The 193,800-nt window shown below is 36.0% G+C and carries 181 protein-coding genes, 1 pseudogene and 1 riboswitch; of the genes and pseudogenes, 83 read left to right on the top strand and 99 right to left on the bottom strand.

Annotated features, from left to right (window positions below):
* The 3 genes from Q763_RS03560 to Q763_RS03545 form a co-directional block, all read right to left on the bottom strand.
* Nucleotides 1-5,888: fibronectin type III domain-containing protein (locus Q763_RS03560; protein WP_157499298.1), on the bottom strand; the 5,888-nt coding region annotated here is incomplete at its 3' end.
* A 516-nt stretch (nucleotides 5,889-6,404) separates the two neighbouring features.
* The gene (locus Q763_RS03550) at nucleotides 6,405-7,973 is read right to left on the bottom strand and encodes a T9SS type A sorting domain-containing protein (RefSeq protein ID WP_035131258.1); all 1,569 of its coding nucleotides are present in this window, start codon (nucleotides 7,971-7,973) and stop codon (nucleotides 6,405-6,407) included.
* Between the two features lie 163 nt (nucleotides 7,974-8,136).
* Entirely contained in the window at nucleotides 8,137-8,673 is a 537-nt protein-coding gene (locus tag Q763_RS03545) for a hypothetical protein (protein ID WP_035131256.1), read from the bottom strand.
* Between the two features lie 166 nt (nucleotides 8,674-8,839).
* Here Q763_RS03545 and ychF point away from each other — a divergent pair, with 166 nt between their 5' ends.
* A complete protein-coding gene (gene ychF / locus Q763_RS03540; RefSeq protein ID WP_035131253.1) occupies nucleotides 8,840-9,934 on the top strand; it encodes a redox-regulated ATPase YchF in 1,095 nt (364 codons plus the stop codon).
* A gap of 46 nt (nucleotides 9,935-9,980) precedes the next feature.
* Here the strand turns inward: ychF and Q763_RS03535 are convergent, their stop codons facing one another.
* Nucleotides 9,981-10,466, bottom strand: a complete 486-nt coding sequence (locus Q763_RS03535) for an AAA family ATPase (RefSeq protein ID WP_035131250.1) — start codon at nucleotides 10,464-10,466, stop codon at nucleotides 9,981-9,983.
* A 47-nt stretch (nucleotides 10,467-10,513) separates the two neighbouring features.
* Here Q763_RS03535 and Q763_RS03530 point away from each other — a divergent pair, with 47 nt between their 5' ends.
* From Q763_RS03530 to Q763_RS03495, 8 genes are all read left to right on the top strand, one after another.
* A complete protein-coding gene (locus tag Q763_RS03530) occupies nucleotides 10,514-10,939 on the top strand; it encodes a hypothetical protein (RefSeq protein WP_035131248.1) in 426 nt (141 codons plus the stop codon).
* A gap of 13 nt (nucleotides 10,940-10,952) precedes the next feature.
* On the top strand, nucleotides 10,953-11,630 hold the full coding sequence (locus tag Q763_RS03525) for a hypothetical protein (protein WP_035131246.1): 678 nt from the start codon (nucleotides 10,953-10,955) through the stop codon (nucleotides 11,628-11,630).
* A gap of 76 nt (nucleotides 11,631-11,706) precedes the next feature.
* On the top strand, nucleotides 11,707-12,246 hold the full coding sequence (locus Q763_RS03520) for an NADPH-dependent FMN reductase (RefSeq protein WP_035131244.1): 540 nt from the start codon (nucleotides 11,707-11,709) through the stop codon (nucleotides 12,244-12,246).
* The gene (locus tag Q763_RS03515; protein ID WP_035131234.1) at nucleotides 12,230-12,910 is read left to right on the top strand and encodes a TIGR02117 family protein; all 681 of its coding nucleotides are present in this window, start codon (nucleotides 12,230-12,232) and stop codon (nucleotides 12,908-12,910) included. The genes Q763_RS03520 and Q763_RS03515 overlap by 17 nt, the downstream gene beginning before the upstream one ends.
* A gap of 106 nt (nucleotides 12,911-13,016) precedes the next feature.
* Entirely contained in the window at nucleotides 13,017-13,952 is a 936-nt protein-coding gene (locus Q763_RS03510) for a transglutaminase domain-containing protein (protein WP_035131232.1), read from the top strand.
* 28 nt (nucleotides 13,953-13,980) lie between these two features.
* Complete coding sequence (locus Q763_RS03505; RefSeq protein WP_084595997.1) at nucleotides 13,981-14,964, top strand: transglutaminase domain-containing protein; 984 nt, start codon at nucleotides 13,981-13,983, stop codon at nucleotides 14,962-14,964.
* A gap of 116 nt (nucleotides 14,965-15,080) precedes the next feature.
* A complete protein-coding gene (locus Q763_RS03500) occupies nucleotides 15,081-16,934 on the top strand; it encodes a DNA topoisomerase IV subunit B (RefSeq protein WP_035131228.1) in 1,854 nt (617 codons plus the stop codon).
* Between the two features lie 49 nt (nucleotides 16,935-16,983).
* Nucleotides 16,984-19,626, top strand: a complete 2,643-nt coding sequence (locus Q763_RS03495) for a DNA gyrase/topoisomerase IV subunit A (protein ID WP_035131226.1) — start codon at nucleotides 16,984-16,986, stop codon at nucleotides 19,624-19,626.
* Nucleotides 19,627-19,661: 35 nt separating this feature from the next.
* Here the strand turns inward: Q763_RS03495 and Q763_RS03490 are convergent, their stop codons facing one another.
* The 8 genes from Q763_RS03490 to Q763_RS03455 all read right to left on the bottom strand — a co-directional run bounded on the left by Q763_RS03490 (nucleotide 19,662) and on the right by Q763_RS03455 (nucleotide 26,391).
* The gene (locus tag Q763_RS03490; RefSeq protein WP_035131225.1) at nucleotides 19,662-21,980 is read right to left on the bottom strand and encodes a zinc-dependent metalloprotease; all 2,319 of its coding nucleotides are present in this window, start codon (nucleotides 21,978-21,980) and stop codon (nucleotides 19,662-19,664) included.
* Nucleotides 21,981-22,138: 158 nt separating this feature from the next.
* Nucleotides 22,139-22,915, bottom strand: coding sequence for a TerC family protein (locus Q763_RS03485; RefSeq protein WP_035131224.1), 777 nt, complete (start codon nucleotides 22,913-22,915; stop codon nucleotides 22,139-22,141).
* Between the two features lie 10 nt (nucleotides 22,916-22,925).
* Entirely contained in the window at nucleotides 22,926-23,297 is a 372-nt protein-coding gene (locus Q763_RS03480; protein ID WP_035131223.1) for a hypothetical protein, read from the bottom strand.
* Nucleotides 23,294-23,881: a DUF1572 family protein gene (locus tag Q763_RS03475; RefSeq protein WP_035131222.1), complete on the bottom strand. Its 588-nt coding sequence runs from the start codon at nucleotides 23,879-23,881 to the stop codon at nucleotides 23,294-23,296. Before Q763_RS03475 ends, Q763_RS03480 begins: the two co-directional genes overlap by 4 nt.
* Entirely contained in the window at nucleotides 23,868-24,107 is a 240-nt protein-coding gene (locus Q763_RS03470; RefSeq protein WP_035131221.1) for a DUF6095 family protein, read from the bottom strand. Before Q763_RS03470 ends, Q763_RS03475 begins: the two co-directional genes overlap by 14 nt.
* Nucleotides 24,094-24,909 (bottom strand): N-acetylmuramic acid 6-phosphate etherase, encoded by an 816-nt coding sequence (gene murQ, locus Q763_RS03465; protein WP_035131220.1) that lies wholly within the window; start codon nucleotides 24,907-24,909, stop codon nucleotides 24,094-24,096. Before murQ ends, Q763_RS03470 begins: the two co-directional genes overlap by 14 nt.
* Nucleotides 24,910-24,927: 18 nt before the next feature.
* Nucleotides 24,928-25,656, bottom strand: coding sequence for a ZIP family metal transporter (locus Q763_RS03460; protein ID WP_035131219.1), 729 nt, complete (start codon nucleotides 25,654-25,656; stop codon nucleotides 24,928-24,930).
* Between the two features lie 3 nt (nucleotides 25,657-25,659).
* The gene (locus Q763_RS03455; protein ID WP_035131218.1) at nucleotides 25,660-26,391 is read right to left on the bottom strand and encodes an SAM-dependent methyltransferase; all 732 of its coding nucleotides are present in this window, start codon (nucleotides 26,389-26,391) and stop codon (nucleotides 25,660-25,662) included.
* Between the two features lie 58 nt (nucleotides 26,392-26,449).
* Here Q763_RS03455 and Q763_RS03450 point away from each other — a divergent pair, with 58 nt between their 5' ends.
* Both Q763_RS03450 and Q763_RS03445 read left to right on the top strand, forming a co-directional pair.
* Nucleotides 26,450-27,613 carry a THUMP domain-containing class I SAM-dependent RNA methyltransferase gene (locus tag Q763_RS03450; protein ID WP_157499296.1) on the top strand — a complete coding sequence of 388 codons (1,164 nt, stop codon included), beginning with the start codon at nucleotides 26,450-26,452 and terminating at the stop codon, nucleotides 27,611-27,613.
* 63 nt (nucleotides 27,614-27,676) lie between these two features.
* Nucleotides 27,677-27,910 (top strand): hypothetical protein, encoded by a 234-nt coding sequence (locus tag Q763_RS03445; protein WP_035131217.1) that lies wholly within the window; start codon nucleotides 27,677-27,679, stop codon nucleotides 27,908-27,910.
* Here Q763_RS03445 and Q763_RS03440 read toward each other — a convergent pair.
* Nucleotides 27,894-28,862, bottom strand: a complete 969-nt coding sequence (locus tag Q763_RS03440) for a hypothetical protein (RefSeq protein ID WP_035131215.1) — start codon at nucleotides 28,860-28,862, stop codon at nucleotides 27,894-27,896. The genes Q763_RS03445 and Q763_RS03440 overlap by 17 nt on opposite strands.
* A gap of 417 nt (nucleotides 28,863-29,279) precedes the next feature.
* On the opposite strand from Q763_RS03440, the gene Q763_RS03435 reads away from it, so the two are divergent.
* From Q763_RS03435 to Q763_RS03395, 9 genes are all read left to right on the top strand, one after another.
* Nucleotides 29,280-30,524 carry an HD domain-containing protein gene (locus Q763_RS03435; protein ID WP_035131213.1) on the top strand — a complete coding sequence of 415 codons (1,245 nt, stop codon included), beginning with the start codon at nucleotides 29,280-29,282 and terminating at the stop codon, nucleotides 30,522-30,524.
* Nucleotides 30,525-30,547: 23 nt separating this feature from the next.
* A complete protein-coding gene (gene lpxD / locus Q763_RS03430) occupies nucleotides 30,548-31,570 on the top strand; it encodes a UDP-3-O-(3-hydroxymyristoyl)glucosamine N-acyltransferase (protein ID WP_035131211.1) in 1,023 nt (340 codons plus the stop codon).
* Nucleotides 31,571-31,583: 13 nt separating this feature from the next.
* The gene (locus Q763_RS03425; RefSeq protein WP_035131209.1) at nucleotides 31,584-32,972 is read left to right on the top strand and encodes a bifunctional UDP-3-O-[3-hydroxymyristoyl] N-acetylglucosamine deacetylase/3-hydroxyacyl-ACP dehydratase; all 1,389 of its coding nucleotides are present in this window, start codon (nucleotides 31,584-31,586) and stop codon (nucleotides 32,970-32,972) included.
* Between the two features lie 10 nt (nucleotides 32,973-32,982).
* On the top strand, nucleotides 32,983-33,768 hold the full coding sequence (lpxA, locus tag Q763_RS03420; protein ID WP_035131207.1) for an acyl-ACP--UDP-N-acetylglucosamine O-acyltransferase: 786 nt from the start codon (nucleotides 32,983-32,985) through the stop codon (nucleotides 33,766-33,768).
* Nucleotides 33,769-33,837: 69 nt separating this feature from the next.
* Nucleotides 33,838-34,404 (top strand): elongation factor P, encoded by a 567-nt coding sequence (gene efp / locus Q763_RS03415; RefSeq protein ID WP_035131205.1) that lies wholly within the window; start codon nucleotides 33,838-33,840, stop codon nucleotides 34,402-34,404.
* Nucleotides 34,405-34,470: 66 nt separating this feature from the next.
* Entirely contained in the window at nucleotides 34,471-35,403 is a 933-nt protein-coding gene (locus Q763_RS03410; RefSeq protein ID WP_035131203.1) for a UDP-3-O-(3-hydroxymyristoyl)glucosamine N-acyltransferase, read from the top strand.
* A 3-nt stretch (nucleotides 35,404-35,406) separates the two neighbouring features.
* Entirely contained in the window at nucleotides 35,407-35,769 is a 363-nt protein-coding gene (locus Q763_RS03405) for a nuclear transport factor 2 family protein (RefSeq protein ID WP_035131201.1), read from the top strand.
* Between the two features lie 182 nt (nucleotides 35,770-35,951).
* The gene (gene sucD / locus Q763_RS03400) at nucleotides 35,952-36,824 is read left to right on the top strand and encodes a succinate--CoA ligase subunit alpha (protein WP_035131199.1); all 873 of its coding nucleotides are present in this window, start codon (nucleotides 35,952-35,954) and stop codon (nucleotides 36,822-36,824) included.
* Nucleotides 36,825-36,912: 88 nt separating this feature from the next.
* Entirely contained in the window at nucleotides 36,913-37,398 is a 486-nt protein-coding gene (locus Q763_RS03395; protein ID WP_035131305.1) for a DNA-deoxyinosine glycosylase, read from the top strand.
* Between the two features lie 394 nt (nucleotides 37,399-37,792).
* On the opposite strand, the gene Q763_RS03390 is transcribed toward Q763_RS03395, so the two are convergent.
* The 4 genes from Q763_RS03390 to Q763_RS03375 form a co-directional block, all read right to left on the bottom strand.
* Nucleotides 37,793-39,541 (bottom strand): ABC transporter ATP-binding protein, encoded by a 1,749-nt coding sequence (locus tag Q763_RS03390; protein ID WP_035131197.1) that lies wholly within the window; start codon nucleotides 39,539-39,541, stop codon nucleotides 37,793-37,795.
* On the bottom strand, nucleotides 39,538-40,287 hold the full coding sequence (gene truA, locus Q763_RS03385) for a tRNA pseudouridine(38-40) synthase TruA (RefSeq protein WP_035131195.1): 750 nt from the start codon (nucleotides 40,285-40,287) through the stop codon (nucleotides 39,538-39,540). Before truA ends, Q763_RS03390 begins: the two co-directional genes overlap by 4 nt.
* Before the next feature lie 116 nt (nucleotides 40,288-40,403).
* Entirely contained in the window at nucleotides 40,404-40,997 is a 594-nt protein-coding gene (locus Q763_RS03380; protein ID WP_035131193.1) for a hypothetical protein, read from the bottom strand.
* A 15-nt stretch (nucleotides 40,998-41,012) separates the two neighbouring features.
* Entirely contained in the window at nucleotides 41,013-42,548 is a 1,536-nt protein-coding gene (locus Q763_RS03375) for a YifB family Mg chelatase-like AAA ATPase (RefSeq protein WP_035131191.1), read from the bottom strand.
* 245 nt (nucleotides 42,549-42,793) lie between these two features.
* Here Q763_RS03375 and Q763_RS03370 point away from each other — a divergent pair, with 245 nt between their 5' ends.
* Nucleotides 42,794-44,149, top strand: coding sequence for an FAD-dependent oxidoreductase (locus tag Q763_RS03370; protein ID WP_035131189.1), 1,356 nt, complete (start codon nucleotides 42,794-42,796; stop codon nucleotides 44,147-44,149).
* A 33-nt stretch (nucleotides 44,150-44,182) separates the two neighbouring features.
* Here the strand turns inward: Q763_RS03370 and Q763_RS03365 are convergent, their stop codons facing one another.
* The 4 genes from Q763_RS03365 to Q763_RS03350 are packed head-to-tail and all read right to left on the bottom strand — an operon-like array spanning nucleotide 44,183 to nucleotide 49,303.
* Entirely contained in the window at nucleotides 44,183-46,174 is a 1,992-nt protein-coding gene (locus Q763_RS03365) for a protein-disulfide reductase DsbD family protein (protein ID WP_035131185.1), read from the bottom strand.
* A 4-nt stretch (nucleotides 46,175-46,178) separates the two neighbouring features.
* Complete coding sequence (gene tilS, locus Q763_RS03360) at nucleotides 46,179-47,489, bottom strand: tRNA lysidine(34) synthetase TilS (RefSeq protein ID WP_035131183.1); 1,311 nt, start codon at nucleotides 47,487-47,489, stop codon at nucleotides 46,179-46,181.
* A gap of 30 nt (nucleotides 47,490-47,519) precedes the next feature.
* Nucleotides 47,520-48,806 carry an anthranilate synthase component I family protein gene (locus Q763_RS03355; RefSeq protein ID WP_035131181.1) on the bottom strand — a complete coding sequence of 429 codons (1,287 nt, stop codon included), beginning with the start codon at nucleotides 48,804-48,806 and terminating at the stop codon, nucleotides 47,520-47,522.
* The gene (locus Q763_RS03350; protein WP_035131179.1) at nucleotides 48,806-49,303 is read right to left on the bottom strand and encodes a metallophosphoesterase family protein; all 498 of its coding nucleotides are present in this window, start codon (nucleotides 49,301-49,303) and stop codon (nucleotides 48,806-48,808) included. Before Q763_RS03350 ends, Q763_RS03355 begins: the two co-directional genes overlap by 1 nt.
* 139 nt (nucleotides 49,304-49,442) lie before the next feature.
* Between Q763_RS03350 and Q763_RS03345 the strand changes: the two genes are divergently transcribed.
* The gene (locus tag Q763_RS03345; protein WP_035131177.1) at nucleotides 49,443-49,679 is read left to right on the top strand and encodes a hypothetical protein; all 237 of its coding nucleotides are present in this window, start codon (nucleotides 49,443-49,445) and stop codon (nucleotides 49,677-49,679) included.
* On the opposite strand, the gene ypfJ is transcribed toward Q763_RS03345, so the two are convergent.
* From ypfJ to panB, 4 genes are all read right to left on the bottom strand, one after another.
* Nucleotides 49,676-50,536: a KPN_02809 family neutral zinc metallopeptidase gene (ypfJ, locus tag Q763_RS03340; RefSeq protein ID WP_035131174.1), complete on the bottom strand. Its 861-nt coding sequence runs from the start codon at nucleotides 50,534-50,536 to the stop codon at nucleotides 49,676-49,678. The genes Q763_RS03345 and ypfJ overlap by 4 nt on opposite strands.
* Before the next feature lie 131 nt (nucleotides 50,537-50,667).
* A complete protein-coding gene (locus Q763_RS03335; RefSeq protein ID WP_035131172.1) occupies nucleotides 50,668-52,005 on the bottom strand; it encodes a hypothetical protein in 1,338 nt (445 codons plus the stop codon).
* 132 nt (nucleotides 52,006-52,137) lie between these two features.
* Complete coding sequence (locus tag Q763_RS03330) at nucleotides 52,138-52,827, bottom strand: RluA family pseudouridine synthase (RefSeq protein WP_035131171.1); 690 nt, start codon at nucleotides 52,825-52,827, stop codon at nucleotides 52,138-52,140.
* Nucleotides 52,828-52,852: 25 nt separating this feature from the next.
* Nucleotides 52,853-53,671, bottom strand: coding sequence for a 3-methyl-2-oxobutanoate hydroxymethyltransferase (panB, locus tag Q763_RS03325; RefSeq protein ID WP_035131170.1), 819 nt, complete (start codon nucleotides 53,669-53,671; stop codon nucleotides 52,853-52,855).
* A 126-nt stretch (nucleotides 53,672-53,797) separates the two neighbouring features.
* Between panB and Q763_RS03320 the strand changes: the two genes are divergently transcribed.
* A complete protein-coding gene (locus Q763_RS03320) occupies nucleotides 53,798-54,235 on the top strand; it encodes a 3-methyl-2-oxobutanoate hydroxymethyltransferase (protein WP_035131169.1) in 438 nt (145 codons plus the stop codon).
* Between the two features lie 44 nt (nucleotides 54,236-54,279).
* Here the strand turns inward: Q763_RS03320 and Q763_RS03315 are convergent, their stop codons facing one another.
* The 6 genes from Q763_RS03315 to Q763_RS03290 form a co-directional block, all read right to left on the bottom strand.
* On the bottom strand, nucleotides 54,280-55,704 hold the full coding sequence (locus Q763_RS03315; protein WP_035131168.1) for an L-serine ammonia-lyase: 1,425 nt from the start codon (nucleotides 55,702-55,704) through the stop codon (nucleotides 54,280-54,282).
* Between the two features lie 155 nt (nucleotides 55,705-55,859).
* A complete protein-coding gene (locus Q763_RS03310; protein ID WP_198133435.1) occupies nucleotides 55,860-57,113 on the bottom strand; it encodes a GldM family protein in 1,254 nt (417 codons plus the stop codon).
* A 260-nt stretch (nucleotides 57,114-57,373) separates the two neighbouring features.
* Nucleotides 57,374-57,844: an acyl-CoA thioesterase gene (locus Q763_RS03305; RefSeq protein ID WP_035131157.1), complete on the bottom strand. Its 471-nt coding sequence runs from the start codon at nucleotides 57,842-57,844 to the stop codon at nucleotides 57,374-57,376.
* 73 nt (nucleotides 57,845-57,917) lie between these two features.
* On the bottom strand, nucleotides 57,918-58,499 hold the full coding sequence (locus Q763_RS03300; RefSeq protein ID WP_035131156.1) for a Crp/Fnr family transcriptional regulator: 582 nt from the start codon (nucleotides 58,497-58,499) through the stop codon (nucleotides 57,918-57,920).
* A 67-nt stretch (nucleotides 58,500-58,566) separates the two neighbouring features.
* Nucleotides 58,567-59,781, bottom strand: coding sequence for an RsmB/NOP family class I SAM-dependent RNA methyltransferase (locus tag Q763_RS03295; protein ID WP_035131154.1), 1,215 nt, complete (start codon nucleotides 59,779-59,781; stop codon nucleotides 58,567-58,569).
* A 60-nt stretch (nucleotides 59,782-59,841) separates the two neighbouring features.
* A complete protein-coding gene (locus Q763_RS03290; protein ID WP_035131152.1) occupies nucleotides 59,842-60,723 on the bottom strand; it encodes an AraC family transcriptional regulator in 882 nt (293 codons plus the stop codon).
* Nucleotides 60,724-60,817: 94 nt separating this feature from the next.
* On the opposite strand from Q763_RS03290, the gene Q763_RS03285 reads away from it, so the two are divergent.
* A complete protein-coding gene (locus tag Q763_RS03285) occupies nucleotides 60,818-61,186 on the top strand; it encodes a DUF983 domain-containing protein (RefSeq protein ID WP_035131150.1) in 369 nt (122 codons plus the stop codon).
* 14 nt (nucleotides 61,187-61,200) lie between these two features.
* Here Q763_RS03285 and Q763_RS03280 read toward each other — a convergent pair whose 3' ends face one another.
* On the bottom strand, nucleotides 61,201-61,728 hold the full coding sequence (locus Q763_RS03280) for a hypothetical protein (RefSeq protein WP_035131148.1): 528 nt from the start codon (nucleotides 61,726-61,728) through the stop codon (nucleotides 61,201-61,203).
* A gap of 196 nt (nucleotides 61,729-61,924) precedes the next feature.
* Here Q763_RS03280 and Q763_RS03275 point away from each other — a divergent pair, with 196 nt between their 5' ends.
* Nucleotides 61,925-62,971 carry a WD40/YVTN/BNR-like repeat-containing protein gene (locus Q763_RS03275; RefSeq protein ID WP_035131137.1) on the top strand — a complete coding sequence of 349 codons (1,047 nt, stop codon included), beginning with the start codon at nucleotides 61,925-61,927 and terminating at the stop codon, nucleotides 62,969-62,971.
* Between the two features lie 65 nt (nucleotides 62,972-63,036).
* On the opposite strand, the gene Q763_RS03270 is transcribed toward Q763_RS03275, so the two are convergent.
* From Q763_RS03270 to Q763_RS03260, 3 genes are read right to left on the bottom strand one after another with little or no spacing between them, the layout of a single operon-like run.
* Nucleotides 63,037-63,480 (bottom strand): hypothetical protein, encoded by a 444-nt coding sequence (locus tag Q763_RS03270; RefSeq protein ID WP_035131136.1) that lies wholly within the window; start codon nucleotides 63,478-63,480, stop codon nucleotides 63,037-63,039.
* Nucleotides 63,481-63,484: 4 nt separating this feature from the next.
* Complete coding sequence (locus Q763_RS03265) at nucleotides 63,485-63,892, bottom strand: hypothetical protein (RefSeq protein ID WP_035131135.1); 408 nt, start codon at nucleotides 63,890-63,892, stop codon at nucleotides 63,485-63,487.
* Nucleotides 63,893-63,922: 30 nt separating this feature from the next.
* On the bottom strand, nucleotides 63,923-64,465 hold the full coding sequence (locus Q763_RS03260) for an RNA polymerase sigma factor (RefSeq protein WP_035131134.1): 543 nt from the start codon (nucleotides 64,463-64,465) through the stop codon (nucleotides 63,923-63,925).
* 153 nt (nucleotides 64,466-64,618) lie between these two features.
* Between Q763_RS03260 and Q763_RS03255 the strand changes: the two genes are divergently transcribed.
* The 3 genes from Q763_RS03255 to Q763_RS03245 all read left to right on the top strand — a co-directional run bounded on the left by Q763_RS03255 (nucleotide 64,619) and on the right by Q763_RS03245 (nucleotide 66,327).
* Nucleotides 64,619-64,939, top strand: a complete 321-nt coding sequence (locus Q763_RS03255) for a four-helix bundle copper-binding protein (protein WP_035131133.1) — start codon at nucleotides 64,619-64,621, stop codon at nucleotides 64,937-64,939.
* A gap of 75 nt (nucleotides 64,940-65,014) precedes the next feature.
* Nucleotides 65,015-65,671 (top strand): HAD family hydrolase, encoded by a 657-nt coding sequence (locus Q763_RS03250; protein WP_035131132.1) that lies wholly within the window; start codon nucleotides 65,015-65,017, stop codon nucleotides 65,669-65,671.
* Complete coding sequence (locus Q763_RS03245; protein ID WP_035131131.1) at nucleotides 65,671-66,327, top strand: HAD family hydrolase; 657 nt, start codon at nucleotides 65,671-65,673, stop codon at nucleotides 66,325-66,327. Before Q763_RS03250 ends, Q763_RS03245 begins: the two co-directional genes overlap by 1 nt.
* Before the next feature lie 38 nt (nucleotides 66,328-66,365).
* Here the strand turns inward: Q763_RS03245 and recG are convergent, their stop codons facing one another.
* The gene (recG, locus tag Q763_RS03240; protein WP_035131130.1) at nucleotides 66,366-68,468 is read right to left on the bottom strand and encodes an ATP-dependent DNA helicase RecG; all 2,103 of its coding nucleotides are present in this window, start codon (nucleotides 68,466-68,468) and stop codon (nucleotides 66,366-66,368) included.
* A 17-nt stretch (nucleotides 68,469-68,485) separates the two neighbouring features.
* Nucleotides 68,486-69,400, bottom strand: a complete 915-nt coding sequence (locus Q763_RS03235; protein ID WP_035131129.1) for a hypothetical protein — start codon at nucleotides 69,398-69,400, stop codon at nucleotides 68,486-68,488.
* A gap of 104 nt (nucleotides 69,401-69,504) precedes the next feature.
* Between Q763_RS03235 and Q763_RS03230 the strand changes: the two genes are divergently transcribed.
* Nucleotides 69,505-71,577: a M1 family metallopeptidase gene (locus Q763_RS03230; protein WP_035131128.1), complete on the top strand. Its 2,073-nt coding sequence runs from the start codon at nucleotides 69,505-69,507 to the stop codon at nucleotides 71,575-71,577.
* On the opposite strand, the gene Q763_RS03225 is transcribed toward Q763_RS03230, so the two are convergent.
* The 6 genes and pseudogenes from Q763_RS03225 to Q763_RS03200 all read right to left on the bottom strand — a co-directional run bounded on the left by Q763_RS03225 (nucleotide 71,578) and on the right by Q763_RS03200 (nucleotide 75,323).
* Nucleotides 71,578-72,408 (bottom strand): DUF5694 domain-containing protein, encoded by an 831-nt coding sequence (locus Q763_RS03225; RefSeq protein ID WP_035131126.1) that lies wholly within the window; start codon nucleotides 72,406-72,408, stop codon nucleotides 71,578-71,580.
* A 48-nt stretch (nucleotides 72,409-72,456) separates the two neighbouring features.
* Nucleotides 72,457-72,713: pseudogene (locus Q763_RS18115) on the bottom strand (DUF7660 family protein).
* A 7-nt stretch (nucleotides 72,714-72,720) separates the two neighbouring features.
* Nucleotides 72,721-73,311, bottom strand: a complete 591-nt coding sequence (locus Q763_RS03215) for a hypothetical protein (protein ID WP_035131124.1) — start codon at nucleotides 73,309-73,311, stop codon at nucleotides 72,721-72,723.
* 61 nt (nucleotides 73,312-73,372) lie between these two features.
* The gene (locus Q763_RS03210; RefSeq protein WP_035131121.1) at nucleotides 73,373-73,756 is read right to left on the bottom strand and encodes an acyl-CoA thioesterase; all 384 of its coding nucleotides are present in this window, start codon (nucleotides 73,754-73,756) and stop codon (nucleotides 73,373-73,375) included.
* Between the two features lie 15 nt (nucleotides 73,757-73,771).
* Nucleotides 73,772-74,470, bottom strand: a complete 699-nt coding sequence (locus Q763_RS03205; protein WP_035131119.1) for a Dph6-related ATP pyrophosphatase — start codon at nucleotides 74,468-74,470, stop codon at nucleotides 73,772-73,774.
* A 99-nt stretch (nucleotides 74,471-74,569) separates the two neighbouring features.
* Nucleotides 74,570-74,750, bottom strand: a riboswitch (cobalamin riboswitch).
* A 48-nt stretch (nucleotides 74,751-74,798) separates the two neighbouring features.
* A complete protein-coding gene (locus tag Q763_RS03200) occupies nucleotides 74,799-75,323 on the bottom strand; it encodes a DUF7935 family protein (protein ID WP_035131118.1) in 525 nt (174 codons plus the stop codon).
* Nucleotides 75,324-75,521: 198 nt separating this feature from the next.
* On the opposite strand from Q763_RS03200, the gene Q763_RS03195 reads away from it, so the two are divergent.
* Nucleotides 75,522-77,861 (top strand): ATP-dependent helicase, encoded by a 2,340-nt coding sequence (locus Q763_RS03195; protein WP_035131303.1) that lies wholly within the window; start codon nucleotides 75,522-75,524, stop codon nucleotides 77,859-77,861.
* Nucleotides 77,862-77,940: 79 nt separating this feature from the next.
* Nucleotides 77,941-78,561: an L-threonylcarbamoyladenylate synthase gene (locus Q763_RS03190; protein WP_035131116.1), complete on the top strand. Its 621-nt coding sequence runs from the start codon at nucleotides 77,941-77,943 to the stop codon at nucleotides 78,559-78,561.
* Between the two features lie 76 nt (nucleotides 78,562-78,637).
* Here the strand turns inward: Q763_RS03190 and Q763_RS03185 are convergent, their stop codons facing one another.
* From Q763_RS03185 to Q763_RS03175, 4 genes are all read right to left on the bottom strand, one after another.
* Complete coding sequence (locus tag Q763_RS03185; RefSeq protein ID WP_035131114.1) at nucleotides 78,638-78,907, bottom strand: hypothetical protein; 270 nt, start codon at nucleotides 78,905-78,907, stop codon at nucleotides 78,638-78,640.
* A 30-nt stretch (nucleotides 78,908-78,937) separates the two neighbouring features.
* The gene (locus tag Q763_RS03180; RefSeq protein ID WP_035131112.1) at nucleotides 78,938-79,135 is read right to left on the bottom strand and encodes a hypothetical protein; all 198 of its coding nucleotides are present in this window, start codon (nucleotides 79,133-79,135) and stop codon (nucleotides 78,938-78,940) included.
* Between the two features lie 257 nt (nucleotides 79,136-79,392).
* Nucleotides 79,393-79,524: a hypothetical protein gene (locus Q763_RS18055; RefSeq protein ID WP_262493963.1), complete on the bottom strand. Its 132-nt coding sequence runs from the start codon at nucleotides 79,522-79,524 to the stop codon at nucleotides 79,393-79,395.
* Nucleotides 79,525-79,703: 179 nt separating this feature from the next.
* Entirely contained in the window at nucleotides 79,704-80,243 is a 540-nt protein-coding gene (locus Q763_RS03175) for a GNAT family N-acetyltransferase (RefSeq protein ID WP_035131110.1), read from the bottom strand.
* 143 nt (nucleotides 80,244-80,386) lie between these two features.
* On the opposite strand from Q763_RS03175, the gene fabG reads away from it, so the two are divergent.
* The 3 genes from fabG (at nucleotide 80,387) to Q763_RS03160 (ending at nucleotide 83,714) form a co-directional block, all read left to right on the top strand.
* Nucleotides 80,387-81,133, top strand: coding sequence for a 3-oxoacyl-[acyl-carrier-protein] reductase (gene fabG / locus Q763_RS03170; RefSeq protein WP_035131108.1), 747 nt, complete (start codon nucleotides 80,387-80,389; stop codon nucleotides 81,131-81,133).
* A 56-nt stretch (nucleotides 81,134-81,189) separates the two neighbouring features.
* Nucleotides 81,190-83,217, top strand: coding sequence for a vWA domain-containing protein (locus Q763_RS03165; protein ID WP_035131107.1), 2,028 nt, complete (start codon nucleotides 81,190-81,192; stop codon nucleotides 83,215-83,217).
* A 68-nt stretch (nucleotides 83,218-83,285) separates the two neighbouring features.
* Complete coding sequence (locus Q763_RS03160) at nucleotides 83,286-83,714, top strand: META domain-containing protein (protein WP_035131105.1); 429 nt, start codon at nucleotides 83,286-83,288, stop codon at nucleotides 83,712-83,714.
* A gap of 49 nt (nucleotides 83,715-83,763) precedes the next feature.
* Here the strand turns inward: Q763_RS03160 and Q763_RS03155 are convergent, their stop codons facing one another.
* The gene (locus tag Q763_RS03155; RefSeq protein WP_035131103.1) at nucleotides 83,764-84,165 is read right to left on the bottom strand and encodes a hypothetical protein; all 402 of its coding nucleotides are present in this window, start codon (nucleotides 84,163-84,165) and stop codon (nucleotides 83,764-83,766) included.
* A gap of 81 nt (nucleotides 84,166-84,246) precedes the next feature.
* The gene (locus tag Q763_RS03150; protein WP_035131101.1) at nucleotides 84,247-85,512 is read right to left on the bottom strand and encodes an OmpA family protein; all 1,266 of its coding nucleotides are present in this window, start codon (nucleotides 85,510-85,512) and stop codon (nucleotides 84,247-84,249) included.
* A gap of 100 nt (nucleotides 85,513-85,612) precedes the next feature.
* Between Q763_RS03150 and Q763_RS03145 the strand changes: the two genes are divergently transcribed.
* Nucleotides 85,613-86,968, top strand: coding sequence for an NAD-dependent succinate-semialdehyde dehydrogenase (locus Q763_RS03145; protein WP_052123206.1), 1,356 nt, complete (start codon nucleotides 85,613-85,615; stop codon nucleotides 86,966-86,968).
* Between the two features lie 52 nt (nucleotides 86,969-87,020).
* Here Q763_RS03145 and Q763_RS03140 read toward each other — a convergent pair whose 3' ends face one another.
* The 4 genes from Q763_RS03140 to uvrA form a co-directional block, all read right to left on the bottom strand.
* A complete protein-coding gene (locus Q763_RS03140; RefSeq protein ID WP_035131097.1) occupies nucleotides 87,021-89,426 on the bottom strand; it encodes an alpha-ketoacid dehydrogenase subunit alpha/beta in 2,406 nt (801 codons plus the stop codon).
* Nucleotides 89,427-89,621: 195 nt separating this feature from the next.
* A complete protein-coding gene (locus Q763_RS03135; RefSeq protein WP_316931454.1) occupies nucleotides 89,622-92,447 on the bottom strand; it encodes a gluzincin family metallopeptidase in 2,826 nt (941 codons plus the stop codon).
* A 151-nt stretch (nucleotides 92,448-92,598) separates the two neighbouring features.
* A complete protein-coding gene (locus Q763_RS03130) occupies nucleotides 92,599-93,321 on the bottom strand; it encodes an LOG family protein (RefSeq protein ID WP_035131095.1) in 723 nt (240 codons plus the stop codon).
* Nucleotides 93,322-93,349: 28 nt separating this feature from the next.
* Entirely contained in the window at nucleotides 93,350-96,181 is a 2,832-nt protein-coding gene (gene uvrA, locus Q763_RS03125; protein WP_035131093.1) for an excinuclease ABC subunit UvrA, read from the bottom strand.
* Between the two features lie 361 nt (nucleotides 96,182-96,542).
* On the opposite strand from uvrA, the gene Q763_RS17775 reads away from it, so the two are divergent.
* Nucleotides 96,543-96,908, top strand: coding sequence for a hypothetical protein (locus Q763_RS17775; protein ID WP_157499294.1), 366 nt, complete (start codon nucleotides 96,543-96,545; stop codon nucleotides 96,906-96,908).
* A 7-nt stretch (nucleotides 96,909-96,915) separates the two neighbouring features.
* Here the strand turns inward: Q763_RS17775 and Q763_RS03115 are convergent, their stop codons facing one another.
* Nucleotides 96,916-97,473: an acetate uptake transporter gene (locus Q763_RS03115; RefSeq protein WP_035131089.1), complete on the bottom strand. Its 558-nt coding sequence runs from the start codon at nucleotides 97,471-97,473 to the stop codon at nucleotides 96,916-96,918.
* Nucleotides 97,474-97,613: 140 nt separating this feature from the next.
* On the opposite strand from Q763_RS03115, the gene Q763_RS03110 reads away from it, so the two are divergent.
* Nucleotides 97,614-98,087 carry a GyrI-like domain-containing protein gene (locus Q763_RS03110; RefSeq protein WP_035131087.1) on the top strand — a complete coding sequence of 158 codons (474 nt, stop codon included), beginning with the start codon at nucleotides 97,614-97,616 and terminating at the stop codon, nucleotides 98,085-98,087.
* Here the strand turns inward: Q763_RS03110 and Q763_RS03105 are convergent, their stop codons facing one another.
* Nucleotides 98,088-99,494, bottom strand: coding sequence for a TlpA family protein disulfide reductase (locus Q763_RS03105; RefSeq protein ID WP_035131086.1), 1,407 nt, complete (start codon nucleotides 99,492-99,494; stop codon nucleotides 98,088-98,090).
* A gap of 129 nt (nucleotides 99,495-99,623) precedes the next feature.
* On the opposite strand from Q763_RS03105, the gene Q763_RS03100 reads away from it, so the two are divergent.
* Nucleotides 99,624-101,252 (top strand): ABC-F family ATP-binding cassette domain-containing protein, encoded by a 1,629-nt coding sequence (locus tag Q763_RS03100; protein WP_035131085.1) that lies wholly within the window; start codon nucleotides 99,624-99,626, stop codon nucleotides 101,250-101,252.
* Nucleotides 101,253-101,316: 64 nt separating this feature from the next.
* Here the strand turns inward: Q763_RS03100 and Q763_RS17335 are convergent, their stop codons facing one another.
* The 6 genes from Q763_RS17335 to Q763_RS03070 all read right to left on the bottom strand — a co-directional run bounded on the left by Q763_RS17335 (nucleotide 101,317) and on the right by Q763_RS03070 (nucleotide 105,649).
* Nucleotides 101,317-102,018: a hypothetical protein gene (locus Q763_RS17335; protein ID WP_052123205.1), complete on the bottom strand. Its 702-nt coding sequence runs from the start codon at nucleotides 102,016-102,018 to the stop codon at nucleotides 101,317-101,319.
* 103 nt (nucleotides 102,019-102,121) lie between these two features.
* The gene (locus Q763_RS03090; protein WP_035131084.1) at nucleotides 102,122-102,652 is read right to left on the bottom strand and encodes a GNAT family N-acetyltransferase; all 531 of its coding nucleotides are present in this window, start codon (nucleotides 102,650-102,652) and stop codon (nucleotides 102,122-102,124) included.
* Nucleotides 102,653-102,724: 72 nt separating this feature from the next.
* Nucleotides 102,725-102,904, bottom strand: a complete 180-nt coding sequence (locus tag Q763_RS03085) for a hypothetical protein (RefSeq protein WP_035131083.1) — start codon at nucleotides 102,902-102,904, stop codon at nucleotides 102,725-102,727.
* A gap of 63 nt (nucleotides 102,905-102,967) precedes the next feature.
* A complete protein-coding gene (locus Q763_RS03080) occupies nucleotides 102,968-103,834 on the bottom strand; it encodes a bestrophin family protein (protein WP_035131082.1) in 867 nt (288 codons plus the stop codon).
* Between the two features lie 60 nt (nucleotides 103,835-103,894).
* Nucleotides 103,895-105,178 (bottom strand): cryptochrome/photolyase family protein, encoded by a 1,284-nt coding sequence (locus Q763_RS03075; RefSeq protein WP_035131081.1) that lies wholly within the window; start codon nucleotides 105,176-105,178, stop codon nucleotides 103,895-103,897.
* A 6-nt stretch (nucleotides 105,179-105,184) separates the two neighbouring features.
* The gene (locus Q763_RS03070; protein WP_035131079.1) at nucleotides 105,185-105,649 is read right to left on the bottom strand and encodes an SRPBCC family protein; all 465 of its coding nucleotides are present in this window, start codon (nucleotides 105,647-105,649) and stop codon (nucleotides 105,185-105,187) included.
* A gap of 153 nt (nucleotides 105,650-105,802) precedes the next feature.
* Here Q763_RS03070 and Q763_RS03065 point away from each other — a divergent pair, with 153 nt between their 5' ends.
* On the top strand, nucleotides 105,803-106,657 hold the full coding sequence (locus tag Q763_RS03065; RefSeq protein ID WP_035131077.1) for a DUF2911 domain-containing protein: 855 nt from the start codon (nucleotides 105,803-105,805) through the stop codon (nucleotides 106,655-106,657).
* Between the two features lie 55 nt (nucleotides 106,658-106,712).
* On the opposite strand, the gene Q763_RS03060 is transcribed toward Q763_RS03065, so the two are convergent.
* The 7 genes from Q763_RS03060 to Q763_RS03030 all read right to left on the bottom strand — a co-directional run bounded on the left by Q763_RS03060 (nucleotide 106,713) and on the right by Q763_RS03030 (nucleotide 115,900).
* A complete protein-coding gene (locus tag Q763_RS03060; RefSeq protein WP_035131076.1) occupies nucleotides 106,713-108,419 on the bottom strand; it encodes a sodium:solute symporter in 1,707 nt (568 codons plus the stop codon).
* A 170-nt stretch (nucleotides 108,420-108,589) separates the two neighbouring features.
* Complete coding sequence (locus Q763_RS03055; RefSeq protein ID WP_035131074.1) at nucleotides 108,590-111,079, bottom strand: PIG-L family deacetylase; 2,490 nt, start codon at nucleotides 111,077-111,079, stop codon at nucleotides 108,590-108,592.
* 27 nt (nucleotides 111,080-111,106) lie between these two features.
* Nucleotides 111,107-111,694, bottom strand: a complete 588-nt coding sequence (locus Q763_RS03050; protein ID WP_035131072.1) for a Maf-like protein — start codon at nucleotides 111,692-111,694, stop codon at nucleotides 111,107-111,109.
* Nucleotides 111,687-112,595 (bottom strand): geranylgeranylglycerol-phosphate geranylgeranyltransferase, encoded by a 909-nt coding sequence (locus Q763_RS03045; RefSeq protein ID WP_052123204.1) that lies wholly within the window; start codon nucleotides 112,593-112,595, stop codon nucleotides 111,687-111,689. Before Q763_RS03045 ends, Q763_RS03050 begins: the two co-directional genes overlap by 8 nt.
* 40 nt (nucleotides 112,596-112,635) lie before the next feature.
* Nucleotides 112,636-113,163: a KdsC family phosphatase gene (locus Q763_RS03040; RefSeq protein ID WP_035131070.1), complete on the bottom strand. Its 528-nt coding sequence runs from the start codon at nucleotides 113,161-113,163 to the stop codon at nucleotides 112,636-112,638.
* A complete protein-coding gene (locus Q763_RS03035; protein ID WP_035131068.1) occupies nucleotides 113,147-113,905 on the bottom strand; it encodes a Rossmann-like and DUF2520 domain-containing protein in 759 nt (252 codons plus the stop codon). Before Q763_RS03035 ends, Q763_RS03040 begins: the two co-directional genes overlap by 17 nt.
* A gap of 63 nt (nucleotides 113,906-113,968) precedes the next feature.
* Nucleotides 113,969-115,900, bottom strand: a complete 1,932-nt coding sequence (locus Q763_RS03030) for a M1 family metallopeptidase (protein WP_035131066.1) — start codon at nucleotides 115,898-115,900, stop codon at nucleotides 113,969-113,971.
* A gap of 312 nt (nucleotides 115,901-116,212) precedes the next feature.
* Between Q763_RS03030 and ccsA the strand changes: the two genes are divergently transcribed.
* Nucleotides 116,213-119,371, top strand: coding sequence for a cytochrome c biogenesis protein (gene ccsA, locus Q763_RS03025; protein WP_035131064.1), 3,159 nt, complete (start codon nucleotides 116,213-116,215; stop codon nucleotides 119,369-119,371).
* A 36-nt stretch (nucleotides 119,372-119,407) separates the two neighbouring features.
* Here the strand turns inward: ccsA and Q763_RS03020 are convergent, their stop codons facing one another.
* A complete protein-coding gene (locus tag Q763_RS03020; RefSeq protein WP_052123203.1) occupies nucleotides 119,408-119,731 on the bottom strand; it encodes a potassium channel family protein in 324 nt (107 codons plus the stop codon).
* A gap of 87 nt (nucleotides 119,732-119,818) precedes the next feature.
* Here Q763_RS03020 and Q763_RS03015 point away from each other — a divergent pair, with 87 nt between their 5' ends.
* From Q763_RS03015 to ygiD, 4 genes are read left to right on the top strand one after another with little or no spacing between them, the layout of a single operon-like run.
* Nucleotides 119,819-120,424: a glutathione peroxidase gene (locus tag Q763_RS03015; RefSeq protein WP_035131062.1), complete on the top strand. Its 606-nt coding sequence runs from the start codon at nucleotides 119,819-119,821 to the stop codon at nucleotides 120,422-120,424.
* Nucleotides 120,425-120,473: 49 nt separating this feature from the next.
* The gene (gene menD, locus Q763_RS03010) at nucleotides 120,474-122,129 is read left to right on the top strand and encodes a 2-succinyl-5-enolpyruvyl-6-hydroxy-3-cyclohexene-1-carboxylic-acid synthase (protein WP_035131060.1); all 1,656 of its coding nucleotides are present in this window, start codon (nucleotides 120,474-120,476) and stop codon (nucleotides 122,127-122,129) included.
* A 38-nt stretch (nucleotides 122,130-122,167) separates the two neighbouring features.
* Nucleotides 122,168-123,001, top strand: coding sequence for a CvfB family protein (locus tag Q763_RS03005; RefSeq protein WP_035131058.1), 834 nt, complete (start codon nucleotides 122,168-122,170; stop codon nucleotides 122,999-123,001).
* An 11-nt stretch (nucleotides 123,002-123,012) separates the two neighbouring features.
* On the top strand, nucleotides 123,013-123,843 hold the full coding sequence (gene ygiD, locus Q763_RS03000; protein WP_035131056.1) for a 4,5-DOPA-extradiol-dioxygenase: 831 nt from the start codon (nucleotides 123,013-123,015) through the stop codon (nucleotides 123,841-123,843).
* Nucleotides 123,844-123,851: 8 nt separating this feature from the next.
* Here ygiD and Q763_RS02995 read toward each other — a convergent pair whose 3' ends face one another.
* Nucleotides 123,852-125,048, bottom strand: coding sequence for a serine hydrolase domain-containing protein (locus Q763_RS02995; RefSeq protein ID WP_035131054.1), 1,197 nt, complete (start codon nucleotides 125,046-125,048; stop codon nucleotides 123,852-123,854).
* A gap of 248 nt (nucleotides 125,049-125,296) precedes the next feature.
* Between Q763_RS02995 and Q763_RS02990 the strand changes: the two genes are divergently transcribed.
* The 6 genes from Q763_RS02990 to Q763_RS02965 are packed head-to-tail and all read left to right on the top strand — an operon-like array spanning nucleotide 125,297 to nucleotide 130,849.
* On the top strand, nucleotides 125,297-126,139 hold the full coding sequence (locus tag Q763_RS02990) for a 1,4-dihydroxy-2-naphthoyl-CoA synthase (RefSeq protein WP_035131053.1): 843 nt from the start codon (nucleotides 125,297-125,299) through the stop codon (nucleotides 126,137-126,139).
* Nucleotides 126,127-126,669, top strand: a complete 543-nt coding sequence (locus Q763_RS02985) for a PH domain-containing protein (protein WP_035131051.1) — start codon at nucleotides 126,127-126,129, stop codon at nucleotides 126,667-126,669. Before Q763_RS02990 ends, Q763_RS02985 begins: the two co-directional genes overlap by 13 nt.
* A complete protein-coding gene (locus tag Q763_RS02980; protein WP_035131049.1) occupies nucleotides 126,659-128,176 on the top strand; it encodes a PH domain-containing protein in 1,518 nt (505 codons plus the stop codon). Before Q763_RS02985 ends, Q763_RS02980 begins: the two co-directional genes overlap by 11 nt.
* Nucleotides 128,177-128,206: 30 nt before the next feature.
* Complete coding sequence (locus Q763_RS02975; RefSeq protein ID WP_035131047.1) at nucleotides 128,207-129,109, top strand: 1,4-dihydroxy-2-naphthoate polyprenyltransferase; 903 nt, start codon at nucleotides 128,207-128,209, stop codon at nucleotides 129,107-129,109.
* Between the two features lie 28 nt (nucleotides 129,110-129,137).
* Nucleotides 129,138-129,815: a metal-dependent hydrolase gene (locus Q763_RS02970; protein WP_035131045.1), complete on the top strand. Its 678-nt coding sequence runs from the start codon at nucleotides 129,138-129,140 to the stop codon at nucleotides 129,813-129,815.
* A complete protein-coding gene (locus tag Q763_RS02965) occupies nucleotides 129,815-130,849 on the top strand; it encodes an o-succinylbenzoate synthase (protein ID WP_035131043.1) in 1,035 nt (344 codons plus the stop codon). The genes Q763_RS02970 and Q763_RS02965 overlap by 1 nt, the downstream gene beginning before the upstream one ends.
* Nucleotides 130,850-130,872: 23 nt before the next feature.
* Here the strand turns inward: Q763_RS02965 and Q763_RS02960 are convergent, their stop codons facing one another.
* Both Q763_RS02960 and Q763_RS18025 read right to left on the bottom strand, forming a co-directional pair.
* The gene (locus tag Q763_RS02960; RefSeq protein ID WP_262493965.1) at nucleotides 130,873-132,579 is read right to left on the bottom strand and encodes an acyl-CoA dehydrogenase family protein; all 1,707 of its coding nucleotides are present in this window, start codon (nucleotides 132,577-132,579) and stop codon (nucleotides 130,873-130,875) included.
* 108 nt (nucleotides 132,580-132,687) lie between these two features.
* Nucleotides 132,688-133,173, bottom strand: coding sequence for a hypothetical protein (locus Q763_RS18025; RefSeq protein ID WP_232297496.1), 486 nt, complete (start codon nucleotides 133,171-133,173; stop codon nucleotides 132,688-132,690).
* Between the two features lie 291 nt (nucleotides 133,174-133,464).
* On the opposite strand from Q763_RS18025, the gene Q763_RS02955 reads away from it, so the two are divergent.
* The 4 genes from Q763_RS02955 to Q763_RS02940 all read left to right on the top strand — a co-directional run bounded on the left by Q763_RS02955 (nucleotide 133,465) and on the right by Q763_RS02940 (nucleotide 135,770).
* Nucleotides 133,465-133,662 carry a hypothetical protein gene (locus Q763_RS02955; RefSeq protein WP_157481461.1) on the top strand — a complete coding sequence of 66 codons (198 nt, stop codon included), beginning with the start codon at nucleotides 133,465-133,467 and terminating at the stop codon, nucleotides 133,660-133,662.
* Between the two features lie 12 nt (nucleotides 133,663-133,674).
* Nucleotides 133,675-134,019 (top strand): hypothetical protein, encoded by a 345-nt coding sequence (locus tag Q763_RS02950; RefSeq protein WP_035131035.1) that lies wholly within the window; start codon nucleotides 133,675-133,677, stop codon nucleotides 134,017-134,019.
* A gap of 79 nt (nucleotides 134,020-134,098) precedes the next feature.
* Nucleotides 134,099-135,040, top strand: coding sequence for a cation diffusion facilitator family transporter (locus Q763_RS02945; RefSeq protein WP_035131032.1), 942 nt, complete (start codon nucleotides 134,099-134,101; stop codon nucleotides 135,038-135,040).
* Nucleotides 135,041-135,377: 337 nt separating this feature from the next.
* Nucleotides 135,378-135,770 (top strand): acyl-CoA thioesterase, encoded by a 393-nt coding sequence (locus tag Q763_RS02940; RefSeq protein ID WP_035131030.1) that lies wholly within the window; start codon nucleotides 135,378-135,380, stop codon nucleotides 135,768-135,770.
* Here Q763_RS02940 and Q763_RS02935 read toward each other — a convergent pair.
* From Q763_RS02935 to Q763_RS02925, 3 genes are all read right to left on the bottom strand, one after another.
* The gene (locus Q763_RS02935) at nucleotides 135,767-137,029 is read right to left on the bottom strand and encodes a mechanosensitive ion channel family protein (RefSeq protein ID WP_035131020.1); all 1,263 of its coding nucleotides are present in this window, start codon (nucleotides 137,027-137,029) and stop codon (nucleotides 135,767-135,769) included. The genes Q763_RS02940 and Q763_RS02935 overlap by 4 nt on opposite strands.
* A complete protein-coding gene (locus tag Q763_RS02930) occupies nucleotides 137,030-137,317 on the bottom strand; it encodes a DUF3817 domain-containing protein (protein ID WP_035131018.1) in 288 nt (95 codons plus the stop codon).
* Nucleotides 137,318-137,446: 129 nt separating this feature from the next.
* Nucleotides 137,447-137,821, bottom strand: a complete 375-nt coding sequence (locus tag Q763_RS02925) for a hypothetical protein (RefSeq protein ID WP_035131016.1) — start codon at nucleotides 137,819-137,821, stop codon at nucleotides 137,447-137,449.
* 135 nt (nucleotides 137,822-137,956) lie between these two features.
* On the opposite strand from Q763_RS02925, the gene Q763_RS02920 reads away from it, so the two are divergent.
* Nucleotides 137,957-138,469, top strand: a complete 513-nt coding sequence (locus Q763_RS02920; protein ID WP_035131014.1) for a DUF6155 family protein — start codon at nucleotides 137,957-137,959, stop codon at nucleotides 138,467-138,469.
* Here the strand turns inward: Q763_RS02920 and nfi are convergent, their stop codons facing one another.
* Nucleotides 138,470-139,180, bottom strand: a complete 711-nt coding sequence (gene nfi / locus Q763_RS02915; RefSeq protein WP_035131012.1) for a deoxyribonuclease V — start codon at nucleotides 139,178-139,180, stop codon at nucleotides 138,470-138,472.
* 162 nt (nucleotides 139,181-139,342) lie between these two features.
* Here nfi and Q763_RS02910 point away from each other — a divergent pair, with 162 nt between their 5' ends.
* Nucleotides 139,343-140,869, top strand: coding sequence for a DEAD/DEAH box helicase (locus Q763_RS02910; RefSeq protein ID WP_035131010.1), 1,527 nt, complete (start codon nucleotides 139,343-139,345; stop codon nucleotides 140,867-140,869).
* Here the strand turns inward: Q763_RS02910 and Q763_RS02905 are convergent.
* The 10 genes from Q763_RS02905 to Q763_RS02860 all read right to left on the bottom strand — a co-directional run bounded on the left by Q763_RS02905 (nucleotide 140,866) and on the right by Q763_RS02860 (nucleotide 151,637).
* Nucleotides 140,866-142,086: a DUF763 domain-containing protein gene (locus Q763_RS02905; RefSeq protein ID WP_035131008.1), complete on the bottom strand. Its 1,221-nt coding sequence runs from the start codon at nucleotides 142,084-142,086 to the stop codon at nucleotides 140,866-140,868. The two genes, Q763_RS02910 and Q763_RS02905, sit on opposite strands and share 4 nt — an antisense overlap.
* An 85-nt stretch (nucleotides 142,087-142,171) precedes the next feature.
* On the bottom strand, nucleotides 142,172-142,753 hold the full coding sequence (nudK, locus tag Q763_RS02900; RefSeq protein WP_035131006.1) for a GDP-mannose pyrophosphatase NudK: 582 nt from the start codon (nucleotides 142,751-142,753) through the stop codon (nucleotides 142,172-142,174).
* A 64-nt stretch (nucleotides 142,754-142,817) separates the two neighbouring features.
* Entirely contained in the window at nucleotides 142,818-143,573 is a 756-nt protein-coding gene (locus Q763_RS02895) for a maleate cis-trans isomerase family protein (RefSeq protein ID WP_035131004.1), read from the bottom strand.
* A 27-nt stretch (nucleotides 143,574-143,600) separates the two neighbouring features.
* Nucleotides 143,601-144,518 (bottom strand): fumarylacetoacetate hydrolase family protein, encoded by a 918-nt coding sequence (locus tag Q763_RS02890; protein WP_035131002.1) that lies wholly within the window; start codon nucleotides 144,516-144,518, stop codon nucleotides 143,601-143,603.
* Between the two features lie 21 nt (nucleotides 144,519-144,539).
* On the bottom strand, nucleotides 144,540-145,643 hold the full coding sequence (locus Q763_RS02885; RefSeq protein WP_035131000.1) for a cupin domain-containing protein: 1,104 nt from the start codon (nucleotides 145,641-145,643) through the stop codon (nucleotides 144,540-144,542).
* Nucleotides 145,644-145,669: 26 nt separating this feature from the next.
* Nucleotides 145,670-146,641: a carbon-nitrogen hydrolase family protein gene (locus Q763_RS02880; RefSeq protein WP_035130998.1), complete on the bottom strand. Its 972-nt coding sequence runs from the start codon at nucleotides 146,639-146,641 to the stop codon at nucleotides 145,670-145,672.
* A 14-nt stretch (nucleotides 146,642-146,655) separates the two neighbouring features.
* The gene (locus Q763_RS17330) at nucleotides 146,656-147,084 is read right to left on the bottom strand and encodes an acyl-CoA thioesterase (RefSeq protein ID WP_052123202.1); all 429 of its coding nucleotides are present in this window, start codon (nucleotides 147,082-147,084) and stop codon (nucleotides 146,656-146,658) included.
* Nucleotides 147,085-148,701, bottom strand: a complete 1,617-nt coding sequence (locus Q763_RS02870) for an AMP-binding protein (RefSeq protein WP_035130996.1) — start codon at nucleotides 148,699-148,701, stop codon at nucleotides 147,085-147,087. It abuts the gene before it with no gap.
* Between the two features lie 15 nt (nucleotides 148,702-148,716).
* Entirely contained in the window at nucleotides 148,717-151,032 is a 2,316-nt protein-coding gene (locus Q763_RS02865) for an oxidoreductase (RefSeq protein WP_232297495.1), read from the bottom strand.
* Complete coding sequence (locus Q763_RS02860; RefSeq protein ID WP_052123201.1) at nucleotides 151,029-151,637, bottom strand: flavin reductase family protein; 609 nt, start codon at nucleotides 151,635-151,637, stop codon at nucleotides 151,029-151,031. The genes Q763_RS02865 and Q763_RS02860 overlap by 4 nt, the downstream gene beginning before the upstream one ends.
* Before the next feature lie 331 nt (nucleotides 151,638-151,968).
* On the opposite strand from Q763_RS02860, the gene acs reads away from it, so the two are divergent.
* From acs to Q763_RS02835, 5 genes are all read left to right on the top strand, one after another.
* Nucleotides 151,969-153,876 (top strand): acetate--CoA ligase, encoded by a 1,908-nt coding sequence (gene acs, locus Q763_RS02855; protein ID WP_035130993.1) that lies wholly within the window; start codon nucleotides 151,969-151,971, stop codon nucleotides 153,874-153,876.
* 47 nt (nucleotides 153,877-153,923) lie between these two features.
* Nucleotides 153,924-154,580, top strand: coding sequence for a hypothetical protein (locus Q763_RS02850; RefSeq protein WP_157499292.1), 657 nt, complete (start codon nucleotides 153,924-153,926; stop codon nucleotides 154,578-154,580).
* A gap of 78 nt (nucleotides 154,581-154,658) precedes the next feature.
* Entirely contained in the window at nucleotides 154,659-155,978 is a 1,320-nt protein-coding gene (locus Q763_RS02845) for an AAA family ATPase (RefSeq protein WP_232297494.1), read from the top strand.
* Nucleotides 155,975-157,222, top strand: a complete 1,248-nt coding sequence (locus tag Q763_RS02840) for a tetratricopeptide repeat protein (protein WP_035130991.1) — start codon at nucleotides 155,975-155,977, stop codon at nucleotides 157,220-157,222. Before Q763_RS02845 ends, Q763_RS02840 begins: the two co-directional genes overlap by 4 nt.
* Nucleotides 157,223-157,224: 2 nt before the next feature.
* Nucleotides 157,225-157,668 carry a DinB family protein gene (locus Q763_RS02835; RefSeq protein ID WP_035130990.1) on the top strand — a complete coding sequence of 148 codons (444 nt, stop codon included), beginning with the start codon at nucleotides 157,225-157,227 and terminating at the stop codon, nucleotides 157,666-157,668.
* Here the strand turns inward: Q763_RS02835 and Q763_RS02830 are convergent, their stop codons facing one another.
* Nucleotides 157,669-158,274: a 3'-5' exonuclease gene (locus tag Q763_RS02830; RefSeq protein WP_035130989.1), complete on the bottom strand. Its 606-nt coding sequence runs from the start codon at nucleotides 158,272-158,274 to the stop codon at nucleotides 157,669-157,671.
* A 6-nt stretch (nucleotides 158,275-158,280) separates the two neighbouring features.
* Nucleotides 158,281-160,200, bottom strand: coding sequence for a DUF294 nucleotidyltransferase-like domain-containing protein (locus Q763_RS02825; protein WP_035130988.1), 1,920 nt, complete (start codon nucleotides 160,198-160,200; stop codon nucleotides 158,281-158,283).
* A 181-nt stretch (nucleotides 160,201-160,381) separates the two neighbouring features.
* Between Q763_RS02825 and Q763_RS02820 the strand changes: the two genes are divergently transcribed.
* A complete protein-coding gene (locus tag Q763_RS02820; protein ID WP_035130987.1) occupies nucleotides 160,382-160,888 on the top strand; it encodes a DUF2911 domain-containing protein in 507 nt (168 codons plus the stop codon).
* A gap of 310 nt (nucleotides 160,889-161,198) precedes the next feature.
* On the opposite strand, the gene Q763_RS02815 is transcribed toward Q763_RS02820, so the two are convergent.
* Nucleotides 161,199-163,190: an alpha-ketoacid dehydrogenase subunit alpha/beta gene (locus Q763_RS02815; RefSeq protein WP_035130986.1), complete on the bottom strand. Its 1,992-nt coding sequence runs from the start codon at nucleotides 163,188-163,190 to the stop codon at nucleotides 161,199-161,201.
* Nucleotides 163,191-163,531: 341 nt separating this feature from the next.
* Between Q763_RS02815 and Q763_RS02810 the strand changes: the two genes are divergently transcribed.
* Entirely contained in the window at nucleotides 163,532-164,479 is a 948-nt protein-coding gene (locus tag Q763_RS02810) for an isopenicillin N synthase family dioxygenase (protein WP_035130985.1), read from the top strand.
* An 8-nt stretch (nucleotides 164,480-164,487) separates the two neighbouring features.
* Entirely contained in the window at nucleotides 164,488-164,835 is a 348-nt protein-coding gene (locus Q763_RS02805) for a translation initiation factor (protein ID WP_035130984.1), read from the top strand.
* 13 nt (nucleotides 164,836-164,848) lie between these two features.
* Here Q763_RS02805 and Q763_RS02800 read toward each other — a convergent pair whose 3' ends face one another.
* Entirely contained in the window at nucleotides 164,849-165,649 is an 801-nt protein-coding gene (locus tag Q763_RS02800; protein ID WP_035130982.1) for an AraC family transcriptional regulator, read from the bottom strand.
* Nucleotides 165,650-165,805: 156 nt separating this feature from the next.
* Here Q763_RS02800 and Q763_RS02795 point away from each other — a divergent pair, with 156 nt between their 5' ends.
* From Q763_RS02795 to Q763_RS02785, 3 genes are all read left to right on the top strand, one after another.
* The gene (locus tag Q763_RS02795) at nucleotides 165,806-167,320 is read left to right on the top strand and encodes a succinate CoA transferase (protein WP_035130980.1); all 1,515 of its coding nucleotides are present in this window, start codon (nucleotides 165,806-165,808) and stop codon (nucleotides 167,318-167,320) included.
* A gap of 128 nt (nucleotides 167,321-167,448) precedes the next feature.
* Nucleotides 167,449-168,294 carry a substrate-binding domain-containing protein gene (locus Q763_RS02790; RefSeq protein ID WP_035130978.1) on the top strand — a complete coding sequence of 282 codons (846 nt, stop codon included), beginning with the start codon at nucleotides 167,449-167,451 and terminating at the stop codon, nucleotides 168,292-168,294.
* A 26-nt stretch (nucleotides 168,295-168,320) separates the two neighbouring features.
* On the top strand, nucleotides 168,321-169,253 hold the full coding sequence (locus Q763_RS02785; RefSeq protein WP_052123200.1) for a transglutaminase domain-containing protein: 933 nt from the start codon (nucleotides 168,321-168,323) through the stop codon (nucleotides 169,251-169,253).
* Here Q763_RS02785 and Q763_RS02780 read toward each other — a convergent pair whose 3' ends face one another.
* Nucleotides 169,254-169,919, bottom strand: a complete 666-nt coding sequence (locus tag Q763_RS02780; protein WP_035131285.1) for a uracil-DNA glycosylase — start codon at nucleotides 169,917-169,919, stop codon at nucleotides 169,254-169,256.
* 121 nt (nucleotides 169,920-170,040) lie between these two features.
* On the opposite strand from Q763_RS02780, the gene Q763_RS02775 reads away from it, so the two are divergent.
* Complete coding sequence (locus Q763_RS02775; protein ID WP_035130976.1) at nucleotides 170,041-172,212, top strand: endonuclease MutS2; 2,172 nt, start codon at nucleotides 170,041-170,043, stop codon at nucleotides 172,210-172,212.
* A gap of 1 nt (nucleotide 172,213) precedes the next feature.
* Entirely contained in the window at nucleotides 172,214-172,627 is a 414-nt protein-coding gene (locus Q763_RS02770) for a thiol-disulfide oxidoreductase DCC family protein (protein WP_035130975.1), read from the top strand.
* A 92-nt stretch (nucleotides 172,628-172,719) separates the two neighbouring features.
* On the opposite strand, the gene Q763_RS17675 is transcribed toward Q763_RS02770, so the two are convergent.
* The 3 genes from Q763_RS17675 to aroC form a co-directional block, all read right to left on the bottom strand.
* A protein-coding gene (locus tag Q763_RS17675; protein WP_394331005.1) for an IS3 family transposase occupies nucleotides 172,720-173,945 on the bottom strand; the annotation gives its coding sequence in 2 pieces (ribosomal slippage) (nucleotides 172,720-173,606 and nucleotides 173,606-173,945; 1,227 coding nt in all).
* A gap of 106 nt (nucleotides 173,946-174,051) precedes the next feature.
* Nucleotides 174,052-175,587, bottom strand: coding sequence for a T9SS-dependent choice-of-anchor J family protein (locus Q763_RS02755; protein ID WP_035130971.1), 1,536 nt, complete (start codon nucleotides 175,585-175,587; stop codon nucleotides 174,052-174,054).
* Between the two features lie 129 nt (nucleotides 175,588-175,716).
* Entirely contained in the window at nucleotides 175,717-176,778 is a 1,062-nt protein-coding gene (gene aroC / locus Q763_RS02750; protein ID WP_035130969.1) for a chorismate synthase, read from the bottom strand.
* A gap of 140 nt (nucleotides 176,779-176,918) precedes the next feature.
* Here aroC and Q763_RS02745 point away from each other — a divergent pair, with 140 nt between their 5' ends.
* The 4 genes from Q763_RS02745 to Q763_RS02730 all read left to right on the top strand — a co-directional run bounded on the left by Q763_RS02745 (nucleotide 176,919) and on the right by Q763_RS02730 (nucleotide 180,014).
* Nucleotides 176,919-177,749 (top strand): UDP-2,3-diacylglucosamine diphosphatase, encoded by an 831-nt coding sequence (locus Q763_RS02745; protein ID WP_035130967.1) that lies wholly within the window; start codon nucleotides 176,919-176,921, stop codon nucleotides 177,747-177,749.
* Nucleotides 177,750-177,804: 55 nt separating this feature from the next.
* Entirely contained in the window at nucleotides 177,805-178,590 is a 786-nt protein-coding gene (locus Q763_RS02740; protein WP_035130965.1) for a hypothetical protein, read from the top strand.
* A 102-nt stretch (nucleotides 178,591-178,692) separates the two neighbouring features.
* Complete coding sequence (locus tag Q763_RS02735; protein ID WP_035130963.1) at nucleotides 178,693-179,193, top strand: hypothetical protein; 501 nt, start codon at nucleotides 178,693-178,695, stop codon at nucleotides 179,191-179,193.
* A 104-nt stretch (nucleotides 179,194-179,297) separates the two neighbouring features.
* Nucleotides 179,298-180,014, top strand: coding sequence for a hypothetical protein (locus Q763_RS02730; protein ID WP_035130961.1), 717 nt, complete (start codon nucleotides 179,298-179,300; stop codon nucleotides 180,012-180,014).
* Nucleotides 180,015-180,048: 34 nt separating this feature from the next.
* Here the strand turns inward: Q763_RS02730 and ettA are convergent, their stop codons facing one another.
* From ettA to holA, 4 genes are all read right to left on the bottom strand, one after another.
* Entirely contained in the window at nucleotides 180,049-181,740 is a 1,692-nt protein-coding gene (gene ettA / locus Q763_RS02725) for an energy-dependent translational throttle protein EttA (protein ID WP_035130959.1), read from the bottom strand.
* Nucleotides 181,741-181,838: 98 nt separating this feature from the next.
* Nucleotides 181,839-183,914, bottom strand: a complete 2,076-nt coding sequence (locus Q763_RS02720) for an ATP-binding protein (protein ID WP_052123199.1) — start codon at nucleotides 183,912-183,914, stop codon at nucleotides 181,839-181,841.
* 132 nt (nucleotides 183,915-184,046) lie between these two features.
* Nucleotides 184,047-184,226 (bottom strand): CAL67264 family membrane protein, encoded by a 180-nt coding sequence (locus tag Q763_RS02715; protein ID WP_035130957.1) that lies wholly within the window; start codon nucleotides 184,224-184,226, stop codon nucleotides 184,047-184,049.
* Nucleotides 184,227-184,277: 51 nt separating this feature from the next.
* The gene (gene holA / locus Q763_RS02710; RefSeq protein WP_035130956.1) at nucleotides 184,278-185,282 is read right to left on the bottom strand and encodes a DNA polymerase III subunit delta; all 1,005 of its coding nucleotides are present in this window, start codon (nucleotides 185,280-185,282) and stop codon (nucleotides 184,278-184,280) included.
* Nucleotides 185,283-185,332: 50 nt separating this feature from the next.
* On the opposite strand from holA, the gene Q763_RS02705 reads away from it, so the two are divergent.
* The 3 genes from Q763_RS02705 to Q763_RS02695 all read left to right on the top strand — a co-directional run bounded on the left by Q763_RS02705 (nucleotide 185,333) and on the right by Q763_RS02695 (nucleotide 187,673).
* A complete protein-coding gene (locus Q763_RS02705) occupies nucleotides 185,333-185,785 on the top strand; it encodes a type I restriction enzyme HsdR N-terminal domain-containing protein (RefSeq protein WP_035130955.1) in 453 nt (150 codons plus the stop codon).
* A complete protein-coding gene (locus Q763_RS02700) occupies nucleotides 185,782-186,777 on the top strand; it encodes a glycosyltransferase family 2 protein (protein WP_035130953.1) in 996 nt (331 codons plus the stop codon). The genes Q763_RS02705 and Q763_RS02700 overlap by 4 nt, the downstream gene beginning before the upstream one ends.
* A gap of 65 nt (nucleotides 186,778-186,842) precedes the next feature.
* On the top strand, nucleotides 186,843-187,673 hold the full coding sequence (locus tag Q763_RS02695; RefSeq protein ID WP_035130951.1) for an OmpA/MotB family protein: 831 nt from the start codon (nucleotides 186,843-186,845) through the stop codon (nucleotides 187,671-187,673).
* Between the two features lie 72 nt (nucleotides 187,674-187,745).
* Here the strand turns inward: Q763_RS02695 and Q763_RS02690 are convergent, their stop codons facing one another.
* Nucleotides 187,746-187,946, bottom strand: coding sequence for a hypothetical protein (locus tag Q763_RS02690; RefSeq protein ID WP_035130949.1), 201 nt, complete (start codon nucleotides 187,944-187,946; stop codon nucleotides 187,746-187,748).
* 356 nt (nucleotides 187,947-188,302) lie between these two features.
* Between Q763_RS02690 and lpdA the strand changes: the two genes are divergently transcribed.
* The 7 genes from lpdA to Q763_RS02655 all read left to right on the top strand — a co-directional run bounded on the left by lpdA (nucleotide 188,303) and on the right by Q763_RS02655 (nucleotide 193,710).
* Nucleotides 188,303-189,691, top strand: coding sequence for a dihydrolipoyl dehydrogenase (gene lpdA, locus Q763_RS02685; protein ID WP_035130947.1), 1,389 nt, complete (start codon nucleotides 188,303-188,305; stop codon nucleotides 189,689-189,691).
* Between the two features lie 88 nt (nucleotides 189,692-189,779).
* The gene (locus tag Q763_RS02680) at nucleotides 189,780-190,274 is read left to right on the top strand and encodes a TPM domain-containing protein (RefSeq protein ID WP_052123198.1); all 495 of its coding nucleotides are present in this window, start codon (nucleotides 189,780-189,782) and stop codon (nucleotides 190,272-190,274) included.
* A gap of 90 nt (nucleotides 190,275-190,364) precedes the next feature.
* A complete protein-coding gene (locus Q763_RS02675; protein WP_035130945.1) occupies nucleotides 190,365-190,829 on the top strand; it encodes a DUF305 domain-containing protein in 465 nt (154 codons plus the stop codon).
* An 88-nt stretch (nucleotides 190,830-190,917) separates the two neighbouring features.
* The gene (gene nhaC / locus Q763_RS02670) at nucleotides 190,918-192,384 is read left to right on the top strand and encodes a Na+/H+ antiporter NhaC (RefSeq protein ID WP_035130937.1); all 1,467 of its coding nucleotides are present in this window, start codon (nucleotides 190,918-190,920) and stop codon (nucleotides 192,382-192,384) included.
* A 113-nt stretch (nucleotides 192,385-192,497) separates the two neighbouring features.
* On the top strand, nucleotides 192,498-193,136 hold the full coding sequence (locus tag Q763_RS02665) for a peroxiredoxin (RefSeq protein WP_035130936.1): 639 nt from the start codon (nucleotides 192,498-192,500) through the stop codon (nucleotides 193,134-193,136).
* A gap of 18 nt (nucleotides 193,137-193,154) precedes the next feature.
* On the top strand, nucleotides 193,155-193,469 hold the full coding sequence (locus Q763_RS02660; protein WP_035130935.1) for a thioredoxin family protein: 315 nt from the start codon (nucleotides 193,155-193,157) through the stop codon (nucleotides 193,467-193,469).
* Nucleotides 193,450-193,710: a DUF6952 family protein gene (locus Q763_RS02655; RefSeq protein ID WP_035130934.1), complete on the top strand. Its 261-nt coding sequence runs from the start codon at nucleotides 193,450-193,452 to the stop codon at nucleotides 193,708-193,710. The genes Q763_RS02660 and Q763_RS02655 overlap by 20 nt, the downstream gene beginning before the upstream one ends.
* Nucleotides 193,711-193,800 lie beyond the last annotated feature (90 nt).

Below are 193,800 nucleotides of genomic sequence, written 5' to 3'. Positions count from 1 at the left end.
GTAAGTTCAAACGATGAAGAACAGATATCACTTCCAACCGGTGTTACTGTTACGGTATAGACACCAATCTCTGTAGCTGTAGCGGTTAGATCAGTACTTATAGTTGCACCACCCGCATCAGTCCAGTCAATAGTAACAGTATCTTCTGTATAATTTTCATCAAGAACTACTTCAAGCATATAAATTCCGCCTTCACAACCCTGGTTAACACTTATGATAGGAGTAGGAACAATATCTACAACGAAACTTGTTTCATCTGTACAATCAGTATTAGGTATTTGAGCAAAAATGTAAACAGTTTGACTGGCAGATATTTCACTTCCGGCAGCAAGCATATCGCCTGTTCCGCCGGCACCAGTATAATAGTTGTTATTTTCGCTTAGTGCAGGAAGTACAAAAGAATCACATTCTGCAACATCTACCATTACATCTGCAACCGGCATAGGGTATATGGTAACAGTAACAGCTTCGGTAGCATAACAACCACTATTGTCTACAACAACTTCATAAATACCTGACTCTGTAGCAACGATACTTGGAGTAGTATCAGCAAGAGGTCCTCCGTTAAATGTCCAAGTGTAGGTTACATCATCTGTATTAAAGTTAATAGGAGTTACTGTAAGTGTTACAGTTTCGCCTTCACATGCTTCAAGGTCACCATCAATTGTAAATTCAGGAGGGATGTTTGTAATAATTAGGTCAAAAGAGAATACATAGTAACATTCACCTCCGTTTTCCTGGAATCTTACATAAATCGTCTGATTAGTATCGGTCTCATACATTTCAGGAAGGTTGTCGTCACCTCCAAGGTTCGCAGCTTCTTCTGATGTATAGAATGTTACAGTAAAGTTTTCCGGATTTGTAAGTCCGGCAATTATGTCTGCAACACCATCCATTAAATTAAATGTAGCTGGTCCGTCTGTAGAACAAACTGTTAAATCAGTAGTTTCACCATTAAGAATTTCTTCTGCTAAACGAAGAGTAAAGCTTGTTTCTCTAATAAACTCTTCTCCGTTACAAGTAGTGTAAGTAGCACGTGCAGTCATTACAATTGGCTCTTCAGTTACACACACAGTAACTTCAGTGTCATTACTTAAGAAAGCAGTATCCTGTAACCACTCGAAAACTACGTTTGAATCTCCGTTTGGAGTAAATCTCCAAGCTTCTTCAGTAGCTGTCCAAGCACCCGTATTTCTGTCATCCGGTACAAATGCTTCTGTACCTGTTGCATTTTGAAGTCCAAGTACTCCTACACCATTTTGCCAAGATGTACATGGCACCCTGTTGCCAACGTAAACTTCAATTATATTAGAAATTTCGTATAGTACAATTTGAGTTGTTTGTGCACCAATATCGGCATTGTTGCTACATGCACCTCCAAACTGAGCTACCTCAGAGAAGTTTACAACAAGTGCACGACAAGGATAAGTACCCAGTACCTGATAGTTAATATCAGGGTTAGCAAAATCATTATCAACGTTAGGGTTTATATCCTGATAAACACCATAAATAGCGTTAAGGATAGGGAACCCTGCATTTGGTATTGTTTGGTTAAATGCCCACGGACAATATCCTTCAGCATCACTTGTGTCAAATGAGATTACACCATTGGAACCAACAATTACTTCTGAGTAAGTTTCTCCAAAGAAACAGAAATCAAACGGAAGCTCTACTACAGGAGACCAAACGTCATCTGTACCAACCGATACAGGAGTACCTCCTGTGAATGGGAATGGTGGAGCATATTCTATAGATTCTATTTCGTAAGATGAAGTTTCTCCTGTTTGTAAATAGTTTGCAGAAAGTGCTAAACACTCATCATCACCAGGACAAACAATAATTTCACCATCAGGTATTATTATATCTAAGTTAGGATCATATGCTTCAACATTAGCACATCCAGGCGGGTTGAATATTGAGAATACCGCCGGTCCAGACCATAAACTTAAATCATCTTCGCTACAAATAGCTCTTACATAATATTCATAGAAAACGCCTTCTTCAATATCAGTAATATAGTTTGGATCATCAGTAACGATTACAGATGTAGTTGGCTCATCACCAGGGTTACCTGTACCCATTTCCTGAATTACAACTTCCCATTGTGTTTCATCTCCAACAGGAGTCCATGAAAGGTTAATAAACGGAGTTCCCTGCATACCTTCAGCTATAAGATCTATAGGTTGAGGACATGTAAGTATTTGTACAAGTACATTATCTACAGCAGCTGGAGGGTTTGAACCTGCACTACCATCGTTTCTCCATTCGAAAATTACCCTAAGGGTTTGTCCTGCATATACAGAAGCATCAAATATATAAGTTTGATTTGTCCATTCACTACTTTGATTAAAGTTACCACCAAACTGTTGTCCGGTACCATTAGGTATTAAAGTACCAGGGGTAGGGGTATAGGTTACAGGAACTATCCATGCTTTAAGGTAATCACAGCAGCTTTCTCCTAGAGCCATCCAGTCGAAAGAGAAAATTGCACCGCCAACAACATCAGCAGGTATTGCGATGTCTCTATAAGCATGAACTACAGATGTAGAGTTGTTTGTATAAGTATGAGATACACCACTGTCGTTAGAGATATATAACGAATTATCAGGGCTGTTACTTACAGCGCTACCTACAACCCATTGGTTAACGGCAGTACCATTATTTAAAGTCCACTCTACAGTACCACTTTCAAAGTCTTCATCAAAAGTTACATCTGCAGGTATTTGTGTTGTATTGAATACAGCCGGACCTACCCAGAAGCTATAATCATCTGTTCCACAGTTGCTTCTTACCCATACATAGTATGTTGTAGAAGGATTTAAACTTTCAAGATCTGCATTTGTAGGATCTACGTTATCTGTTGGTGTAGCATCTGGAGCTGGGCTTGCATTAGAAGTTGAAAGGTAGTAATCGTAACTATCCGGAGCTGTTGCCGGAGCATCCCAAGATATATCAGCAGAATTTTCTGTAATGTTAGAAACCACTAAGTTATCAGGTGCCGGACAAGTAATAACAGCAATGTTAACGTTATCTACAGCAGCAGGAGGGTTTGTACCCACACTACCGTCATTTCTCCATTCAAATACAACTCTTACAATTTGGTTTGTATAACCGGTAGCATCTATAACATAGTTTTCTGTTGTCCAGTCACCATTCATATTAAGGTTACCTGTAATGTTTACACCATTACTGTTACCTGTAGTAGTTTGAGTTCCTGCAGTAGGAGTATATGTTATAGGAGTAATCCATACTCTTAAATAATCACAGCATGATTCACCTATAGCTTTCCAGTCAAATGAAACGCTTATTTCATCTACTGCTGTTGCAGGCATTTGAATATCTCTATATGCCTGTACTACAGATGTACTGTTGTTTGTAAAGGCATTAGAAACACCACCATCGTTAGTTATGTATAATGATGTATCTGGTGTACTACTAGTTGCGGTACCTACTACCCATTGGTTTGTTTGTGTACCGTTTGTTAAAGTCCAGTTTATTGTACCTTCAAAATCATCATAGAAATTCAAATCAGCAGGGATTTGAGGCGTACTAAATGCTAATGGACCTACCCAGAAACTAGAGTCGCCAGGACCACAATTACTTCTTACCCAGAAGAAATATCCTGTAGAGTCATCAAGAGGATCCAGAGTTACGTTTTCATCTGCAACATTTCCTGTAGGAACAGTTGCATCATCCGGAGCTGTGTTTGAAGTTGATAAGTAATAATCAAACGTAGGTGATACAGATGTTGGTCCTGTCCATGATACAGTAGCCTGATCAATTTGTAAGTCATCTAAAGTAAGAGCAGTAGGAGCAGGACATGTTATTACCGATAGGTTAACATTATCTACAGCAGCAGGAGGGTTTGTACCTACACTGCCGTCGTTTCTCCACTCAAATATTAAGCGTACTACCTGTCCTGCATAAGCAGAAGCGTCTACCACATAGTTAGCAGTAATAAAGTTAGCGTTCATGTTTTGGTTTCCACCAAATTGTTGACCACCACTAGCGCCGGTAGTAACAAGTGTACCGGCTGTAGGGACAAAAGTAGCAGGAACCATCCATACCCTTAAGTAATCACAGCATGATTCACCAACAGCTTTCCAGTCGTATGATAGTAATACCTGATCTACAGCTGCCGGCATTTGTATATCTCTATACGCATGTACTACAGATGTAGAGTTATTTGTAAAGGCATTTGAAACACCACCATCATTTGTTATGTAAAGAGATTGTGTTCCGCCATTACTTGTTGCGTTACCAATTGTCCATTGGTTAGTGGCTGTACCGTTACTTAAGGACCATCCTGAAACTGCTTCAAAGTCATCAGAGAAATCCATAGCAGCAGGTACCTGAGTAGTCATAAACACAAATGGTCCAGACCATGCACTAAAAGTACCGTCACCACAATCGGCTCTTACATAATATTCATATGTAGTTGCCTCAGTAAAGTTTACACCAGCTGTAGTAGCAGTAACATTGTAGTCACTGTTATCAGTTATTGTAGTTCCTGCGCCTGCTGGTATACCTGCGCCTGCGTTTTGTACTACAATTTCCCATGATGTAGCTCCGTTAGCATCCCATGAAAGATCTGCAGAATCATTATCTATGTTAGTAGCAGATAATGTTGTAGGCGGAGGACAGTTAACAATCTGTACAGTTAATGTATATGGTGTAGACTGTGGGTTTGCCCAAGTAGATATTACTATATAATATGTAGTACCAGCTAATACCGGTACAGTAGATAATGATATAGGAGTAGTAGCGTTTCCTGTTGCTCCACCTATACATGCTACACCAATATCAGCACAGTCATCATAAATAAAAAGACCGGCAAAATTACCTAAGCCAGTTGCATCTATACTAATAGCTCCGTCTTCAGTAGCGGTGTATGCATAAACTACGTCATCACCATTAAGATATCCATTTGTTGTACCACAGCCTGAAGCACCCGGTGAACCATTATAGTCATCACCATAGTTAGACGTGTTGTCTGTAGTAGAATATGGTAATGCAGTAATGTCTATAGGAGCACCACACGTTTCTCCTAAAGAAGCAGTACTAAAGTTTAACGGGCCTGCCCATTCACTTGTATTACCCGGTCCACAAACCGTTCTTACATAAAATTTATAGTCAGTACCTTCTAATAGCCCTGATGGCTGATATGGTAATGCCTGATCATAAATAATTCCTGTTCCTGTTGGTGCAGCAGCAGCTTCAACCACTTCAACTTCCCAAGTATCACTACCAGGATCTGGAGTCCAGCTTAAATCGGCAGAGTTAAGAGTAGGGTTTGCAGCTGTTAAGGCTGTAGGTGCTATACACTCTTCTACTACACTAACGTTATCAACTAACCATCTGTCTTTAAAGTCAGCTTCCATTACAAAAGCGATATATACTGATTGACCTGCCAAGCCTGTAAGATCAACAATTTTTTCAGTATACTCCTGTTGTACCGGATTTAAAGCTAATTCAGTCCACTCTATAACTTCGGTATAGGCAGTTAAGTTAGTTGGGTCAGCATCGGTTGAAACCATAATACGGTACAAACCTCCATCATCACCATTTACTGATAAGCGTGAAAAGAAACGAAGCTGAGGGTTGTTTGGTAATGTAAGTAAAGGTGTTATTAACCAATCCTGCGGGACGTCATCTGTGTCCGGCACATTTTCACGATCAATAAAAGCCGCATAATCACCTTCGTAAGGTGGTAAAATGGTATTACCAAATGTGCTTTGTTTCCAGGATTGAACAATACCTGAATCATTATCCTCAATGGTCCAACCTGTAGGAGGCCATGTTTCAAATCCTTCAACCCCATCAGGTAGCTGAGCATAATTGCTGTAGGAAATGAACATTAAGAGAATTAAAAAAGTAATTTTTCTCATAGATTAATATTTAGTTTGTTAAAAGGGCTTTAAATTTATAAAAAATTAAGGTATAATTTGTGTTAATTATCACATTACATAATAATTTGAGATAAATACAACAAAAAGATGTTTTAAAGTTATAATATCTATTTTTGTGTTTTAAATAACAAAAACTGTTAAAATGTTTAAAATTTCATTTTTTTTAATATAAAATGTAAATAATGAATATTTAATATTTATTATTCATTTAAACATGATTAATTTATGAATTTTGTAAAGATTGAAGTCTGGTTAACTTTCTTTGTGTCAGTTTTTAATTATGGAATTAACAAAACATAAAATTTAAATATTATAGTTTTTTTATGTTTTATTTGGTGAAAACGTCTCTTTTGGTATTTAAAAATAGAATGAAGGCCATTAAAAAAATCCTAAAACAGCTTTCAGTGTATAATAATTGGATTTTTCAAAAAAAAATCACCTTTAGATTTTTTTATAAAATACTAAAGGGGAAGGTTTATATAGAGATTAGTAGTTTTAGTTCTTTATAAATTTTACAGGTTTATATCCTTCGAGTTTTATAGTATAGATTCCGTTATTAAGTGATTTAATAGTGATTCCTTTATTAGGAGCTATTGTTATTTTTTTTACTTCCTGCCCCAAAGTGTTGTATATAGTTCCTTTAGCTGTATTTTCTAAATTTTTTATATACAGGTAATCAGACGATGGGTTAGGAGACAGAGTTATTTGAATTAAGCTATTATTTGATATACTTAATTGTGATGCATTTAATTTTGCAAGAAAAGCGTTGTGAGTAGTACCATCATGTGCAAAGTCATCAAAATAATTTTTACCAAGATACAATCCTGTCAAATACAAGTTACCGTTGTCATCTGTTATAATGTTGTCTATACGGCTGTCGCCTTCACCTGTAATGGTTTTTGCCATTAGTAATTCGCCCTGAGGTGAATATTTTAATACAACCGCATCAGGATTATTTCCTATTGGTGAAGTAGTAATTTCACTATTCCAGTTTATTTCCCATTTGGTTTTACCTGTTATATAAACATTTCCCTGTGTGTCTATATTAAGAAAGTTTCTCTTACCTAATATAATCTGGCCTTCTGTTCCCGGAGCTTCACGAACCCATTGAAATGCTCCTTCACTATTAAGTTTTGCTAAATAAAAATCACCAAATGCGTTGCCTCCTTCAGCAACTATGTCATCAAACATGAAACTACCAAAAAGGTATGAACTTAAATAGATATCATTTTCACTGTATACTGTGATTTGAGGTTCCGGACAGGTAATATCTTCTATATATTTTACCCATTGAAAGCTTCCTGTAGAGTCGTATTTTACAGCATAAGTGTTGTAGGTAAGGTTGTTAGGAACGGTTATCCCTGCAAATGTTGCATTAGGGTCGGCACACGATCCTGCTGCGTATATGTTTCCTGTACTGTCTATGCTTAAAGATGTTAATCTTCTAACATCTAGCTGAGTTATGGTAAGTAGTTCTTCACCGTTTGGCGAGAGTTTTGTGATAAAGGAGTTAATAAAGTTGTTGTAACCTAAATATATGTTGTTGTCTGTATCTGTTGCAATGCATCTGAGCTCAGATACAACATCCCATGACACAGTGCCTTCCATAACGGGTTCATACGACCATAAAATTTCTCCCTCGCTATCTAGTTTAATAAGTAATAATTTGGTTTGAGAAGCCATTTCGTTTGTATAAGTAGTACTATTTAATGTTATGCTGTCCTCAAAACCTAATGCAAGAAAAACATTTCCCTGTGTGTCGGTTTTCATATCAAAAATAGCGCCGGTACCTATAAAAGATTTACTAAATATAACTTCTCCGTTACTGTTGTATTTATTGTAAAATAAGTTACCCATAATTTCTACAGAAGACGCTACGGCATTATTCATAAAGCCTGCCATATAGATGTTTCCGGAGTTATCAATAGTATTCGTATAACCAACCATATCAGGATTAAGGTTAAGGTCAATAGGAGGTGTTTTAACCCAGCTAAAGTTATTGTTTTGCGCTTGTGTATTAAAACATGTTAGAATTAAAAATAATAAAGTAACTGTAGTTTTCATTGGTTCTTCTTTTCTTCAAAACTATGTAACATAAAATATTGAAGTTTGAAAAATGGATATAAGTGTATTGTTAATTAGAATTTTACATGTTTTATTGAGAATTTGAGGTTATAAAAAAAGTCCCAACTCAAGTTGGGACTTACATCTGTATATAATAGAATTGTTATTGGGTAATTCTTGAAAATCTTTCGGTTTTTACACTATCGTCATCATTATTATAGCTTTCAATAATAAAGTTCCCGTTATTGTCAAAGTAGCCTAATGATACTTTATGATCTTTGGTTTGATATATATAAGTAGTTTTAGATGTTTTCCTGATTACGCCAAGTTCTTCGTTTTCGGGAGAGTATACTTTAAATCCGCTATTATCTCTTATTAGTATATAGGTTTTACCTTTAAGTTCGTAACGAATGGTTTCTCCTAATTCCTGTGTAGCTATACCATCGCCCGATATGGTTGTTTTTTCGGTGACTTTTACAGGTGTTTCCTTAATATCTTTATTAAGAGTGTTGCGTCCGGTTTGTTTTACTTCCACATTTTGTCTGGCTTCTGTATGTTGTGTTTTTACCAGTTTTTTAGGTTCTCCTGTACCGTCGTCTACCGTTACGGTGGTGGTCTTAGTTTCTTTAGTTACGTTGGTGTTTTGAGCATAGACCGTAACCCCGAAAATAAGTACTAATATCGTGATTAAATTTTTCATAATGTCTTTGGTTTTAAGGTTATTACGTCAAAGTTAACATGATAATGTTAAATATATTTATATATAAACCTAAAGTATTGGTAAAAAACAATGTTTTTAAAACATTGAGCTACTGATTTTTTAATTTCAAAAACTTATATTTGCACCCTTAAAAAATCACTTAATAATGAAAGCAGGTATTGTAGGATTGCCAAACGTTGGTAAATCAACTCTTTTCAATTGTTTATCAAATGCTAAAGCACAAAGTGCTAACTTCCCGTTTTGTACCATTGAGCCTAATGTAGGTGTGGTTAACGTACCAGACCCAAGGCTTTCTAAGCTGGAAGAGCTTGTTAACCCGGAAAGGGTAATTCCTGCAACTGTAGAGATTGTTGATATTGCGGGTCTTGTAAAAGGAGCCAGTAAAGGTGAAGGTTTAGGAAACCAGTTTTTAGGAAACATTAGGGAGTGTAATGCTATTATACACGTACTTAGATGTTTTGATAACGATAACATTGTACACGTTGACGGTAACGTTAACCCTATTAGAGATAAAGAGACTATTGATATTGAGCTTCAGCTTAAAGATCTTGAAACAATAGAGAAACGTCTTGAAAAAGCTAAAAAAGCTGCTAAAACCGGTAATAAGGAAGCTCAGGCAGAAGTTGCCTTAATGGAAAGAATCAGGGAAGCACTTTTACAAGGTAAATCGGCCAGAACAGTACAGCCACAAAATCAGGACGAGGAAGAGCTTATACAATTGTTCCAGCTTATTACTACGAAGCCTGTACTTTATGTTTGTAATGTTGATGAAGGTGCTGCTGCTACAGGTAATGAGTATGTAGAGAAAGTACGCGAACTGGTTAAAGATGAAAATGCAGAAGTTATGTTCCTGGCTGTAGGTACAGAGGCTGATATTACAGAGCTTGATAGCTATGAAGAGCGTCAAATGTTCCTTGAAGATCTTGGTTTGAAAGAGCCGGGTGCAAGCGCATTAATCCGTTCGGCTTATAAGTTATTAAGTCTTCAAACGTATTTTACTGCAGGTGTAAAAGAAGTTCGTGCCTGGACTATTCAAATAGGAGATACCGCGCCACAGGCTGCAGGTGTTATCCATACCGATTTTGAGAAAGGTTTTATTCGTGCAGAGGTTATAGGTTATGATGATTATGTAACTTACGGATCTGAGGCCAAAGTAAAAGAAGCCGGAAAACTAAGAGTAGAAGGTAAAGAATATATTGTTAAAGATGGTGATGTAATGCACTTTAGGTTTAACGTGTAATTCCTTTAAAATAAATAAGAAAGCCCTGCCATACAGCAGGGCTTTCTTATTTAATATTATCTAATATGAATGAAACCCTTTGTCTAGGATTTGTTTTAGGGATTTCAATTACTTCATAGTCGTAATTTAGATAAGTTTCTTTCATTAAAAATGCAATTCTTTTTGCTTCTGTCCAGTTTTGTTTCCTTTCACTGTCTGTTGTATAGATTTCTTTCCACGGAGGTAACCAAAATACTTTTTTGTTATATCTGTAAGCTATTGAAGCTAAGTTTTCTTCAGGGGTAATTTCCTCATTTAAAACTTTAGAATAGCATAGGGTATCAGGTATGCCTCTGTCGAAAAATGTTATTAATTCTTTGTATTTAAATGTGTTTTTCCATGGTAAGGCATTACCATTATTTTTAACCTGTTCCTGTATTATTGATCTTGCAGCTTCATCTATACAATTATATCCATATTGTTTTAATTTTTCTATTAAGGTTGTTTTGCCACAACCGGGTCCTCCGGTTATGATGTAAAAATTATTGTTCATAGTTACAGTGTTTTATTTATGTATATTTAGAGTTATAAAAAATAGAAATGAAAAAAGCTTTTTATATACTGTTATTATTCATATTGTCAGGATGCTTTATGGGTGGAACATGGGAGGACAATGATGACAATTGGGAAAGGATTTTTTATGAGGAAAAGCCTGAAAACATAACTGTAAATAATTCATGGTTTTGGCAATCGTCTCACTGGACTTATGAGTATTGTTTCTTTATAGAGATAAAGAATGATCCACAATTCATTTCAAAGTTAATAGAGGAAAACAACTTAGTTAAAGTTGAAAATAATGAAATAGACAACGATTTGTTATATTTTTTTTCAGATAAACCAGAATGGTTCATACCAAGAGGTATAAAAGCTTATGATGTTTGGAAAGTAAAAGGAGAATATGAAAATAAGAAGCTTTTTTTGGATAGGCAAGATGGTACAATTTTTTTAACAGACTTTTCGGTATAAATAAAATATAGATATGAAGGTAAAAACATTGTTTTTTGGAGCTTTGTTTGTTCTTATAAGCTGTAAAGAATCATCAATGATGGAAGATTATGGCGTTCGTTTTTATTTTAATGAACCGCAACCTGTTAATGATTCTGACCTGAAATCTTTTCCGGCAAAATACAGGGGGATTTATGCTACTACAGATGAAGTTAGGGAGCTACATATAGATGAAAAAGATATTTACTACAAGTATTTTCTTAATGGTGAAATCACAAAATCAGAACTCGAGACATTAACCGATAGTGTTACTTATAATAACGGAAAGCTTACTGTTGTTTCTCCTGATGAGAGTATAGTTTATGATACTGAGGAAAAAGGGGATACCATATTTTTTCATAAACAAATAATGGATACTGTTTTCTCCTTGTCTAAAAGGCAGATAGCTAAACGCTTTAAAGGGCAGCTCGTATTAAGTGAAAAAGACTCGGTCTATTGGTCGGCAAGAATACTGTCAATTCATAACGATACTTTGTTTTGGAAATACTTTAAGGATAAAAGTGATTTTAAAAAGCTTAAAGCCTTAGTTAATGATATACGAACTGATGAGGATACACTTAAAGTTTATCTTAATCCAAGCAGAAAAGAATTCGCTAAAATTCTGTCGTTAGAGCCTTCCGGTTACAATAAATATCTTAAGAAGAAAGACTGATAATAGATTGTTAAACGGCTATACTATTGTAGTATTTTTTTGTAATTTTAGAAATCAACCTAAAATTATAAACTATATGAAAATAGTAGCTTTTGGCGGCAGTAGTAGTAAAAATTCAATAAATAAAAAACTGGCAACTTATGCGGCAAACCTGTTTGAGGGAGATGTCGTAGAAATACTTGACTTAAATGATTATGAATTGCCATTGTATAGTGTAGATAAAGAAAATGAAATTGGTAAACCTGAACTTGCCGGTAAGTTTTTAGAGAAACTTGAAAGCGCTGATGTGTTGGTTATCTCAGTTGCCGAACACAATGCAGGTATGACCGTTGCCTTTAAAAATATATACGATTGGGCTTCAAGGCAAAAGAAAGAAGTGTTTGCCAATAAACCATTGTTGTTAATGTCTACCTCACCCGGTAAATTTGGAGGTAAAAACTCGCTTGAAGCTGCTAAAATAAGTCTTAAATGGTATGGAGGTAATATAAAAGATACTTTCACACTGCCATCTTTCAATGAAAATTTTGATGTGGAAAACGGAACAATTTCCAATAAAGAGTTTGATAATGCGTTAAAGGATATTATACGCAATTTCGACTATGAACTTAATTCTTAAAAGGTCTTTTAAGGTTTTTAAAAAGCTAATTATAGGTCTGTTGTGCTTTATACTGGTGTACGTAATTGCTACACTGGTATTATCGTATATTCCTGTAAATGTCAATGCTGAGAAAGGTGATATTGTTGTGTATGTAAACTCTAATGGTGTACATACAGATATTATAGTGCCTGTAAAAAACGGAGTAAAAGATTGGACAGGGCAAATACTGTATAATGAAACAAAGGCTAACGATACTTTGGCTAAATATGTAGCTTTTGGCTGGGGTGATAAAGGGTTTTACCTTAACACGCCAAAGTGGAGTGATCTTAAAGCCAGTACAGCTTTTAATGCTGCATTCTATATGGGTACTTCGGCAATGCATACAAGGTTTTATAAAACTGTAAGGCAGGATGATAACTGTGTTAAGCTTACCATAACTAAACAGGATTACGAAAAGTTAGTTGATTATATTGAGAAAAGTTTTGAGTATGATGAAAACGGAGAGACAATCTGGATAGCTAACCGAAGTTACGGACAGTATGACGCGTTTTATGAGGGTAATGGTAAATACAGCCTGTTTTATACTTGTAATACATGGACTAATAATGCTCTAAAAGCAGCAAACCAAAAAGCCTGTTTGTGGACAACTTACGATAAAGCCATTTTAAATAAGTACAAATGATATTTGGTATTTCATGAGTTTTTATGTTTAAGTAAATAAAAAATAAAAACTTTAGGATTCTTAGTCTTAAAATAAGAATATATCTTTGAGCCTTTAAAACACACCGATGAAAAAAATAACATTACTCTTTTTACTACTTTCAGCAGCCGTTTATTCACAGGATTTTTCAACTGTAGATGCTACTGTTTCTTCTTATCCTCATTCGTTTACCGACGTAAATCAATTAGCCCAGCTTATAAAAAAGGATTTTACATCTGAAAATGATAAGGCTAGAGCTATTTTTAGCTGGATAGCCCAAAATGTTCAGTTTGATGATGTTCAGTCGGGAAAAGCTGCATTTACTTATAAAACGGAACAGGAAAGGGTTCAGAAAGAGAAAAAATATAAAGCTGAAATTGTAACAAAAGCTTTAAAAGATAATAAGGCAACCAGCCGTGGTTATACAGAACTGTTTGAAAAGCTTTGTAATGAAGTAGGACTTGAATGCGTCTCTATAGTTGGTTTTCTTAAGGCTTCTCCTCAGGATATAGGGAAAAGTCCTGTAACGGTTAATCATTCCTGGAATGCGGTTAAAATAAAGGGAGAGTGGAGGTTTGCCGATGCTACTCTTGGAGCAGGTATTATGGTTGGTCCCGGGCAGTTTAGGGCTAATTTTAATGATGGCTATTTTTTTACAGCACCCAATAAATTCTTCCTTAATCATTACCCTAACGATGAAAAATGGCTGTTGACCAAAAAAACTAAAGAAGAATTTATAAACCTGCCATTATATTACGGCGAATATATAAAAGCAGATTATACAATTACTGAACCTTCTGCAGCTGTGGTTACTATTCCTTCTGATGGAGAAATAATTATCAAGTTTAAGGATGCCAATCCATACATGGCTGTATATTATTTTACAGACGGAGCCAATAAACTGGAGTATCTGGAAATTGATGCAAATACAATGACAGCCAAAGCTAAAGTAAATAAAGAAACTGATCATTATTTGAATATAGTTATTGACCAACAGTTTGTTGTGACCTATATTTTAAAATAACTGGCAGGATTGTTGGTGGGTATGATACATGAAAAAAACGCATTTTAAGTCGGTTATAATCTTATTATTCATCATGTTGTTTAGCGGTAAAATGACCGCACAGGATTTTACGAAGGTAGATGATGTAGTTAAAGGATACCCAAATAAATTTTCATCTTTAGATAAGTTTGCCGAAAAGATAAATACTGATTTTAAACGTGATGATGAAAAGGCACGTGCTATATTTACATGGATTGCGCTTAATGTGGAATATGATATTGGTAAATATGGCGTTAGTGAACGCCCAGTAGGTTTTTCATACCGTACAGAAGCAGAAAAGCTGGCTAAATTGAAAGAAATGGATGAAAAGCTTGCCACAACTACTTTAAAAAATAAAAAGGCAGTGTGTCATGGTTATTCGGCTTTATTTAAAATTATAGCTAATAAACTAGGGCTTGAAGCCGAAATAATACCGGGGACTTCAAAATCACACCCTTCACACGTGGGTGCAGGTCCGAGAGCGAGAGATCATGCCTGGAATGCTGTTAAAGTAGGCGGAGAGTGGAAGCTTCTCGATGTTACGTGGGCTGCGGGTACGGCAACAGGTAATCCGTTACGGTTTGAATTCAGGTTTAATGATGCGTTCTTTTTTACCAGTCCCGATACGTTTTTTCTCAATCATTTTCCTGATGAGAAAAAGTGGTTGCTAACCAATAAAACCGAAAAAGACTTTGCTAATTTACCACTGTATTATGGCAATTATCTTTCAGGAGGGTACGAGCTTATCACTCCGAAATACGGGACTTTTAAAGGGGTAAAAAACGGTGTTTTATCGTTTAAAATTAAAAATATCAGTCCGCAGGATACGGTTGCCTATGTATTTAGCAAGGAGCGTATTTTTAAATTAGTAAAACCCGTTTTTAACGATGATGTGGCCGAGTTTGAAGTGGAGTTCAATAATAGCTCAATTGGTGTTTTAACCTTGTATATTAACAGGAAATCGGTGCTTGCATACCGCATAAACAGGGGATAGGTCATAAAACATTAAAAAACTGATAAAAGTTGTCTGACTTTTAATAAGTTTCCCCTTTCACGCTTTCTTTTTTTCCGCAGATATAATATATTAGCAGAAAATCCATAAATTTTACTATGCTGGAGCAGAATCAGTACACTGAAGATAACATCCGCTCGTTAGACTGGAAGGAACATATCCGTATGCGTCCGGGTATGTACATTGGTAAGCTGGGAGACGGCTCTTCGCCAGACGACGGTATTTACATTCTTTTAAAAGAGGTTATAGATAACTCTATTGATGAGTTTGTAATGGGAACCGGTAAGACCATTGAGGTTACCGTAAAGGATAAAACTGTGAGCGTTCGTGACTACGGGCGTGGTATCCCTTTAGGTAAGGTGGTAGATGTGGTCTCCAAAATGAATACCGGTGGTAAGTACGACTCTAAAGCATTTAAAAAGTCAGTGGGTTTAAATGGTGTGGGTACCAAAGCGGTAAATGCACTTTCAAGTTATTTCAGGGTTGAGTCGGTTAGGGATAACCAAATCAAAGCTGCCGATTTCTCTGCCGGAGAACTTACTGCCGAAGAAGAACTTGCCGAAACTTCCAAAAGGAAAGGTACTAAGGTTACTTTCCTTGCAGATGATACCATTTTTAAAAATTACAAATACCGTAACGAGTATATTGTAAAAATGCTTAAAAATTATTGTTACCTGAATACAGGACTTACAATAATTTTCAACGGTGAAAAATACTATTCTGAAGAAGGACTTAAAGATCTTCTTGGAGAAACAATAAATGAGGAGGACAGGATTTATCCTATAATCCACCTGAAGGATGAAGACATAGAGGTTGCTATTACTCACAGCAAAACACAGTATAGTGAAGAATATTACTCTTTTGTTAACGGACAGAATACCACACAGGGTGGTACCCACTTAGGGGCTTTTCGTGAGGCTATTGTGAGGACTGTAAAAGAGTTTTACAATAAAAACTTTGAGGCTGCCGATATAAGGAAATCTATAGTTAGTGCTATCAGCGTTAAGGTAGAGGAACCTGTATTTGAATCGCAAACGAAGACCAAGCTCGGTTCTACCGATATGGGGCCAAACCAGCCTACAGTGCGTACTTTTGTAAACGACTTTATAAAAACCAAGCTTGATAACTTCCTGCACCGTAACCCGGAAGTGGCTGATGCTCTGCTTAAAAAGATATTGCAGGCAGAGCGTGAACGTAAAGAACTTTCAGGTATACGTAAACTGGCAAGGGACAGGGCTAAGAAAGCAAGTCTTCACAATAAGAAACTGCGAGACTGCAGGGTACACTTAACCGATGCTAAAAATCCGCGAAGTCTGGAAAGTACACTTTTCATTACCGAGGGGGATTCGGCTTCAGGTTCCATTACCAAGTCAAGGGATGTAAACACACAGGCGGTTTTCAGTTTACGGGGTAAGCCATTAAACTCGTATGGCATGAGCAAAAAAATTGTTTATGAGAACGAGGAGTTTAACTTATTACAGGCTGCGCTTGATATTGAGGAGGATATGGAGAACCTGCGTTACAACAATATTGTAATTGCAACGGATGCCGACGTAGACGGTATGCACATACGCTTGCTGTTAATTACCTTCTTTTTACAGTTTTTCCCTGAGCTGATAAAGGAAAATCATTTGTATATATTACAAACGCCTTTATTCCGTGTTAGGAACAAAAAGGAAACCATATACTGCTACTCTGATGAGGAACGCCGTAATGCCATTGATAAACTTAAAGGCAAGCCGGAAATAACCCGATTTAAAGGTCTAGGTGAGATTTCGCCCGATGAGTTCCAGCACTTCATTGGTCAGGATATACGTTTGGATCCAGTATTAATGGATAAAGCGACATCAGTAGAGACTCTGTTGGAGTTTTACATGGGTAAAAATACGCCAGACAGGCAGGAGTTTATTATCAATAACCTTAAGGTTGAACTTGATGTTGTTGAAGAATAATCTCAATTCATACACATATTATTTCAAATTTTAATTTGGAAGTAAATACATGGACGAAGAAAACTTAGAGCCGTTAGAAGGCGAACATTTTTACGAAAAGTCGGATAATCCGGAGTCACAGGATACCATTACCAAGGTAACGGGTATGTATAAAGACTGGTTTCTGGATTATGCTTCCTACGTTATCCTGGAGCGTGCGGTACCTGCCATTGAAGATGGTTTTAAACCGGTACAGCGAAGGATAATGCATTCCCTTAAGGAACTGGACGATGGTCGTTACAACAAGGTGGCTAACGTAGTAGGGCACACTATGCAGTATCACCCGCACGGTGATGCCAGTATTGGTGATGCCATGGTACAGATAGGGCAAAAGGACCTGCTTATCGACACTCAGGGTAACTGGGGTAACATTCTTACAGGTGACGGAGCTGCTGCTCCCCGTTATATTGAGGCGCGACTTTCCAAGTTTGCGCTCGATGTGTTGTATAGCCCTAAAATTACCACATGGCAGTCGTCTTATGACGGACGTAAAAATGAACCGGTGCATCTTCCGGTTAAGTTCCCGTTACTATTGGCTCAGGGTGCCGAGGGTATTGCGGTAGGTTTATCTACTAAAGTGCTTCCGCATAATTTTCTTGAGCTTATAGATGCTTCGGTTAAAATATTAAAGAAGAAACCGTTTACACTTTATCCTGATTTCCCTACAGGTGGTGTGGCCGATATGTCTAACTATAACGACGGTATGAGGGGTGGTCGTGTAAGGGTGCGTGCTAAAATTTCACAACAGGATAAGAGTACGCTGGTTATTACACAAATACCTTTTACTACAAATACTACTTCGTTAATAGACAGTATACTTAAGGCTAACGAAAAAGGGAAAATTAAAATACGCAAAATTGAAGACAACACTGCGGCTGATGTTGAGATATTGATACATCTTCCTAACGGTGTTTCTCCTGATAAAACTATAGATGCTCTTTATGCCTTTACGGCCTGCGAAACATCCATAGCACCGCTTGGCTGTGTTATTCAGGATCAAAAACCGCTGTTTGTAGGGGTAAGTGATATGCTCAGAATATCGACCGACAGAACGGTGGAGCTTTTAAGGAGTGAACTGGAAATTGAACTTACTGAGCTTGAAGAGCAATGGCATTTCCAGTCGTTAGAACGTATTTTTATAGAAAACAGGATTTACCGCCGTATTGAGGAAGAAGAAACTTGGGAAGGTGTTATTAAGGCTATTGATGAAGGTTTGAAACCTTTTACTAAACACCTTAAGCGCGCCGTAACCGAAGAGGATATTGTAAGGCTTACAGAAATACGAATTAAACGTATCTCTAAGTTTGATATTGATAAGGCTCAGGAGAAAATAGAAGCTCTTGAAGGTGATATTGAACAAGTAAAGCATAATTTAGAGCATATAATTGATTTTGCCATTGATTTCTTCCAGAACCTGAAAGAGAAATATGGTAAAGGTAGAGAACGTAAAACGGAGATTAGGAACTTTGATAATATTGAGGCTACTAAGGTTGTTTTGCGTAATACCAAGCTTTACGTTAACCGTGAAGAAGGTTTTGTAGGTACCGGACTTAAAAAAGACGAATATGTAGCCGATTGTTCTGACATTGACGATGTAATTGTGTTTTTAAGAGATGGTAACATGATGGTGACAAAGGTGGATGTGAAAACCTTTGTGGGTAAAGACATTATTTATGTTGCCGTATTTACCAAAAACGATAAGCGTACCATTTACAATATGATTTACCGAGATGGTAAGTCGGGGCCATCATACGTAAAACGATTTAATGTAACCAGTATTACCAGAGATAAATTGTATGATTTGACTCAGGGTAATAAAGGGTCGCAAATAGTATACTTCTCAGGAAATCCAAACGGTGAGGCCGAAGTGGTTACCATACTGCTACGACAGGTAGGAAGTATTAAGAAACTGAAGTTTGATCTTGATTTTGCCACACTAGCCATAAAAGGACGTGCCTCAAAAGGTAACAAAGTGACAAGATATCCTATTAAGCGTATTGAGCTTAAAGAGAAAGGTATATCCACTTTAAAACCGAGAAGGATTTGGTTTGACGATACCGTACAGCGTTTAAATGTTGACGGAAGGGGAGAACTGCTGGGTGAATTCAAATCTAATGACAGGCTACTTATTATTAATCAGTCGGGTAAAGTAAAAACTATTATACCGGATCTTTCTACTCACTTTGAGGAAGGAATGATCGTACTGGAAAAATGGGTGCCTAAAAAGCCTATTTCTGCCATTTATTATGACGGGGAGAAAACCCGTTACTATATAAAACGCTTTTTGGTTGAAAACGAGAACAAGGAAGAAATCTTTATAACAGAGCATCCTAACTCACAACTCGAAATTGTTTCTACTGATTACAGACCTGTTGCCGAGATAATATTCTCTAAGGTAAAAGGAGTACAGAAGGAAAACATGGAAGTAGATCTTGAAGGTTTCATTGCTGTTAAAGGCATAAAGGCACTGGGTAACCAGTTAACTACTGATAAAGTAAGACAAATTAACCTGTTGGAATCATTACCTTATGATGAGCCGGAAGAAGAACCGGAACCGGAAGAAATGGAGGTGAAGGATGAAGTTGATTTGACAGACGGAAATACAACAATAGGTCTTGATGATGACGGACAAATAACATTATCACTTGATTAAAAAAAAAGCAGCTAATTTTTTAGCTGCTTTTTTATTTAGCGTTCAATGAAAATTTTCTTCAATACTTTTTCTGAGGTTTCAGTATCGGTAATTTCAAGAAGGTAAAGCCCCTGTGATAAATTTTGAACATCAAATTTACTTTGATTTAAATTTTCTCTTACAAGCTGTCCCAGTACGTTATAAAGTTTAGCATTAAAATTTACTGGTGAACTAAATTCAATATAAATATAATCTTTACTAGGGTTAGGGTAAATATTTACTAATGATGCCAGTGATGTTTCATTAAGAGATAGTGCTGACTCAACCTTAAAATCTACTGTATTAATGTCAAAATATATACTGTTATTTGCAGCTACTTTTACTCTTGCATTATCGATATCAATATTAGGCAATACTACTATTGCACTACCATTGTTTGGGGTATTGCTCAAAAGTGTAATAGGATAGGTATACCCTCCGTCTGTAGACAATGTTATAGATACATCATGAGTGTTTACCGGCGCAGCATCAGTTCCGTTTACATTCCATGTTATAGTTTGGCTTGAACCCCCGTTATAAACTATACCTTCAGTATTTTGACTTGTTACCTCAAACGGACCTGCATCAGCAACTACAATTCTTATATCATCTGAATTAATTCCGCTGGCATTGATAATCTGTCCGTTATATTCTATCTGATGGTTATCATTAACTGTTACCCTTATATCCATTTTACGCGGATGTGTAGGGAGTTGCTCCTGATTATTAAAATTATTATTTGCAATAACATCAGTCATTTTCGGAAATGTTCTTGAAGGGTTTGAATTTGGAGTTAGCCTCATGAATAATGCACCTTGTGTATCATCGGCTACAGGAATAAATTGAGGAGGCCCCGGACTCATGTTATCCCACACATAAGTTAGATTGTCTTCAGGGTCAGGATCACTAGCAGTTGCAGTTATTGTAAAAGGAGTACTAACAGGGATTACTACGTCCGGACCAACACTTATAACCGGAATGGTATTGCCTGTAGGCACTTGAGTACCAACAGACGGAATAGTCAATAAAAACTGGGCAAGCTGATGATAGGAAGCACCATGAGCGTGACCGTATTGATTTCCTCCCTGTATCGTCCAGTTTCCGTTTTCAGGTTCGTAATTATTAGTTTCATTGTTTATAGTATGTCCCTGAGTAAACTGATGTCCTATTTCGTGTCTGGCTACTGAAATGTCCAGTCCTCCCGATATTGCACGATCAAAACTAGCAGCACAACCTCCGCCTAAATAGGGATAAGTGAGAAGAACATGGCTTATATCATAGTTATCTTCTCCTATTATTCCATCAACAACATTTTTCTGTGCATCTAATATTTCTTCAATACCCGTACAGGCAAAAGAGCCAATAGGTAAGCTTTCCCAAGGATCTGTTTCAGCATTTTCAAAAATTAACTGGTCATTATCAGGTATAAGTTCAAACCTAACGCAGTATTCCCTGCCATAAGTTTCATTGATCGTTTCGAGCCATTCATTAATTAGATTTGAAGTATTATTTATACCTCCGTTTTCCTGTGTAAATTCTCCTATAGTTGAAACGGCAATTCTGAAAACCCTTAAATTTTCACCTCTTGGAATATTATTATTAAAGTAGGGAGAGGGGCAGTAAGAATCTAATGTTTCAGGATAATATACCTGTGCTTGTGAGAAGGATGCTAAACTGTCTGTTATTTCAAAGCCAAATAAATTAGCCACCTGATTCATTGCATATTCTTCTATTGTTTCCGGATAAGCCCATGCGTTACCGGCTAATAAAACTGATCCGCCGTTACTAACAAATTGTTCTAAAGTTTGAAGTTCGTTTACTGAGTAAAGTTCTAAATTGTTCCAATCGTTAGGCAGTATTAATATATCTGTGTTTGTGAGTGCGGAGGTTGTTATGTTTCCGGAAAAAGAATTAAATGTATAGTTATTCTCAGCAAGAGCAGCTTGAAGTATGGTTGTATTTTCCGTATTAACCCATTCTTCTTTGAGCTTAACCCTACTTGTGCCGGGATTAAGCCAGTTCATTACATTTAATAAAAATAAAAAATTATCTTCCTGATTAATGTTTTGATCTATAAACATATACTCATCGCCAATTGCCAGAACTTTACCATTTTCATATTGAGTGGCTACTGAAAAATGAGGAGGATTATCTAAACAAGGTTCAGAAGTAATTAAGGGGGTAACATTTACCTGATTGTTGATGGTATATAGCCCTGAAGGAAATACATATTCCAGTGATTGAATATTATTAAATATTTCTTCTAAATCTTGTGAATTTCCTTTTTGGCAGCCTACTATAAATAGTATAACTGCGATTAATTTTTTTTTAAACATAGTAATGGTTGATTTGACTATTAGTTAATAATTCGTTAAAAATATAAAAATATTTATTAGCTAAAAGTAAATATGTTCCTGAAAGTCAAATAATTATGTTTTATGCAAAAAAAGCTGTCTTTAAGACAGCTTTTCATTATTTAAGGGAATAAAATTTATTATTTTGTATGTTTCCTCATTTTCATATTTAAAAACTCTACGCAAACAGAAAATGCAATGGCAAAATATAAGTAACCTTTTGGAATAGCACCAACATATTGTCCTGCCAGTTGTGCGTTAGATAAGTGCATACTTTCGGTTAATAGCATAAAGCCTATCAGTATTAAAAAGGCAAGTCCTAATATTTGAAGCGACGGGTTGTTGTTTACAAACGTACCTACAGGTACCGCAAACAGCATCATAATGCCTACAGATATGACTACAGCAGTTATCATTATTATGAGTGCGCCCTCAACGCCGTTTGTCATACCTACAGCTGTTAGGATAGAGTCTACAGAGAAGATTATATCAATCATCAGTATTTGTAATATAATCCCTGAAAAAGACTTTTTCCTGCTACTCGTATTAAGCTGTGCTTCCTCTTCACCCTTATGGTCTACCTTTTCATGAATTTCTTTTGTACTCTTGTATATAAGGAATAATCCACCTATCAATAGTACTAAAGCCTGTCCGGTAATGTCGGCGCTAAACCATCCGAAGTCTATGGAAAAAAGAGATTTTTTCATCGCAATAAGCCATGTTACCCCAAATAACAAGGCAATACGCATAAACATTGCAAGAAAAAGACCAATTCTGGTGGCTTTTTTACGTTCTTCTTCAGGGAGTTTACCGGTAACTATAGATATAAAGATAATATTGTCTATACCCAGTACGATTTCTAAAAACGTAAGGGTTAGTAAGGCTACCCAGGTATTAGGATTTAAGAAAATTTCCATAACTGTGAAGTTAATCAATTTTTGTTACAGTTCCCTTCTGTCTATTACTATCTCCCACAAAAGAGTACTCAAAAGTATATGCGTCTCCTTTTGTGGTTAGTATTTTCATGTGTACAGCTTTTTTTTCCTGCATGTTTTTAGGATGGATTTTTTGTACGATATATTCGCAATCATTAATCCAACGGATGGAAGCGGTATCACTTTTACCTTCATAGGTATCTATTTCAAGGTCTTCAGTCCTTTCAAAAATGGTGGTTTGTGTTTTACCGTCTATTTCCTGTTCAAACTTAAACTTCCCTGTTTTAAAGTCAGTACAGTTACGCTCCTGTTGGTAGCATGAAGCTAATAAAAGTATTACAGGTAGTATTAGTAGTTTTTTCATGAGTTATTCTTTTTAATCTTGTTGAGTTCGGTATCTAAAAAACTTCTTTGTCCTTTTTCCTGTTCAAACTTCTGCTTGTTATACTCTCCCGACTTATTTTTAGGAATGGTAAGGCTATCCCATGGAGTGTTTTTAATTTGTTTGGCAAAAAACACTATCTGTCCAATATGGTAAGGGTAGTGGGAAAGCTGTCGGTTTATAGCTTCCATTACAGTATGTCCCTCATTTCTTATATAGATAATATCAGTCAGGTTTTCAGGAGTAAGGCTGTTTATAGTATTAAAGAAGCATGACCACCCTTCTTCCCACAGTTGCATCAGGTTTTCTTTGTTTGTAATAGGCTGTTCAAACTCATCATCACGGTTTCTCCAGTCTTTTTCCCCATCTGTAGTTAGGAAATCAGTCCATCGTGACATCATGTTTCCGTGTAAGTGCTTTACAATTACAGCTATGCTGTTTGAGTCATCGTTAACAGTGTAAAAAAGCTGTTGTGGCTCCAGTTGTTCCATAGCCCTTTCGGCTACGTTTTTGTAGTACTCAAACTGTTTTTTTATACTGTCAAGATATTGTTTACTGATGCTCATTTTTATCTCCTTCAAAAAGACTTTTCATTATAGTTTTTATTCCTAAAAACATAAATACCATAGCGCTGATACAAATTATTATACCTACACCCAGTATAGGTACATAAAACGGGTGTCCCTGATTTTTAAAGGAACTGTGTATTATTACAGGTCCCATAACAAACATAGGTAATGCCCATCCTAAACGTGTAAGGCCTTTTACAAGTATTTTTTTATCTGTTGCCATAACCTTCTATTGCTTTCCTAACGTTTTGATGCTCCTGTAATAGTTTTTCTGCTTCTTCACGGGGGATGTTAAGTTCATCCATAATCATTCGCACACCTCTGTCTACAAGCTTATGGTTGCTTAGCTGCATGTCTACCATTTTATTCCCTTTTACACGACCCAACTGAATCATCACAGCAGTAGAAATCATATTAAGCACCAGTTTTTGTGCCGTACCGGCTTTCATGCGTGAGCTTCCTGTTACAAATTCAGGACCCACAACCACCTCAATAGGGTATTTGGCAGTTTGAGCTAACGGACTGCCCTCGTTACAGGTAATACATCCGGTAAGGATGTTATTCTCATTACATTTTTCAAGTCCGCTAATAACGTAAGGGGTAGTGCCCGAAGCCGCTATGCCTACTACAGTATCATTATCGTTTATGTTGTATTCTGAAAGATCTTTCCATGCCTGTTCCTTATCGTCTTCGGCAAACTCTACGGCTTTACGTATGGCAGTGTCGCCTCCGGCAATAAGACCGATAACCAAATCAAACGGTACACCAAAAGTAGGAGGACATTCGGAAGCATCTACAATTCCAAGTCTGCCACTGGTACCGGCACCTATATAAAATAAGCGTCCGCCATCTTTCATTCTTGGAATAATCTGTTCTATTAAGGCTTCAATTTGCGGTAGCGCCTTTTCAATAGCAAGAGGTACGGTTTTGTCTTCGTTGTTTATATTGTGAAGTAACTGTGAAACCGACATCTTTTCAAGATGCTCGTATTTTGAACTTTCCTCTGTAGTTTTGGTAAACGACATGAATAATTATGTTTTATGTTAAAATTGCAGAAAATAAGCCATAATAACTCCCAGTATAATAGCTAAAAGCTTGGCAAGGTTAAACTTGTGTCCTTCGTTACTTTCAAAAATAATGGTTGATGAAATGTGGAATAAAATACCAATAACAACAGCCGAAATTTCTGTAAAATAGTGTTCTATAAAATGTAATTGTTCTGACAGTAATGTTCCCAGCGGAGTCATAAAGGCAAATACAAGCATAAACAGCATAACGATGGTTTTATTAAGTCCGCTGTTTATAAAGAATGCCGTTAGTATAATGGCAATAGGGAAGTGATGTATGGCGATACCCCAAGCCATACCATGATGATGACTTACAGGCATGCCTTCCAGTAATGCATGTATACATAAACTTATAAAAAGGAGCCATGGCATTTTTGAGTGGTCATGCTCATTGTTGTGTCCACTTCCGTGTACATGTCCGTGCTCGGCACCTTTAGAGAAATATTCCAAAATAATCTGGAATATAATACCAGTCATTATGTATAGCCCTATAGGATTGTTGTGAGAATGGTCGTGGTCATGACCATGATGATCATGCAGACTTGCTTCATAAACTTCGGGCAACAGGTGCATAACGGTTAATGAAAGCAGGAACGCACCACTAAAAGCCAAGAGTAGCTTAAGGTTCTTACGGTTTGTAGGCTTTAATATTAAAGCCATTACATAACCTAAAATTACCGACAGTAAGGGCAATATATATATCATGGGTTATTTAAAAATCATTATTAAACGTTCAGATTCATTTTTGTAAAACTTATGCAGTTTATAGTCGCCAAAAACATCAAGCAGGTAAATACCTGCTTCTTCCATCATGGCTTCAAAATCTTCAAGGGTAAGGGCTTTTACCTTTTCGGTGAAATGGAATTGCTGCCCTTTATCGTTAAAATCAATTTCTTTTATAATATGGTTGTCTTCCACATAACGTTTTATGTGAAATTCGATACCGTCTATCACTTTGGTTTCCTGAGGGACTAAATCTGCAATTACTTTATGAACATTCATAAAATCAATAACTGCAAAACCATATTCGGTTAAGCTGTTGTGAATTGCTTTTAATGTTATAAGATTATCATCGTCGCTTTCAAAATAACCAAAACTGGTAAACAGGTTTAATATGGCATCATACTTTTCATTACATGTATCTCTCATGTCGTGCACTACAAAATGTAGTTTATCGTTAGTGTGTTTTGATGCCTCTTTTATGCTGTTTTCCGAAAGATCGGCTCCGGTTACATCATATCCAAGCTTATTTAAGTATATGGAATGACGACCTTTTCCGCAGGCTAAATCTAATATTTTAGCGTCTTCGGGGAGGTTTAAATAGCCTGTAATATTGTCCATAAAGAGCTGAGCCTCTTCATAGTCGCGGTCTTTATAGAGTATATGGTAATAGGGTGTATCGAACCAGGATGCAAACCAGTTGTTTGTTTCTTTTTGCATATTCATTTAATGTACCCGCAAATTTAGTTTATTTTTGCCAAGAATTTGAGCGTGAATTATGGAAAATAATTATACAATGATAGCCAAAACCTTTTTTGGTTTTGAGGAGATACTGGCAAACGAATTAAGAGCCCTTGGCGCGCAGGATGTTGAGCAGGGGGTAAGAATGGTTAGCTTTAAAGGGGATAAAGGTTTTATGTACAAAGCCAATATAGCCCTGCGTACAGCTTTAAAAATACTTAAACCGGTAAAAAGGTTTAAGGCTTATAACGATAAGAGCCTTTATAACGGAATTCAGTCGGTTGACTGGAGTGAGTACATTAATGTGAACGATACTTTTGTGGTTGATGTTACCCTGAGTTCAGATCATTTTAACCATTCTCAGTTTGTAGCCCTTAAATCTAAAGATGCTATTGTAGACCAGTTTAGGGATAAATTTGGTAAAAGACCAGATATTGATAAAAACTATCCTGATTTAAGGATAAATGTTCATATTCACGATGATCAGTGCTCGGTTGCGCTTGATACTTCGGGAGCATCGTTACACCACCGAGGGTATAGAACGGCTACTAACATAGCCCCAATAAACGAGGTGCTTGCTGCAGGTATGCTGTTACTTTCGGGCTGGAACGGGGATGGCGACTTTTTAGACCCAATGTGTGGTAGTGGTACTATACTGGCAGAAGCAGCTATGATTGCCTGTAACATTCCGGCAAATATTAATCGTAAAGAATTTGCCTTCGAAAAATGGCACGATTGGGATAACGATCTTTTTGATACCATAGTAGAATCGTTACTTAAAAAGACAAGAGAATTTCATTATACTATTAAAGGATATGATAAGGCTCCGTCGGCAGTAATGAAAGCTAAAGACAATATTAGGAATGCTAATCTTGATGAGTATGTAACTATATCGCAGGAAAACTTTTTTGAAACACAGAAACAAAGTAAAGGTCCGCTTCACATGGTGTTTAACCCGCCATACGGAGAACGACTTGATATTCATTTAGAGCGTTTTTACAGGGAGTTGGGTGATACTTTAAAACAGGGATACCCAAATACTAATGCATGGTTCATTACAGCTAATCTTGAGGCACTTAAATATGTAGGGCTAAAACCATCGCGTAAAATAAAACTGTTTAACGGTAAGCTGGAAGCAAGGTTGGTGAAGTATGAAATGTATGAAGGCAGTAAGCGTACCAAATTTCAAAACAGGGACTAAGTTTTAGTCCCTAAAAACTTAATTTTATAATATTCGGTAATACTGAAAAAAAAACAAATAGCTATGAGTAAAAAGAATAAGGCTTTATTATATAACTTTTTAGGATTTACATTTTTTTATTTTATAGTTTATATCCTTATTGTGACTTTTACTCACATGACAGGTTATATGGTTCCTGTAACATCAGCAGTGGTTTCAACAATATTATCTCCTAAATTCCAGGCAGTACGTTTTCAGGGTGGAGAAAAGATATTTATGAAATGGCTTTTTATAAAGGGGGTTAAGGAAGTAAAGTAACAACTAAACTTAATAAGTAAAGTGTTGCTACTGTAAGCCCCAATAAAACCAAACCATATATAAAATCAGAATCTTTATTAAGTCTTTCAATTATAGGTTCTTTACCATATAATGCTATAAATTTTAGCCTTATTGGTTTTTGGTATAAAAGGAATATTACAGGGGAAAGAGAAAGATAGAAAATAATATCTTTATCTTTTTCATCAGTATGGGAGGTTAGTAATAGTATAATACCGTAAATAGCTAGTATTACGGAAAAAACAAGGGCTTTTTTATACGCTTTTGGATGTTGTAGTAATTCATACTCACCGAACAGCAACAATCCATATCCGAAAAATACCAATACGTTATAGAGGGAAAAATTTTTATGTGAAAAAAGAGCAGTAGCTATTAGTATCATAACACAAATGGCAATTATGATGTTGAGCTGAAAGGAAGCCGATGACTCATTATTATCATTTGTTTTGTAGTTTTTCTTCTCTTTAGGTTTTATTATTTTTGAATGTTTGGAATCACTTAGCTTAAAATCAGGTAATGTAAAAATTACATCACTATTATTTATCTGTTTTGATTTTCCTCTAAAATCAAATTTTAAAACCTCATTATCTGTAGTTGTGGCATATACATTATCAGACTCTTTATCATTTTCATTAATAAAAATCATAGCCTCTTTTCCCGTAAAGTGACTTTCTAAAATAGTATAAGCTTTTAAGCTAATGTTATACTCAATTTTTATAGGAAATTTGATGTAATTAACAAGAAAGAAAAACAGCTTATTATCCAGTCTCTTATCTGCGATTATTATGTGTTTGTTATTGCTTACCGGGTTAATTTGGAATATAAAATCAGGATTAAGTACATCGCTATATCGTTCAATCCATTGCTCAAGTGCCTTAATAAGTAGGGCGTAAGTGCCTCCGGTAATATATATAGTGTTTTGTTTTATCTCCATTTTTTATGACTGAATAACGTTCACAAATATAGTTTGTTTGTTGCTAAAAAGTCGTAGTGATCAGTAAGGTCTGTACATGCAATATGATCAAAAAAGGCCTGCAAATTTTCTTTACAGACCTTTTCCTTCAATAACCTAAGTAACAAAAAATAACGTTATTATTGTTTTCAGGCCGGTTGAAGATTTTTTGTTAATAACCTATTCGGCTGAAGTTGGATTGTTTACGCATTTCTTTAATTAAACATCATAAAATTAAGTATTTAGAATATAAAATTTGGCTTTAGCAATAAAATTAACCTAGGTTTAACGTTTGTAGTAAAATAGCGTTAATAGTATGTTTAACAGTGTTAAAAAAACTGTGTTTACGGCTTTTCCCATAGGAGAGATATTGTATATTTGTTGAAAATTACCTAATTAGTGAACAACATCAATAAACTTAAAATATTTAACGATCCTATTTACGGATTTGTTTCTATTACCAATCCGCTTATTTACGACCTTATTCAGCATCCTTATTTTCAGCGTTTAAGGCGTATTTCCCAAATGGGAATGTCTTATCTTGTATATCCGGGAGCACACCACACCCGTTTTCATCATGCGTTAGGATGTATGCATATTATGCAGAAAACCGTTCAGGTACTCCGCTTTAAAGGAGTGGAAATATCTGAGGCGGAAGAAAACGCACTTTACATTGCCATTTTATTACACGATATAGGTCACGGGCCTTTCTCTCACGCTATGGAGCATAGCATAGTGGAAGATGTTAACCATGAATCTATCTCTTTATTATTTATGGATAAGCTAAACCGTGAGTTTAACGGAGAGCTTGATCTTGCTATAAAAATATTTAAAGGAGAGTACCACAGGAAGTTTATGCTTCACCTTATTTCCAGTCAGCTTGATATGGACAGGATGGATTACCTGAAACGTGATAGTTTCTACTCGGGTGTTGCCGAGGGTAATATCAATTCAGAAAGGCTTATCCAGATGCTGGATGTGCAAAACGATATGCTGGTAATAGAGGAGAAGGGTATATACTCTGTAGAGAAATTCCTTGTAGCCCGTAGGCTAATGTACTGGCAGGCTTATTTACATAAAACCAGCCTTGCTGCCGAATTGGTACTGACTAAAATACTTAAAAGGGCAAAAGAGCTAACTCAACACGGCAGGATACTTACAGCCAGTAGTCCGTTACAGTTTTTCCTTCAAAATAAAATATCTCTTGAAGATTTTAATGATAAGGTATTGTACACTTTCTCAATGCTGGACGATTTTGATGTTATTTCTGCTATCAAGGAATGGCGTTTTGAAGACGATTTTGTGCTGAGTCATTTATGCACAATGATAATAGACAGGGATCTTCCTAAAATCAGATTACAGTCTGACAAGGTAAGTAAAGAAGAAGTAAAAAAGCTTAAGGATGAGTTTGTGTTGAAATATAAACTTAGTGAAAAAGAGGCCGACTACTTCGTTTTTAAAGGTAAAATTAAAAACCAGGCATATAATAAAACCGGAGAACCGATACATATATTGAAGAAAGACAGAAGTGTGGAAGATGTTGTTGAGGCTTCAGACCAACTGAACCTTAAAGCATTATCTAAACCTGTTACTAAGTATTACCTGTGCTTTCCAAAAGTGCTTTTGGAAAAAGCAGTCATTTAATTAAATTTTATATTTTTGTCGGGATGAAATTTACAGCAGAACAAATAGCGGGTATTTTAGAAGGAGATGTTGTGGGGAATCCGGAAGCGGAAGTTCATACTCTTGCTAAAATTGAGGAGGGTATTGAAGGTTCTCTTACTTTTTTAGCAAATCCAAAATACTCACCATATATATACACTACAAAAGCAACCATTACTATTGTTAACAGGACTTTTGAGCCTGAATCAGAACTTAGCACTACACTTATAAAGGTAGACGATGCTTACAAATCGTTCTCTAAGTTACTTGAGTACTACAATCAGGTTAAGCTTATGAAATCAGGTATTGAGCAACCTTCTGTATTGTCAGACAATGTTGAGTATGGAGAAGGTTTGTATCTTGGTAGTTTTTGTTACATAGGTAAAAATGTTAAAATAGGTAAAAACGTAAAAATTTATCCTAACAGTTTTGTGGGTGATAATGTTACCATTGGTGACAACTGTATTCTTTTTGCAGGAGTAAGAGTGTATTCTGAAACTGTTATGGGAGATAACTGTACTATCCATTCGGGGGCTATTATTGGTTCTGACGGATTTGGATATGCACCTAATGAAGAAGGAGAATACCATAAAGTACCTCAAATAGGGAACGTTATACTTGAAGATAATGTAGATGTGGGAGCCTGTACTACTATTGACAGAGCAACACTGGGCTCTACAGTTATTAAAAGAGGTGTTAAGCTGGATAACCAAATACAAATTGCACACAATGTTGTAATAGGTGAAAATACGGTCATAGCGTCGCAAACCGGTATTGCGGGATCTACCAAAATAGGTAAGAGCTGTATTATAGGTGGTCAGGTTGGTATAGTAGGTCACATTACCATAGGTAATAATGTACGCATACAGGCACAATCGGGAGTATCTAAAAACCTTGCTGATGGTGAAACTGTACAGGGTACACCTTCATTGGGATATTCTGACTTTAATAAGTCATATGTACACTTTAAAAATCTGCCTAAAATAGTTGCAGATGTAGAGGATATAAAACAACAAATCAAACAATAATAAAAATAGATTTATGGTTAAGCAAACCACAATCAAAAGTGAAATTTCATTAAAAGGAGTAGGACTTCATACAGGTAAAGAAGTAACTATGACTTTTAAGCCTGCACCGGTAAACAACGGATATACTTTTGTAAGGGTAGACCTTGAAGGACATCCTATTGTAGAGGCAGATGCCAACTATGTAGTAAACACGCAAAGAGGTACAAACCTTGAAAAGAATGGAGTTAAAATACAAACTTCAGAGCACGTTCTTGCTGCATTTGTGGGTTGCGATGTTGATAATGTTATTATAGAGCTGGATGCTTCTGAGCCACCTATTATGGACGGTTCTTCCAAATACTTCGTAGAGGCTGTTGAAAAAGCCGGAGTAGAGGAGCAGGATGCTGAAAGAAAAGTATATGTGGTAAAAGAGGTCATCTCTTATACTGATGAAACTACAGGAAGCGAAATTATAGTTATGCCTTCTGACGAGTATCAGGTAACCACAATGGTTGATTTTGGTACTAAAGTTTTAGGTACTCAAAACGCAACTTTAAAAAGCCTAAAAGATTTTAAAGCTGAAATTGCAGATGCAAGGACTTTTAGTTTCCTTCATGAGCTAGAAACGCTTTTAAATAATGGACTTATAAAAGGTGGTGATCTTAACAATGCTATTGTTTATGTGGATAAGGAAATATCTCCTGAAACAATGGAAAACCTTAAGGTTGCTTTTGGTAAAGACTCTATTGCGGTTAAACCAAATGGTATCCTTGATAACCTTACGCTTCATTACCCTAATGAAGCTGCACGTCACAAATTGCTTGATGTGATTGGCGACCTTGCACTTGTAGGTACAAGAATTAAAGGTAAAATCATAGCAAATAAACCAGGACACTTTGTAAACACTCAGTTTGCTAAAAAACTGTCTAAACTGGTAAAAATAGAACAACGTAACCAGGTACCTGTTTTCGATTTGAATCAGGAACCACTTATGGATGTGAACAAAATTATGAGCATGCTGCCTCACCGTCCGCCATTCTTATTGGTAGATAAGATACTTGAGATGAGTGAGAGCCACGTAGTAGGGCTTAAAAACGTTACAATGAACGAGAGCTTCTTTGTAGGTCATTTCCCTGGTGCTCCGGTAATGCCGGGAGTGCTTATTGTAGAGGCTATGGCTCAAACAGGCGGTATATTAATATTAAGTTCTGTACCAGACCCTGAGAACTACCTTACTTATTTTATGAAAATTGACAACGTTAAGTTTAAGCAAAAGGTATTACCTGGAGATACACTTATATTTAAGTGTGACCTTATTTCTCCTATAAGGAGAGGTATTTGCCACATGCAGGCTAATGCCTATGCAAACGGTAAACTTGCAGCAGAAGCAGAACTAATGGCGCAAATTGTCAAAAACAGTTAAACAAGACTTTATGAATCAACCTTTAGCATATGTACATCCGGGGGCTAAAATAGCCAAAAATGTAGTGATAGAGCCTTTTACTACCATTCACAATAATGTAGTAATTGGGGAAGGCACCTGGATAGGATCAAACGTGACCATTATGGAAGGAGCACGTATTGGTAAAAACTGTAACATATTTCCGGGGGCAGTAATCTCTGCACCACCACAGGATTTAAAATATCAGGGAGAAGATACCACTGCCGAAATTGGAGATAACACAACCATCAGGGAGTGTGTAACAATTAACAGAGGTACTATTGACAGAATGAAAACCGTAATTGGTAATAACTGTCTTATCATGGCTTACTCTCACGTTGCTCACGATTGTTTTGTGGGTAACTTTTGTATTTTCTCTAATAATACTAACTTAGCAGGACACATAACAGTGGGCGACTATGTTGTATTAGCAGGTTTAACAGCTGTACACCAGTTTTGTACTATTGGTAACCATGCTTTTGTAACCGGTGGTTCGTTAGTACGTAAGGATGTTCCTCCGTTTGTAAAAGCTGCAAGGGAGCCACTTTCTTACGTTGGAATCAACTCTGTTGGGCTTAGAAGAAGAGGGTTTACTTCAGAAAAGATAAGCGAAATACAAAACATATATCGTATTCTTTACCAAAGAAATTACAATACAACTCAGGCTATCGAAATTATTGAGGCCGAAATGGAAGCTACACCGGAACGTGATGAAATTATCATGGCGGTTAGAAACTCATCAAGAGGTATAATGAAAGGATATACAGGAATGTATTAATACATTTTTGTAAGGGTGAAAATACAGACACAAGCAAACAAAGTAATAAAATTTTAACAGCAAGTAATAATGGCTAGTACATCAGACATTCGCAACGGACTATGTATTAAATACAATAACGATATCTACAAGATTATCGAATTCTTACACGTTAAGCCAGGTAAAGGACCGGCTTTCGTAAGAACAAAACTAAAGAGCTTAACTACAGGTAAAGTACTTGATAATACTTTCTCAGCAGGTCATAAAATTGAAGACGTAAGGGTAGAAACTCACAAATTCCAGTATTTGTATCCTGAAGGAGATCTTTTCCACTTTATGCATGCCGAAACGTATGAGCAAATTTCTCTTCAAAGGGATATTCTAGATGCACCTGATCTTTTAAAAGAAGGAGAAATGGTAATGGTTATCATTAATACTGAAACGGATGCTCCACTATCTGTAGATATGCCGGCTTCTGTTATTCTTGAAGTTACTTATGCTGAACCTGGTGTTAAAGGTAACACTGCAACAAATGCAACTAAGCCAGCTAAGGTTGAAACAGGTGCATCTGTAAACGTTCCTCTGTTTATTAACGAAGGTGATAAAATTAAAATTGATACTGCAACAGGCTCTTATGTTGAGCGTGTTAAAGAATAATTTATACAACAGGCCAGTTTAAAATAATTTAAACTGGCTTTTTTATCTTAATCCATTTTCATTTTTATGAAATTCCCTAAAGTTTATCCTATTAAGGAAATCGCAGCAATAATTGATTGTGATTTTGTAGGTGATGAGAACTTCCCGGTACACGGTATGAATGAAATTCACGTGGTTGAACGGGGAGATATAGTTTTTGTAGATCATCCTAAATATTATGATAAGGCATTACAGTCGGCAGCGACCATTGTACTTATCAATAAAGAAGTAGATTGCCCTGAAGGTAAAGCACTTTTAATTTCAGACGATCCGTTTAGGGATTTCAATAAACTCACCAAACATTTTCAGCCTTTTAAAGCAGCAGGAGCAGCTATAGCTCCTACAGCTAAAATTGGTGAAGGCACTGTTATACAGCCTAACGTTGTTGTTGGTGAAAATGTCACTATTGGTAAAAACTGCCTTATTTATTCTAACGTTGTGATTTATGACAATGCTGTTATAGGTGATAATGTGATTATACATGCAGGTACCATTTTAGGAGCCGATGCTTTTTATTACAAAAAGCGTCCTGAAGGATTTGATCAGTTACTTTCAGGTGGTCGTGTTGTGATTAAAGACAACGTAGGTATTGGTGCATTATGTACCATAGACAGGGGAGTAACAGGCGACACTACCATTGGTGAAGGTTCTAAAATTGACAATCAGGTGCATATAGGTCATGATACTGTAATAGGTAAAAAATGTCTTATTGCTGCACAAACCGGTATAGCAGGTTGTGTTATTATTGAAGATGAAGTTACAATTTGGGGTCAGGTTGGTACTACCAGCGGTATTACTATAGGTAGTAAAGCAGTGTTACTGGCACAGTCGGGCATTAGTAAATCTCTTGAAGGCGGAAAAGTATATTTTGGCTATCCTGCAGAAGAATCGAGAGAAAAGCTAAAACAACTTGCACATATCAAACGTATTCCCGAAATTTTAGAAAAATTAAAAAAATAAGATATGGGAGCTAAAGAACTGGTTTTGGAGTATTATAATTCACATGCTTATGCAAACGCAGAAGCCCTGAAACGTTTTATTCATAACGACATTGTATTGCAATGGAACAGTTCTAAAGGCTATCTAGAGCTTGATAAGGATGATTTACTGGCTTTAGCTGCCGAACTGAATAAATCTTATATTTCATCGCGTGTAAATATATCTCATATTATTGAGGAAGGGAATACTGTTAGCGTACGCTATACCCATTATGTACATGCTTTTGAAAACCCTGATGAAGAAATGGTTTTGGCTAATTTTATGGTTATCTGGGAAATAAAAGACAATCAGTTTTATAAAGGTTTTTTAATGAGTCAGTTAGCTTAATAGTTGATTTCTCTATGAAAGTAAACGACCTGTTGGTTATCATTCTGTCAAAAAAATATAAAGAAAAAAGCGTAGGCTTTTTTTAATGAATTAAGTGTATAAAAATCAAAAAAAGCTTTATATATAATTAGTAAAAAGCTATTTTTGCATTGCGATTTAAAAAATAATTTAAAAAATATATCATGAGTGTTCTGGTTAATAAAGATTCCAAAATAATTGTTCAGGGATTCACAGGAAGCGAAGGTACTTTCCACGCTACCCAAATGATTGAATATGGCACTAACGTAGTAGGTGGTGTAACACCGGGTAAAGGTGGTACTACTCACTTAGATCGTCCTGTATTTAATACTGTAAAAGATGCAGTTGAAGTTGCAGGTGCTGATACATCTATCATATTTGTTCCGCCGGCATTTGCTGCTGATGCAATTATGGAAGCTGCTGAGGCAGGTATCAAAGTAATTATTGCTATTACAGAAGGTATCCCTGTTGCAGACATGATCAAAGCTTATGACTACATACAAGGTAAAGACTGTCGTTTAGTAGGTCCTAACTGTCCTGGTGTTATTACTCCGGGTGAGGCTAAAGTTGGTATCATGCCAGGTTTCGTATTCAAAAAAGGTAATGTAGGTATCGTTTCTAAATCAGGTACTCTTACTTATGAAGCTGCAGACCAGGTTGTAAAACAAGGTTTAGGTATTACTACAGCTATCGGAATTGGTGGTGATCCAATCATTGGTACTACTACTAAAGAGGCTGTTGAGCTTTTAATGAATGACCCTGAAACTGAAGCTATCATCATGATAGGTGAGATTGGTGGTCAACTTGAGGCTGATGCTGCTAAATGGATTAAAGCTGACGGTAACAGAAAACCTGTTATTGGTTTCATTGCCGGAGAAACTGCTCCTAAAGGTAGAACAATGGGTCACGCAGGTGCGATTGTTGGAGGTGCTGACGATACAGCAGAAGCTAAAAAACGTATCATGAGCGAAAACGGTATCCACGTTGTTGATTCTCCAGCTGAGATAGGTAAAAAAGTAAAAGAAGTTTTAGGATAATTTCTTTAGATCATAAAATTAAAGCCTCACATTGTGAGGCTTTTTTTATGGCTAAAACTTATATTGTAGTATGTTTTATAATGATAATATGAAAAAAGCATTTCCGCCCCTGGTACATAGTAAATGTACTATACTGATACTTGGTACTATGCCGGGCGAAAAGTCGCTTGAATTGGGAGAATATTACGGTAATAGAGGAAACCAGTTTTGGAAACTGATGTATAATGTATTGAATGAAGATTTTTCATTAGATTATGAGAACCGAAAATCACTTCTTGGCAAGTATAATATAGCTTTATGGGATGTGCTTGAGTTTTGCGAAAGGCAGGGTAGTCTTGACAGTAATATTAAAAATGAGATACCTAATAATTTTGATGATTTCTACAATAATCATCCTGATATAAAGCATGTGCTTTTCTCCAGTAAAAATGCGGCTGTATATTATGATAAGTATGTTGGACGCAAAGACAATCTCAATTATGATGTATTACCTTCCCCAAGCGGAGCTAATGCAACTAAATCATTTGTTGAGAAACTTGAGATATGGACAAAAAAAATTTTGCCACTGACTTAAAAAAATCAATGGCAAAATATTTTCTTCATGATATCTTTAAATTGCTCACGAAGTAAAATACCTCCTTAACCGTCTTTGGCGGTAGCTTCTAACGCTTACCTCAATAAGGAGCTTTAGCCTGTTTTTTAAGTTAGTCCATTTCATAATACTGTGGGGTTGATTTTGATAGTTGCAAGTTCAGTATTTATAAATTAAATATTTCTAATTTTATATTAAATTTTTATTAAAAGTATTTCTTAATTAAGTGTTTGTTTTTCAAAATATTAACGATAGTATTCTTATAATATTGTGTTTTATTACAATAATACTTACGTAATTATTCGTTAAATGGTTTTATTTTTAAAAGGATGTGTTAAAAAAAGCTACCCTAAGGCAGCTTTTTTTTAGTATTTTGTTAACTCTCAACAGCAAACTGAGAATAGTATAGGTTTTTGTAATACCCTTCATCTTTATTGATGAGCTCGTAGTGTGAACCTGCTTCTACAATCTTACCTTTATCCATTACAATAATCTTATCGGCATTAATAATGGTGGCTAGTCTGTGGGCGATAACAATAGATGTTCTTCCCTGTGTAATGGTGTCGGTAGCATTTTGAATAAGTTCTTCAGAATAAGTATCTATTGAAGATGTTGCTTCATCTAATATCAATATGCTTGGGTTACTCACATAAGCTCTTAGAAAGGCTATAAGCTGTCGCTGACCTGACGAAAGCATTACACCGCGTTCTTTTACATTATAATCATAACCGTTAGGTAATGACATGATAAAATCATGAACACCAATATTTTTTGCAGCCGTTATAACCTGTTCTCTGGTTATATTAGGATCATCCAGTGTAATGTTGTTATAGATAGTATCGGCAAAAAGGAAAACATCCTGTAAAACCACAGCTATCTGTTTTCTAAGGCTTTCCAGGGTAAACTCATTAATATTGGTACCATCTATACAAATTGTACCACTATCTATTTCGTAAAAACGGTTCAAAAGGTTTATAATTGTCGATTTACCTGCACCGGTAGCACCAACTATAGCAATGGTTTCGCCTTCTTTTACATCAAGATTAATTCCTTTAATTACTTCTTCATTCTCAATATAGCTGAAACGTACATCTTTAAAGTTCAGGTTTCCTTTAAAGTGAGTGGCTATAAGAGTACCTGCGTCCTGTATTTTCATTTCTGAGTCAAGTAGCTCTAATACCCTGTCGGAAGCAATTATACCCATTTGAAGCTCGTTAAACTTATCGGCAATTTGCCTTAATGGGTTAAAAAGCATACTTATAAACATAGTGTAGGCAAACAAATCACCAAATGTGGTTATGTTGTCTCCGTTAAGAATATTTAAACCTCCGTACCATATAATAACACCTAATGTGATAGACGAAATAATATCGGCAATAGGAAAGAAGATGGAGTTATATAAAATGTTTTTTAACCAGGCTTTATTATGTTTTCTGTTAATGTCCTTAAACTTTTCATACTCAATTTTCTCACGGTTAAAAAGCTGAACGATTTTCATACCGGTAAGCCTTTCCTGTACAAAGGTGTTAAGGTTTGATATTTGGGCACGAACCTCCTCAAATGCAGCTTTCATTTTGATTTGGAAAATTCGGGTAGCATATAGTAAAACAGGCATTGCCAGTAATACGATAAAGGTAAGCTTCCAGTTCATGTAGAACATAAAGCCCAGTATAACAATCATTTTAAGCAGGTCACTAATAATCATGAACAGCCCCTGACTGAAAATCCTGGCGATAGATTCGATATCAAAAACAGTACGGGTAACCAGTTTACCTACAGGTTCGTTATCAAAAAACTTCATTTTGAAACGTGAAATCTGACTGAAAAGTTTTTCACGAATATCCTTAACGATATCCTGTCCCAACCAGTTTGCCCAGTAAACAAAGTAAAACTGTGAGGCTACCTCAAGCATTAAAACAGCTCCCATTGCAATAATGTAATACAACAGGCCTGTTTCATCTTTTGGGCTAATATATTCGTCTACCGTTCTTTTTAAAAGGTATGGCCTAAGGGCAGCAAAAAGCGATAGCGATATTGCAAAAAAGATAACAGCATTATAGCGGGCCCTGTAAGGTTTGGTAAACTTTAGTACTTTTTTTAGTGATGTGGATTTTATTGCTTTCATATTATTTCTTGATCGATGTATGGATAAGCTACCTTGGTTAGGTACAATCCATGTGCGGGAACCGAGAAGCCAGCTTTATTCCTGTCGCGACTCTCTATAATTTCCCTAAATTCCTGTAAGGTTAATTTGCCTTGTCCTACATTTACCAATGTTCCTACAATGGCCCTTACCATATTTCTTAAAAATCTGTCGGCAGCAACGGTAAATACCAATTTGTTGCCATTTTGTTGCCAGTTAGCTTCCATCATTACGCAGTTAAATGTTTTGACATCAGTATGCGTTTTGGAGAAGCATTTAAAATCTTTATACTCAAAAAGGATTTTGGCAGCCTCGTTCATTTTATCTATATCCAGCTTGTGGAAATAATACCAACTGGCTTCGTTATCAAAGGCATCCTTAAAAGTATGTATATGATATTCGTAGGTACGGCTGGTAGCATCAAAACGGGCATGCGCATCGTCATGTAGTGGTATTATCCTGTAAACCACTATATCTTTTGGTAAAAATGCATTGAGTTTTTTTGTCCAGAAGCTACTGTCCAGTTCTCTATCAAAATCAAAATGGGCATACATTTGTTTTGCATGCACACCTGTATCTGTACGGCCGGCCCCTGTAACATCTATAGGTTGTTTTAGCAGGGTAGAGAGGGCTTTATTTAATACTTCCTGTACCGATATACTGTGTGGCTGATACTGCCACCCGTGATAGTTTTTTCCGTTATAAGCAAATTCAATAAAATACCTCAAAACCTGTAGCTAATTTTTTATGCAAAGATACTATTTTTTGGGTATTGACGGCGCAAAGTTACAGACAGGCAAAGTAACAAATTATATTTTTTAACAGTGTTAAATAGAGGTTAGTTTTATTGTTTATTTTTAGGTTTTTCTCCGTCAATACTTACATCTACAATAATAAGTTCTTCTATGCCTTTAAGTATATTTGTAACAGGTAATGCTTTTTTTCTTAATGTTTTACCCATAAATGTGCCATTTACAAGATAAACTTTCCATTTGTTGTTTTTTCTTATCTCTTTCTCAGTATAAGTTAAAATGGCACTGGTATCTATTATGTTTTTTAAATTGATAAATTCCTTTTTGTTGGCTAACAGTATATCATTAAAGTTATTTTTATTGATTTCTTCAATATCATCAAGCATGTCTTCATGACAATTGAGAACATAAACTGAATCATTTAGTATATTATGTAAAAATACACGGGGTATACCTACAGAATCAAAAGTAGCCTGTATGCCTTCCCAGTTTTTAAAAGCATAGATATTTACTTTCTTATCAGTTGTTTCAAAATACGGTTTGTAATATTCTACTCTTTTGTCATTAGGCACATAGGTTTCAAAATTTTTTATGCCATAAATTATTTTAGCAATAGGAGTGCATGAAGCTAAAAAAACAAAACTTAATACTATTAGTGTCTTTATGTATGTTTTATTCTTTGTCATTAAATAATATAGATTTTACCCCAACCATCCCTCACGATCAAGACTTCGGTACTGTATGGCTTCCGATATATGTTGTGGTTCGACATTCGTTGAGCCTTCTAAATCGGCAATAGTACGGGACACTTTTAAAATCCTGTCGTATGCACGAGCCGAAAGGTTAAGCCTTTCCATAGCTGTTTTTAAAAGCTGTAATGAAGTTTCGTCAAGATCGCAATACTCACGTATCTGTTTGGTATTCATCTGGGCGTTGTAATGTATGTTTTCCAGATGTGCAAAACGATTTGTTTGTATCTCTCTGGCTTCCATAACTCTTTTCCTGATGTCTGTACTGCTTTCAGCTTTTTGTTTGTCTGATAGTTTTTCAAAAGGTACAGGCGTAACTTCAATATGTATATCAATCCTATCTAATAGCGGACCCGATATTTTGCTCATATAACGTTGCATTTCATGTGGTGACGAACTTACCGGAGCATCGGGGTCATTGAAATATCCACCCGGACTAGGGTTCATACTGGCTACCAGCATAAATGATGACGGATAGGTAATTGTAAATCGGGCACGGGAAATGGTAACTTCCCTGTCTTCTAATGGCTGACGCATAACCTCGAGTACGGTTCGTTTAAACTCGGGTAACTCGTCCAAAAACAATACGCCGTTATGTGCCAGCGAAATTTCACCCGGTTGTGGGAAGGTTCCGCCTCCCACGAGTGCAACATCAGAGATTGTATGATGAGGATTTCTGAAGGGACGTTGGTTCATTAGTCCTACATCTTTTATCTTACCGGCAACACTATGGATTTTTGTTGTTTCCAGTGCTTCCTTGAGCGTCATAGGAGGGAGTATACTTGGCAGTCGTTTGGCGAGCATGGTTTTACCTGCTCCCGGCGGACCTATAAGTATAATGTTGTGCCCGCCTGCTGCTGCAATCTCCATACATCGTTTTATACTTTCCTGTCCCTTAACATCGGCAAAATCAAATTCAGGGAAATCAAGTGTTTTATAAAATTCTTCGCGGGTATTGATTACGGTAGGCTGTAATGTAGCTTTCCCGCTAAAAAAGTCAATTATTTCGGTAACATTTTCTATTCCGTATACATCAAGTCCGCTAACAATAGCAGCTTCCTTTACGTTTTGTTTCGGAAGGAAAAAACCTTTAAAACCTTCTTCCTTGGCTTTAATAGCAATAGGGAGTACCCCTTTAATAGGCTGTAAGCTTCCGTCAAGCGAAAGCTCTCCCATTATGATGTATTTATCAACTTCTTCAGACGGGATTTGTCCTGAAGCAGCCAATATGCCTACAGCCAGAGTAAGGTCGTAAGCAGATCCTTCCTTTCTTAAATCGGCCGGAGCCATATTGATGGTAATTTTTTTTCCGGGTAACTGGTAGCCATTGTTTTTTAAGGCCGCAGCAATACGATAACTACTTTCTTTAACTGCATTATCGGGTAATCCTACAAGGTGATATCCTATTCCTTTATCAATATTAACCTCTACGGTTATGGTTGTGGCTTCAACACCAAATACGGCGCTTCCAAATACTTTTATGAGCATATAATTAAATTAAATGGCTTATACTTAATTTTTTATGTAGTGAGATAACAGAGTAGTTATGGGTAATTAGACGCATAGGCCATAAACCCGGATTAAGAAGTAAAAAACAAAAGTTTTTCATGTATAGGTAAGGTTGATTTTAAAGTGCTTAAAAATAGCAAAAAATTATATGTGTAAGTTAATTATGTCCTGTAAAAACTAATTTTCTTACTACCTTTAGTAGATAACCAAGAATAATAACTAAAATGGCAAACAATAAACTGGTAGTAATAGGAGGAGATGCAGCCGGAATGACTGCCGCATCAAAAGTAAGAAGGGAGCAGCCCGAGAGGGAAATAATTGTTTTTGAAAAATCTGACTTTACTTCTTATTCTGCCTGTGGGATACCTTATTTTATTTCGGAAAAAGTAAAAACCTATCAGGAGCTTATAGTTCGTGATCCCGATACTTTCAGGAATAAATATCATATAGATGTACGAACGCAACATTTAGTACTATCGGTAGATACCGATAATAAAAAGATAAAAGTACTGAATAAGAAAACCGATGATGAATTTTGGGAAAGCTATGACCAGTTAATGATTGCTACAGGGGGAAAGGCGTTTTGCCCTGATGTGGCAGGATATGACTCTGAAAACGTATTTGGTGTTACCACGCTTAAAAGCGGAATTAATATAGAACGTTATATTGAAGATAAAAAGCCTCAAAACGCTGTTATAGTAGGCGGGGGGTATATAGGTCTTGAAATGGCGGAATCTCTTTTGGAACGGGGACTTAATGTATCATTAATAAATCGATCAGAACAGGTAATGAATACGCTTGATCCCGATATGGGAGCTTTGGTATCTGAAGCTTTGAGGGGGCTGGGTATCAATTTATTTTTAAGTGAAGTACTCATAGGATTTGATGTTAAAGAAGGTAAGGTAATTGCAGTGATAACTGATAAACAAAGTATACCTACCGATATTGTGATACTCGGTATGGGATCGCGTCCTAATACTGATTTTCTTGAAGGTAGTAAGATTGAACTGGGAGTTCGTGGAGCAATAAAAGTAGATGGACAGTTACGTACTAATATTCCTGATGTTTGGGCAGCGGGTGACTGTACCGAATCGTTACACTTAGTAAGTAAAGAACATGTTTATATAGCATTGGGTACCATAGCTAATAAAACCGGACTGGTAGCGGGTAGTAGTATATCTGGTGAGAAAACGGTTTTCCCTGGTGTTGTAGGTACTGCCGTATGTAAAATATGTAGTTATGAGGTTGCCCGAACAGGACTCCTTGAAAAGCAATTACAAAAGCTTAATATTGATTATGTAAAGGCCACTATTGAAAGCCGTACCAGAGCGCATTATTACCCCAACTCTAAAAAGATTGTAGTTAAATTACTAGCCGAAAAGAACAGCGGAAGATTACTGGGTGGACAGATAATAGGTGAGGAGGGAGCTGCAAAACGTATAGATGTTCTGGCAACTGCTTTGACTCATAATCTTACCCTGCAAAATATTATTGATTTGGATTTATCTTATGCGCCTCCATTTTCTCCGGTTTGGGACCCTGTGCAAACAGCAGCCAGAAAACTTATAAATAGTATATAAAATAAAAAAGCCCTCTTATTGAGGGCTTTTTTATTATTTTTCAAAGTTTGCGATTCCTGATTGTAACCATTCAAGATATTCTTCAACATCTGGAGTGTAACCTACAGGATCGTTTAGGTTTTCTTCTTCCAGGTTTATTAGAACATAGTATGGTTGTGCATTAGCCTTATATCTTGTGATTTCAAAATCACTCCATTTGTTACCAATGGTTTCTATTTTCTTACCAGTAGTTTCAGATATGTACTTTTCACTTTCCGGTAGTTCTTTTTTATAGTCAACGTATAGAGAAATCAATACTATATCATTTTTAAGGATTGACATAATACGCTCATCAGACCATACATAATCTTCCATTTTACGGCAGTTTACACAGGCATAACCGGTAAAATCAATCATAACAGGCTTGTTTACCTCTTTAGCATAAGCCAGACCTTCGGCGTAATCTTCAAAAGCTATAATGTTATGCGCACCAAGTTTAGCTCCTTTAGGAAGTTTTGTGTCTTCTGATGAAGATACTACAGCTCCGCCTCCGCCAAATCCGTGTGGAGATTCGCTGTAGTGCATTGGAGGAGGGAATCCGCTAATTAGTTTTAAAGGTGCACCCCATAGCCCCGGTATAAGGTAAATTGTAAATGTTAATGTAAGTAGCCCCATAAATAATCTTCCTACAGAAATAGATTGTAATGGGCTATCATGAGGTAAAGTAATTTTACCGAAAAGATATAGCGATAATACTCCGAATACAGCAATCCAGATTGCTAGGAAAGTTTCTCTTTCAAGTATATGCATTTGAAGAACAAGATCTGCATTGGAAAGAAATTTGAATGCAAAAGCAAGTTCAAGGAAGCCCAAAAATACTTTTACGGTATTAAGCCACCCACCTGATTTGGGTAAACTGTTTAACCATCCCGGGAACATTGCAAAAAGCATAAATGGTAAAGCTAATGCTAATGAAAAACCGAACATTCCCACAATTGGAGCTATTCCTCCTTTAGATGCCGCTTCCACCAGTAGTGTACCTACAATAGGTCCTGTACACGAGAATGATACAATTGCAAGAGCAAGCGCCATAAAAAGAATCCCGATTATACCACCTCTGTCTGCCTGACGATCTACTTTATTAGCCCATGAGTTAGGCAGCATGATTTCGAAAGCACCAAGGAAAGAAGAGGCAAATACAACAAGCAGTACAAAGAAAGCAATATTGAATATAACATTTGTTGAAAGGGCGTTAAGAGCGTCAGCACCAAATATGGCTGTTACAAGCGAACCTAAAACAACATAAATTACAATAATTGAAATACCATAAATGAAAGCATTTTTTATACCGGCAGCTTTTGTTTTGCTCTGTTTGGTAAAAAAGCTTACGGTCATAGGTATCATCGGGAATACACATGGTGTAAGTAGGGCTGCAAAGCCCGAGAAAAATGCTATGATGAAAATAGTGAACAAACCTCTTTCATCATCTTTTTTTTTGTTGTCATCTCCGGTTGCAGGAGAACTATCCTTAACTTCTGATTTATTAGTTTCAGGTTGAACTATAATCTCCTCAAAAGATTTAACTTCCTGAGAAGTAAGCTCTTTTAAGTTGAAAACAAAAAGATTCTCTCCCTGAATACATGACTCTTTACATACCTGATAGTATAGGCCAACCTGTACAATAGTGTTATCAGGATTACTTACTTTTATGGTTTGTTTAAGTTCGGCTTTGTTAGAGAAGAAAGTTTCTTCTACTTCAAAAATATCATTGTACTCTTTATGGGTTTCACTTTCTTCGGCCTTACCAACGGCTTCAAAGTTATTTTCAGCATTATTGAATTCAACTTCTAACGGAAGTCCGCCACCATCGGCAGAAAACTGTGAATACATGTGCCAGTTCTCTTCAATAGTAGCATTGAAAATAAGAACATACTCGGTATCTGATTTTTTCTCAATCTTTGAGGTCCATTTTACAGGCTCAATAATTTGTGCTTTACCCGCTATAAAAGAGAGTAATAAAAAGAATAATAAAGCAGTTTTTTTCATTGGTTTATAAAACTTCTATTTTTATAATTTGAGTTGTTTTATCGGTTACTTTAAATCGCTCGTCAGCACGTTTATTAATAATCCACACAATTTGATTACCAGAACAAAGTAGCCAGGTTTTCTCTTTTTCACTTAAAGACATCTTTTCATCTTTAAAATATTTAGAAACCTTTTTCTTTTGTCCATTCATGCCGGCAGGGAAAAAATAGTCACCTTCAATCCATTTCCTTGCAAATAACGGGAATTTTAATGTATCGGCATCAACATAAATTGCGTTATTCGCATATTTTTTTAATGTTTTATTAACATTTGTCAATCTCATAGCGAAGGGTTGTGATATTTCGGTAGTTCCTTCGGGTATTTCATAAACATTTGTAACACTTTCTTCAACAGGTTCCAGTATTAGTTGTTCCCTGTCTTTTAAAAGGCGGTAGCCATTAGCCAGTACCTGTTTGCCAGATTGTGCTTCGTTAAGGCTATAAATATCTTCCCAAGCCGTAAAACCAAGCGGGGCAAGCCACTGGTATAAATAGGCTTTATAGTTTGGTAGTCTTTTCAGTTTACTAATATTAATCAGTTTTTGACTGTACTGTTCGCTTACTACCTGTTTGTAAACCAATATAGCGGCATCATCGGCTAACGATTGTGATTGCTTTAAGTGATTTAAAGTATCCTGAAACGATTCCAGAAACGATGGGTTGAGTGATTTTAAAACCGGAACCACATCATGCCTTAGTTTGTTTCTTAAATACTTATCGCTTGCATTGCTGCTATCTTCTCTCCAAGTGATGTTATTCTCCTTTGTATATTGTTCAATTTCATTTCTACTGAAAGGAAGTAGCGGGCGCACAATTTTGTCATTTTGCTGTGGAATACCCGTTAACCCATCAAGACCTGTGCCACGAGTAAGATTAATTAGAAAAGTTTCAATACTATCGTCCAGATGATGTGCCGTAAGCAGGTAATCAAAATCATTTTGCTCTATTAGTTCGTAAAACCAATTGTACCTAAGCCTGCGTGCCGCTATTTGAATGGATAGTTTAAATTCTTCTGCATATTTATTTGTATCAAAGTGAGTTACAAATAATTCTATATTGTTTTTTTGTGCGTAATCTTTAATAAATTTCTCATCACCGTCACTTTCGTTACCTCTTAACCCAAAGTTACAATGCGCCATAGCTATAGTATAGTCAAGCTGATTAAAAAGATCAATCAGCACCATACTGTCTATACCACCACTGGTAGCCAAAAGCAATTTTTTACCGGCTAAGAAGGGTAGGTTTTCTTCGAGATGTTTTTGAAGTATTGAAAGCATTTTCAAAAGTAATGATTTTTTATATCTATGTTACTCCAATACACTACGCATGGCCTTAGCTTTTAACAGGCATTCGTCATATTCTTTCTCGGGTAATGCTTTAGATGTAATCGCACTACCTACAGAGAAAGATACATATTTGTTAGCTTCGTTATAAAGTATACTTCTTATTACTACATTAAAGTCAAAATCTCCTGTAGGAGTAAAATAACCTACGGCACCACTGTAAAGTCCGCGTTTGGTTTCTTCCAGTTTTTCAATAATCTGCATAGCCGATATTTTAGGAGCACCTGTCATACTCCCCATAGGAAAAGAGGTTCTAATAACATCTACCGGAGAATATTCATCATCTAATTCCGATACTACGGTTGAGATAAGGTGGTGTACCTGTTTAAAGGTGTAAGCTCCGCATAGTTCTTCCACATTAACCGATCCTTTTTTTGCAGTACGGGATAAATCGTTACGAACCAGATCGACAATCATTATATTTTCAGAACGTTCTTTTTCATTTTTGGTAAGTTCCAGTTTAATAGCCTCGTCTTCTTGTATACTGTTACTTCTTCTTGCAGTTCCTTTTATGGGTTGTGATATTATTTTACTTTCATCTTTCCTGATATATCTTTCAGGGGATGCCGAAAGTAGGTATTGTTTATAGTTTTTAAAGTAAGTAGCAAAAGGAGGTTCGGATATAGCGTTTAGTGCCTGATACTTTTCATACGGATTGATTATAGCATCTTCGGCATAAAACTCCATACAAAAGTTTGCTTCATAGATGTCTCCCAAATGAATATGTTCCAGCATTTGGGTAACTTTTTCTATATAACCTTCTTTTGTAATGCGCTGCTTAATAGCTAGGGGAGTATGTTCGTCTTCGTTTTCAACTGTTGTTGCAAGTATCTCATTAAAATCGTTTTCCAGTTCATCGTCGCACATATTGAGGTAAGCGATCTCTAACTGATTACCTTTAATAAAAAACAGCTTTTTTGGCTGAAAGAAAAACAGATCAGGAAAATCCAGACCGTCATAATTATTGGACTCCAGTTTCTCAGTATCATTTTTTAAGTCGTAAGACAGATAACCGAAAATCCAGTCACGTGTTGTTTTTTGATAAGCACTAAGATCTTCAAAAGCTTTATAATTGTCGGTTTTTATTAATGTAAGTGCATCGGCAGCCAATACCGTATCAAATGATGAGTACTGCTGATGATAATCGTTACTGTCTAAAAATGTAATTTCCCTGTATTGTTGTGCCCATTTTAAAAGTTGTTTCTTAAAAAATTTAGGCTCCTGTAGGGTGTATATAACTGAAGTTCTCATTAAGCTCTTTTTCCTATTTCTATCACTTCCAGATTCTGGATATTATCTCCGTTTATCTCAAAGCGTAACATGGTGCGTATTTGGTGAAATCCATGTACTCCGGCGGCACCGGGGTTCATGTGTATGAGGTTAAGCTTATTATCGGGCATTACTTTTAGTATGTGCGAATGTCCACAGATAAACAGTTTAGGCGGATTTGTATTTATCTCTTCCCTTATCGTCTGATTGTATTTGCCAGGATAACCACCAATATGCGTAATCCAAACATCTACACCTTCACAAAAAAAACGGTTATTAAGAGGGAATTCAAGTCGGGCTTCGGCATTGTCAATATTTCCGTATACCGCTTTTAGGGGTTTTTCTTTTTTGATGGTATCAGTTACCGATAGGTCTCCAATATCTCCGGCATGCCATACTTCGTCTGCCTGCCTCACATATTTCATTATGGTTTCGTCTATATGGCTATGGGTATCAGAAAGGAGCAGTATTTTTTTCAACGCAATGTTTTTTATAATTTTTAACTGTCAAATTTACAAAGATTGTTTGTGTGTTCAAACTTTCAGGGAGGATAACACAAACATTAAAAAATGTTTTGTTAATGCAGAAATCTAAACTAAAAATTACCAACTTTGTAGTATGGTAAAAACACAACTACAGGAAGTATTCGGGAAACTGTCTCCCTATGTAAAAAACAGGGTAATGCCGGTAATAGATATATTACTGGAAAGGGCAGAGGACCTTGATTCTATGAACAGGAAAGATAATGTAGACTATTATGAAGATGAACTGGAGTCTATCATGAAAGAAGTTAGGAAAATAAAATACATTGAAGACCAGTGGCAGATAATGAATGCCAAGCTGAAAAACAATTAGATTTCCAAATCATTAAAGGTAGTACCAGCATTAAACTGACCGGTGTTTAAACCTTTTTTAAACCAATATACACGCTGTGCCGATGTACCATGTGTAAAAGAATCAGGAACTACATGTCCCTGTGCACGTTTTTGTATAGCATCGTCGCCCACAGCATGGGCAGCACTTAGAGCTTCCTCAATATCACCTTCTTCCAGCATTTGGTTCATTTCTTCATTATAATGTGCCCATAATCCGGCATAAAAATCGGCTTGTAATTCCAGTGCTACCGACAGTTTATTGGCATCTGCCTGATTAAGTTGTTGTTGCATTTGCCTTACTTTAGCTGATGTTCCCATAAGTGTTTGTACATGATGACCAACCTCATGAGCAATTACATAAGCGATGGCAAAATCGCCTCCCTGCGCTCCAAAACGCGATTGTAGTTCGTCAAAGAAAGAAAGATCCATGTAAACTTTTTTATCTAATGGACAGTAAAACGGCCCTGATGCTGATGAAGCTCCGCCACAGGCAGTTTGTACCGAATTGCGGAACAGTACCAGTTTTGGTTCTTCATACACCAATCCGTTTTCCTCAAATATTTTATGCCATACGTCTTCAGTATCAGCAAGGATAACCCTAACCATGCGTCCCATTTCTTCATCCTGAGGACTAAGAGGTACTGTTTCTTCAGTTGTGGTTTGCTGTTGTAACTGATTGTTTATTTCGTTTAGTACAGCCGAATTATCGCCCCCCATGAAAAGGTTAATTAGTATTATAACAATGGCTATAACACCGCCACCTGCAGCAATCTTTCCGCCAGACATACTTCTCCTGTCGTCAACATTGTCGCTTTCTCTTCGTCCTTTCCATTTCATAAGGCTATAGTTTTTGGTTTTTGGTAAAGTGAAATTAATAAAATTAGCAGAACATAAGTGCTATTTTATGATTATTTAATACAAAAAGCCACCGTTAAGGCGGCTTTCATCAATTATATGATTTAATGTTTTTAAAGTCCGAATCTAAAGCCCATATAGGCGTCTGCCTGAGTAGTGTTCCCAATAGCTGCCGATAGTATTGAACCAGAACCTATAAAGAATCCGCCAATCCTGAAACCAACACCTGCCGTAAAGCCTGAAATTTCATTATGTGAGAATGGGGCGTAGGCCTCAAAAAAGCTTGTTGAATAGCGTGGTGTAACCGTAAATACATTTTGCGAACCTATACGATTGTTGTTACTGGCATCACTTAGATTTTGCTGTAAAAAGCCCGTAACATACCATTTATCGTATACTTTAACATCAGCATATAAGGAAAGCATGGTAGGCTGTTTAATTTTGAAATCTTTTTCAGATTCGGTTAATGTAGCATAACCACTATTAACTAATATAGCTTCAACATCATCAATATTATCTACATCTTCAAACTGCCTTAAATCAAGATATTGCCCGTCAGGAATGTCAACAACATAGCTTTTATTTACATTATTATCATCCTTAAAGGTCATAGAACCTATATTTTTTACAGATGCCCCTGCATTAATTTTATAGCCTCCGTTTTCGTCTTTCCATTGATAGTTAACACCTAAATCGGCAGCAAAACCATTAAGTCCTCCGGCAAAGAATTCACTGAAATTACTACTGTCTGTAAAACTGTCACCCAAAGATCCTGAGTAGGCAAGATTTACATTGGCATGTGTATCTGTAAGACCAACAAGCGGACCTACATTCTCAATTGTACCTGTAAATCTATCTGCCGACATATTAGCGTATGTACCAGGGAATATTAGTTTTAGGGTAGCACCTGCTGCTACTTTGTGTGTTTCGTTTTCAAAAACTTCTCTTGCTGCCGAAAAACCTATTTCTCCCCAGGCAGTTGCTGAGGCTCTTTGGTTATAGTCAGTTACTATATTTGCCTGTCCAATAAGTAAATCGTCACTGGCATTAACAATAGCGTTACCCAGGTTTGTATCAATATCAACCAAGTTGGTTTTTATTTTTGCTGCTGTTTGTATACCAAAAGCCCATTTGTTATACTTCATGGCAAATGATGGTCCCAATATCTCTACATCACCTCTTAGGTTTACAGGTTCATCTCCTTCAAAAATAAGGTCGCCTAAATCATTACCTCCAACCAGGTCACCAAAGGTAATTTTGTTGTTGGAAACATTGGCGCTAAAGGTAAACACATTAACCTCCATTTCATTTTTAAGGTTTGCAAGTTCAGCCGGGTTAACCGAAGCGTTGAGTATTCCTGTTCGTCGTGATGTGTTGATACCCGAAAAATGCTCTTGGGCATAAGTGTTTGCACATAAGAGTGTTACGATAAATAGTAGTTTTTTTTTCATAAGATTGATTGTTTTTTGGTTCTTCTAAGTTAATAAAAGACTATGTATTACGGTAAATTTTAATAGAATTTTACCGCAAAATACCAACCATAACAATCAAAAAAAAATACCCAAAACCGGGTATTTTAAATTTTATACTGACTGCCAAATCGTATCGTTTGGCACAGGTGCTGTAATTACCAAATGTTCTTTTGTAACGGGATGTATAAATTCCAGCTTTCTGGCATGTAGGTGTATGCCTCCGTCAGGGTTACTTCTGTCAAAGCCATATTTCAAATCTCCTTTTATTGGCGAACCTATTGCAGAGAGTTGTGACCTGATTTGATGGTGGCGCCCTGTGTGAAGGTTAACTTCAAGTACATAATAGTTGTTAAGGGCTTTGATTATGGTGTAATCCAAACTAGCCTTTTTACTGTTAGGTACTTCTTTTACATGAGCACGCGACGTGTTACTTTTTTCATTACGTTTTAGGTAATGGACTAAAGTATCGGTTTCCTTTTCAGGCTTATTTTTAACTACAGCCCAATATGTTTTTTGGGTTTCACGATTTTTAAATAAATCATTAAGCCTTGGTAATGCCTTAGAGGTACGTGCAAAAAGTACAATTCCGGTAGTAGGCCTGTCCAGCCTGTGTACCACACCAAGATACACGTTACCCGGTTTGTTGTACTTTTCTTTTAAATATTCCTTAACTACATCACTTAAAGGCTTGTCTCCGGTTTTATCACCCTGAACAATATCACCAACACGCTTATTGACAACTATTATATGGTTGTCTTCATAAAGGACATCTAAATTATCTTTTGTTGAGACAATCTTCATTTATCTAAATATCGAATAATCTAAATTAGTATTGCTCGTTTTCGTTAGGGAAGTCCTGTGATTTTACATCGCTAACATATTGTGAAATGGCATTGGTCATACCTTCGTGAAGATCCATGTATCTTCTTAAAAAACGCGGACTGAACTCATTGTTCATTCCCAGCATATCGTGTATTACAAGTACCTGTCCGTCTACATTACCACCGGCACCAATACCAATTACAGGGATAGAGATACTTTCGGCAACCTGCTTGGCAAGCTGTGCAGGGATTTTTTCCAGTACTACTGCAAAACATCCCAGTTTTTCTAACATCTTAGCATCGTCAATTAGTTTTTGAGCCTCGGCTTCTTCTTTAGCACGAACGGTATAAGTACCAAATTTGTATATGGATTGAGGTGTTAACCCAAGGTGTCCCATAATCGGAATACCGGCATTAAGTATCTTTTTGATAGAATCTTTAATCTCACTACCACCTTCAAGCTTAACGGCATGTGCACCACTTTCTTTCATTATCCTGATAGCAGAGCGTAAAGCCTCTTTTGAGTCTGACTGGTAACTGCCAAAAGGAAGGTCTACCACAACAAGTGCTCTTTTAACACCTCTTACTACCGATGATGCATGGTAGATCATTTGGTCCAGAGTAATAGGAAGCGTAGTTTCGTGTCCCGCCATAACGTTAGAGGCAGAGTCACCCACAAGTATAACATCAATACCGGCACCGTCTATAATGGTTGCCATTGTATAGTCGTAACCTGTTAGCATGGAGATTTTTTCTCCGTTTGCTTTCATTTCTATAAGTGACCTTGTGGTTATTCTTTTATAATCTTTTTTTGCTGTAGACATAATCTGAATTATTTAGGACGGTAAATTTACTAAATTGTGGTAACACTGAGTAAGATATACTGCTTTTATTGAACAGTTGTTTAATAATAAAAGAATATATTTACTACTATACAAATCGTATTAATTATGAGAAAATTGGTTTTATTGGCTTTACTTCTATGTATGCAGGGGGTATTTGCGCAAAATAAAGAGATACAACAGTCTATAGATACCTTTTTTGAGGGGCTACATAATAAAGATGTTGAAAAAATACAGTCGGTTTGTGATTCAGAGCTTATGCTTCAGTCGGTTAGTCGAAACGAAAAAGGGGAGGTGATGCTTACCACGGATCAAGCTTCTAAATTTTTTGCAGCTATTGCGGCCGTACCAAAAGAATTAGAGATACAGGAAAAACTGTTGGAATATAAAATTCAGTTTGACGGAGCCATGGCTCATGTTTGGACTCCTTATGAATTTTATGTTGACGGAAAACTAAGCCATAAAGGAGTAAATTCTTTTCAGCTATACAATGATAAAGGGACATGGAAAATTGTATATATAATTGATACACGTGAAAAGGCATAAAAAAGCACTTGCATCGCAAGTGCTTTTTTATGTATGTAGAACGGTTAACAGTCGGCGTTATTAACGGTAACTGCAAGTCCGCCTTCCGATGTTTCTTTGTATTTATTATTCATGTCCTGTGCTGTTTGCCACATGGTGTTTACCACTTTGTCTAATGGTACTTTAGCATTTTTAGGATCAGTTTCTAATGCCAGTTCGGCTGCATTAATGGCTTTTATAGCTCCCATAGTATTGCGCTCTATACAAGGTATTTGCACCAGTCCCCCAATAGGGTCACAGGTCATACCAAGATGGTGTTCCATTGCGATTTCGGCAGCAATAAGGCACTGTTCCGGGGAACCGCCCATAACCTCACATAAAGCTGCTGCGGCCATCGCCGATGATACACCGATTTCTGCCTGGCAGCCACCCATAGCGGCAGAGATGGTAGCACCTTTCTTGAAGATACTGCCTACCTCACCGGCTACTGTAAGGAATTGCTTTATATGTTCTTCGTTAGCATCGTGGTTTTCAATAACCATATAGTACATCAGTACCGCAGGTATAACTCCGGCACTTCCGTTTGTAGGGGCTGTTACCACACGACCCAGTGAAGCATTTACCTCATTTACGGCCAAAGCAAAACAGCTAACCCATTTTAATATCTGACGGAATTTAACTTCTGTTTTTCTGATAACCTCCAGCCATTCCTGCGGACTGTTATATGGTAGTTCACCAATAAGGTTTTTATGCATATCAAATGCCCTGCGTCTTACGTTTAAACCTCCGGGTAATATACCTTCGGTATGACAACCGGTGTACATACACTCCAGCATGGTATTCCATACACGCATCAGTTCGCTGTGAATTTCTTCTTCACTACGAATTGATTTTTCATTTTCATATACAATTTCAGAAATGGTTTTATTTTCTGTTTGAGTATATTTCAATAAATCAGCCGCATTATCAGTAGGGAAAGGGAAAGCACATTTGATAACGGCATTCTCTTTAGCGTTTATTCTTTCTTCCTTAACTACAAACCCGCCACCAATAGAGTAGAAGGTAGACTCATATTCACCACCATCATAATAAGCAGTGAAAACAAAACCGTTAGCATGGAAAGGAAGGAAATCCCTGTTGAAAACAATATCGTTTTCAGGATTGAATGGTATAACATTCAGTCCGCCTAGTATTAGCTGCTTCTGAAAGTTAATATCATCAATAGTAGTTTGTATACTCTCTACAGGAACATATTCAGGATCGGCACCACTAAGGCCCAGCATCACGGCAAGATCTGTTGCGTGTCCTTTTCCGGTAAGGGAAAGTGAACCGTACAGATCTACCTTAACGCGGTTAGTTTTTTCAAAAATGCCTTCTTCACGCAATTCCTCAAGAAAGCGTTCTGCACCGCGCCACGGACCCAAAGTGTGTGAACTTGAAGGACCCACGCCGATTTTAAGCATATCGAAAACTGAAATACATTCATTCATAGTAATACAAAAATATAATTATTGCGACTTATACAAAAGCGCCCAAAGGTAATTAAATTGATGATACTATAACGATGTAGATGGAAATTTGTTGATATGATAAAATGCTTATAACAAACAATAGTAAAATTGTTAGTTTTGGAATTTTATCGGGTTTAATTAGCACTAACAATCATTATTTTTAATGGTGAAAGGTTGAGAGGATACCTAAAAAGAGAATGATATACTTCAAGCTCAATAATTGAGTTTTCCGGAAGGGTTGAGAGCTGCTCAAAAGCAGTATCTGTAATTGTATTGTTATTTAGATCTATATTATTACCATCTGATAGCTTTATATTACACGCCAAAACCTGGTATTGGGTTAAAGAGCTTTGCTCATCATCTTCAGTTATATCTATAACGGCATCTTTTAGTTCCTGTAATGTCATTTTTAGAATACAGTTACTACAGCCTTTTCCGTTTACAGTAATTTTTTTAGGTGTTATATCTCTGTCTTTTACATATAGCAGTTGTTTTGTATGGATTATTGAGTCATTTTGATTTATTATTTCAAACTCCAGATAGGTTTTATCCTTTTTTATCCTACCGGCATCTATTACATAAATGCTATCGGGTAACATTTTTAGTCCTTTTCCTTTTACCTTGAATGATTTTGCATTGGGTACTGATATTTCTAAAGTATCTTTGATGCCTCTGTAAACTATAGTGTTACCATATTTAGTTGAAACTTCAGGAATAGGAGTATAATACTCATCATTTTTTTCTATTAGTTTTATTCTTAAAGAAGGAATACGAGCCATGTGAACTTGGCTTGGGTTATATTGTCTTATATGACAAATAAGTATTTCATTACCAGGCTTAAGCCTTTTTAGAACCAAATAAGCTTTTGGAGTAATTGAATCTCCTTCAACCCATATATCTTCATAACCTTTTGCTTTGATGGTAAACGACATTACTTTACTGTATTCAGAGGGCAATGTATAAGCTATATCATCCACTGGAATTTTGACTTGAAGTTTTTCAAGTTCCTCCAATGTCATTTCATAAATCTTATTACTGTAAAGATTAGTCATCACAGCTTTTCTTCGAGAAATATCCCTTACCTCAAACTCTTTGAATTCATTAATTATACTGTTATTTTCAAGTATAGCCTCAATATTTATTTTGACTGTTTTTCCCTGTACGCCATTAACATTTAAATAATAATTGCCCAAAGAGTCTTTTTTAGTTAACCCTGCAAGGGCGGTAACTTTATATGATTTGGCTCCCGGAACAGCTATTTTAATTGGGTTTTGAATACCCCTGTAAACAATGTTAGCTTTTTCAACTGAAATGGCGGAGATATTGTTATCCTGAGCTACTATTAACTGGGTGATAAAAAGCGCTAAAAAGAAAAATGTTTGTTTCATAACGGCATGGTTTGAAACAAACATAATGAAAATTAATTTTTCTTTTAGCTGTAAGTAGTTCTTTATAAGTCTATACTCATTCACAAAAGCTAACCTTTCCCCTTAACCGGAATACCATTTACTATTGAGGTATTTGACGGTGTTGTGCTTAGCAGACCTTATTTACACTCAATAATTAAATAGCCTTTATATATTCATCTAGGAGAGGTGAAGGGGAAAAGTTGCTATTTCATCCTGGTATATTTACTCAAAGTTACAAATTATACTTTTTGTGGCATCAAAACACTTAACCTTTCTGATATTGAAGGTTTTAATATTTCTTTGTTTTCGAGTGGAATAGCCAGCTGTGCAAACCATTCGGGGTGGTTATCCCTTTTTCCTGTAAGGAGGTTAATGTGTATAAATTTTGTCCATAAAATGGCTTTTATGTGGGTTTCCTGTTCATTCCACATCGTCATTTCAACAAATAATGAATCATCACTGTATTTAAGCAATTCTGACTTTATACATACCTGTTCGCCATAATTTGCCGGATTGAGGTAGATGATCTCGTGCTTGTTTACCATCCACCCCGAGCCTTTACTGTAAAGGTAGGTCATACTTATATCGTGAAATTCCTTTAGATGATCTTCGCGGGCATTGAGCATGTAATCTACATAGCGGGAGTTGTTAAGATGTTTAAAAGAATCGCAGTCACTAAACCTGATGTTGTAAAATGTTTTAAGTTCCATAATTGTTTTAATTTTTTGATAAAGCAAAGTTGAAACTGTAGCACGGCTTTTCCTTTGACATTTATCAAAAACACTACACTCTGGATCGTATTCGGCTTAATGTCTCCTGTGTTATCCCTAGGTAAGATGAAATTAGCCCCAGAGAAACCCTTTGCAGTAAATCAGGATTTTTTTGCAGGAGGTTGTTGTAACGTTCTTCTGCCGATCGAAACTGTAAATCACTAAGGCGCTGATGCATGTGAACCAGTTCGTTAGTAACAACAAAGCGTCCCATACGTTCTATATCGTGGTAATCGTCATAAAGTTTTTCCAGTTCGGTATAAGGCATAGACCATATTATGGAAGGTTCTAAAAGCTCGATCTGCCTGTTGTCGGGCACATTGGTTATAGATGCCGGCATGGAGCAGGTAAAGCTGTTTTCGGTACAAAACTTTTCGGTAATATCCTTACCGTCCTTAATGTAAAAGGTTCGCGACAGCCCCTTTTCAATATAATATACATGCCTGCAAATTCCTCCCAGAGGGACAAGTACATGCCCTTTAGGGTAATGGTCTTTTTGCATTACCGATAGGAGTGCCGACCTGCTTTTCGGACTGATTTTTACAAAGGGGGAGATGGTATCAAAAAAGCTAACCTTTTTCTCTGCTTTTAGCATAACTTACCTTTTTAGTTTTACTCCAAATTTACAGAAATAAAAAACCTCCCGATTGGGAGGCTTCAATTTATTTTTTACGTTCCATAAGTGCCATATAGAATCCGTCAAAACCGGAATCTGATGCAAGGACCTTATTGTCTTTTACAAAAGTAAACTCTTTACCAATTTCTGTAGTAAGGAAGTGTTTAACCTGCTCCTCATTTTCAGACGGTAGTACCGAACAGGTAGCATAAACAAGCTTACCACCCGGTTTAACCATTTTAGAGTAGTTTTCCAGTACTTCTCTTTGAGTTTTTTTGATATTATCAATAAACTCAGGTTGCAGTTTCCATTTACTGTCAGGGTTACGTTTTAAAACTCCAAGCCCGCTACATGGGGCATCAATAAGTACCCTGTCGGCTTTTTCGTGTAGTTTTTTAATAACCTTAGTACTTTCAATAACACGGTAGTCAATATTGAAAACGCTGTTACGCTTAGCACGTAGCTTAAGCTGTTTTAGTTTACTCTCGTAAATATCCATAGCTATAAGCTGACCTTTGTTTTCCATTATAGAAGCCATGTGCAGGGTTTTACCGCCGGCACCGGCACAGGTATCAACTACACGCATACCAGGAGCCACATCTAGAAAACGTGCTACAAGTTGTGAAGATGCATCCTGAACCTCAAAAAGTCCGTCCTTAAATGCCTGAGTAAGGAACACGTTTGCACGTTCCGTTAATACAAGTGCATCAGGATATTGTTTAAGGAATTCGGTTTCTATATTACTGTCCATTAAAATGGCACGAAGCTGTTCTTTTGTTGTTTTAAGGGTGTTAACACGAAGTATAACTTTTGCCTGCTCGTTTTGTGCAGCAAGCTCCTTTTCCCATTTCTTTTCACCAAGTTCCTTAACACCAAGCTCATCCATCCAGTCCGGAATAGACTCACGGAACTTTCTTATTTTGGAAAGTTCATCAAAACGCCCTTTAATACGGCGAACCGGAGTTTCCTCAAAGTATTTCCAGTCTGGCAGGTTATAACCGCGAAGTACTGCCCATACGGCAAATATTCTCCATAGGTTATCCCTGGTGTAAGGCTCCTTAACTTCGGCAATTTCGGCATACAGGCGTTTCCACCGCACAATTTCATATATCGTTTCGGCAACAAACTTCCTGTCGTGGCTTCCCCAACGTTTGTCTTTCTTTAAAGCCTTTGCCACAACCTTATCGGCATATTCTCCCTCATTAAAAATAAAGTTAAGGGAGTCAATAACCGTAAACACTAAATTTCTGTGTAATCTCATTTTTGTGAATTGAAGTTGCAAAGGTATTATTTTTTGGGAGATATTTTGTATTCACATATGTTACACTTTATTATACCTATTTAAAAATTCACTTGGGGTTTCTCCTGTTTTCTTTTTAAACAGGCGTGAAAAATAAGCATAGTCCTCATAGCCCAGCATTTCTGATATTCCGGCAAAATTATCCTGTTGCAGTATAAGCTCTTTCTTGGCTTCCAGTAAAACCCTGTCTATAATAATATCTGAAGTTGTTTTACCGGCTACAGCCTGTGTTATGCGGTTTAAGTGTTTTGGCGTTATATGCATCATTTCGGCATAGGCAGTGGACGATTTTTCTGTAATAAAGTATTGGTTTACCAATTCTTCCAGTTTCAGGAATTTGCTGTAGTAACTGTTATGGGTATCCAGCGCAGCTACTGGGTTTTGACGGGCATATATACGGGTACATTCTATATATACATACTGAACCAAATTGATTATACGGTGTTTTTTTAAAATCTCATCCCTACCGTTTTCTTTTAGTATTCGTTTAAATAATAACGTAACATCATCTAATTCTTCGTTTTCAAGGTAAATGCAGGGAGAACTGTGCATACTGTAAAAGAAGGGGAAGTTGTTTATTTGGTTTTGGGTATAGTATAAATCATAAAAAGCCTGTGTATGGAAAAAGATATAGCCTTTAGTATCGGACGAAAGTTCCCAGTGGTGTGTTTGCCCCGGGTTAAGGAAAAAAAGGCTTCCCGGTTTAACATCATAAACCGTAAAATCTACTTCATGAATACCAGTGCCATGCGTAAAAAGTATAGCCAGATAGAAATTATGTTTGTGCGGGAGAGCAATATCCTTATGGCTGGTAATAAGGTGATCCTCCAATGTGTTTACATAAAAATCTTCCAGTCCGGTTTGTTTGAACTGATTAATATCAAGTATGGCTGTTTTCTTCATAGTTTAAAATAATGTCCTAAAAGTACAAATTATTGCGTAAATAAGCTATTGCCTGTTTTTACTACCTGTTGTAAATTTGAAATAAAAAAACAAGATGTCTAAATTCAACGATATAATAGAGGAAAAATGTCCGAAATGCGGAGAGGGTAAAGTGTTTAAAAGCAAAGGAAACCTGTTTTTATTTCGCTTGCCAAAAATGAACGATCACTGTCCTGTTTGTGATCATAAATTTGAAAGAGAGCCAGGCTTTTTTTATGGTGCAATGTATGTGAGTTATGGACTTACCGTAGCCGAAATGATTGCGGTATATGTAATAGCTCATTTTTTTATAGAAGGCTTTGGCGGCATGCTCGCATTAATAGCTTTTATGGCTGTAGCGTTGAGTATGTTTAATTTCAGGCTGTCACGAATGATATGGATGCATATGTTTGACAGTAAGGAAGAGAAAAAAGAGCAGGTATAACCTGCTCTTTTTCTTTATAGGCTTTCAAGAAAACTACTAAGCTGGTTGTTTTTGTAAGCATTACAAAGCTGATTGAGCTTATCTGTCCTTGGGACATTATTCCCCGGATTGTCTATATATCCTGCTACCAGCTCCCAGGTTCCCAGTTTAATAAAATCAGGATTGCCCGACTGGTCTTTGTTTTCTATTGTAAATTTTGCCATGCATGCCATGTAAGTCCACATAAGGAGGTTATTATCTTCAAATATGGCTATAGTATGATCTGGGGCAAAATTAAAATCAGGACTGTCCTGCATCCATCCCAGTAAATAACCTTTACTGGCCTTAACCTCTTCGTTGTTTAAATCATCAATAGGAGAGGAGATAATAAAGTCAGAAGCCTGTAGTGCTGCTTTTTCAAAATCTTTCAGTTCGATGCTTTTAGATACCGCAGCCGGAAGTGATTCAAGAGTTACAGGCTCAATAACAGGAAGCTGAAGGCTTTGGCAATATCCCGAACTGATGAGACACAGGAATCCCATGGTCAAGATAAGTTTTTTCATTTGTGTTTGGTTTATGGTTGGTAACCCAATATAATCACAAATTTTAAAATTTTAACAATTCGTTTCACGCAATAGTTATAATGCAAATATTGCCTGATGAAATGCATATTATAAATAAATCAACTAAATATAAATATCAGACTTTGATAAGCTGACTATTGTAAATTTACTAATTTAGGGTTTCAAAATTTTAAAGATGAGAAAAAGCCTACTACTGATATTTACTATTGCTATACTGTCCTGTAAAGAAGAAAAAAAGGATTTTAAAGCTTCTTTTACTGCTGTTAATGTTGATACATTACTTACCGATAGTATAAGTATACGTGCCATAGCGATTGATAATGATAAGGTTTGGTATTCGGGTAGCAGAGGTAAGTACGGTTATGCTTCACTAACAGGTGAGAAGGCCTTTAACGGAGTTATTGCTTTTGATAACTCGTTACCTGAATTCAGGGCTATAGCACAAACTGATAAGAATGTATTTATACTCAACGTTGCTACACCGGCTAAACTGTATAAAATTGATAAGGAGAGTAAAACGAATACTGTGGTTTATACCGAAGAAGGTGAAAAGGTATTTTATGACAGTATGCAGTTTTTTGATAATAATAACGGAATTGCCATGGGCGATCCTACAGATTACTGTCTTTCGGTTATTGTGACCAGAGATGGCGGTAATTCTTGGAAAAAACTTTCCTGTAATGATTTACCTGAAGTAGAAGATGGTGAAGCGGCTTTTGCGGCCAGTAATACCAATATTGTTGTAAGAGGACAAAAAGCATGGATTGTTTCGGGAGGAAAGAAGTCAAGGGTGTTCTATTCTGACAATATGGGAGAATCATGGAAGGTTTATAAAACACCTATTGTACAGGGTACGCCAACGGAAGGTATATATTCTGTCGATTTCTATGATAATGAAATAGGTTTTGCGGTAGGAGGTGATTATACTAAAGCCGAAACGAATAGCGGTAATAAAATAATTACGACTAAAGGCGGACGAAAGTGGAAAACAATAGCCGATGGTTCAGGATTTGGGTATGCGTCGTGTGTACAGTTTATGCCAAACAGTGAAGGGGATGAACTGGTAGCCTGTGGAGCAACCGGTATGTATTATTCGTTTGACAGGGGAGCAACCTGGAAAAAGATACTTGATGATACAGATTTACATACATTACGTTTTAAAGATGATAAAACCATTATAGCCGCAGGACAAAACAGGATTGTAAGACTGACTTTAAAATAAAAAAAAATCAGCAGGGTAATGGAAAAGATGCCTGCTGATTTTAGTAACAAAATAACCTAATTAAACTACTCTTTATGTTTGTCTTTCCATTTGGAAAGTAATTTTCTGTTGAAATCAAATTCTGCTTTCTGCAGTTTCAGTAACTTAACCGATCCTATAACAGGTTTTAAGTCGGCAATCATTTTACCTTTCAGCTCAACAAGTTCCTTTTCGGCTTCCTGAAACTGATTCAGGTAATTGCTCGCGTCTTTCTCAGTTAATGATTCTCCTGCATTTTCTATCTTTTTGATAATAGAACGCATTTTATCGTGTTTTATCTCAAATTCTTTTTCTTCATAAGCATTATATATAGGCCAGAATTTAGCCGATTCCTGACTTGTAAGCTTTAGTTCTGTAGTTAGAAACGATACCTTTAAAGCTTTAATCTGGTCTCTTTTCTCCTTATGCGTTTGTGAAAAAACACTTAGTGAGAAACTTAATAATAATGTTAGTAATAACTTTGTTTTCATAGTGTTATTCGTTTAGATAAATATCGTAATCTTCGTTATTTAAGTAGTTCTCTATATCTTCATCGCTAATTGCTATAGACGCCTCAAGATCTTCTATGGCATCCTTATCCAGTCCCTGTATAAAATCATTAGGCAGTATATCTGCCTGATAAACCAGATAGTTTTCTATAGTAGTAGCGTCGGGTTCGCTTTTTGTATTCGTTTTAAGAAGTAAAGAAACACCAAGAGCGATAACCAACACTGCGGCTACAGATGATATCCAAACCGACATCCTCCTGTAAAGCGGTACAACTTTAACTTCCTGTTCAGGGAGTTGCTGCATCATCTTTTCGGTAAAGTCATCAAAATAGCTGTCGGGTGTGGTAAATCCCGATTTTATTTTTGGTTCTTTATCTAAATTAAATGGTTTCATATATTTAAGACTGAATAATTTACAAAAGGTTTAATGAGTGTTAAAATAATTTTCAATTTTTTTACTGGCATGATGGTAAGAAGCCTTTAAAGCACCCACAGATGTATCAAGTATTTCCGACATCTCTTCATAGCCTATCTCTTCAAAGTAACGCATTTTAAAAACAAGCTGTTGCTTTTCGGGTAATGTTGTAATGGCCTGCTGGAGCTTTTGTTGTATTTCGTCTCCGCTAAAATAATTGTCGGCATGCAGCTCCTGAGCCTGTTTTTCTAATATCTCTTGGTTACTTACTCCGGCTTTCTTGGCTTTTTGACTAATAAAGGTAAGTGATTCGTTTGTAGCTATGCGGTATATCCAGGAAAACAGCTTGCTTTCGCCCTTAAAATTACTAAGGTTCCTAAATACTTTAATAAATGTGTTTTGCAAAACATCATCGGCATCATCATGGTTCAGTACTATATTACGGATATGACTGTACAATGGCCTGCTGTATTGGGATACAAGCTGCCTAAACGCATCATTTTGCGTTTTGGGGTCAAGCAATTGTGCTATGAATGCCTTTTCGTCCTGCAATTACTGTACTTTTATTAGTTAAGACTAAAGTTAATCTAAAAGGTTTAAATAAATTATTTATAATTTTTTACTGAAACGTTTAACATAGCATTACGAGCATTCGAAAATGTGCTTGGTAATTTTGTAACAAGTTTAACCATAAATAATTAAGTTATGAAAAGAAATCAAACTATTATTGACGCATGTCTTGCTTGTTTTGCAGCATGCGAGTTGTGTGCTACAGAATGTATTAAAATGGTAAACGAAGAACATTTAAAATGTATTGCAACCTGCCGGGATTGTGCAGAAGTATGTATGCTATGTATTAAACTGGAAAGCAGGGACTCTGATTTTAGTGACCGGATTATGAAGCTATGTGCTGATATTTGTAATGCTTGTGCTGACGAGTGCGAAAAGTTTGCTGATGAGCACGACCATTGCAAAGAGTGTGCAGAAGCCTGCCGTAAATGTGCAGAGGAATGTATGGCTTACTAATTTAACTCCATCTTAATGCCCTAAAACTTTTAGCTTACAATAGTATGTTGTAATTTTACGGTTTTAATTTTGACTATGATAAAGACCGTTATATTTGATATGGACGGGGTTATTGTTGATACTGAACCCGTACATCATTTTGCCTACTACCAGCATTTTAAACACCTTAATATTGAAGTTACACACGAAATGTATGCTTCATTTACAGGTAACTCTACTAAAAATGTTTACCAGAAACTTAAGGATACTTTTGATCTTGAGCATGAGGTGGAACATTTGGTACAAACTAAAAGGTCATTATTTAATGATGCTTTTGACGTAAAGGAAGATCTTGACTTATTGCCGGGTGTAAGGGAGCTTATAGTGGATCTTCACGATAACGGTATCCAGCTTATACTGGCTTCATCTGCCTCTAAGGTAACTATAGAGAGGGTGTTTAACCGTTTTGGGCTTCATCAGTATTTTACTCATATAGTGAGCGGAGAGGATTTCCCAAAATCCAAACCGCATCCTGCTATATTTGAGCATGCGGCATCATTATCAGTTGCGCCAAAAGAAGCATGTATTGTTATTGAAGACAGTACAAACGGAATTAAAGCAGCAAAAGGTGCCGGTATATTTTGTGTGGGCTACCAAAGCGAAAATTCAAAATTACAGGAGCTTGAAGAGGCCGATAAGATTATTGCCCATTTTAACGAGCTTGATTACCAAAAAGTAAGAGATATTAAGTAATGGTAAACGCTGTAATATTTGATATGGACGGGGTAGTGGTAAATACCGAACCCGTAGGACTTGAGGCTAACCAAAAGTTTTATAAGGAACTTGGTATTGAGGTTACCGATGAAATATACTCTGATTTTATAGGTAATTCTGATAAGAATATTATACAGAAGTTACGTAGCAGGTTTAACCTGGAGCAGAGCGAAGAAGTACTGCTTGAGGAAAGTTACAAATACTATTTTGATGCTTTTGATACCAGTGATGAACTGGAACTTATACCGGGAGTAAAAGACCTTATTATTGATTTGTATAATAACGGTATGACTTTGGTGTTGGCTTCATCGGCAGCAAAAAGGAAAATAGAGGCAGTATTCACAAGGTTTGACCTGCATCAGTATTTTAAAACTAAAATAAGCGGAGAGGATTTTGAGTATTCAAAACCTAATCCTGCCATATTTGACGAAGCGGTTAAACAAACCGGTTTCCCAAAAGAGGAATGTATTATTATTGAAGACAGTACAAATGGTATAAAGGCTGCAACCGGAGCCGGAGTATTTTGTATTGGTTACAAGGGAGAACATTCTATGGGACAGGATACATCGCTGGCCAATAAAGTTATTACCGATTTTAAACAACTTGATTATAAAACGATTAAAAACCTTATTTAATACTAATTAGTAAGGTTTTTATTCTTTATAAGATTAGACTAAGATATATAATTCCAGATATTCTTCTTTTTAGTCATTTCTATAAAAGCTGCCCTTAGTGCGGCGTGTTCCGGCTTATTAAGGTTTGCATCGTCTTTAAGTAGTTTTATAGCATAATGCCTTGCCATTTGCAGTATTTCACGGTCTTTTACTAAGTCGGCTATCTGTAGGTTCAGCACACCGCTTTGCTGTGTACCCATAATATCACCAGGGCCACGCAGTTTAAGGTCAACTTCTGCAATTTCAAATCCGTCATTGGTACGTACCATAGTATCCATACGTACTTTACTGTCGTTACTTAGTTTCCCGCCTGTCATCATTATACAATAACTCTGTTCGGCACCACGACCTACGCGCCCGCGCAACTGATGCAGCTGGGAAAGCCCAAAACGTTCGGCACTCTCAATGACCATAACACTGGCATTGGGTACATTTACACCAACTTCAATTACAGTGGTAGCCACCATAATATTGGTTTTACCTTTGGCGAACCGTTCCATTTCACTATCCTTTTCAGCCGGTTTCATCTGTCCGTGTACAATACTCACACTGTATTGCGGTAGGGGGAAGTCGCGCGAAATACTTTCATAACCATCCATCAGATCCTTATAATCCATTTTTTCACTTTCCTGAATTAACGGATAAACAATATAAACCTGTCTGCCTTTAGCGATTTCCTCCTTCAGGAAAGCCCAAACTTTTAGTCGATTACTATCATAACGGTGTACCGTTTTAATAGGCTTACGTCCCGGAGGCAGTTCATCTATAACCGATATATCCAAATCACCATACAGGCTCATGGCAAGCGTTCTAGGAATAGGTGTGGCGGTCATTACCAGTATATGTGGCGGAATTTCATTCTTTTTCCAGAGTTTGGAGCGTTGTTCCACTCCAAAACGGTGCTGTTCGTCAATAATAGCAAGCCCAAGGTTTTTAAACTGTACCTTATCTTCCAGTAAAGCATGAGTACCTATTATAATGTGTAGCGTACCGTTTTCTAGCTCTTCGTGAATAATCCTTCTTTCAGCCGTTTTGGTAGAACCTGTAAGGATTTTGATGTTTATGTTTAAAGGTTCGGCCAACTCTGACAGACCTAAAAAATGTTGGTTAGCTAAAATTTCGGTAGGTGCCATAAGGCATGCCTGAAATCCGTTATCAAGAGCCAGTAGCATGCTCATTAATGCCACTATGGTTTTACCCGATCCTACATCACCCTGCAATAGGCGGTTCATTTGTGCCGGATGCCCCATATCGTGCCTAATTTCCTTCAGTACACGTTTTTGGGCATTGGTAAGTTCAAAAGGCAAATGATTTTGATAAAAATCGTTAAACATTTCGCCTACCTTGTCAAAAGCGTGCCCTTTTATTTTATGTTTACGCAGTAAATTTTTAGTAATAAGCTGCAGCTGAATAAAAAACAACTCTTCAAACTTAAGTCTGAACTGTGCCTGAGCCAGTATTTCCTGACTTTTAGGGAAGTGTACATTAAACAGTGCTGCATTTTTAGGAATTAGTTTAATTTCCTGTAGCAACCAAGCCGGTAATGTTTCTTTAAACAATGCCTGCGTTTCTATAAACAACTGTTGCATTATTTTGTTTACCACCTTGTTGGTAATACCGCGTTGTGTAAGCTTTTCGGTACTTGGATAAATAGGCTGCATGGCACTGCGAAGGCTTTTTTCGTGTTCGCTAAGCAGTTCCATTTCGGGGTGCGCCATATTGAAAACCCCATTAAACGAAGTAACCTTACCAAAAATTACATAAGGCACATTTATCTTAACGTTTTCCCTTATCCATTTTTGTCCCTGAAACCACACCAGCTCCATTTGCCCGGTATTATCTACAAAGGTAGCAACAAGGCGTTTTCCGCGTTTTTGTTCAACCGTTTTTATATTGATTACTTTCCCTACAATCTGTACTTCAGAGTTGCTGTTTTGCAGTTCGTTAATACGGTAATACCGTGTACGGTCTATATACCGGTTAGGATAAAGGTTAAGCAGGTCGCCATATTTATGAATGCCCAACTCCTTGCGTAACAGCTCGCCACGGGCAGGGCCTACGCCTTTAAGGTATTCTATAGGAGTTTCTAACGGATTATTCATTTTGGCTTGTATTCTGTTTATTTTAAGCTATCAACTATCTCTTTATAGATAGCAAGTTTTTCGGCTTTATCTTTTGTTTTTACGGTGATAAAAAGTCCGTTTTCCAATAGGTTATCGTAAGAGCAATAAGCTAAAAGTTTATTGTTTACTACATACACATAACCTCCTTTATTGATGTTGGGCCAGTTATCAAGATATTCAGTTTTAAGTAAAAACTTAGCTTTTAATTCGGTATCATCGGTTTGTTCCATAATGACACCTTTAAATATATTATTTTCAAATTTTTTATGGTAATAAATACTAACTTCCTCCGGTTGGTTTAAGTATTTGTATTTAGGAAGTTTATACTTGTTTGTATCGGTATCATTTATTGTTGTATAAAAACCTGTTTCACAGTATTTCCTTTTTTGTATGGCTTCATAAATTCTTTCTTCTTTATGCGGAGAGTCCTCCATAACATGAGTAAAATCTCCTTCAATATCTATTTTAAATTTTTTGGTTTGGTTGGTAAAGTTCATTTTGTTAACTGTACCCTTAAACTTACCGGTAATAGTTTCTCCCCAACCAAAAGAACTATTGTTTAATGTAAGTTCATATGAATCAAAATCTTTAATAGTTACATAGCCACCTCCATCATTCCAGTGATAATATTTAGGGGTTATTTTGCCTTTTGTAAACTCTAACAATAATCCCTCCTGAGTATATGCATAATCAATCACAAATACCGATGTGGTATCTTTTTTAATAATATCAGCAACAGTTCTGGTATCTCTTTTCCCTGCAAATTTTGGTATACTGTCTTCCAGTGAATATCGGCTAATAATAAGCTTCTTTGCTGTTGCCTGTACATTTTTATCAAAAGAAATGTTTTTTTGGCTAAACAAAGATTGTATTGAAAAAAGTATTAGTAAGACTATAAGGCTTTTTTTCATTTTTAATTGTAAGGATTGAGTTACGAAGATAAAACTTATTCGATAAAATTAAAGTGTAATATATGTAGGCATTTATTAGTTTTGTATAAATACTTTGATTTTCTATGAAAAACTACATTTCTGTCACTATACTTTTACTGAGCTTTTCGGGCTTTGCCCAGCAATACAAAAAAGCCGATTTTAAAACCCTTAATGCCTATCTTACTTTTGATGTACCTCATAAAAAGATTTTGGGCAAGGTGAAGTATACCTTTGATTTGCTTGAAAAAACCGATACCATTACCATTGATGCCCATGATATGGATTATACCAATGTTACTATAAATGGTAAGAAAGCAGGTTTTGTAGATGCTCCACATGCCTTAAAGCTGTACAAAGGCTATAAAAAAGGAAAAAACACTTTAGAGTTTGATTATACGGCACAGCCTAAACAAACGCTTTATTTTGTGGGAGAGGGAGACGGACTGCAAATATGGACACAGGGACAGGGTAAATATACCAGTCACTGGCTACCTAGCTTTGACGATATGAACGAAAAGGTGGTATTTAACCTTTCGGTAGGATTTCAGGAGGGGTTTGAAGTACTTGCAAATGGTGAGTTAAAAGGAAAGTCGCCTGAGGGTAATCTGCTAAAGTGGAATTATGAAATGCAAAACCCTATGAGTAGCTACCTGTTAATGATGGCTATAGGTAGGTTTGAAAAACAACAGCAGATGTCGGCTTCAGGTACTCCGTTAGAGTTTTATTACCGTCCGGAAGACAGGGATAAGTTTGAACCGACTTATCGTTACAGCAAACAGATATTCGATTTTTTTGAAAAGGAAATAGGAGTGAAGTACACCTGGGGAATTTACAGGCAAATACCGGTGCTCGACTTTTTATATGCCGGTATGGAAAATACAACTTCTACGATATTCTCACAGGATTATGTGGTAGATAACATTGGATTTAACGACCGAACTTATGTAAACGTCAATGCCCATGAACTGGCTCACCAGTGGTTTGGCGATTTGATTACGGCAAAGTCGGGCGAGCACCACTGGTTACAGGAAGGTTTTGCGACTTACTATGCTCTGCTGGCTGAACAGGAATTGTATGGGGAAGACCATTTTTACTATGAGATGTACCAAATGGCTGAAAGGTTACAACAGGCATCACAAACCGATACTATACCTATACTAAACGAAAAAGCGAGTGCCCTGAGTTATTACCAAAAAGGTGCTTGGGCACTGCATGTATTAAGAGAAGGAGTAGGACATGATGCTTTTAGGAAAGCAGTGAAAACTTATTTAGAAAAGTATGCTTTTCAAAATGTAAGCACAGAAGATTTTCTGGCAGAAATTAACAAGGTGTCTGACTATGATACCGAATCTTTTAAAAAACGTTGGCTAGAAAACCCGAAATTTGAAGTTGGTGAAGCAATTGAGTTACTTAAGAAAAACAAATTTATACAACAGTATTTTGCTATAGGCAGCCTGCAAAGCCAACCGTTTAAGGAAGGTAAAGAAATGTACACACAAGTAATGAATTCGGATGCATTTTGGCCTTTAAAAGAAGAAATACTGTTTCAGCTTGCAGAAGTACCATTTGAAGAAAAAGCCGACATTGTGCGTACTGCCATGAAAACGGATAATATAAAAATAAGGCAGGCGGTTGCCCGTACCGTTGTTACTATTCCTGATGCTTTTTTTGAGGAGTACAAATCACTTATGCAGGATGAGTCGTACGTAACAAAGGAGATTGCCCTTAATGTATTAAGTATGCGTTTCCCGGATAGGATAGGGGAGTTTCTTGATATGTCTGATACCTGGGTTGGGTTTAACGATAAGAATTTAAGGATACTATGGCTTACCCTAGCTTACACCACAAAAGATTACAGAGCTGATAAAAAAGAGCAGTATTATACCGAATTACAAGATTATGCCTCACCTAAGTATGAGAGTAGTATCCGTCAAAATGCATTGTCTAATTTAATTTATATAGGTAAGCAGGATGATGTTGTACTTATAAATCTTGCCAGAGCCACTAAACATCACAAATGGCAGTTTGCTAAGTTTGGACGTGATAATATACGAAAGCTACTTAAAGAAGAAGGCTACAGGGAAGCATTTACCAATATAATGCCTGAGCTTAAGGAAAACGAAAGGCAAAGACTGGAATTACTTTTGGCTGAATAGTTATTTTAAAAGTGTATTTGCTTCTATAAAGTTATATTCGGGATCATCCCTGAAAATGCTTTTAAGTGAGCCTACATGACCTACACCTATAAGAAGCAAAATACGTTTAGGTTTTTCCTTTAGTTGAGTAGTTACAATATTGGAATAAATTTTATAATCCCTGTTTTTCCACACAGAAGTAAGCTCTGCGCCTATATATTTTGTATTAACAAATGCTGAATCAATCATTTCATCCTGACCTTTAAAAGTCCCGTTAGTAACACGGGCAGGAGTAATATATTTTAAATGATAGACTTTGTTGTAGGTGTCAGGTTGGTTTAGAAAAGTGAGATAATCTTTAAAAGAGAGCGTACCATTATTAATAGCCTTGTATTTTGCCATTACTATTTCCCGAAGCTCCAGAGTTTCGTTTTTATACAACTCAATATTATCTCCGTTATCCAAGAGGCTTTGTGAAGTTCCGCCGGGAGCATTAACACAGTATACTTTTTTTAGGTTATGTTTTTTTGCAATAGGAAAAGCGATATTAAAAATCTCTCTTCTGCTGGAAGTATTTAAAGTCCCTTTTACATAAAGATTATACATACTGTCTATTTCGGGTTGATTTTCCGGAAGCTCCTCAACCATAATGCAGTCTGGTTTGTACTTGCCAATTAAATTAATAACTGCATTTATTTCAGTTTTTCTTTTATCAGATTTGATATCAGTATTAGGGTTATCTTCTTTATAAATCTGACTAAAATGGTCTGTTCCCAGTATAACGATATCGGTTTTTTGTGAAAATACTGTAGTGCAAATAAAAAGCAATAATAGCGGTAAGGCTTTCGTCATAATTGTTTTTGTTTTTTATAAATATAACAAAAACAATTGGTTAACAGGTTATTCGTAAACAATAGCACCTTTTAGCATGTCTGCAAATACCTGCCAGTCTGCAGTCTCGGGGCTTCTGTCCTGTTTAGTGTTTTTATAATACTCAGGTATATCCTCAGCATAATCAGATAATGCTTCCAAAAAGATTCGAGGGTGTTATTCTCCCAATCTTCCGGTTTTGAGGTGTAGTATTTATGCAGAAGTTTTAAAAACTCAATAAAATCTTTCCTATTTGTAATTTGTGTATTATAGAGTTCATTTTCCATCAGTTAATTATCCTATTTTAATAGTTTTTACTGCTGCTTCAAACTCTTTAGAGCGGTCTTTTCCATTTATCTCATCGGTAAAATTAAGATGAAAAACATAATTGTTATAAGGGATAACATAGGTAAAACTACGTATGGTTGTAGTTTTTCCGTTTACCATCATGGAGTAGGTAGCTACATAGGCTATACTCTTAATACCTGCAATTTTTACCTCTTTCGGTTTTTTAACCAGTTTATAATCAGGTTGGAATTTCTTCTGTATTTTAACGTTGTTCTCGGTGGCTTTCAGCAACACTTTAAAATCTTTTTCATAATTGCTGGCTACGTTAAACTGCATTTTAGGAATGTAGTTACCACCTTCTTTGATGGTTTCTCTGTCATAAAACAGGGTTAGGAAAACCGAGTTACTGTCATCCAGTATTTTTTTACGTTCGCTTTTGCTTAGTTCAATTTCGGCAGGGAATCCGTTACGGTTATCTTCCCACCAGGTTTGCGGTATTTCGATAGTAATACCAAAACCTTTGTTATGATATATTTTTTGGGCAAAAGTCGAACTAAGGCATAAAAAAATAAGAGAGACAGTAAATATCTTTTTCATGATAATGTTTTATAAAACAAACATAAACAAAAAAGGCATCCGATGGAAGGATGCCTTTTAATTAAACTATTTTTACAGGGACTTTATTTTCATCTATAGCGACAAAAGTAAACTCTCCGGTTACTGCTTTTTCCCTTGTGTTTTCATACATCTGTTCTACATATATTTCTACACGTACTTTAAGACTGGTAGTTCCCACATAGGTAACCTTTCCTATAAGCTCTACTATGGTGCCTGCAGGGATAGGTTTCTTAAAATCGATACGGTCACTACTTACTGTTACCATACGCTGACGGCTGTAGCGGGTAGCAGTTATAAAAGCAACCTCGTCCATAAGGTGCATGGCGGTACCTCCAAAAAGAGTATCGTAATGATTTGTTGTGTTTGGGAAAACCGCTTTAAAAATTCGGGTTTCCGATAGTTTTATTCTTACTTCAGATGTCATATTTATGATGGTTATTTATTGTGGAATCAAATCGCAAAACCAGTATCCGGTTTTTGTACCGTGGTTATCGTATTCTCTGTAAATCGTTTCGCCTATGGTAAAATCTATAGGTTTTTTAAAGTAAGGAGCACCAAAGCAAAAGGTATGGAACTCTCCGTTCTCACCACATGGATCAACACCTTCGGGTAGTTCATTTATAAAATCGTGATCTATAACACGACCTACAAATGATTTATCCAGTTTCGTACCGTTTACGCAAACCGTTATGGTTTTAAAGCCAAGATCTATAAATTCCTTTAATAGTTCTTTAGTATCTTTTTTCCATAATGGGAAAACTGCTTTTATACCATAAGGTTCCAGGTGTTTTTCCCTGTATACTTTAAGGTCTTCTAAAAAAATATCGCCAAAGGCAGCAGTGGTGTATCCTTCACTAATTAGTTGTTCAACCTTATTTCTCATAATCGTTTCATACTCCACGTTGGTAGGTTGAAGCGGAAGCTCTATAGTCGTACCTGGTATCCCTATGGCTTCAATTTGCTGAAGTAAAAGTTCTTTACGTAATCCGTGCATACTAACACGATCATAATGTGAATTTACAGATGTAAGCAGACTGCCTACACTATAGTTTTTATCCTGTAACAGGTAATGAAGAGCAAGTGCGCTGTCTTTACCGCTACTCCAGTTAAAATACGTTTTTTGTGTGTTCTCCGTCACGTGTATATTTTTTAAGCTTTTACGGAGATAAAATGAAGGCACAGTATTACACTCCAAAAAGGAGTACAATTACCGGACGTCACTTTAACCGCGAAAGCATAGTCATTATTTAGTAAGGCAGGTCTCCTGGCTTGTACATTTTATCGCCCTTCCCGCTAAATGCAGCAGTGGTTTACTACGATAAAACCGTTTTGTACTTTACAGTTGCGCGACAGCCCGTGATTTACACACGATTCCCTATTAATTTGCGTTAAGCAAAACCTTTCGGCAAATATAAAATAAAAAGGCATCCTGAAAAGAATGCCTTGTAAAATATTGTAAGTTGGCATTACTGCCACATTTCGGCTACTTCATTTTTTAGGTAAGCCACAGCAATACTGCTTGGGCTTTGTGTGTCAAACAAATCGGTAAGTATAACTTCTCTTAGTTTGTTGGCACTATCTACCTTTTCGCTCATGTTAGTTTTGCGTATCATTTGAATAGTAGCATTTTTTGCAGTAGTGATAATGTCCCAGCTTTCGGCAGAAACATAAATTTGTTGTGTGAGGTTGTGCTCGTATTCCTGCTCAATCTGAGCAATTACATATTCTTCATAATCATGTTTGTTAGATGATTGGGGAGCAATTCTTATAAGCAGTTTCGAAGGGTTAATTCTTTCAAGGAAAAGTACCAGTCTTTCATATGCCTGTAGTCGCAGTGGCATAGCATTTTTTTGTGCTTCTTTGTGAATAAGGTAGCGACGGCGGCTTTCTTCGTTTTTGCGTTGTGCATCAAAAAAATAGTAGGCTACAAGTCCTACTACTATTGAAGGGAGTGTATATGCCAGTACGTCAATAAATTTTGTAAAATCCATGTTTAGTAATAGTTTGGTGTAATAAACTAACGCAGTTTGTTAATATAAAATTGTGAAAGGCGAAAATAATGAAATACTTTTTGTATGATAAAATTATTGTGAATAATTTTTAACAAAACACTCTTTGTGAAACTGTAATTAAGATTTATTTACCGACTAAAAATAACTATTTTTGCTTTTTTGGAAGTTATGACGGAAATTGAAAAGTATATAAGCCAGTTAAATGAAGCGCAAAGGGCTCCGGTTTTGCAAAAGGACGGACCTATGATTGTAATTGCAGGTGCAGGATCGGGTAAGACAAGGGTACTTACACTGCGCATTGCTTACCTTATGAGTCAGGGTGTTGATGCCTTTAATATTTTGGCACTTACCTTTACTAATAAGGCTGCGCGTGAAATGAAAAACCGTATTGCGGGTATTGTAGGTAACTCTGAGGCCAAAAACCTGTGGATGGGAACATTCCACTCTATTTTTGCTAAAATACTCCGTTTTGAGGCCGATAAGCTTGGTTATCCGTCAAACTTTAGTATTTACGACAGTCAGGATAGTGTACGCCTTATTTCTTCTATCATTAAAGAAATGCAGCTGGATAAAGATGTATACAAGCCAAAGCAGGTATTAAGCCGTATTTCCAATTACAAGAATAACCTTATTACAGTTAAAGCTTATTACAATAATCCTGAACTGCAGGAAGCCGATGCCATGTCTAAAAAACCAAGGATGGGAGAGGTGTACGAGCAGTATGTAGAGCGTTGCTTTAAGGCGGGAGCAATGGACTTTGATGACCTTCTGCTTCGTACAAATGAGTTGCTTAACCGTTTCCCTGATGTACTTATGAAATATCAGGATCGTTTTCGTTATATACTGGTAGATGAGTATCAGGATACAAACCACTCACAGTATCTTATTGTAAGGGCACTGTCTGACAGGTTCCAGAATATTTGTGTGGTAGGGGATGATGCCCAGAGTATTTACGCTTTTAGGGGAGCAAATATTAATAACATCCTGAACTTCCAAAAGGATTACGATAACGTACAAACCTACCGACTGGAGCAAAATTACCGTTCGTCACGAAACATTGTGGAAGCGGCTAACTCCATTATAGATAAAAATAAAACCAAACTGGATAAGGTTGTATGGACAGCTAATGAAGACGGACCGAAAATTAAGGTACACCGCAGCCTTACCGATAGTGAGGAAGGGCGTTTTGTGGCGAGTACCATTTTTGAGCAGAAAATGCAGAACCAGCTTCCTAACGGGAACTTTGCTGTACTGTACCGTACCAATGCACAGTCACGTTCTATTGAGGATGCCTTAAGGAAACGTGATATTCCTTACAGGATTTATGGTGGACTTTCTTTCTATCAAAGGAAAGAGATTAAAGACGTTTTAGCTTACTTAAGGCTTGTTATTAACCCTAAGGATGAGGAAGCTCTTATACGAGTTATTAACTATCCGGCAAGGGGTATTGGCGGTACTACAATCGAAAAACTTACTGTAGCGGCAAACCATTACAAACGCTCCATTTTTGAGGTAATGGAGAACATTGACAGGATTGACCTAAGGCTTAATTCGGGTACAAGAAACAAAATCCAGGATTTTGTTACCATGGTAAAAAGCTTTCAGGTTATTAACGACAGTTATGATGCCTTTTACCTTACTGAGCATGTTACCAAGAAAACCGGACTTATACAGGAACTGAAAAAGGATGCAACGCCCGAAGGTATTGCCCGTATAGAAAATATAGAAGAATTACTTAACGGTATTAAGGACTTTATTGAAGGACAAAAAGAAGTAGATGGTGCAAGAGGAGCATTATCGGAATTTCTTGAAGATGTTGCCCTGGCTACCGATATGGATAAAGATACCGGAGATGATGACAGGGTAGCACTTATGACCATTCACCTTGCAAAAGGACTTGAGTTCCCTCATGTATTTATTGTGGGGATGGAGGAAGACCTTTTCCCAAGTGCCATGAGTATGAATACCCGTAGTGAACTGGAAGAGGAGCGTAGGCTGTTTTATGTGGCACTAACCCGTGCCGAGCATCAGGCTTACCTTACTTATGCACAATCAAGATACCGTTGGGGTAAACTGGTTGATAGTGAGCCTTCACGCTTTATAGAAGAAATTACAGATGTTTTTCTTGAATACCTTACTCCGGTAGAAACAAACTATCGATACAAGCCAATGATTAATAATGATATTTTTGGCGATGTAGATAAATCAAAACTAAGATTATCAAAGCCTAAAAGCGGTATTCCGCCGAAATGGGTTACCGATAACGACCCTAAACCGGATATGGCAATACGCCGACTTAAACCTATGGCTGGCGGATCGACTCAGGCATCATCAGGACCTGCAATGCCCGATAGTAAGCTTAACATTGGTAATGTGGTGATGCACGAACGTTTTGGTAAAGGGCAGGTACTTAACCTTGAAGGGGTAGGAGCAGATAAAAAGGCTGAAATAAAGTTTGAAGTAGGGGGAATTAAAAAGCTGTTACTCCGCTTTGCTAAGCTCGATGTTATTGGCTAAAGCTTTACGTTTAAATTAACGCTAATAACAAATAGCTTTCGTAACTTTAAGCTTACAAAAACCGAAAACAGACTAGAACATGGCACAATTCATAAAAATATACCCCGAAAATCCCAATGAAAGGGAGATAGAGAAAGTGGTTAAAATACTGCGTAACGGAGGGATTATAATTTATCCTACTGATACTGTTTATGGTTTGGGCTGTGATATAACCAACAGTAAAGCACTTGAGCGAATTGCCCGTATAAAAGGTATTAAACTGGATAAGGCAAACTTTTCGTTTGTATGTAGTGATTTGAGTAACCTCTCGGATTATGTAAAGCAAATAGACACAAGTACCTTTAAAATACTTAAACGATCATTACCCGGACCTTATACATTTATTCTTCCGGGTAATAATAACTTACCAAAAGAGTTTAAAAAGAAAAATACGGTAGGTATACGTGTGCCCGATAATAATATAGCGCTCGACATTGTAAGAGCTTTGGGTAACCCTATAGTTTCGACATCCATACATGATGAGGATGAGATTTTAGAATACTCAACCGATCCTGAACTTATTTTTGAAAAATGGCAAAATCAGGTTGATGCGGTTATCGATGGCGGATATGGTGATAATGTAGCTTCTACTATTGTAGACCTTTCGGGTGATGAACCTGTACTTGTAAGGGAAGGAAAAGGAGATCCTGATATATTTTAATTAGACATCAATATAAATAATGAAAGCTGCCCTTTTGGACAGCTTTCTGTTTTTAATGGAATAATAATTTATCTGGCTAGTTTGTTGCCGGATCAATATTTTTAGCAGCAGTTTCACTTTTGTGTTTAAGTCTGTCAGCAATTTCGCCACCTTTGTGCACTACTTCATCAAATTTTTTGCGGGCACTATCTTTTACATTATTGTATTTGTCTTTAAGGTCTTTCCCTAACGACTCAGCTTTTTCACATGCACCGTCAAGATATCCTTTTCTTTTGCATATAACTCCTACTACCGCAAGGGCTGCTACTCCGGCAGCAATTCCTAAAACTAATTTTTTGTTACTCATAGCTGTTTATTTTTATGATTAATAAATAATTTATTCTTTATTATTTCCTTTATTTTCCTGATTGTTTTCGCTGTCAGGATTTAACTCACTTCTTTTTAAAGTGTCGTTTTCGTACCACTGCCCTTGATTAACCCTTTTTTCTTTTTGGGGTATAGGTTTTGGTTCCTGATTAGGAACCATGTTTTTAGGAAGCGGATCCTGATCTGGTTTTCTGTTTTGATTACTCATAATGGATTTAGGTTTAAAAGCACTTACAAGTTAGTTATTATCAATCACAAAGTGTATTAATAATCTCTTAAAAGAGTATTGCTAATCAACAGTTTAACGTTTTGTTATACATTTCGTATAAACTGATTAGAAACCTAATATGAGTGGTGTAAAAATATATTACAGGTAAAAAAATGAGGCTTATTTAGTGGTACTGCCCCATAAAGGATTAGCACCTGCAGGAGGTGCTTTATAATAAAGTGATATGTATAGCGAAACTATACAAAAAGAGGGTACTCGTGTTCATCCTCATAAACATCGCTCTCTTCTTCTTCTAGTTCCATTTGCGCTACAAAATTATAGACTCTTATAAGTCCGAATCCTGCTAGCATGGCCAGGAAAAATTTCATCACATTCATCTTCTCTTGTTTTACTCGGTTAATTTTAATCATTTCGCTTTTTTTGTTTAATATTTCATTTTTCTTCTTCGTGCCTTGAAATTACAAATAATAAATCAAACGCTCTCTCCATTTAATAAAACTTTAATACTTAAAGGCTTATTTAGCATTAAATTAGTTTTTTCGTAAAGTTAGATATACTTAACCATAGTGATTTTATCAATTGGTTTACCTTCCCTAAAAAAGTCTTTAATCAGTCCGCAATACTCAAAACCAAATTTTTCATAGAGTTTTATTCCTGCTGTATTTGATGCGTATACTTCGAGCCATACAATTTCTAAGGGAGACGCTTTTGTCCATTCAATAGTATTCTCCATAAGAACCGAACCTATTTTTTTGTTTTGCCATTTGTTATGTATACCCATACCTATCATACCGGTATGGTATAATTTACGACGTTGGTTTCCGGTAAGATCTATATTGCCTATTATTTCATTCTCATATTCGGCTAATAACAGCAGGCTGTTGTCCTGATTATTATACCGTTCTATCCATTCGGCTTCTTCCTTAATAGTATTTCGATATTCATCTTCATACATAGGGATAGAGGTCGTACCTTTAATATAGCTTTTTTTTAAGTCTATAAGTTTTTGGGCATCCTGCCTGTTGCCTTTGCGTATGATAATAACCTCTCCCGAAGGTATTTTATGTTTACTATACAAATTGTCCATATACAACCTTAACAGCTTAATAATGAGTTTCCCTACAAAATTCGTAGTAATACTTGAACTAAAAGATAAATTGGGGTAAATAAACCTCAAACATTTTATTATATTTGTTGCTCTATAATTAAAAAAACAAACAATACGAACCTATGAAATTACTAGAAGGAAAAACGGCTATTATTACCGGAGCGAGTAGAGGTATTGGCCGTGGTATTGCCCAGGTTTTTGCTAAGCATGGTGCTAATGTTGCTTTTACATACAGCTCTTCTGCCGAAGCAGCTAAGACATTAGAGGATGAACTTACAGCATTGGGTATTAAAGCTAAGGGATACCAGTCTAACGCTGCCGATTTTAATGAAGCACAAAAGCTGGTTGACGAAGTAGTGGAAACTTTTGGTACTGTAGATATATTAATTAATAATGCAGGTATTACTAAGGATAATCTTTTAATGAGAATATCTGAAGAAGATTTTGACAAGGTAATAGAAGTAAACCTTAAGTCGGTTTTCAACATGACAAAAGCAGTACAGAGAACAATGCTTAAACAACGTCATGGTTCTATTATCAATATGAGTTCTGTAGTAGGTGTTAAGGGTAATGCCGGACAAACTAACTATGCAGCATCTAAAGCAGGTGTAATTGGTTTCACAAAATCAGTAGCATTAGAGCTTGGTTCAAGAAACATTCGTTGTAACGCTATTGCTCCGGGATTCATTGAAACTGAAATGACAGAAAAATTAGGTGCAGATGTAATTAAAGGATGGACAGAGAACATTCCGTTAAAACGTGGCGGTACTCCTGAAGATGTAGCTAACGCTTGTGTTTATCTTGCTTCAGATTTATCAGCTTACGTTACAGGTCAAACCCTGAACGTAGACGGAGGTATGCTTACCTAATTCACAAAAGCATTAATTTTAAATTAAAATCAATTGAATATCGATAACCAGCCAATATGACTACATCTACAGTTTTATTAATAATAGTATCTGCACTTGTAGCCTTTGCGTTATCGTTTTATCAATATCTTTTCAAAGCCAAAAAGAAAAGCCCTGTGTTCTTCTTTTTGGCTTTTTTACGTTTTATAACCCTGATGGCTGTTTTTTTACTGCTTATTAATCCGGTTGTAACAAAAAAGGATTATGAAACAGTTAAAACACCACTTCCGATATTGCTGGATAATTCGCAGTCAGTTAAAGAACTGGGACAGGACAGTGTTGCTAAACTGCTTTCTCAAAAAATTACTTCAAACAAAGCACTAAATGAAAAGTATGATGTACAGCTTTATACTTTTGATGAAGGTTTTGAAGTAGGGAAGGAGCCCGACTTTACCGGGAAGCAAACCCATATTGACCAGGCAGTACAAAACCTGAAACAGTTTTACAGAAATACATCCTATCCGGTTATATTGCTTACCGATGGTAACCAAACCATAGGTAATGATTATGTATACAGTTTTCAGCAAAACACAAGTGTTTATCCAATAGTATTGGGTGATACTACTGTTTTTCCTGATTTAAAAATCAATCAGCTTAATGCTAATAAATACGCTTTCCTAAAAAACAAATTTCCTGTAGAGGTGTTTTTGCAGTATAACGGTACTAAAACCGTGAATGCTGTATTTTCGGTTCAGCAGGAAAATAATGTTTTAAGTAAACAGAATATCACTTTTACTAAAGATAAAAAAGTAGAGTCAGTAACTGTTTTACTGGATGCTGATAAAGTAGGTGTGCAAACTTACAGAGCAGTGCTGTCTTCACCGGAACAGGAAAAAAACAAATACAACAACATTAAAAACTTTGCTGTAGAGATAATTGATCAGCGAAGTGAGGTGGCTATTGTTTCTTCCATCAATCACCCTGATCTTGGTGCTTTAAAAAGGGCTATTGAATCAAACCAACAAAGAAGAGTAACTATTATTAAACCAAACGAGGTAAAATCATTAAATGATTATAATGTATTAGTCTTATATCAGCCAAACGCTACTTTTAAAGGGCTTTTGGATATGAATGCCAATGCAGGACTAAACACCTGGATTATTACCGGTATGCATACTGATTTTAATCTACTTAACCAGTATCAGCAGCAGTTATCCTTTAAGATGACAAATCAAAAGGAAGATTACCTTGCAAGCTATATTTCATCCTTTAATCTTTTTGATACCGATGATATAGGCTTTGAACAGTTTCCGCCATTAGAGCAGCCTTTTGGTAATGTAAAGCTTAATTCGGGTACTAATACTTTATTACAGGCAAGGATTAGAAATGTTGAGACTGATAACCCTTTACTTGTTTTCTCCGAGAGCGGTTCATCGCGTAAAGCTTTCCTACTAGGGGAAAACATCTGGAAATGGAGACTTGAAACACATGTAAACAATAAGTCGTTTGAAGAGTTTGATGTGTTTACAGATAAAATAATTCAGTATTTGGCAACCAACTCAAAACGAAAATCATTAGTTGTTAATCACGAACGTTTTTACAATTCGGGTGAACCAATAAATATTACAGCACAATTTTTCAATAAAAACTACGAGTTTGACGAAAATGCCCGTTTAACTATTGTTGTGAAAGGTAATGATTCTGACTTTAGTAAAACTTATGATTTCCTTAAAGGGAATAATGAGTACAAGGTTAATATGGATGGACTTCCAACAGGTCAATATAGTTTTACGGTTAAGGAAAACAATTCTAACACGACCTATGTAGGTAGTTTTGAAGTACTGGATTTTCAAATTGAAAAGCAATTTGTAAACCCAGACTTAAACAGACTACTACAAACTGCAGATAATACAAACGGTAAGGTGTATTACCCGTCTCAGACAGATGAACTGATTGATCTTTTTGCCAAAAATGAGAATTACAAAGAAACTCAAAAAGCAAAAACCACAAAGTCTCCGTTAATAGACTGGATTACACTTCTTATTGTACTTTGTGTCTCTCTTGCTACAGAATGGTTTACAAGAAAATATAACGGACTGTTATAAAATTATTGTAATTACGGTTTTTAATTAATGCTATTTGGTTAATTTTATAGAAACAAAAAATAAGCATTATGAAAAAACTGACAATATCAACTACAATTATTGCATTTATATTTACTCTTATATCCTGTAAATGCACAGAAAAGGTTTCTACAGACGTTTTGACGGCAAATGCATGGGAATTATCAATGTTAAATGGAAAAGCTGCTGATACGGCCGATTTTGGACGTGGAATGCCTACTGCGACTTTTACAGCCGAAAAGAAAATGAACGGAAGTGCAGGTTGTAATCGTTATGGGGGAGAATATCAAATAGGAGAGGATGGTAGTTTTAAGGCCGATAAGGTTTTTGCTACTAAAATGTATTGTGCCGATGCAAAAGGTGAAAGTGAATTTTTAAAAGCACTTAATGATGCCAACAGGATAAAAACTCAAAAAGGAAAAGTTATCCTTTTAAATGGCGACAAGGAAGTAATGGTTTTTGTTCCTTCAGTCAAATAGAAGAAATTAAAATAGTATAAAAAAAGGGAGCTGTTAAAGCTCCCTTTTTTTATACTTCGGTTTTTACTAAAATCTGTACCTGATCTTTAAGGCGTTCAATGAGTATGTTCATCATCCTTTTATTAAGGTTTGACGAGTTTGTTATGTACTCCCTAAACTCATCTATTGTAAACATAGCGATAACCATGCCTTTTAAAGCGTTTCTGAACTTTATATCCTTTTGTATGGCATTCTCTATAAAAAGAAGTTTTTTCTCGGTAGAGAGGCTATAAAAATCAGTTTTATGTTTGTTTACATAGTTAAGGAAAGATTCTACAAACAAATCGTTTTGTAGTTTGAGTATAGGTCTAAGAGTTTTGTTCTGAAATTTTTCTTCCTGTGAAGACTGTTCCATTATTTCACCTATAGTGCCCCCTCTTATTTCAAGAAGGGCATTGTCGCGCTGGTTCATTTTCTTTTTCTTTTACCTTAAAGATATAAAAAAACCTCTGCATCAAGCAGAGGTTTTTAGTTTATTTATTAGAATCTAATATTATTTCAGGATGAAAGTAACTCTTCTTACTACCTGACGTGCATATTTAGAATCTTTGTTTACTGAAGTATCTTCACCGTTACCTACAATGTTTAGTCTACCAGCATCGATACCAGCATCAACTAAAATCTTCTTAACGTTTTCAGCTCTTCTTTGAGATAGTTGCTTGTTGTAATCGCTGTTACCGATTTCATCAGCATATCCTACTACGTCTGCAGAAACTGAAGGGTTTTGTTTTAGGTATTTGATCAGGAAGTTCATTCCGCTTACAGACTGTGCGTTTGGCTTGTCTGAATTGAAGTCGAAGTAAACGTTTACATAACCGTTGTTGATTAGACCAGCAAGATCGTTGCTATTACTTTCACTAACTTCTTTCTTGATTTCGTTAGTTCTTTGATCTAGATAAGACTCTAGTTCATCCGGCACACCATTGTTGTTTTTATCAATAGCTCTACCTTTTGTATCAACAGCAACACCAGTTACACTGTTTGGCTCAGCATCCAGGTAATCCGGCACACCATCTTTGTCAGAATCATTCATCATAGTTTCGATTTCTCCGATTCTTTGCTCTAGTGCATCTAGCTCATCGCTCTTATCGTCAACAAACCAGTCAGCATGTTTCTCATTTTTACCTAAATAGATAGAAAGACCTACAGTAGCATTGTAAAGGGTACTGTCAAATCCTTGTTTAGATCCTGGCTCATAGTTACCACCATCCCAAGTTTTTTGTTGAGAGAAGCTGTTTATCATTGTAAAGTCAGCGTTCAACGAAACTCTGTCAGATAATCTTACCTGTCCGGTTAAACCGATAAGGAAGTTACCAATCCAGTCTTCACCATTAAAACGGTCGTCATTTTTAAGTTGACCTACACCAACACCCATGTGACCTAAAAGGTTGAATCTGTTAGTCCATGATTCAAACTCCATAATACGTCCAAGATTAGCATAACCCTGTAAGCTTGTGCGTAGAAGTTTTGATTCGAATTCAGGACCGTCATCTTCACTCATCACATCATAACCTGCGTCAAGTTTAAGACCGAATTTAGTGTTAAACATGTACCTGAAACCTAAATCTGCATGGAAAAAATTAAATGCAGATGAATGATAGCCCGGGCTCATTGGATTAGCGGGCTTGCTGAAACCGCCGTTAACATCAATAGACCATTTGTTGTAGTCGTTTGAGTTACCGCTTTCCTGCACGTCCTGTGCTTGTAAACTTGCCGAAGTTAGGCAAATCATTAATAAAGGTAGTACAACTTTCTTCATAATAATTGTTTATTGTTATCAGTACTTTGAAATTTTTTGTAAATGTAGTAATTTTAAATCTAAGAAAATATGTGTTATTTTTTCAAATATATACTTTATAATGCCGTTAACAACTAATCCATACGACTTAAGTACCCTGTCGGAATATCAGTATTACACTGACATTCAGGTTAATCAAATGCTTGAAATTAGTCAGAAAAGCTTTCGAAAATGGGGGAAAACGCCCCTAAAAAAAAGGGTGAAATTTATCAAAAATTTAATATTTGTTTTAACAAAAAAACAACATTTACTGGCTGAAAAGTGTTCTCAGGAGATGGGAAAACCGCTTAAGCAGGCTATTGCCGAGGTGAAAAAGTGCTCGCTTTTATGTGAATTTTACCTTGAACACGCAGAAAAGTTCCTTCAGGATGAAAAAATTTCTTCGGATGCGGGTGAAAGTTTTGTTACTCACGAGCCTCTTGGGGTTATTTTAGGAGTAATGCCTTGGAATTTTCCATACTGGCAGGTTTTTCGTTTTGCAATTCCGGCTATTATTGCAGGTAATACTGTTGTGGTTAAGCATGCTTCAAACGTAGCTGAGTGTGCTCAGTTACTGGAAGAGCTGTTTAAAGAAGCTGAATTTCCTGAGATGATTTATCAAAATCTTCAGATATCCGGTAGTCAGGTTAAAAATGTAATTGAGAATCCTATCATTAAAGGGGTATCTCTTACAGGTAGTGAAAAAGCAGGAGCTACAGTGGCATCTACAGCTGCTAATCTTATAAAGAAATCAGTATTGGAGCTTGGCGGTAGTAATGCTTTTATAGTACTGGAAGATGCCGATTTAGATAAGGCTGTACCGGTAGCTGTTACTGCCAGAATGCAAAACACGGGGCAAAGTTGTATTGCGGCTAAGCGCTTTTTAGTTCATAGCTCGCTTTATGATGAGTTTTTGAAGCGTTTTACAACCGAGGTTAAAAAACTTAAATCAGGTAATCCTATGGATGAGGATACTGATATTGGTCCGCTTGCAAGGGTAGATCTTGCAGAAGATATAGAAAAGCAGGTAAATAAATCTGTTGATATGGGAGCAAAGGTGATAATAGGAGGTAGGCGTAACAATGCTTTTTATGAACCTACTATTGTGGTTAATGTTACCTCTGACATGCCTTTATTTAATGAGGAAGTTTTTGGACCTGTAGCTCCGGTAATTGCTTTTGATAGCTTTGAAGAAGCTGTTAAGTTGAGTAATTATTCTGATTTTGGGCTGGGTGTAAACATTTTCACAGAAGATATTGAAGGAATAAAAGAGAAAATAAGCCTTTTTGAAGAAGGAGCTGTGTTTATCAATGCAATGGTTAAATCAGATCCGGCTTTACCTTTCGGGGGAGTTAAGAAATCAGGTTTCGGACGTGAACTCGCTGAAAACGGAATTAAGGAGTTTGTAAATGTGAAAACGGTTTACATTGCTAAATAATATAGGAGTCATTATAAATAAAAATCCCCGCTATAAAGCGGGGATTTTTGTATTAATATAATTGTGGATATTCTGTTGGGTTAACTTCATGCATTATAGCATAAACTTTCTCGTAGATATCTTCAGCAGATGGTTTTGAGAAATAATCTCCATCTGTACCATAAGCAGGTCTGTGTGCTTTAGAGGTAAGTGTTTCCGGTTTACTGTCTAAATACCTGTAAGCGTTTTGCTCGTCAAGTATTTGTTGCAGTATGTAAGCTGAAGCTCCACCAGGAACATCTTCATCAATCACTAAAAGTCTGTTGGTTTTAGCAACACTCTTTACGATATCGTGATTAATATCAAAAGGTAGTAAAGACTGTACATCTATAATTTCAGCATCAATACCCACTTCAAGAAGCTCTTTAGCAGCCTGTTCCACAAGTCTAAGTGTAGAGCCGTAAGATACAAGCGTAATATCAGTACCTTCTTTTATTGTCTCAACAACACCTATAGGGGTTTTAAACTCACCAAGGTTTGTTGGTTTTTTCTCTTTTAGCCTGTAACCGTTAAGGCATTCTACTACTAATGCAGGCTCATCTGTCTCTAAAAGTGTATTATAGAAACCGGCTGCTTTAGTCATATTTCTAGGGACAAGTACATGTATACCTCTAATAGCATTGATTATCATCCCCATTGGCGAACCAGAGTGCCATATACCTTCAAGCCTGTGACCACGGGTTCTTATAATAAGCGGAGCTTTTTGTCTACCGGCTGTACGGTATTGTAACGTAGCTAAATCGTCACTCATTATCTGTATAGCGTATAAAAGGTAATCAAGATACTGTATCTCTGCGATTGGTCTAAGACCTCTCATTGCCATACCAATACCCTGACCTAATATGGTTGCTTCACGAATACCGGCATCACAAACACGGAAATCTCCATATTTTTCCTGCATTCCTTCAAGTCCCTGGTTAACATCACCTATGTGTCCGCAATCTTCACCAAAAACAAGCGTACTCGGATATTTAGCAAAAAGAGCGTCAAAGTTATCACGTATAACTACACGTCCGTCAACTTCTTCATTACCCTCTGCATATTCAGGAAGCACTTCGCTTACGCTGTATATGTTTTTATCAGACTGAGAGAATAGGTGAGAGCTGTATTTAGGCTGAATTTTTTCGGTGTAAGCAGTAATCCATGTAGAAAGTGTGCTTTTACCCGCTTCCTTAATAATTATACGAAGTACTTTTCTTGCTGCGATTAAAAGTTCCTTTCTTATAGGCTCTTTTATGCCTGAAAGATCATTGATGTATTTATCAATAAATACTTTGTTTGGGCTTTGCTCTGAAATTGTTTTTAAAACGCTAACAAGTTCATCACGCTCTTCTTTTATAGGGTTTGTGTAAGCACTCCATGCAGCTTTTTTACCTTCAAGAACATCTTTCTTAGCCTGAGAATCGATAGCGTCAAGATCTTCGGCTGTAGCCATTTCGTTCTCAATCATCCATTTTCTCATTTGGGCAATACAGTCGTATTCTGCTTCCCATGATAAACGATCGGCATTTTTGTAACGCTCGTGAGAACCAGATGTAGAGTGTCCCTGTGGCTGAGTAAGTTCGTGTACATGGATAAGAACAGGAACATGCTGCTCTCGTGCTATTTGTGAGGCTCTTTCGTAAGCTGAAATCAGTTCAGGATAATCCCATCCTTTCACTACAATAATTTCATATCCTTTATTATCCTCATCACGCTGGAATCCTTTAAGGATTTCAGATATATTCTCTTTAGTGGTTTGGTGGCGTGCATGTACCGAAATACCGTACTCATCATCCCAAACACTAATAATCATAGGTACCTGTAATACACCTGCTGCATTTATTGTTTCAAAAAACAATCCTTCGGAAGTACTGGCGTTACCAATGGTTCCCCATGCAACTTCGTTACCGTTTATGGAGAAATCGGTTTTGTTTTCAATACCCGAAACGTTTCTGAAAACTTTTGAAGCCTGAGCCAAACCAAGTAATCTTGGCATTTGTCCTGCAGTAGGGGAAATATCAGCACTGGAATTTTTTTGCTGTGTTAAGCTTTTCCAGTTTCCGTTCTCATCAAGACTGTGTGTAGAGAAGTGACCACCCATTTGTCTACCTGCCGACATTGGGTCGTGCTCTAAATCACTATGCCCGTATAGCCCTGCAAAAAACTGTTGGATATTTAACTTTCCAATAGCCATCATAAAGGTTTGGTCACGATAGTAACCTGAACGGAAATCTCCGTTACGAAAAGCCTTAGCCATTGCCAGTTGCGGAACTTCTTTTCCGTCACCGAAGATACCAAATTTAGCTTTACCTGTAAGAACTTCCTTGCGACCTAAAAGGCTACATTCTCTGCTTACTATGGCAACTTTATAATCATTAAGCACTTCTGCTTTAAAATCGTCAAAAGAAATAGTCTTTTTAGTTTCTGTCTCAGTCATAAACGCAAATATTGAATGACTACAAATTTAATTAAAAGTATTGAATTTCATAAATTTCAAACAAAAAAATGATTTCACTTTTGGCAGTAAAATCGTTTTTTAGTTATTTTTCAATAAATTATTTTCAACAAAAACTCTTTAAAAATAAATATTATGTATTTTTTAACAACATCTAAAAGTGTTATAAAATACATGCTACAGCCATTTCCTTGTGAATAATTTAATTAATGTACCTGGGCTTAAAGTTACCACAAAGCGTATATTTTGGCTATAATTGCTGTCATTCAGGGCAAAACCGTTTGACGAATATACAGGGAAGTACAGTTCAAAATAATCTGTAAGAAGGTTTAAACGAATTCCGCTATCGTAAACAAATTCGGGATTTTGATACTTATTCTTCAAAAATCCGGCATCTCCGTAAACTTCTACCCAATTCCAGATATTTACACTCGCATTTACCGTTGTCATCCATTGATTTGCATATCGCGTATCCAATTTTGACTTAAATCCGCCTTCAGCCATAACAAACTGCTGACTGTAAATACCGGTAGTTTCAGATCGTCCGTAGAAGTTATAATCAAAAAGATAATCAGTAGGGCGGTCCAAACCAAAGCTATAGTAATCAGAATCGGTATCCTTATACATAAACATACCACCGTAAAAACGTAGGTTTATCTGTCTGTTATCATTAAATAAACGTCTAAACTGTACCTCTCCGGCCAGTTTACCAAAGTTATTGGCAATCTGTAAATCGGTAGAGTAATCAAGGTGTCTTATAACTTCCGATTCTGAAGAAGTGTATCGGGCATTAAATACCGAATAGTCTTCGTTTTGCTGATCGGTAAACGTAAAATTTGAGTTTTCCCTATTAACTAATATATGTCGTAATAACAGGAATTGCTTTTTGTTACTTCGTAAATTCTCGTCTCTAAACCTAAACTGAATACTAGGTGAAACCCTTAAATAAGCAGCGTTAGGAGCGTAGTGGTATGTAGAGGCACCTAGGCCGTATCTAATATTATACAACGGGCCGTCATCTCTTATATAATGATTAAACTGCATAGAGGCAGAACCTATAAGTTCACCTGTTTTACTTGAGTAACTAGGTGTTACATTAAATGTGAACGGTTTTTCAAGTATCGATTTATTATGGAAACGTAAACCTAATGAGAGTCCGTCATACAGGTTAAATGTAAAGTTTGGAACATAAAATATCTGGTTATACCCCGGATCTTCCAAGTCCTGGAAAAAGGTAAACTTTATAGGTTTATTGTTTAAAACAATTTTATTTAGTTTTTTCCAGTTGTTACGCCTGTTGTATTCAATTACCTCATTTTCATAATTAATGGCTAATCTGTCAGCCCCCTGTCGTGCAATGGTAAATGTACTGTCCTTTTTTACATTGTTTAACCAATGTTTAAATACAATTTCACCATCTTTTAATCCGTAGAGAGGAACAGGAACATTAACCCTTGTTTCATTTTTTATAGTAACCTTTAGTGAGTCTTTTTTCTTTTTTACTTTCCCGAATTTATAATCAATTATATCCCTGCTGTCTACAATGGAGTTGTAAAACCAGTTTGTCTCTTTTTCTGTTTTAGAATCAATAATCTCCCTGAAATCATTACGGGTAGTTTGCTGACTTTTGTTCAGTTCAAAATACTCTTTAATTGATAACGGTATTACATCATTTTCAAGATAACTGTCAAGGTAGTTAAGGGCTAGTCCTGCTTTGTATTTACCAGCCATCTGTTCATTAAACTTAATGAAAGTATTTTTAGGATTACCGATTGGCTGATCAAGATTTTTACGTGCCATTACCAAATACAGGTAGCTGAATTTTGAATTATAGTCTACCTTAAAAATATTATGCCCTTTAAGAATTCCCCATCTAATCCCCATCATGGTTTTTTCAGGATGATATTCTTCAATGTACTTATACATAAGGTAGGTTTGTATACCGTCGTATATCCAGTTATCTTCCCGTGGATTTAACCTAAGGGTGTTTTTAAGGTAATTGTTTAGATAGGTTTTCAGGAATTTTATTTCATAGATAAACGAATCAGGAAAAGGTGCTATAAATGATGGTAACTGATTAAGTCCATAAACCGGATTTCGTTCATAATCCACTTCGCTAACCGTTATTTTACCATAAGGGTATTTTCCTAAATTATCATTGGTGAAGTTGATAATGTTATTGATAAGAGAAGCCTTTTGTATACCGGTGACCCTGTAATCTTTTAAATTAGTGTTTACCTCTACGGTTGAGTTTGTAAATACTTCAAAATCATTGTGAGGCTGAATAATCATACTAAATCCCTGGCGGTCGTCGCCAATGAAAAAGTATTCAATACCACGATCGGTTTTTTGTTTATTTCCCTGATACAAATCAGTAGTGACATTAAGCTTCTCATCAGCAATTAAAGTTACCTGATAATCACAAAACGAATTAGCTATATCGTCAAGATTTTCATTACTGTTTTTTATAAACTTTCCGTTTTCCACACGAGCAGGGGTAAGGTACCAGTCCTTTAACTTTAAGTTACCGTTATTATCATATCCGTAACGGGTAAATTTATCATCCGGTAGCTTAACATAATACATAAGACTTATATTAAACTTTTCATTCGGGTAAATAGGTTTAATTAATTGTATATTAATTAAATCAGGATGTTTTTCAGGCCGGGTATGTTTTAAGGAAACACCATATTGATTAGTAACCGAATAAATTGTTGTGTGGCCTCTTTTTTCATCTTTTTCAAGATGGAACGAACGCACAAATTCATCAGAGAAACGCTTTCCTAAAGGAGTAGTTTTACTGGAGTAGGCATTGTTCCAATCGTTAAGGATAAATTCATATAGGGTATCCTGTGACTGGTTATGAAATGTAATTTCCTGTTTTACCCTAAGGGTGTTATTCTCATAGTCGAGTACCACAAACATTTTATTGAGATGCTGGGCATATGCTCCCGATGTGAGAACAAAAAAAAGGGCAAAAAACAGTTTAAAATTACGATTCAAGGTATGGTGTATAAATTAATAATCTTTTTACTAAAATATGCTTTTGCATGGTTATAACAACTATGCAAGCATTAATATTTCCTTAAAAAGAGATGTATAATATTACCTGAAGGTTGCCTTTAAAATAGTTAAATGTTTATAAAATACTAATTTAGAAGTTAGGGCTAAGGTTGTATTTTTTGTAGAATGTATCTATAACTTCAAGCACTTCATCTTCGGTATCTACTATTTTAATAAGGTTCATGTCTTCCGGACTCGCATTAAAATACTTTTCTATAAGTACATTTTTTATCCAGTCTATCAAACCACACCAAAATTCTGTACCTACAAGTATAATAGGGAATTTGGCAATTTTTTTTGTTTGAATAAGAGTGATTGCTTCAAACATTTCGTCCAGTGTACCAAAGCCCCCCGGCATTACTACAAACCCCTGTGAATATTTAACAAACATTACTTTCCTTACAAAGAAGTAGTCGAAGTTAAGATTCTTGTCACTATCTATATACTGGTTAAAGTGTTGTTCAAAAGGCAAATCAATATTAAGACCTACAGAAGGACTCATCCCCTTTGCAGCACCTTTATTACCGGCTTCCATAATACCGGGACCACCACCCGTAATTACACCATAACCTGCTTTAGATATTTTTTCGGCAATTTTCTCTGCTAATAGGTAGTATTTATGATCACCTTTCGTTCTTGCAGAACCGAATATGGATACACACGGACCAATACGGGCCATGCTTTCAAAGCCGTTAACGAATTCTGACATTATTTTAAAAATAGCCCACGAATCGTTACTCCTTATTTCATTCCATGTTTTAGGGGTCAAATCCTCACGGATTTTCTCATCGTCATCTTTATATTCTTTAGACATAGCAATATTAAATTTTTAAGGTCTCTTACTAAGATAGCTCTTTTTTAAGAAATTTTGCTGTATAACTTTTCTTATTCTTTATAATTTCTTCGGGAGTGCCTTCGGCTATTAGCTTACCACCACCTTTACCGCCTTCATAACCAATATCAATAATATGATCGGCCAACTTAATAACGTCCATATTATGTTCAATAATAAGTACGGTATTACCTTTTTTAACCAATCTGTTTATTACTTCCATTAGCACCCTTATGTCTTCAAAATGCAATCCTGTTGTGGGCTCATCTAATATATAGAAGGTATTTCCGGTATCTTTTTTGGAAAGTTCAGTAGCCAGTTTTATCCTTTGTGCCTCACCTCCTGAGAGGGTAGTACTTTGCTGGCCTAGAGTGATATAGCCAAGACCTACATCCTGAATGGTTTTTATTTTGCGGAAAATTTTAGGGATATTTTCAAAAAACGGAACAGCCTCATCAACCGTCATGTCTAGTATATCTGATATTGATTTCCCTTTATAACGTATTTCCAGTGTTTCCCTGTTGAAACGTTTACCCTGACAGGTTTCACATTCCACATAAACATCAGGAAGGAAGTTCATTTCTATAACTCTTAAACCTGATCCTTCACAGGTTTCACAGCGTCCGCCTTTAACGTTAAAGCTAAAGCGTCCCGGTTTGTATCCCCTTATCATAGCTTCAGGTGTTTGTGTGAACAGCCTGCGTATTTCAGAGAAAACATCAGTATATGTAGCAGGGTTTGAACGTGGTGTTCGCCCTATAGGTGACTGATCTATATCAATAACCTTATCAATATGCTCAAGTCCTTCTATTTTTTTATACGGTTGTGGTTTTTTGACCGCATTAAAAAAGTGTGTATTAAGAATAGGGTATAGGGTTTCGTTTATAAGAGTCGATTTACCGCTACCCGATACTCCTGTTACACATATAAGTTTACCAAGTGGGAATTCTACAGTAACATTTTTTAGGTTGTTACCGGTAGCTCCGCTAAGTTTTATGGTATTACCGTTGCCTTCCCTACGCTTTTTAGGTACGGCAATTTCTCTTTCTCCGTTTAGGTAACTTGCTGTAAGAGTGTGCTCTTTTAGTAATTGTTGAGGAGTTCCCTTGCTTACTATTTGTCCGCCGAAACGTCCTGCAGCAGGGCCAATGTCAATTACATAATCCGCTCGCTCTATCATATCCTTATCGTGTTCAACTACAATAACCGAATTTCCAATATCTCTTAACTGCTCAAGAGAATGAATCAGTTTTTCGTTATCACGCTGGTGCAATCCGATACTTGGCTCATCAAGTATATATAATACCCCTACAAGCTGTGATCCTATTTGTGTGGCTAGCCTTATACGCTGTGCCTCACCTCCCGATAGGGATTTAGAACTACGGTTAAGTGCCAGATAATTTAACCCTACATCCAAAAGGAAGCTTAAACGGGCTTTGATTTCCTTTACAATTTCTGAAGCGATAATTTTTTGTTTTTCAGACAGCCTATCGTTAAGGTTGTTAAACCATTCAGCAAGGTCTGATATATCCATAAAAGATAGTTCGGCAATGTTTTTACCGTCTATTTTAAAGTATAGCGATTCTTTTTTAAGTCGGGTTCCGTTACAAACCGGGCATTCTACCTCGTCCATAAAGTCTTTTGCCCAACGTTTTATAGAAGTAGAACCACTTTCATCATACTGGTTTTGAATGAAACTTGAAATTCCTTCAAAATCAATTTTATATTCACGGTTTACACCAAGTGTCTTTGAGTTTACTGTAAACTTCTCGTTACCGCCATTCATTATCATATCCATTGCTTCCTGCGAAATGGTCTCAATGGCATCGGTAAGTTTAAATCCGTATTTTTCGCCTATAACCTCAAGCTGTTTAAATATCCACGAGTTTTTATACTCTCCAAGCGGGGCAAAACCTCCCTGTTTGATAGATAGTTTAGGGTTAGGGATTATTTTTTTAATGTTGATTTCGTTTACCGTACCTAAACCGTTACAATTGTCGCACGCTCCTTTAGGGGAGTTAAACGAAAAGTTATTAGGCTCTGGGTTAGGGTAGGAGATACCCGATGTAGGACACATTAAATTACGACTGTAATAACGAACATCATCTGTACCGTGTTCAATAACCATCATTACATCATCACCGTGGTACATGGCAGTTTTGATACTTTCGCTAATGCGTTTGTCTAAATCGTCACTGCTGTCAACCTGCATACGGTCTATAACCGTTTCAATATCATGGGTTTTGTAGCGATCCAGTTTCATGCCACTTTCAATATCCTTTATTTCGCCATCTACACGAACTTTTAGGAATCCCTGTTTAGAAATCTGTTCAAAAAGTTCACGGTAATGCCCTTTACGGGAACGGATAATAGGAGCCAGTATGGTTATACGTTTACCATTGAATTTCTCTACAATAAGCTCTTTGATCTGGTCGTCGCTGTAGCTTACCATTTTTTCTCCGGTAACATAACTGTAGGCTTCACCTGCACGAGCGTATAAAAGCCTCAGGAAGTCGTATATCTCGGTAATGGTGCCAACGGTAGAGCGCGGACTCTTACTTGTGGTTTTCTGCTCAATGGCGATAACAGGTGAAAGTCCGTCAATTTTATCCACATCAGGGCGTTCCAGTCCGCCAAGGAACTGACGGGCATAAGCCGAGAAGGTTTCAATATATCTGCGCTGGCCTTCGGCATAAATGGTGTCAAACGCCAGTGATGATTTGCCTGAACCCGAAAGTCCTGTTATTACAACAAGCTTTTCCCTTGGTATGGTTACGTCTATATTTTTAAGGTTATGGGCACGGGCGCCCATTACTTCAATCGTTTCTTCGTTATTAAGCATAGCAAATTGGTGCAAAACGCAAAGATACTGATTTTAAAGGTATTTTTATAGTAGAAGTAGGAGTAAGAAACTGTTAAAACCAATATGATTTTATATTATCATGTTATATTTTTGAATACTTAATTGCCTTACCATGATTGTAGCCTATTTTGAGTTAATAGTAACATTAATTCACTGTTTATTGCTGTCACTTCTGTATTCAGGAATTTTGTTGTTAGTTGTATTACTAATTGCTAAAACGACAAGACTTTCTTTTATTTCAGGAATTACAACCCGTAAGTTATATTTCTGGTGTTTCTGCATTCCGATTCTTTTTGTAATATTAATATTATACAGATTTTCTTATGAAAGGGATAATGGTTTGGGAGAAACAGTAATGATTCCTATAGGGTATAAGCAGCATGTGTTTTGTAGTGATGGTGGAATGGTATACTTTTACCCGGATCCGGATGCATACGACCCGGAAGATTTTGATATCGGTAAATTTACTATATCTAAAAATAAGCTTTGTGCAGAAGTAATTCGTGATTATCATAACTCCCCTTATTATGATTTTGTTGTTTATGACCTTAAGGAAAAGACGAGTACCCCTCTAAATACTATTAAAGATTATACTCAATATGCTCAGGTTAACAATTTACCATTGCCTGAAGATTTTAATGATTTTTCATATCATTATAAAAAATTTAGAACCAAGCCTAAATGGAAAGTATGGTTACTACCTTAGTTCTTGGTTAATAAGGCAAAATCCTCCTGCCTTTTACCTCTTCAAGTAGTTCGGCTATAGCGAGGTAAAAAGCACTACTACCACAAATAACACCTACAATACCAGCTATTTTATGTAGGTTTCCGTCTTTTGTCCAGATAGCTGTTGCTAATAGGAAAAATAAAATAGTTAATGACAAGAATACAAACTGTTGTACTTTACTGTTTTTAAAAGTTCCCACCCATAAAAAAGCAGTGAACAGCCCCCATAAAGCTAAGTACCATCCTAAAAAGTCGGGTGGGGTAGCCTGAGCGTTTTCAATACCTGTTGCGGGTAGCATCCATATCCCTACCAGTGATAGCCAGAAGAATCCGTATGAAGTAAAAGCTGTAGCAGCAAAAGTGTTTCCTTTTTTGAAAGATAGCAAACCGGCTATTACCTGAGCAATCCCTCCGTAACATATCCCCATAGACAGTACTACCGAGCTTAACGGGTAGAATCCCATATTATGTATATTAAGCAGTATGGTTGTCATTGCAAAGCCCATAAGACCTAGCGGTGCCGGATTTCCTAATTTTCCTTCCATGAATATATTTTTAATTTTATTATACTTTCAAAAGTATGATTTTATTAATTTAATTGTTAAAATATTTAATATATTATTCTGTCAAAGTTTTATAGTGGATTTACAAGTGGTTAATTCAGTCAGGTTTATATCTTTGAAAAATGATTTCTGAGATAAAAACTATTTCTGCTAAAAAATTCATTGGTCTTAACTTAAACATGTCATTTATTGATAATAAAACGGCTGAATTATGGCGGAGTTTTATGCCAAGGCGAAAAGACATTACTAATACTATTAGCAATGATATGTATTCGTTACAGGTGTATGATGAAAACTTCTTTTCTCAATTTAATCCGGCTACTGAATTCAAAAAATGGGCACTTGTTGAAGTTACTGATTTCAATACTGTTCCCGAAGGTATGGAAACATTTGATCTGGAAGGCGGTATGTATGCTGTATTTTATTATAAAGGAAATCCATTTAATGCAGCACAGGTATTTGGCTATATAATGAAAGAATGGTTACCGCAATCAGGCTATGTTTTAGATAATCGTCCGCATTTTGAAGTGTTAGGAGAGAAGTATAAAAATGGTAGTGACGAATCGGAAGAAGAAATATGGATACCAATTAGGTAATTAGTTAAGATGTTGTCCAAAGTTTGAGTCCATTAAATTGGCAAAACCTCTTTTAATAGTACCATCTGGATTTAGTACAATCGTTCGGTTTATTTTAGTAAAAGCCCATTTATCCTTTAATACCTTAAAGTTTGAAGCTCTAAGCTGACAGGCATTTTCAAGATGATATTCCTTCATTGTTTTTTTCCACTCTTTGTCTTCATCAACATTTATAGCTATAAAATCTATTTCTCCATATTTCTGTCTCAGTAAGTCTATTTTTTCATCAATAACCTTTAATCTTGATTTAGAACAACTTGTCCAGAAAAATATAACAGTTTTTTCATTTATACCATTATTTATATCAATAGGGTTATCATAACTGTCTACGAGCTCTATTTCAGGTAGTTTTTTACCTTCACTAAGTTCGCCTGCAGCTTGCCCTATACGTACAATTTCATTACTGTCATCATCATCTGTTGACAATTCATTGAAACATTCCAAAAATTCTTCGTGATTAACAATATTCCTGTCCTCTAAAAGATAATTAAAAGCCAGTGTGTTAAGAACCTGGTTTTTTACACCTTCATTAATGAATATTGAATCAGCAAGGTTTAGTTTGGTTATGTTTTCCTCAAGTGTATCTTCAGGTATTTTGTAAGTTTCGCTTTTGCTCTTTGCCATATTATTAAGCATTACGGTAAAGTATCTTACAAAAGGTGTGTAGTTGGTAAGTTTTGGGTTGTTAAACTCTATTCCTTCTCTGTAATCATAATAATTATCAGGAATAAGACTGTTTATTTTTTTCCCTGTTTTTATTGCGCAGGCGTAGGGGTAGTATTCTTTTTTTGAGTAATAGTTGAAGTCTAACCTGGCTTTTACATAAAAATCAAAACCATTGCTCCAGTCCAGTCTTGATTTTTCTTCTTCATAATACGCTATTCGTTTTTGATAAGTGGAATCAATGCATTTTGTGAATTTATCGTAATCATAATCAAAAACAGAGAAACAGCTATTACGGTCTTTTTCATTAGCCAGATATAATTCCATCATGAAATTATTTTTCTCATTCCCTTTGCCGCTAAATACTATAGACTCATCAAAATGCCTTGTGTCTATATTTACCATTAAGCTGTCATTTTTATCAAAGTACACATATTGATAATAAGGCTCGTGTTTAAAACTGTACATTCCGGGGGTAAGGGAGTCAAACTTTATAAAAAATCTGTTATTATCATCTAATTTTATGGTATCGATTACTTTATTATCACGGCAAAAATAAATATGATCTGATTTTGGACTGGTTATTTCACCCCCAAAATAAGCTTCATAATTGTTGCCATTACCACATGATGATAAGCTAACAATTATTGTAAATAACAGTAGTAATTTTTTAAAGTTGTTTGTCATTGCGTTTTTTCCGTACATTAACAAAAATATTTGTTCTTATGTATGTAAGCTGTTAAAACACCGTTAAAATATTTTAATGTTTATTATGACATTGGTCAATAGGATACTGCTTCTATTTTTCTTACTTTTGCCAAAAAATTTTTTAAAATGCTTTCAGTTTCAAATTTATCAGTTCAGTTTGGTAAAAGAATTTTATTTGACGAAGTAAACACCTCTTTTACTCAGGGTAACTGTTATGGTATTATTGGTGCAAACGGTGCCGGTAAATCTACTTTCTTAAAAATACTTGCAGGAGATATAGATCCAACCTCGGGACATGTGTTCCTTGAACCGGGCAAACGTATGTCGGTACTTAACCAGAACCACAATATGTTTGACGAGCACACAGTACTTGAAACCGTTATGATGGGTAACAAGACATTATTTGCCGTTAAAAAGGAGATGGATGAAATTTACCTTAAGCCTGACTTTTCTGATAAAGATGGTGAAAGGGTAGGTGAGCTTCAGGTAGTTTTTGAAGAGATGAACGGTTGGAATGCTGATTCTGATGCTGCAGCCTTATTATCAAGCTTAGGTATTGGTGATGAGTTTCACTATACCCTTATGGGAGATATGGACAGCAAGCTGAAAGTACGTGTGTTATTAGCACAGGCCTTATTTGGTAGTCCTGATGTACTTATAATGGATGAGCCTACCAACGACCTTGACTTTGAGACAATTTCATGGTTAGAGAATTTCCTGGCTAACTACGAGAATACTGTAATTGTTGTATCTCACGACCGTCACTTCCTGGATGCTGTATGTACACATATTTCAGATATTGACTTTAGTAAAATTAACCATTACTCAGGTAACTATACCTTCTGGTATGAGTCAAGTCAGCTGGCTGCTAAACAAAGAGCACAGCAAAACAAAAAAGCTGAAGAGAAGAAAAAAGAACTTCAGGAGTTCATCATGCGTTTTAGTGCTAACGTGGCTAAATCTAAACAGGCTACCAGCCGTAAAAAAATGCTTGAGAAACTTAAAGTTGATGATATTAAACCTTCAAGCAGACGTTATCCTGCAATTATTTTTGAACAGGAGCGTGAGGCTGGAGATCAAATATTAAATATAACAGATTTAAGTGCTTCGATAGACGGAGAGCTTCTGTTTAAAGACCTTAACCTTAATATGGCTAAAGGTGATAAGATAGTGGTAGTATCAAGAGATTCTCGTGCTACATCTGCATTCTACGAAATTATAAATGGTAAAATGAAACCGGATAGCGGTAAGTTTGAATGGGGTGTTACCACTATACAGTCATACCTTCCGGCAGAAAACCATGAGTTTTTTGATACTGACCTTAATCTTGTAGACTGGTTACGCCAATGGGCAACTACCGAAGAAGAGCGTGACGAGGTTTATATCCGTGGTTTCTTAGGGAAAATGTTATTTAGTGGTGAAGAGGCTTTAAAATCTTCAAGAGTATTATCGGGAGGTGAAAAAGTACGTTGTATGCTTTCAAGAATGATGATGTTAAGAGCTAACGTTTTAATGCTTGATGAACCTACAAACCACCTTGATCTTGAATCGATCACGGCGTTTAATAACTCGCTTAAAAACTTTAAAGGATCTGTACTGTTCACTACTCATGACCACGAGTTTGCACAAACTGTAGGTAACAGGGTACTTGAAATTACGCCAAACGGAGTTATTGACCGTTACATGACATTTGATGATTATCTTGATGATGATAAAATCAAAGAATTAAGAAAGAAAATGTATGCTACAAGCTAACAGATAAATAAACTAAAAAAGCCCTCATTAAGAGGGCTTTTTTATATGCTGTAATTAAATATTATTATTCTGATTTATCTGTAGTTGGTGGGGTAGTTGTGGTAGGTTTATCTTCCTTAACTATAATTACTGTGGCTTTAAATCCGGTTGCCAGATTCCACTGATTAGATGTAAGGAGTTTACGGTTGTCATCATATATTCTTATGTCTGCCGTATTTGGACCTGTTGTACCCTGATTTAATGCCTCAAAGTCAATTTTGTTAAAGCCTGGTGAAAGTCGTATTTGTATAGCTGATGGATTATTTGCAAGCACAAAATTACTAATCACTATTTTGCCGTTAAGCCAAATTCTTATCCTGTCACCATCCTGTAAACCAAAGTCGGCAGCAAAAGAGTTTACATACTCAGCATCGGTTCGTATCTCACCCAGGAACATATCACCACGATAGGCTTCATTCGATTCACCTCCCATTTTAATTTTTACCCTATCCTCATACTGATCTGTATTATCAGCAAACTGACTTTCAGTAGACATAGGAGACGTGTCTGTCCTGTCAACCCCAATCTGGAAACGTGGATCAAGTTCTTTTTTTGGAGGTTCAAAACTAAATATACTAGGAATCTCATCATCAGTTTCCGGTTCTGGTGACGTTTGCGGATTTTCCTCACGTGGTATGGCAATACCTCCGCGTGGCTTATCGCCACCCTGAGCTATTAGCTTTGGAGTAAGGCAAAGTATAAGCAAAAGGGTACAAAGGTATTTCATGTCAATTTTGTTCTTTTAAACTAAGCAGCAATTAGCGTGCCTAAAATAATACTGTACAAATTAAGTAAAAATAAATCAGCTTTTACAAAAACGGATGTTCCGTTTATATTATTGCCTCATTTGTTTCCCATAGTTTTACTACCTGTTCAAGCGTAATAGAACCGGGTGTAGTAATGTATTCTTTTACAAATCTGAATCCGGCTTTTTCGAGTGTTTTGTTTGGAGATGGGTTAAAGGCGTTAGGCTGGCAGTATAGCTCTTTTAGCTTAAGGTTATTAAAATATGCTGCCGCACTCATTTTAATAAAATCAATACCATAGCCTTTGTTTCTGTATTCTTTGTACCATATATGCAAATGCATATAACCATGATCGTTGTAAACAAGTGGATTTAGGTTACTGTGACCTATAGGTTTATCGTCTACATACCAAACTACACCATATACTTTTTTCTCATTATAGGGTAAGGTAATCTGGGTTTGTAGCATTGCAACAAAGTCTTCTCTGGCAGGAAGTTTCTCAACATCAACTCCCATATTTAAAAGATATTCTTTATCAGAATTAAACCAATAGTCTGCAATAAAGTTTATGTCTTTATGTTCTATTTCTTTTACAGATAGTTTGCTTCCTTTCATATGTATACATCATTTTCACTATGAGGTAAATTAAGGAGTAAGTTTAGGTTAAGCTTCGTGAGAAATTATTATTTATTTATGTCTTCCTGAGCGGTTTTTCTCGGCATCCCAGTTATTAATACTGTCTTTTTCATCCCGAAAATCCTCTCGGGTTATTTTACCTGATTTATCGTAATGCGCATTTGTGTCTACACTATCGGTATATTGTGTAACACCATCATTATCTTGTTCTTTTTTATCGTCTGCTTCCATAGTATTTTTTAAAATATAATATTAAGGAAATAACATATGTGAAAATGTTAACGGGAAACTAAATTAATAGATAAGCTCTTCTACATTTTTCTGCATCATTTCGGCAAGTCTTGCTGTCGGCAAGTCGTTAGGGTCATAACCAAACGGATCTTCAATTTCTTCGGCAATAAGTTCTAAACTCGCTAATACATAAAAAATGACTATAACAACAGGTATTACCAGATAGCCAAGTGAAAACACATAACCAAAAGGTAACGACATTACATATATAAATATAAATTTCTTTATAAAAGCACTGTAAGAGTAGGGAATAGGGGTATTTTTAATCCTTTCACAAATACCACATATATCGGTTAGTGACTGCATTTCGGCATTAAGCACAATAAGCTGGTCTCCGGTAATCTTTCCCTGTTCGTATAGCTTATTGATTTTAGCAATTATAGTTTTTGCTATTTGATTTGGCTTATGTTTATAATGATCGTCAGATAGGGTAGCATTATCAAAAAGTTCATGTTTAACGTCTACATTTTTAAGGTGCAGATTCAAAACTGCAGAATAGGCAGGAATAAGTTTCCTGAAGATTTCTTTGTCCTCATCACTTTTTACCATTACCGCTATCTTCATAGCCAGGTTTCTACTATTGTTTACTAACGCTCCCCAGGCTTTTCTGCCTTCCCACCAACGATCGTAAGCAGTATTAGTCCTGAATACCAGTAATAATGATATAACAAATCCCAAAAGGGTATGCATCACGGTTATATTCTTAACATGACTGCTTTCAGATACTTTCCAGTATTCCAGTTCAAGATAAGCGACGCCTAATGAATATACCCCAATAGCAAGCATTAATGGGAGTAACTTTCTGAATGTATCGGCTTTATGAAAACGAAATATGAATGAAAACCACTCTTTTGGGTTATATGCTATCATCTGTTTGGTTGTATAGTGTTTGCTACACAAATGTATTTAAAGTTTATGTTTTGCCAAACATTATTGTACAGCTTCCTTATAAACTTTAAGTGCTCTTTCGCGCGCTTCTTTATGATCTACAATTGCCCTGTAGCTTATTTCCTGATATTCAGGCACCCATTTTTTTATGTATTTCAAATCAGGATCAAACTTTTTGGCCTGTTCTATAGGGTTAAATATCCTGAAGTATGGAGCAGCATCTACACCGCTTCCGGCAGCCCATTGCCAGTTGCCTATGTTGCTGGATTGTTCATAGTCCAATAACTTTTTTGCAAAATAGGCCTCGCCCCAGCGCCAGTCGATTAACAGATGTTTGCATAAAAAACTGGCTACCACCATACGCACCCTGTTGTGCATATAGCCAGTGTTGTTTAGCTCGCGCATGCCCGCATCTACCATAGCATATCCGGTTTTACCTTCACACCATGCTTTAAATTCCTCTTCGTTATTACGCCATTTGATATTATCGTATTTCGGACGAAAGCTCTTACTAACCGTTTCGGGGAAATGCCATAATATCTGCATAAAAAATTCACGCCATATCAGTTCGTTTAAAAATGTTTGATTTTTACTTTCCAACGCTTTTTTGACCAACTGACGAACACTAACAGAACCAAAACGTAAATGCGGACTCAAAAATGAAGTTCCTTCTATAGAGGGAATATTTCGGGTATCCTCATAATTATCGATTAGGGTAGGAGTAGTATTGTAGGGTTTAACTTTTATGTCACTTTTAGAGAAACCAATATCGTTCAACTCTAAAAACGGATAGGAATGTGAAGCTAAATTATCAAGTTTATTTTCCGGATGATGTTGCCTGATATGACTTTCGGTAAACTTTTCCTTCCACTTTTTCATGAATGGAGTATATACTACATAAGGAGTTCCATCGTCTTTAACTACATCATTTTTTTCGAATATTACCTGATCCTTAAAATGCTTAAATACAATGTTATTATCCCTAAATAATTGAAGTGTTTCTTTATCTCTTTTTAAAGCGTAAGGCTCATAGTCATGGTTGGTGTAAACAGCTTTTATTTTGTTTTCGGAGACCAGTTTTTTGAATACTTTTTCGGGAGTATCATGAAATACGGCAAGTGAACTGTTATGTGATTTGAAAGCTTTATTCAGGTCACTAAGAAGTGCATGTATAAAGGTTACTCTTGCATCACTTATAGGTAATTCATCAAGAATGTTTTTATCAAAAATAAAAATTGGAAGCACTTTTTCATCGCTGTTCAATGCTTCGTAGAGTCCGGTATTATCTTCTATTCGTAAATCTCTTCTAAACCAGAATATGTTCATGTATAATTAGTCGTTAAATTCTCCAAAAAGTTCAATTAATTTGTTTTTCCTGTACTCGAAAATCTCTTCCAGTTTAGGTTTTACCATAAATGGTTGCACCATTTTTCCTAATATACCCATAGGTAGTTTATAGTGTATAATGTCTTCCATTTCAACACCCCCTGGTATTTCTTTTAAAAAATGTTTATGATGCCAGAATTTATAAGGACCAAAACGTTGCTCATCAACAAAAAAGCGCTTATCCTCAACATGGGTTATTTCTGTTACCCATTCCATTTTTAACCCCAGTAACGGTCTAACATGGTAGTGTATAATTTGTCCGGCAAACATTTCCTTGTCATCACCAGATAATGTTACGAAACCCATTGAGGGTGGGGTAATTACGGCAAGGTTTTTGGGAGTAGAAATAAAGTTCCAGGCTTCATTTAAACTTACAGGTATTTTTTGTGTCTTATGTAGTGTATACAAAATGAGGCTATATTTTAAGTGTTAAACTTTGTGAAGTTAGGAAACACAAGGGAATTTTAAGCTTTGTTGAACCTTATTTTTAGTATTTTTTAACAATCGTAAAACGCATAATTATTAATTTCGCAGTATCAATATACAAAACAAAAACAGGTTAAAATGAAAAAATTACTTATTGCAGGTGCTATAATGCTGGGCTGCTTAACAACAAACGCTCAGGTGCAGACTCCAATGGCAAGTCCGTCAGCAAAAATTGAACAGACTGTGGGTCTTACAAATGTTAAAATTGATTATTCTCGTCCAAGTGCCAGAGGAAGGTCAGTTTACGGTGAGTTAGTTCCTTTCGGGAAATTATGGAGAACAGGTGCGAATACCAACACTGTTATTACTTTTAGTGACGACGTGGTTATTGACGGTAAAACACTTCCAAAAGGAGAATATGCATTATATACATTACCAAAGGCAGATAGTTGGGATATTATTTTTTATAACGATACTCACAACTGGGGATTACCTGAAAAATGGGATGAGAAAAAAGAAGTTTTAAGAACTACAGTTAAACCAGAATTTCTTCCTAAAAATATAGAAACGTTTACTATCAATATTGCTGATCTTGATAATGACTTTGCTAACCTTGAACTGTCATGGGAGAGAACTAAGGTTACTTTAAAGTTCGTCGTTCCTACTAAAGAAAAAGCTATTGAAAGTATTGAAACAGCTATGGCGGGACCAAGCGCTAGCGATTATTTCTCTGCAGCTCAATATTACTACCAGTCTAACGCTGATATGAATAAGGCTTTAGAGTGGATTAATAATTCTATCGCTAAAACACCAAGCGGACAGGATGTTCCTTTTTACATCTTAAGACAAAAATCTCTTATACAGGCTAAAATGGGAGACAAGAAAGGTGCTATTGAAACAGCAAAACAATCGTTAGCTGGAGCTGAAAAAGCAAACAACTACGATTATGTGAAAATGAATAAGGACTCTATCCTTGAATGGAGCAGAAAGTAATTTTTTCAAAATAATAAATTAAAAAAGGCAGGTTGTAAAACCTGCCTTTTTTAATTTATGCTTCCTGCATTGGTTTATTTTTATCCAGAAACGGTTGTAATATCAATGATAAGAATATAGTCAACATAGCACCTATAAAGTTAAGCCACAGGTAACCTATATGATCTGTTCGTACATAATCGTACCATATATAAATAACTGCTGTTTGTGTTATTAAAGCTCCCCAAAATATTGCCTGCGCTTTTATGTATTTAATATAGAAAGCAACAAGGAAAATACCCAGTACGGTTCCGTAGAAAATAGAACCGATTATGTTTACCAGCTGGATAAGGTTTTCAAACAAGGTGCCCACACAGGCAAACAGTATGGCTATAACTCCCCATAAAAGGGTAAACATTTTAGTAGCATTTACATAATGCTTCTCTGATTTTTGCCCTACATTACGCTTATAAATATCTATTGCGGTAGTAGATGCTAGGGCGTTTAGACCTGAAGCTGACGACGACATTGCAGCCGAGAATATTACAGCAAGGAGTAATCCTACAAGGCCTCTTGGCAAAAAGTTTAATATAAAGTATAGAAAAACATAATCCTTATCGTTGGTTTCGGCTTTCTCATTCACCTTTTTGATTAATCCTTTTGCTTTATCCCTAAGGCTTTTTTCTCTTGCGTTAAGGGTAACCATTTTATTATGGAGTTCCTTGTTGTCGTAGTCCTGATTAAGCTGATTTACATAAATCATACTTATTTCCTTTTTCTCCAGGGCAAGGTCTTCAAGCTGTTTTTCAAGTCCGGCATACTCATCACTGTATTGTGACTCCTTTAAAACTTTAACGTTATTAGGGTTAAAGTGTAGCGGTGCCGAGTGGAACTGGAAGAAAATAAAAACCATTACACCTATAAGCAGTATAAAAAACTGCATTGGTACTTTTAATAGTCCGTTCATTATAAGTCCCATCTGGCTTTCCCTGATAGATTTCCCTGATAAGTAACGTTGTACCTGAGACTGGTCGGTCCCGAAATAAGCCAGCATCAAAAAGAAACCTCCGGCAATACCACTCCAAATGGTGTATTTTTCGGCAGGGTCAAAAGAGAAATCAACAATATTCATTTTATCGTTAGCACCTGCAATATGTAATGCATTGGCAAAACTAAGTTCGTCAGGCAGGTAACTAAGGATAATAAAGAAAGTAATTATCATACCCGACATGATTACAAACATCTGTTGCTTTTGGGTAACATTTACAGCCTTTGTACCACCGGAAAAGGTATAAATAATAACCAGTACACCTATAACAAGGTTCATAAGGTTAAGATTCCATCCTAAAAGTGATGACAGAATAATGGCCGGTGCATAAATGGTTAGCCCTGTACCTAGTCCTCTTTGAATTAAAAATATTATTGAAGCAAGCGAACGGGTTTTAAGGTCAAATCGTTGTTCTAAAAACTCGTAGGCAGTAAAAACTTTTAATTTATGATACAGAGGGATAAAGGTGATACATATAACTACCATTGCCAAAGGCATACCAAAGTAAAACTGTACAAAGCCCATACCATCATGGTATGCCTGCCCGGGTGTAGATAAAAAGGTAATGGCACTGGCTTGTGTAGCCATAACCGATAGTCCTACTGTCCACCACGGTGTTTCGTTATTTCCAAGTATAAATTCCTCTACGTTTTTACTGCCACGGGTTTTCATAACACCGTAAACAACAATAAAAAGTAGTGTAACCGAAAGTATAATCCAGTCTATTGCCTGCATCTATGTAAATATTTGCATTATAAAATAAAACACTAGTATGTAGATAACGTTAAGTAGTATTACTAACGAATAACTTTTTTTCCAAGCATTGGGATTATCTTTCATACAATTCTTTTTTTAGCTTTAAATAGGACTGGTAAACATTGTATTTGTTACACCAGCCATTAACTTTATTTGCCCAGTGCAATTATGTTTGCCATGAGCCTGTAAGCTCCGGAAACTCCTTCAGGTAACTCTCTGAAAAAGCTCAATCCGGTATAAATATAATAACCTTTTCCGTGCTTTGCTATAAGCAGCGCTCCTTTTTTAGGCGACTCTCCTTTATCATGAGACGATAGGATAGGAGTAAATTCCGCTCCCCATTCATCAGGATAATATAATCCCTGTTCCTGTACCCAGCCTTTAAAATCGTTTTCAGTTATCTTATTAGGTTTGTTTAAAACAGGACTTTCGGGTGCTAAAAAGGTAACTTCAGCATCTTCTTCAGTAACCCTGTCTCTTGATATACGAAGATGATAAGGAGCAAAATCCCTGATAGATAAATGGCCTGTGGTATTATATTGTACAATCATATTACCACCTTCTTTCACATAATCAAAAAGAATTTGCTGTTTGTATACCAAATCATCAAGTACATTATAGGCACGGATACCTACAACAACAGCATCAAAATCTTTAATTATATCAGGACTAATTAACGACGGACTTAATAAACTTACTTCATATCCCATTTGCCTCAGGCTTTCAGGAACGTTATCTCCCGCACCCATTATATAGGCAATTTTTCTGCCTTTAATTTCAATGTCTGCTTTTGTAAACTTAGCTGTAGATGGTAGTAACACCTGTTGTTTTGCAATATGTGGATAATCTATAATTACCTGTTCTCTATCATATTGTTTATTGTTAACTAAAGCTATACTTTCAGCAACTGCTTCTTCAGGATGTGACGGAGGAGTAACCTCAAATGATACTGTTAGTTCACTTCCTTTGTTTTCCAGGTTAAACGGAATTGAAGCAGGACTTACCTTCCAGGTATCAGGTAGTTTTAATTGAAGCTCGCCGTTACAGTTGTCTCTACCGGCACTTATTTTAACTTCTACAGTCTGCTTTTTGTTATCTTTAAACAATTGTACCTTATTAAGAATTTTTGTTGTTACAGCCGGGACTACATCAAAAGGTTGATACACTTCGCCAAAAGCAGGATCATTGTATTTATATACCAATTCTCTTCTAAAAGGGATTATTATACCGTCTATTTCAACTTCAAAACTTATATATAATTCCCTTATAATATCGGGTATACCTATTTTCTCCTGATTATTCACAGTATACATACCCTTATTCCCTTTTTCTTTAAGCCAATAAGGTGAAGTATATTCTATGTTCTGAGGGATGGTAACCGTAAAGCTATCGCCTTTATCTACATTGTTTTGTAACGGAATATTATGAATAAAGGTCTCATCATCAGGATAAACTGTAACAGACTTTAAAGTCATTGGTACTGCACTACGGTTAATGGCTTCCCAGTTTATGGTTATTTCACTACCCGGTGTTGCCGACTGGCTATTGGCTACTGCTTCAACAAACAGTCCGCTGCATGCAGCAATAATATCTTTTATTTCTTTTGTTTTTATCTCCTTCCAGTATTCGTCATCAAGAGCCTGTATGTCTTTATAAACACTTATCAAAGCAGGTAATGAAGTCGAAGGATTTTTGAAATCGTAGTTGTCGAGTATATTTTGAACGGCTTTACCTATTTTCTTTCCGTTTTTAACCCTGTTCCATGAAGTGTCTATACCTTCAAAAAGGTTTTGTTTATCCTTTAGATTGTCACCTTTTATCAGCTCAAGGTATTCCATATCATCCCCGCGTGCTCCAGTAGTACCAAAACCCTGTGAACGGTGCCTGCTACGGCTAAGTGCTGCTATTTCCTGATTGGATTTACCAAGCATAGGGTAGTATACTCCTGTAGAAAGGTTTATATATTTTGATTTATCGGCTTTATCAAACTGTTCTTTTCCGCCAAAAAACCACCACGATACATTAAAAAACACACGCTGTGTTTGCCAGGTATTTACAAATTTAAGTTGGCCGGGAGCATAGTTAGGATCGTTCGCTAAACCAAAAGCTTCCTGAGTAAGCATTGCGGATGAAGTGTGATGCCCATGTGTAGTACCAGGTGTACGGTGGTCAAAACGGTTAATAATAATATCCGGTCTGAATTTCCTGATTATCCATACCATATCCTGCAATACTTCTTCCTTATCCCATATTTGTAAGGTTTCATCAGGCACTTTAGAGAAGCCGAAATCATTGGCACGACTAAAAAACTGTTCGCCACCATCAATCTTTCGGGCTTCAATCAGTTCCTGTGTACGGATAACACCTAATAACTCCCTTAATTCAAGTCCTATAAGGTTTTGTCCACCATCACCACGAGTTAGGGCTAGATAGCCGGTACGAGCCATTTTTTCGTTTGAAAGAAATGAAATAAGCCTTGTGTTCTCGTCATCAGGGTGAGCAGCTATATATAATGCTGTACCTAAAAAGTTAAGTTTTTCAATTTTATGATAAATCTCTACTGATGATGGTTTTTGTGGCTGCTGTGCAAACACAGAAACATAAAAGAAGAGTAGGAGGTAACTAAAATGTTTATGCATAGTTATAACAGGCGTTTAGCCCTATGATTATTTTGTAAAAGAAACTAAATGCTGATAGACCTTATCTACAGGTAAGCCTACAACATTTACATATGAACCTTCAATTTTTGCAATGGCGACAAGTCCTATCCATTCCTGTATACCATAAGCTCCGGCTTTGTCATAAGGTCTGTAGTTTTCAAGATAATAGTTTATTTCCTCGTCTGTCAGTGTATTGAAGGTAACTTTTGTGGTTTCATTAAATGTTACTGATTTTGAACTGTTTTTAATACAGACTGATGTAATTACATCATGTGTATTACCCGATAATGATTTGAGCATCTCAAAAGCATCTTCCTTATCAGTTGGTTTTCCTAAAGCCTTATCCTTATGCCAAACAATGGTATCACTGGTAATAAGTATGTCATTATCAGAAAGTGTATCTGTAAGCGCTGCAGCTTTAAGTTCTACAAGGAAATCTGTAATTTCTTCTGCTTTTAAATGATCCGGGTATATTTCTTCAACATCTTTAAGACGTATTTCAAAATCAATATCCAGCTCTTTTAAAAACTGTTGCCTTCGGGGTGATCCTGAAGCAAGTATAATATTGTAATGTTTCAGTTTATCGTTAAGCATTATTTTGAATGTTAAAGGTTATAATTACTATGGATAGTGCAGCAAATGCAAGAACTATTTTTAATGTAAGGCTTAGCCTGTCAAAATCCTTATAAGTTTTAGCACTCCATAGTTTTATAATAAAGTAAATAAGCGGCCCTAATACAAATAACAATACATAAAGTAAGGCATATAAAAGCATTCCGCTTTCATTAACAAAATATGCATCAATATAGTAAAGTATCATAGCAACAGGTATAAGGTTAAGTGCTACCGTTATTTTAGCTATTCTGTTTTTTCCTAATGCAATGGGTAAAGTATTGATTCCGTTATTATAATCTTTATCAGTATCTCTAAGATTTTTTATTATCTCTCTTATAAAACTGATTATGAAAGCAAAAGCAGCATAATCCAGAAATATACTGAATATAGTAGCCATATATGGCTTATTTTCCGGCGTTATTGAAGGATATAAATTAAATACACCAATTAACACGACGCTAACTGCTACAATGCACGCAACTATGATATTATTAATTACAATAGTATATTTTAAGCTTGTAGCATACAAATACATAGTACCGGATAATAATATAAACACAAGTGTATAGCCAGGAGTACCAATATAATTGGATATATAAAAGCCAATTCCCACACCTATAATATTAAGCCCAATGTAAAGGTTATATGCTATACCTTCGGATATTCCGTATTTTTTTTCAACATCATTATCAATTATGTTATTAATAAGAAAACCACCGGCTCCTATACATACAGCCGATATAGTTAGAAGTAAAAACTGAAGGTTATTTAATGCAAGCGGAAGACCAGCCTGCAGTTCTAAAAATCCATATCTGAATGTACAAAAGGCAAATGCAATAAGTAAAAGGTTTCCGTATCGTATAAGTCGGGCTGTTTTCATCAAGCTTATTTATTCCTGTTTGGTGTTGGTTTTTAATTTATTAATCGTACTTAGCATTAAAATGCTCCATCCATTTACCCTGTACTTTCATTACCTGCTCTATAACATCCCTTACGCATCCTGTACCACCGTTTTTATGAGATATATATTTACTAATCTCTTTAATTTCAGGAGCTGCATCCTGAGGGCACGTAGGTAAACCTACAAGTTTCATTACATGATAGTCAGGAATATCATCACCCATGTAAAGTACATTTTCGGGTTTTATGTTGTAAATATCGGTAAACTCATCAAAAGTTTCTACTTTATTTGGTACGCCTAAGTGAATATCTGTAATTCCTAAATTTCTTAACCTTACTCTTACACCTTCATTACTTCCTCCCGAAATGATACAAACCGTGTATCCGTTTTCTACAGCAGCCTTCATAGCATAACCGTCACGAATATTCATATTTCTTAGCATTTCTCCTGTAGGCGTTACGTGTATTGTACCATCGGTTAGTACGCCATCCACATCAAAAACAAATGTGGTAATATCGTTCATTATCTCTTTATAACTTTTTGACATTCTGTATAGATTGTGTAATTAACTTATATATTTCTTTTTGTGTATTGTTGTTTATAAAATTGATATGTTTATCAATAGTTTGCTTATCATTTCTTACAGCCGGACCTGTTTGAGCTGCTGTGGGATCCATTTGCTGTACTTTATCTGCCGTTTCAAGAATAAGAGGCTTCAGTATCTCAAACGGAATGTTGTGTTCATCACATACGTTTTTGCCCTGTACATACATATGATTCACAAAATTGCTCACAAATACGGCAGCAACATGCAGTGCTTTTCGTTGTTCTGAACTTATATTGTATACGCTTTGAGAAATGTAGTTGGCAAGTTGTTCTAAAATAGTATAATCTTTCTCAAATTCGCTTTCCAAACATAATGGAACTGTACTGAAATTTACAGCCTTATTTTTTGAAAATGTTTGTAGCGGATAAAAAACACCACGTCTGTTCTTACTGTTTAACTGCTCTAAAGCTACACTTCCGGAGGTATGTACTACAAGCCTGTTAGTAAACGGTAGGGAGGAGGACACCTGTGCAATAGCATCATCTGTTACCGAAATAATATATATATCGGCATTAGTAATTTCATTAAAAGAGGCGGTAGTTTTCTCTTTGTCAATAATATGATATAAATTTTCAGGATTACGGGCATAAACCTGAACCAACTGTACAGTTTCACTGTCTTTAAAGACAGATATGAGATGCTGCGCCACATTACCGCTACCTATAACTACTACTTTTAACATGGAGGCTAAATTATTAAAAAAAAGCTGGCTTAAAAAAAATGCCAGCTTTATATATTATTGTATTTATTCTTCTTTAATCCATGTGTTATCTGTAGCATCGATATCCGGTAAAAAACGTCCAGGGTCTATATCTACAATTTTTACTTTTTTAGGTGATTTAAGCAGATATTTCCATTCGTTATCTCTTTGCCATACCTCTACCGGAAGGGTTTTTATTTCGCTTGAATTATCTTCATAGAAAATTTTAAACACTACCGGCATTGGTATATCGCCTTTGTTTATAAATGTTATGATGGTAGAGTCGTCATCGTATTGCGAAACTTTAGCTATGCCTAAATCCACATTACCGTTACCTACAAACCATCCTTTCCAAAACCAGTTAAGGTTTTCTCCCGCTACATTTTCAATGCAGTTATAAAAATCTGATGGTTGAGGGTGTTTAAATGCCCATTTATTGATATAGGTTTTAAAAGCATTATCAAAACGTTCATGCCCTAAAATATATTCACGAAGCATAATAAGTCCGGTTGCAGGCTTATAGTAAGCAGTATATCCAAGGTTCATTGCTTTTGCAACATCAGGGTAGGTAGAGATACTTTCTCTTCCTTTCCATCTAAACCACATCACCCTGTTACGGCTTTTCGCTACATCCGAAGTGTATTCACCATTATTAAAATTAACAGTACTATAGTAGTTTATAAAAGTATTGAAACCTTCGTCCATCCATGCATAACGGCGTTCGTTAGAACCAACTATCATAGGGAACCAGTTGTGCCCGAACTCGTGGTCGGTTACATCCCATAAATCAGCACCCCAGCTTTTAGCATGACAAAAAGAAACACCGGGATATTCCATACCTCCTGCATTTGAGGCTACATTTACCGCGTTAGGATATGGGTATTCGTACCACATAGACGAATAATGTTCTATTGAACCTTTAGTATATTCGGTTGAACGACTCCACCTGTCATTACCATCACTTTCTTTTGTGTAAACCGACTGTGCCATTGCTTTTTTACCGCTTGGCAAATTAATGCGTGCTGCATCCCAAATAAAGTTTTTAGCTGCCGCAAAAGCTACATCACGTGTATTTTCCATTTTAAAATGCCAGGTTAGCTTCCCGTTTTGTACAGGTCGTGTAATACTGGTATTCCCAACTTCCTCTGGCGATATGATATAAACTGTTTTATCGCTCTCAGAAGCTTGTTCAAGCCTGTTCATCTCGTTCTTTGTAAGTACATCTTTAGCATTTACAAGCTCTCCCGAGCCTACTACAATAAAGTTGTATGGAACAGTTACTTTATAATCAAAGTTACCGTATTCAACATAAAATTCACCAGCCCCAAGATAAGGTTCGGTATTCCAGCCTACAACATCATCATAAACAGCAGCTCTTGGATACCATTGTGCCATAGAGTAGGTAGTACCGTTTTCTGTTTTGTATTGTCCCATTCTGTCCATTCCTTCTTCCGGAATTTTGAATTCAAAATTCATGGAAACAGTTGCTTTACCACCGTTTGCTTTGATTGGGTTATCAAAAAATACCTGCATACGGGTATCGCTAATTAGGTATTTCCCTGATTCTTTACCCTTTGATTTGGCTACAAGATTGGTAATTGTAAGTCCGCCATTAGTATCGCCCGAATATCTGTTTCCGGCAATAGGGGTGGTAAGTGTACCTCTTGAATCTTCGGTAAAACGGTTTTGTTCTACATACATCCATACATACTCCAGTTCCTGCGGACTATTATTATGGTATGTCATTGTCATTTTACCTTTAAGTATATTGTTTACATCATCGAGTTCGGCCTCAATGACATAGTCGGCACTGTTTTGCCAGTATTCAGGTCCGGGAATCCCCGATGCAGAGCGGTATACATTACCACGCCTGTACATAAAATCGTCAAACTTATTTTGGTTGTTAGCATCAACTTCCTGAGCAAAAGCAGTAATACCCAAAAAGCCGGCTAAAAGAGTACAATAAATTCTTTTCATTAAAATATGGTTGTTTAGTTTTCTTTTAGTTTGTATTCAGTTTTGATTTTAATTTCACAAAAGCCATCCCTGAAAGCCATAATTTGTAAAAAGTCATAAAGTTAATGCAATACATTATAATGCGACATTACGGCAGTGTAGTTTTAAAGAATTTTATTTTTTAAAAGCTTTTGAAGCAAAAATAACTAAAGAGATTCTGTAAAAACAGCCTCAAACAGAAATTTCCTTAATTTTTAATCGTTAAAATAAACTTTAAAAATGAAGTTTTGAGTACTTTTGCATCAATTTAAAAACCATTTTCCGCTTCACAACATGGATAAAGTTATTTCCTTTCTTTCTTCTACACGTTTAATGGCCGTTCTCTTTATCGTTTTTGCTTTTGCAATGGGAGTAGGTACATTTATAGAAGATGCTTATAATACCGAAACAGCCCGATTATACATTTACAATGCAAAATGGTTTGAAGCCATTATGCTCATTTTTGTAATAAACTTTATAGGTAACATAAAACGTTACCAATTACATAAAAAAGAGAAGTGGGCTACTCTTTTACTTCACCTTTCATTTATCTTCATTATTTTGGGTGCAGGTATAACCAGATATATTAGTTATGAAGGTATGATGCCTATTAGAGAAGGCGCTACCGAAAGTCATTTTTATTCTGATAAAGCTTATTTAACTGTAATGGTTGATGGTGAATATCAGGGTGAAATGAGAAGAAGAACTTTTGAAAAACACCTTTTGATGACTCCCGAAGGTGATAAGCCTTGGTTTATAAGTATGCTGGGGAGTAATCACTTTACCATGAACGAAGAGTTTAATGGTATTCCTTTTACTATTGAGTATAAAGATTATATACTTGGTGCTAAAGATACTATTGTAGAAGATAAAGACGGTGTTAACTATATAAAGATGGTTGAAGCCGGAGACGGAGGACGCCATGAGCACTACCTTAAAGAGGGCGAAGTACAAAGTATTCACAACATCCTTTATGCTTTTAACAAACCTACACAGGGTGCAGTAAATATTACTTCTGTAAATGATATATACATGCTACAGTCATCTTTTGGAGGTGATTTTATGCGTATGGCTGATAGGATGGAGGGTGTGGTGTATGCCGACTCTATACAACCGTTAATGTTCAGGTCGTTATATAATGTTGCAGGCTCACGATTTGTATTCCCAGATGCACCTATTAAAGGTAAAATGGTATACAAGTCAAACGGCGACTATAAAACAAAAGAAGACGGCGCTCTTACTATCGTAGTTAAAAACGAGGGAGTAGAAAAAGAGGTTACACTTGTAGGTGGTAAACAAAAAATGGGAGTACCACAGTCTATCAAGATAGGTAGTCTTGAATATACTTTTATATACGGAAGTAAAACATATGAGCTTCCTTTTAGTATAAAACTTAATGATTTTATTGCCGACAAATATCCGGGTACAGAATCAAGTTATTCTTCTTTTGAAAGTAAAGTTACTGTTATAGATCAGGAACAAAATAATACTTTTGATTCTCATATATATATGAATAATATTCTGGATTATCGTGGCTACCGTTTCTTTCAGGCAGGGTTTGACCCGGATGAAAAAGGAACTAAGCTTTCTGTTAATCATGATGTAGCAGGAACATGGACGAGTTACATAGGGTATTTTCTTTTATACATTGGGTTAATGGCTTTACTTTTTGATAAAAACACACGTTTTGGTGATTTAAAGAAAAAACTTAAAAAGATAGAAGAGAAAAAACAAAAAATATTAGCAGTATTAATGTTATTTATTGGTTTGAGTGGATATTCACAGCACATTCATGACAAACCAACTGAAAAGCAGTTAGACTCTATAATAGAGAAGTATAAGGTAAGTGAAGAGCATGCTGCTAAATTTGGTCGTATTATTATACAGGATGCCGGAGGTAGAATGAAGCCTGTAAATACATTCTCGTCAGAACTTTTAAGAAAAGTTAGTAAAAGTGATACTTATAAGGATATGAATGCCGATCAGGTTTTTATATCAATTACACATTTACCTGAAGTTTGGTACAACGTACCTATAATCTATCTTAAGAGAGGAAATGATAGTTTGCGTATAGTTGCAGGTGTTGATAAGAAAGCTAAATATGCTTCACTTGCCGATTTCTTTGATGAGCAGGGTAATTATAAACTGTCTCATACATTAGAAAGAGCTTACAGGGAAACAATTCCTAATCAGTTTGATAAGGATTATATGGATATTGATAAAAAAATCAATCTTCTGTATTCTGCGCTTAGCGGAAGTATTCTAAGAGTTTTTCCTGTACCAAATGACCCTAATAATAAATGGGTTTCTTATTTAGAAGCTTCTGAAATACAAAACGAAGATCTTCAAAAGATAAAGAACGTACTTCCTTATTATGCTCAGTCGTTAGAGGCTGCAACTGAAAAAAAAGACTATGCTATGCCAAATAGCCTGATAGAGGGATTAACTAACTATCAACATAAATTTGGAGGTGAACTCATGCCGTCAGATAAAAAAATTGATACAGAGATATTATATAATAAATATGATATTTTTAAAAATTTGTTTGAATGGTACATGTATGCAGGTGTATTAATGTTATTTTTTGTAATTATTAATATATTCTATAGAAGAAAATGGGTTAAATACACTGTAAACTTTTTCCATGGTATTGTTGGTTTGCTTTTTATACTGCATACAATTGGATTAATTGCACGTTGGTATATATCAGGGCATGCTCCTTGGAGTAATGCTTATGAATCAGTAATTTATGTAGGTTGGGCAACCGCATTTTTTGGATTAGCTTTTGGAAGACAGTCGAAACTTACAATTGCATCAGCAGGCTTTGTAGCTTCAATTATACTAATGGTTGCCCACTGGAACTGGACAGACCCTGAAATAGGTAACTTAGTACCAGTACTTAACTCTTACTGGTTAATGATTCACGTTGCGGTAATTGTAGCGAGTTATGGCCCGTTCACTCTGGGTATGATACTTGGGCTTGTTTCTATGTTACTAATGATTTTCACTAATAATAAAAATAAAGTGGAAATGGACTTAAACATAAAAGAAATAACATACATCACAGAAATGGCTTTAACGGTAGGTTTAGTTATGCTTACTATAGGTAACTTCCTTGGCGGGCAATGGGCTAACGAAAGTTGGGGACGATACTGGGGATGGGATCCAAAAGAAACTTGGGCACTAGTAAGTATTATGGTATATGCTTTTGTAATACATATGCGCTTGGTTCCTGGTTTAAGAGGACGTTGGGCATTTAGTTTCTTCAGTGTCCTGGCTTTCGCTTCTATATTAATGACTTATTTTGGTGTAAACTTCTATCTTACAGGTTTACACTCTTATGCAAGTGGAGAGGTGAGAACACCTTCATATTTCTTCTGGATGGCTCTTGGAGCATTGATAATAGGAGCAATATCCTTTGTACAATACAAAAAACATTACTCTAAGAAATAATTAATAACAAAAAAGCCTCTTTAAAAAGAGGCTTTTTTATCGGGCTTTTTTATGATGATGTTTATTTCGGGTTTCACTGTAATGGTTTTTAACGGTATTGATAAACTGGAGTATTATACCCAGTCCCATAAGTATATAAACAATAGTGAACATTTTGCCTAAATCGGTTTGTGGAGAAAAATCGCCATAACCAATGGTAGTAAGGGTAATTACTGAGAAGTAAAGGGAATCAACAATACTCCAGCCCTCTATAAAATGGTAAGAAATTGTACCAACTATCAGTATTATGGTGGTGGTATACAGTAAATCCCTGTATTCCCTGTTTTTTAAAAAACTGGTAATGGTATTAAAAAACAACATATTTAGTATATTTATATATAGACTTTAAATATACTCAATTCTTTAGCTTAAGCGAATTTTTATTTAATTTTACAGTAAAATAAAACCATGAAAAAAATAGCAATATTAGCCTGTTCAATTGTACTTTTTGCTTCCTGCAAAAATAACACACAGGATACAACAACTGAAACAACCGAGACTGCACAGGCAGTTGAAAATCCAACAAACATGTCTAAAGAAAACATATACCAGTTTAAAGTACAGGATCTTTATGGTAAAGAGTTTGACTTCTCTACACTTAAAGGTAAAAAAGTAATTGTAGTAAACACCGCTTCAAAATGTGGATTGACTCCGCAGTATGAAGAACTGGAAGCTCTTTATAAAGAATATCAGGATAAAGGTCTTGTTATTGTAGGTTTCCCTGCAAATAACTTTGCCAGCCAGGAACCGGGTACTAATCAGGAGATTGCTGCTTTTTGTGAACAAAACTACGGTGTAAGTTTTCCTATGATGTCTAAAATATCTGTAAAAGGTGAGGATATGGCTCCTATATACCAGTTTCTTACACAAAAGGATAAAAACGGGCTTCAGGATAGTGAGGTGGAATGGAACTTCCAAAAATACCTTATCAATACTAACGGAGAATTGGAAAAAGTGGTTAGCCCGCGTACTACTCCAAAAGATCCTGAAATTGTAAACTGGATTAACTCATAACGGGTTGTTTTAGTTTACACCCGCATTTATAATCTAGAATATACACATAATGATGTACCCAACAATACCTTTGGCACAAAGCATTATTGAAATTTGTCGTGCTAAGGGAATCACTGATATTGTAATATCTCCGGGGTCGCGCAATGCACCTCTAACTATAGGTTTTGCAACTAATCCGGCTTTTAAGTGCTATAGTATAGCCGATGAACGCTGTGCAGCATTTTTTGCTACAGGTATGGCACAACAGCTTAAAAAACCGGTAGCTGTACTGTGTACTTCGGGTTCTGCATTACTTAATTATTATCCTGCTGTAGCAGAGGCTTTTTACAGCCAAATTCCGATTGTAATAATATCTGCCGACAGGCCGCATGATAAGATTGACATAGGGGACGGACAGACCATTCGTCAGGAAAATGTATATGCCAATCATATCGTTTATTCAGCCAATCTTCAGGAAGAGGCTTCTGCCGAAAATGATAATAAGATTAATGTAGCTATAGAAAAAGCGATTAGCGAAAAAGGTCCTGTACATATAAATGCTCCGTTTGAAGAGCCTTTATATGATACTACAGATCAGCTTACGGTTGAACCTAAAATACTTGATGTTTCTTTTGAGAATTCTTTTAGTGAGGATTTGAGTCCGTTTGTAGAAAAATGGAACCTTGCTAAAAAGAAACTGGTTTTAGTAGGTGTAAACCAACCAAACTCAATTGATAGAGAAATACTGGAGCATCTTGCAGAAGATCCTTCTGTAGTGGTAATGACTGAGACTACTTCAAATATCCATCATAAAAAATTTTTAAACAGTATTGATGTTATAATCACACCGTTTAAGGAAGAAGACTTTAAGGCATTTTGCCCGGACATACTTGTTACCTTTGGCGGAATGGTAGTATCAAAAAGGATTAAAGCCTTTTTAAGAAAATACAAACCTCACGATCACTGGCACATTGATACACTAAGGGCTTATGATACCTTTGGAGTACTTACCAAGCATTTTTTAGCTGAACCAAATACATTTTTAAATCGTTTTTTACCGGCTACACATTTTGTTGAGAGTAGTTACAACCACAGAGTTCAGGAAATAAAAGCATACAGGAAACTGAAACATGATGAATACATGACTCAGATTCCGTTTAGTGATTTCAAGGTATTTGAATCGGTTCTTACATCATTACCTGAAAATTCACAGGTACAGATAAGTAACAGTTCTGCCATACGATACATGCAGCTTTTTGATATGAAACCATCGGTTGAAGTGTTTTGCAACAGAGGAACCAGTGGTATAGACGGCTGTACATCTACCGCGATTGGTGCTGCCGTAGCCAGTGGTAAAGAAAACATTCTTATCACGGGAGACGTAAGTTTCTTTTACGACAGTAATGCGCTTTGGAACAGTTATATCCCGAAAGATTTTAAAATTCTGCTTATCAATAACGGTGGTGGGGGTATATTCAGGATATTACCGGGACATAGGGAAACAGCTGTGTTTAATACCTATTTTGAGACCGAACACAACCTAACAGGAGAACATCTTGCAAAAATGTTTGGTTTTGAATATTCTCAGGCACATAACCTGGAAGAACTTAACAGTAACCTTGAAGCATTTTTCACTAAATCTGATAGTCCGAAAATACTTGAAGTATTTACCCCTGTAAAAGAGAACGACCAGATATTAAAACAATATTTTAAAGAATTAGCCTAAGCTAAAACTTCGTACATTTATATAATAAACCACATAGGATGATTGAGATAGGACAATATAATACGTTAAAAATACAAAGAGATACCAGTGTTGGTTTATACTTAACTGATGGTAGTAAGGATGTTTTATTACCTAATAAGTATGTACCCCGTAAATTTGAAGTAGGGGATGAGTTGGCTGTTTTTGTATATCTTGATCATGAGGAAAGGTTAGTAGCTACTACATTAAAGCCATATATTACTTTAAATGATTTTGCATATTTAAGAGTAAGCTACATCAATAAATTTGGAGCATTTGTAGACTGGGGACTTGAAAAAGACTTGTTTGTACCTTTTAAGGAACAGGCAAGACCTATGGAAAAAAGCAAACGCTACCTAATTCATATGCATATTGATGATAAAACAGGTCGCTTAGTAGGTTCAAGCAGAACCAGTAAATTTTTGAGTAATGAAGTGCTTACTGTTGAGGAAGGTGAGGAAGTAGATTTAATTATTTCGCACATTACTGAGATGGGTATCAATGTCATTATTAATGGTAAACACAAAGGTCTTTTATATAAAGATGAAGTATATCAGGATTTGCGTACGGGCGACAGGGTAATCGGTTATGTAAAACTTATTCGCCCTGATAATAAAATAGATATTACGCTTCAAAAAGGCGGTGCCGATAGTATTGAGCCAAATGCTCAATATATACTGGAAGAGCTTCGTGAAAGCCGTGGATTTATAAGACTGAACGATAACAGTCATCCTGAGGATATAAAAACAGTGCTTAAAATGAGTAAAAAAGCGTTTAAAAAAGCAATTGGTTCTTTATATAAACAAAGGCTAATTGAGATTAAAGAAGACGGTATTCATCTTATAAGCGAATAAAAAATATCACCATGTCACTACATAACTTTAAAAACTGGACTGACAGTTTAACGGAAGAAGATATAAAACACCCAGTATTGTTTATAGGGCATGGCTCTCCCATGAATGGTATTGAGGATAACGAGTTTTCGCAAACCTGGGCCAAAATGGGAAAAGAAGTTACAAGGCCTAAAGCTGTAATAGTAGTATCTGCCCACTGGTTAACACGTGGCACTCATGTTACAGCTATGGAAGAGCCTAAAACCATTCATGATTTTGGTGGCTTTCCTCAGGCTTTATTTGATGTAGAATATCCTGCTAAGGGTAGTCCTGAACTGGCAAAGGAAACAGCTAACTTAATCACAAGTACAGATGTTGGACTGGATCACGACTGGGGGCTTGACCACGGTACATGGACAGTGGTAAGGCACATGTATCCGGATGCTGATATTCCGGTTTTACAGTTAAGTATTGATTACGGTAAGCCTGCTGAATATCATTATAATCTGGCAAAGCAGCTTTCAACATTAAGAAAGAAAGGTGTATTGATTATAGGTAGCGGTAATATGGTGCACAACCTTCGTATGATAGACTGGCGCAAGCTTAATGAACCAAACTATGGTTTTGACTGGGCTATTGAAATGAATGATATTTTCAAACTGAAAATACAGGGTGGCGACCACAAAGCTCTTATGGAGTATGAAAAACTCAGTAAGTCTGCTAAACTGGCAATCCCAACACCAGATCATTATTATCCGTTAATGTATATACTGGGACTACAGGATAATAAAGATGAACTAAGCTTTTTTAATGATAAGCTTGTAGGAGGTTCATTAAATATGACTTCGGTAAAAATAGGATAGATAACTCCTTAATCAAATAAATCTTCGTCGGCATCTTTCATAGGGTAAGTACCAAATAAAGGTGCCAGCTTAGATACTTTATATGGCTTATAGCTAAACTTGTTAGAAAGCGCTATAATAGTTACAGTATCTTTCTTTAAAGTAACGTAAGACGATGTGTTACCATGCCACCAACCATTGTGGTAAAACAACTTTTCACCTGTTTTCCACTCACGTAACCTGATTCCAAGTCCGTAATTTTTTATTCCTTTGGTTTCGTAACTATAGCCTTTAAATACTTTTTTTACAAGGTCGGGGTTTAAAAAATCATCTGAATAGGTTGCCATGTCAAACTTCAGTAAATCCCTTGGGGTAGAGTAAATGTTTTTATCTCCGTATATATCATCAAGGAAATCAAACTTATATAAAACATTATTCCCTTTATAGGAAAGACTTGCTGTGTCTTTATGTTTTTCGTAATCAAAAACATAAGTATCATTCATGCCAAGAGGTTCAAATATTATCTTCTTCATGGCATCCCTGTAATTCATATGGGTTACTTTTTCTATAACCAGTGCTAGCACAGCATAGTTAGTATTACAGTAACCAAACTTCTTATCGGGTTTAAAGTATAGATCAAATTTATGCTTAGCCATTAAATCCAGTATATCCTGATTTTTAAGCATACTTCTGTCCCAAATTTCAGCATTATCACAAAAATAGGCATAGTTAGGCAGTCCGCTTCTGTGATTTAAAAGCATTTTTATGGTAATATCTTCATAAGGAAATTCAGGTAATATTGCATTAACCTTTTGATCCAGCTCCAGTTTCTTAAAATCAATTAATTTTAATACAACGGCAGCAGTGAGTACTTTACTAACCGAGGCTAAATGCAGTGCAGTATGTGAGTTAATTTCTTCTTTAGTACTCCTGTTAGCTATTCCGCCATAGGTTTCATAGAGTACCTGTCCGTTTTTTGCAACAAGAAATCCTCCGCTTAGGTTATTTCTTGGCCAAATATGATTATAAAAATTATCAATACTCTCATATTTTGAATCTACAAAAGCCTGTGGAACCTTATTAAGTGTAATATCTAATGGCTTTATTCTTAAAATTGTATCTTTTACTTCTTTCTTAACTTCATGATGTGCCAACGTACGTTTTTCCTTTTTACAAGAGGCCAGGATAAATAATACTATGAGAGGGATGAATTTTAAAAACTTCATTATGCTAATCTGTGTATTCTAAACTGTTTAAATAGGGGTGGAAACGCAAATATAACTAAACATTAGATTATTATCCCTGTTTTCTTCAAAGGTTAACACTTAAAATAATGGATTATTGTATGTTTTTCACATAAAAAACTGAATAAAAGTAATTTATAACAGTCATTATGACTATATTTTTTTAGCTTATTCAAATTTATTGGCAAATGCAAAAAATCCCGTATTTTTACGGGAAATATTAAAGACACATGAGTACTATAGACTGGAAAACAGTAAAGGAATTTGAAGATATTACCTATAAAAAATGTAATGGTGTTGCCCGTATAGCCTTTAACAGGCCGGATGTACGCAATGCCTTTAGACCTAAAACAACCAGCGAACTTTTTGAAGCTTTTCTTGATGCAAGGGAAGATACCTCGATAGGAGTAGTGTTACTTTCTGCAGAAGGTCCTTCTTCTAAAGACGGAGTATATTCATTTTGTAGCGGAGGTGACCAGAAGGCTCGCGGACATCAGGGTTATGTAGGTGACGATGGGATGCACAGGTTAAATATTCTTGAAGTACAACGACTAATTCGCTTTATGCCAAAAGTGGTAATTGCCGTAGTACCGGGATGGGCAGTAGGTGGCGGGCACAGCCTTCATGTGATTTGTGACCTTACACTTGCCAGTAAAGAACATGCCATATTCAAACAAACTGATGCTGATGTAACTAGTTTTGATGGCGGATACGGATCGGCTTACTTAGCTAAAATGGTAGGACAGAAACGTGCCCGTGAGATATTCTTTTTAGGAAGAAACTATTCGGCTCAGGAAGCTTATGAAATGGGGATGGTTAATGCTGTTATTCCTCATGCTGAGCTTGAAGATACTGCATACGAGTGGGCTCAGGAAATACTGGACAAATCGCCTACATCTATTAAGATGCTTAAATTTGCCTTTAACCTAACTGATGACGGAATGGTTGGACAACAGGTATTTGCAGGAGAAGCTACCCGCTTAACTTATATGACCGAAGAGGCAAAAGAGGGGCGTGATGCTTTCCTTGAAAAAAGAAAGCCTAATTTTAGGGATATTAAATGGATACCATAAATAACGACTTTACAAATAATGTAATAGATACTGCTTCCCTGCCTAAGTTTGAGGAAGCAGTACTTACTACATTACATCCTGATTATAAAAAGATAATGTACTTTAATGTTGGTATAGTTTATTTAATACTGGCTATTGCTATTGGAGCAGTATGTTATTTTAACGAACAAGTACATCCCTATATAGTTCCCGCAGTTATTGTTTACGTTTTACTACTGATAATAACTATTGTGTTTGTAAACCTTAGTTTTAAAAACAGGGGATATGCCTTCAGAGCACACGATGTTATTTATAAAAATGGCGTACTGGCTACTACAACTACAATTATACCTTATAACCGTGTGCAGCATGTTGCACTACATGAGGGTATTTTGTCACGCAAATTCGGACTGGCAGCCATAGAGGTTTTTACAGCAGGCGGTGATAGTAGTGATGTAAAAATAGCCGGTATTGAAAAAGAACAGGCCGAAAGTATTAAACAGCTTTTGGTTGGAAAAATATTAAAACAGAGTACTCCTAATGAAGAGTGATTTCAGTAAACCACAACGACAGTCACTTGTAGGTGTTGTAGTAATGTTTGCCGATACACTTAGAGGTGTAATCAAAGGGCTATGGCCTTTACTTATTGTTTGGATATTCAGGCTAAAGGATTATGATAAATTCTCTGTTATAGCAGGGGCGGTTGCTATCATTGTTTTGGTGGCAGTTATAGCCTATCTTAAATATCTTAACTTCACTTTTTTCCTTGACGAAAAGAATCAGGAATTTGTTATACGTCACGGAATACTAAACAAGAGTAGGTTAGCTATTCCTTTAGATAAGATACAGCAAGTAAATATAAATCAGTCACTTATACAACGTATAATTAACGTACATGCACTTGAGGTTGATACTGCCGGAAGCAGTAAAAAAGAGGTTTCCATAAGAGCAATAAATCATGATTTGGCATTATTGCTTAAAGAACGACTTCTGGAAAATGAATATGAAACAAATGATGATTTTACCAGCGAAGAAGGGGAAGTAAAAGTAAAAACGAGAAGTACTGAAAAAGAACATCCGTTTATACAAATTAGTCTTCTTACACTTTTTAAAACCGGAATAACCTCAAACTACACCCGTAGTTTTGCCCTTCTTTTTGCATTTGTAATAACAACTTATCAATATATTGAAGATTTTATTGAGGCTGCTGGTTATGAAGAAGATACTTTAGATAGCTATTTCGATCCTGAGTTACTCCTTAGGTTTATTACCTTTATTATTGTTGGCATATTATTTCTAACCCTGTTTATAAATCTTGGGCGTACTATAATACGTTATTTTGATTTTAAAATAACCCGAAAACAGAACTCGTTACTTTTATCTCACGGACTGTTAAGTACTAAGAGTACTATAATACGTCCGGAAAAAGTACAGCTATTGGTTATTGGCAGAAACTTTTTCCAAAAAAAACTGGGAATACAGGATATAAGAATAAGTCAGGCATTTAATCAGAGTACTAATAAAAAACAACTACAGTCGGCCATAGAAATTCCCGGATGTGATGATAATGAAAGAGATACACTGCTTAAATTTCTTCTCAATAAAATTCCGGAGAAAGGCGTAGCACTTAAACCAAGTATCAGGAAACTGATATTTATGATAATAAAGTCGCTTGTAATACCAATTGGAGTATTTTTCTTTATTTCATATTTATCTCCCGAAATGAGGGATTATATAATATTCTTACCAATATATATTATTTTTGTAGGCCTGATTGTATTTTTCTCTTTTAGAAATTACAGGCTTTTTGTGAATAATGATTTCATTATAAAAAAGGGGGGAGCCTGGGATGTGGATACACAAATACTGGCGCCTCATAAAATTCAGGGTATAAGCCTTACCCAGTATTTTTGGCATAAAAGTTCGGATATAGGTATTGTTACCCTTCATACAGCAGGAGGGAACCTTGTTTTCGGGCTTACCAATTACACAAAGCTAAAAGAGCTTACTAACTACTGGTTGTATCAGGTTGAAACAACCGATAAGAACTGGATGTAATAATTAACGATTAAAATTAAGTTTATATAAATGGCAAATGCTAAAGCGTGGTTTGAAGCCGCAAGATTAAGAACCTTACCATTATCTGTTTCGGGAATACTGGTAGGTAGTTTTTATGCATTTTCACAGGGAATGGTTAACTGGAGTATTTTTGGTTTTGCATTATTAACCACATTAGGACTGCAAATACTTTCAAATTTTGCTAATGACTATGGAGACGGAGTGAAAGGTACCGATAACGAAAACCGTATTGGTCCGCAACGAGCCATACAAAGCGGAGCGATTACAGTTAAAGCAATGAAAAAAGGAATAATACTAACCTCATTGCTAACCCTTGGCGCTGCAATAGCTCTTATATACCTGTCTTTTGGGAAAGATAATCTTGTATACTCACTGTTCTTTTTCTTTTTAGGACTGGCAGCTATAGCTGCAGCTATTAAGTATACCGTAGGTAAAACAGCTTATGGTTACAGGGGGCTGGGAGATTTATTTGTATTTATCTTCTTTGGGCTTGTAAGTGTACTGGGTTGTTACTTCCTTTTCTCTAAAGAACTGGATATACTTATTTTACTTCCTGCTATATCTATAGGACTGCTTAGTGTAGCTGTACTTAACCTGAATAACATGAGAGATCAGGTATCAGATGCCATGTCGGGCAAAAATACACTGGTAGTGAAATTAGGGTCTAAACGCGCAAAAATATATCACTATTTCATAATCCTTACAGCATTGTTTTTAACTCTGCTATTTGCTATCTTGTATAACTTTAAGCCTGTGCAATACTTGTTCCTGTTGGCTTACATACCATTTTTACTACATATAAAAACAGTTAGTAAAAACACTGTACCAAGGGAATTGGACCCAGAGCTTAAAAAGGTTGCATTAGGAACATTCCTGCTATCAGTACTGTTAAGTATCGTATTACAGTTTTAATATATAATAACCTCACAACTTTAAAATTATGAAAATAACCTATTACGGACATGCCAGCCTTGGAATTGAGGTAGGCGGAAAAAATATAATTGTAGACCCGTTTATTACCGCAAACGAACTGGCTAAAGATATTGATATTACTAAGCTTAAAGCCGACTATATACTAATTACACACGCACATGGCGATCACATTCTTGATGTTGAAGCTATTGCTAATAATACAGGGGCTACTATAGTTTCTAACGCAGAGATTGCCGGGTATTATGAAAAAAAAGGTTTCAATACGCATCCTATGAATCATGGTGGTAGCTGGAATTTTGACTTTGGTAAAGTGAAATATGTAACTGCTATTCACTCCAGCTCTTTCCCAGACGGAACTTATGGTGGCAACCAGGGTGGTTTTGTGATTGAAGGCGAACATAAAAACATATACATTGCCGGAGATACAGCTTTGACCTATGATATGAAGCTTATTCCGCTTCGTACAAAGCTTGATCTTGCTATACTTCCTATTGGTAGTAACTTCACTATGGATGTGGAAGATGCTATTATAGCTTCTGATTTCCTTGAGTGCGATAAAGTATTAGGATATCACTACGATACTTTTGGGTATATTAAAATTAACCACGAGGAAGCTAAAAAGAAATTCTACGATAAGGATAAAGATTTAATGCTATTGGAAATAGGAGGATCATTAGAGCTGTAATGAAAGCTACTTATACAAAATACATACTCAATTTTAAACGCCCCAGCGGAACCTCGCGGGGCGTTCTTACTGAAAAGGAGACCTGGTTTATTATTATTGAACATAATGGTAAAAAGGGGATAGGTGAGTGCGGAATATTAAGAAGCCTTAGTATTGATGACAGGGATGATTATGAAGAAAAGCTGAAGTGGACCTGTGAAAACATTCATTTGGGTTTAGATAAGCTTTGGGATTCATTAATCGAATTTCCTTCCATACAGTTTGGTGTAGAAATGGCTTTTAAATCTCTTGAAGCCGATAATCCTTTTGTTTTATTTCCATCAGAATTTACATGGGGTGAAAAAAATATAGCCATAAACGGACTTGTTTGGATGGGGGATGAGACCTATATGAAAGAGCAGATTGATGCCAAACTGGAACAGGGTTTTGATTGTATTAAGTTAAAAATAGGTGCTATTGATTTTGATAAAGAATTGTCGCTATTGGCTTTTATACGTGAGAATTTTACTCCTGAACAGATTGAAATAAGGGTTGATGCTAACGGAGCTTTTAGTGTAACTGAAGCTTTAAATAAAATAACTCAACTTTCAAAATATCAATTACATAGTATTGAACAACCTGTTAAGTCAAAACAGGAAGATGCTATGACTGATTTATGTAAAGCAACTCCGTTACCTATAGCGCTTGATGAAGAGCTTATAGGAGTTTTCGGGTATGAAAACAAGCGTTCACTGCTTCAAAAAATAAAACCTCAATACATTATTTTAAAACCAAGTCTTGTTGGTGGTTTTAAGGGTTCATCAGAATGGATTGAAATTGCTGAAGAGTTAGGTATAGGCTGGTGGGTTACATCGGCACTGGAAAGTAATATTGGCTTAAACGCTATAGCACAATGGACTTATACACTTGACAATACTATGCCACAGGGGTTAGGAACCGGTGGATTATATACCAACAATTTTGACTGTCCGCTTGAAGTTAAAAATGGAGAACTGATATATAGAAATGATCTTAATTGGAAAGTAAACTTATAAAAAAAGAGCCTAACGGCTCTTTTTTATACTTGTTCTGAATCTGTAGTTACAATAGGGGCAAGGCAGTTTTCCGGAATATTAAACGACTCTACAATAGGCACGGCATCCCGTCTTATTTCCCAACATAACTGACTAAAAAGTTTTCGTATGGCTTTTGTTTTAACACCTTCCATATAACCCTGTTCCAGGTACCATGCTTTATTTTCCTGTAGTTTGTTAATAGCAAAGAGATTGTAAAGCCTTGTCAATACTTCTTTTAAAGACTCGTCTGCCGATTTTAACTGCAACTGGAATTGCTCTAAAAATACCCTGTCCAAATAAGCAAATGCTATTTGCAGCATGTGTGGGTGCATTATATTGGCAGCATCAAAAGTATCAAGCCCGTCATCTACTAAGCGTTTAAAACGGCGTGCTGCAGAACTCACCAGTTCTTTCTCTCTATATTGAAAAGCATGTAAATGGAATTCCGGATCTTTTAAATGACTATCATCCGTATTTCTTGTTGCAAACGGATTCTTTTCGGTAACTGCTGTTTTTGCCTGATCCAATACATAACTAAAAATAGTAGCTATATTCATCTCGCTAAACTGTTTACGGAACTCTCCCAAACGATTTTTAGCTACAAGCTGCATTAGTACTGTGTTATCACCTTCAAAAGTGGTATATATTTCGGTATCATTTTTTAAATCATCAATACGGTTTTCAGATAAATACCCTTTACCACCGCAGGCTTCACGACATTCCTGTAAAGCATCTCGTGTATTCCATGTGGAGTATGATTTCATACCAGCTGCAAGAGCTTCTATCTCCTGCATATCATCTTCGGTACGATTCATGAAACGTTTAGTAAGATATTGCAATCCAAAATGTATAGCAAAGCTATTGGCAAGGTACGGCATAAGCCTTTGCTGATGTATGCGGTAGTTTAGTACAGGAACTTCCATTCCTCCATTAGGACCAAACTGCCTGCGGTTATCACCATATTTAACAGCGATGGTTAATCCTGTTTTAGCTGCTGCCAGTGCCGAACGCGGTATACCTATACGTCCGCCAACAAGTGTTCCCAGCATGGTAAAAAACCTTCTGTTATCACTAGGTATGGAGGTTTCAAATTCACCTTTTTCATTAACCTGAGCAAAACGATCCAGCATATTATCATAAGGTATAACTACGTTATCAAAATAAATAACCCCGTTATCAACCCCGTTTAAACCCATTTTATGTCCGCAGTCCTCAATTCGAACGCCTGGTAATACATTTTTATCTCTATCTCTTATAGGAACAATAAAAGCATTTACACCGTAATCCTTATCATCTATAATAAGTTTTGCAAATACGGTAACCATCTCACCGTGTAAAGCCGTGTTCCCTATATATTCTTTACGGGCAAATGGCACCGGAGTATTTATAGTAAAACTTCTGTCTTTATGATTATAGGTCGCAGTAGTTTCAAGTCCTTTAACGTTAGATCCATGGTGCGTTTCGGTCATAGCAAAACCTCCCGGTATATCTAAAGTACCGATATCTTTAAGGTATTTTTCAAAATGTTTTTCGGTACCAAGAAACATAACACTCATTCCCCATAATCCAAACTGGACACCAAATTTAATAACAAGGCTCAAATCATGATAACTAAGGGTTTCCATTATGGTAAAGTATCCTTCAATATCACCTGCTCCTCCATACTGTTTAGGGTAGGCATGACTACCGAACCCTTGTTTAGCCAGTATTTTACACCATTCAAGTACCTTTTCTCTATATATAGTTATATCGGTTGAAGTTTCGAAAGCAAATTCAGGCCGACTTATTACTTTTTTAACCCTGTTTATTATCGCTGCCTAGTCTCCATCAAGAAGTGCAGTCATTTTTTCCTTACTAAAGCTCTCAACCGTTTTAAGCTTGTTAGTAATAGTATCATGAGTTTCGCATAGGGAAGAGATAGCTTCATTACTTATAATACCAAGCTGTGCTTCTAACTTTAAAAGTTGCGGTTCTATTACCTTAATATCTTCTTTACTGTAAGTAGATCTGTCGGCATTAGCAATAAAAAAGCCCAGCTCGGTAAGATTTTCAGGTTTATGGTTATTGAGTGCTTTATTAATAAGGTCTTTCCAAAAGAAAAGTTCAGATCGTCCCGGCGGATTATTTAAATCAATTTTTGATTTTAAGAAATCCTTTTCGGCTTTAGAGAAATTATCCTGATTATTTATAAAATCGTTAAGGGCTGTATATTCCTCTTTTGTTAATATATCATCCTGCCACGCTAAATAAATAACAGGAAGTAATATAGTGAGTTTAGGGTCATTAAGAAATGTAATATTCATTTTAATTGGATTAGAATATTAAAAATAGGCAATTCCTTACTTTTTACTTTTAAAATAGTGTTAATTATAAACTCAACAAACAGATTAAAACTCATTATTTAACTCATTAAAAACAAAGGGATTATGTTAAAGTTTTTTTATAACATTGTGTGAATGACTGTATTAAAGTTAAAGTTTGCCAATTGGCAATTATTTAATGCTGAATTGCATAATAATTAGAAAATAAGTTAATAACTTAGGAGTAAATAAAACAAACAATAAAAGAGTAATCATCTATTAAATTAAATTGCCATGGAACGCATAATTATGACACAGTCGGGAGGTGTTGGGGCCATGAGAACCGTTTCTTATGAAGAGGCTGCCGCACAACAGGAGAAAGAAGCACAGGTAAATGAAGTTCTGTCTTGTAATCTGCTACTCAAAAACCTTATTAAAACGAATTTGAGACTTTTAAAAATTAATGATATAACAGCTATTTTACTTTTCTAAAAAAATGTTGCTATGGGAAATGAAGAGAGAAAACATAATGAGAACGAAAAACCTGAGGAAAACAAACAAAACGAATCTGACACTGTAGGAAATCCTAATAAGTACCTCGCTATGGAACAGCCAGGAGTTTCTTACACCAAAGAGCATACTGAAACTGATTCTGACAATATTAATCCTGACGATTTTAACGGTAGGGATGAATGGGACGAAGAAGGAGGAAACAGTATATACTCTGAGGCTTTTAACCAGGATGATTCCGTTTTAAGTGATAATATCGATTTAGATGAAGATCAAAATAAGTCGGTTTCCAGTGATGATGACGATTTTGAAGAATCTAACGAGCGATATACCAATTAAGAATCCAAGTAATCCTTTTATATCAATCCCCTATATTTAATAATATTGGGGATTTTTTCATAATAAAGCAAACCAATTAATGACAGGAAATTCTAAAATAGCTATTTATGGTGCTTTAGCTGCAAATCTTGCCATTGCAGTTGTAAAATTTATTGCGGCTTCTTTTACAGGAAGTTCAGCGATGGTGTCAGAGGGTATACATAGTACAGTAGACAGCGGGAATTCATTATTACTGCTTTTAGGGATAAAACGAAGCCAGAAACCGGCAGATGAAACACACCCTTTCGGACATGGTAAGGAAATTTATTTTTGGACACTAATTGTTGCTATATTAGTTTTTTCACTTGGTGGCGGTATGTCTATCTATGAAGGAATAACCCATTTACAACATCCTGTAGACCTAAAAGATCCTTTTTGGAATTATATTGTACTATTTGCTTCGATAGGTTTTGAGGGAACTTCTTTAATTTATGCCATCAGGCAGTTTAATAAGAATAGCGGTAAAAGAGGTTTTTGGAAAGAACTAAGCCTTAGTAAAGACCCCGGACTGTTTGCAGTAATATATGAAGAAAGTGCCGCCATAACCGGACTGGTAATAGCACTGCTTGGAGTTTTTTTGGGACATTATTATAACAATCCGTTTTTTGATGCATTGGCATCAATGCTTATTGGTGCTGTACTTATTATTGTAGCAATTATTATGGTAAGGGAAAGTAAAGGGTTACTGGTAGGGGAGAGTGCTAACAGTACTATTGTAAAAGGTATATATGATTTGGTTAGTAATGATAAAAGGGTGAAAACACTATACTTCCCTTTAACAATGCATCTTGCTCCCGATGAAATTTTACTGGCTCTTGATGTGGAATTTCAAAGTGACATGACAGTAGATAACCTATTTATTACTATAAAAGAGCTTGAAGACGAAATAAAAGAGAAATTCCCTACAGTCAAGAAAATATATATAGAAGCCAAGAACTTTGGCGGACAGGATCGTCCATGGATAATAGATACTATGGACTAAAGAAGCAAAAAACATACATTTTCTTTTATATACTTTACCCAATATATCTTCTAGAATTGCTTTTGTATTAAATATTCTTTTATCTAAAAGATAAGATTTTAATTTACATATAATTATCATTTTATAAGTAGTTAAGCTATGATATTAACTTATACTGTCATAGGAAAAACCTTTAACCAATAAGATGTAAAAAGCTAACGTATACGTATCTTTGCAGTACAAAATTAACAGATTCAATGCAGTTAGTTTCAACGAAAAGCTTTTCGGTTAAATATTGTTTTTCACACGTGTTAAAATAGTATAAATTATAAATTTGTTTAAGTAAAAAATTACCATAATGAGATTCCACACAAGAAAATGGGTAAAACCCGAAGACTTAAATCCAAACGGAACTTTGTTTGGAGGAAAACTACTAGCATGGATTGACGAAGAAGCTGCTTTATATTCTATAGTACAGTTAGAAAATCAACGTGTAGTAACCAAGCACATGTCTGAAATCAATTTTATGAGTTCTGCCAAGCAGGGTGATATTGTAGAGATTGGTATTGATGTAGTACGGTTTGGTAACTCATCAATAGTACTAAAATGTGAGGTGCGAAATAAAATGACTCACGAAAAGATTATTACAGTAGATAATATTACTATGGTTAATCTGGATAGCTTTGGAAGGCCAAGCCCACACGGTAAAACCAAAATAGAATATGTAAAAGACAGGATAGCGAACCGTTAATGGTCGCCATCTGTCTCTACAAATACAGTATTGTTATTTGAAGGAAGTTCAAATATTTCCAAATCAAAGTATTTTACGGCTGCAATAACGTGGTCAAATATATCGGCCATGATATATTCATAATTCACCCAACGCTTATCTGTAGTAAAGGCATAAATTTCAATAGGTATACCTTTTTCTGTTGGCTGTAAATGCCTGCACATCATGGTCATATCCTTATTAATGGCCGGATGGTTTTCAATATACTGATTGATATATTTTCTGAATAAGCCCAGATTAGTCATATTACGACCGTTTATCGGTATGCTCTTATCAACAGAATTCTGACTGTTAAATTTATCAATATCCGCCTGACGATGATCTATATATGATCTTATAAGCTGAATCTTTTTAAACTCTTCAATCTCATCACCGGAAACAAATCTAACTGAATTGGTTTTTATAAGAATATTTCTTTTTATTCTTCTACCTCCCGAAGTGACCATTCCTCTCCAGTTTTTAAACGAGTCAGAAATTAGGCTGTAAGTAGGCAGGGTAGTGGTAGTATTGTCAAAGTTTCTAACCTTAACCGTAGCAAGGTTTATCTCAATTACATCACCGTCTGCTCCATATTTATCAATTGTGATCCAGTCGCCAATGCGAACCATATCATTCACACTAACCTGTATACTGGCAACAAAACCAAGAATGGTATCTCTGAATATCAACAATATAATTGCTGAAATAGCACCTAAAGCTCCCAGAAGCGTTTCTATTTTAAGGCCAAATAGGGTAAGTATTATTGAAATACTGGCAAATAGCCACAAAATAATCATTAATACCTGTATATAGCTATCAATTGGTTTATCACTATATGCAGGTTTGGTTTTAAGATAATCTTTTAAAGAGTGTAATACACTACGTATAATCCAAAGGAAAAGGAAAATCATGAATATGCTCATTCCTTTTTCAAAAAACTTCTCCCAGTAGGCAAAACTCTTTAATACAATTGGAATGGTTACATAAACAAAATAAGTAGGTACTAAATGAGCAACGTACTTTGTAGCTTTATTTTCTACTAAAATATCATCAAAAGCAGTTTTAGTACGCTTTGCAAAAACGGTAAAAGCAGCTACAAGTATCCTTTTAGATATAAAATCAAGGATAAGTGCTACTATTATTATAACAATAATATTAACTACCAGATTGCCATAACTAGCCGATGAACGACTAAAATCCAAATCTATGAATAATTTATATGCCCAGTTAAATATTTCCATTTATGAATTAGCAGATTCTTTAAAATATTTGTTTTCAATGTAAAAGGTACCAAAAGGTATAACAGAAGCCAAACAAATTATAACAAATTTCTTTGTAGGCCATTTGTGCTCGCTGTTAAGCATAATGGCAAGAACTATGTAAGCAATAAAAAGAAAACCATGTATAGGCCCCATTATTTTCACAACCTGTTCCATCTCCATAGTATACTTTAAAGGTACACCAATAAATAAAAGCGCTAAAAAAGAAATACCCTCAAGGGTAGCTATAGTTTTAAAGAATTTGATCATAATGCTTAATTTTCGGCAAAGGTAGTAATTAAGAATTATTCTAAAAAGCTGTAAAAGTTAATTGTGAAGTATAAATAAAAAAAGCTGTTTGTTTCCAAACAGCCCTAATTATATAACCGATGTAAATTATTAAAATTCCTGTAATGCTTTGTTGTATTCCCTTAAATCAAGCATGTTATTTTTGTTGCCTAAATCAGTAAATAGGGAAATAAGGTATTCTAAGCTTTCCATGTTGTTTTCTGTACTCACGGTGTTACCGTCTGTAATAAGTTCTGTTTCTTCATCTACAGGCTCATCATCAGGTATTGGTATTAAAAATGCACCGTTTGCTTCAAGGTGTTCATACGTTAAACGTATTGCCTTTACTAATACAGGTACTTGTTCTTCAAGCGCATATTCACGCAGTTTTTTCAGGTCGGTTATTAGCGTCTCAGCAACAAAACCGTTTTTAAACAAATCAACCTGAATTTTCTTGATCAGTTTTTGTGCACTCGGATTCTCCACAGCTTAAAGTGATTTAGTTTTGAACTTGTTTAAGGATTGCAAAAATACTATTTTATATAATTTTTCCATATCTTTTTTTTAAATAATTGCCAAAAGCCTTATTAAACCTTATTTTTGAGCGATATAAACCTACATATGAGTAAACGCGACCTTAAAAAATACCTCTCTCAACTTACTAAAAATCAGCTTGAGGAACAGTTTTTAGAAATTTACGACAAGTTTAGTGATGTTAAAACCTACTACGATTTTGTTTTTAACCCTAAGGAAGATAAACTGCAGCAGGAGGCTAAACTTAAGATTTCTAACGAATATTTTCCTGTAAAAGGGAAAAAAGCAAAGATGAGAAGGTCGGTTGCTCAAAAATACATTAAGCATTTTATTACACTGGGTGCCAACCCTTTTATGGTGGCCGATGTTATGCTGTTTAATATTGAAATAGCACAAAGTTATTCTGCAGAGAAGTTTGTAAAACAGGCTACATTTTATAAAAGCATGCTTAACTCTTATAAACAGGCTGCTGATTATATTGTGGCTAACGGAATGGCTCCTGATTTTAAAACCCGCCTGAAAAACATACATGACGAAGCTTTTGAGCAGAAATGGGAAAACCGCAAGGAATTTGAACGTATTTACGATAATTTCGAATAATTACATAAACAGGTTGGTTTGTATATCTGCTAAATGATATCCTGTTTTGAGTTTCCCTATCCTAAACAGATTAACTTTTTCATGTGCCAGGCGTGTGGGCTCGGGGATACGGTGCTTTATAGTACACTGCTTCATTATTCTTAACGAATCTTCTACAGACACTTTATGCCCCGGAGCAATATAAACAGGCTTTACATTTGTTTTGGTTCGCAGCGCATAACCTAATAATTCACTTCCGCTGTAAATGGGGCTGGTACTAAATTTCTCATCTGCTAACGGATCATAACTACCATAAAGCATACTTTTGGCACAACCTATTGTTTGAATATCTTGTAAAACACCAAAATGAGATGCAATTCCCATACGTCTTGGATGAGTAATTCCCTGTCCGTCTAAAACCAATATATCGGGTTTTATAGGTATCTGTTCCCATGCTTCCATTAATGCCGGCACCTCCCTAAAACCTAAATACTGTGGCACATAGGGGAATTTTGTTTTAGCTTCTATTAACGAATAAGATTGTAAAACCATTTGCGGATAACTTAGTATAACTATACCTGCATAAACAGTATCACTATCTTTATTATGTGAAATGTCGCCACCTGCTATAGTAGTAATATTTTTATCGTATGTTTGCAAAATCAACTTTTGCCTTAGTTCATTTTGGACAGCAGTAGCTTCTGCAATCGAAATGGCATTATAATTTAGCATATCACACCTTTAAAGAAGAACTTCTAAAATACAAATTAAAATTCCCCGTTTAATAGTGTATATTGCTAATGTTTCCTTAAATTAAGGGACTGCAAAAGTTTAAGATTTTTTAAACACAAAATAAGGCTCCAACCACCTTATTTTTGGTATTTATCGAACTGTATGGAAAGAGAAGTTAAGGAAGTAGACAGGAAAGAGCTGTACCAATATCAGAAAAACGATATAGACACGATTTTCGAAAAGTTTGAAGGCAAGCCTGATAACTATCATCTGTTGTACCAGTTACCTACAGGTGGAGGAAAAACTGTAATCTTTTCTGAGATAGCCCGCAGATACTTAGAACAATATAAGCGTAAGGTATTAGTACTTACGCACAGAATAGAGCTTAGTAAACAAACCTCAAAAATGCTTAAAAGCTTTGGGGTTAAAAACACTGTTATAGACAGCAGCGTAAAAGAACTGCCACATGACAATGAATACTCGTGCTATGTAGCCATGGTAGAAACCTTAAACAACAGGCTTAAGGATAAAAAATTCCACATGGATGATGTTGGACTTGTAATTGTAGATGAGGCACACTACAACTCGTTTAGAAAACTGTTCTCATTTTTCAAAAAGTCTTTGTTTTTGGGAGTAACAGCTACTCCGCTAAGTTCAAACATCGATTTACCGATGTATGAAACCTATAGCGAACTGATAACAGGAGAACCTATCCAGTCGCTTATTGATAAAGGTTACCTGGCTAAAGCAGCAATGTATGATTATGATGTAGAACTTACATCTCTAAAGCTTGGTATTAATGGCGACTATACGGTAGCTTCGTCTGACGAACTATATTCGCGTGCCGTTATGCAGGATTTGCTGCTACAGGCTTATGATTACCGTTCAAAAGGTAAAAAAACCCTGATATTTAACAACGGTATTTATACATCATTATATGTATATGAAACCTTTAAAGCTGCCGGATTACCTATTAAACACCTTGATAACAGAACGCCCGAAATGGAGCGTAAAAAGATATTAAGCTGGTTTAAAAACACTCCAGATGCTATATTAACGTCGGTCTCTATCTTAACAACCGGTTTTGATGAGCCTACGGTAGAGACTATTATCCTTAACAGAGCGACACGATCATTAACATTGTATTTCCAGATGATAGGGCGTGGTTCACGTAAACTCCCGGGGAAAGATACATTTACTGTAATCGATTTAGGTAATAACGCACAGCGATTCGGTTTATGGAGTGACCCGGTAGACTGGCATTACATTTTTAAAAATCCTGAATTATTTCTGGATAGTATTCGTACCGATGCTGAAATAGAAAGCCTTCACGTTTATACTATGCCTGAGGAGATAAGGAATAAATTTCCTAATTCTGACGATGTGGAATTTGATGTTGAAGACGAATTTAAAGTCGCTGCTGAGTTAAAAATGAAACCGAAAACGGTTATCGATAAGTCTATCATGCAACACGCTCAAATGTGTGTTGAAAATAGTGAGACTATACCCGAAGCCCGTAAACTGGCTAAACTACTTGAACCGGATATTGAATACAGGGTTAAACAGTACTCTAACCTGCTTACAAGAACTACAAAAAATTACCGTAAATGGCTTATGGAAGACTATAGAACCCGACTTGGCACCAACATCGGTAAGCTGTTTAGGAAATATGCTATGGAAGAAGATTAAAATAACGATAGCTGCCCTCCTGAAGAAGGTTTGTCTTTTTTAGGAGGCTGTGCTTCTCCAAAAACAGTTCTGCCACCATATTTATATGATTCATCCCTTTCTTTTTGTACTAAAGCATCAAAATTCTCATTAGGGCTAAATCCTTTTTCTGCTTCCCATGATATTTCAGAAAGTTTCCTGATAGCATGCATTTTATCGCTGTTACCGATTTTTGCTTTTTGAATGGCTGTCTGTAGCGTATTGATTGTTTCATCAAAGGTATTTACAGGCACCGGAAACGGATGTCCGTCTTTACCGCCATGAGCAAAAGAAAAACGGGCAGGATCTTCAAATCGGGTAGGGGTACCATAAATTACTTCACTTACCAATGCCAACGACTGTAATGAGCGTGGCCCCATTCCTTTAAGCATTAACAGACTTTCAAAATCTTCAGGCTTATTTTCATGAGCTACCCAAAGCATGGCGCCTAAACGTTTCATGTTTACGTCTTTCATACGTACATCATGGTGACTGGGCATTACCAAATGGTTTATTTCCTTCAATATCCTTTCCGGATTCTCATTTGCTATAACCAATGACTTTTCCCTTGCCGAAGCTGCATTATGAGCTGTAAGGTTTAAAATCTCTCCTTTATTCTTACCATATATAAACGTATGGGGTTCATCAATAAACGATTGCAGGTCTTTTGAATGCCAATGGTATCTGCGCGCCATAGCATTACTGTCATTCATTCCCTGCTGTATAACACACCAATCACCTTTATCTGTAACTATAAAGTTATGTTGGTATAACTGATACCCATCCTGTATAGCCGTATTATCAACCTTAGCAGTAAGCTTACTAAATTTAGCCAGTTGAAAACCGTCCAGTCCGGTTTTATAGCCTACGGCAAGCAATTCTTCAGGAGTTTTAGTGGAGTGTTTGCCCTTGCCGCCACAAATATAAATACCCAACTCTTTAGCATGCGGATTTACCGAACGCTTTAAAGCTCCCAATACAGAAGTGGTTATACCCGATGAATGCCAATCCATACCCATAACAGCACCAAAGCTTTGAAACCAAAACGGATTGGATAATTTATTTATAGCCTCGGCTGCAGAAAATTCCATTACAATAGTTTCCATAATAGAAAGCCCCAGTTTTGACATCCTTTCAGAAAGCCAAAGAGGTACATGTCCGTTATGTAATGGTAAATCGGCTGATCCGGAGTGTTTCATTCTATAAATTATGAATATGTAAAAATACAAAACAGCCGTGCTTAAAAATGTTAAACACGGCTGTTTGTTTAAAGTTATACTGTTTCTACACTAAATCATTAATCTGAGCGTACTGTAACAGCATTATGGTTTTAGCATCTTTTATTTCGCCATTCTTAATCATTTCAATGGCTTGTGTAAACGGCATTTCAAGTACTTCTATGTTTTCATGTTCACTTTCCACACCACCGCCATCACTAATTTTCATATCTGCGGAATAGGCCCCTGTAAAAAAATATATTATTTCGGTAACAGATCCGGGAGACATATATACCTCCATTATCTTTTTAACCTCGGTAATCCTGTAACCTGTTTCTTCCTGTGTTTCACGTTTAATACATTCTTCCGGATCATTCTCATCTAAAAGCCCAGCGCAGGCTTCAATCATCATCCCGTCTGCATTACCATTAAACCAAGTAGGTATACGTAACTGACGCGTAAGTATAACAGTACCTTTTTCCTTATTATAAAGCAGTATTACAGCTCCGTTACCGCGATTATATACTTCGCGCTCCTGTTGCTGCCAACTTCCGTCCTGTAGCTTAAAATCGTATTTTACTTTACGTAATATTCCCCAGTTATCTGATAGAAGTTCAGAGGATATTACTTTTACATTTTTTTCTTCCATATACCTAAAAATAAATTCCCCTCACTAAGGAGGGGAAAATCCATTTCAAATATACTGATAAAATTTAGTACTTCCCGCTTAATAAAGCACCACCCATAGGCACTTTGGTATCTAAACCTAATTTTTTAAGCATTTCGTATGTAGTGCATACTGCTGCCGAAGTTACAGGGATTCCGCTTTCTTTCTCAATAGCGTCAATAGCTTCAAGAGAAGGCATTTGTACACATGCAGATGCTACAATAACATCTACACCTTCTAGGTTAAGCCTTCTGTAAATACCTAAAAGGTTTTTAGGGTTTTGTGCAGCAACCTCAAGGTTATCCGGTATTTCAAGAGCTATATAATCAACCACTTCAAATCCCTGATGTTCAATATAATCAACAACCATTTCGGTAAGTGGTTTCATGTATGGTGTAATAACTGCTACTTTTTTAGCACCTAATACTTTTAGTCCGTTTATTAATGCTCCGGCACTGGTAACAACAGGGGCAGGGGCATCGTTTTTAACGGTCTCTTCATGCAAGTTAGTTTCCGATACACAATGGTAACCACGTCCCATACTCATAATAGCTACAAGGCAGGCATACCCCATAACATCCACACGCGCATCAGAGAGTTCCTGAGCACATTTTAGGCTCTGAGCGTCCATTGCCTCGAGTTCTTCTTTAGTTACTTTTTTCATCCTCATTCTGCTGGAATGGAATGTAAAACGTTCTGGCGCTATAGTTTCACGAGAACGTAACAGGGCAGGTATTTCTGTTTCCATCGTTACATTTGAACTTGGAACTATCTGACCTATTCTATATACTTTATTACTCATTATCTAAAGTTATACTTTAAGTTTTAATTATAAGCTTTCAGAATCTATAATGGTATTCTTAAGCGTACCAATTCCCTCAACTGTTGCCTCTACAACATCACCCGGCCACATAAACTCCTGCGGAGTTCTTCCTGCGCCAACACCCGCTGGTGTACCTGTAGCAATTATGTCTCCGGTTTCAAGTGTAAACACCGTACTCAAATCATGAATCAGGTCGTTTATATTAAACAACATGAATTTAGTATTTGAGTTTTGTTTTTCTACTCCGTTAAGTTTAAGGGATAAATTAAGGTTATGCGGATCTTTTATCTCATCTTTAGTTACCAGTACAGGCCCCATAGGCGCAAAGGTATCCTGACCTTTAGACACAATCCATTGCCCTGCACGGCGACAGTCTCTGGCACTAATGTCATTGATTATAGTATAACCGTAAACACAGTCAAGAGCATTCTCCTTAGCTATGTTTTTTCCGCCTTTGCCTAAAATAACAGCAAGTTCTACTTCATAGTCCAGTTGTTGAGTCACTTTTTGGTTGTGGATAATATCTGTTTCAGGTCCGGTTACGGCTGTTGTAGGCTTAGAGAAAATAACCGGCTGTTGCGGAAGATCTTTTGAAGTATCCAGTGAACGAGCCGATTCTGCAACGTGTTCAGTATAATTAAGACCGATACCAAAGATATTTTTTCTTGGTCTTGGGATAGGAGCAAGTAGGGTAGCGTTTCCTAATGGTATAGAACACTCTTCCAATTCCTCTTTAGTTGCAGTATTTAATAACTGAACAGCCTGCTTAATTCCGTTTTCACCTAAATCAATAAAATCAAGCATATTATTAGGAAGCGGACTCTGTTTTAAATGCCCCAGTTTTTCGGCATCAACTATCATATTATCTTCAATAAATCCTAGGCTTGAGGCCGTATGGTTTATTCTGTAAGTAACTAATTTCATTATTGTTTGTTTGTAATATTATTATTCAACTGTCTGGAACCCGTCAGGATGTGCTTTTTCCTGATATAACCCCAATGATTCTATCACAGGTAAATCATTAAACGAGAACAGGCACGCATCTTCTGTTTCCGAAAGGTTAACATGCTCATGATATACCCACGAAGGTACACAGAAAATATCTCTTTCTTTCCAGTCATAGCGTTTTCCGCCTATAATAGAGTAACCTTTGCCTTTGGCACACTGATATACAAACGATCCGGTGTGTTTATGGGCTTTGGTATGCTCTCCGGGGCGTAACATTTGTATAGAAGCTCCCATAGTCTGCATTACATGGCCACCCGTTACAGGGTTGGTATAATGCATCAGTACACCATCATAAGGTGAACCTTCATTAACTGTTGCAGCTTCCTGCAAGGCAGGATATACCTGTTTCCATGAATATTTGAAAAGTGGAGAGTAAGGTTTATTCCAATCCTGATCGGCTGGTACAAGTCCTGCACCTCCATATGTAAGCGGAGAGAAGTTAACGGGTTTTTCAAGCGGTTGTTTACCATCAAGAACAGCATAGTCGTTAGCTTCAAGCGCATTTACAAGCGGAATATCAAGTCCGTCCTGCCAAATACAGGTCTTTCCGCCTTCTTCAACGCCATGCTCATGCCATGTACTGTTTGGAGTAATAACAAAATCGTTGACTTCCAGCATTATCTTATTACCATCTACAACTGTATAACCACCTTCTCCTTCCATAATAAAACGAAGGGCAGAGGCTTTATGGCGGTGAGCAGAAGTGCTTTCTCCGGGTCTTGTTACCTGGATACCGGTGTAAAGCCAGCCTACAGCAGCACTTACATCCCTGCGTTTATCGTTTACAAGATAAACAACACGTCTTCCGGCCTGTTCGGGAGTTACGAGCTCTGATGATTTTAAAACCAATTCTCTTAAATCCTCATAGCGCCATAACATAGGTACCGACGAAGGTTTTGGTTCCCAGGGTTCAATATCGTTTGCTACGGTCCATAAAGCACCGGCGCCAAGTTTGTTCAGTTCGGCATAGTAGGCTTCTAATTCCGGAGTGTCCTGTACTCTTGCACGGCCCAGTACACTGTCATCGTATTTTGTATCCATACTAATATAGTTTTTAAGTTGAATGTTTATTCTTCCAGATTATCGGTAAAAGTTATATTCTTTTTAGGAGCAGTATTAACCTTTAAATCAAATATGTCAAAGCGGTTATAGTGCCCTAATATATCATGCATTTGTTTTGGCTGAATACATTTTGATAAGTCGATATCAGCATAAACAATACCTTCATCATCAATTAGCGGTTCTCCAATTACGGCGCCATTAGGCCCTATAATACCTGAGAATGCACTATTTTTTCTGGTTAACAGTTCTTCCACATTAGGCACATCCTCTTTCATTACGTCCATTATCTCCTGAGTAATGGTAGAACACGATACAATTGTAAAAAGTTTACCTTCAAATGAGTGTGCCGCAGCCCTTATCTTAATGGCTTCTGCCATATTATAATCAGGCGGGGCAACGGGCAACGAAATATAATTGGCTATATGTATAAGTTCTCCCTGACTAAGAAGTGTAAAACGTGCTAATGTATTGGTGTTTTCTCCACAGGCAAGCGTACCTATAGGTCCTATTTCTGTATTGTATACTTTAAGGGACGAACCGTCACCACCAGTCCAGGTAAGCTTTTCAGCCCAGGTAGGCACCAGTTTTCTGTGTTTCCCTACAAGGTTACCTTTGTTATCTATAATTAAGTTGGTATTATATAATTCACCAAGGCTTTGTCCGCGCTCGTTTACACCTATGACCACATGACAATTATGTTCTTTTGCTGCTTCACAAATTCGGGCTACTTCAGGCCCCGGTACTGCGATAGAGTTTTTGTATAAAACCTCATACCATTTGCTTCCCTGTACCGGAGTCATTATCCAGTTCCAGTAAGGATAACCTGCAACAAACACTTCAGGAAAAGCAACTAATGATGCTCCGTTACCCGATGCCTCTGCAATAATGGAACAAGCCTTATCTACCGTAGCTTCCACATTAAGGAATACGGGAGCAGCCTGTACGGCAGCAGCTTTAAATTTTGGTAATTCTAACATTATATTTCGAATTATTAATTCTCTGATTTATATCTCTCCAGTACAGTTCGCATAGCATCTGTAAACGGACTCGCTTTTATATCACCTCTGTCGTTCAGGAAATCAACTTTTACAAGTGTAACTTCACCTTCAAGACATGTAGAGCCATCTTCATGCTCAAATTTAAACCCGCACACCATAGATGACCCGCCAATGTTTTTTAGCCAAAGGTATTTGGTAAGCTCATCGCCAAGACGGGCAGCTTTTTTAAACTGTATTTTTAAATCAACAGTAGGTATACCGCCTGTTTTATGTATGTTTTTGAACGGAAGCTCTAGTGCTTCTTCATAAAAATCTTCCACAAGGCAGTTTAGCATTTCCAGAAAACGCGGGTAAAAAACGATACCTGCATAATCCACATGCTGAAAACGTACTTTCTCTTTCTTAATAAATGCTTTTTCCATTTATGCCTGAACTGTATTTTTTAATTTAAATCGCTGTATTTTACCTGTTTCTGTTTTAGGTAACACATCGACATACTTTATTTCTCTCGGGTATTTATAAGGAGCTGCAACTTCTTTAAACCAATCCTGGATGGCTTTGGTAAGTTCGTTACAGGCTTTATTTTTATCTTTTAGTACAAGGTAGGCACAAACCACCATACCTCTGTTTTCATCAGGTAATCCTACTACAGCACATTCGGCAACATCGCTGTGGGTGATCAGTACGTTTTCAACCTCAATAGCCGAAATGTTATATCCAGATGAAATAATCATATCATCTCCGCGAGCCACAAACCAAAAATAGCCGTCATCATCCTTTTTAAAAATGTCTCCGGTAATATTCCAGCCATTTTGAACATACTGCTGTTGTTTTTCAGGGTTATTAAGATACTTACATCCGGTTATACCACGCACAGCAAGTCTTCCCGGAGTTCCGTTTGGCAGCTCATTTCCATCTTCATCAACTATCATAGCTTCATACCCTCTTATAGGTAGTCCTGTAGCGCCAACACGCATGTTCTCTTCATTAGATGAAATAAAGATATGAAGTATTTCTGTAGAACCTATACCGTCTATAATTTTCAGTCCGGTAGTGTTATACCAGTCTTCCCACACCTTAACAGGAAGGGTTTCTCCGGCAGAAACACATTTTCTAAGTGATGAAATATCATATCCATTCGCTTTTTGTGTGAGTATCCTCCATGCAGTAGGAGCAGTGAAACATATTGTTACCTTATAATCCTGAATAGCCTGTAAAAGCAAGTCAGGAGATGGTTTCTCGATTAAAAATGTAGATGCTCCAAAATAAAACGGGAATAATACCAAACCACCCAAACCAAAGGTAAAACCTAATGGCGGACTACCAATAAAAACATCATTAGGAGTAGGTTGTAAGGAGTATTTTGGGAATGCCTCGCATATCAATAATATATCCTTGTGGTAATGTGAAGTCATTTTTGGCTTTCCGGTAGTGCCCGACGTAAAGCCTATAATAGAAAGTGAATCTGATTTTGATTTGTAATTACTGAATTCTTTTGGTTTTTGAGCCATTAGTGTTTCCAGTTTAGAAACTCCTTTACCTGAACCGTCAAAAGTAATGATCTGTTTCAGGAACGGACTCTTAACTGACATCATTTCGTCTTCAAGGCGATAATCGCAAAAAGCATGCGATATCTCGGCGCTTTCAACCATTACACTAAGTTCCTTTTCACGAAGTAGAGGCATAGTTGCTACAACAATACCACCCGCTTTAAGTATAGCAAACCAGCATGCTACATACATAGGATTATTTGCCGACCTGATAAGTACCCTGTTACCGGGAACCAGTCCCATATTTTCAACTAAAACATGTGCTATCTGGTTAGACTTTTCATATAAGTCTTTGTAAGTCCATTGCATATCAAAAGTCCTTATGGCTATTTTATCGCCATTTCCCTCGGCAATATGTCTGTCAAGCAGTTTTTCTACACAATTTAAATCTTCAGGAAACTCAAAATCAGGATGTCCTGTAAAGCATTGTGCCTGTAGCTCAGCAGCAGGTAAATGGTCGTGTGCAAAATTATCTTCGTAATATTTCATTGCTGTAATGCTTAATTACTTTTTATGCGTTAATGGTTTTAATGCCTTTTTCATCCCTTCCAGCATTTTACGTTCTCCTCCACGGTATGGATATAAGTGTGATGTTGCAAAAGAGTAGGGCTTAGGTATGCCTAAAGCTTCAAGATTATCAGCCTTATGCTGTTCATATGCCTGTGCATTCCTAACAAATGACGGATCTAACAATAATGTTTTTCCGAGTGCAACCAAGTCAGCACGTCCGTTTAAAAGTATCGTATTGATCTGATCTATATCCTGAATGTATCCGGCTGTAATAGTCGGTACATGTACTGTATTTCTAACCATGTCAGAGAATGGTGTTTGCCACATTCTGCCTACAACAGGTTTTTGATCTGCAACCGTTAATCCTGTAGATACGTTAATTATATCGGCTCCTGCATCTTTAAAAGCTTTTGAAACTGTGATTACATCAGCCTCTGTTATACCGTTTTCAGCCCAGTCACAGGCCGAAATACGTACACTCATAGGCTTATCACTATTAAAAGCAGCTCTCATTTCCTTAAAAACTCTTATAGGAAAATTAAGTCTATTTTCAATGCTACCGCCAAAATCATCTGTACGCGTATTTGTTAAAGGAGAGAGGAAAGAAGCAAGCAGGAAACCATGATGTGCCTGTAGCTCAATCATATCAAACCCTGCCTTGTCAGCATTTTGGGCTGCCGTAACAAATTCAGAAGTTATGATATCCATATCTTCCTGAGTCATTTCTACTGGTACAGCCATTTTATCGTTAAACGGAATAGGAGAGGCCGACATGAGTCCCCATGCATTATCAAGGGGGGAGTTATTACCTTCCCAAGGGAACTTAACAGCACCTTTTCTTCCCGAATGTCCTATTTGGATTCCGATTTTAGCAGCACTGTTCAGATGAATGAAATCGGTTACCCTTTCCCACGCTTCCACCTGCTCATCGTTCCATATACCAGGGCATCCAAGGGTAATTCTACCTGTTGGCGAAATAGCTGTAGCTTCGGTTAAAATTAGACCGATACCACCTACAGCCCTTGAACCATAATGCATAAGATGCCAGTCGTTTACAAGTCCGTCAACAGCAGAATACTGCTCCATAGGGCTCATAACTATTCTATTTTCCAATTTTATATTCCTTAATTTATAAGGTGTAAAAGCCGGAGAAGTTTGCAGGTTTTCGTTTCCTGCATTCGTATTGAATTCTGCCAGTACTTTTTTAGGGAAAGAAGGATCGCGTAGTGCAAGGTTTTCAAAAGTTACCTTTTTGGCTCTTGTCATTACACTAAAGGTAAACTGCATAAAATCATGCTGTATGTGCCTATCCATGTTTTGGAACCATTCCAGAGATACATTAGCGGCATGTTGAATCACTTCAACACGGTTGCGGCGTAATTTCTCGTAGTTCTCAAAAACAGCTTTGGTGTCAGTTTTATGTTTTATTACCGAATCGGCCAGTGCTATGGCACATTCCATTGCCAGTTTGGTACCCGACCCGATAGAGTAGTGGGCCGTAGCTTTTGAATCCCCCAGTAAAACAATATTACCGGCACTCCATTTTTTATTGGTAATAACAGGGAACTGTCTCCAGTGTGATCTGTTAGTAATTAGCGGATGACCATCTAGTTCATCCTTAAAAATCTCTGATATTTTATTAATGGTGTCCTGCTCATCTGTAACACTAAAACCTGCTTTATTCCAGGTTTCATCAGTCGTTTCAAAAATCCAGGTACTCATTCCTTCTTCATACTGATAGGTATGTGCTACAAATGTACCATGTGGTGTTTCCCTAAAGAAGTAAGTAAAAGCATCCAGTGGCTTTGTAGATCCCATCCATACAAAGCGATTGCTTTGCAGTTCTATATTAGTTCCGAAATCAGAAGCAAACTTTTCACGTATCGCACTGTTAATACCATCGGCAGCTACTATAATATCTGAATCCTTAAACTGGGATATATCATCCACATTAGCTTCAAACTTAAGGTTAACACCTTCTTCAAGGCATCTTTGCTGTAAAAGCTGTAATAATGTTTTGCGGGAACAACCGCAAAAACCGTTACCGGTAATACGCACTTTTTCACCGTTTCGGGCTACATCTAGTTCGTCCCAGTACGCAAAACGGTTTCTGATCAAATCATACGATTTTGGATCTCGGGTAAGGAACTCGCTAAGGGTTTCATCAGAAAACACCACTCCGAAACCAAAGGCATCATCTGCCTTATTACGTTCGTAAACTGTTATATCACAATCGGGGATTGCCTTTTTTGTAAGTATCGAAAAATATAAGCCTCCGGGGCCTCCGCCTACAATTGTTATTTTCATCATTGAGGTCTTTTTATTGAGAATATCTCACCCAGTTTTGCATAGTTAGAACCTGCCAGTCGGGCAATAGGTCTGTATGTTTCCGGGTTAATTTTATAATTATCAAGCAATACGCTTTCATCTATATGAAACATTACTACACGTCCTATCATAATAGTAGCACCGCCATGTTTATGGCCTTCAAGAGAGTAGTGATGTACTAGTTCACATTCAAAACTTATCGGGCTTTCTAACACTCTGGGAGCTTTAACTTTAGAGCAGGGAGCCTGAGTCACTCCAGCATAATCAAACTCATTTATATCAGGTGGAAGGCTTGCCGAGCTGTTGTTTACAGCTTCAGCCAAATCTTCAGTAGCCATATTAACCACAAACTGTTTTGTAGTCAACACATTATTTAAAGTATCCTTATTAGAATCTCCGGGTCTTACGGTAGAAAACATAACATGTGGCGGATCTTCACCAACTACATTAAAAAAGGAGAAAGGTGCCAGATTAGGAACACCGTTTTCACTTATTGTGGAAACCCAGCCAATAGGTCTTGGTATTACCGATCCGCTTAGTATTTTATAAACTTCGCTTTGGCTTATATTTAAAGGATCAATTATCATTAGAAGTGTAATATTTACTGCAAATAAAAGAAAAAAATATTATCAAATTTTACAGATTTATGTTATAAAAATATGTTTTATAAATAAATATCTAACATTTATGTTTTATTAGACTATTATTTTACTGATTAACAGCAAATTTATAATTTACATATTTCTTAAAAAAATATATTTAAAATTATATAGTATATAAAAATATTGGGTTAAAAATATATTTTTTGCTTTATCAAAAAAATGGAGGAAAATATTTAAAAAGCCATAGGGCAATAACCTTATTATTGTATTTTTGTTAGTGTCGATATGACACTTATTAACCTAAACCGCAAGAAAAATGAGTTACTATCAGATAAAAAGTCTGGAACAATACTTTAAACACTATAATAAGTCTATTAGAGAACCACGAAAATTTTGGGATAAAATTGCCGACGAAAACTTTACCTGGTATCAAAAATGGGATAAGGTTGTAGAGTTTGATATGCAGGAGGCGGAAGTTAAATGGTTTCTTAATGCAAAAGTAAACATCACTAAAAACTGTATAGACAGGCATTTAGCTAAAAGAGGGGAGAAAACCGCTATTATATTTGAACCTAATAATCCTGATGAGGAAGCGCAACATATAACCTATAATGAGCTTTATGAAAGGGTTACAAAAATGGCTAATGTGCTGCGTGATCAGGGCGTAAAAAAAGGGGATAGGGTATGTATATACCTCCCTATGATTCCTGAACTGGCCATTACCGTACTTGCCTGTGCACGTATTGGAGCGGTACACTCTGTAATTTTTGCCGGTTTTTCTGCTTCAGCTGTAACGTCAAGAGTGCTTGATTTACAATGTAAACTGGTAGTTACTTCTGATGGTGGTTTTAGAGGAAACAAAACCATCGATTTAAAAGGTATAATTGATGAAGCGCTGGAAAAATGCCCTTGCGTAGAAAAAACTCTTGTTGTTAAACGTACTAACAGTAAAGTTAACATGAAAGAGGGTAGGGATTACTGGTTACAGCCATTACTGGACAGTGCTCCATCTAACAATGTTGCAGAAATAATGGATGCTGAAGATCCATTATTTATCCTGTATACATCGGGTTCTACCGGTAAGCCTAAAGGTATGATGCATACTACTGCAGGATATATGGTTTATTCGGCTTATACCTTTAAGAATATATTTAATTATGAAGAAAATGATGTGTACTGGTGTACTGCCGATATTGGCTGGATTACCGGACACTCATATATAGTATACGGTCCGTTACTAAACGGGGCTACAACCGTAATATTTGAAGGAGTACCTTCATATCCTGATTTCGGACGCTTTTGGGAGATTATTGACAAGCATAAAGTAACGCAGTTCTATACTGCGCCAACGGCTATCCGTTCACTTGCAAAAGAAAACTGGGAATGGGTAGATAAATATGACCTTTCATCTCTTAAGATTATCGGTTCTGTAGGAGAGCCTATAAACGAAGAAGCATGGCACTGGTATAATGACCACGTAGGGAAGAAAAAATCTCCTATTGTTGATACCTGGTGGCAAACTGAAACAGGCGGTATCATGATTTCACCTATACCATTTGTAACACCAACAAAACCTACTTATGCCACGTTACCGTTACCGGGAGTACAGCCTGTACTTATGGATGAAAGACGTAATGAGATTGAAGACAATCAGGTAGTAGGTAGTTTATGTATCAAATTCCCTTGGCCGGGTATGGCAAGAACCATTTGGGGAGATCATCAACGATTTAAAGAAACTTATTTTACCGCTTTTCCAGGTAAATACTTTACCGGAGATGGCGCCCTTCGTGATGAAGTAGGGTATTACCGAATTACAGGTAGGGTAGATGATGTTGTAATCGTATCAGGTCACAACCTCGGTACGGCACCTATTGAAGATGCTATTAACGAACACCCTGCAGTGGCAGAATCGGCTATTGTTGGATTCCCACACGAAGTTAAAGGTAATGCGCTTTATGGCTTTATTACCCTTAAGGAATCAGGTGAAGACAGGAACAGGGATAACCTGCGAAAAGAAATTAACGAACATATATCAAGCCATATTGGTCCAATAGCCAAACTGGATAAAATCCAATTCGTTTCAGGTTTACCTAAAACACGTTCGGGTAAGATTATGAGACGTATACTAAGAAAAATTGCCGAAGGTGACTTCTCTAACTTTGGAGATACCACCACATTGTTAAACCCTGAAATTGTAGATGAAATAAAAAACGAAAGAATATAGAATAACACAAATCCAACTAAAAAACTAAACAACCACCAACCAAACTAATGAACAAACACTTTTTATTGCTATTGCTGCTTATATCCTTCGCCGGATTTGGGCAGCGATACGAGTTTGATACCTTTACAGAGTATCAATTCATTAAAACAGAAAAGGCTGATGCCGAGAAAACTTTTGAATTTTCAAATTCAAAAGATAATAGTTATATACTCTCGGTACTGGATAAAGGCAAACAGGTAACATTAACATTCCTGCACGCTTCCGGACAAAAAGCCATTTTAAAAATGGATAAAGCCCGTTTTTTTGAAGAGGAAGATCTTATTGTAAATTGTTCTTCAACAGAGAAACAGGATTTGACATCGGCTAAAAATGCCGTAGTGAGCTTTGATTTTCAAAAGCTTAACGATACTATAATTAAAAAAGATACGCTACAGCACTATGTAATTAGAACTGTAGATAAAAAAGCTGCTGCTGAAACAGGAGAGAGGCACTTTATAATTCAAAAAAGTACCGATTTCCACCTGCCTAATGTAACGCCCGGAACTATTCCATATTTTTGCTGGGCATCAGGTAAAGAGTTACCAAGCGGTTTATTCAGGCAAACCTATATTGTTAAAGACAGTGAGTCTGTCGAAAAAATGGTTCTTGTTAAATACGAGAAGTTGAGAAAGATTCTTGTTTTAGAACGGGGATGCCAATATTAAATTAAAAATAATTGATTTGTGTTATTCTTTTTAGCTTACTTTTAAGCTATATATAGAATAGAGTAAAAAGAGAGAGTAATGAGTATGGATGATTCCACTATAAATAATTTAAGGGAGGCCTTAAAATATTCACCTGATAATATCCCTTTAAAAATACATTTAGCCGAAAGCCTTTTGGCACTTAACCGTTTTGAAGAAGCCGAAAAGGAGTATAAAGAACTTTTAGGAATGCAGGACAATTCGGTAATACGCTTGGGTCTTGCTACTACCTATTACAGGCAAAAACAATATGCAACCTGTAGTGTTATACTTGAAGATTCATTAAGGTTATACCCAGATAACGTTAACCTACTTGTATTGTATGCCAAAACACTTTTAAAAGAAGACATGCATGCACAGGCAAGAGAAACCTATAAGCATGTACTGGAACTTGTGCCTGCTTTTAGAGACGAAGAACTTGATGCCGAACTGCGTGCCGGTAATATACAGATTACTGAAGACGATATTGATGAAGAGTCTGACTTCCATAAATTTTTAACTAAACCTACTATAAGCTTTAAAGATGTAGGAGGGATGGACAAAATAAAAAAGGAAATTGAACTTAAAATCATTCATCCGCTTAACCACGCCGATTTGTATAAGGCCTATGGTAAAAAAACAGGAGGAGGGATTTTGTTATATGGTCCTCCCGGATGTGGTAAAACCTATATAGCAAAGGCTACCGCCGGAGAAATTAAGGCTAATTTTATTAGTGTAGGACTTAATGATATATTAGATATGTGGATTGGTAACAGTGAGAAAAATCTGCATGAAATTTTTGAAGTTGCCCGACAAAATAAACCCTGTGTACTGTTTTTTGATGAGATAGATGCTCTTGGAGCCAGTAGGAGTGATATGAAAAACTCGGGTTCAAGGCACTTAATTAATCAGTTTTTACAGGAATTAGACGGTATAGAGTCTGATAACGACGGTATACTTGTGCTTGGAGCTACAAATGCACCGTGGCACCTGGATCCGGCTTTTAGAAGACCGGGCAGATTTGACAGGATAATTTTTATTCCGCCGCCGGATGAGGAAGCAAGAGAATCAATTTTTGAAATTAAACTGAACGATAAGCCAAAAGAAAGTATTAATTATAAAAAACTGGCAAAATCAACTCCCGATTATTCGGGGGCAGATATTGAGGCTGTTATAGATATATCTATTGAAAGTAAACTGGAGGAGTCTTTTAAAACGGGAATCCCCGAACCTATTAAAGATAAGGATATAAGTAAGGCTATTAAAGTCCATAAAGCCAGTACTAAAGAGTGGTTTGTATCTGCCAGAAACTTTGCTTTATATGCTAATGAATCAGGACTGTATGATGATGTTTTATCTTACCTAAAAATTAAAAAATGATAACCGACGGTTTAATTCAAAAAGCAGCTCTATTACTACAACAGGGAAGGTATAGTGAAGCAGAAAATATTTTAGGACAGTTACTTACTCAAAACCCTAACGATATTGATACACTTACGCTGTTAAGTGAAGCAAACTTTCAGCAAAAAAAATATGATAAAGCAGAAGAGTTAGTTAATAATGCTATTGCTTTAAGTCCTGATGAGAGTTCTCTTTTTTATCTAAAATCAAGGATTTATCTTTATAAAGATGAATACAAGGAAGCAGAGAAATATGCTAATACTGCTATAAGCTTACTTCCTGAAGATGAGAATAATTATGTTATTCTGTCGAATATATTATTGGCTCAAAAGAAATTTCAGGACGCACTTGATGCAGCCGACAGAGCTTTAAGTTTAGCTCCCGATAATGTATTTGCATTAAATATGAGGAGTACTGCCTTGCTAAAATTAAATAATAAAGATGAGTCTTTCAGAACTATTGAAGAGGCTTTACACGAAAATCCTAACAACGCGCACACACATGCAAATTACGGATGGGGATTGCTTGAAAAAGGAGATAAGAAAAAGGCTTTAGAACATTTTAGTGAAGCATTAAGAAATGATCCTGATAACAGTTTTGCTCAAGCCGGTATGGTTGAAGCACTTAAGGCAAGGTTTGTTTTTTACAGATTGTTTTTAAAATATTCTTTCTGGATGTCAAACCTTACCTCTAAATATCAATGGGGGGTTATTTTAGGATTTTATTTTGGTACAAAATTTCTACAACGTGTAGCAGCAAACAACGAAACATTAAGACCATTCCTTATACCTATAATAATACTATTGGCATTATTTGCTTTTTCTACCTGGATAATAGGTCCTGTAAGTAATTTATTTCTGCGTCTTAATTATTACGGTAAGCACCTGCTTAGTAAGGAGGAAAAAATGTCGTCTTCCCTTGTTGGCATCTTTTTAGGAACATCAATATTAAGTGTTATAGGTTATTTTATAAGTAAAGATCAGGCTTTTTTAATACTCGCCATATTTACTTTTACTATGATGATTCCAGTTAGTAAACTATTTAATCAGCCCAAAAACATATTTGTTGGTTATAACATCATAATGTTTTTATTAGGTGGATATGTTGTATTACAGACTTTTATAAATCATATAGTACCCGATAATATAGCTATTATATACTTTTTCGGATTTCTTGCTTTTCAGTTTCTTGGAAACTATTTTTCTATTAATCGTAAAAACTGATTATGAAAGATTTTTTTAAAGAGATGTTTGAATATACTTTTCATTTTAATGAAATGGTAATAAATGCTCTTTTGTCTTCTGAAGTCACTTTACCAGAAAAGTCATTAAAACTTATTAATCATACTATTAATGCTCATGAAATTTGGAATCACAGAATAGAGGAGAAGCCCTGTGCAACCTCTGTTTGGGCAATGAGAGGTTTAACCGAACTCAAACACATTAATAAAAATAATTACAATACTTCAATTGAAATACTTGAGTCATATGACTTTTCTAAAGCACTAAGTTATAAAAACTCAAAAGGAGATAAGTATACTAATACCGTTAAAGATATCTTGTTTCATATTGTTAACCACTCCACATATCACAGAGGACAAATAGCCACCGATTATAAAGAGTATGGCATTACTCCATTAGTAACCGATTATATTTTTTACAAAAGATAATTAAATCCCAAGCTTCGACTTAAGCTTTAAAAATACCAGAGCGGTAGTATATGCATTACCGGATGCTGTTAACCTGTCGCTCTTTTTTATTTTAAGGGCATCACACACTTCATCAAGACTTACCTGAGTATCCTGTACATGGTGTTGCCATCTTTGAAAAAGAGCATTGGTGTCCATAAACGTATTTTTAAGACGACCCAGTTCAAGTCTTTTTAATGCCTGGTTAATCATTTCTAAATCGAGGTTTATATTATGACTAACAAGTGTGGCATCTTTTATAAAGTTTAGAAACTGAATAATAGCTTCGGCTTCTACAAACTTTTCATCATCATCTTTAATAACATCACTAAATGCTACCGAGTGTGAATTGAATTTTTCCTGTTTTATAAAAATCTCGAAAAAGTCGCCAATCTCAATGGCATTATCATTTATACCAATGGCACCAATGGAAAGGATAACATCGTCTTTCCAGTTTAGTCCGCTGGTTTCCATATCAAAAACTACATAACGTTTATGTACTTCATGATTATCATCCTTCTCAAAATGAGTAAGGTAGTTTTTCCAAAATTGAGGTAAATTAGTTCCTATCAGCCAGTCTAATGCCATATTATATTAGTTGATATATGTAAGAGAAAAACGGTTTTTTAAAAGATCATGTATTTCATTTATAGGCTGAAAACAGTTTTTAAGTTTAAGCCTGTCAGATTTTGATAACTCTTTTAGGTTAAGGTATCTACCGTCAGAATTACTTATTAAACCTTCTTCCGTCCTAAAACGCATTAATACATTAAAAGCATCGGCACAATTAGTATATAGTTCCTCATTTTCAGGCTCCAGTTCAGCCAGTTTTTTAAAACGCTGGTATGTACCGGTAAAATCTACAAGGTTATGGCTAAGAGCTAATACTCTGGCCGCATCGCCAAGAGGTTCTAAAGCTCTGTTTTTAATATCAAAAGTATCTTTGTGTTCCCCATCATTCTCAACCAAAAACTGCCTGAAAAAGCCCAATGGTGCCGGATTTTTTAATGCATCAGCCGCAAGATAAGCAAAAAACTTTTTATTCTGCTGTATGCTTTTCTCAATATTATCTGTAATAACCTGTTCTATTTCAGGAGTTCCGTATAAAAAGTCCATATCAAAAAACAGCGTACTTAACTGTACTGTTTTCTCTTCAGGAGAGTTAATCCATATATTATATTGTTTAATCCAGTCGGTTACTGATTTACACCATTTAGGATTATTGGCCATAACATCATCGGGAGACATTTCATAACCTACATTATTAAGCATTCGTACAACCTTATCGGCAAGAACAAGAAAATAACTCTTAACCGTTTCATATTCATTAGAATCTATGTCTTCAAAAATAAGAGCGTTATCCTGATCTGTAAGTAATAATTGTTCTTTACGTCCCTGACTGCCGATGTTTAACCAAACAAAACGGGCAGGAGCAGGGGCTCCCATTTCCTGAATAGCAAGTTCAATAGCTCTTCTGGTAATAGCAATATTTATTTCAGCTACTATGTTAGTTATATGAGATACCGGTATATTTTTGTCTATTGAATTTTGTATCAGTTCAGTCATCCTGTCACGAACAACTTTTAGCTCTTTGGCATCAAAAGCACGGCGGGTTTGTTTTAATAACATGCCCGGAGTATTAGCCTGTGCGGCAACTACATCATGTTCTGATATAATACCTGTTACCTGAGATTTATCTGTACCATCTTTTGTAACACACAAATGACCAACGTTATACTTGAGCATAAGCATTTGTGCTTCGGCTACTGAAATATTTTCCGGTACAGTGATAACCGGAGCTGTCATTATCTTATCAGCTGTAATTGTTATAGGAAAAAGTCCTGTAGCTATTTTAGAACGTAAATCCCTGTCGGTCACTATACCTATAGGTAACTGGTCTTTTTGTATAATAACACTACCTATAGAGCTGGTAGACATAGTTTTAGCTATATACATAACAACATCATCAAGATTAGCTGTAACAGGGTTTTTAGTATATTTTATGGGCTGAAAATACTGTATATCAGTAGTATGTTCAGCAAATATCATGTTTTCCGAAATCAGTTTTCCGCTATGTTCCTTATCATAAGGATTACGTGTATGAGAAGCAAAACTTTGAAGAAGGAATTTTAAAACCTCCTTATTTTCTGTTATATAAGGCTCAAATACTGCTATAGGTACAGAGCATATAATTGAGTCTTCCCGTGCTTTTGCAGTCATTAAGTAATGATTTTTAGCAAAAAAAGGTCTTAATCCCAATATATCGCCTTCGTCGCATTTATCTACCAGAGTTTCTTCAGCGTCTGAGGTTAATGATAAACCAACAGCACCACTCTTAACTACATAAAAATTTTCATGTGTTTCCTCACCACCTTTAAATAGTATCTGATTCTTTTCGAGATAAATTATTTTAGATAGATTAGCTATACTAAACAATTCCTCAAAAGTCATACTACTGAAAGGGGGGAAGTGCTTTAAAAATTTAGCAACATTCTCAGCAACAGGATTTTTCATAAAAAGGCGATTTAGTAATTAAAAATACTACTTTTTAACATTCGTTGCAAAGAAATTACAATCTTATAAATCAATTGTTTGTTAAAAAAATATGCTAAAAGCTTAAAATAAACTAAAAATAAAATTCATCATTTAATTAATGTTATTAAATTTACAGGATTAACTTTCAAAACTAGTGAACATGAAAATTTCTAAAAAAATTGCAACCGTATTGTTTACTGTATTTTTTACAGTTTTAGCCAGTGCTCAGGATAAAAAACCATTAAGTCCGGCAGCATCAGCATATGGAAAAATAAATGAGGCTAACATCAATATTATTTACAGCAGCCCGTCTGTAAGAGGAAGAGAAATATGGGGCGGACTTGTTCCTTACGGTCAAGTATGGAGAGCAGGTGCAAATGCTCCAACAGTATTTGCTGTTGACAGAGAAGTTACTGTTGAAGGAAAAAAACTTCCTGCTGGTAAATATTCTTTTTACATAATTCCTGAAGAAGGAAACTTCACAATTATTTTTGGTAAAGACAGAAGTATGTCAGCTTCTAAATATGATTCTTCACAAGATCAGCTTCGTGTAACAGTTAAGCCTAAAAAGAAAACAAATCTAACTGAAAGCTTAGAGTACAGTGTAAACAGTAACAATGTAACTTTAACTTGGGAATATCTTGAAATTCCAATCAGTGTAAAATAATAAAGAATTTTACTTTATTAAAACTCCGCTTGTATTAAGCGGAGTTTTTTATTTATAGAACCTTTAATAGGCTAAAGTTAAATTTTATTTTACATAATGTATATTATATTTCAAATGCAATATTTTAATAAAACCGAACAGTTAGAGTCCATTTATTCTTTTTAATAAAAATTAAAAGTACTTGTAAAACAATTATAAAATCTGTTAACTAATATTGTAGCGTTACTTAACTAATTTAAAAATTAGCATTAGTTTAATTTTACCTCTGCCGAATTTAGGGAGCAAATAAACCGGCAGAGGTTTTTTATTTTTAATAATTTAATAATTGTAGTAATTCAGACTCAAATCTGTTTTTTGGTAAATATTGATCTTCAAGCGCTTTTGTAAACGGAATTGCTGTTTCAATACTACCAATACGTTTTACCGGAGCATCAAGATATTCAAAACAATTTTCCATTATCATTGCAGATATATCACTGGCAATTCCACCAAAAATTGTATCCTCCTGAAGTATGATTGCTTTTCCAGTTTTCTTGACTGAATTATAAATAGCTTCGGTATCTAATGGTTGTAGTGTTCTTAAATCCAGTAAATCGGCTTTTATATCAGTATTCTTTTCTAAAACCTCCAAAGCCCAGTGAACACCGCTACCAAAAGATATGATAGTTACATCGTTACCTTCTTTAAGCAAGGACGCTTTACCAAACGGTAATGTATAATAATCTTTAGGAACATCCTGATAAACACTTCTGTATAAGGCTTTGTGCTCAAAGAACATTACCGGATTAGGATCGTTTATTGCTGTATTTAGCAAACCTTTAGCATCATAAGGGAACGCCGGATAAACCACTTTTAAACCTGGTGTTTTGGTAAACCAGGCTTCGTTAGTTTGTGAGTGAAACGGCCCTGCCTGTACACCTGCACCACAAGGCATTCGCACTACAACATCGGCATTTTCCTGCCATCTGTAATGTACTTTTGCTAAATAGTTTACAATTGGGTTAAATCCCGTAGAAACAAAATCGGCAAACTGCATTTCAATAACCGACTTGTACCCGTTAATGGAAAGCCCCATACCTGCAGAAACAATAGCCGATTCACATATAGGTGTATTCCTGATACGGTCTTTACCAAACTCTTTTACAAAGCCGTCTGTAATTTTGAATGCTCCACCATATTCGGCAATGTCCTGCCCCATTATCACAAGATTTTCATGACGCTCTAAAGACTGTTTTAATCCCTGCGAAATTGCGTCAATCATCCTTACATTATCAACTTCATTATTTGAGTTAACTTCCTGATATATAAATTCTTTGTAAACATCATTTAACTCTTCACTTAATAAAGCTTCTATAGGCTCTTCATTAGATGCTAACTGATAATTTTCATCTATTTCTTTTTTAAGTTCGGCCCTTATAGCTTCATCTTCTTCATCAGTAAGCAACCCTTCTTCCTTAAGGTAATTTTTATAATTATCTACCGGATCCTTAACTGCCCACATATCCATCAGTTCCTGCGGAACGTACTTTGTACCACTCGCCTCTTCATGCCCGCGCATCCTGAATGTTTTAAACTCCAGTAAAACCGGATGCGGATTTTCTCTTATAGAATCTACTATTTCATTTAGCTTGTTATAAACCTCAAGTATATTATTACCATCTATAATATGAGATTCTATACCATATCCAACACCCTTATCTGCAATATTCTCACATCTGTACTGCTCATTGGTTGGTGTAGATAGTCCATAACCGTTATTTTCAACAACAAAAAGTACCGGTAAGTCCCATACTGCAGCAATATTAAGTGCCTCATGGAAATCTCCTTCACTAGTAGCTCCTTCCCCTGTAAATACAGCGGTTACTTTTCCGTTATCTTTAAGTTTATTGGCAAGTGCTATACCATCGGCCACACCTAATTGCGGACCTAAATGCGATATCATTCCAATAATCTTATACTCTTGTGTGCCAAAGTGAAACGATCTGTCACGACCTTTAGTAAAGCCATTAGCTTTACCCTGCCATTGAGAGAACAATCTGTATAACGGTATATCCCTCCCAGTAAATACACCCAGATTACGGTGCATTGGGAGAATATATTCATCTTTATTAAGTACAGCGGTTACCCCAACAGAAATTGCTTCCTGCCCTATACCGGAAAACCATTTTGATACTTTGCCCTGACGGATAAGAATAAGCATCTTCTCCTCTATCATTCTGGGCTTTAATAGCTTTTTATATAAATCAAGTAATATTTGATCGGATAAATTTTTCCTGTCGAATTGTAGTGTGCTGGTAATCATAAATGGTTTTGAATTGACTCTTCAAATGTATAAAAAATAACAATACAAGAGCTAAATGTTATAATTTGAAAATTTCAAACGTTTTAGTTTGTAATATTAATTTTTACTTACTTCTCTAACTATTCTAAAAGAATAAGATTATTATGAAAAAATGCTTTGATGATAAGCAGTAGGTTTTCATTTATCATATTATCAAAATTAGTAACTGTTTTATTATTTACCACAAAAAAATCATAGTGTTTATTACTGCTTTTATATTTTTAACTTTTACAGAAATAATTATTTTACCTTTGTTATATGCTTAGAAAAGCGACAATATAAAACATCAATTAACTGAGTTTATGCAAAACATCCCCAGTGTAGATTTGCGTGATTTCCTTTCGGACAACCCGGAACGCAAGCAAAAATTTGTAAATGAAATCGGTAAGGCTTACGAAGACATAGGCTTTGTAGCACTTAAAGGTCATTTTCTTGACCAGAAACTTGTAGACAGGCTTTATGCTTCTGTAAAGGATTTTTTCAATCTTCCGTTAGAAACTAAAGAACAGTATGAAATTCCGGGAATTGGCGGACAGCGTGGTTATGTATCCTTTGGGAAGGAACATGCCAAAGGCCGTAAAGAAGGTGATTTAAAAGAGTTTTGGCATTTTGGACAGTATTTGGATCCAAACTCAAAGTACAATAAAATATACCCTCCAAATGTTGATGTTAAAGAACTTGCTGACTTTAATGCTGCCGGAAAAGAAACATATAAAATGCTTGAAAAAACAGGAATTTATGTTTTAAGGGCATTGTCTATTTATCTGGGTATTGATGAGTTTTACTTTGACAAGTACGTATCTGAAGGAAATAGTATATTAAGACCAATACACTACCCTCCTATTACCGATGAGCCTAAAAATGCAGTAAGGGCTGCTGCTCATGGGGACATCAACCTTATAACCCTGCTTATGGGTGCTCAGGGACGTGGTTTACAGGTACAAAACCATGATGGTGAATGGATTGATGCTATAGCCCAACCGGATGAGCTTGTAATTAATGTAGGCGACATGCTTTCAAGACACACTAACAATAAACTAAAATCAACGATACACCAAGTAGTTAATCCTCCAAGGGAGTTATGGGGTACTTCACGTTATTCTATTCCGTTTTTTATGCACCCTGTGGCTGACATGAAGCTTAACTGTCTTGAAAACTGTATCGATGAGAATAACCCTAAGCAGTTTGATGATATTACAGCAGGTGAATTTTTACATGAACGACTTGTAGAACTGGGGCTTATAAAATAAAAGAGATTATGGGAAAGAAATTAAATAGTTTAGAAGATCTTGGCGGATTTGTTTTTTCGACCAATAAGGATTTCGAATTTGAAAACGAAGAAATAACAGAAACTCCCGAAAATGAAGAGCAAAGGCTTGAAGCCCATCTTGATAAAAAGAACCGTGGCGGTAAAATAGCTACTGTTATTAAAGGTTTTGAAGGAAATGATGATGACCTTAAAAGCTTAGCAAAAAAACTAAAAACACTTTGTGGAGTGGGTGGTACAGCTAAAGACGGAGAAATTATTATACAGGGAAACTTTAGGGATAAAATAATGGAGTACCTAAATAAAGAAGGTTATAAAGTAAAAAGGGTGGGCGGATAATACCTCTTCCCTATTACTCTAATATATTACGCCCGTTAGCATATTCTGACGGGCGTTGTCTTAATATCCTGTAAAAGGTATTACTAAATGTAGGTAAACTGTTATACCCCACGGCAAGCGCCACATCACTTACCTGCATTTCCTTATTCTGTAACAGTTCTACTGCTTTTAGCATACGGGATATGGTAAAAAACTGAATGAATGACATCCCCATATCCTTTACAAAAATGCGATGTAGTGTTCTTGTGCTTAACCCGAATTGATTTGCCAGTCCTGAAAAAGTAATATTATCACTTAAATGATTGGTTATATAATCAGTAATCTTAATAAGACGACTGTCTTTTGCTATTGGTAACGATAATGACAGGTTAGTCCCCGATACTTCAGGCAATAAAACCTTTAATGCTTTTGCTATGACATAGTTTCGTTTATCAGGTTTAAGGTTACCTTTCCACCTATTAGTAAACAGTAAAAGATTCAATAGTAAATCGTTTACCGGATATATAGCTTCTTCATCATAAAAATCCAGATCATTTTTCTCTACAGGAAAATAAAGATTCCGCATCATCACATCTTCAGAGTTAGGATGTATACTGTGTTCTACTGCCGGCGGTATCCACATATAATGCCTTGCTGGTAAAAAGTAGGTGTTTTTTTGAGTTTTCACATAAGCTATACCACCTTCAACATATAAAAACTGAGCCTTGCAATGAGTATGAAGCGGAATAAGTAGCTCTCCCATCAAATCATGATGACAATATATACTGGTATTATCCTTATCTACTTCGGTTATATAATACTTATCATTAGTCATAAAAAAGCACTGTCTTAAATGAATAAATATTTGTCTTTTACAAATATACGGTCATTAAAACGTTTTCGTAAAATTGCCATATACAATTACGAAAATGAGATTATAGCGCTATAATTATTTAATTATAATCAATTTTTCGTCTAAATAAATTCGTTTATGCAAATTGACAGAATAAAATATGAGGATTACAAAGATAAGATTATAACAGCTGAGCAGGCTGCCGCAATGTTTAAAGATAAAATGACAGTAGGTTCCAGTGGTTTTACAAAAGCCGGAGATAGTAAAGCAGTTTTACCAGCCTTTGCCGCCAGAACTGCAAATGAAAACATAGCGATTACACTGATTACAGGTGCTTCATTAGGACATACTACAGATAGTGATTTAGCTCGTGCCGATGCTTTATACAAAAGAATGCCTTTTCAGGTAGATTCGGTTTTAAGAGATAAAATAAACAACGGTTCGGTATTTTTTATTGATCAACATTTAAGTGAAACTGCTGAATTATTAAATAACAAGCACCTCCCTCCTCTTGATCTTGCTATTATTGAAGCTTCTCAAATAGACAGTAACGGTAATATAATCCCCACTACATCAATAGGTAACTCAGCCACATTTGCAAAGCTGGCAAATAAAGTGATAATTGAAATAAATACATCTATACCAATTAATTTCAATGGAATACATGATGTAGTTATTCCTGAAGAATACCCTGTTAGAAATACACTACCTATCACCAGCGTTAATACCCGAATAGGAAAAGAATACATATGCATAGACCCAAAAAAGATTGCAGGAATTGTGTTCACAGAGCTTCCTGATAGTCCGGCACAGGAAACATCTTCAGACGATAAAACTGAGGCCATAGCCAATCATCTGATAACATTTTTTGAAAACGAAGTAAAATCGGGCAGGTTAACCGAATCGCTATTACCATTACAGGCTGGCATAGGTAAAATAGCAAATGCAGTGCTTTCCGGCTTTTCGAAAGGAAATTTTAAGCATTTAACAATGTATTCTGAAGTGTTACAGGATAGTACTTTTGAACTTATCGATTCGGGTATTATGGATTTTGCATCAGCTTCTTCTATAACTGTTTCAAAATCATGTTACGATCATCTTATAGCTAATTTTGATGATTACAAAGACAAGATCATTCTAAGACCCCAAAACATAAGTAATGCCCCTGAAGTTATTCGTCGACTAGGAGTTATAGCTATCAATACTGCTATTGAATTTGATATTTACGGTAACGTAAATTCTACCCATATTACAGGATCAAAAATGATGAATGGTATTGGCGGTTCCGGTGATTTTGCCCGAAATGCCTACCTGAGCATTTTTGTATGTCCTTCTGTATCAAAACAAGATAACGCAATCTCTCATGTTTTACCTATGGTTTCTCACGTAGACCATACTGAGCATGATGTTGATATATTAGTGACCGAAAACGGACTGGCAGATTTGCGTGGACTTGCCCCTCGTGAACGAGCCGTACAAATAATTAATAATTGTGTTCACCCGGATTACCGTGAAGCAATACAAAGCTACTATGACAGAGCCTGTGAGCGGGGCGGACATACACCTCATTTACTGGAAGAAGCCTTTTCATGGCATTTAAACTATGTAAATAATGGCACCATGAAAGCGCTTTATACAGTAGAAAATTCATAATTTCCAAATGTTGCAATTTGTTTCAGTATCCCTAAAAGGTTTTATGCATTTTAGGGATTTTTTATGCCTGTAAAAGTTTTGAGGCATATTATTCTATTATTACCTTTATCTTTTTAAGAAAAGTAATAATGACCACATTAAAAATAGCAGGTGTACCGGAACACTTTAATCTACCCTGGCATTTATGCATCCAGAATAACGAATTCGCTAATCACAGTATTGATTTACAATGGACTGACGTACCCGAAGGCACTGGTAAATTGTGCCAGATGCTTCGTAATGGTGAAACTGATATTGCCGTTATTTTAACGGAAGGTATTATTAAGGATATCGCTGCCGGCAACGATTCTAAAATTGTTCAGGTATATGTAGATTCTCCGCTTATATGGGGAATACACGTAGCTACAGGTTCATCATATCAAAACATAAATGACATTAAACAGGGTAAGGTAGCCATAAGCCGTTATGGATCGGGCTCTCATTTAATGGCTTTTGTAAATGCCGAAAATCAGGGATGGGATACATCAAAACTTGATTTTGAGATTGTAAATACTATAGATGGCGCTGTTGATGCATTGACAGAGGGAAAAGCCGATTACTTTATGTGGGAACGCTTTATGACTAAGCCTTTGGTAGACAATGGTATATTCAGGCGTGTAGGCGACTGCCCTACTCCATGGCCTTGTTTTGTAATAGCTGTAAGAAATGAGGTGTTACAAAATAACTCTAATGCTATAGGTATGATTCTTGAGGTAATCAATAATAAAACTGCTGGCTTTAAGGAAATTGAAAACATCGATACTGTTTTAGCCGATAAATACAACCAGAAAGTTGAAGACATAAGAGAGTGGTTAAAACTAACCGAATGGTCACAAACGAAACTGGATAAAACTACGTTTGATAAAGTACAGGATCAGTTAGTACGCCTGAATATTATTGAGAACAAAACATCGTTTGAAGCAGTAACCGGATAAAAACCCGGCGTTTTGTTGAAAAAGAAATGGCAAAAATAAATTCCGAATCCATTAGAAAATTTAAAAGCAAGCTTCAGGTAAAGAAGCCCTGGGATTCTATTATCATTTTTGTACTGAATATACTTATTGCTATTCCGCTTTTTATAATATTACACCAAAACCTGATTGACCCTAACTGGCCTTTACATTTAGACAGGGTTTTAATATTTGTTGTTTTAGTTGTAGTCATCCAGCTTATTTTAAGACTTTTAAAAACAGTTCTTATTGTTTGTATATTCTTTTATCTTATTGCTCTTGTATACGGCTCTATTTTTGGAAAATATGGTTTTAATGCCGTTTTTGAAGATTACAGGGCCATGGTATATGCAATGGCAGACAGCCCTAATCCGCAGGATGTAATTGTATCTAAGCTACTACCCTTTCCTAATAAATCTAAAACACTTGATGCAATAGATTTTAATAACCCAAAGGTTAGGAATTTTGCGCTTTCTGCCACCAGAAAATACTTTAACGAGGTAAAAAGTAACCGAAAAGACCGACTATTAATACAATGTTTTGCTGTATTTAAGGAAATACGAAATAAGTGGAATTATGTAAATGACCCAAAAGGGCGTGAATATATAGCTTATGCATCAGAGTCTTTACAACATTTTTCAGGCGATTGTGATGATCACGCCATATTAATGGCTGCCTGTATAAGAGCTATCGGCGGAACTCCACGCCTTATTCACACGGGAGGGCATTTATATCCTGAAATGCTTGTAGGTAACAAAGCCGATTTAGAAACAGCCAATTACCTTATAAAAGAAGTATTATTTGTAAATGAAAGTCGTGGCAAGGAAATACATTACCATATAGACGAACGCGGCCAGATATGGCTTAATTTAGACTATACGGCAATGTATCCAGGTGGCCCTTTTATGTCGGAAGAGATACTGGGAGCATTGACTCTTGAATAATTACCAGTTAATTTCCTTTTTCCCTTTTTCTTTTAAAAACTCATTAGTTTTACTGAAATGTTTGTTACCAAACCACAGTCCTCTATTAGCACTCAAGGGTGACGGGTGACCTGTTTCAAGCACCAAATGCCTTTGCATGTCAATACGTGCACCTTTCTTTTTGGCAAACCCACCCCAAAGTAAGAAAACAACATCTTTCTTTTTCTCTGATATTTTCTGGATAACAGCATCGGTAAACGTTTCCCATCCTCTACCCTGGTGGCTTCCGGCTTCACTCTGTCTTACAGTTAAAACTGCATTAAGTAATAGCACTCCCTGATCGGCCCAACGTTCCAAGTTTCCTGTTTGCGGAAAAGGTTTGCCTAAATCGGCTTCAATTTCTTTAAAAATATTGATTAATGACGGAGGCATAGGAATACCATCGCTTACCGAAAAACACAACCCGTTTGCCTGTCCGGGTCCGTGATATGGATCCTGCCCTATTATTACCACTTCAACCTTATCAAAGGTACAATGGTCAAATGCTGAGAATATCTGGCTGCCTTTTGGGTAACATGTAGCTTGGGAGTATTCCTGTTTTACAAAGTCTATTAGGGAATTGAAATAAGGCTTTTCAAATTCATCTGACAAAACCTCATTCCAAGAAGGATGTATTTTAACCTGCATTTTTAGTTTAGATTTTGTACAAATATAGCCATTACAGGTAAAAGGCTCTATAAAGCTTTTTAAACTTGTATAAATAGTGTAAATATGTAGTATTTTTGTATAAAATTTGCTAAAGAATAAAATGATTACCATTACAGATAAAACCCTTAAAGATTTAGAATTTAATACCATACTTGAAACTGTTGCCTCTAGCTGCACTACAGAGAACGGCAAGGAGAAAGCTATGAATATTGCTCCCTTTAAAAATGATACGGAGCTTATGCTGGCTTTAAAACAGACATCTGAGTATGTGTCGTCTTTTGACAATAATAACGCACTACCCAATCACGGATTTGAATCTATCACAAACGAAATAAAATTCCTTTCGATTGAGGACAGTTATCTTGAAGCTCCTGCTTTCAGGAAAATTTCCAATATATCAGACACTGCAAACACTCTTATTAAATTCCTTGAGAAATTTGAGGAATACTATCCTTCTCTCTACAAAAGAGCTCTTGATGTTGAATACACCAAAGAGATTGTAAAGAGCATTGATAAGGTTATAGATAAGTACGGAGAAATTAAAGATAATGCATCTCCTGAGCTTGAGGTTATACGTAAGGAAATGAATGTGGTTAAAACCAAAATTAACCAAAGTTTCGCTATGGCCTTAAGTCAGTATAACGGCTTAGGCTACCTTGATGATATTAAGGAAAGTGTTGTTGAAAACCGCAGAGTACTTGCTGTTTTGGCCATGTACAGGCGAAAGGTAAAAGGCACTATTATGGGTAGCTCTAAAACCGGTAGTATAACATATATTGAGCCTGAAGCGACTTTAAGATATTCCCGCGAACTGAACAATTATGAATATGAGGAGAAAGAAGAAATTAAACGTATTTTAAAACAGTTAAGTGATATAATACGTCCTTTTGTTCCGCTATTGCAGGAGTATCAGGAATTTTTAACTGATATTGACGTGGTTTCCGGTAAGGCTAAATATGCCCGAAGGATTAATGGATTGTTACCCAAAATTACTTCCGAAAAAAGAATATTTTTCAGAGAAGCCTTCCATCCTATTCTTTATCTTAACAACAAACTGAAAAAAAAAGAAACCTATCCTCAAACTATTGAACTTACACCCGATAATAGGATTATAGTTATATCGGGACCAAATGCCGGTGGTAAAAGCATCACACTTAAAACAATAGGTTTACTTCAGCTAATGCTACAATGTGGTTTACTAATCCCTGTACATGAGCGTAGTGAAACATTCCTTTTTGACAGAATACTTACAGATATTGGTGATAACCAATCGATAGAAAACCATTTAAGTACTTATAGCTACCGTCTTAAAAACATGAATTACTTTTTAAGGAAATGTAATGATAAAACACTTTTCCTTATTGATGAGTTCGGTACAGGATCAGACCCTGAACTTGGTGGTGCATTGGCAGAAACTTTCCTTGAAGAGTTTTATAACCGTGAAGCCTTTGGTATTATTACCACTCACTATACCAATCTTAAAATGTTGGCGAATGAATTGCCTTTTGCTACAAATGCTAACATGCTTTTTGACGAAAAGTCACTTGAACCTATGTACAAACTTATACTAGGGCAGGCAGGTAGTTCGTTTACCTTTGAGGTAGCTCAGAAAAACGGCATACCTTTTGGGCTAATAAACAGAGCTAAAAAGAAGATTGAAAAAGGAAAAGTTCGTTTTGACAAAACAATAGCTAACCTACAAAAGGAACGCTCCAAACTTGAAAAAACCTCACAAACACTTAAAGAAGAAGAAGGAAAAGCACGTGAGGAAAGTAAGAAAATGGAGAGCATAAATAGTAAAATCCAGCAAAAGCTAGAAAGCTACCAGGAACTGTACGACTCCAATCAACGACTTATTTATATGGGGCAAAAACTGGATGACATTAGTGAAAAATACTTTAACAATAAAAACAAGAAAGAGCTTATTGGCGAATTCCTTAGAATGGTAGAGATTGAAAACTCAAAGCGTAAAAAACTTACTACTAAGGAAAAGAAAGCTAAAGAAGTTGTACAGAAAAAGGTTGTTGCCGAAGTAAAAGAAAAAGTAGAGGAAATACGCAAAGAAAAGAAAGAGAAAAAAATAAAAGAACAATCTGTAGTAAAGCCAAAGGCTATTATACGAATTGGTGACAGAGTTAGAATGATTGACGGTAAAGCTGTAGGTACTCTTGATAGTATTGAAAAAAACAAAGCTACCGTAAATTACGGCATTTTCACCTCTAAGGTTGACCTTGATTCTTTAGAGCTTGTAGAGGCCATTAAAAAGAAATAAAGTGGAAAATTTACCTGTAAATAAAAAGATAATATTGTTTGATGGGGTATGCAATTTATGCGACTCTACCGTTCAGTTTATTATTAAGCGTGATAAAAAAGATATATTCAGGTTTGTCGCACTACAATCTGAACTGGGAGAACAAATTATAAAGCATATTGGCGTAGACCGTTTTAAAACAGATTCTATAATACTTTACGAACCTGGCGTAGCTTATTATTATAAAGCAGAAGCTGCAATAAAAATAGCCGCTAATTTAGGTGGGCTATTCCCTTTAATGAATATATTTAGTGTTTTACCTAAATCACTATCAAACTCTGTTTACGACTACATTGCTAAAAACAGATATAAATGGTATGGAAAAAAAGATGAGTGTATGATTCCTACCCCTGAAATGAAAGCAAAGTTTTTATAGTCTAAAAGCTTAGAGAAAATCATTATTCAAAAGAATAAAAAGAAGATTGACTCGTCCTAAAATAGGTTGACAATTTTTACAATAAAATTATATTAACCAGTCAGTATTTGCTGACTGGTTTTTTCATGTATAAAGTTAGGAGTTTTCATTGATAAGCTCAAATGAGGTCTTTTATTATTATATGTATTTATTGATACATCTATAAGCTTTTCCAATGTCTTTCCATTTTTGCATTTATATATTAAGAATTCATTTTTTAAGATACCATTTATTCTTTCAGCTAAAGCATTTTGATAGCAATCATAACCATCGGTCATTGATGGTTTTATATTGTTTTTATTAAGCACTTCCTGATATATCCTGGAGCAATACTGTAATCCTCTATCAGAATGATGTATAAGAGGTAATGTTGATTTTCGATTTTTAACAGCCATCTTTAAAGCTTTTACAACATTCTCAGCATTCATATCATTACTAAGCTGATAGCCTACTATTTTTCTGCTATACGCATCAGTTACCAAAGATAAATAATGTGTTCTCTCATATGACTTTATATAAGTAATATCACTAACATATACCTGTTCAGAACGTTCAATTTTATAATCCTTTAAAAGGTTCTCATGTTTGTGTAGCCAATGTTTTGAGAAGGTTGTTTTAGTATAACTTTTCTTTGGCTTAACAAGCAATCCCTCTCTGCGTAAATAACTAAATAAAGCGTCTCGACCTATTTTTATATCACACTGGGAAAGTTCCTGAGAAAGCAGATAATATAGTTTTCGGGTCCCGATACATGGCATTTCTAATCTTAAAGCCATAACCATAGCTTTTACCTGAAGTAATTCTGTCTCTCTAAAAAAGATTCTTCTTTGTTCCTGATATAAAGCTTGCCTGCTTATCCCAAACAATCGACAACTTTTGGACAGACTTATTCCTGCTCTTTCTCTGAGCCGGAAGATGGTTTGGGAGAAAACTTTTTTCGGATTTGAGTACCATATTGATTATCTGATATATCAATCATGGTGTTAAGAATCTTATTTCTAAGCTTCTCATCAGCCAGCTCTTTCTCAAGTCTTTTGATGATCTGAGCTGGTGTTTCTTTAGATTTTGACATAAATAACTGATTAGGTTTACTCCAATCTAAGTTACCGAATTTTCTAAGCCAAACCAAAACTGTACTTCTGCCCTGGATACCGTAAACAGATTGGGCTTGTTTATAAGTCATTTCGCCTTTTTCAACACGGGAAATTACAGCCAGTTTAAAAGCCATGTTGTAATCCTTCTGGCTACGCTTAATACCTGAGGTTTCTTTGTCTTTCATAATAAGTCGAATTTGTGTCAACTTATTTCAGGACGAGACAGATAATAAAGAAAAAGCCCCGCAAATTGCGGGGCTTTTTATATGTTATTTATAATTATATCAATAATTATTTTTTAACGATTTTCTTAGTAGTAGTACCTTGATCAGAAGATACATTCATTAAGTACATACCAGCTGAAAGATCAGAGATGTTAACCTGAGCTTCAGAAGCACCGTTGAATTTAGCAGACTTAACAATACGTCCGTTAAGATCAACAATGTTGATGTCATTAATGTTTTGTGCGTTAGCTACATTGATTACATCTGTAGCAGGGTTAGGATAGATTGAAAGCTGATTAGCTAAGAAATCTTCTGTACTAAGCTCTGTAGTAGCTATAAAATTATCTAAAATAATAGAACCAGTACCTACAGCAGCAGAGTTGTTGTGGAATGCAAATACATAAGTACCAGCTTCAGTAGCAGTCCAGCTAGCAGTTCTACCAGCGTAAGTAGCTGTAGTTGTAGAGTTAACAGCGAATGACTGAATAACTTCTTGATCTTCAGAAGTAGTACCAACAGTTAAATCAAAATTAGCTGTTTGACCTGCAGCAGAAGCAACATAACCAGTAAAGAAACCAAAGTTTACAGTTTCACCAGCATCAACAGTTACTGATCTAGAGTATAACCATGCATCTGCAGCAGCAGTAGCACTTGTATTAGAGAAAGTGAAACCTTCACCTTCGTAAGCAACGTCAGCACCTACAGCAGCATTTGTAGTTATAGTCCAACCTCCGGCTGAACTCCATCCTCCGTTAGCTTCAAATCCATATTCATATGGAAGATCTGCAGCATCAAATAATGCAGAGAAAGAGAAAGGACCAGCCCATTGGCTATATGCAGTTTCTGTACAGTTAGATCTTAAGTAAAATTCATAAGTTGTATTAAGAGATAATGGAGTTAAATCAAATGCACCTTCAGTAACATTTAGAGAAGCACCAGTACCAAGTTCGAAACCAGCTTCACCCCACTCGATGTCGTAAGAAACAGAAGTACCTTCAAATGTAAAAGAAGCTGTATCAGCAGTTAAGTCTGCTAAAGAAAGGTTAGCAACGTCAACACCTGGACACCCAGTAACACTTACGTTATCAACAACAACTAAATCAGCATCATTAGCTACATATTGAAACTTAACCATAACATCAGTTTCACCTACGTATGCAGAAATATCGATATTTTTAGTAATTACTGCGTAATCTTCAAAAACTCCTTCATCTTCTTCAACCCAAAGTTCTGTCCATGTAGTACCTCCGTCAATTGAAATCTTAGCAAATAAATCACCATTGTTATTAGGAGAAACCATATACTCATAACCTACAATAGCATTAAAGTTAAAATAAGCACTTGTAAAACCTTCAAGGCTAAAAGAAGGACTTATTAATGATTCATCCTGATCTTCTGCAATCCAGTTTACAGCAACACTGTAACCTCCTGAGATAACATAATCAGGATCATTGATAACAATCCAGTTGTTAGTAGCATTAGTGTCTTCCGTAGTCCAACCAGTTGGTAACGTTTCACCTTCAAAACCTTCATTTAGTGCTACCTGACCAAATGAATAAATTGATGTAGCAAACATTGCTAGAGCAAGTAATTTTTTCTTCATGATGATAGTTTTATAATTTTAAGTTCAAAAATAATAAAAAAAAAATGACAAACAATTTAATTTTAACTTTTCTTAATAAAATAAAGGGTATTATTCACTTTACTTCACAAGTATTTAATAAATAGATAGCTATTTAAAGATATTGTTAAGATAGTAGAAGTCGGCTATAACCATAGCGGCCATCGATTCTACTATAGGCACCGCTCTTGGCACAACACATGGATCGTGCCTGCCCTTACCCTGCATTTTTACAATATTTCCCATATTATCAAGAGCATCATACTCCTGAATTAAAGTAGCAACAGGCTTAAAAGCTACTCTAAAATAAATATCCATTCCGTTACTTATTCCTCCCTGAATACCACCTGAAAGGTTAGTTTTTGTTGTACCGTCAGGATTGAAAGCATCATTATGCTCGCTTCCTTTCATTTTGGCTCCACAAAATCCGCTGCCATATTCAAAACCTTTCACAGCATTAATTGAAAGCATAGCTTTTCCAAGCTCTGCATGAAGTTTATCAAAAACCGGTTCACCAAGACCTACAGGTACATTTTGTATAACACATGTAATAGTCCCCCCTACCGTATCTCCCTCTTTCCTTATTTGCCTTATATATTCTTCCATTTTTGCAGCAGTATCCAGATCAGGGCAACGAACAGGATTACTTTCTGTTAATGAAAAATCTAACGCCTGATACGGTTTATCTATAAAAATATCTCCAACAGAAGAGACAAATGCATTAATCTTTATATCTGGTAAAATTTGTTTAGCAATGGCTCCTGCCACTACTCTACTGGCAGTTTCCCTAGCAGAACTTCTACCTCCGCCTCTATAATCCCTAATACCATATTTCTGCTCATAAACATAATCAGCATGTGAAGGACGATATACATCTTTAATATGAGAATAGTCGGCCGATTTCTGATTTGTATTAGGTATAATAAAACCAATTGGTGTACCTGTTGTTTTACCTTCAAAAATCCCCGAGAGAAACTGAACTTCATCATTCTCTTTTCTTTGCGTAACAATTGCAGACTGTCCCGGTTTTCTTCTTATCAGTTCTTTTTGAATAGCATCAAAATCAATTGATATACCCGGTGGGCAACCATCAATAACGCCTCCTATTGCCTCTCCATGAGATTCTCCAAAAGTCGTAAGTTTATATACATTACCATATGTGTTTCCTGCCATGCTGTATTTAAGGTATAAGTTTATTTACAAATTTAAGCTTTTATCTCTTTTCATAACCTATTTCATACAAAACCTAAAGTTAATGTTTAATTAACTGTCAGTTTATTTTAATCAGTCTATTTTGCAATAAAACATTCTGAATGAAAAAAAGAATTGTTGACATTGTTGTTCTTTCAGATGTACACTTAGGAACCTACGGGTGTCATGCGAAAGAACTTGTGGCTTATCTCTCTACAATAAAACCAAAAACACTTATCCTTAACGGTGATATAATAGACATATGGCAATTTAGGAAATCGTACTTCCCTAAATCACATATGAAAGTGGTTAAACGTATACTTGATTTTGCAGCAAAAGGTACCACCGTATATTACATTACAGGAAACCATGACGAAATGCTTAGAAAATTTAGCGATACTACTATGGGAAATTTCTCTATAGTAGATAAAGTAGTTTTAGAGATTGATGGTAAAAAAGCCTGGTTTTTTCATGGAGATGTATTTGATAACTCTGTTAATCACGCTAAATGGATAGCTAAACTTGGAGGTATAGGGTATGATTACCTGATACTGCTTAATCGTTTTGTAAACTGGTGTTTGGTAAAAATGGGGCGTGAACCTTACTCTTTATCTAAAAAAATAAAATCCAGTGTAAAAAAGGCAGTGAAATTTATTTCAGATTTTGAAGCCATAGCATCAGATCTGGCAATCGAAAATAATTATGATTATGTGGTTTGCGGACACATACACGAACCTAAAATGGTAGTTAAAGAAAATAAGAAAGGTAGCGTTAACTATTTAAATTCAGGCGACTGGATAGAGAACCTTACATCGTTGGAGTACCATAATAAAGAATGGAAATTATACAGATACATGAACGAAATTGAAGTAGAAACTGAAGAAGATACTTCTAACAATGAAATAATACTGGAAAACGAATTAATGACTGCATTACTTTTTAACAGGAAATAATTCTCATTAATAAATTTAATTATCTTAGCCTGTAAACTAACTTAATTGAATTATAATGAAAAAAAATCACTACCTATTGCTATTACTCAGCCTATTTATTGTTTCCTGTTCAAATGACGATGACAATAGTAGTAACCCTACTGATGTAAATAATGCCATTCCATTATCTACAGGTAATTACTGGGTGTATGATGTAGATGTTGCCGGAACTACCGGAAGAGATTCTCTTTATATTGCAAATGATACTACAATAAACAACACAACATATAAAAAGTTTAAAACAGAAAGTTTTCCAATGGGTTTCTACTCTATGGCTTTAAACAATAATGCTTTGAGAAATGTAGATGGTAAGCTTTTACTTAGCGGCGGAATAGATACCGGGATACCTGAAATCCCTTTAGACTTAACTGTTAGTGATTTTGTTATTTTTGACCCTAACGCAGCAACAGGAAGTATTCTTTCAACTTTTAATGGGCAAAATGAACAAGAATTAGAAGGATATGATATAAGCGTTAGTTATTCTCTTACTACCGAAGCCGGCGACAACTATACCTCATACACAATTCCCGACGGACAATCTTATAATAATGTAAAAGCTGTAACTGTCAAACTAAGCTTAAAAGTAGTAGTTTCCATTCCAGATATACCATTTCCTTTTACTATTTTACCTACACAGGATGTTTTAGTTTCAACTCAATATTATGCTAATGGGATTGGCATGGTTCATACCACAACCGATATGCAATATGAACTTGCTGATACCTTTGGAATAGAACTTCCTTTACCTCAATCTCTTGAAGAGCATCAGGAAGAAGTTTTATCTGTTTACAGCGTGCAATAAGCCCTGACGCCCCTAAAATAAAGATGTTAAATATTTGAAAAGAAACTATTCTTACAAAAATCAACATACTATATTTGTTAAATAAATAACTAAAACAACATTATGAAGAAACTATTTTTATCAGCTTTTTTACTACTTGGTTTAGTAATTAGCAGTAACGCACAGGACAGGCAAAATGCACTTGGATTAAGACTTGGAGACAATGATGGTTTTGGAGGAGAGATATCTTATCAAAGATACCTATCCAGCAGCAACAGACTTGAAGCTGATTTAGGATGGAGAAACTCTGATAACTATGATGCTTTCAAAATTGTTGCTTTATACCAATGGGTTTGGAACATTGAAGGCGGATTTAACTGGTATGCCGGTGTTGGTGGTGGTTTTGGTACGTGGAGTTTCGGTGATAATAAGCCAGGCTATTATGATGGCGACAAAGACAGCGGCGCTTTTGCACTTTTAGCAGGTGATTTAGGTATCGAATACAACTTTGATATTCCACTACAACTATCACTTGACTTCAGACCTGAAATTTATTTTGCAGATGATTTCCGTGAGGATAATTTTGGTCCGGATATCGCTTTAGGAGTTAGATTCAGATTCTAATACATACAGCTAAGTACATAAAAAAGCGCTCGACACTTAAATTGTCGAGCGCTTTTTTTATTTATTATTATATATTTGGCTTTCAAAAAAACAACCAAATGTATATGAAAGAAGAAATCACCTTACAACCTGAAACATCTAATACTAAATCAAAAGACTATAATCTTGAAGTAGACAATGGTACTTTACAAAAGTTACAGGCACTTTTAGGTAGTCCGTTAGCAGTAATAAAACATGGCGGAAAAGGACTTTTTAAATCAATACTGGCACTGGTAATACTTGCTGCAATAAACTTATCCTTCTTTGTATACTCATTATTTAATATTGGAGAGAGTAAGACTTACACCCCTATTCTGGTATTACTTTTAGGTCTTGTTTTTACATGTTGGTATGCTTACAAAGCCTATAACTATATATATATAAATGTCACAAGAGAGGCTTTTAAAGGCTTAGCTCCTATTTTTAAAAAAGTATGCGGTATTGCTGTAGATGTTGTGAGTAATAAAGCTAAAAATGGAGAAACAAAAATTGCAAAAACTCATGTAAGTGCTACCGATATAGTAAACAAGATTAATAACCTGCCCTATCTGGTAAAAAAAATACTTATTTTTCTATTTAACCGAATACCCCTTTCAGGTATAATAAACGAAGCATGGGATGTGATAAATTCCGGTGATAATGAAAAAGCCACAGATGTTGTTTATGGTAAATTGAGTAGCTTTGCTAATAACAAAATATTTAATAAAAATAAATTTAACTGGATACTATGGTACATCCCGTTAAACATAATAGTATTAGTGGTTTTAATAAAACTACTATAATAAAAAAGGGAGCTTAATAAGCTCCCTTTTTTATTTATCTGATAAGTTTTTTATACTTAATACGTGTAGGCGTTAAATCAGTGCCTAAACGTTTTTTCCTGTTCTCTTCATATTCTGAGAAGCTTCCTTCAAAGAAATAAACTTCAGAATCACCTTCAAAAGCAAGGATATGAGTACAAACCCTGTCAAGGAACCAACGGTCGTGAGAAATAATAACTGCACATCCGGCAAAATTCTCTAAACCCTCCTCAAGGGCCCTTAGTGTATTAATATCAAGGTCGTTTGTAGGCTCATCCAGTAAAAGTACGTTACCTTCTTCTTTAAGTGTCATAGCTAAGTGAAGCCTGTTTCTCTCACCTCCTGAAAGTGCAGATACTTTTTTATTCTGCTCACTACCACTAAAGTTAAATCGGCTTAAGTAAGCTCTTGAATTAACCTGACGACCTCCCATCATAATTAATTCCTGACCGTCACAGAAGTTTTCCCAAATTGATTTTTCAGGATCAATGTTTGAGTGACTCTGGTCTACATAAGCAATCTTAACGGTATCTCCTACTTCAAACTCTCCTTTATCAGGCGTTTGCTCATCCATTATCATTTTAAAGATAGTGGTTTTACCGGCACCGTTTGGACCAATAATACCTACGATACCTGCCTGAGGTAAAGTAAAGTTTAGGTTTTCATATAAAAGCTTATCACCAAAAGCTTTTGCTACACCTTTAGCTTCGATAACATTAGTACCTAAACGAGGTCCGTTAGGGATATATATCTCAAGCTTTTCCTCAAGTTGTTTTTGGTCTTCATTCAATAACCTGTCGTAGTTTTGTAAACGCGCTTTTTGCTTTGTCTGACGACCTTTAGCTCCCTGTCTAACCCAGTCTAACTCACGCTCAAGTGTTTTTCTGCGTTTAGAAGCGGTTTTTTCCTCCTGTTCAAGTCTTTTAGCTTTTTGATCTAACCATGAAGAATAGTTACCTTTCCACGGAATACCTTCACCCCTGTCAAGTTCAAGAATCCATCCTGCAACATTATCAAGGAAATAACGGTCGTGCGTTACTGCAATTACAGTACCTGCATAACGCTGTAAGTGTTGCTCTAACCACAACACACTCTCGGCATCAAGGTGGTTAGTAGGCTCATCTAAAAGAAGTACATCAGGCTGTTGAAGCAGTAAACGACATAAAGCTACCCTTCTTTTCTCACCACCAGAAAGTACTTTTATAGGAGTATCAGGATCCGGAGTACGAAGTGCGTCCATAGCTACTTCAAGTTTATTATCAAGCTCCCATGCTCCTGCTGCATCAATTTTATCCTGAAGCTCGGCCTGACGGTCCATAAGCTTCTGCATTTTATCGGCATCCTCATATACTTCAGGTAAACCGAACATATCGTTTATTTTATTGAATTCGTCAAGTAAAGCAACTGTTTCGGCCACACCTTCACGAACAATCTCAATAACTGTTTTATTTTCATCTAACTGTGGTTCCTGCTCTAAATAGCCTACAGTATACCCCGGAGCAAAAACTACATCTCCCTGATAACTTTTATCTACACCGGCAATAATTTTTAATAACGATGATTTACCGGAACCGTTTAGACCAAGGATACCAATTTTAGCCCCGTAAAAAAAGCTCAGGTATATATCCTTTAATACCTGTTTGTTTGCTCCCTGGTAAGTTTTACTTACGCGGGACATTGAAAATATTACTTTCTTATCGTCTGACATTATATGTAATTAGATTAATTTATTTTGTATTTATAAACAACAAAGATAGTTTGAAATGTAAAGATTTCAAATTACCTGCGTAGCTATTTATCAATTCGTTATTTTACGATTACTTCCCTAATCTTATCCAGAAGCTCTTCCTGCTTGAAAGGCTTAGAAACATAGGCATCCATACCCAGGTCAAAACACTTTTGCTGTTCGCCAATTAAAGAATGTGCTGTAATAGCAATAATAGGAATACTGCTCTTTAATTCGCTCCTTATGTAGGTTGTAGTTTGATAGCCGTCTTTAACAGGCATCTGCAGATCCATTAAGATAAGGTCATATTTCTTTTTCTCCAGCATATCAAGTCCTTCCTGACCGTTATTGGCAATATCAATATCAAAACCGAAGCCTTTTACAATATTTTTAGCCAAATGCTGGTTAAGGAAATTATCTTCACATAACAATACAGAAAGTTTCCCTAAAGAATCACTAGGTTTTTTCTCAGCCTCCTGTTCTTTAATTTCCTCATCAACTCCTGCTTTTTCAAAGTCCAATATAAAATAGAATTCAGATCCCCTACCCGGTTTACTGTTCACACCTATTTCACCATCCATTAGCTCAACAAGCTGTTTTACAATATTAAGGCCGAGTCCGGTACCGCCAAAACGACGGGTTGTACTTTCTTCAGCCTGTGTAAAACGATCGAAAATGGCTTCAAGTTTATCTTTTTCTATACCTATACCTGTATCTTTTATGGAAAACCTAAGTTTACAGCCGGCTTCCGTTTCATCTATTTTTTTAACCGAAATGGTAACATCTCCCTCTTCGGTAAATTTAATAGCATTACCGGCAAGATTCATCAAAATCTGGTTGATACGCCCTTTATCCCCTACTACGGTTTCCGGCATATTAGCATCAAGGAAAAGATTAAACTCAATCCCTGATTGTTCTGCCTTTACTTTAAGCAGGTTATATACATGTTTTAAAGCTGATTTTAAATTAAATCTAGAGTGTTCTATAACCAGTTTACCGGATTCTATTTTAGAAAGATCAAGTATGTCGTTAATTATTAGTAACAGGTTATCTCCGGCCGTTTGAACATTAGTAACAAATTCGCGCTGTTTATCACTAAGGTCTGTACGGGCCAATAAATCTGTAAAACCAATAATAGCATTCATTGGGGTACGGATTTCATGACTCATATTAGCCATAAAACTGTCTTTTACAAAAATCGCCTTTTCGGCAACTTCTTTAGCTTTAATAAGCTCACTTTCAACAGCTTTTCTTTCGGTTATATCATTAGCTATCTCAACATACTTAAACGGATGTCCTGATTTATCAAGAAAAGGTACAACCACTACTTCCATCCAGTATGGTTTACCATCTTTAGTTATGCTTTCAATTTCATTTTTCCAAACATAGCCGGCACTAACAGTATTCCATAAACTAGTGTAAATACTATCTTTATTATACCCTGTATTAGTTTCTTTAATATGAGTACCTATCAGTTCTTCTTTAGTATATCCGCTATAATCACAGGTGGTTTCATTAACAAATGTAATTATACCTTCTTTATCAAATATTAATATACCCGAGGTTTCATCAAGTGCAGTTTTGTAGCTTTCCAGTTCCCTGTTTACAGATTCAAGCTCTTTTTTAGCCATTCTGGCTACTTCTTCCCTAAGATTTATATTTCTTTTTCGTATCTCTAATTGGTTCATTACATGGTGAGCCAATGTAGAAAGAGCCTTACGCTGATCTTCATCTATTTCCCTAACTACAGTATCTACAACACATATAGTACCTATATTTAATCCATCATCTGTTTTTAAAGGAACACCAGCATAAAATCGAACTCCAAATTCACCCTGCACATTAGCATTATCCTTAAAAATAGGGTGCTTTGTAGCATCGGGTACCACAACACATTCATCCTGCATAATTACATGCTGGCAAAAAGTGTCCTGTCTCGGCATTTCGGAAACTTCCATTCCTATTCTTGCCTTATACCATTGTCGGTCTTTATCAATAAAAGAGACTAAAGCAATAGGAGTTTTATAGATATAAGAAGCAAGATGAACTATGTCATCAAATTCTTTCTCAGAAAAGGTATCAAGTATATTGTAACTACTAAGAGCCTCTAACCTTTCCTTTTCGTTAGGTGGTATAGGAAAATGATTTTTTTCCATTAGTAAAGCAATGGGGTATTTTACTTAAACAAATAGGATACAATTAGGTAAAGGTAATAAAAAATACATTCTAACATAAAATGTTAAAACATTAATTTTATTACAATTTTTTACAGGAAAAAATCTGTTAAATTAAACCCTGCCTTTTAAAGCATTAAAAGCCCATGATATAGCAAAGAAACCTATCCCAACTACCGAAAAACCAATAGCATAATCAGGATATTTTAAAACCCCAAGTAAAACAAGCGCCGCGCCAATTAAAAACAATATAAAAGAAGCCCATCCGAAGATGGTGTTTTTATTCATTCCCATTTTGTATATTCTTTATTACAGGATTAAGCCTGCAAATATCGTATATTTTTATCAATTAAATATCTTAACAAGCATCTCTTTTAACAAATCGGCCTGTGATATTGCATTTGCTCCCACCCCTTTACTCTTCACATCAATATCTCTTAATGCAGCTACAATGGCACTTACTTTTTTCATAGGATAATTACGTAATGCGATGTCGTAGTCTTTCATAAAGTACGGATTAACCTTCAACACCCTCGCTGCATTAGCAGCGCTTTTATCTTTAAGTCCGTGATATTGCAGTAACTGAGAAAAGAAACCGAAAACCAATCCCGTTGTCATTACAAGTGGGTTATCTTTTGGGTTTTGAGAAAAGTGGTCGGCAATTCTGTAAGCCTTTAACTGATCTCTCTCCCCTATTGCTTTACGCAGCTCAAAAACATTATAATCCTTACTTATACCTATGTTTTCCTCTACATGCTTAGGAGATATGGCTGTTCCTTTCGGCAGGATTATAATAAGCTTTTCAAGCTCATTGTTTATTTTACTCAAATCGTTACCTAAAAACTCAACCAGCATTGCAGCGGCTTTAGGTTCAATGGTATATCCTTTGCCCGAAAGCACTCTTTTTATCCACTCTCCTACCTGATTTTCATAAAGTTTTTTGCTTTCAAATACCAGTCCGGCTTTCTCAAGCGTTTTGGTAACCTTTTTACGTTTGTCCAGCGTTTTGTATTTATAAGCAAACACTAATACCGTGGTAGGCTGCGGGTTTTGAGCATAAGCCTCCAGTTTATCTATAGCACGGGAAAGCTCCTGAGCTTCTTTTACAATTACCACCTGTCTTTCGGACATCATAGGATACCTACGGGCACTGGACATAACATCTTCCAGACTAACATCCTTACCATATAAAACCGTTTGGTTAAAACCCTTTTCTTCTTCAGTAAGAATATTGTCTTCAATATAATCGGTAAGCCTGTCAATATAGTAAGGCTCTTCCCCCATAAAAAAATAAATGGGCTTAATATTGCCCTGCTTAATATCGTTAACAATCTTAATTACTTCGTCCACCGGATAATAGTTTAATCAGTTAAAAATTAAAAAAACTATACATTTGCCTTATGCAAAAGCTTAATTTTCCTAATTATACTTTCCGATTCAAAAATAGTGAAAATAAAATCGCCATTTTTGATGAAATACGTAAAAAATTCATTCTCCTTACTCCCGAAGAATGGGTAAGGCAGCATGTGGTACAGTATTTACTGCTTGAACAGAAATACCCAAAATCGTATATTAATGTAGAGAAAGTACTTAAGGTTAACGGACTTACAAAACGATATGATGCTGTAGTTTTTAATCCTGACGGCAGTATTTTCCTCCTTGTTGAATGTAAAGCTCCCGAAGTAAAAATAACCCAGAATGTTTTTGACCAGATAGCCCGTTATAACATGGTTTTAAAAGCCGACTATATGATGGTCACAAACGGTTTAAATCATTACTTTTGCCAAATGGATTATGAAAAGGAACAATACCAGTTCTTACGCAATCTGCCTGAATTTACACTCAACCAATGAATAATATAGCTGTAGTAATTTTAAACTGGAACGGAAAGAAACTTTTAGAAGAGTTCCTGCCTTTTGTAATAAAATATTCGGAGAATGCTGCTATATATGTAGCCGATAACGCCTCTACAGACGAATCTGTTACTTATGTAAAATCAGCTTTTCCTCAAATAAAAATTATTGAGAATACCGGAAATTACGGTTACGCTAAAGGATATAACGAAGCCTTAAAACAGGTTGATGAAGAAATATACGCTTTAGTAAATTCAGATATTGAAGTTACTGAAAACTGGTTATTACCAATTGCCGGCTTATTTGAAAAAGACCCCGAAACAGCTATAATTCAGCCTAAAATACTGGATTATTACAACAGAGAGACTTTTGAATATGCCGGTGCAGCCGGAGGTTTTTTAGATAAATATGGTTTCCCCTACTGTCGCGGTCGTGTTTTTGAAACTCTCGAAAAGGATAACGGACAGTACAATGATGAAACGGAGATATTCTGGGCTTCTGGAGCATGTTTTTTTATCCGTAAAAATGTGTTTTGGGAACTGGGCGGACTTGACGAAGACTTTTTTGCTCACCAGGAAGAAATTGATTTATGCTGGAGAGCCTTTAATAAAAACCATAAAATAAAATTTTGTGGAAGTTCATATGTATACCATGTAGGCGGAGCTACCTTAAAAAACACCAATCCTAAAAAGACTTTTCTTAATTTTAGGAACTCCCTTTGGATGATGACCAAAAATTTACCAAAAGGAAAACTGATACCTGTGCTTTTTATACGTTTATTTTTTGACGGTATTGCCGGACTTCGATTTATTTTTCAGGGAAAATTTGCTCATTTATGGGCAGTGCTAAAAGCACATTTTTATTTTTACACCCTCCTGTTTAAATTTTTAAACAAAAGAGAATCAAAACAATACAAAAACTACTATAAAGCAAAGAGTATTGTTTACGATTATTTCGTTTCGGGTAAGAAAAATTTTAACAATAGTTTATAGCACAGTACGTTAATATTTGCAGGAATATACATAATTTTGTTTCAAATATTAATTTTTCAAATCTTATGAAAAGAACCGTTCTATTACTATCATTGGCAGCAATGACGCTGACATCGTGTGGATCCAAAAAGAAGATTGCCGAGTTAGAAGCACAGAACAAAGAGATCCAAGATCTGCTTAATACGGCAACAGTTAAACTGAACACTTGTTTATCCGAAAAAAGTTCATTATCTGATCAGGTTGATTATCTAAAGAAAACAAACGCTGACCTTATAACGAATGTGGGTAATGTTACTACATTATCTTCTAAAGGAGCAGAGAATTTAGAAAAAACGCTTGAAAGCCTAAAAGAAAAAGATCTTAAAATAACAAGACTACAGGATGCTATTACCCGTAAAGATTCTGTAACATTAGCTTTAGTATCTAGTGTTAAGAGAGCTGTAGGTATAAACGATCCGGATATTGAAGTTAATGTTGAAAAAGGTGTTGTATACATCTCTATTGCTGATAAGCTTTTATTTAAAAGCGGTAGCTATCAGGTAAGCGACAGAGCTAAAGAAATTTTAGGTAAAGTTGCAGCTATTGTAAAAGATAAATCAAACTTTGAATGTATGGTTGAAGGCCACACTGATAATGTGCCAATTAAAAACCCTGTACTACAGGATAACTGGGACTTAAGTGTTAAGCGTGCTACTTCAATCGTAAGAATATTACAACAGGACTTCGGTATTGAACCAGGTAGGCTTGTAGCTTCAGGTCGTGGAGAGTATGTTCCTTTAGAGTCTAATGACACTGCCGAAGGACGTGCAAGAAACAGAAGAACAAGAATTCTTATTCTTCCTAAAATCGATCAGTTCTACGACATGATTGAAAAAGAAATGAAGAACCAGAAATAATATTCGGGTTAAAAAATATTAAAGGCTGCCATTTGGCAGCCTTTTGTTTTTGGTGATTATTCTGTTGTTCTATTATTTAAACTTATTACCAAACTTAATTATACCTGAAGGCAAACTCAGCACAATCGCGGTAATAAATATTAAAAGCAATATAACCAGCATAAGGAAATACAACACTCCCCCTGCTGTAGTAAGATCAGGAAATTCTGCTACCGCATAAAAAGCAGTAGAGAAAAAAGCGATTGTCGACAATATTAAACTTAAAATCCTCATAATCCTTAATTTGTTTTGTGGGGTAAAATTGGTTAACTGGAAAAGGATTGTTTACATGATTCCTTCACAACATTATTTTTGTAACAAATAGTTATAAATTAAATATCACAAAAACATTAAAAAGATTGATAGTCTTTTTTAGATCGTGGTTTGGTTAAACACTAGTAAAATTACAAATAAATTGTTAATCTATGTTAAGTATGACTAAATATTTTGTTATTTAATTTGTTTTTTAACCAAATTTGAATATTAAATATTTAATTTTTAGATAAAATGAAATAAATCCAAACATTTTATAATAAGCAAATAAATACTTATTTTCGTACGCGTAAAATAAACCGGAAAAATACATACTGATGAAATACGATATTATTGTTTTAGGAAGCGGTCCTGGTGGTTATGTAACCGCTATCAGGGCTTCTCAGCTAGGATTTAAAGTAGCTGTTGTAGAAAAAGAAAACCTTGGAGGTATATGCCTTAACTGGGGATGTATCCCTACTAAAGCACTTTTAAAAAGTGCTCAGGTTTTTGACTACCTTAAGCATGCTTCTGATTACGGATTAACAGTAAAAGAGTTTGATAAAGACTTTAATAAGGTAATTGAGCGTAGCCGTGGTGTTGCCGATGGTATGAGCAAAGGTGTTCAGTTCCTTATGAAAAAGAATAAAATTGAGGTTATCTATGGTACCGGTAAAGTAAAAGCAGGTAAAAAAGTAGATGTAACCGATAAAGATGGTAAAACAAGCGAAATCAGTGCTGATCATATCATTATAGCTACAGGAGCACGTTCAAGAGAACTTCCTAACCTTCCTCAAGATGGTAAAAAAGTTATAGGATACCGTCAGGCAATGACATTACCGGAACAACCAAAATCTATGATTGTTGTTGGATCCGGAGCTATTGGTGTTGAGTTTGCTCATTTTTACAATGCAATGGGAACTCAGGTAACTATCGTTGAATTTATGCCAAATATTGTTCCTGTTGAAGATGAAGACGTATCAAAACAATTTGAACGTTCACTAAAAAAAGCAGGTATAAAAATTATGACTAACTCTTCTGTTGAGAAAGTAGACACTACCGGTAACGGAGTTAAGGCTACTGTAAAAACAGCTAAAGGAGAGGAAATTCTTGAAGCAGATATCGTTCTTTCTGCAGTAGGTATCAAATCAAATATCGAGAACATTGGTCTTGAAGAAGTTGGTATCGCTACAGACAGAGATAAAATATTAGTAAACAGCTACTACCAAACAAACATCCCTGGTTACTACGCTATTGGTGATGTTGTTCCTGGTCAGGCACTTGCACACGTTGCTTCAGCAGAAGGTATTCTTTGTGTTGAAAAAATAGCAGGTATGCACGTAGAACCTCTTGATTACGGAAACATCCCTGGATGTACTTATGCTACTCCTGAGATTGCTTCTGTAGGTCTTACAGAAAAACAGGCTAAAGAAAAAGGATACGACCTTAAAGTAGGTAAATTCCCGTTCACTGCATCAGGTAAAGCAAAAGCTGCAGGTACTCCTGATGGTTTTGTAAAAGTTATTTTTGATGCCAAGTACGGTGAGTGGTTAGGTTGCCACATGATTGGTGCCGGTGTTACCGATATGATTGCTGAGGCTGTAGTAGCACGTAAACTTGAAACTACAGGTCACGAAATACTAAAAGCGGTTCACCCTCACCCTACTATGAGTGAAGCGGTAATGGAAGCTGTTGCAGATGCTTATGGTGAAGTAATTCACTTATAAGAACTTAAATAAATAATAAAAAAGACTATCCCTAACAAGGATAGTCTTTTTTATTTATATTTATAACTACCAACAATTACCAACAAAAATGAAATCAAAAATAGCTTATTTAGCATTCTTTATAATTTTCCCTTTTTGCTTTATTAACGCTCAGGAAAAAGAACAGGAAACCGTTTTCCCTACCCCTATAGGCTATGTAAACGATTTTGAAAGCTTGTATACTAAGGAGCAGGTTGAAGAGCTTGAAAAGCTAATTACTGACTTTGAAAATGAAACCACTAACGAAATTGCCATAATAACTATTGACAATATAGGAGGCTATACTGATTTTTACGAATATGCATTAGACTTATCCAAAAAATGGGGTGTTGGAAAAGCTGATAAAAACAACGGACTCATTATTATTTTCAGTAAAACACTACGTAAAGTCAGAATTAATACCGGCACAGGTACCCAACAGGTTATTAGCGATGAATTCTGTAAAAAATTAATTGACAGCTACTTAATTCCGAACTTTAAAGCCAATAAGTACTATGAAGGTTCAAGAGAAACACTTCTTGCTTTGTTTGAAGCATGGAAATAAGCTGTTTACTAATACTTTCACTTATCTATAACATAGTTACCCGTAGTTAATTTGTAATTTTACTTTTGTTAAACTATAAATTGCAATGTAATGGAAAAAGGAAACTACGGAAAGTTTTTACTCATGCTACTGGTTTCATTTATAGTTATGTATGCTGTAATGTATGCTAATGTAGCCAGTGAAGAGCATATTTATTTTAGCCTCAACCGTTTTTATATGACAATATTAATGGTAGTGCCCATGGGTTTTATTATGCTTTTATTTATGCAAAGGATGTATAAAAACCGTAAAAAGAACAATGTGTTAATTATAACAGGCGTACTGCTTTTTACAGCGGCTTTTGTTATGTTGAGAACACAAACTTATATCAATGACGTGCGCTATATGGAAGCTATGATTCCGCATCATTCATCAGCTATATTATCAAGTCAGCATGCTGATTTAAAAGATCCCGAAGTACAGGAGTTATCTAAAAAAATAATCGAGTCTCAGCAAAAAGAAATCGAACAGATGAAAGCTATGATACAACGATTAAAAAACAGTACTGAAGAATAACTCAAGCTGTTAAAAATAGTACTACTCCCCTCCTTACTAAATATCAGATTTTTATTATATTGCGTTCTTTTAATTCGCAAGGCACTTCATGAATAACATACCGGATAAGATTACCAAACAAATAAGCCTTACCCAGGCATTAATTCCAATAATACTACTTGTCGGCTTTTTAGCAGTAAACGTTTACATTTTTGAGAGTGACGCCATTAGTGGTTCCAATCAGTTTGTTTTATTAATGGGCGGCGCTTTTGCTGCTATTGTTGGGTTTATCAATAACGTACCTTACAAAAAGATGCTTAATAAAGTATCTAAAAACATTAAATCTACAGCGGGAGCTATACTCATACTTTTACTGGTAGGATCCCTTTCAGGCACGTGGCTTGTTAGCGGTATTGTACCTGCTATGATTTATTACGGACTTAAAATTTTACATCCTGAAATATTTCTTCCTGCCTGTGTGATTATTTGTTCTATAATATCAATAGCTACCGGTAGTTCATGGACTACTTCAGCTACAATTGGTGTTGCATTAATAGGGATTGGGAACACCATGCATATCAATCCGGGTATGGTAGCAGGAGCGGTTATCTCAGGAGCATACTTTGGCGATAAGATGTCTCCCCTTTCAGACACTACAAACCTCGCACCCGCCATGGCAGGAACTGACTTGTTTACCCATATAAAATATATGGCTTATACCACAGTGCCTACCTATTTAATAACACTAATACTATTTATTATTTTAGGACTCACCCAGTCAGCAGATGGTAGTGCAGAAAATACTCAGGCTACACTTATTGCCATTAAGGAAAGTTTCACTATCAGTCCGTGGTTATTTGTAGTACCGGTAATAGTAATTGCATTAATTATTAGAAAAACAGAACCACTTATCGCTCTATTAATAGGCACACTATTAGGTGGACTATTTGCTTTAATATTTCAGCCTGAGCTAGTAGCTAAAATTGGCGGAGGCGAAAAACTGGATTTTATTTCAGGGTATAAAGGAGTAATGAATTCCATTACCATAAGCAGCACAGTAGAAACTTCAAACGAAACCCTTCAGGATTTGTTTGAATCTAAAGGTATGGTTGGAATGCTCCCTACCATATGGCTAATTATATGCGCCATGGTATTTGGAGGTATAATGGAAGCTATTGGTGCTCTAAAAGTTATAAGTAATGCAATGCTAAAAGTTGCCAATGGTGTTTTTGGGCTTTTTGCAAGTACTGTAGGAAGTTGCATCGTTTTAAACATTACAGCTTCAGATCAATATTTGGCTATTGTAGTTCCAGGTAAAATGTTTGCCGAAGCCTACAGGGAAAAAGGATTAGCTCCTGAAAACCTAAGCCGTACACTGGAAGACTCGGGTACTGTTACTTCGGTACTTGTGCCATGGAATACCTGTGGTGCATACCAGTCGGGAGTACTTGGCGTACCTACCCTTACCTATTTACCATATGCCTTTTTTAATATACTGAGCCCTATAATGACGCTTACCTTTGCAGCTCTTGGTATAAAAATCAGAACGTTAGCCGGAAAATTGCGTTCAACATAAGGATTCTCTATATTTCAATAGGGATAAATGATGATGTTAGCTATAACCAAAAGCTATTAAGATCTATTTTTGCAACAAATAAAAATTATAAACCATAAAAATTAATTAATAGTATGTCTTTAGTAGGAAAAAAATTCCCAAACATTACAGTTGATGCTATCTCAGAGATGGGTGACAACCTTAAAATCAATGTATTTGAAGAAGCTGTAAACAATAACAAAAAAGTACTTTTATTTTGGTACCCTAAAGATTTCACTTTTGTATGCCCTACAGAACTTCACGCTTTCCAAGCTGCTCTTGGTGAGTTTGAAAAAAGAAACACTATCGTAATTGGTGCTTCTTGTGATACTAACGAAGTTCACTTCGCTTGGTTAAACACTCCTAAAGCTAACGGTGGTATTGAAGGTGTTACTTACCCGCTTATCGCAGATACTAACAGAAACCTTTCAAGCATTCTTGGTATTCTTGATGTTGAAACTGCAGGATACAATGAAGAAACTGACTCAGTTTTACTTGAAGGTTCTAACGTAACTTACAGAGCTACTTACCTAATCGATGAAACAGGAAAAATTTTCCACGAAAGCGTAAACGATATGCCTCTTGGTCGTAACGTAAACGAGTACATCAGACTAATTGATGCTTATACTCACGTACAAACTAAAGGTGAGGTTTGCCCTGCAAACTGGGAAGAAGGTAAAGAAGCTATGACTGCAGACCGTAACGGTGTTGCATCTTACCTAAGTGTAAACTAATAAATATTTGACGAAGCCATGTTACAGGAACTTGAAAAAGATAATCTTGCAGAAATCGTATCGGCTGAACCAATTGTAATAGTACAATATTCAGCAGGATGGTGTGGTAACTGCAGAATCATGAAGCCGAAATTCAAAAAAATGGCTTCAGAGAATGAAAATATAACGTTTGTATTAGCTGATGCCGAGAACTATCCGGAATCAAGAAAACTAGCTAAAGTAGACAACCTGCCTACATTTGCTACTTTCAAAAACGGAAACCTTATAAATCAGGTACAAACAAACAAGTTAGACGTATTAACCGATTTAGTCAATGAAGTTACCAGTAATTAAGCATTTAACGCAATTTATAGAAGATAACGATCAGGATTACATAATTGAAACCCTGGACGTACTTGAGGCACTAGCTGAAGTTCCTTCTCTTAAGGATGAAGAACTTGATGTAATTGGAGAGCTTATCTCTAACATGTATGGAGCCCTTGAGGTAAATAAATTAGTTAAAGACGGTATGGATCGCAAAGAGGCATTAAACACATTTATGTCGCGTGTTCTCGGTGCGATTGACAAGAATTAGGTTTATCATAATTTGGATAAATAAACGCTTCCTGGAAACAGGGAGCGTTTTTTATTTACATTTGTTTAAATATTAAACTACACTATGCAA

Source organism: Flavobacterium beibuense F44-8, assembly GCF_000769915.1.
GTDB lineage: Bacteria > Bacteroidota > Bacteroidia > Flavobacteriales > Flavobacteriaceae > Flavobacterium > Flavobacterium beibuense.
Note: the sequence above shows the minus strand (reverse complement) of the source record. Positions and strands in the feature narration are given on the sequence as shown.

What these genes read in the sequence shown, in the direction of transcription:
- Q763_RS03055 (WP_035131074.1), bottom strand. Translation starts at nt 111,079, where the DNA reads ATGCATAAACATTTTAGTTACCTCCTACTCTTCTTTTATGTTTCTGTG.
- Q763_RS03105 (WP_035131086.1), bottom strand. Translation starts at nt 99,494, where the DNA reads ATGTACGGAAAAAACGCAATGACAAACAACTTTAAAAAATTACTACTG.
- Q763_RS02920 (WP_035131014.1), top strand. Translation starts at nt 137,957, where the DNA reads ATGAGTAAACGCGACCTTAAAAAATACCTCTCTCAACTTACTAAAAAT.
- Q763_RS02735 (WP_035130963.1), top strand. Translation starts at nt 178,693, where the DNA reads ATGAAGAAACTATTTTTATCAGCTTTTTTACTACTTGGTTTAGTAATT.
- Q763_RS02965 (WP_035131043.1), top strand. Translation starts at nt 129,815, where the DNA reads ATGAAAGCTACTTATACAAAATACATACTCAATTTTAAACGCCCCAGC.
- Q763_RS17330 (WP_052123202.1), bottom strand. Translation starts at nt 147,084, where the DNA reads ATGGAAAAAGCATTTATTAAGAAAGAGAAAGTACGTTTTCAGCATGTG.
- recG (WP_035131130.1), bottom strand. Translation starts at nt 68,468, where the DNA reads ATGAATAATCCGTTAGAAACTCCTATAGAATACCTTAAAGGCGTAGGC.
- lpxA (WP_035131207.1), top strand. Translation starts at nt 32,983, where the DNA reads ATGAATCAACCTTTAGCATATGTACATCCGGGGGCTAAAATAGCCAAA.
- Q763_RS02975 (WP_035131047.1), top strand. Translation starts at nt 128,207, where the DNA reads ATGGCAAATGCTAAAGCGTGGTTTGAAGCCGCAAGATTAAGAACCTTA.
- Q763_RS03035 (WP_035131068.1), bottom strand. Translation starts at nt 113,905, where the DNA reads ATGTTAAAAGTAGTAGTTATAGGTAGCGGTAATGTGGCGCAGCATCTC.
- Q763_RS02680 (WP_052123198.1), top strand. Translation starts at nt 189,780, where the DNA reads ATGAAATCAAAAATAGCTTATTTAGCATTCTTTATAATTTTCCCTTTT.
- Q763_RS02885 (WP_035131000.1), bottom strand. Translation starts at nt 145,643, where the DNA reads ATGGATACAAAATACGATGACAGTGTACTGGGCCGTGCAAGAGTACAG.
- Q763_RS03080 (WP_035131082.1), bottom strand. Translation starts at nt 103,834, where the DNA reads ATGATAGCATATAACCCAAAAGAGTGGTTTTCATTCATATTTCGTTTT.
- ygiD (WP_035131056.1), top strand. Translation starts at nt 123,013, where the DNA reads ATGTCACTACATAACTTTAAAAACTGGACTGACAGTTTAACGGAAGAA.
- Q763_RS02995 (WP_035131054.1), bottom strand. Translation starts at nt 125,048, where the DNA reads ATGAAGTTTTTAAAATTCATCCCTCTCATAGTATTATTTATCCTGGCC.
- Q763_RS03255 (WP_035131133.1), top strand. Translation starts at nt 64,619, where the DNA reads ATGAAAAGAAATCAAACTATTATTGACGCATGTCTTGCTTGTTTTGCA.
- Q763_RS03005 (WP_035131058.1), top strand. Translation starts at nt 122,168, where the DNA reads ATGATTGAGATAGGACAATATAATACGTTAAAAATACAAAGAGATACC.
- ychF (WP_035131253.1), top strand. Translation starts at nt 8,840, where the DNA reads ATGAAAGCAGGTATTGTAGGATTGCCAAACGTTGGTAAATCAACTCTT.
- Q763_RS02940 (WP_035131030.1), top strand. Translation starts at nt 135,378, where the DNA reads ATGAGATTCCACACAAGAAAATGGGTAAAACCCGAAGACTTAAATCCA.
- Q763_RS02755 (WP_035130971.1), bottom strand. Translation starts at nt 175,587, where the DNA reads ATGAAGAAAAAATTACTTGCTCTAGCAATGTTTGCTACATCAATTTAT.
- Q763_RS02785 (WP_052123200.1), top strand. Translation starts at nt 168,321, where the DNA reads ATGGCAAAAATAAATTCCGAATCCATTAGAAAATTTAAAAGCAAGCTT.
- Q763_RS02800 (WP_035130982.1), bottom strand. Translation starts at nt 165,649, where the DNA reads ATGACTAATGATAAGTATTATATAACCGAAGTAGATAAGGATAATACC.
- Q763_RS02740 (WP_035130965.1), top strand. Translation starts at nt 177,805, where the DNA reads ATGAAAAAAAATCACTACCTATTGCTATTACTCAGCCTATTTATTGTT.
- Q763_RS02810 (WP_035130985.1), top strand. Translation starts at nt 163,532, where the DNA reads ATGCAAAACATCCCCAGTGTAGATTTGCGTGATTTCCTTTCGGACAAC.
- Q763_RS03445 (WP_035131217.1), top strand. Translation starts at nt 27,677, where the DNA reads ATGAGTAAAAAGAATAAGGCTTTATTATATAACTTTTTAGGATTTACA.
- Q763_RS03110 (WP_035131087.1), top strand. Translation starts at nt 97,614, where the DNA reads ATGATTTCTGAGATAAAAACTATTTCTGCTAAAAAATTCATTGGTCTT.
- fabG (WP_035131108.1), top strand. Translation starts at nt 80,387, where the DNA reads ATGAAATTACTAGAAGGAAAAACGGCTATTATTACCGGAGCGAGTAGA.
- Q763_RS03190 (WP_035131116.1), top strand. Translation starts at nt 77,941, where the DNA reads ATGGCACAATTCATAAAAATATACCCCGAAAATCCCAATGAAAGGGAG.
- Q763_RS02795 (WP_035130980.1), top strand. Translation starts at nt 165,806, where the DNA reads ATGCAAATTGACAGAATAAAATATGAGGATTACAAAGATAAGATTATA.
- lpxD (WP_035131211.1), top strand. Translation starts at nt 30,548, where the DNA reads ATGAAATTTACAGCAGAACAAATAGCGGGTATTTTAGAAGGAGATGTT.
- Q763_RS02835 (WP_035130990.1), top strand. Translation starts at nt 157,225, where the DNA reads ATGAAAGATTTTTTTAAAGAGATGTTTGAATATACTTTTCATTTTAAT.
- Q763_RS03535 (WP_035131250.1), bottom strand. Translation starts at nt 10,466, where the DNA reads ATGAACAATAATTTTTACATCATAACCGGAGGACCCGGTTGTGGCAAA.
- Q763_RS03405 (WP_035131201.1), top strand. Translation starts at nt 35,407, where the DNA reads ATGGGAGCTAAAGAACTGGTTTTGGAGTATTATAATTCACATGCTTAT.
- Q763_RS03300 (WP_035131156.1), bottom strand. Translation starts at nt 58,499, where the DNA reads ATGCTAAAAGCAGAGAAAAAGGTTAGCTTTTTTGATACCATCTCCCCC.
- Q763_RS03310 (WP_198133435.1), bottom strand. Translation starts at nt 57,113, where the DNA reads ATGAAACAAACATTTTTCTTTTTAGCGCTTTTTATCACCCAGTTAATA.
- Q763_RS02675 (WP_035130945.1), top strand. Translation starts at nt 190,365, where the DNA reads ATGGAAAAAGGAAACTACGGAAAGTTTTTACTCATGCTACTGGTTTCA.
- Q763_RS03280 (WP_035131148.1), bottom strand. Translation starts at nt 61,728, where the DNA reads ATGAAAAAACTTATCTTGACCATGGGATTCCTGTGTCTCATCAGTTCG.
- Q763_RS03225 (WP_035131126.1), bottom strand. Translation starts at nt 72,408, where the DNA reads ATGACGAAAGCCTTACCGCTATTATTGCTTTTTATTTGCACTACAGTA.
- Q763_RS18025 (WP_232297496.1), bottom strand. Translation starts at nt 133,173, where the DNA reads ATGAATATTACATTTCTTAATGACCCTAAACTCACTATATTACTTCCT.
- Q763_RS03315 (WP_035131168.1), bottom strand. Translation starts at nt 55,704, where the DNA reads ATGAATGAATGTATTTCAGTTTTCGATATGCTTAAAATCGGCGTGGGT.
- Q763_RS03380 (WP_035131193.1), bottom strand. Translation starts at nt 40,997, where the DNA reads ATGACAAAGAATAAAACATACATAAAGACACTAATAGTATTAAGTTTT.
- Q763_RS03330 (WP_035131171.1), bottom strand. Translation starts at nt 52,827, where the DNA reads ATGAAGATTGTCTCAACAAAAGATAATTTAGATGTCCTTTATGAAGAC.
- Q763_RS02745 (WP_035130967.1), top strand. Translation starts at nt 176,919, where the DNA reads ATGAAAAAAAGAATTGTTGACATTGTTGTTCTTTCAGATGTACACTTA.
- Q763_RS03335 (WP_035131172.1), bottom strand. Translation starts at nt 52,005, where the DNA reads ATGAAAAAAAAACTACTATTTATCGTAACACTCTTATGTGCAAACACT.
- Q763_RS02780 (WP_035131285.1), bottom strand. Translation starts at nt 169,919, where the DNA reads ATGCAGGTTAAAATACATCCTTCTTGGAATGAGGTTTTGTCAGATGAA.
- Q763_RS03525 (WP_035131246.1), top strand. Translation starts at nt 10,953, where the DNA reads ATGAAGGTAAAAACATTGTTTTTTGGAGCTTTGTTTGTTCTTATAAGC.
- Q763_RS03545 (WP_035131256.1), bottom strand. Translation starts at nt 8,673, where the DNA reads ATGAAAAATTTAATCACGATATTAGTACTTATTTTCGGGGTTACGGTC.
- Q763_RS03265 (WP_035131135.1), bottom strand. Translation starts at nt 63,892, where the DNA reads ATGAAACCATTTAATTTAGATAAAGAACCAAAAATAAAATCGGGATTT.
- nhaC (WP_035130937.1), top strand. Translation starts at nt 190,918, where the DNA reads ATGAATAACATACCGGATAAGATTACCAAACAAATAAGCCTTACCCAG.
- Q763_RS02805 (WP_035130984.1), top strand. Translation starts at nt 164,488, where the DNA reads ATGGGAAAGAAATTAAATAGTTTAGAAGATCTTGGCGGATTTGTTTTT.
- Q763_RS02905 (WP_035131008.1), bottom strand. Translation starts at nt 142,086, where the DNA reads ATGAAACACTCCGGATCAGCCGATTTACCATTACATAACGGACATGTA.
- Q763_RS03060 (WP_035131076.1), bottom strand. Translation starts at nt 108,419, where the DNA reads ATGCAGGCAATAGACTGGATTATACTTTCGGTTACACTACTTTTTATT.
- Q763_RS02655 (WP_035130934.1), top strand. Translation starts at nt 193,450, where the DNA reads ATGAAGTTACCAGTAATTAAGCATTTAACGCAATTTATAGAAGATAAC.
- Q763_RS03215 (WP_035131124.1), bottom strand. Translation starts at nt 73,311, where the DNA reads ATGAAAAAGATATTTACTGTCTCTCTTATTTTTTTATGCCTTAGTTCG.
- Q763_RS03345 (WP_035131177.1), top strand. Translation starts at nt 49,443, where the DNA reads ATGGTAAAAACACAACTACAGGAAGTATTCGGGAAACTGTCTCCCTAT.
- Q763_RS03245 (WP_035131131.1), top strand. Translation starts at nt 65,671, where the DNA reads ATGGTAAACGCTGTAATATTTGATATGGACGGGGTAGTGGTAAATACC.
- Q763_RS02845 (WP_232297494.1), top strand. Translation starts at nt 154,659, where the DNA reads ATGAGTATGGATGATTCCACTATAAATAATTTAAGGGAGGCCTTAAAA.
- Q763_RS03165 (WP_035131107.1), top strand. Translation starts at nt 81,190, where the DNA reads ATGACTACATCTACAGTTTTATTAATAATAGTATCTGCACTTGTAGCC.
- Q763_RS03235 (WP_035131129.1), bottom strand. Translation starts at nt 69,400, where the DNA reads ATGAAAAAAAGCCTTATAGTCTTACTAATACTTTTTTCAATACAATCT.
- Q763_RS03185 (WP_035131114.1), bottom strand. Translation starts at nt 78,907, where the DNA reads ATGAGTAACAAAAAATTAGTTTTAGGAATTGCTGCCGGAGTAGCAGCC.
- Q763_RS03520 (WP_035131244.1), top strand. Translation starts at nt 11,707, where the DNA reads ATGAAAATAGTAGCTTTTGGCGGCAGTAGTAGTAAAAATTCAATAAAT.
- Q763_RS02890 (WP_035131002.1), bottom strand. Translation starts at nt 144,518, where the DNA reads ATGAAATTAGTTACTTACAGAATAAACCATACGGCCTCAAGCCTAGGA.
- nfi (WP_035131012.1), bottom strand. Translation starts at nt 139,180, where the DNA reads ATGCTAAATTATAATGCCATTTCGATTGCAGAAGCTACTGCTGTCCAA.
- Q763_RS03085 (WP_035131083.1), bottom strand. Translation starts at nt 102,904, where the DNA reads ATGGAAGCAGACGATAAAAAAGAACAAGATAATGATGGTGTTACACAA.
- Q763_RS02970 (WP_035131045.1), top strand. Translation starts at nt 129,138, where the DNA reads ATGAAAATAACCTATTACGGACATGCCAGCCTTGGAATTGAGGTAGGC.
- efp (WP_035131205.1), top strand. Translation starts at nt 33,838, where the DNA reads ATGGCTAGTACATCAGACATTCGCAACGGACTATGTATTAAATACAAT.
- Q763_RS03390 (WP_035131197.1), bottom strand. Translation starts at nt 39,541, where the DNA reads ATGAAAGCAATAAAATCCACATCACTAAAAAAAGTACTAAAGTTTACC.
- Q763_RS03530 (WP_035131248.1), top strand. Translation starts at nt 10,514, where the DNA reads ATGAAAAAAGCTTTTTATATACTGTTATTATTCATATTGTCAGGATGC.
- Q763_RS03015 (WP_035131062.1), top strand. Translation starts at nt 119,819, where the DNA reads ATGAAAAAAATAGCAATATTAGCCTGTTCAATTGTACTTTTTGCTTCC.
- Q763_RS02870 (WP_035130996.1), bottom strand. Translation starts at nt 148,701, where the DNA reads ATGAAATATTACGAAGATAATTTTGCACACGACCATTTACCTGCTGCT.
- Q763_RS02660 (WP_035130935.1), top strand. Translation starts at nt 193,155, where the DNA reads ATGTTACAGGAACTTGAAAAAGATAATCTTGCAGAAATCGTATCGGCT.
- Q763_RS02720 (WP_052123199.1), bottom strand. Translation starts at nt 183,914, where the DNA reads ATGGAAAAAAATCATTTTCCTATACCACCTAACGAAAAGGAAAGGTTA.
- Q763_RS03050 (WP_035131072.1), bottom strand. Translation starts at nt 111,694, where the DNA reads ATGCTTAACGATAAACTGAAACATTACAATATTATACTTGCTTCAGGA.
- Q763_RS02715 (WP_035130957.1), bottom strand. Translation starts at nt 184,226, where the DNA reads ATGGGAATGAATAAAAACACCATCTTCGGATGGGCTTCTTTTATATTG.
- Q763_RS03290 (WP_035131152.1), bottom strand. Translation starts at nt 60,723, where the DNA reads ATGAAGAAAACAGCCATACTTGATATTAATCAGTTCAAACAAACCGGA.
- Q763_RS03200 (WP_035131118.1), bottom strand. Translation starts at nt 75,323, where the DNA reads ATGGATTTTACAAAATTTATTGACGTACTGGCATATACACTCCCTTCA.
- Q763_RS03210 (WP_035131121.1), bottom strand. Translation starts at nt 73,756, where the DNA reads ATGACATCTGAAGTAAGAATAAAACTATCGGAAACCCGAATTTTTAAA.
- Q763_RS03455 (WP_035131218.1), bottom strand. Translation starts at nt 26,391, where the DNA reads ATGCAAAAAGAAACAAACAACTGGTTTGCATCCTGGTTCGATACACCC.
- Q763_RS03160 (WP_035131105.1), top strand. Translation starts at nt 83,286, where the DNA reads ATGAAAAAACTGACAATATCAACTACAATTATTGCATTTATATTTACT.
- Q763_RS03550 (WP_035131258.1), bottom strand. Translation starts at nt 7,973, where the DNA reads ATGAAAACTACAGTTACTTTATTATTTTTAATTCTAACATGTTTTAAT.
- Q763_RS02840 (WP_035130991.1), top strand. Translation starts at nt 155,975, where the DNA reads ATGATAACCGACGGTTTAATTCAAAAAGCAGCTCTATTACTACAACAG.
- panB (WP_035131170.1), bottom strand. Translation starts at nt 53,671, where the DNA reads ATGTCTACAGCAAAAAAAGATTATAAAAGAATAACCACAAGGTCACTT.
- acs (WP_035130993.1), top strand. Translation starts at nt 151,969, where the DNA reads ATGAGTTACTATCAGATAAAAAGTCTGGAACAATACTTTAAACACTAT.
- ccsA (WP_035131064.1), top strand. Translation starts at nt 116,213, where the DNA reads ATGGATAAAGTTATTTCCTTTCTTTCTTCTACACGTTTAATGGCCGTT.
- Q763_RS03365 (WP_035131185.1), bottom strand. Translation starts at nt 46,174, where the DNA reads ATGAAAAAAACTGCTTTATTATTCTTTTTATTACTCTCTTTTATAGCG.
- ettA (WP_035130959.1), bottom strand. Translation starts at nt 181,740, where the DNA reads ATGTCAGACGATAAGAAAGTAATATTTTCAATGTCCCGCGTAAGTAAA.
- tilS (WP_035131183.1), bottom strand. Translation starts at nt 47,489, where the DNA reads ATGCTTTCAATACTTCAAAAACATCTCGAAGAAAACCTACCCTTCTTA.
- Q763_RS02850 (WP_157499292.1), top strand. Translation starts at nt 153,924, where the DNA reads ATGAACAAACACTTTTTATTGCTATTGCTGCTTATATCCTTCGCCGGA.
- Q763_RS03045 (WP_052123204.1), bottom strand. Translation starts at nt 112,595, where the DNA reads ATGAAAACAGCCCGACTTATACGATACGGAAACCTTTTACTTATTGCA.
- Q763_RS02980 (WP_035131049.1), top strand. Translation starts at nt 126,659, where the DNA reads ATGAAGAGTGATTTCAGTAAACCACAACGACAGTCACTTGTAGGTGTT.
- lpdA (WP_035130947.1), top strand. Translation starts at nt 188,303, where the DNA reads ATGAAATACGATATTATTGTTTTAGGAAGCGGTCCTGGTGGTTATGTA.
- Q763_RS03115 (WP_035131089.1), bottom strand. Translation starts at nt 97,473, where the DNA reads ATGGAAGGAAAATTAGGAAATCCGGCACCGCTAGGTCTTATGGGCTTT.
- sucD (WP_035131199.1), top strand. Translation starts at nt 35,952, where the DNA reads ATGAGTGTTCTGGTTAATAAAGATTCCAAAATAATTGTTCAGGGATTC.
- Q763_RS03370 (WP_035131189.1), top strand. Translation starts at nt 42,794, where the DNA reads ATGGCAAACAATAAACTGGTAGTAATAGGAGGAGATGCAGCCGGAATG.
- Q763_RS03040 (WP_035131070.1), bottom strand. Translation starts at nt 113,163, where the DNA reads ATGTCAAAAAGTTATAAAGAGATAATGAACGATATTACCACATTTGTT.
- Q763_RS03130 (WP_035131095.1), bottom strand. Translation starts at nt 93,321, where the DNA reads ATGTCTAAAGAATATAAAGATGACGATGAGAAAATCCGTGAGGATTTG.
- Q763_RS03490 (WP_035131225.1), bottom strand. Translation starts at nt 21,980, where the DNA reads ATGTTTAAAAAAAAATTAATCGCAGTTATACTATTTATAGTAGGCTGC.
- Q763_RS03145 (WP_052123206.1), top strand. Translation starts at nt 85,613, where the DNA reads ATGCCGTTAACAACTAATCCATACGACTTAAGTACCCTGTCGGAATAT.
- Q763_RS03320 (WP_035131169.1), top strand. Translation starts at nt 53,798, where the DNA reads ATGAGAAAATTGGTTTTATTGGCTTTACTTCTATGTATGCAGGGGGTA.
- Q763_RS02830 (WP_035130989.1), bottom strand. Translation starts at nt 158,274, where the DNA reads ATGGCATTAGACTGGCTGATAGGAACTAATTTACCTCAATTTTGGAAA.
- Q763_RS02930 (WP_035131018.1), bottom strand. Translation starts at nt 137,317, where the DNA reads ATGATCAAATTCTTTAAAACTATAGCTACCCTTGAGGGTATTTCTTTT.
- Q763_RS02700 (WP_035130953.1), top strand. Translation starts at nt 185,782, where the DNA reads ATGAATAATATAGCTGTAGTAATTTTAAACTGGAACGGAAAGAAACTT.
- Q763_RS03030 (WP_035131066.1), bottom strand. Translation starts at nt 115,900, where the DNA reads ATGAAAAGAATTTATTGTACTCTTTTAGCCGGCTTTTTGGGTATTACT.
- Q763_RS03375 (WP_035131191.1), bottom strand. Translation starts at nt 42,548, where the DNA reads ATGCTCATAAAAGTATTTGGAAGCGCCGTATTTGGTGTTGAAGCCACA.
- Q763_RS03485 (WP_035131224.1), bottom strand. Translation starts at nt 22,915, where the DNA reads ATGGAAATTTTCTTAAATCCTAATACCTGGGTAGCCTTACTAACCCTT.
- Q763_RS02985 (WP_035131051.1), top strand. Translation starts at nt 126,127, where the DNA reads ATGGATACCATAAATAACGACTTTACAAATAATGTAATAGATACTGCT.
- Q763_RS03100 (WP_035131085.1), top strand. Translation starts at nt 99,624, where the DNA reads ATGCTTTCAGTTTCAAATTTATCAGTTCAGTTTGGTAAAAGAATTTTA.
- Q763_RS03515 (WP_035131234.1), top strand. Translation starts at nt 12,230, where the DNA reads ATGAACTTAATTCTTAAAAGGTCTTTTAAGGTTTTTAAAAAGCTAATT.
- Q763_RS03090 (WP_035131084.1), bottom strand. Translation starts at nt 102,652, where the DNA reads ATGAAAGGAAGCAAACTATCTGTAAAAGAAATAGAACATAAAGACATA.
- Q763_RS03425 (WP_035131209.1), top strand. Translation starts at nt 31,584, where the DNA reads ATGGTTAAGCAAACCACAATCAAAAGTGAAATTTCATTAAAAGGAGTA.
- Q763_RS03275 (WP_035131137.1), top strand. Translation starts at nt 61,925, where the DNA reads ATGAGAAAAAGCCTACTACTGATATTTACTATTGCTATACTGTCCTGT.
- Q763_RS03305 (WP_035131157.1), bottom strand. Translation starts at nt 57,844, where the DNA reads ATGGAACTTAAAACATTTTACAACATCAGGTTTAGTGACTGCGATTCT.
- Q763_RS02815 (WP_035130986.1), bottom strand. Translation starts at nt 163,190, where the DNA reads ATGATTACCAGCACACTACAATTCGACAGGAAAAATTTATCCGATCAA.
- Q763_RS03475 (WP_035131222.1), bottom strand. Translation starts at nt 23,881, where the DNA reads ATGAGCATCAGTAAACAATATCTTGACAGTATAAAAAAACAGTTTGAG.
- Q763_RS03480 (WP_035131223.1), bottom strand. Translation starts at nt 23,297, where the DNA reads ATGAAAAAACTACTAATACTACCTGTAATACTTTTATTAGCTTCATGC.
- Q763_RS03410 (WP_035131203.1), top strand. Translation starts at nt 34,471, where the DNA reads ATGAAATTCCCTAAAGTTTATCCTATTAAGGAAATCGCAGCAATAATT.
- nudK (WP_035131006.1), bottom strand. Translation starts at nt 142,753, where the DNA reads ATGGAAGAAAAAAATGTAAAAGTAATATCCTCTGAACTTCTATCAGAT.
- menD (WP_035131060.1), top strand. Translation starts at nt 120,474, where the DNA reads ATGATGTACCCAACAATACCTTTGGCACAAAGCATTATTGAAATTTGT.
- Q763_RS03065 (WP_035131077.1), top strand. Translation starts at nt 105,803, where the DNA reads ATGAAAAAATTACTTATTGCAGGTGCTATAATGCTGGGCTGCTTAACA.
- Q763_RS03510 (WP_035131232.1), top strand. Translation starts at nt 13,017, where the DNA reads ATGAAAAAAATAACATTACTCTTTTTACTACTTTCAGCAGCCGTTTAT.
- Q763_RS02695 (WP_035130951.1), top strand. Translation starts at nt 186,843, where the DNA reads ATGAAAAGAACCGTTCTATTACTATCATTGGCAGCAATGACGCTGACA.
- Q763_RS03450 (WP_157499296.1), top strand. Translation starts at nt 26,450, where the DNA reads ATGGAAAATAATTATACAATGATAGCCAAAACCTTTTTTGGTTTTGAG.
- Q763_RS03075 (WP_035131081.1), bottom strand. Translation starts at nt 105,178, where the DNA reads ATGAACATATTCTGGTTTAGAAGAGATTTACGAATAGAAGATAATACC.
- Q763_RS03470 (WP_035131221.1), bottom strand. Translation starts at nt 24,107, where the DNA reads ATGGCAACAGATAAAAAAATACTTGTAAAAGGCCTTACACGTTTAGGA.
- Q763_RS03230 (WP_035131128.1), top strand. Translation starts at nt 69,505, where the DNA reads ATGAAAAACTACATTTCTGTCACTATACTTTTACTGAGCTTTTCGGGC.
- Q763_RS02880 (WP_035130998.1), bottom strand. Translation starts at nt 146,641, where the DNA reads ATGTTAGAATTACCAAAATTTAAAGCTGCTGCCGTACAGGCTGCTCCC.
- Q763_RS03395 (WP_035131305.1), top strand. Translation starts at nt 36,913, where the DNA reads ATGAAAAAAGCATTTCCGCCCCTGGTACATAGTAAATGTACTATACTG.
- Q763_RS02665 (WP_035130936.1), top strand. Translation starts at nt 192,498, where the DNA reads ATGTCTTTAGTAGGAAAAAAATTCCCAAACATTACAGTTGATGCTATC.
- Q763_RS03505 (WP_084595997.1), top strand. Translation starts at nt 13,981, where the DNA reads ATGAAAAAAACGCATTTTAAGTCGGTTATAATCTTATTATTCATCATG.
- Q763_RS02790 (WP_035130978.1), top strand. Translation starts at nt 167,449, where the DNA reads ATGACCACATTAAAAATAGCAGGTGTACCGGAACACTTTAATCTACCC.
- Q763_RS17335 (WP_052123205.1), bottom strand. Translation starts at nt 102,018, where the DNA reads ATGAAATACCTTTGTACCCTTTTGCTTATACTTTGCCTTACTCCAAAG.
- Q763_RS03270 (WP_035131136.1), bottom strand. Translation starts at nt 63,480, where the DNA reads ATGAAAACAAAGTTATTACTAACATTATTATTAAGTTTCTCACTAAGT.
- Q763_RS03250 (WP_035131132.1), top strand. Translation starts at nt 65,015, where the DNA reads ATGATAAAGACCGTTATATTTGATATGGACGGGGTTATTGTTGATACT.
- Q763_RS02895 (WP_035131004.1), bottom strand. Translation starts at nt 143,573, where the DNA reads ATGAGTAATAAAGTATATAGAATAGGTCAGATAGTTCCAAGTTCAAAT.
- Q763_RS03020 (WP_052123203.1), bottom strand. Translation starts at nt 119,731, where the DNA reads ATGTTGTTTTTTAATACCATTACCAGTTTTTTAAAAAACAGGGAATAC.
- Q763_RS03155 (WP_035131103.1), bottom strand. Translation starts at nt 84,165, where the DNA reads ATGAACCAGCGCGACAATGCCCTTCTTGAAATAAGAGGGGGCACTATA.
- Q763_RS02860 (WP_052123201.1), bottom strand. Translation starts at nt 151,637, where the DNA reads ATGATAATTGATCCTTTAAATATAAGCCAAAGCGAAGTTTATAAAATA.
- Q763_RS02950 (WP_035131035.1), top strand. Translation starts at nt 133,675, where the DNA reads ATGGGAAATGAAGAGAGAAAACATAATGAGAACGAAAAACCTGAGGAA.
- Q763_RS03175 (WP_035131110.1), bottom strand. Translation starts at nt 80,243, where the DNA reads ATGGACAATTTGTATAGTAAACATAAAATACCTTCGGGAGAGGTTATT.
- ypfJ (WP_035131174.1), bottom strand. Translation starts at nt 50,536, where the DNA reads ATGAAATGGAAAGGACGAAGAGAAAGCGACAATGTTGACGACAGGAGA.
- uvrA (WP_035131093.1), bottom strand. Translation starts at nt 96,181, where the DNA reads ATGCTTAATAACGAAGAAACGATTGAAGTAATGGGCGCCCGTGCCCAT.
- Q763_RS02690 (WP_035130949.1), bottom strand. Translation starts at nt 187,946, where the DNA reads ATGAGGATTTTAAGTTTAATATTGTCGACAATCGCTTTTTTCTCTACT.
- Q763_RS02955 (WP_157481461.1), top strand. Translation starts at nt 133,465, where the DNA reads ATGGAACGCATAATTATGACACAGTCGGGAGGTGTTGGGGCCATGAGA.
- Q763_RS18055 (WP_262493963.1), bottom strand. Translation starts at nt 79,524, where the DNA reads ATGAAATTTTTCCTGGCCATGCTAGCAGGATTCGGACTTATAAGAGTC.
- Q763_RS03440 (WP_035131215.1), bottom strand. Translation starts at nt 28,862, where the DNA reads ATGGAGATAAAACAAAACACTATATATATTACCGGAGGCACTTACGCC.
- Q763_RS02820 (WP_035130987.1), top strand. Translation starts at nt 160,382, where the DNA reads ATGAAAATTTCTAAAAAAATTGCAACCGTATTGTTTACTGTATTTTTT.
- Q763_RS02705 (WP_035130955.1), top strand. Translation starts at nt 185,333, where the DNA reads ATGCAAAAGCTTAATTTTCCTAATTATACTTTCCGATTCAAAAATAGT.
- Q763_RS03355 (WP_035131181.1), bottom strand. Translation starts at nt 48,806, where the DNA reads ATGAGAACTTCAGTTATATACACCCTACAGGAGCCTAAATTTTTTAAG.
- Q763_RS02990 (WP_035131053.1), top strand. Translation starts at nt 125,297, where the DNA reads ATGAGTACTATAGACTGGAAAACAGTAAAGGAATTTGAAGATATTACC.
- Q763_RS02730 (WP_035130961.1), top strand. Translation starts at nt 179,298, where the DNA reads ATGAAAGAAGAAATCACCTTACAACCTGAAACATCTAATACTAAATCA.
- murQ (WP_035131220.1), bottom strand. Translation starts at nt 24,909, where the DNA reads ATGTCGTTTACCAAAACTACAGAGGAAAGTTCAAAATACGAGCATCTT.
- Q763_RS02935 (WP_035131020.1), bottom strand. Translation starts at nt 137,029, where the DNA reads ATGGAAATATTTAACTGGGCATATAAATTATTCATAGATTTGGATTTT.
- Q763_RS03180 (WP_035131112.1), bottom strand. Translation starts at nt 79,135, where the DNA reads ATGAGTAATCAAAACAGAAAACCAGATCAGGATCCGCTTCCTAAAAAC.
- Q763_RS03495 (WP_035131226.1), top strand. Translation starts at nt 16,984, where the DNA reads ATGGACGAAGAAAACTTAGAGCCGTTAGAAGGCGAACATTTTTACGAA.
- Q763_RS03460 (WP_035131219.1), bottom strand. Translation starts at nt 25,656, where the DNA reads ATGATATATATATTGCCCTTACTGTCGGTAATTTTAGGTTATGTAATG.
- Q763_RS03140 (WP_035131097.1), bottom strand. Translation starts at nt 89,426, where the DNA reads ATGACTGAGACAGAAACTAAAAAGACTATTTCTTTTGACGATTTTAAA.
- Q763_RS02775 (WP_035130976.1), top strand. Translation starts at nt 170,041, where the DNA reads ATGATTACCATTACAGATAAAACCCTTAAAGATTTAGAATTTAATACC.
- Q763_RS03295 (WP_035131154.1), bottom strand. Translation starts at nt 59,781, where the DNA reads ATGAGATTACACAGAAATTTAGTGTTTACGGTTATTGACTCCCTTAAC.
- Q763_RS02865 (WP_232297495.1), bottom strand. Translation starts at nt 151,032, where the DNA reads ATGATGAAAATAACAATTGTAGGCGGAGGCCCCGGAGGCTTATATTTT.
- Q763_RS02910 (WP_035131010.1), top strand. Translation starts at nt 139,343, where the DNA reads ATGGAAAGAGAAGTTAAGGAAGTAGACAGGAAAGAGCTGTACCAATAT.
- Q763_RS03500 (WP_035131228.1), top strand. Translation starts at nt 15,081, where the DNA reads ATGCTGGAGCAGAATCAGTACACTGAAGATAACATCCGCTCGTTAGAC.
- Q763_RS02825 (WP_035130988.1), bottom strand. Translation starts at nt 160,200, where the DNA reads ATGAAAAATCCTGTTGCTGAGAATGTTGCTAAATTTTTAAAGCACTTC.
- aroC (WP_035130969.1), bottom strand. Translation starts at nt 176,778, where the DNA reads ATGGCAGGAAACACATATGGTAATGTATATAAACTTACGACTTTTGGA.
- Q763_RS02945 (WP_035131032.1), top strand. Translation starts at nt 134,099, where the DNA reads ATGACAGGAAATTCTAAAATAGCTATTTATGGTGCTTTAGCTGCAAAT.
- Q763_RS03150 (WP_035131101.1), bottom strand. Translation starts at nt 85,512, where the DNA reads ATGAAGAAAGTTGTACTACCTTTATTAATGATTTGCCTAACTTCGGCA.
- Q763_RS03285 (WP_035131150.1), top strand. Translation starts at nt 60,818, where the DNA reads ATGTCTAAATTCAACGATATAATAGAGGAAAAATGTCCGAAATGCGGA.